Genomic DNA, 172,102 nt, shown 5'->3' with positions numbered 1-172,102 from the left:
CAGCTCGCGCAGCGCGTGGCGCAAGGGGTCGTCGGCGGTCAGGATCAGCGCTTTGACCAGGTTGACCGCGGCGGTGCGGGCGTCGCTGTGGTGGCGGCGGCAAACCAGCAGCAGGCGCAGTGCCTCGCGTGGTCCGTCGCTGCGGGGCACGGCGACGCGGTCGGTGGGCAGGGCGAGCACCGCGTGGGCGGCAGCGACCGCGTCGAGCTGGTCGGACTTGCCGCCCCGGCGGCGGACCGCGGCGGCGGGTTTGGGTGCCTCGCAGACCGGTTCACCGGCGCCGGTCAGCACTCGACACAGTCCCTGACCGTGCGCCCGGGTGCCCTCCACCGCCCACAACCGGCGCCCGTCCGGCGGGGTGTGCGCGGCGGCGAAGGCCAACAACCGGCTCAACCCGTCCGGGTCGGTGGACACGGTGACCTGCGCCAGCACCGCGCCGAGCCGGTCGAGCACCGCAGCGGTGTGCGTGTCGGTGTGGGTATCCACCCCCACCACCACGTCGTAGCAATCCGCGATCCGCTCTACGATCCTTGTCATCTCGGGTTGTTGCTCCTTTGCCAGCCACGACCGGGACAGTCGGCGTCGGCTCGGGATGCAGTCACCACGGCGGCAGATCTGTGATGGGCCACGTGTGCTCGCACGGGCAGGCTTCTGATCAGGCCAGCAGGGTGGGCCGGGCCGGCGCCGACGACCACCCGGGGACAGGTCTTGCACAAGGCACACCCGATTCCGAGCGGCCGGATCGCTAGCAGAGTCACCCAAGTGATCACCAACGCCGAACCCTAACGGCAACCAGCCGAACCGATCACCACACACATAGAAGCGTCTTGCACTTTGGGTCGCGGCATACGGGACATTCCGCCCGAACCAGCGGCACAAAGTGCAAGATCGCGGGAGAAGGCAGCGGGGCCGGGGAACAGTGGGGTCAGCGGGTGGGGGTGCGGACGCCTTCGGCCAGGTCGGCGCTCAGGGTGCGCAGGGCGGTGAGGCCGGCGGCCTGGTCCTCGGCGTCGAGCACGCAGCGGACGAGTGCGCTGCCGACGATGACGCCGTCCGCGTACCCGGCGACCGTGCCGGCCTGCGCGCCGGTGCCCACACCCAGGCCCACGCCGACCGGCAGGTCGGTGACCGCCCGGACCCGGCTGACCAGGACCGGCGCGGCGTCGGAGTTCTGTGCCCGGGCACCGGTGACACCCATGACCGCCGTCGCGTAGACGAAGCCGCGGCAGTGCGCCACGGTCATCGCCAGCCGCGCGTCCGTGGACGACGGGGAGACCAGGAACGTCCGGTCCAGCCCGTACGCGTCGGAGGCGGCCAGCCACTCGTCGGCCTCCTCCGGGATCAGGTCCGGAGTGATGAGGCCGGTGCCGCCGGCCGAGGCGAGGTCCCGGGCGAACGCGTCGACGCCGTACCGCTCCACCGGGTTCCAGTAGGTCATCGTGACCACCGGGGCACCGGTCGCGGCGACCGCCTCGACGATGCGCAGCGTGTCGGCGGTGCGGACGCCACCGGCCAGGGCGATGTCGCTCGCCTTCTGGATCACCGGGCCGTCCATCACCGGGTCCGAGTACGGGATCTCGACCTCGATGACGTCCACGCCGGCCTCGACCATGGCAGTCATCGCGGCGATGCTGCCCTCCACGGTCGGGAACCCGGCCGGCATGCAGCCGACCAGCACGGCCCGCCCGTCGGCGCGGGCCTTGTCGAACGCGACCCCGATCCGGCTCATCGTCCAGCCTCCTTGTCGAGGATGCCGAAGTAGTCACCGGCGGTGTGGACGTCCTTGTCGCCCCGCCCGGAGAGGTTGACCACGATCACCGGCTCGCGGCCCAGCTCGGCGGTGAGCTTCGGGGCGATCGCGACGGTGCCGGCGAGCGCGTGCGCGCTCTCGATGGCCGGGATGATGCCCTCGGTGCGGCAGAGCAGCTCGAAGGCGGCCATCGCCTCGTCGTCGGTGACCGGCAGGTACGTGGCGCGGCCCGTCTCGTGCAGCCAGGCGTGCTCGGGGCCCACGCCCGGGTAGTCCAGCCCGGCGGAGATCGAGTGCGACTCCACGGTCTGCCCGTCGGCGTCCTGGAGCACGAACGTCCGGGTGCCGTGCAGCACCCCGGCGGAGCCGCCGGTGATGCTCGCCGCGTGCCGGCCGGTGTCCACACCCGCGCCACCCGCCTCGAAGCCGTACAGCCGCACGTCGCGGTCGCCGACGAAGGCGTGGAAGATGCCCAGCGCGTTGGAGCCGCCGCCGACGCAGGCGGTGACCGCGTCCGGCAGCGCGCCGGTCAGGTCGAGGCACTGCTGCCGGGCCTCGTCGCCGATGCCCCGGACGAAGTCGCGGACCATGGCCGGGAACGGGTGCGGCCCGGCGGCGGTGCCGATGAGATAGTGGGTGTCGTCCACGTTGGCGACCCAGTCCCGCATCGCCTCGTTCATCGCGTCCTTCAGCGTCCGCGAGCCGGTGGTGACCGGGACCACGGTGGCGCCGAGCATCCGCATCCGGGCGACGTTGAGTGCCTGCCGCTCGGTGTCGACCTCACCCATGTAGACCACGCACTCGAGGTCGAACAGCGCCGCGGCGGTGGCGGTCGCCACGCCGTGCTGGCCGGCCCCGGTCTCGGCGATCACGCGGGACTTGCCCATCCGCTTCGTCAGCAGGGCCTGACCCAGCACGTTGCGCACCTTGTGCGCGCCGGTGTGGTTGAGGTCCTCCCGCTTGAGCAGGACCCGCGCGCCGACCCGCTCGGAGAACCGCTTCGCCGTGTAGAGCAGCGAGGGCGTGCCGGCGTAGTCGCGCAACAGAGCACCGAACTCGGCCCGGAAGGACTCGTCGGTCATCGCGGTGCGCCACGCCCCGTCCAGCTCGTCCAGCGCGGCCACCAGGGCCTCCGGGACGAACCGGCCACCGAAGCGGCCGAAGTGGCCGGCGGTGTCGGGGAACTGACCGGCCGGAGTGGCCAGTGCGTCGGCGCTCATCGCGGGTTCCTCTCAGTGCGGACGAACCCCGGCGCGGCTCAGCGCGCGGGGCGGGGCGTCGCCGGGTGGTTGCCGGCGTTGACCAGCTCGGCCACCGCCTCCCGGGGACTCTTCTGGGTGACCAGACCCTCACCCACCAGGACGGCGTCGGCGCCGGCCGAGGCGTACCGGATGAGGTCGTGCGGGCCACGCACACCGGACTCGGCGATCTTGACCACGTTGCTGGGCAGGCCGGGCGCGATGCGCTCGAAGACCGAACGGTCGACCTCCAGGGTACGCAGATTACGGGCGTTGACCCCGATCACCTGCGCCCCGGCCTCCATGGCCCGGTCGGCCTCCTCCTCGTCGTGCACCTCGACGAGCGCGGTCATGCCGAGCGACTCGATCCGCTCCAGCAGGCCGACCAGAGCGTTCTGCTCCAGGGCGGCGACGATCAGCAGCACCAGGTCGGCGCCGTGCGCCCGGGCCTCGTGCACCTGGTAGCTGGAGACCACGAAGTCCTTGCGGAGCACCGGGATGTTCACGGCGGCGCGGACGGCGGCCAGGTCGTCCAGCGAGCCGCCGAACCAGCGACCCTCGGTCAGCACGCTGATCGCCCGCGCCCCGCCGGCCGCGTAGTCGCCGGCCAGGTCGGCCGGATCGGCGATCTCGGCCAGCTTCCCCTTGGACGGGGAGGAGCGCTTCACCTCGGCGATCACCGCCACACCCGGCTTGCGCAGGGCCGCGTACGCGTCCAGCGGCGGCGGCGCGGCGGCCGCCAACTCGCGGATCCGCTCCAGCGGAACCAACTCCTGCCGCCGGGCGACGTCCTCACGTACGCCGGCCAGGATCTCGTCGAGCACGCTTACGGACGCTGCCGGACCGGCCTCGTCCCCCTCCGCGTGCGCATGCTCAGCAGTCACCAACGGACTCCCCTCTCCGGGTGTCATGGGCCGATGCTAGGGGGCGCCACCTCGGACGGGGTGCCGGGGGTATGGCGCTCCTCACGAATTGGGCTGGGGCATAATGGCCGACTTCCGGTGAGATCGGGATCACGGAGCGCCATCACGCCCACCGATCGGCGTCACCTGCGACGCCGCGGCACCGTCCGGCGCCGACGCCGGAGACCGCCGTCGATGCTGTGACGTGCCTCAAGGCCGAACGGCCCTTTCCCAGCTCAGGGGCGTGGGCGGAGAGTTGACGCGACGGTCACCACACCGAAACCTGAGCCGCCGAGCATCTTTCTCGGGCAGACTCGACGAGGCGTCTGACCCCAACCGTCCCGACGATCTCCAGCGGGGTGATCATGAGCACTGCCGGCCCGCACGACACCATCGGGCTCACCACCATCTCCCGTACCGTCGCGTCGCTCGCGGTCAACGTCGTCCACACGGTGGAACGCGCCGTCGTCGGCGAGGCGCGCATGCGGACCGCGCGGGGCAACGCCTGGGAGGCCGTGTGCGCCGACCGCGCGCGGGCCGACCAGCGAGCCGAGCTGGACCGGCTGGTGGCCGAGCTGGCCGCGGCCCGTGCCGCCGCCCGCACCCGCCAGCCCGTCGGCTGACCCGAGTCCGCCAACGGCCGCCGGTCGTCCCCGGCCGGCGGTCAGCGCACCGTCGGGTCCTCACCTCGGTCCAGCGCGTCCCACGCCTCGGTCGTCCGCCGCCCGGTCACCCGGTCCGGCGTCTGCGGGGCGCCGGTCGCGTCCGGCTCCGTGGACGTGGCGGACCCCGGGCGGCGGGCCGGCCGCTCGTACCGCGCGCCCATCGCCGGCCACCGCTGCCCGCGTCGAGCGGTGAGCAGTCCACCCGCCGCCGCGAACACCCCACCGACCAGGCACAGCGCCGGCCACTGCCGGCTCAGCTCGCCGTCGAAGGCCGCCACCAGGCCGTAGGCCCCGCCGGCCGCCACCACCACGCCGAGCAGGCCGATCAGCGCGCCGAGCGCCCGGCGCAGCCGGCCCCGGGTGGCCAGCACCGCGCCGCCGCCGGCCAGCGCCACCAGGGCCAGCGCCGGCAGCCACGGCAGCAGGTCCGCGCCGGTCGCCGGCTCGCGCACCGGCGGCAGCGGCGTCGGGCGGGACGTCAGCTCGACCGCCCAGGTGCGGGTCGCCGCCCACAGCGCCAGGCCCGCGCCGGCCACGGAGAGCAGCACCGCGTACGTCATCTCGCGCCGGACCGGCACCGGCCGCGCGCCCCCGGCGGCGCCGTCGTCCGGCGTGGCCGGGCCGGGGCCGGTGTCCGCGCTCATCGGGCCCGCCTTTCGTTCGCGACTGCGGGGCTCCGCTGCGCTGCACTCCTCGCGCTCACCGGGCCGGCCGCAGGGTCTCGGCGGCGGCGATCGCGGCGAGCACGGCGGCGGCCTTGTTGCGGGTCTCCTGGTCCTCGGCGGCCGGGTCGGAGTCGGCCACCACGCCCGCGCCGGCCTGCACGTAGGCGCGCCCATTCCGCATCAGGGCGGTCCGGATCGCGATCGCCATGTCCAGGTCGCCGCCGAAACCGAAGTAGCCGACGGTGCCGCCGTAGAGGCCGCGCCGGACCGGCTCCAGCTCCTCGATGATCTCCATGGCCCGCACCTTGGGCGCGCCGGAGAGCGTGCCCGCGGGGAACGTCGCGGCGAGCGCGTCGAAGGCGGTCCGGTCCTCCCGGAGCGTGCCGACGACCGTGGAGACGATGTGCATGACGTGGCTGTAGCGCTCGATGGTGGCGAACTCCGGCACCTCGACCGTGCCGGGCCGGCACACCCGCCCCAGGTCGTTGCGGCCCAGGTCGACCAGCATCACGTGCTCGGCCCGCTCCTTCGGGTCGGTGAGCAGCTCGGCGGCGAGCCGGGCGTCGGCCTCCGGGGTGCTCCCGCGCGGGCGGGTGCCGGCGATCGGGTGCAGCAGCGCCCGGCGCTCCCCGTCAACGGCGGTGGTCACCTTCACGTGCGCCTCCGGCGACGAACCGACGATGTCGAAGCCGTCGAAGCGCAGCAGGTACATGTACGGGCTCGGGTTGGTGGTGCGCAGGACCCGGTACACGTCCAGCGGGTCCGCGTGGGTCTCCCGCTCGAAGCGCTGGGCGAGCACGATCTGGAAGCACTCGCCGGCCCGGATCGCCTCCTTGGCCGCCTCGACGGCCTTCGGGTAGCCGCCCTCGGGCGTCCGGCAGAGCACGTCACCGGCCGGTGGCCGGTCCACCGTCGAGATCATCGGCGGGATGGGCCGGGACAGGGCCGTGGTCATCGCGTCCAGCCGGCCGACGGCGTGGTGGTACGCGGCGACGACCCGGGCGTCCCGGTCCGGTTCACCCGGCGGCGGGAGGACCGCGTTGGCGACCAGGATCGCCGAGCCGTCGTAGTGGTCCAGCACCACCAGGTCGGTGGCGAGCATCATGCCCAGCTCGGGCACGCCGAGGTCGTCCTCGGTCAGGTCGGGCAGCCGCTCGAAACGCCGGATCAGGTCGTAGCCGAGGAAGCCGACCATGCCGCCGGTCAGCGGCGGCAGGTCGGCGGCCGGGTCGGGGGGCGGCCCGGCCAGCGCCTCGACCGTCGCCCGCAGCACCTCGACCGGGTCACCGGACGTGGGCAGGCCGGCCGGCGGCTGCCCGGTCCACGTCGCCACACCCTCGGACGTGGTCAGGGTGGCGCTGCTGCGCACACCGATGAAGGAGTACCGCGACCAGGCCAGCCCGGCCGAGCCGACGCCCTGCTCGGCCGACTCCAGCAGGAACGTTCCCGGCCCGCCGGCGAGCTTGCGGTAGACGCCGACGGGGGTCTCCGCGTCGGCGAGCAGCCGCCGGGTGACCGGGACGACCCGCCAGGCTCCCGCGCGGGCGGCGAAGGTGGCCAGGTCCGGGCTGACCGTGCCGTCGGTCACGACTGCCCTCCGGCGCTGACCGGCAGCTCCGAGAAGAAGCAGGTGCGGTGCCCGGTGTGGCAGGCCGCGCCGACCTGGTCGACGCTCACCAGCAGCGCGTCGCCGTCGCAGTCCAGGGCGACCGAGCGGACGTACTGGTGGTGGCCGGAGGTGGCGCCCTTCACCCAGTACTCCTTCCGGCTGCGCGACCAGTAGGTGGCGCGGCCGGTGGTCAGGGTGCGGTGCAGCGCCTCGTCGTCCATCCAGGCGACCATCAGCACCTCCCCGGAGTCGTGCTGGCGCACCACCGCGGCGACCAGACCGTCCGGGGTGCGGCGCAGCCGGTCGGCGATGGCCGGGTCGAGCCGGGAGGGCCGGACCGGGCCGTCCGCCGGCTGCGGGCTGGGGTGGGCGCCGGTCACCGGCGCGTCAGGTACGGGCACAGTGACCCATTGTCCCGCACGCGGCGCGGGCACCGGAGCGGGCTCCCGTCTGCCGGAATGCCGGTCCGGTCGACACCCGCCCTAGTGGCCGACGAATCTCATCGCCGCCTCGGGATACCGTTCGCCGGCCGCCGCTCCGGGCGGCACCGCCGCGCTCAGCCGTGCCACCTGGTCGGGGCCGAGCCGCAGGTCGGCCGCCGCCGCGTTCTCCTCCAGGAACCGCACCCGCTTGGTGCCCGGGATCGGGAGGATGTCCCCGCCCTGCGCCAGCAGCCAGGCCAGCGCCGCCTGGGCCGGCGTGCACCCGATCTCCGCCGCCACCGCCCGGACCGCCTCGACCAGCTTCAGGTTGGCGTCCAGGCTGCCGTCGGCGAAGCGCGGCGCGTGGCGTCGCCAGTCGTCGTCGGCAAGCTGGTCGCGACCCGTGATCGCCCCGGTGAGCAGGCCCCGCCCGACCGGCGAGTACGCCACCAGCGACACGCCCAGCTCCCGGCAGGTCGCCAGCATCTCGCCCTCGACGTCCCGGCTGAACAACGAGTACTCCATCTGCACCGCCGCGACGGGGTGCACCGCGTGCGCGGCGCGCAGCGTGGCCGGGCTGACCTCGGAGAGCCCGATGAGGCGTACCTTGCCGGCGGCGACCAGCTCGGCCATGGCGCCCACGGTCTCCTCTATCGGGGTCGCGGGGTCGCGCCGGTGCAGGTAGTACAGGTCGATCGTGTCGATCCCGAGCCGGCTCAGCGACGCGTCACAGGCCTCGCGGGCCCAGGCGGCGCTGCTGTCGACGAAGAAGCCGGGGGTCCCGGTGCCGCCGGAGCCGACGCCGCTGGTCCGGTTGCCGAACTTGGTGGCCAGGAAGACCTCGTCGCGGCGGGCCCGGACGACCGGGCCGAGCAGCCGCTCGTTCGCGCCCGCGCCGTACATGTCGGCGGTGTCGAGGTGGTTCACGCCGAGGTCGAGGGCACGGTGCAGGGTCCGCGTCGACTCGGTGTCGTCGCCCGCGCCGTACGCGAAGCTCATGCCCATGCAGCCGAGGCCGACGGCCGAAACCTCCGGTCCGCCCGCGCCCACCCGTCGCCTCACCATGCGTTCCCCTCCTCCGCCCGCCGGTAGATGTCGATCTTGTAGTCGAGCACCTTCAGGTCCTCCTCCAACTCGGCCATCCGATCGAGCACCCGGGCGCGGTGCGCCTCGAAGAGCGCCCGCCGCTCCCGCAGGGTGGCGTCGCCGTGGCGGGCCAGTTCCGCGTAGCGGCGCATGTCGCGTACCGGCATCCCGGTGCGGCGCAGCCGCGTGAGCAGGAGCAGCCAGTCGACGTCGCGCCCGGTGTACCGCCGCCGTCCGGCCGAGTCGCGCCCCACCGGGGCCACCAGCCCCTCCTGCTCGTACCAGCGCAGCGTGTAGGTGGTCAGGCCGACCCGCTCGGCCGCCTCGGAGACGGTGAGGGTCGGCTCCCGCGTGCTGATGTCCACGGGCTCAAGGCTTCCAGTTCGAGTGCACGCGAAGTCAACCGTTGCGCGCAGGTCGGTTATTCATCTAGCGTTGAGTTCAACAGGTGTTGAGTTTTTGGGGAGGTGTCATGGAGGACGCGATCGTCGTCCGGGACCTGGTCGTCGACCGGGGCGGACGGCGGGTGCTGCACGGGATCGACGCGGTGGTGCCGCGCGGGGCGGTCACCGGGCTGCTCGGGCCCAGCGGCAGCGGCAAGACCACCTTGATGCGCGCGGTGGTCGGGGTGCAGGTGGTCACCGCCGGCACCGTCACCGTGCTCGGCCGGCCGGCGGGGTCGCCCGATCTGCGCCGGCGGGTCGGCTACCTGACCCAGGCGCCCAGCGTCTACGCGGACCTGACGGTCCGGGAGAACGCCCGCTACTTCGCCGCCCTGCACGGTCGGGGTCGGGCCGCCGCCGACCGTGCGGTGGCCGACGTCGGGCTCGCGCGCGCCGCCACCCAACTGGTCGGCACCCTCTCCGGCGGTCAGCGCAGTCGGGCGTCGCTCGCCTGCGCCCTGGTCGCCGAGCCGGAACTGGTCGTGCTCGACGAGCCCACCGTCGGACAGGACCCGGTGCTGCGGGCCGACCTGTGGGCGCAGTTCCACGCCATGGCCGCGACGGGCACCACCCTGCTGGTCTCCAGTCACGTGATGGACGAGGCGGCCCGCTGCGACCGGCTGCTGCTGATCCGCGAGGGGCGGCTGATCGCCGACGACAGCCCCGACGCGATCCGCGCCGCCGCCGGTTCCGACGACCTGGACGAAGCGTTCCTCCGGCTGATCCGCGCCACCGAGGCCGACGTCGAGGAGGCGTCGTGAACCCCCGGATCCTCGCCGCCACCACCGGCCGCATCCTGCGCCAGCTCCGGCACGACCGGCGCACCCTGGCGCTGCTCGCGGTGGTGCCGTCCGCGCTGCTCACCCTGGTCTACTTCATGTACGTCGACCAGCCCGCCCCGCCCGGTGCGCCCTCGACCTTCGACCGGGTCGCGCTGATCATGCTCGGCTTCTTCCCCTTCGTGATCATGTTCCTGGTGACCAGCATCGCGATGCTGCGCGAACGCACCACCGGCACGCTGGAACGCCTGCTCACCACACCGCTGGGCAAGCTCGACCTGCTCTTCGGCTACGGCCTCGCGTTCGGTCTGGCCGCCTCCGTCCAGGCGGTGATCGCCTCGGCCGTGGCGTACTGGGTCTTCGACCTCGACACCGCCGGGCACAGCGGCCTGGTGCTGCTGATCGCGGCACTGAACGCGGTGCTCGCCGTCGCGCTCGGGCTGTTCTGCAGCGCCTTCGCCCGCACCGAGTTCCAGGCCGTACAGTTCATGCCGCTCGTGGTGGTCCCCCAGCTCCTGCTGTGCGGGCTGTTCGTGCCCCGGGGTGAGATGGCCGGCTGGCTGCAGGCGGTCAGCGACGCGCTGCCCCTGTCGTACGCCGTGGAGGCGTTGCAGGAGGTCGGCGCCAACGCCGAACCCACCGGCACGATGTGGCGGGACCTGGCGGTCGTCGCCGGGTCGGCGGTGCTGGCCCTGGTGCTCGCCGCCGCGACCCTGCGCCGCCGCAGCGGCTGACGCCGGCGGGGCACGGCCCGCCGACCACGGCACGACCGGTGGCGGGCCAGGACGGGAAAGGGACGAAGGACGGCGATGGCGCGGCGAACGGGACGGCGACCGGGCAACCCGGACACCCGGGAGGCGATCCTGCGGGCGGCACGCGACGCGTTCGCGGACCGGGGCTACGACGCCGCCTCGATCCGCGCCATCGCCGCCGCCGCCGGGGTGGACCCGGCGCTGGTGCACCACTACTTCGGCAACAAGGACCAGCTCTTCCTGGCGGCGATGAACGCGCCGCTGAACCCGGGTGAGCTGCTGCCGGCGGTGCTCGCCGGGGACCGGGACGGCATCGGCGAACGACTGGCACGGACGTTCCTCGGGGTGTGGGACTCGCCCGCCGGCACCGCCGGGGTGGCCCTGCTGCGCTCGGCGCTCAGCAACGAGTGGACCGCCCGGCTGCTGCGCGAGTTCATCACCACCCAGGTGCTCCGGCGGGTCCTGGAGCACCTCGACGTCGACCCGGCGGAGCTGCCCATGCGCGGCTCGCTGGTGGCGAGCCAGCTCATGGGGCTGGCCATGGTCCGGCACGTGGTGAAACTGGAGCCGGCCGCCTCCGCCGATCCGGAGCTGCTCGTCGCCGCCGTCGCGCCGACCCTCCAGCGCTACCTCACCGCCCCCCTCACGGTGTAAGGAAGGGCCCCTTCTTAACGCCTGGCGTTGTACAAGGGCCCCCTATTAACACCTCGGCGCCGCAGCGCCGGGAGCGCGGTGCGCGGCGCGCGCGGGTCAGGCGTGCTCGGCGGGGCGCGGGGTGCCGGCGCAGGGGCGCAGCACCGGGCGCAGCAGGCGGGCCAGGTCCGCCGGTTCGGCCAGCGGACGCGGGAAGGTCAGCCGGGCGCGGCGACGGGCGGCCGGCCGGCCGTACGCGACGAGCATCCCGTACCGGTCCAGCCGGACCACCCGCGGCGCGGTCCCCGGGCCGCCGTCGGCCAGGCCGAGCTGCCGACGCAGGTACGCGGCCATCCGGTCGGCGTGCTGGTCGGCGAGGTCGGCCAGCAGGCCCCCCTCGGCGGCGTGCAGCGGATCCGGCTCGGCCTCCGCGTACGCCCCGGGGTCGATCCGGCGCACGGCGCCGGCGCGTTCCCAGCGGGCCTCGGCCACCTCGAAGCGGAAGAGGCGGAAGCGGGCGCCGACGTCGAGCAGGTCACCGGTCGGCTCCACGGCCGCGAAGTCCAGCGCGGCGGCGCGGGCCTCGGTCCCGTGCAGCGGCGTGGCCCAGCCGGAGACCCAGGCCCGGCCCAGCGACGGCGCGCCGGCCGACGGCGGCAGGTCCAGGACGTCCAGGACCGCCGGTACGTCGGTGCCACCGTCGACCGGGCGCAGCGCGGCCGCGAGGTTACTGACCACGGGCACGAGCAGGAGCACCCGCCCGTCCGGGTCGGTGACGTGCCGGGCGTGGTGCGGGCCGGGCCGGTGCGCCACGTGGACGAGACCGGGCAGCCGGCCCGCGACGAGGGTGCGGACGATCTCCGCGGGGCTGGGTCGCACGGCACGACCTCCTCAGTAGGTTAGGCTCACCTAACTTGGAGGGTAGAGCACCGCGACCGTCGCGTCTACCTGGTCTGTTCCAGCCACGAGGCGTAGAGCAGGCCATAGATCGACTCGGGGTCGCGCACCAATTCGTCGTGCGGGCCGCGCTGCACGATCCGCCCCCGGTCCACCACGATCACCTCGTCGGCGGACTGGGCGGTGGAGAGCCGGTGCGCGATGGCGAGCGTCGTCCGTCCCCGGGTCACCGCGTCCAGGGTGCGCTGCAACCGCACCTCCGTGGCCGGGTCGACCGCGCTGGTCGCCTCGTCCAGCACCAGCAGGTCCGGGTCGGCGACGTACGCCCGGGCCAGCGCCACGAGCTGCCGCTCCCCCACACTCAGCGCCTCGCCGCGCTCCCCCACCGGCGTGTGCAGCCCCGACGGCAGCCCCTCCAGCCAGTCGGCCAGCCCCAGCTCGGTGAAGGCCGTCGTGAGCTGCGCGTCGGTCAGGTCCGGACGGGCGAAGCGGACGTTGTCCGCCACCGTCGCGTCGAACAGGAAGCCGTCCTGCGGCACCATCACCACCCGGGACCGCAGCGAGGCGAACCGCACCCGGTCCAGCGGCACACCGGAGAGCAGCACCGCGCCCTCGGTGGGGTCCATCAACCGGGTGACCAGCTTCGCGAAGGTGGTCTTGCCGCTGCCGGTCTCCCCCACGATCGCCACCCGGCTCTTCGCCGGAATCTCCACCTCGATGTCGTGCAGCACCGGGGCGCCGCCCGGGTAGGCGAACCGCACCCCGGCGAACCGGATGTCCAGCGGGCCCGACGGCAGGTCGCGGCCCTGGCTCCCCGGATCGGCGACGTCCGGCTCGACGTCCAGCACGTCCAGCACCCGGCGCCAGCCGGCGATCGCGTTCTGCGCCTCGTTGAGCACCTCGGTGGCGATCTGCACCGGCTGGATGAAGAGCGTGACCAGGAACAGGAAGGCCGTCACCTCGCCGATGCTGAGACTCCGGTCGGCGCCGAGGGTCACCCCGAGCACCACCACACCGGCCAGCGCCACCCCGGCGGCCAGCTCGCCGACCGAGCTGCCCAGGATGCTGATCCGGATCGCCTTCTGCTGCGCGCGCCGCTGGCTGTCGATCGCCTCGTCGAGGCGACGGGCGGTGCGCCCGGCGATCCCGTACGCCCGGATCACCGGCGCGCCCACCACGCTCTCGGCGATCGTCCCCAGCAGGGTGCCGGTGCGCTGCCGGACCACCCCGTACGCCCCGGCGAGCCGACGTTGCAGCGCCCGGATCACGAACACCGCCGGCAGGAACGCGGCGAACACCACCAGGGTCAACTGCCAGGAGTACACGAACATGACCAGCGTCGTCACGACCAGCTGACCGAGGTTGATCAACAGGATCACGCCGCCCCACTGGAGGAACTGGGTGATCTGGTCGACGTCACTGGTGACCCGGGAGACCAGTGAGCCGCGCCGCTCGGACTGCTGGTGCAGCATCGACAGGTCGTGGACGTGCCGGAACGCCCGGACCCGCACGTTGGCCAGCGCGGTCTCGCTGACGGTGAAGAGCCGGCGCATCATCAGGTAGCCGCAGAGCGTGGTCACCACCAACACCGCGGCGGTCACGGCGACCACCGTCCAGACCACGCCCAGGTCGAGTCCGCCGAGGATGCCCCTGTCGATGCCCTGCTGGACGGCGACCGGCACCGCCGCCCGGCCGACCATGTAGACGAGCGCCAGGCCCAGCGTGCCGGCGAGGCCCACCCGCAGCTCCGGGGAGAGCGCGAGCCCTCGCCGCAGCGTCTGCCAGGTCGTCTCGGCCGGCTCGGTGCGCCCCTCCTCCGGGGTCGTCGTGGTGCTGCTGCTCACCGGACTGGCCTTTCGTTCGCGACTGCGGGGCTCGCAAGCTCACTCCTCGCGCTCACCGGTCCACCTCGATCTCCAGGCCGGACGCCAGCGGCGGCGTGACCTCGTCGGCGTACGTGCGCTGCTCGGCCTGCTCGACCTCCGCCTGCTCGTAGGCGGTGACCAGGTCGGCGTAGCCGGGAACGGTGGCGAGCAGCTCGGTGTGCGTACCCCGGGCGATCACCCGCCCCTGCTCCAGGTAGACGACCTCGTCGGCGAGGGCGATGGTCGCCCGCCGGTACGCGACCACCAGGATCGACGCCGCCGGCGCTCCCGCCGCACCCGTGGACGAGCGCAGACCGGCCAGGATGGCGGCCTCCACCCGCGGGTCCACGGCGCTGGTCGCGTCGTCGAGCACCAGCAGTCGGGGGCGGCCGGCGAGCGCGCGGGCGAGGGTGAGCCGCTGCCGCTGGCCGCCGGAGAGCGAGGTGCCCCGCTCACCGACCCGCGTGTCCAGGCCCTCGGGGAGAGCGGCGACGAAGCCGTCCGCCTCGGCCAGCCGCAGGGCCGCCCACACGTCCTCGTCGCCGATGCCCGGCCGGTCCAGGGTGATGTTGGCCCGCACGGTGTCGTCGAAGACGAACGGCACCTGGGCGACGAGCGCGGCGGTGCTGGCCAGCGAGGCGGCGGTGAGGTCGCGGACGTCGACACCGTCGACGCTGACCGAGCCGGCGTGCGGGTCGACCAGGCGGACGGCGAGCGACGCGATGGTGGACTTGCCGGAGCCGGTCGGGCCGACCAGGGCGACGGTCCGGCCGGCCGGGACGGTGAAGGTGACCTCGCCCAGCACCTCGGTGCCGGGCAGGTGCGCCTCGGCCGGCTCGTACGCGAAGTGCACGTCGGAGAAGGCCAGCGTGGCGGGTCGGGGGTCGGCGGGGTCGAGGACCCTCTCGCCGTACGGCATCTCGCCGGTCGCGTCGAGCACCCGGCGCACCCGGTCCCAGCCGGCGACGCTGCGGGGCAGCTCGGCGAGCACCCAGCCGATCGCGCGGACCGGGAAGGCCAGCACGGTGAACAGGAACGCCACGCTGACCAGTTCCGCGACGCTGATCGCGCCCTGCCGCAGCCGGATGGTGCCGACCACCAGCACCGCGAGGGTGCCGAGGCTGGGCAGGGTCTCCAGCATCGGGTCGAAGACCCCGCGGAGGCGGCCCACCGCGACCAGGGCGTCGCGTAGCTCCCGGGCGTGGCCGGCGAACCGGTCGGTCTCCTGCGCCTCCCGGCCCATCGTCTTGACCACCAGCGCGCCGTCGAAGCTCTCGTGGGCGATGCCGCTGACCTCGGCGCGCAGCAGCTGCGCCCGGGCCTGCCGGGGAGCCATCCGGCGGCTGTAGACGACGTTGAGCGCGAACAGCGCCGGGAAGACCGCGAGCCCGACCAGGGCCAGCGCCCAGTCCGTGACGAACAGCGCGCCCACCGCTCCGACCAGCATCACCAGCGTGCCGACGGCGAACGGCAGCGGGGCGATCGGGTACCACGCCGCCTCCACGTCGGAGTTGGCGTTGGACAGCAGGGTGCCGGTGGCGTTGCGGTGGTGCCAGGACAGCGGGAGGTCCAGGTAGCGGCGGGTGACCCGGCGGCGGTAGGCGGCCTGGAGGCGGTACTGCATGTAGCCGGCACCGAGGCGCCGGCCGAAGATGCCCACCACCCGGAGCACGCTGATGCCGAACAGCGTCGCCGCGGCCAGGGCGAGCGCGCCGACCTCCACCGAGCCGCGCTCGATCGCCGGCAGCACCACGTCGCCGACCACCCCGCCGACCACGTACGCGCTGCCGATCACCATCAGACCGAACAGCACGCTGCCGCTCACCGCGACCGCGAAGATCCGCGGCTGCTCCCGGATCGCCTTCCCGAGGACGACGAGCCCTCGGGCGAGCACGTCCCGACTTGTCCTGGTCGCCACACTCTCCCCCGCCGTAAGCCGCAATTATCTCTCCCATCCTTACCGCTGTGGGACCGCTCCGCTGACCCGGGAGCCCTATGTCCAGCGTCACGTCCGCGCGACGACCGGACGCCACGCCGCGCGGCCCGCGCCGACCAGCGCTCCACCGGCGGCGTGGGCCCGCCCGCCCTAGGATCGTGGCCATGCCGCGGTACGCCCGATCGGAGCGCGAGGCGCTCGCCGATCTCTTCGGAACGCTGGGACCGGACGCACCGACGCTCAACGAGGGGTGGGCCACGCGGGACCTGGCCGCCCATCTGGTGCTGCGGGAACGCCGGCCGGACGCCGCCGGCGGCATCCTGCTGCCCCCGCTGCGCGGGCACGCCGAGCGCGTCCGGCGCCGGCTCGCGGCCCAGCCGTGGTCCCGGCTGGTCGGCCAGGTGCGCCGGCCGCCGGCGTGGAGCCCGGTCAGCAACCGGTTGACCGACGAGCTGGTCAACACGATGGAGTTCTTCATCCACCACGAGGACGTGCGGCGTGCCCGCCCGGGCTGGATGCCACGGGACCTGCCCGCCGGGCTGCACCGCGCGTTGTGGAGGCGGGTCGCACCGCTGGCCCGTCTCGGGCTGCGCCGGTTCCCGGCCGACGTCTTCGTACAGGCGCCCGGCTACGGCGAGCTGTCGGTGGGTCGGGGCGGCGAGCCGGTCCGCGTGGTGGGGGCTCCCGGCGAGCTGGCCCTCTTCCTCTCCGGCCGGCAGCGCGTGGCGCGGGTGCAGGTGGCCGGGCCGGCGGCGGCGGTGGAGCGCCTCCGCAGCGCCGACCTGGGCATGTAACGGACTGTACGTAAACGGCCACACCCCCCGCGCGGGACGGCGTCGCACTGCGGCTCGATGTTCCCGGCGCGCTCCCGTACGCTGTGCCGCGCCGTCCCGCCCCGGGCGGCGCGACAGGGGGACGCCCATGCGAACCTTCGCGATCTCGGCGCTGCACGAGCCCCCCTTCCCTGCACGTCGGCACGAGGCCACGGACCGGGTGGCCGAGGAGAGCCTGGCGTGGGCGCGGCATTTCGGTTTGATCACTAACGGTCACCGGCTACAGCGGGCCGATCCCGCCGGCCTGGCCGGGCGGGCCTGCCCGGACGGCCCGGTCGGCCAGCTGCGGCTGCTGGCCGACCTGGTCTGCTGGCTGTTCGTCATGGACGACACCTGCGACGAGGACGGCCTCGGCGACGCGCCCACCCGACTGGCACCGACCGTGGCCGTCCTGCTCGACGTGCTGGACCGCCACGGTGACCCGACGGCGCCGTTGCCCACCGGGGGCGGGGCGCTCGGCGACGCGCTGGACGACCTGTGCCGCCGCGTCCGGGTGTCGGGGCACGCCGGGATGTTCCTGCGCTTCGCGAGCCAGGTCCGGCAGTACCTCATGGCGTTGCTCTGGGAGGCGGCCAACCGCGAGCACTCCCGAACCCCCGGGGTGCGGGAGTACGTGCAGATGCGCCGCCACACCGGCGGCGTGCCACCCACCCTCACCCTCACCGATTTGGCCATCGGCGCGGCGGCCGGGCCCACGCTGCGCGCCGAGCCGGCGCTGGCCGCCCTCGACCTGCTCGCCGCCGACCTGATCTGCTGGTGCAACGACGTCTTCTCCTACGGCAAGGAGAACCGTGCCGGCCCGGACGTCCACAACCTGGTCAGCGTGATCGCCGCGGAGACCGGCGGCGACGAGGCGTCGGCCCTCCGGGCGGCGGCGGACCGGTTCAACCGGGCGCTGGCGGCGTACCTCGAGGCGGAGGCGGCCCTCCTGGCGACCGGCGGTGCGGCGGTGCGGCCGGTGCTGCGGGGGCGGCGCCACTGGATCCGGGCCACCTACGACTGGTCCCGTGTCGCCGCCCGGTACGCCTGACAAACGCGTTCCACCTCGCGGGACGACACCCGCGCCGGATCACCCGGGCTAGCCGAGGCCCGGGTGCAGGCAATACTCTTCGGTAACCGATATTGACGTGACGGTGGTCACGTCACCACCCCCGAAGGCGGCTACAGCGATGGCTCTCGATGTACCGTACCGCTCCATTCCTGACATGTTCCTGAAGCGTGTCGCGGCGACTCCCGACGCCCACGCGTTCGCCCACCCGGCCCCCGACGACTCCGGACCGGTCTGGTTGACCTGGGAGCAGGTGGCCCACCGCGCCAAGGCGATCGCCGCCGGGCTGCACGGGCTCGGCGTCGGTCAGGAGGATCCGGTGGCGATCCTGGCGAACACCCGGCTCGACTGGGTGCTCGCCGACCTCGGCATCATGTGCGCCGGCGGCGCGACCACGACGGTCTACCCGACCACGGAGCCGGAGGACGCGACCTACATCATCGCGGACTCGGGCTCCCGGGTGCTGTTCGCCGAGAACCCGGCCCAGGCCAAAAAGATCGCGGGCGCGGACCTGCCGCGGCTCACCCATGTGGTGCTCCTCGACGGCGCCGCCGACCCCACCGCGGCCGTCCCCCAGCTGACCCTCGCCGAGCTGGAGGAGCAGGGCGCCCGGGCGCTCGCCGCCGAACCGGACCTGATCGAGATGCTGGTCGCCGGGATCGGTCCGGACCACCTGGCCACCCTGATCTACACCTCCGGCACCACCGGCCGCCCGAAGGGCGTCGAGCTGCTGCACGGCGGCTGGTGCTGGGAGGGCGTCGTCCAGGCCCAGACCAGCCTGCTGCGCGACGGCGACCTGCACTACCTCTGGCTGCCGCTGTCGCACTCGTTCGGCAAGACGCTGATCTGCGGCAGCATCCACGTCGGCCTGCCGACGTACGTCGACGGCCGGGTGGACCGGCTCGTCGACATGCTCGGCGTGGTCAAGCCGACGCTGATGTGCGGCGCGCCGCGGGTGTTCGAGAAGGTCTACAACAAGGCCGTCACCACCGCCCAGGGCGCCGGCGGCGCGAAGGCGAAGATCTTCGCCTGGGGCGTCGCCGTGGGCAAGGAGAAGGTCACCCTGGAGCAGGCCGGCAAGCCGGTCCCCGCCGGGTTGAAGCTGAAGTACGCGGTGGCGGAGAAGCTGGTGTTCAGCAAGCTCCAGGCCCGCCTCGGCGGCCGGATCCGGGTGCTCGTCTCCGGCGCCGCCCCGCTCAGCCCCGAGATCGCCACCTTCTTCGCCGCCGCCAACCTGCCGATCTCCGAGGGCTACGGCCTCACCGAGACCAGCGCCGGCAACTTCGTCAACCGGCCGGGCGGGCTCCGCATCGGCACCGTCGGCCAGGCCATGGGCGACCTGGAGTGCAAGATCGACACCGACGGCGAGATCCTGGTCAAGGGCCGCCCGGTGATGCGCGGGTACCACAACCTGCCCGAGGAGACCGCCGCCGCCTTCACCGAGGACGGCTTCTTCCGTACCGGTGACATCGGCAGCCTGGACGACGACGGCTACCTGCGGATCACCGACCGCAAGAAGGACCTGGTCAAGACGTCGGGCGGCAAGTACATCGCGCCGTCGCACATCGAGGGCATGTTCAAGGCGACCTGCCCGTACACCTCGCAGGCCGTGGTGATCGGCCAGGCCCGCAACTACTGCACCATGCTGGTCACCCTCGACCCGGACGCCATCAAGGGCTGGGCCGCGGGGACGCCGTTGGAGGGTCGCAGCTACGCCGAGATCGTCTCCTCGCCCGAGGCGCAGGCCATGGTCGAGGAGTACGTGGCGCAGCTCAACGCCAAGCTCAACCGGTGGGAGACGATCAAGAAGGTCACCATCCTGCCGCGCGACCTCACCATCGAGGACGGTGAGATCACCCCGTCGTTGAAGATCAAGCGGCGGGGCGTGGAGAGCAACTTCGCGGCCGAGATCGACAAGATGTACGCCGGGACGCTCGCCGAGCTGTGAGCACGCCGCCGTGGCCCCGCCCGTCGGGGCGGGGCCACGGCGTCACAGGTGCTCACCTCGCCACCGGGTCTGGTCGGCCTCGGCGGCGAGCTGCTCCTCCAGCGCCACCTGCCGGACGTGCCGCCGGCGCGGCGTGTCGACGACCGTCTGCACCACCGTCGCCGAGGCCACCACGAGCGCGAGCACCGCAAGCGCGATCAGCTCCCGGAGCCCGGCCGCGACGGGCGTCAGCAGGACCAGCACCGCCACCGCCGCGACGGACGGCCAGCGCGCGATGCCCAGCACGCGCCGGCCGAGGGCGGCCAGCGTGAGCAGGTAGACAGTGGCCCCGCCGTGGAGGACGAGGGCGTCGAAGATCCCGAGCCGCTCGCCCCACCGGGGAGTGGCCGGGTCGGCCGCCTCGGCCAGCTGGCCCTTGAGGCCGAGCGCGAACAGGATGATTCCCGCGATCAGCGGCAGGTGCAGGTACGTGTAGGCGTCGCGGGCCAGCCGGAGCCGGGCGACCCGCTCCCGGGTGCGGTGCAGCGTCTGCTCCAGGGCCAGGGCGAGGGTGTCGAAGTACGACCACCAGAACGACGCGACGACCACGATGCCGAGCGTCCCCGCGAGGACCACCGGCCAGCTGAGCGGCAGGCCCGCGGTGAACCCGGGGCCGAAGCCGAGGGCGATGATCGACTCGCCCAGCGCGACGAGGATGATCAGGGCGTGCCGCTCGGCCAGGTGGCCGGCCGAGACCACCACCCAGCCGGTGCCCCACAACACCAGGCCGACGCCGTACTCGACCGCCAGGGCCGCGATCCACAGCCCGAGCCGGACGCCGATCGCCACCCGTTCGTCGGTGAACCGCTGCGGCACGAGCGCGGCGGTGGCGATCAGCACGGTCGCCACCACGGGCGGGAGCGCGAGCAGCAGCCAGTGGCGTCGCAGCGGCGGGTCGGCGCGCACCACCCACCCGAGGACGCCCACCTGGGCGGCGCGGACGACGAAGTAGCACGCGGCGAAGACCAGCGGGCCGGGCAGCCCGCCGGGCTGGTCGACGAAGGCCTGCGGCATGCCGATCGCGAGAACGAAGAGGGCGGCCGTGGTGAGGAACCCGATCAGCGGTATGGCACCCTGGTCGGTCCGGACCACGTTGCCCAGGGCGGCGAACCCCGTCCAGCACCACCAGAGCAGAGCCAGCACCAGCAGTCCGTGCGCCAGCCCTCGGGCGGTGGCGTCGCTGGCGGTCAGGGTGGTGACGGTGAGGAAGGCGAAGACGAAGACGAGATCGTAGAAGAGTTCGAGGCGGGTGGTCCGCGAACCCGGCGCGCTCGGCCGGATCCGCCGCGACCACCGCACGTTCCCCGCGCTCTCCACCTCGGCAGTCTCCCAGGTCGGGGAACGTCCGCAGACCAGTTCACAGGTGTCGCCGACGCCACCGGTTGGCCTCGGCCTCCAACGACTCCCGCTCGACCAGCGCCGTGTCGCGTACCCGCGTGCGCATGTCGCGGGTGGTCCGCAGGCGGACCAGCACGAGCACTCCCATGAACCCGGTGAGCAGGACCAGCGCGGCCAGCACCGGCATGCGGTAGGCCAGCGGCGCGGCGGCCACCAGCAGGGCGCCGGCCGCCAGCGAGAGGCGGTCCAGCCGGCGGAAGGCCCGCCACTCGACCGCCACCAGGGCCAGCAGGAAGATCACGACCCCGCCGTGGAGCACCAGGAGGTCCAGGCCGTCGAGCGTCTCCCGCCCGGGGGTGCGCGGCGCGGCGATCAGGCCGGCGAGCAGCCGTTTCAGCCCCAGTGCGACCAGGATGATGCCGACGATGAGCGGCAGGTGCAGGTACGTGTAGACGTCGCGGGCCAGCGGGATCCGCTCCGGCCCGCGTACGCCGTGCAGCACCTGCTCGACGGCGAATGCCAACAGGTCGAAGTAGAGCCACCAGAGCGTCGCGACGACCGCGATGCCGAGGACGGCGGCCAGGATGGCGGCCACCGTGATGGGCCGACCGGCTCGGCTGGTCGAGCCGACCCCGAGAGCGATCACCGACTCGCCGAGCGCCACCAGCACGATGAGCGCATGCCGCTCCGCCCAGTGACCCACCGACCGCAGCCGCCAGCCGGTACGGGTCAGCATGAACCCCACCGTGTACTCGACCAGCAGCGCCACCGCCCAGAGCGCCAGCCGAACGTCCAGCTCGTGCTCCGGCGCCAGGCGCTGCGGCAGCATCGCCGCCGCCAGGATGACCAGGGCCCCGCCGATGGTGGGTACGGTGAGCAGCACCGACCGGCCGACCGCGCCACGGTCGGGCGGGATGGTGGTCCACAGTGCGATCACCTTCAGCACCCAGGTGACCAGGTAGGCGCTCGCGAAGACGAGCGGCCCGGACAGCCCGCCGGGCTCGTCGCGGAACGCCACCGCCGTGGTCAGGGCGAGCACGAACACCGCCGCCATGATCAGGAAGCCGACAACCGGCATGATCCCCTGGTCGGCCCGCACGACGTTGCCGAGGGCGGCGAACCCGGTCCAGCACCACCAGAGCAGGGCCAGCACGGCCAGCGACTCCAGCAGCGTACGGGGATTGAGATTGGCCGAGGTGAGCGTGGTGACGTTGAAGAACGCGAAGACGAAGACCAGGTCGTAGAAGAGTTCGAGGCGCGTGACGCGGGTCCCCGGACCACCCAGGTTGAGCAACCGCGACCTGCCGCCCCTGCTCACCCCGGCAGTCTTCCAGCCGCTACCCGGCCAGTTCGGATCTTCGGAGAATCACCGCTCTCAGGCGATGACGGCGGGTTCCCGCCACCGGGGGCGCGCGGCCCGGTCCAGGTCGTACCGGACCGCGGCGATGCGTCCCACCGCCTCGACCAGGTCGGCGGCGGGCAGGGTGAAGGGCAGACGCAGGAACCGCTCCAGGGTCCCGTCCAGGCCGAACCGGGGGCCGGGCGCCAGGCGTACGCCGACCTCCTCGGCGGCCCGGGCCAGCGCGCTGGAGATCGGGCCGTCCAGCTCGGCCCAGAGGGTCACGCCGCCGTGGGGCACCGTCACCCGCCAGTCCGGCAGGCGCTCGGCGAGCGCCGCGAGCAGCGCGTCGCGCTGCACGGTGAGTTGGGCCCGACGGGCGGCCACGATGGCCGGGGCGTCGCGGAGCAGGTGCACGGCGACCAGTTGGTCCAGCACCGGGCTGGCCATGTCGACGCCCACCCGGGCGGCGGCGAGCCGCTGCACCTGCGGGGCGGAGGCCCGGATCCAGCCGATCCGCAGGCCGCCCCAGAAGGGCTTGCTCATCCCGCCCACGGTGACCACCCGGGAGTGCCGGTCGAAGCTGGCGGTGGGTGGTGGCACCACGGTGCCGTCCAGAGGCAGGTCCACGAAGGACTCGTCGACGACCAGGTCGGTGCCGACCGCGTGGGCGGTGGCGACCACCCGTTCGCGCAGCTCCGACGGCATCAGGTGACCGGTCGGGTTCTGGAAGTCGGGGATGAGGTACGCGAGCTTGGGGCGGACCTGGCGGAGGCTGCCGAGCAGCAGGTCGGCGTCCCAGCCGGGCTCGGTGACCGCCAGGCCGTGGGTGGTGATCCGGGCCCGTCGGGCGGCGAGGGCGGCCAGCGCGTTCGGGTAGCTGGGTGCTTCCACGAGCACCGTGCCACCCGGACTGTGCGCGAGCCGGAGCACCAGGTCCAGGGCGTGCTGGGTGCCGTTGGTGACCATGATCTGCTCCGGCGAGGTGGGCAGACCCCGCTCGGCGTACGCCTGGGCCACCGCCTCCCGCAGCTCGATGATCCCGGTCGGGTGGTAGCCGGCGCCGCCCAGGTAACGCGGCAGGTCCTCGGCAGCGGCGCGCGCGGCGGGCAGCAGCTCCGGCGGGGCGGCGAGCGCGGCGACGCCCAGGTCGATCATGTCGCGGTCGTCGGAGGGGGTCCACAGGCCGGTGCTGGCCACCCGGTGGTTGCCGGGGAGCATGGTCCAGCTGCCCGCGCCCCGGCGGCTGGCCAGGTGGCCGCTCTCCCGCAGCTCCCGGTAGGCGGCGGTGACGGTGGTCCGGCTGATCCGCAGCGCCTCCGCCAGTTCCCGCTCGGCCGGCAGGCGTACGCCCAGGGGCAGGCGTCCGTCGGCCAGCAGGCCCCGGACGGCACCGGCGAGAGCGGCGTAGTCGGGACTGCGCCGCCGGCCGGGGAGTGCATGCCACTGCCCGAGCAGCCGCGCCAATTGGGCGCCACGCACCTGACTCGTCATGCCACCCCTCCGATATTGGCCTCTCCTGGGCCGCCAATTGGCCCCTAGAGTGGCATGCGTGAGACTGATTGGCAATCTCCGGCATCGGCCGGCACGGCGACTGACCCAGCTCTACGCGGGCCTGGTCCTCTACGGCCTCAGCATGGCCCTGATGATCGAGTCCGGGCTCGGCCTCAACCCCTGGGACGTCTTCCACGAGGGCGTCTCGAAGCGGACGGGTCTCACCTTCGGCACGGTGTCGATCCTCGTCGGCGCCGCGGTGCTGCTGCTCTGGATCCCGCTGCGTCAACGCCCCGGCCTCGGCACGGTCAGCAACGTCCTGGTGATCGGGCTTGCGGTGGACGCGAGCCTGGCCCTGCTGCCGCCGGACGGCCCCCTCCCGGTGCGGATCGGGCTGCTGGTCGCCGGCATCGTGGGCAACGGCGCGGCCACCGCGCTCTACCTCGGCGCGCGTTTCGGCCCCGGCCCCCGCGACGGCCTGATGACCGGCTTCGTCGCCCGCCGGCCCGGGCGGTCGGTCCGCGTGGTGCGCACCGTCATCGAGATCGCCGTGCTGGCCCTCGGCGCGCTGCTCGGCGGGACGGTGTGGATCGGCACCGTCGCGTACGCGCTCGCCATCGGGCCGCTGACCCAGTTCTTCCTGCCCCTCGTCACCGTGCCCGAGCCGGCCCCACCTCCCGCACACCCGGCCCCGGTCCCGGCCGTCTGAGCGCCCCGACCGCGGCGGCGCCGGTCGCACCAGAACGGTGGGTGTCCGGACGGTCGGCGGTGCGTCGCGGCGTCGGCCCAGGTGTTCCCTTCCACCGCGCCGCCCGGCAGAATCCCCACATGGGGGAGAACGGATGGCGGTGGAGCGACGCCTGGATCTTCGTCTCGCTGGTGATCGCGAGCGGTGCCGGACGACACCGGCGGGCCGCGTCCAGCCGCCGACCCGAGGGTGTACGCCTCGCCGACGTCCTCTCCACCGCCGACCACCTCAACCAGGCGATCCCGGAGCGTCACGAGGTGGAGCACGCGGTTCGCCGGCTCGTCGGGGCGGGGTTGGTGAGCGTCTCCGACGGATGGTTCCGCATCACACCCGACGGTGAACGGCTCTGGCGCACCCGTCCGAACGCCGGCCTGGCCACCACCGTCGACACCGTGCAGAGCGCGTTGAGCCGCGCGCACATCCCGGGCAGCGCGGAATGGCACCTCGACGAGGAAGACCACGCGGCGGCCGTGCAGGAGTACGCGGTGCGCTCGATCCCGTCCCCCCGACGCTCCCCGGAGAACGGGCCCGGAGCGGGCTGAGCGGCCCGGGAGCGCGTGCGCCCGTACCGCCGCCGGGAGGCCGCCGGGCGCGGACCGTCAGCGGACCGGGTGGCCCGCCCCGCGCAGCGCGTCCTTGACCTCCCCGACGGACAGCTCACCGAAGTGGAAGACGCTCGCCGCGAGCACCGCGTCCGCGCCGGCGGCGATCGCCGGCGGGAAGTGGGCGACCTCGCCGGCACCACCGCTGGCCACCACCGGGACGTCCACCACCCGGCGCACCGCGCCGATCAGGTCGAGGTCGAAACCGGCCTTGGTGCCGTCGGCGTCCATCGAGTTGAGCAGGATCTCCCCCGCGCCCAGCTCCGCGCCGCGCCGCGCCCACTCGACCGCGTCCAGGCCGGTGCCCCGGCGGCCACCGTGGGTGGTGACCTCGAACCCGCTGGGCGTGGTGCCGGCGGGCGCGCGACGGACGTCCAGCGAGAGCACCAGCACCTGCCGGCCGAACCGGTCGGCGATCTCGGCGATCAGCTCCGGTCGGGCGATCGCGGCCGTGTTCACGCCGACCTTGTCGGCGCCGGCGCGCAGCAGGGTGTCGACGTCGGCGACCCGCCGGACGCCACCGCCCACGGTCAGCGGGATGAAGACCGACTCCGCGGTGCGGCGGACCACGTCGAGCATCGTCCCCCGGTCACTGGAGGACGCGGTGACGTCCAGGAAGGTCAACTCGTCCGCGCCCGCGCGGTCGTACGCGGCGGCCAGCTCCACCGGGTCACCGGCGTCCCGCAGGTCGAGGAAGTTGACCCCCTTGACCACCCGCCCGGCGTCCACGTCCAGACACGGGATCACCCGTACCGCCACTGTCATGCCGTGAGCCTATCCAATCGGGAAGCGGCGGCGACCGGCCAGTGAGGCCGGCCACCGCCGCGTCGCGCCGTGTTAACGGGGGACCCTTCCTCTACCGCAGGCGTTAAGAAGGGGCCCTTCCTTTCACTACAGCCGGACGAGCATCTTGCCGAGGTTCTCGCCGCGCAGCAGGCCCAGGAACGCCTCCGGGGCGTTGGAGATGCCGTCGACGATCGTCTCGTCGTACGAGATGCTGCCGTCGCGCAGCCAGCCCGCCATGTCCTGGACGAACTGGTTCCGCAGGCCGCCGTGGTCGCCGACCAGGAAACCGCGCAGGGTCAGCCGCTTGCCGATGACCAGCGCCAGGTTGCGCGGCGCGGCCGGCGGCTCGGTGTCGTTGTACTGCGCGATCATGCCGCAGATCGCGGCCCGACCGTGCAGGCGCATCGACGAGATCGCCGCCTCCAGATGGTCGCCACCGACGTTGTCGAAGTACACGTCGATCCCGTCCGGGGCGGCGGCCTTCAGCGACTCGCGGACCGGCCGGTCGTGGTAGTCGAACGCGGCGTCGAAGCCGAGCGCCTTCAGCCGCTCGACCTTCGCCGCCGAGCCCGCGCTGCCCACGACGTGCGCGGCGCCCTTGAGCTTGGCGATCTGCCCGACGAGGCTGCCCACCGAGCCGGCGGCGGCGGAGACGAAGACGGTCTCCCCGGCCTTCATGCCGGCGACGTCCAGCAGACCGGCGTACGCGGTGAGCCCGGTCATGCCGAGCACGCCCAGGTACGCGCTGACCGGGGCCAGCGTCGGGTCGACCTTGCGGGCTGCCTTCGCGTCGAGCAGCGCGTACTCGCGCCAGCCGAGACCGTGCAGCACGGTGTCGCCGGGCTCGAACCCCTCGGCCTCGCTCGCCACCACCTCACCGACGGCGCCGCCGTCGAGCGGGCCGTCGAGCGCGAAGGGCGGCACGTACGACTTGACGTCGTTCATCCGCCCCCGCATGTACGGGTCGACCGACATGAACAGGTTGCGGACCACGACCTGGCCCGGACCCGGCGTCGGCACCTCCGTCTCGACGAGCCGGAAGGTGTCGGCGGTCGGCCAGCCCTGCGGGCGGGAGGCCAGGTGGATCTCACGGTTGGTGCGCACGGTGTCGTCCTTTCGTCGCGCGCGATCGAGGGGGACCGGGTGCGGCGCTCAGGACGCCAGGGCCGCGCGGACGGTGCGGGCGACCTCGACGTTGCCACGGGTCGCGTTCGAGTAGGGGCAGACCTGGTGGGCCTGCTCGACGATCTGCTCGGCGGCCGTACGCTCCACCGCCGGCAGGTCGACCACGAGGGCCACGGTCAGCCCGAAGCCACCGCTGCCGTTGGGGCCGATGCCGACCTCGGCCTCGACGACCGAGCCGGTCACGTCGACCTTGGCCCTGCGCGCGACGAGCCGCAGCGCCGAGTGGAAGCAGGCCGCGTAGCCGGCGGCGAAGAGCTGCTCCGGGTTGGCGGCGTTGCCGGCGCCACCCATCTCCTTCGGGACGGCCAGGTCAAGGTCGACCGTGCCGTCGGAGGTGCTGACGTGACCGTCGCGGCCGTCGCCGGTGGCCCGGGCGGAGGCGGTGTAGAGCACCTGCATGGTCGTCACTGCTCCTTCTGTCGGTGGATCGTGTCGGTGACCCGGATGAGGGTGTCGCGGAGGGCGAACAGCTCGTCGGCGGTCAACCCGGTCGCCCGGGCCACGCACGCCGGCACGTCGTCCATCCGGTCCCGCAGGGCCCGCCCCTCGGCGGTCAGCCCCACCTCCACCCGTCGCTCGTCGCGCACGGACCGCCGCCGGACCACCAGGCCCGCCGCCTCCAGCCGCTTGAGCAGCGGGGAGAGCGTGCCGGAGTCCAACCGCAGGGCCGCGCCGAGCTCGGAGACGGTGAGACCGTCGGCCTCCCGCGCCTGCGCGTCGTGCCCGGTGTCGCGTGCGTCGCGCTCCCACAGGACCAGCAGCACCAGGTACTGCGGGTAGGTGAGCCCGAACCCGTCGAGGACGGGCCGGTACACGTCGGTGAGGGCGCGCGACGCCGCGTAGAGCGCGAAGCACACCTGCCGGCGCAGCACCAGATCATCGGTCACGACGAAGAACGTAGCCCCCAATTAAATTGTGCACAACCTTTCTGTCGAGGGGCCGACCGTGACCAGCACCACGACCTGGGGCCGGGGCCGGGGGTCGTGCGAACCGCCGGCCGGCTGGTCAGCCGTCGCCGAGGTACGCCTCGAGCTCGACCTCGACCAGGTGGTCGGGGTCGAGCAGGCCGGCGACCACCACCATGGTGGCCACCGGGCGGACCGCGCCGAGGACCGCGTTGTGCGCCCGGCCGACCTCGTCGGCGTACGTGCGGTCGGTCACGTACAGGCGGGTCCGGACCACGTCGCCGGGTCCCGCGCCGACCTCCGCGAGCGCGTCCAGGGCGATCCGCAACGCCTGGGAGGTCTGCGCCGCCGCGTCCCCGACGTGGGTGACCACACCGTCGACGGTGGAGGTGCAGCCGGCCGTGACGGCGCGGTCGCCGGCCCGAACGACCCGCGCGTAGCCGTACACCGACTCCCACGGGCCGCCCGAGCCGAGGCGGGTGACGGTCACGCCGTGGCCAGGGTTTCCAGCGCCTCGGCCACGGTGAACGCGCCGGCGTAGAGCGCCTTGCCGGCGATCACACCCTCCACGCCCACCGGCTCCAGGGCCGCCAGCGCCCGCAGGTCGTCCAGGGTGGAGACACCGCCGGAGGCGATCACCGGCGCGTCGGTGCGGGCGCACACCTCGCGCAGCAGGTCCAGGTTCGGCCCGCGCATGGTGCCGTCCTTGGTGATGTCGGTGACCACGTACCGCGTGGCGCCGGCCTTGTCCAACCGCTCGAGCACCTCCCACAGGTCACCGCCGTCGCGGGTCCAGCCCCGGGCGGAGAGCGTACGACCGCGCACGTCCAGCCCGATCGCGACGCGGTCGCCGTACTCGCCGCACACCCGGTCGCACCAGACCGGGTCCTCCAGGGCGGCGGTGCCGATGTTCACCCGGGCGGCGCCGGTGCCGAGGGCCGCGTGCAGCGACTCGTCGTCCCGGATGCCGCCGGACAGCTCGACCTTGACATCGAGCTGCCGGACCACCTCGGCGAGCAGGTGGGCGTTGGATCCCCGGCCGAACGCCGCGTCCAGGTCCACCAGGTGGATCCACTCCGCGCCGTCGCGCTGCCAGGCGAGCGCCGCCTCCACCGGGTCGCCGTAGCTGGTCTCGCTGCCGGCAGCGCCCTGGACGAGGCGGACGGCCTGCCCGTCGGCGACGTCCACGGCAGGCAACAGGGTGAGGGTCACGTCTCTTCTCCTCGGTTCACGTACGACGGTCCAGTGCGATCACCACGATCGCCGGCAGTACGAGCAGCAGCAGCGCGATCAGGCCGATCCGCAGGGCCAGGTCGGGCACCAGCGACCAGATCAGGAACGCCGCGACCAGGGTCAGCAGCACGATCACGGCCCGCTCGCCGCGACTGTGCCGGTAGAGCCGGCCGGTCCGGCCGCGCCGCAGGGCGGGCGTCACCCGGCGGACCAGCGCCCGACGGCGGGCCCGCCGGGCCACCTGCCGATCCCGCACGGCCCGCTGCCGGGCCGCCTCGGCCTCCCGCACCGCCCGTCGGCGGGCCCGTTCCTTGCTCACCGCGCCACCTCCGCCGGCACGTGACCGGCCGCGGACGCCCGGGACGCGACGAGCGCGGCGGGCACACCAGCGACCGGGCTCGCCGGGCGCGGGCGCGGCGACCGGCGGCGGCGGTCAGTCACCGGTCGGGAGGGTGGCGAGCCAGTTGCGCAGGAGCGCGGCACCGGTGTCGGCGGACTTCTCCGGGTGGAACTGCGCGGCGGAGAGCGAACCCCGCTCGACGGCCGCGACGAAGTCGGACCCGTGGTGCGCGACGGTCACCCGGGCGCCGGCGGCGGCCAGCCCGGCCACGTCGTTGACCGCGTACGAGTGCACGAAGTAGAAGCGGCTGTCGGCGGGCAGGCCGCCGAAGAGCACCGAGCCCTCGGGCGCCCGCACGGTGTTCCAGCCCATGTGCGGCAACCGCTCGGCGGCGAGCTTCGTCACCCCGCCCGGCAGCAGCCCCAGGCCCTTGGTGACCACGCCGTGCTCGTCGCCGTGCTCGAAGAGCACCTGCATGCCCACGCAGATGCCGAGCACCGGACGGCCGGCGGCCACCCGCTCCGCGATGACCGGCCCGGCGCCGAGCTCCTCGATCCCGGCCATGCACGCGGCGAACGCGCCGACGCCCGGCACCACCAGGCCGTCGGAGTCCGCGGCGGCGGCCAGGTCGTCGGTGACCGTCACCTCGGCGCCGGCGGCCGCGAGAGCACGTTCCGCCGACCGCAGGTTGCCCGACCCGTAGTCGAGCACCACCACACGACTCATGACCCCTCCCCCGGGAACAACCACAGCAGGCCGCCGGCCGTGGCCAGCGCGGCGAGCAGCCCGGTCACCACCACCGCGCCCCGCGGGGCGCCCTGCCGGTGCAACGACCAGGCGCCGCCGACCAGCACCCCGGCCAGGATCAGCAGCAGTGTCGGCAGTGCGGCGCTCATCAGAGGGCACCCTTCGTGCTCGGCACCACGCCCGGGTTGCGCTCGTCGAGGGCGGTCGCCTCGCGCAGCGCCCGGGAGACCGCCTTGAACTGGGCCTCGACCACGTGGTGCGCGTCCGGGTGCCCACCGGGCCGAGCCGCCCGCAGCACGTCGACGTGCAGGGTGATCCGGGCGGACTGACCGAACGACTCCCAGATGTGCCGGGTCATGCTGGTCGGGTAGACCGGCCCGATGTACGGCGCGAGCGCCGGCTCGTCGTGCACCACGTACGGGCGGCCGGAGAGGTCGACCGCGGCCCGGACCAGCACCTCGTCCATCGGGACGGTCGCCGAGCCGTACCGGCGGATGCCGGCCTTGTCCCCCAGCGCCTGGTCGAACGCGGCGCCCAGGGCGAGCGCGGTGTCCTCCATCGTGTGGTGGGCGTCGATCTCCAGGTCGCCGACGGTGCGGACGACCAGGTCGAAGCCGCCGTGCCGGGCGATCTGGTGCAGCATGTGGTCGTAGAAGCCGACCCCGGTGCTGATCTCGGCCTTCCCGGTGCCGTCCAGGTCGATCTCGACCAGGACGTTGGTCTCCTTGGTGATCCGCTCGATCCGGGCGGTGCGACTCATGACAACTTCTCCATTGCGGCGAGGAACGCGTCGGTCTCGGCGGGGGTGCCGGCGGTCACCCGCAGCCAGCCGGGCAGCCCGACGTCGCGGACCAGCACCCCGGCCTCCAGCAGGGTGCGCCAGGCGGTGGCCTGGTCGACGGCTCCGGGTCGCAGCGCGGCGTCAGACGCGCCGAGCCGGAGTTGTCGGTCGACGGCGAAGAGGACGAAGTTCGCGTCGCTGTCGGCCACCCGGTGGCCCCGGGCCCGCAGCTCGGTGACGATCCGGTCCCGCTGCTCCATGATCGCCGTCACCGTGCCGAGCAGGGCGTCGCGGTGCGCCAGCGCCGCGCGGGCGGCGGCCTGGGTGAGGGCGGACAGGTGGTACGGCAGGCGGACGAGTTGCACCGCCGCCACCACCGCCGGATCGGCGGCGAGGTAGCCGAGCCGGCCGCCGGCGAAGCCGAACGCCTTGCTCATCGTCCGGGTGACGACCAGCCGCGGGTGGCCGGGCAGCACCGCGAGCGCGCTGACCGTGCCGGGCCGGGCGAACTCGGCGTACGCCTCGTCGACGACCACCATCCCGGGCGCGACGTCCAGCACCGCGGCGACCACGGCCGGGTCCAGCGCGGTGCCGGTCGGGTTGTTCGGCGAGCAGAGGAACACCACGTCCGGCCGGTGCTCACGGACCTGTCCCACGGCCTCGTCGGCGGTGAGGCCGAAGTCGACGCCCCGCACGGCCGGGATCCACCGGGTCCCGGTGCCGAGCGACAGCAGCGGATGCATCGAGTACGCCGGGACGAAGCCCAGCGCCGAGCGGCCCGGACCGCCGAACGCCTGGAGGAGCTGCTGCTGGATCTCGTTGGACCCGTTGGCCGCCCACACCTGGTCGACGGTGAGCCCGTGGCCCAGGTACGCGGCCAGGTCGGCGCGCAGCGCCACGGCGTCGCGGTCCGGGTAGCGGTTGAGGTCGCGCAGCTCCGCCGCGAGGGCCTTGCCGATCGCCTCGACCACCGGCTCGGGCACCGGGTACGAGTTCTCGTTGGTGTTCAGCCGCACCGGCACGTCCAGCTGCGGGGCGCCGTACGGCGACAGCCCGCGCAGGTCGTCCCGCAGCGGCAGGTCGGACAGGGAGGTCACGACACTCCCCCGGGGAAACGGACGCTGACCGCCTGGCCGTGCGCGGGCAGGTCCTCGACGCCGGCCAGGGTCACCACGTGCGGCGCGACCTCGCGCAGCGCGTCCCGCGTGTACTCCACCAGGTGGATGCCGCGCAGGAAGGACTGCACGGACAGACCCGAGGAGTGCCGGGCGCAGCCGCCGGTGGGCAGCACGTGGTTGGAGCCGGCGCAGTAGTCGCCGAGGGACACCGGCGCCCAGGCGCCCACGAAGATCGCCCCGGCGTTGCGGACCCGCAGCGCCCACTCGCGGGCGTTCTCGGTCTGGATCTCCAGGTGCTCGGCCGCGTACGCGTCGACGACACGCAGCCCGGCCTCCAGGTCGTCCACGAGTACCGCACCGCTCTGCTCACCGGTGAGCGCGGTGGTGACCCGCTCGGCGTGCTTGGTGGCCGGCACCTGCCGGGCCAACTCCCGCTCGACCGCGTCGACCAGCTCGACCGACGGGGTGACCAGCACGCTGGCCGCGAGGGGGTCGTGCTCGGCCTGGCTGATCAGGTCGGCGGCGACGTGCGCCGGGTCGGCGGTCGCGTCGGCCAGGATCGCGATCTCGGTGGGGCCGGCCTCGGCGTCGATGCCGACCACGCCGCGCAGGAGCCGCTTGGCGGCGGTGACCCAGATGTTGCCCGGGCCGGTGATCATGTCGACCGGGTCGCAGTGGGCGGTGCCCTCCGCGTCGACCGCGGAGCCGTACGCCAGCATCGCCACGGCCTGGGCGCCGCCGACGGCGTAGACCTCGTCGACGCCGAGCAGCGCGCAGGCGGCGAGGACCCGGGCGTCGGGCAGGCCGCCGTTCTCCTGCTGCGGCGGGCTCGCCACGACCAGCGACCGGACGCCGGCCGCCTGGGCGGGCACCACGTTCATCACCACGGTCGACGGGTACATCGCCAGGCCGCCGGGCACGTAGAGGCCGACCCGGTCGACCGGCACCCAGCGCTCGGTGACCGTGCCGCCGGGCACGACCTGGGTGGTGTGGTCGGTGCGGCGCTGGTCGGCGTGCACCTTCCGGGCCCGGCTGATCGACTCCAGCAGTGCGGCGCGCACCTCCGGGTCGAGGGTGCCCTCCGCCTCGGCGATCGCCTCGGCGGGCACCCGCAGCACCTCCGGGGAGATCCCGTCGAACCGAACGCTGGCCTCCCGGATCGCCGGGTAGCCATGCTCCCGTACCGCCTCGACGAGCGGGCGGATCCGCTCGACCGCCACGGAGACGTCGAGCTGGGCACGGGGCAGCAGGCGGCGCGGGTCACGGACGCCACCGCGCAGGTCGATCCGGTTCAACACCCTTGCGAGTCTAGGCGGCCGGTCGTACGGCCACCCGCGCCGCCCGGTCGACACCGACGGTGAGCCGGGACACGCCGTCCCGCGGGGATCCGGCTAGGCTCGACGCGTGACTGCGCGGCTGCCGGTGTTTCCGCTCGGAACGGTGCTCTTTCCCGGCCTGGTGCTTCCGCTGCACATATTCGAGGAGCGTTACCGCGCTCTCGTGCGGCACCTGGTGGACCTGCCCGCCGGAGCGCCCCGCGAGTTCGGCGTGGTGGCGATCCGCGCCGGCTGGGAGGTCGCCGCGACCGGCCCGAACGGGCGGCCCGCGCCCGGCGGCGGCGACGTCGCGCTGCACGAGGTGGGCTGCACCGCCGAGCTGCGGCAGGTGACCGAGCTCACCGACGGGGGCTACGACATCGTCACCGTGGGGCGACGGCGCTTCCGGATCACCGGCGTCGACACCGAGGCCGCGCCCTACCTGACCGCCGACGTCGAGTGGCTGCCGGAGCCGGGCGCGCCGGACGAGGCGGCGGACCTGCTGGCCGCCCGGGTGATCTCGGTCTTCCGGCAGTACCTGGGCCTGATCCGTTCCGACCCGGAGGAGATCTCCGAGCAGCTGCCGGAGGACCCGACGGTGCTGTCCCACCTGGTCGCCGCGACAGCGGCGCTGACCGTGGCGGACCGGCAGCGCCTGCTCGCGATCGACGACACCGCGACCCGGCTGCGCGCCGAGCTGCGCCTGCTCAACCGCGAATCGGCCCTGCTGCGCCAGGTGCGGGCGGTTCCGGTGCCGCTGGCGGAGCTGGCGTCGCCGCCGACCCCCAACTGACCGGTTCCGCCTCCGGACGCAGCGACGGCCAGCGGGACCAGCCGGCCAGCAGGGTGTACGCGACGGCCGCACCGAACGCGGGCAGCAGCAGGTTGCCGTGCGGCACCGGGATGAGGCCGAACACCAGGTCCACCCCGCCGGCCCGCAGGTCGGCGGGCTTGCCGAACGCCTGCCCGTCCGGTGCGGTCGCGAGCAGCCGCTCGTAGGTGTCCAGCCCGACGCGACGGCCGGCCTGCCACGCGACCACCGCGGCGCCGAACGACCCGACCACGGCGGCGAGCAGACCGACCGGTCCCCGTACGCGACGCAGCGCGAACCAGAGCCCGAGCGCGGCGAGCACCCCGAAGCCCAGGCCGAGGAGGCTGAACCAGCCGTCGGCGGCCATCGGCTGCTCCGGCTGCGGCTCGGCGTAGACGGCGCCCTCGGCGACCTTGCGCACCGGGGTGTCCGGTGCCAGCGCCGCCCAGAGCAGCCCGAGCGGCACGCCCAGCACGGCCAACGCCAGCGCGGCGAGCACTCCGCGCCGCACCGCCCGGCCCCGGGGCAGCCCCGGCTCCACGGGGACCGGAGGGGCGGGGTCGTACCACGCGCCCGGGTGCGGTCCGCCCACGCCCGGGTACGCGGCCACCGGCCCGTCCGGGGACACCGGTGTGGGGGCGCCCGGATCGTCGGCGGGGCGGTCGCGGTCGCGGTCGGGGGTGTCCGGGCTCACCCCGTGATCCTCTCAGGCGTGCCGGGGGCACGGGCGGCCGGTGGCGGCGGATCCGCTCACCGGGCGAACGGCTCCAGCATCACCGCTGCCGCCTTCAGCCACGCCTGCCGGGTCTCCGCCTGCAACTGCGGGTACTCGATCGACGAGCCGGTCTCCAGCGCCGGGTCGTACGGGACCACGGCGACCGCGCGGGTGCGGGTGGCGAAGTGCCGTTCCAGGTCGGTCTGGAGGGTCGAGCGGCCGGGCGTCGGGCAGGAGATCAACGTGACGGCGTTGTCGGCCAGCTCCCCCATGCCCACCTCGTGCAGCAGGTCCAGCATCCAGTCCGCGCTGAACGCCGCGTCCTCGCGGGGCACGGTGGTGACCACCAGTTGGTCGGCCGCCTGCATGACGGTGCGCCAGTTGGCGCTCTCCACGTTGTTGCCGGTGTCCACGCAGACCACGTCGTGGGTGCGCCGGAGCAGGTCCAGCACCCGCCGGACGGTGAACTGGTCGAGCCGCTGGGCGAAGCGGGGGCTCTCCTCGCCGGCCAGCACGTCGTAGGAGCCGTCGGAGGCGTGCCGGAGGTAGTCGTCGAGGTGCTCCAGCAGATCGGGGCCGTCCTTGATCTCGATGTGCGCCAGGTCGCTGATCAGGTGCCGGATGGTGCGGGCGTGCCGGGCGCTGCCGGCGCGCAGCCCCAGCGTGCCGCGCAGCTCGTTGTCGTCCCAGGCGAGCACGCCCCGCCCGCGCACGCTGCCGACGGTGGCGGCGGCCAGCACGGTGGCGGTGGTCTTGTGCACCCCGCCCTTCGGATTGGCGAAGGCGAGCACGCGCGGCGTGCCCAGGTCCCGGCGCAGCACCCCGGTCGCCCGTTCCAGCTCCGGGTCGACGCCCTGCGGGCGCCACTCGACCCGGGCCCGGTAGCTCCGCTCCGGCACCGCGGGCGGCACCGCGGGCGGCGCCGGGGCGGGCGGGGCCACCGGTGGCGGGCTGTACGCGGGCTCGGCCCGGTAGCCGTTGTCGAGGACGGAGTAGCGGGACTCGGTGGGGGCCGGTGCGGCGTGCCGGTAGCCGTTGTCGAGCAGGGCGTACCGCGACTCCGCCGCTGGCGGCGGGGGCTCCGGCTCGACGCGCGGCGGCTCCGGCCGGTAGTCCCCGGGCGTCCGGTACGACGGGTCGACCGCCGGGTCCGCCCGGTACGCCGGCTCGACCCGGTAGGTGCCCGCCGCCCCGTGGCCCGCGTCGGCCGGGCGACCGAAGTCCCCGCCGTACGACGGTGGCGACGGTTCGGGGTACGACGGAGGGGCCGGCTCGTGGCCGTACGACCGGCCGCCGCGCCCGTAGGCCGGCGGGACCGGCTCCGCGCCGTACGACAGCTCGGCGGGATGGCCGATGGCCGGGACGCGCCCGGCGTAGCCGTTGCCCGACCCCGACCGGTGCGCCGTCTCGGGTGGCTGCTGGTCGTCGCGTCGGTCGGTTTCCGCCTGCTCCCCGGAGCGGCCACCGAGCCGGGCACGGTCGAGCAGCGCCCGCCATCGCGGTGCTGGTTCGGCCGGCCGCCCCCAGCCGGTCTCGCTGCCGTCCACGGCTCGCCTCCCCAGCACCTCGCCCGTCTCCGCCTGACAGGCTACGAACGAAAACCCGTTCGGACCACACCGGCCCGCACACTTCTGTGTCGGGCCACCGTCACCCGATGGGCTCCGGTGAGCCGGTCCCGGACGTGTCTGCCGAGGTCGGCGGCGTGGTGGGCGGTGTCGGGGCCGGCGCGGAAAGAGTCGGATCCGGTGAGGAATCCGTCACTTCCGGTGCTGCCGTCGTCTCCGTGGGGCCCGGCGTGGGCGTCGGGACGTCCGGCAACTCCCGCACCCGGCCGCCCGTCGTGGGCGCCGGCTCCGGGGTCGCGGGGCCCTTGTCGGCGGGCGGGCTGGCCACCTCCCGCTGCTCGGGCAGGGGCGGGGTGAAGACCGTACGGTCGAGCCGCCGCACCTCGGGTGCCGGGTCGACGACCCGCACCTCCGCGCGGGACGCCACGCCGCGCAGCGTGCCCGCCCCGGCCCGGATCACCGCCGCGTAGACGCAGGCGCACCCGGAGCGGTAGGCGGTCGCCTCCGCCGCCGCCACCTGCGCGCCGCTGACGTACAGCTGGCGCAGCTCCCGCTCGGCGGGCCCGCCGCCGCCGAGCGCGGCCGCCCGGTCCCGGTAGTCCGCGGCCTCCCGGTCCTTGCGGACGGCGAGGTCGGCCATGCCGGCGACCACGTCGTCGGGCAGGCGCTGTGCGGAGATCCGGACGATCTCGGTCTGCCGGTCGGGCAGCGGCACCCGGCCGAAGACGGCGGCGACCGGCACGTCGTCGAAGACCGCCGCCGCCCGCTGCGGGGTCAGGTACGACGTGAAGGACACCAGGGCGTACGTCCCGTCGCCGGCCTCCGGCACGGCGGTCGGCAGGGCGGCCAGGTCGGCCGCGGCGGAGCGCACGTAGCCGGGGATCGAGTCGCCGGCCGCCACGCCGACCCGGGTGACGTCGCCGACGGTACGGTCGCCGGTCGGTGCCTCGCCGGTGGCCCACACCGCGGCGAGCAGCACGGCGAGGCAGGACAGCAGCGCGGCCGAGGGCAGCACCCGGAGTCGGGCGGGGCCCTGGCCGAGCCGCGTCACGGCCGCGGACAGGCGGGTCAGCAGCCGCTGGTCCAACTGCCGCAGCAGGTCACCGGCGCGCACGGGCGGAGGTCCCCTCGTCGATCGTCTCGAAGCCGGCCGCCGCCGTCAGTCCCTCAGCAGGTGCAGCGCGCGGTCCAGATCGTCAGGGTAGTCGCTGACGAAGCGCACCTCGTCCCCCGTTCGGGGGTGCAGGAAGCTCAACTCGCGGGCGTGCAGCCACTGTCTGGTCAGTCCGAGTCGGGCGGACAGGGTGGGGTCCGCACCGTAGGTCAGGTCGCCCACGCACGGGTGCCGCAGCGTGGAGAAGTGGACCCGGATCTGGTGCGTACGCCCGGTCTCCAGCCGCACGTCGACGAGGCTCGCCGAGGGGAACGCCTCGAGCGTGTCGTAGTGGGTGATGCTGGGCTTGCCACCGGAGACGACCGCCCAGCGGTAGTCGTGGGTGGGGTGCCGGTCGATCGGGGCGTCCACGGTGCCGCGCAGCGGGTCCAGGTGGCCCTGCACGACCGCGTGGTAGCGCTTCTCCACCTCGCGGTACTTGAAGGCCCGCTTCAACGCGGTGTACGCCTGCTCGCTCTTGGCCACCACCATGATCCCGGTGGTGCCCACGTCGAGCCGGTGCACGACACCCTGCCGCTCGGCGGCGCCACTGGTGGAGATGCGGTGGCCGATCGCGGCGAGCGCGGCGATCACGGTGGGGCCGGTCCAGCCGGGGCTGGGGTGGGCGGCGACGCCGACCGGTTTGTCCACCACCACGATGTCGTCGTCGGCGTACACGACCCGCAGGCCGGGCACCGCCTGCGGCACCACGGTGACCGGCGCGGCCGGGGCCGGCAGGGTGACCTCCAGCCAGGAGCCCGCCTTGACCTTGTGCGAGTTGGGCCGCGCCAGACCGTCGACCAGCGCGTCACCGGCGTCGACCAGGGCGGCCGCGGCCGTGCGGGACAGCCCGAACAGGCGGGCGACCGCCTGGTCCAGCCGCATGCCGTCGAGCCCGTCGGGCACGGGAAGGGATCGGTGGTCGCCGCCGGCGGCGAAGGCGGAGGTCACGCGCTCTCCCGCCGATCGGTCGTGACGGCCGGGGTGGCGTCGGCGGGTGCGGCGTCGGTGCCGGTGGCGTCCGCGCCGACCCGGCTGCCGTCGCGCTGCCGGCCGGTCAGCTCCAGCAGCACCGCGAGGATCACGCCGGAGACCAGCGCGCTGTCGGCGACGTTGAACACCGGCCAGACCCGGCCGTACGGGTCGAAGAGGCTCACCATGTCGACCACGTGGCCGACGAACCAGCCCGGGGCCCGGAAGATCCGGTCCATCAGGTTGCCCAGCGCGCCGCCCAGCACCAGGCCGAGGGAGATCGCCCAGGGCAGCGACCGCAGGCGCAGCGCCATCCACAGGATCCAGCCGACCACGCCGATGGTGATCAGCGGGAACACCCAGGTGTGGTCGGCGCCGATGCTCCAGGCCGCACCACTGTTGCGGGTCAGGTTCAGGTAGACCGCCCCGCCGAGCAGCCGTACCGGCTCCCGGTCGGACAGGTTGACCAGCGCCAGATGCTTGGTGGCCAGATCGGCCGCGAGCAGGGTCAACGCGACGACGGCCAGGACGGTGACGGCCCGGCGCGGTGGCGTACGCCCCTCCGGCGTGGCTGCCGGCGCGGTGTCACCGGCCGGCGCGGGGTCACCGGCCGGCGCGGGGTCACCGGCCGGCGCGGGGTCGCCGGCCGGCGCGGGGTCGCCGGCCGGCGCGGTGTCACGGACCGGTTCGGCGCGGCCGGAACCGGGGGTCGGTGCTGCGGTCATCTGCTCCCCATCGACGCTCGTGGCGACGCGGGCGCGCCACCTCCTCGGGCCGCCGGGGAGCGGGCGTCAGCGCCGCTCCTCCAGCTGCTTGCAGGTCACGCAGAGGGTGGCCGACGGGAACGCGGCGAGCCGCTCCACGGGGATCGGGTTGCCGCACCGCTCGCACCAGCCGTAACCACCCTCGTCGAGGCGCTCCAGGGCGCGCTCGACCTGCGTGATCCGTTCCCGGATGCTGTTGGCGAGGGAGATCTCCTGCTCCCGCTCGAACGTCTTGGTGCCCGTGTCGGCCTGGTCGTCCCCGGCCGAGTCGGTCAGCCGGTCGCGCTGCAGCTCGGTGATCTCGCTCAACGTCTGATCGTACTCGGCGCGCAACTCGTCGCGCCGTGCCGCCAGGGCCGCCCGGATCTTCTCGGTCTCCGCGACGCTGCGGGTGGCCTTGGCCACCGGCTTGCGGCCGGCGGTCCTGGTGTCGGCTGGCTTGGCCATCGTCGCTCCCTCGCGCCGCGGAACCGCGGCGGTCCGCGGCACCTGGACAGGGGCCGCCGCAATCGACGCCCCCAGGTACGAAACGGGCGCACGGCGACAGGACCGCGCACTCCGGAGGTTGGCAAGGATACGGAACGTACAGGCGTCCGACAACGTGCCGCACCGACGCCCCGGCGTTCGGCCCTGATTTATGCCGTATCAGGGCAAAGGGAACGCTAGCAGATCAAACGTCGCGATCCTCGCCGTACTCGCCAAACCAGCGGGCCAGCCGCCCCCGCCGGCTGACCGCCCGCAGGCGCCGCTCCACCTCGTCGCGCACCCCGTCGGTGGCCACGATCAACATGCTGTCGCCGGTCTTGAAACGGAAGTCCGGGCCGGGCACGACACCCACCCCGTCCCGCAGGACCAGGGTCACCGACGCCCCCAGCGGCAGCCGCAGCTCGTCGACGTGCACCCCGGCCAGCCGGGACCCGGGCGGCACTTCCAGTTGAAGCAGCCCGGCGCGCATCCGCTCCAGCGGCGCGGTCTCCACCAGGATCTCCGCCGCCTCCGCGGGCGCGGTCACACGCAGCCGGCGGGCGGCCGGGGCGAGCGTGCCGGCCTGGAGCAACGTGAAGATCACCACGAGGACGAAGACCACGTCGAAGAGCCGGTCGGCCCCCGGCACCCGCTCGGACAGCGGGATCGTGGCCAGCACGATCGGCACCGCGCCCCGCAACCCCGCCCAGGACAGGAACGCCTGCTCCCGCAGGCCGAACCGGAACGCCCACGCCGACGCGGCCACCGACAGCGGGCGGGCGACCAGCAGCAACGCCAGCCCCGTCACCACCGCCGGCAGCACCGCCGAGCCGAGCCGACCCGGCGACACCAGCAGCCCCAGCAGCACGAACAGGCCGATCTGGGCCAGCCAGGCCAGCCCGTCGGCGAAACCGAGGATCGCCTGCCGGTGCGGCAACCGGGCGTTGCCCAGCACCACCCCGGCGACGTAGACCGCGAGGAAGCCCGACGCGTGCAGCACCGACCCGGCCGCGTACGCGAGCACCGTCAGGCCGACCGCCGCGATCGGGTACAACCCCGCCGACGGCAGGGCCGCGCGGCGCAGCGCCCACCGTCCGCCCACCCCGGCCGCCAGGCCGACGAGCGCGCCCACCCCCAGCTCGTACGCGACCAGCCCCACCTCGTACCACCACGGGTGGGTCATCTCGGGTCGGGACAGCAGCACCACGAGGAGCACCGCCGGGGCGTCGTTCATCCCCGACTCCGCCTCCAGGGTGGCGACCAGCCGGGGCGGCAGGCGCAGCCGGCGCAGGGTCGCGAACACCGCCGCGGCGTCGGTGGAGGACAGCACCGCGCCGTAGAGCAGGGCCAGCCGCCAGTCCAGCCCGAGCAGCAGGTGCAGGGCGAGCCCGACGACCACGATGCTCACCAGGACGCCGACGGTGGACAGCGCGGCGGCCAGACCGAGCACCGGGCGCAGGGTGCTCCACCGGGCGGTCAGCCCGCCCTCGGCGATGATCACCACGAGCGCACAGAAGCCGAGGGTCCGGGTCAGCTCGACGTCGTCGAAGCGGATACCCAGCCCGGACTCGCCGATCGCCACCCCGAGCGCCAGGTAGACCAGGAGACTTGGCACGCCGACACGGGTGGACAGGCGCACCGCGCCGACCGCGACCAGCAGGACGGCCGAACCGAGCAGCAGCGCGATGTCCAGCCCGGGCGTCACGGTTGCCGACCCCGGGCGCGACTCACCCCGCGGGTCCGTCCCGCAGCCGGCGGACCACGGCGGCCAACTCCGCCGCGGCACCCTCCACCTGGAAGAGCTTGTCCCGGCTGGCCGCACCCGCGCGCAGCGACACCGCGGGCGGCCGGACTCCCAGCGCGTCGGCCAGCGCCCGGCGGGCCGCCTCGGTGGCCCGGCCGTCCACGGCGGGAGCGTGCACCGCGATCACCAGGGCCGGGCCGTGCGGACCGTCGAAGCACCCGCCGACCCGGGTCCGGGACGAGCTGGGCTTGACCCGGACGGCGACGGTGAGCGGGCCGGCGCCGGTCGGAACGCCCTGCCCGGTGGTCGGCGCCGGTCGGCGCTCAGGCACCGGCGCCACCGCTGGCGATCCGGCCGGCGAGCAGGGTGGTGGCCGGCGCGCAGTGGGCGCACGGCGTGAAGCCCAGGTCGACGGCCTCGGCGACGGGCAGCGCCTCGTGCTCGCGCCCGACCAGATGCGGGCAGTCCCCCAGGTGGTAGCGGGGACGGCCGTCGACGACCCGCACCTCGGCGGTGAGCCGGGCGAGCCGGGCGAGGTCGGCCGCGTCGATCTGCTGCGCGGCCGGTTCGTCGTCGTACGCCGGATCGGCGCCGGACGGGCCGGTGCCCACCGACGGCTCGGGCGGTTGCCGCCACCCGGAGCCGCCGGTGTCGACCGTCGGAGGAACGTGCTGGACCGGGATCCCCAGGTCCACCGGAGGCCCGTACGGCTCCGTCACCGGCGCGTACGCGGACGTGTCGGCGGCCGGGGAGGTGGATCCGGTGGGCCGGCTCGCGGTGGGAACCCGCCGCCCGGCGCGGCCCGCCGTCGCCCGGTCGGCGGCCGCCTGGCGGGCGCCCACGACAAGTGCGACGGCGGCCAGCAGACTGGCCGCGATGGAGACGATCAGCAGCAGGCTGGAACCACCGGCCAGGCCCACCACCAGCAGCACGACCGCGAGGAGGATGAGCAGGAGACTTGCGACTATCACGGCTCACCCCCGCCGCGTCGTACCGATGAGGCGAGGTCGGCGACCGTCACGCGAGCGCGGACGGCCGCCGACCTGTGATCAGCGACCGGCTTCGAGGGCGCTGGAGCGACCGCCGCCGTAGGAACCGGCGAGGCCCGCGGCGGCGAGACCGTTGCCGCCCGCGGCACGAGTGCCCTCGGACCGGGTCATCTCGGCCTCCAGGCCCTGACCGCGACCGTCGAGGTCGCGCAGCTGGCTCTCCAGGTAGGCCTTGAGGCGGGTCCGGTACTCGCGCTCGAACTGCTTGAGCTCCTCGATGTGCTTCTGCAGCGCGGTCCGCTTGGCGTCCAGGCCGCCCATGGCCTCCTGGTGCCGCTGGCGGGCGTCGCGCTCCAGGGCGTCGGCCTTGGCGCGCGCCTCGCGGGTGACCTCCTCGGCCTTCGAGCGGGCCTCGGAGAGCAGCTGGTCGGCCTCGCGGCGGGCGTCGGACACGTGGTCGTCGGCGGTCCGCTGGGCCATCATCAGCACCCGCAGCGCCTGCTGCTCACCGTCGCCGCCGACGGCCGGGCCACCGGTGGTGCGGACCTGCTCCAGCTCGGCCTGCATAGCGCGGGCGGCCTGCTCGGCCGCGGCCTTGTCGCGCTGCACCCGGTCGAGCTGTGCCTTGACGTCGTTGAGCTCGGCGGCGAGGCGGGCGTCGCCACCGGGGCCGGCGGGCGCCCCGCCACGGCCGCCGCGCTCCACCTGGGCGCGCAGCTCGTTGTTCTCCTCGATGAGACGGGCAAGCTCGCGCTCGACCTCGTCCAGGAAGGCGTCGACCTCCTCCTCGTCATACCCCCGCTTGCCGATCGGCGGTTTCTTGAAGGCGACGTTGTGGACGTCGGCCGGGGTCAGCGGCATCGAAACTCCTCGGGTCAGTTGCGGCCGCGAAAGCGCGTCGGTCATCAGGCGGTCCTGACGATCGACGGCCCTAACACGAACTCCATCAGCACGAACAGGATAACCAGGAGCACAAGGGAGGCCAGGTCGATGCTCACGGTACCAATTCGCAGCGGAGGGATCACACGCCTCAACGCGTGGAGAGGGGGATCAGTGACGCTCCACACGGATTCCAGTCCCGCCGATGCTCCGCGTCCCGGCTGCCACCGTCGGCCGTACTGGAGGACAGCACTCAACACGAATCGGGCCAGAAGCAGGAGAAGGAAGACAAACAGGATCAGGTAGAGAACCTGGAGCACGATCGACAACACGGCAGGTGACGTCCCTCGGATCGGGCGGGATCAACTCAAACTGAAAAAGCCGCCCTCAGCGATCTTGGCCTTGTCCTCAGCGGTGACCTGGACGTTGGCCGGTGAGAGCAGGAACACCCGATTGGTCACGCGCTCGATCGTACCGCGCAGCCCGAACGCCAGCCCGGCGGCGAAGTCGACCAGACGACGCGCGTCCGCCTCGTCCATCTCGGTGAGGTTGATGATCACGGGCACGCCGTCGCGGAAGTGCTCACCGATGGTGCGCGCCTCCCGGTAGGTGGTGGGGTGCAGGGTGGTGATCTGGTACCGCTGCTCCTCCTGCTCGACCACCACGGCCCGCTCACGCGGCGCCGTCTGCGGCGCCAGGGCGAGGTTGTCCCGGGTGTGGTAGGTCAGCGCCCCCGAGGTCTCCCCGGACCGGGTGATGGACCGGACGCTGGACCGGTCGACCCGCTCCGGCCGCTCCGAATCCGCACGGTCGCCGTCGGCCCCCCGACCCGCGGCACGCTCGGACAGCCGGCCACGGTCCCCCAACCGGGAACGCGGCGCCGGCGGCTCCTCGGAGTCGTCCTCCTCGTCGTCGGCGAACTCCTCCGAGTACCGGCTCGACCGGTACCGGGACTCGCGGTAGCCGCCCTTGTCGTAGCCACCGTCGTCGTAGCCCCGCTCGTCGTCCTCCTCGACCAGACCGAGCCAGACCCCCGCCTTGCGCAGTGCACCCATCCCGCGCCCTTCTCCTCCGCCGTACGGCACGCGCCCCCGTGCCGTCTCGCCTGTCGCGAGTGGATCATCTCTGCCCACCGGACCGGACCGGCAATCCCCTGGCACGCGATTCGCGTCGCGTGCCACGACCCCCGCCGACGGGTTGCCGTTCCCACCAAACAACACCGATGTAATTCTTTTCTCCGGCCTCAGGCTACCGCAGCGTGGGACGCATTCCGAGCAACGCGCTACCGACGCGGACATGTGTCGCGCCGTACCGGATCGCGATTTCCAGGTCGCCACTCATTCCGGCGGAGAGCGCGGTCGCGTGCGGATGGGCGGCACGAAACGCCTCCGCCACCTCCGCCAGCCGGGCGAAGGCCCGCTCGGCCTCCCAGCCCAGCGGGGCCACCGCCATCAGGCCGGCGAGGCGCAACCCGTCCGCACCCGCCACCGACTCGGCCACCGCGGGCAGGCCCGTGTCCGGGTCGGCCGCGTCCGGCACCGCCCCGCCCCGGGCCGCGTCGCCGTCGATGCTCACCTGGACCAGCACGTCCAGCGGCCGGTCCCGGACGGAGCCCGAGGCGGCGTCCAACGCCCGGGCCAGCCGTACGCTGTCGACGGAGTGGACCACGTCGGCGTAGCGGACCACCGACTTCGCCTTGTTGCGCTGGAGCTGGCCGATGAAGTGCCAGCGCGCCTCGACCCCCGCCGCCGCCACCTCGGCCGCCTTCGGCGCCGCCTCCTGGTCGCGGTTCTCGCCCACGTCGGTGACCCCGAGACCGGTCAACGCGACCACGTCGCCGGCCGGGTACGTCTTCGTCACCGCGATCAGGGTGACCCCGGTGCGGTCCCGGCCGGCCGCCGCGCAGGCGTCGGCGATCCGGGACCGTACGCGGGCGAGACCGGCCGCGATCTCGGCGCGCCGGTCGGGACGCACCGATGCTGGACTGTCGGTCATCGCCGCCGCTCAGGAACCGTTCTTGAGAAAGTCGGGCACGTCCACGTCGTCGAACAGCACCCGACGCGGCGACTGCTGCGGCGCCGGGACGGTCGCCGCCGGCGTGACCGGCGTGCTCGGCTGCGTGGGCTGGTTCTGGTTGGTCTTGCGCGGCGCCTCGGCCGCCTTGTACGACGGCGTGCCCCCGTCGAAGCCGGCCGCGATCACGGTGACCCGCACCTCGTCACCGAGCGCGTCGTCGATGACCGCGCCGAAGATGATGTTGGCCTCCGGGTGCGCCGCGTCGGTCACCAGCTGGGCCGCGTCGTTGATCTCGAACAGGCCGAGGTCGGAGCCGCCGGCGATGGAGAGCAGCACGCCCCGCGCGCCGTCCATGCTCTGCTCCAGCAGCGGGCTGGAGATGGCCGCCTCCGCCGCCTCGACGGCCCGGTTCTCGCCCCGGGCGCTGCCGATGCCCATCAGCGCGCTGCCGGCGCCGCTCATGACGCTCTTGACGTCGGCGAAGTCCAGGTTGATCAGACCCGGCGTGGTGATCAGGTCGGTGATGCCCTGGACACCGGAGAGGAGGACCTGGTCGGCGGTGCGGAACGCGTCCATCATGGAGATGTTGCGGTCGCCCAGCGCGAGCAGCCGGTCGTTGGGGATGACGATGAGCGTGTCGCACTGGTTGCGCAGCTCGTCTATCCCGGACTCGGCCTGGACCTGCCGCCGCTTGCCCTCGAAGGAGAACGGGCGGGTCACCACGCCGATGGTGAGCGCGCCCAGCTTCCGGGCGATGTTGGCCACCACGGGCGCACCGCCGGTGCCGGTGCCGCCGCCCTCACCACAGGTCACGAAGACCATGTCGGCGCCCTTGAGCACCTCCTCGATCTCGTCGCGGTGGTCCTCGGCGGCGTTCTTGCCGACGTCCGGGTTGGCACCCGCGCCCAGGCCCCGGGTCAGCTCACGGCCGACGTCGAGCTTGACGTCGGCGTCGCTCATCAGCAGCGCCTGCGCGTCGGTGTTGATCGCGATGAACTCGACGCCCTTGAGCCCAACCTCGATCATCCGGTTGACGGCGTTGACCCCGCCGCCCCCGATGCCGACGACCTTGATGACCGCCAGGTAGTTGTGCGGAGGTGTCATCTCCGGTCCTTTCCCTTCGAGATTGGCATGGGCCGACCCCACACGGCTTGGCCAGGACAGTGGTCGACGTCGATGGCCACCAGCGAGGCCGGGGGACGAACCCTCACCCTCTACTAGAGGCTTACAGTTATGTCAACCACTGATCCTCTTCGGGGCAACGTAAGCGCCGCCGCCCGATGAGCCAAGGATCGCCCCCGGCGTGTCGCCGCCGGAGCGGGACGGCTCACGTCACACCGCGCGAATCGCGGCGGCCGACGCGGGATCCGCACGGCGTGGACACGTCACCGGAAGGTCACCACGTCCGGCACGCTGACGTCGATCCGGTCGGCGTCGCGGTCCAGCAGCGCCGTCGCCACCCGCGCCTTGTCCTCGCCCCGGGTGGCGTCGCCCCACACGACCTCACGGCCGCCGCGCAACCGCAGGGTGATCCGGGCCAGACCCTCCACGGTCACGTCCGCCAACTCGGTCCGCAGCCGCGGCGTGAGCGCCGCGAGCACCTCCAGCGCGGCCCGGGTGCCCGGGTCGGCCGGCCCCGGCTCGGCGACGCGGACCAGCGGCAGGCCGGCCGGCTGCTCCGGCAGGCTCCGGAAGACCACCCCCGTGACGTCGATCACCTCGAACTGGCCGTCGTGCGGGACGGCCGCCACCGCCGTCCGCTCGGTCACGGTCACGACCAGCGCGTCCGGCCAGTCCCGGGTGACGGTGGCCCGCTCCACCGCGGGCAACCGTCCGATCCGCCGGGCCGTGGCCTCCAGGTCGACCCGGGCCAGCGGCGCGCCGTCGGGGACCGCCGCCGCGTTGCGTACCTGCACCGGTGTGACGAGCTCGCCGCCGCTGACCCGGACCTCCCGCACCCCGAACAGCCCGGTGCCGAACAGCGTCCAGGCCACCAGCCCCACCAGCGCCACGACGCCGGCGGCGACCGCCCAGGGCAGCGCCGCCCGCACCCGCCGCTGCCGGGCGCGGGCCATGAACCGGCGGGTCGAGGCGGGGACCGCGTCACTACCGGCGCGGACCAGCTGCCACCGGCGGACCGGGCCGCGCCGGCCGGAGCCGCCGTCGCCGCCGCTGGTACGCCCCCGCGCGGGCCCCGGGCTCATCCGACGGCGGGCGCCGCGCCGTTCCCGACGCCGCCACCGACACCGGGCACGGTCCCACCGATCGTGGTCGCCCCGCCGGCATCGCTGCCGGGCAGTGTGCCGGCCGGCGCCGACGGCTCGGCGGTCCGCGCCGAGAGGACGTCGAGCAGCTGGTCGCCCATCAGCGACGAGGGGGGCGCGCCCATGGTGACCACGACGTCGCCCGGCCGGGCGCGGCGGGTCACCTCCACCGGCGCCGCCTCCCACGAGTCGACGAAGACCTTGCGCTCGGCGGGCAGCGGGATCGCCTCGATCAGCGCCGCCGAGCCCTCCCCCGGCGCGCGCAACTCACCCGGGCCGAAGACCTCCAGCAGCACCACCTCGTCGGCGATGGCCAGCGCCTCGGCGATCTCGGTCTGGTTGTCCCGCGTCCGGTAGAGCCGGTAGGGCTGGAACACCACGATCAGCCGACCGTCGCCGGCCACCTCGCGCAGCGTCTGCAGGGCCAGCCTGATCGAGGTCGGGTGGTAGGCGTACTCGTCGTAGACCAGCACGTCGTCCGCGACGCCCTTGCGCTCGAAGCGCCGCCGCACGCCGGGGAACGCCGCGAGAGCCGCCTCCGCCGCCTCCAGCGGCAGATCCAGCAGGTACGTGGCCAGCACCGCCGAGGCGCTGTTGAGCCCCATGTGCCGGCCCGGCACCGGCAGCCGGAACTCGCCCAGCGACCGCCCGTCGATCTGCGCCAGGTACCGCACGCCCCGCGCGGAGGAGGAGACCTCGGTCAGCCGGAGGTCGGCGTCGGCCGCCTCGCCGTACGTGTGCACCCGGCGCCCCTCGGCGCGCAGCGTCTCGGCCAACCGACGGCCGCCCGCGTCGTCGGCGCAGGTGATGATGAAGCCGTCGGGGTCGGTCAGCCGGGCGAACTCGGCGAACGTCGCCTCCAGGTTGGCCAGGTCGCCGTACGTGTTGAGGTGGTCGGCCTCGACGTTGGTGATGATCGAGACGTACGGACGGTAGATGAGGAACGAGCGGTCGCTCTCGTCCGCCTCGACCACGAAGTACTCGCCGGTGCCGTGGTGGGCGCCCGAGCCGACCTCGGAGATCTCCCCGCCGATGACGAAGGACGGGTCCGCTCCGGCCCGCTGGAGCACCATGGTGACCATCGAGGTGGTGGTGGTCTTGCCGTGGGTCCCGGCGACCGCGACCGTACGCCGGCCGGTCATCGCCGCGGCGAGCGCCTCCGAGCGGTGCAGCACCCGCAGGCCCCGCCGGCGCGCCTCGGCCATCTCCAGGTGGTCCTGGGGGATCGCCGAGGAGTAGACCACCGTGTCCACCCCGTCGAGGTTGGACGCCTCGTGGCTCATGTGGATCGTGCCGCCGAGCGCCCGCAGGCCGGCCAGCGACGGCCACTCCCGCAGCTCGCTGCCGGAGACCGCGATGCCCCTGGTGAGGAAGAGCCGGGCCAGGCCGCTCATGCCGACCCCACCGACCCCGATGAGGTGGATGGTGCCCAGGTCCTCGGCGGTCAGCGTGCCGGCCGGGGTGAACTGCGCGGTGTTCATGGGTCAGGACCTTCCAGTCACGGCGGGCCGGGCCGCCCGGCGGGTGGGCGACACGGTCATCGGGCCACCGCCTCGTAGACGTAGTTGAGCAGTGCCTCGTCGCCGTCACGGCGACCGTACGCGGCAGCGGCGGTGCTCATGGCGTGCAGCCGGTGCGCGTCCCGGATCAGCGGGACGATCGTCCGCTCCACCCAGTCCGGGGTCAGCTCGGCGTCGTCGACGAGCAGGCCGCCGCCGGCCTCCACCACGGGCAGCGCGTTGCGCTTCTGCTCCTGGTTGCTGTGCGGGTACGGCACGTAGACCGTGGGCAGGCCGATCGCGGCCACCTCGGCGCAGGTCATCGCGCCGCCCCGGCCGAGCATCAGGTCCGCCGCGGCGTAGCCCAGCTCCATCTGGGACAGGTACGGCAGCGTCACGTACGGCACCGGCAGGTCGGTGGGGACCGGCACCGGCTCGTTGCGGGCACCGATCACGTGCAGCACCTGCACACCGTTGCGGGCCAGTTCCTTGGCCGCGCCGGCGACCGCCAGGTTGATCGACCGGGCGCCCTGCGAGCCGCCGGCCACGAAGAGCACCGGCAGGTCGGGACGGAGTCCGAAGTGGGCGCGGGCGGCGTTGCGCATCGCGTACCGGTCCAGCCCGGCGATCCCGCGCCGCAGCGGCACGCCGACCACCCGGGCCTCGCGCAGTGCCTCGGACTGCACCGGCTGGTGCGGGAAGCCGACCGCGACGTGCTGGGTGAACCGCATCCCGAGCCGGTTGGCGACCCCCGGGGGAACGTTCACCTCGTGGATGACGATCGGCAGCTCACGCCGCCACGCGGCCAGGTACGCGGGCACCGAGACGTACCCGCCGAAGCCGACGACCACGTCGGCGCGCACCTCGTCGATGACCTTGCCCGCCGCGCGCGCCGCGGTCCACATCCGGCCCGGGGTCTTCACGAGGTTCATGTTGACCGACCGGGGGAGCTGGTAGGCCGGGATCTGCCGCAGGTCGTAACCCTGCGGGGGGATCAGCTCGTTCTCCAGGCCCCGAGGGGTGCCCAGGCAGGTGATCCGGACGCCGGGGTCGTGCCGGCGCAGGCAGTCGGCGAAGGCGAGCAGCGGGTAGATGTGCCCTCCCGTGCCACCTCCCGCGAGCACCACCGAACGCAGCGGACCCATCAACGTCTCCTCTCGTCCGCCGCCCCGCGTCGGGTCCGGTCTGCCCGGACGCCGCGTGGCACGGCCTGGTCGTCTCCGCGCCGCTCCCGTGCCCGGGGCACCGGAGGCCGGGCCGCGGGCGGCGACGCCACACGGCGACGCCGGCCGGGAAGCGGCGGCAACGGGGCCCACACTAGTCGGACCCACCGGGCCGGCGGACGGGCATGCAGTGCTCTGGCCGCATCGGGTTCGGCGCGGGCGAAGGAGGCGAGCATCCCGACCGCCGCGAGCGTGACGACCAGGGCGCTGCCGCCGTCGGAGATGAACGGCAACGGCACGCCGGTCAGCGGCAGCAGGCCGATCACCCCACCGATGTTGATCACCGCCTGGCCCACCAGCCAGGCGGTCACCGCGGCGGCGGCGAGCCGACGGAACGGGTCGGCGACCCGGCCGGCGATGCGCAGCCCGGTGTACGCGAGCACGGCGAACAGCGCGACCACCACGACACAGCCGACGACGCCCAACTCCTCGGCGATGACCGCGAAGATGAAGTCGTTCTCCGCGGCCGGCAGCCACTCCCACTTGAGGGTGCTCTTGCCCAGGCCGGTGCCGAACCAGCCGCCGTTCTCGATGGCGTACCGGGCCTGCGCGATCTGGTAGCACTCCTCGAGCTTGCACTGCTCGGGCGGCGGCGGGGCGAAGAAGGTGGTCAGGCGGGCCAGCCGGTAGTTCTCGGCGCCCTTCTCACCGGACCCGGCACCGAGGGAGGCGACCGCCACCAGCAGGCCGATGCCGACCAGGCCGACCGCGGTGAGGGTGGCGAACACCCGCATCCGTACGCCGGCCGCCCAGAGCAGGCCGACGACCAACGCGAGCAGGCAGAGCATGGTGCCGAGGTCGTTGTAGCCGACCAGGACGAACAGCAGCCCGACCACCGGGAACAGCGGTGTGGCCAGTTCCCGCCACCAGCCGAGCTTGGCGCCCTTCCGGGCGACCACGTCGGCGCCCCAGAGCACCAGGGCGAACTTCGCCAGCTCCGAGGGTTGCAGCTGGATCGGGCCGAGGTGCAGCCACAGCAGCTCGGCGTAGATCGGCCCGACCCGCTCGACCCCGGCGATCGATTCGAGGGCGACGAGGGCGTTGAGCAGGAGCAGCAGCACCACCGACACGCCGAGCGCGGGCCAGCCGACGGCCCGGAACGTGCGGGCGGGCAGTCGCTGGCAGGCCCAGAAGGCCACGATGCCGATCACCGCGAAGATCGCCTGCTTGGTCAGCGACGCGGTGGCATTGCCGCCCTGGGCGTAGTCCCGCACGCTGGTCGCCGAGAAGACCATCGTCAGGCCGATGAGCAGCAGCAGGCCGGCGCTGGAGAGCAGCAGGTAGTAGGAGGCGAGAGGACGGTCCAGCAGCCCGCGCAGGGCCGCCAGGCCGCCGGCGGTGTCCAGGCCGCGCAGCGCCGCCGACCCGCCCGGCTCGTCCGGTGGCCGCCGGGGTGTCGTGTCCGTCGTGACCTGGGTACCGCTGTCCTCCCCCACCCCGACATCATGGCCGCTGGCCGGCCCGCCCACCTCCGCAACGCCGTCCTCGGCGTGTCGCGGGTGAAAGGAAGGGCCCCCGCTTAACGCCTGCGGTAGAGGAAGGGCCCCCGCTTAACGCCCCGGCGCGACGCCGCCCGCAGAGCGCTACGGCGCCGGACAGCGCGACGGCGCCGCCGCGAGGTCGCGACGGCGCCGTTGCAGGCAGCATGGATCAGCCGACGTTGGCGAGGAACTCGCTGTAGAAGAGGCCCAGCGCGATGGCGACACCGATGCCCGCGATGATCCAGAAGCGCACCACGATGTTGACCTCGCTCCAGCCGGCGAGCTCGAAGTGGTGCTGCAGGGGGGACATCCGGAACACCCGCTTGCCGGTGGTGCGGAACGAGATGATCTGGATGACCACCGACATGGTGATGATCACGAACAGGCCGCCGATGATCGGCAGCAGCATGATCGTCCGGGTGGACATCGCCATGCCGGCGATGAGACCGCCCAGGCCCAGCGCGCCGGTGTCGCCCATGAAGATCCGCGCCGGTGACGTGTTCCACCAGAGGAACCCGACGCAGGCCCCGGCCGCGGCCCCGGCGATCAACGCGATCTCCAGCGGATCCCGGACGGTGTAGCAGTACGCCTCGGTGTAGTTCGGGTCGGCGCACCAGTGCCGGTACTGCCAGAACGCGATCAGCGCGTACGCGGCCAGCACCATCACGGAGGCGCCCGTGGCGAGGCCGTCGAGGCCGTCGGTGAGGTTGACGCCGTTGGTCGCCGCCATCACCACGAAGATGAAGACGATGACCGCGCCGACCTTGGTCAGCTCCAGCGCCGGGATGTCCCGGATGAAGCTCAGCGTGGTGCTGCCGACGGTCTCGGTGTTGGTCGCCCGCCCGTCGGCGTCGGTCATGCTGCTCGGGAAGTAGAGCGCGACCACGCCGAAGACCGCACCGACCAGGATCTGGCCGAGCAGCTTGCCCCGCTTGTTCAGACCGCCGCTGTGCCGCTTGCGGACCTTCAGGAAGTCGTCGATGAAGCCGACCGCTCCGGAGAAGACCATCAGGCCGAGCAGCACCAGCGCCGTGATGGTCGGCTCGACCTGGGCGATCTGCGCGTCCGGCAGGCTGGTCAGGGCCAGGTGGCCCGCGACGTACGCGATGACGGTCGCCAGGATGAAGACCACGCCGCCCATCGTCGGCGTGCCCTTCTTGCTCTGGTGCATCTGCGGGCCCTCGGCCCGGATCGGCTGGCCGGCCTTGAGCCGGGTGAAGACCTTGATCGCGATCGGGGTGCAGAGCAGCGAGACCAGGAAGGCCACCCCGACGGCGACGATGACCGCCCTCACGCGACGTTCCCTCCGGCCGCCACGTCGGTGTCTCCCGTGGTCGCGCTCCCGGCGGCGGCGTCGGCGCGCAACGCGTCGGCCACCTCCCAGGTGCGGTACCGGGAGCCCTTCACCAGGACGACGTCGCCCGGCCGTAGTTCGTCCCGCAGCACCTCGACGGCCGCCGCCTGATCGGTGAGCAGCACCGACCCTCCTCCCCAGTCACCTACCGATGTCGCGCCCTCGTGGATCGGCGCCGCCGGCTCGCCCACCACGAGCAGCCGGTCGACACCCAACTCGGCCGCGAGCCGGCCGACCTCCACGTGTCCCTCGTGCTCGTACGGGCCCAGCTCGGCCATGTAGCCGAGCACCGCGACGGTACGCCGGTCCTGCCCGATGCCGGCCAGCGCCCGGAGCGCGACCGCCATCGAGGCGGGGTTGGCGTTGTACGAGTCGTCGATCACCGTCACGCCGTCGGCGCGCTCGAACACGTCCATCCGGCGGGTGGAGACCAGCCCCATCTCGCCCAGCGCGACGGCCAGCTCGGTCAGCGGCATGCCCAGTTCCCGGGCCACCGCGGCGGCGGCGAGGGAGTTGGAGACCTGGTGCCGACCGGTCAGCCCGAGCCGCACCGGCGCCGTCCCCTCCGGGGTCACCAGCGTGTACGACGGCCGGCCGCGCTCGTCGGAGGTGACGTCCTCGGCGCGGATGTCGGCGTCGGCCGCCTCGCCGTACCGGACGACGCGGGCCCGGGTCCGGCCGGCCATCGCGGCGACCAGCGGGTCGTCGGCGTTGAGGACGGCCAGGCCGTCGGCCGGCAGGGCCTCGACCAGCTCACCCTTGGCCAGCGCGATGATCTCCCGCGAACCGAATTCGCCGATGTGCGCCACCCCGACGTTGAGCACCACGGAGATCCGGGGTGGCACCACGTCGCAGAGGTACCGCACGTGGCCGACGCCGCGCGCGCCCTTCTCCATGACCAGGTAGCAGGTCTCCGGTCCGGCCTGCAACGCCGTCCACGGGTGCCCCAGCTCGTTGTTGAACGATCCGGGCGGCGCGACGGTCGGGCCGAGCCGGGCGGCGAGCTGGGCGATGAGGTCCTTGGTGGTGGTCTTGCCGGACGAGCCGGTCAGGCCGATCACGGTCAGGCCGGGCAACCGGTCCACCACCGCCCGGGCCAGCCGGCCCATCGCGGCGAGCGCGTCGTCGACCAGCACCATCGGCACGCCGGGCACCTCCCGGGTGCCGAGCACGGCCACCGCGCCGGAGGCGACCGCCGCGGCGGCGAAGTCGTGCCCGTCGGCCTTCTCGCCGGGAAATGCGACGAACAGCGCGCCCGGGCCGACCCGGCGCGAGTCGAACTCGACCGACCCGGTGACCCGCGCGTCGGGGTCGGCGGCGACCAGCCGCCCGTCCACCGCCGCGGCCACCTCGGCCAGGCTCAGCGCGATCACCGGGCACCCTCCGGGTCGCCGAAGCGAGCCCGCAGCGCGGCGGCCAGCTCGGTGCGGTCGTCGAACGGGTGCACCTCCCCGGCGACCTCCTGACCCTGCTCGTGCCCCTTGCCGAGCACCGCGACCACGTCACCCGGGGCGGCCAGCCGGACCGCCTCGGCGATCGCCGCCCGCCGGCCGTCCACCTCGACGATCCGGGCGTCGGCGCCGGCGCCGTACGCACCGGCGAGCACCTCGGCGCGGATCGCCGCCGGGTCCTCCGTACGCGGGTTGTCGTCGGTCACCAGCACCACGTCCGCCCCCTCCGCCGCTGCCGCGCCCATCAGCGGGCGCTTGCCCCGGTCCCGGTCCCCGCCGGCCCCGATCACGCAGATCAGCCGGCCCTTGCTGAACTCGCGCAGCGCGGCCAGCACCGCCACCACGGCGTCGGTCTTGTGCGCGTAGTCCACGACGCCGCGCACCGGGCCGGGGGCGTCGACGAGTTCCAGCCGGCCCGGCACCCCGCCGCAGGCCGTCACCCCGGCCACGGCGGTCTTCGGGTCCACCCCGGCGGCCACCAGGACGGCGACGGCGAGCAGGGCGTTGGCCACGTTGTGCCGGCCGGGCAGCGCGACGCCGGCCGGCAGGGTCAGTCCGTCCGGGCCGTGCAGGGTGAAGCGCTGGGCGTACCCCTCGCCGCCGGCCTCGTCGGCCCACCACGTGGCGGCGGGATCGCCGGCCGCCGAGTAGGTCACGGTCGCCGGCTTGCGCAGCGGCCCGAGCGCCGGGTCGTCGTGGTTGAGCACCTCCACCGCGCAGCGCCCGTCGAAGAGCTTCGCCTTCGCGGCGAAGTAGTCGGCGGAGTCCGCGTGGAAGTCGAGGTGGTCGGAGCCGAAGTTGGTGTAGCCGCCGACGGTGAAGCGGACGCCGCCGACCCGCCCCATCGCGAGGGCGTGGCTGGAGACCTCCATGACCACCGCGGTCACCCCGCGCTCGCGCGCGGCGGCGAGCATCGCGTGCAGGTCCGTCGCCTCGGGCGTGGTACGCACGCTGTCGATCACCAGGTCGCCGAGGCGGGTCTCCACGGTGCCGATCAGCCCGGTGGTGTGGCCGGCGGCGCGCAGGCCGGACTCGACGAGGTAGGCGGTGGAGGTCTTGCCGGCGGTGCCGGTCACCCCGATCACCGTGAGGTCCGCGGTGGGGTCGCCGTAGACGGCGGAGGCGAGGGTGCCGAGGACCGCGCGCGGGTCGTCGACCACCAGGACGGGCAGGCCGGCCGCCGCCACCGTCGGGGCGCCCGCCAGGTCGGTCAGGGCGGCCACCGCGCCGGCCGCGGCCGCGCCGGCCGCGAACTCCGCGCCGTGCCGGTTGGCGCCCGGCAGGGCCGCGTACAGGTCGCCGGGGCGAACCTCCTGGCTGGCGTGGGTCACCCCGGTCACCACCAGCTCGGCGGCGCCCTTCGGGGGCTCGGTGGCGAGCCGGGCGGCGAGGTCGCCCAGGCGGACACCGCTCACGGTGCGGGGACGAGGATTGCCGGACACGGCGTCAGACCCTACCCGGTCGTCCGGTTCGCGCCGAACAGCCGCCCCGGTGGTTCGTCCGCACCCACCGATCATGTCGCGCCGGTCCCGGTCAGCGCGGAAAGACCTCGAACTTCGGCGCGGCAGCGCTCGACGGCGGCACCCGGTAGTGACGCAGGGTGAACTGCATCATCTCCCGGAACGCGGGCGCGGCGATGTCGCCGCCCCCACCCGCGGGGGTGTGCGCGAAGACCGCGATCACGTACCGGGGCTTCTCCGCCGGGGCCATGCCGATGAACGACGCCACCTCGCCCGGCTGCTTCTGCCCGTCGACCAGCCGCCAGCCGGTGCCGGTCTTGCCGGCGATCCGGTAGCCGGGGACCGCGGCGGCGAGCCCGGTCGCGTCGTCGACGGTGGTGACCGCCTCCAGGATCGTCCGCAGCTCGGCGGCGGTGTCCGGGCTGAGCACGGACCGGGTCTTCGGGGGCTCCGGCTTCGTCCGCTTCCCGTCCGGCCCGATCACCTCCTGGACGAGGTGCGGCTGGACGTACGTGCCGTCGTTGGCGATGGTGGCGTACGCGGCGGCCATCTGCAGCGGGGTGGCGTCGACGCTGTGCCCGATCGGCACCGACCCGTACGCCGACTCGCTCCACTCCTCGGCGGGCAGCAGCCGCCCGGTGGCCTCGCCGGGCATGCCGACCCCGGTCGGCTCGCCCAGCCCGAACCGCTTCTGGTAGTCGATGAGCCGGTCGCGGCCGAGCTGCTCGGCGATGGCGATGGTGCCGACGTTGGAGGAGTAGGCCATCATCCCGGGCAGGCTCATCCGCCGGCCGTCGGCCGGGTGGCTGTCGGAGAACTCGTAGCCGCCCCTGACGACGGAGTTCGGCACCGGGAACGTGGTGTCCTTCGTGATCACGCCCTCCTGGAGGGCGGCGCCGAAGGTGATCGCCTTGTGCACCGAGCCGGGGTCGACCACGAAGCTGGTGGCCGCGTCCACCCGGTCGGTCGGCTCGCTCGGGATGGGTTTGGCGGCGTTGTAGGTCGGGTGGCTGGCCTGGGCCAGCACCTCGCCGGTGGCGACCTCGATGACCACGGCCGCCCCGGTGCTGCCCTGGACCTGCGCCATCTGCCGACCCAGGATCACCTGCACCATGAACTGCAGGTCCCGGTCGACGGTCAGCTGCAGGGAACTTCCCGGCTTGGCCTTCGTCGTCTCGCTGTAGCCGCCGGGGATCGGCGCGGCCAGGTCACCGAGGCCGACCTCGTACGTCCGCTCGCCGTCCACGCCGGCAAGCAGGTCGTCGTAGCGGGCCTCCAGCCCCTCCAGCCCGACCATGTCCTGGCTGGTGAAGCCGATGAGGTTCGCGGCGAGGTCACCGCCGGGCACCTCCCGCCGCTCGTCGCGGTGGGTGTTGATGCCGGGCAACTCCAGCGCCATGACCTTCCGGGCCTGCGCGATGTCGACACCCCGGGCGAGGTACTCGAACTGCGAGTCGGCGCCGCCGGGCCGCTTGCGCGGTGCCATCCGCTCGGCCAGCTTCGAGGCGGGGATGCCGAGCAACGGCGAGAGCGCCCGCGCGGTGGCCGCGACGTCCTTGATCTGGGTCGGGTCGGCGTAGACGTACCGCGCCTCGACGCTGTGCGCGAGGGCCGCGCCGGACCGGTCGTAGATGGCGCCGCGCGGCGCCGGCAGGGTCACCGTGCGCAGGCGGTCCTGGATGCCCGCGTCCGCGTACGCCGGAGCCTCCACGGCCTGGAGCGCGACGAGCCGGATGCCGATGACGGCGAACAGCGCCAGCGTCAGCACGGTCCCGAGCCGCATCCGGCGGCGTGGGTCGGCCAGCCGCGGCGGCTTCGGCGGCTTGCGCGAACCACGCCGCCCGGCCGGCCGGTCGGGCCGGCGCGAGGTCCGCGTCGCCGGGCGGCGGCGCGGCGGTGGCAGCTCGTCGGTGCCCGGGGTGCGGGCCTGGACGGTACGGACCACGCCGCCGCGGGCCGGCGCCCCGTCCCGCCGTCCGGTCCGGGCACCGGGCGCGGCCCGGCCGCCGTCGAGCACCTGGAGCGCGGGCCGGAACGGGTCGCCGGAGCGGGTGCTGCGGGGCGTACGCCGCTGCTCGGTGCGGGCCGGCGGCTCGTCCCGGCCGCCACCCTCGCGGATGGTCCGCCCGCGCGGCGTGTACGCCCGGGCGTCGGAGATGCCGCCGACCCCCGGCTCACCGGAGCGCGGCTCCCGGCCCCGGCCGCCCCCGGCACGGGACGAGCCGCGCCGGGAGCCCGTAGGGTCCCGGCGCGGCTCTTCCGATCTCGGCGGCACCGCTCAGCCTCCCGCGCCCTGCTGGCTGGTGACCGACGGCTGCCCGGTGGCGGGCTGCGGCACACCGATCGTCCTGCCGTCCGGCAGGCGGATGTACGCCGGGTCGCCCGACTCGACCAGACCCAGCTTGCGCGCCTCCGCGGCCAGGTTGCCCGGCGCCTCGGCATCCGCGATCTGCTTGTTCAGCTGCTGCTGCTCCAGGTCGAGCTTGGCCTGCTGCTGCTGGAGCTTCTCCAGCCGGAAGGCGTTCTCGTTGATCTTGGTGTTGACGAGCAGGATGCCGAGCACCCCACCCACCACCAGCGTCACGATCAGCGCCGCGAACGGCGCGCGCGGCACCGACACCGGTGCCGGCGGTGCGACCCGCAGCCGCGGCTGCCGCGCCGGGGCGGCGACCCGCTCGGCCGGCCGCAGCGCGGCACTGCCCTGGGTCGGAAACTCGCGCGCCCCCCGGGCGCGAGTCTCCCCCTGCCGGCCCGACCGGTCCGCCGGCGTACCCGTGCCGACGCGCGTGGCCCGCTCCGCCGCGATCCGGCCCCCCGACCGCGGTGTGCGCTGCCCGCCGCCGGTCACGTCCCGGCGGTCGCGCTTGTCAATAGTCATGTCCCTCCCCCTCTTCGTCCGTCCCTGTCCCGTCCCCGGGTGTCGGGTGTGGATCTTTACCAGTCCCCCCCGACACCGTCCCCGGTTGGTGCATCGCCTTGACCCGTCGGCGGTACCGTTCGCGGTCGGTCCGCCCCTGCTCCCGTGCGTCCGGGTCAAGCCGTTCCGCTGCCCGCAGCCGCACCGACGCGGCACGCGGGTTCGCGGCGACCTCCGCCTCCCCGGGCAGCTCGGCGCCCCGGCTGAGCAGCCGGAACGTCGGGCCGGACCCGGGCAGCTCGACCGGGAGGTCGACCGGGCCCTTACTGCGGACCCGGTCGGCCAGCGCCGCCTTGGTGAGCCGGTCCTCCAGCGAGTGGTAGGACAGGACCACCATGCGGCCCCCCACGGTGAGCTTGTCCAGCGCGGCCGGCAGCGCCGTCTCCAGCGCTGCCAGCTCCTTGTTTACCTCGATCCGTAAAGCCTGAAACGTTCTCTTTGCCGGGTGTCCCCCGGTTCGTCTGGCTGGTGCCGGAATCGACTCGCGGACCAGCTCCGCGAGCCGCGCCGACGAGGTGATCCGGCCCCGCTCGCGCTCCCGGATGATCGCCGAGGCGATCTTCCCGGCGAACTTCTCCTCGCCGTAGACCCGCAGCACCCGCGCCAGGTCCGGGTGCGCGTAGGTGTTGACCACCTCTTCGGCGGTCACCCCCCGGGTCTGGTCCATCCGCATGTCCAGCGGGGCGTCCTGCGCGTACGCGAACCCCCGGTCGGGCGCGTCGAGCTGGAGCGAGGAGACGCCCAGGTCGAAGAGGATCGCGTCGATGCCCGGGTAGCCGAGCCGGTCGAGCACCTCCGGGAGCTCGTCGTAGACGGCGTGCTCCAGGTGGATCCGATCGGCGAACGGGGCGAGCCGGGCCCGCGCGTGCGCCAGGGCCTCGGTGTCCCGGTCGAGCCCGATGAGTACCGTGTCCGGGTGCGCGCGCAGCACCGCCTCGGCGTGCCCGCCCAGGCCCAGCGTCGCGTCGACGTGGACCGTGCGTCCGCCCCGGTCCAGCGCGGGAGCCAGCAACTCGAGACACCGCTCGAGCAACACCGGCACGTGCGTGCCGCGCAGCTCCCCCATGTCGACCCCCACTGGTTGAAACCCTGTTTCCTTGTCGCGCCTGTCGTCGGACGACGCCGTACCGTCGTACCGCCAGATCCCCATCCGCTCCCCGCCCGAACGTCCCGGCCACGGCCGAAGAAGGTCGGATCGTGCGCCTGGCACCGGGGAAGGGGTGCCAGGAACTCGAAAGCGGCTGGAGATCTCGCAGTACGTCGGGCGCCGTCACGCCCTACAGACCGCCGGGCAGCACCCCCTCCTCGATGTCGGCGAAGTCGTCTTCGCTCTCGGCGAGGTAGGTCTCCCAGGCGACCCTGTCCCAGATCTCGACCCGGGTGCTCGCGCCGATGACCACCAGCTCACGGTCGAGGGCCGCGTACGTCCGCAGGTGGGCCGGGATGGTCACCCGTCCCTGCTTGTCCGGGACCTCGTCGTGCGCGCTGGCGAAGAAGACCCGGCTGTAGGCCCGGGCCGCCTTGTGTGTCATCGGCTGCGCGCGTAGCTGCTCCGCGATCCGCTGGAACTCCGGCGTCGGGAAGACGTAGAGGCAGCGGTCCTGCCCTTTGGTGATCACGACACCCCCCGCCAGCTCGTCCCGGAACTTCGCCGGAAGGATCAACCGGCCCTTGTCGTCGAGACGCGGAGTGTGGGTGCCGAGGAACATCGGCCCAACCCCCTCGCCCCTGAACGGCGTTCGCGGCGCCGCTGACCCCCCGGGCCGGTGGGCCCTCCCGGCCTCACCATTGGGCCCCACTCTACTCCACTTCCCTCCACCTGCAACCGGAATCGCCCGCGTGGCGCGCCCGATGCGCGCCCAAAACAGCACGTCAGACGGGGTGGAGCGGAGTGGAGGGGCGCGGCGGCGCAGCGCGCGTCCGCTTTCCGACATAGATCAACTCTGTCCGGCCGATGCGGGGCCGACCGCACGGCGTGGAGCATCCGGCCGAACGGATCGCCGTCGGCGGCGATCTGGGGGGCACGCTGGTCCGGTAACCTCGCTCGGGTGACGGACGCGAAGATGCCCCTGCGGGCGAAGGTGGCCAGCTCGGTGTCGCGGACCGCCGCGGCGCTGTCCCGAGCCGCCGGCCGGGGCGACGGCTCGGTGATCGGCGGCTGGATCGGCCTGAAGATCGACCCGGACCTGCTCGCCCACCTGTCGGCCGGGCGCGCCATCGCCCTGGTCTCGGGCACCAACGGCAAGACCACGACCACGCGGCTGACCGCCGCCGCCGTCGGCGTCCTCGGCAGGGTCGCCACCAACTCCTTCGGCGCCAACATGCCCACCGGCCACACCTCCGCGCTGGCCAAGGCCGGCAGCACCCCGTACGCCGTGCTGGAGGTCGACGAGCACTACCTCGCCCAGGTGCTGGAGGCCACCGAGCCGCACGTGGTGGCGCTGCTCAACCTCTCCCGCGACCAGCTCGACCGGGCCAAGGAGGTCGCCATGATGGCGCAGCTCTGGCGCGCCGCGCTGGTCCGGCACACCGACGTCCGCGTCGTCGCCAACGCCGACGACCCGATGGTCGTGTGGGCGGCCACCCCGCCGCCCAACCACGACCACCGCATCGCCCCGCCGCACGTCACCTGGTTCAGCGCCGGGCAGCGCTGGCACGACGACTCGTGGGTCTGCCCCGAGTGCGGCTCGACCATCGCGCGCGAGGGCGAGCAGTGGTGGTGCACCGGCTGCCCGCTGCGCCGGCCGGAGCCGAACTGGACGGTGGAGGACGACGGCGTGGTCGATCCGACCGGCGCCTGGCACAAGGTCAAGCTCCAGCTCCCCGGCAAGGTCAACCTCGGCAACGCCGCGACCGCGCTCGCCGTCGCCGCCGAGTTCGGCGTACGCCCGGTCGACGCGGTCCTCCATCTCGGCAGCGTCACCTCCGTCGCCGGCCGGTACGCGCAGGTCGAGCGGGACGGGCGCAACATCCGGCTGCTGCTGGCGAAGAACCCGGCCAGCTGGCTGGAGGCGTTCGACATGGCCGACGAGGCGCCCACGCTGCTCTCCATCAACGCGCGGGACCCCGACGGCCTGGACACCTCCTGGCTCTTCGACGTCGACTTCGCCCCGCTACGCGGCCGGCAGGTGCTGATCACCGGAGACCGGGCGTACGACCTCGCGGTGCGCCTCGACGTCAACGGCGTGCCGTTCCAGCACGTGCGGACGTTCGACGAGGCCGTCCGGACCGCGCCGCCGGGCCGGCTGGAGGTCATCGCGAACTACACCGCGTTCCAGGACATCCGAGCGGAGTTGGATCGTGTCAACTGAGAGCCTGCGCATCGTCTGGATCTACCCCGACCTGCTGTCCACCTACGGCGACCGGGGCAACGTGCTGATCCTCGCCCGTCGGGCGCAGCAGCGCGGGATGCCGGTCGAGGTGCTGGAGGTCCGCTCCGACCAGCGGCTCCCGGCCACCGCCGACATCTACCTGATCGGCGGCGGCGAGGACGGCCCGCAGGCGCTCGGCGCGCAGCGGCTGCTCGCCGACGGCGGCCTGCACCGCGCGGTCGCGCAGGGGTCGGTGGTGTTCGGCGTGTGCGCCGGCTACCAGTTGCTCGGCACCTCCTTCTTCGCCAAGGGGACCCGGTGCGCGGGTCTCGAGCTGCTCGACCTCTCCTCCGACCGGGGCCCCACCCGGGCGGTCGGCGAGCTGGCCGGCGACGTGGACCCGCGCCTGGGCATCCCGGCGCTGTCCGGCTTCGAGAACCACGGCGGTCGCACCCACCTCGGCCCGGGCGTCGCCCCGCTGGCCCGGGTCACCGCCGGGGTCGGCAACGACGGCGCCACCGAGGGGGCGTGGCGGGGCAAGATGCTCGGCACGTACTCCCACGGGCCGGCACTGGCCCGCAACCCGGACCTGGCCGACCTGCTGCTGCGCTGGGCCACCGGCGTGCACCAGCTGCCGCCGCTCGACGACACCTGGGCCGACCGGCTCCGTGCCGAGCGCCGCGCCGCGGTGGCCTCCGCCGCCAGGCCGTGATCCCCGCCGTCCGGCGGTTCCTGCGGGAGCCGTCGGCCGTCCGGCGGCTGCTGCGGGAGCCGTCCGCGCTCCGGTTCGCCCTGCTGCTGCTCCTGCTCGCGGTCCTCACGCCGGTCGCGCTGCTCGCGCCGCGACCGGACCTGGAGGACCTGCCGGGGCACGCCGACCGGCTCGGCGCGTACGCCCCGGCGACGGCGGTCGTCGGCGGGGCGGTGCTGCTGGTCGCACTCGTGCCCCGGACCTTCGTCACCCTCGCCTCCGGTGCGTTGTTCGGCGCGCTGGAGGGCGCCGCGTACGCCCTCGGGGCCGCGTCGCTGGCGGCGGCGATCGGCTTCGCGGTCGGCCGGCTGCTCGGCCGGGAGTTCGTGGCCGACCGCGTGCGCGGCCGGCTCGCCCGGCTGGACGGCTGGTTCGCCCGGCAGAGCGTCCTCGGGGTGATCACCGTGCGGCTGCTGCCGATCGCCGGCTTCGGTCTGGTCAGCTACGGCTACGGCACCACCGGGGCCCGGGTGCTGCCGTTCCTCGCCGGCAGCGTGATCGCCTCCGCCCCCACCGCGTTCGGCTACGCCGCCGTCGGTGCCGCGGTCACCTCGCCGGACGACGTGAACTGGTACGCGGCGGCGCCCGCCGGGCTCGGGCTGATCGCCAGCGCGGTGCTGGTCCGTCGCTGGTGGCTCGCGGAACGCCGGGGCCGGACCGGCCCGACGTGACGCGGGTGCGCCGGTCCACCAAGATCCGCACAGTTTCGGGGAAAGTGTCGCCTCAGCCCGCGCCGAGGGGACACCTTCCCCGAAACTGTCGCCTCGATCCGCCGGCACCGCCTCAGCGGGGCGGGGTTACCAGGCCGGACTCGTAGGCCGCGATGACGAGGTGCACCCGGTCGCGCGCGTGCAGCTTGCTGAACAGGCGTGCCACGTGCGCCTTGGCGGTCGCCGCGCTGATGTGCAGCTCCTCGGCGATCTCGGCGTTGGACAACCCGCGGCCGACGAGGGTGAGCACCTCGCGTTCCCGGTCGGTCACGCCGGTCAGGGCGCGGACGGCCGGCGCGACGGCCGGGCGGTGGGCGAACTCGGCGATCAACCGTCGGGTGACCGACGGCGCGATCAGGGCGTCCCCCGCGGCCACGACCCGGATAGCGCCGAGAATGTCGTCCACCGCCATGTCCTTCACCAGGAAACCGCTGGCGCCGGCCCGCAGCGCGGCGTGCACGTGCTCGTCGTCGTCGAAGGTGGTGAGGACAAGCACCCGGGCCGGTCCCCCGGCCGCGGTGATCGCCCCGGTCGCCGCGATGCCGTCCGTACCCGGCATGCGCAGGTCCATCAACACCACGTCCGGCGCGACGTCCCGGGTCAGCCGGACCGCCTCCGCCCCGGTGCCGGCCTCGCCGACCACCTCGAGATCCGGCGCGTCCGCGATGAGCACCCGCAGGCCGGCGCGGACCAGGGGCTGGTCGTCGACGAGGAGGACCCGGATCATCACGCTGGACCCACCGGCAGCTCGGCGGCCACCCGGAAGCCGCCCTCCGGTCGCGGCCCGGCGGTGAACCGGCCGCCGAGCAACGTGGCTCGCTCCCGCATGCCGACGATCCCGTGCCCGTCGCCGCCGAGCGGACCACCTCGACCGTCGTCGACCACCTCGACGCGGACCCCGTCCGGCGCCTGCCGCACGATCACCCGGCACTGAAGGACCTGCGCGTGCCGGACCACGTTGGTCAGTGCCTCCTGCACGATCCGGTACGCGGCCAGCCCCACCTCCGCGGGCACCGGCGCCGGCCCGCCGTCGACGGCGAGCGTCACCCGCACCCCGGCGTCGGCCGCGGCCTCGACCAGCCGGTCGAGGTCGGCCAGCCCCGGCGTCGGGTCCAGCGGCGCGGCCTCGTGGTCCGGGCGGCGCAGAGCGCCGAGCGTACGGCGGAGCCCGGCGAGCGTCTCCCGGCTGGTGGCCTCGATGGTGGCGAGCGCTGCGCGGGCCTCCCCGGGTTGGGTCTCGATGACCCGCGCCCCCACGCCGGCCTGGATGGCGATCACGCCGATGCTGTGCGCGACCTGGTCGTGCAGTTCGCGGGCGATGCGCAGCCGTTCGGCGGTGACTGCCTCGGCCGCGGCGTGCGACCGCAGGGACGCCGCGTAGCGACGCCGCGCCCGGACCGAGTTGCCGACGGTCCAGGCGGTGGCGACGGCCAGCACGGAGAACGTGGCCCGGTTCAGCGGGTCGAAGCCGGTGTTGAGGAAGCTGGCGGCGACCTGGACGGTGAGCACGATCCCGGCGGCGGCCACCGAGACCCGACGGGAGCGGGTGGCGGCGACCACGCCGACGGCGAGGTCCACGGCCGCGAACTGGAGGTGGAAGACGTCGTCGTCGTAGCCGACGTCGCCGCCGTGGACCGTCCCGGCGGCCAGCGTCGCACCGGCCAGCATCAGGCCGAGCGCGGTCAGCGGGTAGCGCCGCAGCAGCAGCGCGGGCAGCGCCACGACCAGCACCGGCACCAGGTACCGCTCGGGCACCCACCAGCCGATGACGCCGAGGCCGTCGCCGCTGTCGGCGGCCACGCTCGCGTACACCCACAGCGGGGGCAGGACGAGGACGACGGCACCGGCCAGCGCCACGCGGAGCGCCGCCGGTCCACCGGCGGTGCGCGGCGGCGGGGCGACGTCCATGGGGACACCGTAGCCAGCCGGGCCGTGGACGGGCATCGGCCCGGAGGCGTACGCCCCGGGGCTGATCGCCGCCGCCGGATGTGGCCGCCGGGGCGACGATCCGGCGGCGGCCGGCCGGCAGCGTGGTCGGCATGATCGCACTGAACGCCCTGACGAAACGGTACGGCCGCACGACGGCGGTCGACGACCTCACCCTGACCGTGCGGCCCGGACACGTCACCGGATTCCTCGGTCCGAACGGTGCCGGCAAGTCCACGACACTGCGGATCATCCTCGGTCTCACCGCACCGACCAGCGGCAGCGCCACCGTCGGCGGGGTGCGATTCCGCGACCACCCGCGCGGACTGCACCACGCCGGGGCCCTGCTCGACGCCGGGGACGTGCACGGCGGCCGCAGCGCCCGGGCCCACCTGACCGCCCTCGCCCGCAGCAACGGCATCGGACGCGGCCGGGTCGAGGAGGTGCTGCGGGAGGTCGGTCTGGCAGCCGTCGCGCGACGGCGGATCGGCGGGTTCTCCCTCGGCATGCGGCAGCGGCTCGGCATCGCCGCCGCGCTGCTGGGCGACCCGCCGGTGCTGCTGTTCGACGAGCCCTTCAACGGCCTGGACCCGGAGGGTGTGCGCTGGGCACGGAACCTGTTGCGGCGACTGGCCGCGCAGGGCCGGACGGTCTTCGTCTCCAGTCACCTGATGAGCGAGATGGAGCACTGCGCCGACCACCTGGTGGTCCTCGGCCGGGGCCGGCTCATCGCCGAGGAGAGCCTGGCCGCGTTCGCCGCCCGCGGCGGCCGCACCGATGTCGTCGTCCGGACGCCGGACCCCGCCGCGCTGGCCGCCGTCCTTACTGCCGAGGGCGTGAGCGTACGCCGGGAGGACGGCGGACTGCTCGCGGTCACCGGGTTGGCCGCCGACCGGATCGGCGACCTCGCCCTGGCCCACGGGTTCCCGCTGCACGAGTTGACCACCCGTACCGCCTCGCTGGAGGAGGCCTTCATGGACCTGACCGCCGACACCGTCGAGTACGGCAGCCGGCCGTCCGCCCCCACCGTCACCGCCGGGGAACCACGGTGACCGCCGTGACCGACCGGACCAGCGGGGTCGACGCCGCCCGAAATGTGGTCCGCTTCCGCGACCTCGTCGCCGCCGAGTGGATCAAGATGTGGTCGCTGCGGTCCACCTGGTGGGCACTCGGCTTGATCCTGGTCTCGATGGTCGGTCTGGCCGCGTACGCGGCGCTGGCCACCACCGGCGGTTGGTCCGGGTGGTCGCCGGAGCAGCGGTCCCTGCACTCGCCGCTGGGCGACGCCTACCCGGACGAGGCGCAGCTGTTCGTCATCCTGGCGGCGAGCGCCGTCGGAGCGGTCGCGGTCGGCGGCGAGTACGCCAGTGGGCTGTTCCGCACGACCTTCGCCGCGGTACCCCGCCGGGGTGCGGTGGCCGCCGCCAAGCTCCTCGTGCTGGCCGCCGTGACCACCGCGGTCGGGGTGACCGGTGCGGCCGGCGCGTTCGCCGTCTCGCAGGCGATCCTCACCGACGTGGGCGCGCAGATGTCCGTCACCGACCCGGGCGCACTGCGCGGGATCACCGCGTCGGCCCTGCTGGTACCCGTGTCCGCGCTGGTCGGCACGGCGGTGGCCGCGCTGGTCCGGCACTCCGCGCCGGCGATCGTCGCCGCGACCGCCCTGCTGCTCCTGCTGCCGACCGCCCTGGACGAGGACGAACGGTGGACGGCGTTGCTCCGGCACGCGATGCCGGTGGCCGCCTGGCAGCGCCTGATGGAGACCGGAGAGCCGCCACCCTGGATCAGCTTGCCCTACCGCGCCACGGTCGGGGGCGCCTGGAGCACCTACGCGGTGTGGACGCTGGTGGCCGCCCTGCTCACGGTGGCGGCGATCCACCGCCGCGACCCCTGACCACTCCCCACCGACCCCGCCGGATGCGCGCGGCGGATGCGCGCTGCGGATGCGCGCTGCGGATGCGCGCGGCGGATGCGCGCTGCGGATGCGCGCTGCGGATGCGCGCTGCGGATGCGCGCTGCGGATGCGCGCTGCGGGTGTTAAGAAGGGGCCCCTGCTCTACCGGAGGCGTTAAGCGGGGGCCCCTCCTTACACCTCACGCGACGACGGACACCATCCGGCCGGCGACCACGATGACCTTGCGCGGCTCCTTGCCGGCCAGCGAAGTCGCCACCGCCTCCAGGGCCGCCGCGCGGACGGTCTCCTCGGACGCGTCGGCGGGGACCTCGATCCGGCCCCGGACCTTGCCGTTGACCTGCACCGGGTAGGTGACCGTCTCGGCGACCAGCAGGGCCGGGTCGGCGACCGGGAAGTCCGCGTACGTCAGCGACGTCTCGTGGCCCAGCCGGCGCCACAGCTCCTCGGCCACGTGCGGGGCGAACGGCGCCACCATCAGCACCAGCGGCTCGGCCACCTCGCGCGGGGTCTCCGACAGCCGGGTCAGCCCGTTGGTCAGCTCGATCAGCTTGGCGATCGCGGTGTTGAACCGGATCCCCTCCATGTCGCCGCGGACGCCGTCGATCACCTTGTGCAGCAGCCGCCGGGTCGCCTCGTCGGCGGGCGCGTCGGTGACCCGCAGGCCATCGGTCTGCTCGTCGACGACCGCCCGCCACACCCGCTGCAGGAACCGGTACGCCCCGACCACGGCCCGGGTCTCCCAGGGGCGGGACACCTCCAGGGGGCCCATCGACATCTCATACACCCGGAAGGTGTCCGCGCCGTACGCCGCGCACATCTCGTCGGGGGTGACGACGTTCTTCAGCGACTTGCCCATCTTGCCGTACTCGCGCTTGACCTGGGTGTCTCCCAGGTAGAAGCCGCCGTCGCGCTCGGTCACGTCCTCGGCCGGCACGTAGGCGCCCCGGGCGTCGGTGTACGCGTACGCCTGGATGTAGCCCTGGTTGAACAGCTTGCGGAACGGCTCGAACGACGAGACGTGGCCCAGGTCGTACAGCACCTTGTGCCAGAAGCGGGCGTACAGCAGGTGCAGCACGGCGTGCTCGGCGCCGCCGACGTACAGGTCGGTGCCACCGCAGTCGCCCTCGCCGCGCGGAGCCATCCAGTACCGCTCGTTCTCCGCGTCGACGAACCGGTCCGGGTTCGTCGGGTCCAGGTAGCGCAGCTCGTACCAGCAGGAGCCGGCCCACTGCGGCATCACGTTGGTCTCGCGGGTGTACCGCTTCGGCCCGTCACCCAGGTCCAGCTCCACCTCGACCCAGTCCCGGCGGCGCGACAGCGGCGTCTCCGGGTTGCTGTCGGCGTCGTCCGGGTCGAACGTCTTCGGGGAGAAGTCGTCCACCTCGGGCAGCTCGACCGGCAGCATCTCCTCCGGCAGCGCGATGGCGGCCCCGGTCTCGTCGTACACGATCGGGAACGGTTCGCCCCAGTACCGCTGCCGGGAGAACAGCCAGTCGCGCAGCCGCCAGGTGACCGCGCCCGCGCCGTGCCCGTTCGCCTCCAGCCAGGAGATCGCCGCCGCCTTCGCGTCGGCCACCCCCAGCCCGTCCAGGTCCAGGCCGCGGTCGGGCGCGGCGCTGTTGATCGCCGGCCCGTCCCCGGTGTACGCCTTGCCGGCGAAGCCCTCCGCCGGCTGCACGGTCCGGACGATCGGCAGCTCGAACACCTCGGCGAACGCCCAGTCCCGCTCGTCCTGCGCGGGCACCGCCATGATCGCGCCGGTGCCGTAGCCGGCCAGCACGTAGTCCGCCACGAACACCGGGATCCGCGCGCCGGTGGCCGGGTTGACGGCGTACGCGCCGACGAAGACGCCGGTCTTCTCCTTCGTCTCCGACTGCCGCTCGACGTCGGTCTTGGCCGCCGCCGCCTTCCGGTACGCCTCGACGGCCGCCCGCGGGCTGGCGTGCCCGCCGGTCCAGGCGTCCCGCGTCCCCTCCGGCCAGGTCGCCGGCACCAGCGCGTCGACCAGCCCGTGCTCGGGTGCCAGCACCATGTAGGTGGCGCCGAAGATGGTGTCCGGCCGGGTCGTGAACACCCGGATCGGCCCCTGGTCGGTGGCGAAGTCGATGTGCGCGCCGGTGGACCGCCCGATCCAGTTGCGCTGCATCAGCTTGATCGGCTCGGGCCAGTCCAGGGTGTCCAGGTCGTCCAGCAGCCGGTCGCCGTACGCGGTGATCCGCATCATCCACTGCTTCAGGTTCCGCTTGAAGACCGGGAAGTTGCCCCGCTCGGAGCGGCCGTCGGCGGTGACCTCCTCGTTGGCCAGCACGGTGCCCAGGCCCGGGCACCAGTTCACCGGGGCCTGCGACACGTACGCCAGCCGGTGGTCGTCGACGACCGCGCGTCGCTCGGCGACGGTCAGCTCGGCCCACGCGCGACCGTCCGGGGTGGGCCGGTTCCCGCCCTCGAACTCGGCGATCAGCTCGGCGATGGGGCGGGCCCGCTTCGCCTCGGTGTCGTACCAGGAGTTGAAGATCTGCAGGAAGATCCACTGGGTCCAGCGGTAGAAGTCGGTGTCGATGGTCGCCACCGAGCGGCGCTCGTCGTGGGCCAGGCCCAGTCGGCGCAGCTGCTCCTTGTACCGCTCGATGTTGGCCTCGGTGGTGGTACGCGGGTGGGTGCCGGTCTGCACCGCGTACTGCTCGGCGGGCAGGCCGAAGGCGTCGAAGCCCATGGCGTGCAGCACGTTGCGCCCGGCCATCCGCTGGTAGCGGGCGAAGCAGTCGGTGCCGATGTAGCCCAGCGGGTGACCGACGTGCAGGCCGGCACCCGACGGGTACGGGAACATGTCCAGCACGTACAGCTTCTCCGCGCCCGCGCGGGGGTGGTCCGGGTCGGCCAGCGGACCGGTCGGGTTCGGGGCGTGGAAGGTGCCCTCCCGCTGCCAGGTGTCCTGCCAACGCCGCTCGATCTCGCTGGCCAGGGTCGCGGTGTACCGGAACGGCGGAATGTCGCCCGCCGGTGCGGCTGCCTCACTCATGGCGTCTCCTCGCTTCACTGTGGCGGAGTGGCGTCCGTGCTGTCGTGCTCTGGTGGCTCGCCGGCCGCCGGTCCGACCGGCGGCGGGCACAAAAAAGCCCCTCGCGCAGGAGGGGCCGCCGTGCTGTCGCGCTCAGCGCATCAGCACGGCCCGGTAAGAAGCAGGAAGACTCCGGCCATGTCGGGAGTGTACCGCGCCGCGCCGGCCGCCACGTCGCGCGCCACCAGCGGCCGGGATGCGATCCCGCTTCGTGATAGTTCCGGGCACCCACAGCGACCGTCGAATTCCCCCGTCGGAACGAATATTCCGGGCGTAACCGGCCGACTACCTGCGGGGGTCGGCGGTAGCGAGAAACATGGTTAGCCTGAGAGGCCAGTGAGATTTCTGCGGCAGAAGAGGCTCGGCGTCGCGAACCCAACGACGGGTCCAGGTGCTCTTTACAGAGCTGCCGTGACGGCGACGAGGAGGAGGCCCGTGACACAACAGACCTGGGACGAGGTTGGCGGTGTGCTGCCGCACGACGAGTTCCGCGCCGCCAGTGAAGCCATCGTCTCGAACATCGAGCACGTCATCGAGGGTAAGACCGCCACCGTGCGGCTCGCCCTCGCCGTCCTGCTCGCCGAGGGCCACCTGCTCATCGAGGACGTCCCGGGCGTCGGCAAGACCAAGCTGGCCAAGGCCATGGCACGGTCGATCGACTGCTCCGTGCGGCGCATCCAGTTCACCCCCGACCTGCTGCCCAGCGACGTCACCGGCGTCAGCGTCTACAACCAGGAGACGCACGACTTCGAGTTCCGGCCCGGCGCCGTCTTCGCCAACCTGGTGGTCGGCGACGAGATCAACCGCGCCTCGCCGAAGACCCAGTCCGCGCTGCTGGAGTGCATGGAGGAGCGGCAGGTCACCGTCGACGGCGTGACGTACCAGCTCCAGACGCCGTTCATGGTCATCGCCACCCAGAACCCCATCGAGATGGAGGGGACCTACCCGCTGCCGGAGGCGCAGCGCGACCGGTTCACCGCCCGGATCGCCATGGGCTACCCGGACCCGAGCGCCGAGCTGGCCATGCTCGACGGCCACGGCGCCGTCGACCCGCTGAACGACCTGCGCCCGGTCTCCGACGCCAACACCGTGCGCCGGCTGATCGCGCACGTCCGGCAGGTGCACGTCGCCGACGTCGTGAAGCAGTACGCGATCGACCTGGTCACCGCCACCCGCGAGTCCCCCGACCTGCGCCTCGGCGCCTCCCCCCGGGCCACGCTCCAGCTGCTGCGCACCGCCCGCGCGGTCGCCGCCCTCGAGGGCCGTGACTACGTCCTCCCCGACGACCTCCAGGTGCTGGCCGTGCCCGTGATGGCGCACCGGATCATCCCGACCGCCGACGCCCAGCTGGCCCGGCGCACCACCGACGCGATCGTCTCCGACCTGGTGCACCGGCTTCCGCTGCCGCACGACCGCCAGCGCTCCCCGTACGACACGCGGCCCGCCACCGGCAACGGCCGCGGTCCGTACGAGCCGCGGAGGCCGTGACGTGCGCGACGGGCTGCGAGGGCTGACCACCCGCGGCCGATCGTTCCTGGCCGCCGGGGTGGCCGCGGCCGTCTCGGCCGGCATCCTCGGCGAGAAGGACCTGCTGCGGGTGGCGGTGCTGCTCGCGATCCTGCCGCTGCTCGCCGCCCTCTACGTCGGTCGCAGCCGCTACAAGCTGGCCTGCAACCGGTCGCTGGACCCGCACCGGGCGCCGGTCGGGGCGAACTCGCGGGTGGTGCTGCGCCTGCAGAACCTCTCCCGGCTGCCCACCGGCACCCTGCTCCTGGAGGACCGCCTGCCCTACGCGCTGGGCAGCCGGCCCCGGGTCGTGCTGGACCGGCTCGGCGCGCACCAGGCAAGTTCGGTGGCGTACACCGTGCGGGCCGACGTGCGCGGTCGCTACGAGGTCGGCCCGCTGGTGGTGCGGATGACCGACCCGTTCGGGCTGTGCGAGCTGACCCGCTCCTTCCCGAGCACCGACCGGCTGACGGTGATCCCGCAGGTCACCCCGCTGCCCTCGGTCCGGCTCGCCGGTGAGTACGCCGGCAGCGGCGACAGCCGGGCCCGCTCGGTGGCGGTGCACGGCGAGGACGACGCGGCCACCCGGGAGTACCGGGTGGGCGACGACCTGCGCCGGGTGCACTGGAAGTCGACGGCGCGCACCGGGGAGCTGATGGTGCGGCGCGAGGAGCAGCCCTGGGAGAGCCGGGCGACGGTCCTGCTGGACACCCGCGCGTACGGCCACCGGGGCGACGGCCCGACGGCCAGCTTCGAGTGGGCCGTCTCGGCCGCCGCGAGCGTCGCCGTGCACCTGCGGCAGGCCGGCTACAAGCTGCGCCTGGTGACCGGGTCCGGGGCCGACGTCGACGCCACCGAGGTGGCCGGCGACGGTCTGCTCCTCGACCACCTCGCCGAGGTCCGCCTCGACCAACGGGTCGAGATCACCACACTGGTGCAGCAGGTGCGGAAGCGGGCCGACGGTGGCCTGATCATCGGCCTGTTCGGGTCGTTGAGCACCGCCGAGGCCGAGTTGCTGGCCGGGCTGCGGGGCAACGGCGCCACCTGCGTGGCCTTCCTGATGGACAGCTCCACCTGGCTCAACCTGCCGACCAAGGCACGCGCCGAGGCCGACCAGGCGCACGGCGCCGCCGCGCTGGCCCTGCTGCAGAGCGGCTGGCGGGTGATCGGCGTCGACCACGGCGCTCGCCTGCCCGCGCTGTGGCCGCAGGCGGCCCGCGGTTCCCAGGGCTTCGCGCTGCGCGCGGCGCTGGCCGAGACGGTGGCCGGCGGCATGCGATGAACGGAAGGGTCCCCTCATGATCGCCCACCGGAACCTGGGCCTGGTGGCCGCCGCCGCGACGCTGCTCGCCGCGGCGCCGCTGTCGGCCATCTTCGAGCGCTGGACCTGGCTGATCCAGTCGACCATCGCGGTCGCCGTGGTCGCCGCCGTGGCGGCCCTCACCCGACTCGGCCGGATCCCGACGTGGGGTCAGGTGCTCGGCATGCTGGCCGGCCTCACCATCGCGCTGACCTGGCTGTTCCCCAGCGGCAACGAACTGCTCGCCGTCGTGCCCACGCCGGGCACCTTCGGGCACTTCGCGGACCTGCTGAGCGCCTCGCTGGAGGACATGCGCTCGTACGGCGTGAAGGTCCCCGACACCGACCCGCTGCTGTTCGTCACCGTGCTCGGCATCGGCGGCGTGGCCGTGCTGGTCGACCTGCTGGCCGTCGGCCTGCGCCGACCCGCTCTGGCCGGCCTGCCGATGCTGGCCGTCTACTCGGTTCCGGTGGCCGTCTACGTGGACAGCGTCCCGCCGGTGCCGTTCGTCATCGGCGCCGCCGGCTACCTGTGGCTGCTGGTCACCGACAACGTCGACCGGGTCCGTCGCTTCGGCCGCCGGTTCACCGGGGACGGCCGGGGCGTGGACGTGTGGGAGGCCTCGCCGCTCGCCTCGGCCGGGCGGCGACTGGCCGCCGTCGGGGTGGCGCTCGCCGTGGCCGTGCCCCTGGCCGTGCCGGGCATGACCGGTGGTCTGCTGGACACGATGGGCTCGGGCACCGGCGACGGCACCGGCCGCCCCGGTCAGGGTGGCGCCCCGGGGCGGGTCGACCTGTTCGCCGCTCTCAGCGGGCAGTTGAACCAGCGCGACGTCGTCGACTACCTCAAGGTCACGACCAACGAGTCGCAGCCGTTCTACCTGCGGTTCGGCGCCGCCGACCGGCTCGGGGCGGACGGCTTCCGGGTGCGCAATCCCAGCGGCAGCCCGGCCAACCGGGACCTGCCGGGTCCAGACGAGCCTGACCGGGCCGGGGTGGAGCGCACCCGCTACCGGGCCACGGTCGAGGCGACGAAGAACCTCAACATGCCGTTCCTGCCGGTCTACACCGAGGCGGTGCGGATCGAGGACCTCAACGGCAACTGGTACTACGACGACAACCTCCAGGTCGTCTTCTCCAACCGGGAGAACGCCCGCGGCAAGCGCTACGAGTTCGAGTACGTGCGCACCACGTACACCCCGTCGGCGCTCCGACAGGCGACGCCGCTGCCGGCCGACCACCCCCTCCGGACGGAGCAACAGACCCGGACGCCGCCGGTGCCGGAGGTCGAGGCGCTGGTCCGGGGACTGGTGGAGGGCAAGGGCACCGAGTACGACAAGGTGCGGGCGATCTACGACTACTTCTCCTCGGAGAACGGCTTCAGCTACAAGCTGAGCACCGAGGGCGGCACCAGCGACCAGGACATCGTCAACTTCCTCACCAACAAGGTGGGCTTCTGCCAGCAGTACTCGGCAGCGATGGCGTGGCTGGTCCGGGCGGCCGGCATCCCGGCCCGCGTGGCGTTCGGCTTCGCCAACGGCGCGAACTCCGGCGACGGCACCTACACGCTGACCAACCGGAACCTGCACGCGTGGACCGAGGTCTACTTCGACGGGTTCGGCTGGGTGCCGTTCGACGCCACCCCGGCGTACGGCGTCAGCGGCTCGACCCGGTCGGCCTGGGCGCCCGACACCGACGCCCCGGAGGAGACCACGCCGGACGCCGGCGCGACGGCGGCCCCGACCGGGCCGGAGGCCACGGCGAGCGCCGACCGCCGCCAACCAGGGCAGGAGGACCCGGCCTCCGGGCTTCCGCTGGACTCGGCGACGCCGTCCGGCGAGGCGCCGGTGTGGCCGTGGTGGGTGGCCGGCGCGCTGGCCCTGCTCGCCCTGCTCGCCCTCCCGGCACTGCGCCGGCTCGCCCTGCGTCGACGACGCAGCGGTCGGGTGGCGCCGGCCGCCACCGCGGCGGCGGCGACCACGCCCGCCGTGGACGGGGCCACCGACGGGCGGCGGATGGTGGTCCTGGCCGACGCCGACCGGGCGCGGGCCGACGCGCACGCGGCCTGGGACGAGTTGCTGGACACCCTGGTGGACTTCCGGGTCCGGATCGACCGGACGGAGACGCCGCGGGCCACCGCCGACCGGCTCGCCCGGGAGGGGTTGCGGGAGCACTCCGACGCCGCCACCGCGGCGCGGCTGCTCGGTCGGGCCGAGGAGCGGGCGAGCTACGCCCGGGACCCGCTCAGCGGTGAGGACCTGCGCCCGGCCCTGCGCCAGGTACGCGGTGCGCTCGCGGCCACCGCCGACCGCCGCACCCGGATCCTGGCCACTGTGCTGCCTCCGTCGGTGCTGCTGCGCTGGCGGACCGCCACGGCCGACACGTCCTCCCGTCTCGTGACCGGGTACGGCCGGGCCCGCTACCGCATGGTCCGGTGGAGCCCGCGCCGCCTGCTCGCCGGCCGCCTGGCCCGCTGACGACCAACCCACCCACCCACCAGGGCGCTCACTGACCGCGGCGCTCATCCGCTGCCGGGCCGGGATGTCTTCCGACCCGGCAGCTCTGTCTTCCGGCCGGGCCGGGCGCCGGACAGCTCGATGCCGTTCGGCTGATGTCACTCAGACATATTCATGTCACGCAGACATCACGCCGCCGCGGCCTGCACCTCGCCAGGCCCACCGCACCGGGTCATCCCTCGATGTCCAGACGCGCGGGGTAGCCACGACGGGATCATCCGGCCTCCGAGCATCAGCAAGATCTTGGAAGAAAGTGGCCCCCCGAGGGGCCCGGATCTTCCAAGATCTCTCGAGAACGAGGCGGCCCCAGGCCGCAGGCGGGGCCCAAGGGCCGGCCGGCGGGGGCCCAAGGGGCCAGCGGGCGGGCCGGCGGGGCCAGCGGGCGGGGCCGGCGGGGCCGGCGGGCGGGGCCGGCGGGGCCGGCGGGCGGGGCCGGCGGGGCCGGCGGGCGGGGCCGGCGGGCGGGGCCGGCGGGGCCGGCGGGCGGGGCCGGCGGGATCAGCAGGACGCGAATCGGGCGCCGGGGCGCACGGGAACGCCGAACGTCGCCGGTCAGCCCGGCGACCGGACAGGCGCCGGGCCGGGTCGGGTTACCGCCTCAGCGGCGGACCGTGGTCAGCGGTGCCCCTCCGGGCGCTGCCGCCACCGGTCCTCCATGCGATCCAGGATCGAAGGGCGGCGACCGGTTCGACCGCGGGGACGGCGACGACTCGTCGTGCCACCCACCACGTGCAGGTCGGGCGACTGCGCCCGACGGTGCGACTGCACCCCGTAGCCCAGCGCGCCCAGCATGACGACGAACCCCGCCACTGCCAGCGGCGGAGTGGCGATCACCGCGCCGTACACCAACAGGGCGAGGCCAACGACGACCACGACGGCGGCCACGAGCAGGCGACGCCGCGTCAGAAAACGCGGGTCACTGGCGCGCACGGCCGAGGCGAATTTGGGGTCCTCGGCAAGCGACCGCTCGATCTGCTCGAACAGCCGCTGCTCGTGCTCCGAGAGCGGCACGGCACTCCTCCCCGGTCATGTTGGTCGGGCCCGGGCGGGCCGACAGACCGTGGCAGCCATCCGGCTGCTTACCCGCAAGTCTACGAGGGCCCTCGCGCGTCGGAAAGCGGGACGACCTATGGCCGGGGTGGATTTTCCTTTTGTTGGCGGTCGCGGGCAGCGAGCAGACTGGCCGGACCTATGACGGACCGCCCGAAACGGGCAGCAGCGGCGTCCGCGGCAGCTTCCGCTTCGCGCCATCCGCGCTCGGGCGCGCCGAGGGTGAGCTGTCGAGGGGTGTCCTGGACCGGCGCGAGCCCCTCGGCGCGTACGCCGACCAGCCGGATCCGCTCACCGGGGTCGAGTGCGGTGTAGAGGGCCCAGGTCGTGTCGAACAGCTCCCGTGCCACATCCGTCGGCACGCCGAGGGTGCGGGACCGGTTGACGGTGCGGAAGTCGGCCATCCGGACCTTCAACGACACCGTACGCCCCACCTGGCCCGCCCGGCGCAGCCGGACCCCGACCTTCTCGGAGAGGGCGAGCAGAGCGCGGCGGATCTCGACCGGGTCGGCGACGTCGTTGTCGAAGGTCACCTCGGCGCCGATCGACTTCTCCACGTGCTCGGGGCTCACCCGGCGCGGGTCACGGCCCCAGGCCAGCTCGTGCAGGTGCCGGGCGGACGCCTCGCCGAGGGCCTTGCGCAGCATGCCGTAGGGCGCCTCGGCCAGGTCAACGATGGTGGTCAGGCCGAGGCGGCGCAGCGTCTCGGCGGACCGCTCCCCCACCCCCCACAGCGCCGACACCGGTAGCGGGTGCAGGAAGTCGAGCACCTGATCTGCCGGGATCACCAGCAGGCCGTCGGGCTTGGCCCGGGTGGAGCCGAGCTTGGCGACGAACTTGCTCGGTGCCACACCGACCGAGCAGGTCAGCCCCTCCTCCCCCGCGACCCGTTCCCGGATCCGCCGGGCGATGGTGGCCGGTGGCCCGAACAGCCGTCGCGCACCGGCCACGTCGAGGAACGCCTCGTCCAGGGAGAGCGGCTCGACCAGCGGGGTGACGTCGCGGAAGATCTGCATGACCGCCCGGGACGCGGCCGAGTAGGCCGGAAAGTCCGGCGGCAGGAAGACCGCGTGCGGGCAGAGCGCCCGGGCGCGCATGGTCGGCATGGCGCTGCGGACGCCGTACCGTCGGGCCTCGTAGCTGGCGGAGCTGACCACGCCGCGCGGCCCGATGCCGCCGACCACGACGGCCCGGCCGCGCAGCTCCGGCCGGGCACGCACCTCGACGGAGGCGAAGAAGGCGTCCATGTCGACGTGCAGCACGGTGCAGTCGGTGTCGTCGGCGTCCGGCCCGAAACGCGGATCGCCGCCCCTCGGCAACGACTGACTGCGACCCATGACCGCAGGCTAGCCCCCGGGTCCGACGACACCGCGGGCGGAGCGCGGCGGGCGCCGGCCGGTCAGCCCCGGACGACCAGCAGGGGGATGGTCATCTCCGCCGCGGTGTCGGCACCGTGGTACGCCACCAGACGCGACGCCATCGGCGGTTCGGACCGGCTGGCGAGGACGGCGTGGGTGCCGTTGCTGACCACGACCACGTCGCCGATGCGGGCTAGGTGCTCCTCGGGCACCGGGCCGAACCATCCGTCGGCGACCATCTCCTCCCGGGTCCGCACCCGGGCCGTGTCACCGAGCACCGTCGACCAGTTGGCGACGACGTCGTCGCGGGCGCCCGGCTGGACGTGCAGGTAGCGGACCCGGGGCTCGCCGGCGACCACCGCCACCCCGGCGCGCAGCCGGGGATCGGTGTCCAGGTCGACGCGGTGTCCGGCCGGGATGTCGAGCTGGCCGTGGTCGGCGGTGACGAGCAACGCCGCGTCCGGCGGCAGCCCGTCGACCAGTCGGGCGAGCAGCCGGTCCACGTCCGCGGCGGCGGTCCGCCAGGGCACCGAGTCGACTCCGGTGAGGTGGCCGTGCCGGTCCAGGTCGGGGTGGTAGCCGGAGACCAGGGTGGGTCCGGAGCCGGCGGCGAGCGCCGTGAGCATCTGCCCGGCCAGCGCGTCGACGCCGGTCGCGCCCCGGTAGTCGCCGCCCCGGTTGGCGGCCACGGTCAGCCCGCTGCCGCCGAACTCGGGCCGGCTCACCACGGTCACCGCGACTCCCGCCGCCTGCGCCCGCTGCAACTGGGTGGGGACCGGCTGCCAGCGCGTCGGCTCGGGGTCGGCCGCCCACTCCACGTGATTGAGGACCCGGTCGGTCCCGGGGATCCGCAGGGTGAACCCGAGCACCCCGTGCGCGCCGGGCGCGGTGCCCGTGCCGAGCGTCACCAGGCTCGTCGGCGTGGTGGAGGGGAAGGGGGAGGTGAGCGGGCGGCCGGCGGTCGCGGCCAACGCGGCCAGGGTCGGGGCGTACGGGGCGGCGGTCGGGATCTGGTGCCAGCCGAGGCCGTCGACCAGCAGGACCGCGACGCGGCGTACCCCGTCGAGGGTGGTGCGCAGGCCGAGCGTGTCGGCGGCTCCGGGCACCCCGAGCACCGCGAGCGCGGCCGGCAGGACGTCGGCGAGACTCGCCTCGCCGTAGCGGGGCGCGACGATCTCCAGCGACCCGGGGGGACCGCTCATGCCGGCCGGCGGGCGAACAGGTGCAGCTGGGCGGCGAGGTCCCGCCAGGGGGCCCGCGCGGCGAGTGCCCGCTCCAACTCGATCAGCGCGGTCGGCTGGCCGTCGGCGACGGCGGCGGGCAGCAGGTCGGCGAGGACACGTACGCCGTGGATCTCCTCGACCGCGAGCCCACCGGAGGTCAGCAGCGCGGCGGCGCTCTCGGCGTCGTACCGCCGACGCGCGGTGTCCCGCGGTCCGGCGGTGCCGGCGGGGTCGTCGGCCAGCGCCGCGGCGACGTCCAGGTGACCGTTCATCGCCCTGCCGAGCACGGCGGCGGCCCGACCGGCGACGAGCACGCTGGCGGCCCCACCCGGGCGCAGCGCGGCGGCGAGGGCGGCCACCACCGGCGCCGGGTCGTCGACGACCTCCAGGACGGAGTGGCAGAGGACCAGGTCGGCGCTGGCCGGCTCAACCAGCCCGGCGAGCGCGTCGCCGTCGCCCTGCACGGCGCGTACGCGGTCCGCGACCCCGGCCTCGGCGGCCCGTCGGGTCAGTGCGGCGAGCGCGTCGGGACTGGCGTCGACCACGGTGACGCGGTGCCCGGCGTGGGCCAGCGGTACGGCGAAGCCGCCGGTGCCGCCACCCACGTCGAGCACGGTCAACGGGGTGTCCCCACGGCGGTCCAGTTCGGCGCGCAGCACCGACCAGATCACGGCGGTACGGGGGGTCAGCGGCGGCCCGGCGAGGCGGCCTCGGGTCTGCTCCACCCCGACGAGCCTAGTCACCTGGTCCAGACCCGCCGGTGCCCCGCCCGCCGGGCGGTCAGGCCTCGCCCTCGGCGCCGTTCTCCTCGGCGCGGGAGCGCAGGGCGTTGGCGACCGGGCCCTCGGTGACCTCGTACTCCCGAGGCTCGGTGTGGTGGCCCGGCACCCAGCCGGCGCCGAGTCGGGTCCGGCGGGAGTTGGCCACCCCGCCGCGGTACGCGTGATTACCGGTCATCGGTTCGTTCCCCCTCGTGCGCGCGGGCGACTCTGCCCGTGCGGGCTGCAAGTCTCCCGCTGGGCGGGACGGAAAACCGTAATGTGGATCACTCCGGCTCTCACCGGAAGTCGCGCGAGGCGGGGCTGACCGGCGGCTCGATCGCCTCCAGCCGGTCGGCGGTGAGATTGATCACTCCCTCGTGGCGCTGCAACAGGCCCCTCACCACCAGCGCGGCGCTGGTGCGGGCCACCCGCCGGTACCGCTGCCACAGGCCCGGTGAGCAGGTGACGTTGAGCATCCCGGTCTCGTCCTCCAGGTTCAGGAAGGTGACGCCGCCGGCGGTCGCCGGGCGCTGCCGGTGCGTGACGATCCCGCCGACCTGGATCCGCCGGCCCGGCTCCACCCGGCCGAGCCGGGCGATCGGGACCGCGCCCAGGGCGTCCAGCTGCGGCCGGATGAACCGGGCCGGGTGGCTCTCCGGCGACAACCCGGTCGCCCACACGTCGGCGACCAGCCGGTCCACCGCCTCCAGGCCGGGCAGCACCGGCGCGGTCGCGCCGGTCACCGTCCCGGGGAGCCGACCCGGCCGGTCCTGGGCCGCCGCGCCGGCGGCCCACAGCGCCTGCCGCCGGGACAGTCCGAAGCAGGCGAAGGCGTCCGCGGTGGCCAGCGCCTCCAGCTGGGCGGCCGTCAGACCCACCCGCCGGGCCAGGTCCGGCATGTCCCGGTACGCCCCGTGCGCCGTCCGTTCGGCCTCGATCCGCTCGGCCACCTCGTCGCCGAGGGTCCGCACGCCGGACAACCCCAGGCGTACGGCCGGACCACCCAGCCCCCAGGCGTGCGGCGGCTCCCCCGGCACGCTCCCCCACCGGGTCCGCGGGGTCGACTCCAGGACGGCCTTCGCGCCACTGGCGTTGATGTCCGGCCGGCGGACCTCCACCCCGTGCCGGCGGGCGTCGTCGACCAGGGTCTGCGGCGCGTAGAAGCCCATCGGCTGGGCGTTGAGCAGGGCGGCCAGGAACGGCGCCGGGTGGTAACGCTTGAGCCAGGAGCTGGCGTAGACCAGGTACGCGAAGCTCATCGCGTGGCTCTCCGGAAAGCCGTAACTGGCGAACGCCGACAGCTTCCGGTAGACGTCGTCGGCCAGCTCACCGGTGATGCCCCGCTCGGCCATCCCGGCGTAGAGCCGCTCGGCGATCCGGGCCATCCGCTCGGCGGACCGCTTGGCGCCCATCGCCCGGCGCAGCTGGTCCGCCTCGGCCGCGTCGAACCCGGCCAGGTCGATCGCCAGCTGCATCAGCTGCTCCTGGAACAGCGGCACCCCGAGCGTCTTCTCCAGCGCGTTGCGCATCAGCGGGTGCGCGTACTCCACCGGCTCCTGGCCGTTCTTGCGCCGGATGAACGGGTGCACCGAGCCGCCCTGGATCGGGCCGGGCCGGATCAGCGCCACCTCGACCACCAGGTCGTAGAACTCGCGCGGCTTCAGCCGGGGCAGGGTGGCCATCTGGGCGCGGCTCTCCACCTGGAACACCCCCACCGAGTCGGCCCGGCAGAGCATGTCGTAGACCTCGGGATCGTCCAGGGTCATGTCACCCAGGTCCAGGCTCATCCCGATCATGTCGTAGCCGTAGTGCAGCGCCGAGAGCATGCCGAGGCCGAGCAGGTCGAACTTGACCAGCCCGACGGCGGCGCAGTCGTCCTTGTCCCACTGGAGCACGCTGCGGCCGGGCATCCGCCCCCACTCCACCGGGCAGACCTCGATCACCGGCCGGTCGCAGATCACCATGCCGCCGGAGTGGATGCCCAGGTGCCGGGGGAACGTCTGCAGCTCGTTGGCGTACGCGACGACCTGCTCGGGGATGTCCTCCACGTCCACCGACGCCACCGAACCCCACCGGTCGATCTGCTTGCTCCACGCGTCCTGCTGGCCCGGCGAGAAACCGAACGCCTTCGCCACGTCCCGCACCGCCGACCGGGGCCGGTACGAGATGACGTTGGCGACCTGGGCGGTGTGCTCCCGGCCGTACCGGGCGTACACGTGCTGGATCACCTCCTCCCGCCGGTCGGACTCGATGTCCACGTCGATGTCCGGCGGGCCGTCCCGTTCCGGGGCGAGGAACCGCTCGAAGAGCAGCCGGTGCCGGACCGCGTCCACGTTGGTGATCCGCAGCGCGTAGCAGACCGCCGAGTTCGCCGCCGAGCCCCGCCCCTGGCAGTAGATGTCCTGCGCGCGGCAGAACGCGACGATGTCGTAGACCACCAGGAAGTAGCCGGGAAAGCCGAGATCGGAGATCATCCGCAGCTCGTGGTCCAGCTGCGCGTACGCCCGCGGGTGCGCCTCGCGCGGGCCGTACCGCTCCCGCGCCCCCTGCTCCGTCAGGTGCCGCAGCCAGCTCATCTCGGTGTGCCCCGGCGGCACCGGGTACGCCGGCAGCGTCGGCGCGACCAGTTGGAGGTCGAAGGCCAGTTCCGCGCCGAACTCGGCGGCCCGGGCCACCGCACCCGGGTACGCGGCGAACCGGGCCGCCATCTCGGCGCCGCTGCGCAGGTGGGCGGTGGCGGCGGCGGGCAGCCACCCGTCGATCTCGTCCAGGCTGCGCCGGGCCCGTACGGCGGCGACCGTGGTGGCCAGCCGCCGCCGGCCCGGGGTCGCGTAGTGCACGTTGTTCGTGGCCACCGTGGGCAGCCCGGCGGTGGCGGCCAGCTCGGCCAGGGCGTCGTTGCGGTCCGCGTCGACCGGGTGTCCGTGGTCGGTCAGCTCCACCGCCACCGTCTCCGCGCCGAACAGCGCGGTCAGCCGGTCCAGCTCCCGGGCCGCGGCGTCGACCCCCTCGGTGAGCAGCGCCCCCGGCACGTGCCCCTTGCGGCAGCCGGTCAGCACCAGGACGTGGTCGCGCAGCTCGGCGGCCACCTCCTCCAGCTCCCCGTAGACCGGGCGGCCCTTCTCCCCGCCGCGCAACTGGGCCCGGGAGATGACGGACGCGAGCCGGGCGTACCCCTCGTGGCCGTGGGCGAGCACCAGCAGGTGCGCGCCGAGCGGGTCGGGCTCGCCGTTCTGCGGGCCGGGCAGCCCGAGGGACAACTCGGCGCCGAAGATCGTCGGCAGGTGCAGCTCACGGGCCGCCTCGGCGAAGCGCACCACCCCGTAGAAGCCGTCGTGGTCGGTGACGGCGAGCGCGGTGAGGCCCAGCCGGGCGGCCTCCTCGGCCAGCTCCTCGGGGTGGCTGGCCCCGTCGAGGAAGCTGAAGTTGGTGTGGGCGTGCAGTTCCGCGTACGGCACCGCGCCGTCCGGGCGGGGAAGATCCGGCGCCTCGTACTGCTGGCGCCTGCGGGTCCAGGCCGGTGAGTCACCCCCGTCGGCGTCCACGGCGAGGGGGTCCACCACGTGCAGGTGCCGCTCGTGGTGGGGCGTGCCCCGGCCCCGGCCGGACAGCACCCGCTCCAGCTCCGACCAGGGCTGCTTCGGGTTGTGGAAGCTCATCGGGCCGCCCCGGGCGGACGCTCAGTCATAGACCGCCTCCACCAGCCAGTGGCCGGCCTCGACCGCGAGCAGCAGGGCGGAGCCGTCGGCGAGACACACCTGGAACCGGGCCCGGCGCCGCGCCTCGGCCGGCGCCCACCAGCGCTCGTCGACCGGCCAGGGGCCGGCCCACCCGACGATCTCGACCGGGCGGGCCGTCCCGACGGTGAGCCGGGCCGGTGCGGCACTGGTCAGTAGACGCGCGCTGACCACGACCGGCTCGCCGGCGGCGTCGTGCACGGCGGCGGGGAGCGGGTCGGGCAGCACCACGGCCGGCGACGGTGGCGGGAGACGCCCCGGCCAGGGTGGCTCGGCCGACCGCACCGTACGCCGCGCCGCCGTCCTCCCCGGCCGTGCCGGAGGCGGGGACGACGGGGCCGGGACCGCCGGAGACGGCGGGTCCGGGGATTCCGGGTCCGTGGAGCGCGGGAGGGCCGGCGGGCCGGGGCGGGCCGGGAGCCGCTCGTCCCCCCAGGGGACCAGGCGCACCTGGTCGGCCGGAGACCGCCCGCCGCCGAGGACCGCGGTCAGCACCGCCTCGGGGCCCAGGATGCCCTGCACCCGGCTCAACGCCCGGTGCGCCCGCTCCCGCTCCTCGCCGGTCTCGCCCCACAGCCCGGACTGGAGGCCGGCCTGGGCGATCACGCCGTCGGGGACCAGCCGGAGCCGGATGATCCCCGAGGTGGGGCGGCTCGGGCGGGCCCCGGACCGGGCGTTGCCGCCGGAGAGCCAGCCGTCGAGCTGCCAGCGCACCCGGTCCGCGATGGCCGCGGCGGTGAGCAGACCGTCGTGCCGCCAGACCCGGTGCAGTTCCTGGCCGTGCGCGGTGACGGCCTCGATGCCCAGCCGGGTGCAGGCCAACCCGTGCCCGGCGAGCCGGTCGTGCAGCTGCTCGGCCAGTGCGCGGGCGGCGAACGCCGCCGCGTCGACCCGGTCGAGCGGTTCGTCGTGCTCCGCGGTGACGGTCAGGTCGACCGGCGGGCGCCGGACGGCGAGCGGGCGGTGGTCCCGCCCCGCCGCCAGCCGGTGGGCCAGCGCGCCGTCGAAGCCGAACCGGGCCAGCACGTCCCCGGCGGGCAGCGCCGCGAAGTCGCCGAGGGTACGCACACCGAGCCGGCGCAGCAGGTCGGCCAGGTCCGGCCGGCCGAGCGCCTCGACCGGCAGCTCGGTGAGGAACTCCGGTGTCGTCCCCGGTGGGACGATCCGCCCGCCGCGGGCGGCCAGCCCGGCGGCGAAGACCCCGTCGGCGATGCCGATCTGGCTCTCCACCGCGCAGGTCTGGGCGACGTGCTCCACGATCCGCTCGGCGGCCGCCTCCTCGCCCCCGAGGTAGCGGCTCGGCCCTCGGGCGGGCACCGCGCAGGCGCCGGGGCGTACCACCTCGACGCCCGCGACCAGCTCCTCCACGGCGGCGACCACGGGCTCGAACGCCCGGGCGTCCCGCCCCGGATCGTGGTCGACGACGGTGAGCTGCGGGCAGCGGCCCTGCGCCTCCCGTCGGCGCAGGCCACGACGCACCCCCTCGGCGCGGGCCCGCTCGGAGCAGGCGACCACCCGGTTGGCGTGCAGCACCGCGACCGGGCCGGTGGCGGGCACCCCGTCGACGATCTCGGCGGCGATCACCGGCCAGTCCGGGCACCAGAGCAGCACCGTCCGGACCGGACCGTCCGGCCGGCCGGTCACGCCGGACCCACCAGGGTGAGGGTGTCCCCCCGCCGGGACGGGCCGGTGACGGCGGCCGGCGGCACGGCGCGGAGCCGGCCGGCGGCCGACCGACCGGTGACCGAGGTGACCGGGGTGGCGGGGGCGGACCGGGGGATGACCCGGGTGAGCCCGTCGCCGGGCAGCCAGAACGTGATCTCCCGGGGTCGGGCGGCCGCCCCGCGTCCGCGCGCCGAGACGGTCACCTCGCGGCGCCGCAGCCGGCCCCGGCCCGGACCCAGTCCCTCCCACGCCCCCCGGACCACCTGGAGGGTCACGTCGGCGCCGTCCCAGCGCCCGTACGGGACGAGCACGCTGCCCCGCTGCCGGGCCCGGGCGGCGAGCCGGTTGGCCACCGGGGCGGAGACCGCCGCCGGCACGGCGGTGACCACCACGTCCACCCCGTCGATCAGCGCGGCGACCACGGTGGCCCACTCCGGGCCCGGGTGGGGTACGAGGGCGAGCCGGTCCAGGGCGATGCCGAGCTCGGCCGCGGCACCCGCCCCGAAGGTCGGCACCCCCACCACGGCGCACCACGAGCCGGCGCGGGACGCCTCGGCGAGCAGGGCCAGCATCAGCGAGGTGCCGCCGCTGCGCCGGGGCTGCTCGGCGGCGACCGCGACCGTGCTGCCACGACGCAACCCTCGGTTGGGAAGCAGCCCGGTCAGCTCGGGGGCCACCGGCAGCACACGGTGGCCGCCCGCCGGATCCGGTGCGCTCGCCGGGCGCACCAGACCGGCCAGTGCGGCGGAACCGACCACCATGCGGCCCGCCATCGGACCTACCCCCCGTCGTGCTGGTACGTGCTGGGTGACAACTCAAAACCACGCCGGCACCGTCTCCCGGGGTCGGGCCCGGGGAGACGGTGCCGCAGAGGTCAGGCGGCGAGACCGTCGAGCGCCGGTTGGTGGACCACGCCGAGCGCGGTCTCCACCACCGTGACGAACTCCTCGGCGGCCCGCAGCAGGTCGTCGGCCTCCCGGGCGGTCACCACACGCGGGATGCCGGCCTCGGCGGCGGCCCGCTTGCCGGCCCCGAGGGCGAAGAACCGGGCCCACTCGTCGAGCTCGGGAGCGACACCGGAGAGCAGGACCCAGACGCTGGTGACCCGGTTGCGCCGGGTGGGTGCGGGACGGGCGCGGGCGGCGAGCAGGGCCGCGGCGGCGCGGAGCGCGGCCAGGTGCGCGGCGGCGTACCGCAGGCCGTCGGGACGGGTCTGGGCGGCCTCGGCCAACCCGTGCCGGGCGACCGCGAGAAGCTGCGCCGGAGTGCGGTGCGGCAGCACGTGCGCGGGCACCGTCGGTGCCTGAGCGGGGTTCGTCGGCATGGACTGTCTCCTCCACGTGGCCGGGTCGCTGCCCCGCGACGGAACTGCCCGTCGGCGGGACGCCGGGTCGAGTGGTGCGGAGGAAGACGCACCGGGGGGGCCGGCCGGGTGTGGATGCTTCCCCACACCACACCCGGACGGCGTACCGGCGGGTTCGTCGCCCGCCGCCCGGGGGTCGTGGGCGGCGGGCGACGCTCCTGCCTGACGGGTGCCGGACTCGCGACTGTCCGGAACCCTGGGTGCGGCCCGCGGAGCCGCACCGCCCGGGCCGGCGCCGCGAAACACCATCCCGGGCTGGTTGGAACGGGCGTACGAGGCAATCGAACACTCGTTCTAACTGCTGCTGACAGTACACCCTCCCTCCGACAAAAAAGCAACGCACGACGCGCCCGGTCCGGCCGGCGTACGGCACACCGCGCCGGGGGTAACGAGTGCCCGGCGCGTCGGCCCTCACCGTCCGGTGGGTAGCCTCCGCTGGTGACCACCCCGCGCCCCGTCCTCGGCGTGGCCATGGTGCTCGGTTCGGGTGCGCTGTTCGCCGTCAACGGCACGGTCTCCAAGCTGGTGCTCCGGGCCGGCCTGGACCCTCAGCAGCTCACCCTGCTGCGGGCGGTCGGGGCCCTCGTCGGACTGCTGGCGCTGTGCCTGCTGGTGCCGCCCGGGGCCCGGCGGCTCCGGGTCACCCGCCGTGAACTGCCGCTGCTGGCCGGGTACGGCCTGACCGGCTTCTTCGGCGTACCGATGCTCTACTTCGTGGCCATCTCCCGCCTGCCGGTCGGGATCGGGCTGCTGTTCGAGTACACCGCGCCGCTGATGGTGGCCCTCTGGGCCCGGTTCGGCCAGCGCCACCGGGTCCGCCCGCGCCTCTGGGCCGGCCTGGCGCTGAGCCTGGTCGGCCTCGGCTGCGTGGCCGAGGTCTGGGGCGAGCTGAAGCTGGACGGCATCGGTGTGCTGGCCGGTCTCGGCGCCGCGGCCCTCCTGGCCGTCTACTACGTGCTCGGCGCGCGCGGGGTCGCCCGGCGGGACACGCTCTCCCTGTGCGCCTGGGCGTTCGGCGCCTCGGCCGTTGCCGGCCTGCTCACCCGCGCGGTCGTCGCGGGCAGCGGCGGCTGGGAGCCGCTGGCCGCCGACACCGACCGCGGGGCCCCGGTGGCGCTGCTCTGCGCGTACGTGGTGGTGCTCGGCTCGATCGTGCCGTACCTGCTGGTGGCCGGGGCGATGCGGCACCTCCCGGCGACCAGCGTGGGGATCGTCGGCATGGTGGAGCCGGTCCTCGCCGCGGCGGTGGCGTGGACGGTCATCGGTGCCGGCGAGGCGCTCAACACCGCCCAGCTCAGCGGCGGCCTGCTGGTGCTGGTCGGCGTCGCCCTGGCCGAAACCGCCCGCGTAGCCCCCTCCCCGACGCCCACCGCCGCGCCCGCCCCGGACACCCTCACCGTCCCCCGCTAGCACGGTGGACGGTGTGGGGGCGGCCGGCTGAACGTCGCCGGGGCGTACCGGGAAGAATGGCGGTATGCAGCCACACCCGAACGTGCGGGCGGTGCAGGAGGCGCTCGACGGCGCCGGCGCCCGCGACGGCGCCGGCGCGCCCACCGAGGTCCGCCTGCTGCCCGAGGCGGTCCACACCGCCGCGGCCGCCGCCGAGGCACTCGGCGTCGAGGTCGGACAGATCGCCAACTCGCTGATCTTCGAGGCCGACGGTGCGCCGCTGCTGGTGCTCACCTCCGGGGCACACCGGGTGGACACCCCCGAGCTGGCCGCGTCCCTCGGGGTCACCCGGCTGCGCCGGGCCAGCCCGTCCTTCGTCAAGGAGCACACCGGGCAGGTGATCGGCGGGGTCGCGCCGGTCGGCCACCCCGCGCCGTTGCGCACGCTGGTGGACACGGCCCTGGAGGCGTACGACGAGATCTGGGCGGCCGGGGGCGTACCGCGGGCGGTCTTCCCCACCACGTACTCCGAGCTGCTGCGGGTCACCGCCGGCACCCCCACCGAGGTGGCGTGAACACCGTTCCCGAGCTGGTCACACTGCACGTCTGGCGTACGTCACGGGCCGCGCTGCCCCGCGCGCTGACCCGGATGGCGCTCGACCCGCGCCGGCTGCGCGCCTCCGACGGCGTCCGGTTCGGCAAGCTGCTCGGCACCGGGACCGGCACCGGCTTCGGGCCGAACGACGCCGACCTGACCCGCTGGGCGGCGCTGACCGTGTGGGACTCCCCCGCCGCGGCGGCCGGCTTCGACGACTCCCCGGTCGGGCGGGCCTGGGCCCGGATCGCCCGCGCCTCCGTCCGGGTCGACCTGCGCCCGCTGAGCAGCCGGGGCGAGTGGTCCGGCCGGCGGCCGTTCGGTGACCCGCCCGGCGGCCGGCCCAGCGGGCCGGTGCTGGCGCTGACCCGCGCCCGGCTGCGACCCGCCCGCGCGGCCACCTTCTGGCGGGCGATCCCGCCGGTGGCCGCCGCGCTGCACGCCGCGCCCGGCCTGCTGGCCCGCTTCGGCGTCGGCGAGGCGCCGCTGGGCTGGCAGGGCACGGTGAGCGTGTGGCGCGACCAGACGGACCTGGTGGCGTTCGCGTACCGTCACCCGGAGCACCGCGCCGCGATCACGCGGACCCCCACGGAAGGGTGGTACGCGGAGGAACTCTTCGCGCGGTTCGAGGTGCGCGACGTGGTCGGTGACCGGGCGGTGCTGGGGTGGGTCACGGACGAGAGAGGCACAGCATGAGGCTGGTGCGGTGGACGCCGGACGACCTCGTCCGGCGGCTGGACGACGTGGTGGCCGTCTACGGCGAGGCGATGGGATACCGCACCGACCTGCTGGACGCCCGGCGCGGCTACATCGCCACCCACGTCCGCCGCCCCGGTTTCCGCGCAGTGGCCAGCCTGACCAGCGAGGGGCACCTGGCCGGCTTCGGCTACGGCTACCTCGGCGCACCCGGCCAGTGGTGGCACGACCAGGTGTGGCGGGCCCTGGACCCGACGGCCCGCCAGCGCTGGCTGACGTACTGCTTCGAGGTGGTGGAGCTGCACGTCCGGCCACCGGCGCAGGGGCACGGCCTGGGCGCGGGGCAGCTGCGGGCCCTGCTGACCATGGCCGAGGGCGCCACCACGCTGCTGTCCACGCCGGAAGCCGACGAGCAGCGCTCCCGGGCCTGGCGGCTGTACCGGCGGTTCGGCTTCGTCGACATCCTGCGCGACTTCCACTTCCCCGGGGACGAGCGCCCGTTCGGCGTGCTCGGCCGGAACCTTCCGCTGCCCGCGCCCGCCGCACCCGGACCGGGACCGGGACCGGGCGCACCGTGACCGCACGGCGGTTCTCCTGGGCGCTGCTGGCCGTGCTGGTGCTGGTGCAGATCTGCTACCCGCTGACCACCGGCACCACCCGGGCCCGGCTCACCGTGGCCACGGTCGCGCTGGGCTACCTGCTGTCGGTGGGCCACGCGCTGCTCACCCGCGGCCCGCGTACGGCGGCGGCGCTGGTCGCGGTGGCCACCGGTGGCGGGTTCGCCATCGAGGCGCTGGGCGTGGCCACCGGTTTCCCGTTCGGCAGCTACGACTACTCCGGCCAGCTCGGGCCGAAGCTCGCCGGAGTACCGCTGATCATCCCGCTCGCGTGGACCTGGATGGCCTGGCCGGCCTGGCTGGCGGCCGTCCGCCTGACCGGAGGCGTCGACCGGGCCACCGGCGCGGACGGGATCGGCGCCGGCCGTACGCTGCGGCGGATCGCGCTGGCCACCCTCGGACTGGCCACCTGGGACCTCTTCCTCGACCCGCAGATGGTCGCCGAGGGCTACTGGGTCTGGCGGGACGCCACCCCGGCGCTGCCCGGCCTGCCCGGCATCCCGGTCAGCAACTACCTCGGGTGGCTCCTGTTCGCGGTGCTGATGATGAGCGCGCTGCGTCCCCTCGCCGGGGCGGCCGTGGCGGTCACCGACTCCCGGGACGACCCGATGGCCGCGCTCTACCTGTGGACCTACTTCTCCAGCGTGCTCGCCCACGCGGTCTTCCTCGCCCTGCCCGCCTCGGCGCTGTGGGGCGCGGTGGGCATGTCGGTGACCGCCGTGCCGCTCGCGGTGAGCCTGTACCGGGCCCGGCGCGGTGACCGGGACAGCCGGCCCCGGCCCACCCGGGTCGACGTCCCGGCATGACCGTCGTACTCACGTTGTTGTTCGGCGTCGCCGTGCTGACCGGGCACACCCTGGTCAACGCCGGTCGCTGGCTGCGCCGCCTCACCGACCGGCCGGCCGAGGTGACCGAACCGGTGGCGGTGCTGCTGCCGCTGCGCGACGAGGCCGCGCGGGTCACCCCGTGCCTGGAGGCGCTGCTGGCCCAGCGGGGCGTGCCGGCCCTGCGGATCGTGGTGCTCGACGACGGGTCCACCGACGGCACCGCCGACGTGGTCCGCGCGGTCGTCGGCGACGACCCCCGGGTCACCCTGCTGACCGGGGTCGCCCCGCCGCCGGGCTGGCTGGGCAAGCCGCACGCCTGCTGGCAGCTCGCCACCCGAACCGACCCGGCGGCCACCGCGCTGGTCTTCGTCGACGCCGACGTGGTCCTGCACCCGTACGCGGTGGCGGCGGCCGTCACCGAGCTGCGCGCCGCACGGGTGACGCTGCTGTCGCCGTACCCCCGGATCGTGGTGGCGACGGCGGCCGACCGGCTCGTGCAGCCGTTGCTGCAGTGGTTGTGGCTGACCTTCCTGCCGCTGCGGGCGATGGAGCGCTCGCCGCGGCCGTCCCTGGCGGCCGCCGGCGGGCAGTTCCTCGTCCTCGACCGGGCCGGGTACGCCGCCGCCGGCGGGCACGCCGTGGTGGCCGCCAGCGTGCTGGAGGACGTCGAGCTGGCCCGGGCGGTCAAGCGGGCCGGCGGCTGGATCGCCCTCGCCGACGGCTCCCGGCTGGCGTCCTGCCGGATGTACGCCGACTGGCCGCAACTACGCGACGGCTACTCGAAGTCGCTGTGGGCCTCGTTCGGGCACCCGGGCGCGGCGGCGGCCGTGGTGGCGCTGCTGCTTCTGCTCTACACCGCTCCCCCGCTGGTCGCGCTGGTGGCACTGCTGGCCGGCGCGCCCGCGGTGGCCGCGGCGGGGCTGGCCGCGTACCTGGTCGGGGTGGCCGGTCGGGTCGTCAGCGCGCGGGCGACCGGCGGGCGGTGGTGGCCCGACGCGCTGGCACACCCCGTGTCGGTCGTGGTCCTCGGTTGGTTGACCCTGCGGTCGTACCATCTGCGGAAGCGGCGCCGCCTGTCCTGGCGTGGCCGCCCGGTCACCTAGGAGGGCGACATGGCGCGGATCGTGGTCGTCGGCGCCGGGGTGGGTGGGCTGGCCACCGCCGCCCGGCTGGCCGCCACCGGACACGAGGTCACCGTCTTCGAGCGGGCCGACACGGTCGGTGGCAAGCTCGGGCGGTACTCACACGAAACCCCGGCCGGGATGTTCCACTTCGACACCGGGCCGAGCCTGCTCACCCTTCCCGACGTCTTCCACGACCTGTTCGAGGCGACCGGCGCGAAGCTCGACGAGTACCTCGACCTGGTCCCGCTGGACACGATCGTGCGGCACGTGTTCCCCGACGGCGGGCCCACGCTCGACTCGTGCGCCGATCCGGCGGAGTTCACCGCCCGGATCGGCGCGGCGTTCGGCGACCGGTCCGCGGCCGACTGGCGACGGCTGTGGCGCCGCGCCGAGCGGGTCTGGGCCGCGTCGCACCGCGACATCCTGCGCCGCGCCATCGACTCGCCCCGGGACCTGGCCGCGCTGGCCTGGCGGCTGGGCGACCTCGCGGCCATCGGGCCCGGCCGCACCCTGCGCGGTCTGGGCCGCAGCCACCTGTCCGACCCGCGGCTGCGGATGCTGCTGGACCGGTACGCCACGTACACCGGCGCCGACCCGCGCCGCGCCCCGGCCGCCCTGGTCGCCGTCCCCTACGCCGAGTTGGCGTTCGGCGGCTGGTACCTGCGCGGCGGGCTGGGCACCCTCGCCGACGCGCTGCTGACCCGCTGCCTGGACCTCGGCGTCGTCGTGCAGACCGGTGCCACGGTCACCCGGATCGACGCCGCCGGCGGGCGGGTGCACGGCGTACGCCTGGCGGGGGTCGCCGCGCCGGTCCCCGCCGACGTGGTGGTGGCCAACGTGGACGCGCTGACGGTCTACCGGGACCTGCTGCCCTCCCCGCGCCGCCTGACCGGGCTGACCGACCGCAGCCTCGCAGGCTTCGTGCTGCTGCTCGGCGTGTCCGGCGAGTCGGGCCTGGCCCACCACAACGTCTTCTTCCCCCGCGACTACGACGCCGAGTTCGACGCGGTCTTCGGCCGGCCGGGGCACGGTGTCCGGGCCCGCCCGGCGGCGGACCCGACGGTCTTCGTCACCGTCGCCGACGACCCGATGGTCCGGCCGGCCGGACACGAGGCGTGGTTCGTGCTGGTCAACGCCGCCCGCCACGGCACCGCCACCGGGGCCGTCGACTGGCGACGTCCGGGGCTCGCCGAGGCGTACGCGGACCGGATCCTGGACGTGCTGGCCGAGCGCGGCACGGACGTCCGCGACCGGCTGGTGTTCCGGGAGATCCGCACCCCGGCGGACCTGGACGCGGCGACCGGCGCGCCCGGCGGGTCGATCTACGGCACCGCCGGGGGGCTGCTGCGCCCCGCCAACCGGGGGCCGGCGCACGGGCTCTGGCTCGTCGGCGGCTCCAGCCACCCGGGCGGCGGCCTGCCGATGGTCACCCTGTCCGCCCAGATCGTCGCCGACGAGATCGGCCCCGCCTGGTAGGCGTTCGGGTGTAAGGAAGGGCCCCCGCTTAACGCCTGCGGTAGAGGAAGGGCCCCCGGTTAACACCGTGGGCAGCCGCCGGCGGCTGGGGCGGACGGCGGCTCAGCGGTTGGGGCGACGGCGGTTTCAGCCGGCGTCGACGAGGGCGCGCCGGACGGTGGAGAGCAGTTGCCCGAGGCCGAAGCCGGCCAGGAGCACCCAGACGGCCGTCGCCATGGTGATGGTGCCGGCGGCCAGGTCCGGCTCGATCAGCCCGGTCAGGCCGGCGAGCAGCAGCCCGACCAGGGCCACCGAGACCCGGGTGGGACGCTCCCCCACGGTCACCGCGCCGATCTCCCGCATCCCGGCGGAGATCGCCCGGGCCCGCACGTACTCGTGCAGCCAGGACAGCGCGCCGGCGGTGACGACCAGCGCGCCGGGCGCCCCGATCAGCCAGAACGCGACCAGCCAGGCGATCTCGCCCAACCGGTCGGCCAGCGAGTCGTAGACGTAGCCGAGCCGGGTGGTACGCCCGGTGGCCACCGCCACCGCCCCGTCGACGCTGTCCGCCACCGAGGCGAGCAGCACGAACAGCGCACCCAGGAACGGCCCGTCCTGCGGGCGTACGGCGAACAGCGGCACGCAGGCGCAGAGCAGCACGCCGACCACGGTGACCGGGGTCGGCCCGACCTTCAGGCGGCCGAGCACGAAACCGATGTGGTAGGCGAGGCGCAGCCAGGCACGGACGACCGGGGCCGCCGCCCGCGGGTCGAAGCCTCCGTGCAGCCGCGCCCAGGCCGTGGCGTACTGGTCCCAGTTCAGCTGTGTGCCCACCACGGATCAACCGTCGCAGCGGGCATCAGGTGTCGCGGCATCCCGGTTCACACCCGCGCGCCGGCCTGGAGGTTCTGCCAGACCTCCCGGGTGGCGGTGGACCGGTTGAGGGTGATGAAGTGGATCCCGGGCACGCCTTCGTCGAGCAGCCGCGCGCACATCTCGCTGGCCTGCTCAATGCCGAGCCGGCGCACGGCTTCCGGGTCGTCGGCGACCCGCTCGAACCGCTCGGCGAGCGGGCGCGGGAAGGGCGCCCCGGAGAGCTGCTCCGAGCGGGCGATCGTGCCGATCTGGGTCACCGGCATCACGCCGGGCAGGATCGGCTTGTCGCAGCCGGCGGCGGCGACCCGGTCCCGCAGCCGCAGGTAGTCGTCCGCGTCGAAGAACATCTGCGTGATCGCGAACTCCGCGCCCGCCCGGCACTTGCGCACGAAGTAGGCGGTGTCGGCGGCGATGTCGGGCGAGCGCGGGTGCTTGTAGGGGAAGGCGGCGACGCCGACGCTGAAGTCGCCGGAGTCGCGCACCAGCCGGACCAGGTCCTCGGCGTAGAGCACGCCGTCGGGGTGCGGCACCCACTCGCCGGTCGGGTCGCCCGGCGGGTCGCCCCGCACGGCCAGCACGTTCCGCACGCCGGCCCCGGCGAGCCGGCCGACGACGTGGCGCAGCTCGGCGACCGAATGGTTGACCGCGGTCAGGTGCGCCATCGGCAGCAGGGTGGTCTCGGTGGCGATCCGCTCGGTGAGCGCGACCGTGGTGTCCCGGGTCGACCCGCCGGCACCGTAGGTGATCGACACGAACGACGGGCGCAGCGACTCCAGCTCGCGGATCGCCTGCCAGAGCAGGCGCTCACCCTCCGCCGTCTTCGGCGGGAAGAACTCGAAGGAGAAGGTCGGCTGGTGGTCACGGATCAGCTCCCCGATCGCCGGCTGCGGATTGGGGAGGACCGAGGGAAGACCGAGCGCCACGTCACGACTCTAGCGGGCGGTGCCCTGCGCACCCACCGCCTTGCCCGCCGGTGCGCACGGTGTGGGACGCCGGCACGGCGTCCCCCACCGGACCCGGTCACCGGTGGGGGCGTACGCGCAGGTGGGGCGCTCGGAGGGCGGAAAGCGTCGTACCGCCGCGATAGTCATGGTGGCAGCGCGGGGCGGCCGGCCGGAGGGCCGGGTCGGCCGGGGGCACGCGCGGGGGTCAGCCATCCGACCGGTGGCGTGCCGACCCGCTCGGGGTGACGCGCCACCATCCGCCGACGCCCGCACCGGAGACCCGATGACGCCACCGCCGCCGCCCGACCCGCCGCTGCTCGGACCACTGCTGGCCCACCTCCGGCTGGCCCGGGGGTGGAGCCAGAGCAGAACCGCCGCCGAGCTCTGCGCCGTCTCCGGCGTGCCGACGCTCAGCCGGCACGAGGTCTCCCGCTGGGAGCGGCACCTGCGCGTCCCCGGCGGTTTCTGGCTGGGCTGGCTCGCCGTCGTGCTGGCCGTCCCGCTCGACGTGCTGGTGGAGGCGGCGGTCCGCACCCGCCGGATGGGCGGGTACGCCGACGAGCGGTCCGCCCGGCGCTTCCGGGCGGCCGTGGCGACGGCCGGTCCGTACCTGCCCCGGACGCCGTCGGGGCCGGGCCGTCCGGGCGGTCGCCGGGGCCCCACCGACCGGGCGGCGCGTCGCGCCCCCGGCGATACGCCGGGGACCGTCACGACCGGCTAGCGTCGTGGGGTGACCCACGCTGCTCCTGTCTCCCCCGTCGACCGCGCCGGGCTGCGTCAACGGATCGACAAGTCCCTGTCCGAGTTCCTGGCGACCCAGCGCACCTGGATGGCCGGGGTCGACGACGCCCTGGCGCCGGTGGCCGAGGCGATCGAGGCGTTCGTCCTCGGCGGTGGCAAGCGACTCCGGCCGGCCTTCGCCTACTGGGGGTTCCGGGGAGCCGGCGGGGTCGACACCGACCAGGTGGTCGCCGCCCTGGCGGCGCTGGAGTTCGTGCAGGCCAGCGCCCTGATCCACGACGACCTCATGGACCGCTCGGACACCCGTCGGGGCGAGCCGGCGGTGCACCGGCGGTTCGCCGCCCGGCACCGCGCGGCCGGCTGGGGCGGTGACGCGAACGGCTTCGGCGACGCCGCCGCGATCCTGCTGGGCGACCTCTGCCTGGTCTGGTCCGACGAGCTGCTGCACTCCGCCGGGCTGGAGCCCGCGACGGTGGCCCGCGCGCGGCCGGTCTTCGACGAGATGCGCACCGAGGTGACCGTCGGGCAGTACCTCGACGTGCTGACCCAGGCCACCGGCGACACCTCGCTGGAGCGGGCCGGGAAGGTGGCCCGGTACAAGTCGGCGAAGTACACGGTCGAGCGGCCGCTGCTGCTCGGCGCCGCGCTGGCCGACGCTCCCGCGGAGGTGCGGTCCGCTTACTCGTCGTACGGGTTGCCGCTGGGTGAGGCGTTCCAGCTCCGCGACGACGTGCTGGGCGTGTTCGGCGACCCGGCGCAGACCGGCAAGCCGGCCGGTGACGACCTGCGGGAGGGCAAGCGCACCTACCTCGTGGCGGCGGCGCTGGAGGCCACCGACCAGTCGGGCCGGGAGCTGCTGCTCGGCGGCCTCGGTGACCCCGCGCTCGACGAGGCGGGCGTCGCCCGGCTCCGCGAGCTGATCACCGACACCGGCGCGCTGGCCCGCGCCGAACACCGTATCGCCACGCTGACGGAGGGCGCGCTGGCCGCGCTGACCACCGTCGACCTGGACACCGAGGCCCGTCAGGCCCTGGTCGACCTGGCCATCGCCGCCACCCACCGCCCCGCCTGACCGCCCCGCCGCCGCGCGCAGGGCCCGGCACACAGGGCCGGGGTCGGAGGTCAGAAGCCGAGGGCCTGGGCGCGGCGCTTGACCTCGCGGGCCTGGTCGCCTCCGAGCGCGGTGGCCGGGGTACCGCCGGGCAGGGTGTCGTCCTGCTCGTACAGCCAGCGCAACGCGGCCTCGTCGTCGTAGCCGGCGTCGGCCAGCAGGTTGAGCACGCCGGGCAGGTGCTTGAGCACGGTCTGGTTCGCCACCAGGTCCGCCGGAATCCGCCGCACGTTGGCGCGGCGGACGGCCAGCAGCTCGCGGTCCCGGATCATCTGGTGGACCTTGCTGATCGACACGTCGAGGCGCTCGGCGACGTCCGGCAGGCTCAGCCAGGCCGCCGGGTCGGCGGGTCCGGCGAGGTCGGGGTCGGGTGCGCCCTGGTCGGCGGGTACGGAGTCGGTCACCCGATCACCCTGCCACGTCCCGCCCGGCCCGGGCCACCGGCACCCCGCCGCTCGCCCGGCGGGTCGGGCCCGACCGTCGTCCCCCCGGCACCCGCCCGAGCAGGTACGCAGCGGTACGAGCGCGCCGGGACCGCCGCTGTCGGGGGCTGGCTGTAGCATCCTGTTCTCCCTTCACCCCCTGGACACATAGACTGCCTGCCGATGGACACACAGGTCGCCGACACGTTGCTGGGCTCACTGATCGACGGGCGCTACCGCATCCGCGGTCGCGTGGCTCGTGGTGGCATGGCGACCGTGTACACCGCCACCGACGAGCGCCTCGAGCGCACCGTGGCGGTCAAGATCATTCACCCGACCCAGGCGCCGGACACGCGCGCCGGGATGGCCGGCTTCGTGACGCGGTTCACCGACGAGGCGAAGACCATCGCCCGGCTGACCCACCCCAACGTGGTCGCCGTCTACGACCAGGGCACCCACGGCGGCATGCCGTACCTGGTCATGGAGTACGTCCGGGGTCGCACCCTGCGCGACGTGCTGGCCGAGCGACGCCGGCTCAACCCGGACGAGGCCCTGGCGATCGCCGAGCAGATGCTCGCCGCGATCGCCGCCGCGCACCGGGCCGGGCTGGTCCACCGTGACGTCAAGCCGGAGAACGTGCTGGTCGCCGAGGCGCCGACCGGGGGCGTGTCCAACCTGATCGACAGCGTGGTCAAGGTCGCCGACTTCGGCCTGGCCCGGGCGGTCGAGGCGAGCGCCGAGGACGACAACAACCAGTTGATGGCCACCGTGGCGTACGTCGCTCCCGAGCTGGTCACCGACGGCCACGCCGACCCGCGGACGGACGTCTACTCGGCGGGCATCGTGCTGTTCGAGATGCTCACCGGCCGCGTGCCCTACGACGGGGACCGGCCGGTCGACGTCGCCTGGCAGCACGTCGACCGGGACGTGCCGGCACCCTCGATGCTGGTGCCGGGGCTGCCCAGGGCGCTCGACGACCTGGTCGGCCGGGCCACCCGCCGGGACCCGGGCGCCCGCCCGACCGACGCCGGCGCGATGCTGGCCGAGGTGCAGGTCGCCAAGGACGACCTGGGCAACCCGAACACGCATACCGCGGTGCTGCGCCGGGTGACCGACGAGCCGGCGGTGGCCCAGCCGACGATGATGGTGGCGGCGGTCCAGCCGGCGCAGCGGCCGACGTGGGCCCGGCTCCCCGAGGCCGGCGGCCAGCGGGTCGGCCGTCGACGGGCGTCGCCCGAGGAGGGCGTCGACCTGTGGTCGCGGCTCGTCGCGCTGCGCGCTCAGGTGCTGGGCGACCGGCGGGGTCGTCTCGCGCTGGCCGCCGCCGTGGTGGTGCTCGGCCTGCTCGCGGCCGGCGGCGGCTGGTGGGTCGGTGTCGGTCGCTACACGGTGGCTCCGCAACTGGTGAGCCTGAGCAAGGCCGACGCGGAGGCACAGGCGACCCGTGGCGGCTTCACCCTCGACTACGCCGAGCCGCGCTACCACGAGAAGATCCCGAAGGACGGTGTCGTCGCCCAGGACCCGGGTTCCGCCAGCCGGATCGTCAAGGGCGGCACCATCACGCTGACCCTCTCCCTCGGCCCGCAGCGATTCCCGGTGCCGGACGTGGTCGGCAAGGAGTTCGAGCTGGCCGAGGCGGACCTGGCCGCGGCGGAGCTGGTGGTGGCCAAGGGCGCCGCCCGCTACAACGACAACCTGCCGGCGGGCGTCGTGGTGGACACCAACCCGAAGGCGGGCACCGAGGTCAAACCCGGCGACAAGGTCACCGTCTTCCTCAGCAAGGGCCGGGCGCCGATCTCGGTACCCAACCTGGTCGGCAAGAACCTCAACGAGGCGCGGACGATCCTCGCGCAGCTGGGTCTGGTGCTGGTGGAGCCGCCGACCGGCAAGGACTCGGACAAGCCCAAGGACGAGGTCCTCGGGCAGAGCCCGGCCGACGGCGCCGGCGTGGAGAAGGGCGCCCAGATTCGGCTGGAGGTCAGCAACGGCCCGCCGCTGGTCGTGGTGCCGCGGGTCATCGACCTGCCCTGTCCGCAGGCCAAGCAGACGCTGGAGGCCCTGGGCCTCCCGGTGGTCGTGCAGTTCAACCCGAACGGTGTGACGCGGTTCCAGAGCAACGAGAACGCGCAGGTGCCCCCGGGCACCCCGGTCACCATCGGGTGCCTGTGACGGCGGCGGCCGCACACCGCCCGGTCGGCACGCACACGCCGACCTCCGGCGGCCTGGCGAAGGCGGCCCTGCCGTACGTCGACGCGGTCGGGTCCGAGGTCGTGCAGGTGTACGTCTCCAACTCCCGGGGCTGGGCGTTGCCGGCGGGCGACCCGGTGCAGGACGTGCTGTTCCGCGACGGCTGCGCCGAACGGGACGTGCCGGTCTTCATCCACGCCTCGCTGCTGGTCAACATCGGTTCCCCGACGGCCGCGACGGTCGAACGGTCGGCGCAGACCCTGGCGCACGCCCTGCGGCGGGGCACCGCGATCGGCGCCCGGGGCGTGGTGTTCCACGCCGGCAGCGCGGTCGACGCCGGGCACGCGGAGGCGGCGATGCGGCAGGTCCGCGAGACCCTGCTGCCCCTGCTGGACTCGGCCGCCGCCGCGGACGGGCCGATGCTGCTGGTCGAGCCGAGCGCCGGCGGCGGGCGGTCGCTCGCCTCGCGGGTGGAGCAGCTCGAGCCGTACCTGGACGCGGTCGACGGGCACCCCTGGCTCGGGGTGTGCTTCGACACCTGCCACGCCTGGGCGGCGGGGCACGACCTGGCCGCCGAGGGCGGCATGACCGCGACCCTGGACACGCTGGTGGCGACGGTCGGCGCGGACCGGCTGCGGCTGGTGCACGCGAACGACTCGAAGGACCTGTGCGGTTCGACCCGGGACCGGCACGAGAACGTCGGCAAGGGCACGATCGGCGAGCCCGCGTTCGCGGAGCTGATGACGCACCCGGCGACGGCCGGCGTCCCCGTCGTGGTGGAGACCCCGACCGAGAAGCACGAGGGTCACGCCGCCGACGTGGCGATCCTCAAACGCCTCCGCCCCTGACCCGCGCACTGCCGGGCGGACCCCCCGTCCGCCCGCCGCCGGTCGCCCGCCGCCCGCCGCCCGCCGCCGGTCGCCCGCTGCCCGCCGCCCGCCGCCCGCCGCCGATCAAGAGGTTTGCGTCAGAATCGGCGCCGAACGTGACGCAAACTCCTTGATCAACGCGGACCGGCCGGGCCCGGCCCGGCCTGGGCGGGGGTGGGTCAGGCGCGCAGGATGCTGGTCAGCACGTCGGTGGCGCGGTCGATCGCGGTGTCATCGACGTCCATGTGGGTGACCAGTCGGGCGGTACGCGGGCCGAGCACCGAGATCAGCACACCCCGGGCGCGGGCGGCGGCGGCCAGGGCGTGCGCGTCGAGCGGCGCCTTCGTCAGGTCCAACGGCACCAGGTTGGTGCGCACGGTGGTGGCGAGCACCCCGAACGGGGCGATCGCCTCGGCGAGCCGCGCCGCCTTCGCGTGGTCCTCGGCGAGCCGGTCGACGTGGTGCGCGAGGGCGTACCGGCCGGCGGCGGCGAGCACACCGGCCTGCCGCATCCCGCCGCCCATCCGCTTGCGGATGAAGCGGGCCCGCTCGATCTTCTCCGCGCTGCCCACGACGAGCGAGCCGACCGGCGCGCCGAGGCCCTTGGACAGGCAGACCGACAGGGTGTCGAAGAGCCCGCCGTACTCCGCCAGCGGCACCCCGTCGGCGACGTGCGCGTGCCAGATGCGCGCGCCGTCGCAGTGCAGCAAGACCTGCGCGGCGTCGGCGACCCGGCGCAGCTCGCGGAGGGTGGCGAGGGGGATCACCCCGCCGCCGCTCCGGTTGTGGGTCTGTTCGACGGCGATGGCCCGGGTGGGCACCGCCCAGTAGCCGTCGGGCCGGATCATGGCGGCGACCACGTCCGGGTCGAGGTCCGCGCCGACCGCCGGCCAGGTCCGCGAGGAGATCCCGCCGTACGCGGCCGCAGCGCCGATCTCGTACGTCACCACGTGCGCGTCGGCGTCGCAGAGCAGTTCGTGCGCCGGGGGCACCGCGAGTTGCAGGGCGATCTGGTTGGCCATTGACCCGGTCGGGGCGAACAGCGCCGCCTCGTGCCCGAAGAGCGCGGCGACCTCGGCCTCCAGCGCGTTGACGGTGGGGTCCTCGCCGTAGACGTCGTCGCCCACCTCGGCGGTGGCCATCGCCTCCCGCATGCCGGCCGTGGGCCGGGTGACGGTGTCCGAACGAAGGTCGATCAGGTCAGCGTCAGCCACGGTCGTCCTTTCGGCTGCCGACTGCGGGGCTCCCAAGCTCACTCCTCGCGTCAGCCACGGAGCATCTCCGCCACCAGGAAGGCCAGCTCCAGCGACTGCTGGGTGTTCAGTCGCGGGTCGCAGGCGGTCTCGTACCGGCCGGGCAGGTCGAGGTCCTCGATGCCCTGGGCACCGCCGAGGCACTCGGTGACGTCCTCGCCGGTCAACTCGACGTGCAGGCCACCGGGGTGGGTGTCCAGGCCACGGTGCACCTCGAAGTAGCCCAGCACCTCGTCGACGATGCGGTCGAAGTGCCGGGTCTTGTAGCCGTTGGACGACTCGTGCGTGTTGCCGTGCATCGGGTCGCACTGCCAGACCACCTTGGCGCCGGAGGCGGCGACCTTGGCCACGATCGGCGGCAGGGCGTCCCGGACGCGGTGGTTGCCCATCCGGCTGATCAGGGTGAGCCGGCCCGGGATGTTCTCCGGGTTGAGCTTCTCGCACAGCTCGAGCGCCTCGTCCGGGGTGGTGGTCGGGCCGAGCTTGACGCCGATCGGGTTGGCGATGCGGGAGATGAAGTCGATGTGCGCGCCGTCGATCTGCCGGGTGCGCTCACCGATCCAGAGGAAGTGCCCGGACAGCCCGTACGCCCGGTTGCCGGAGACCCGGGTCAGTGCCCGGTCGTACTCCAGGGCGAGCGCCTCGTGGGAGCAGTAGAGGGTGACCGTGCGGAGCGCCTCCTCCTCGGTCATCCCGCAGGCCCGGATGAACGCCAGCGCCCGGTCGATCTCCCGCGCGATCGCCTCGTAGCGCTCGCCGGCCGGGGAGTTCCGGACGAAACCCTTGTTCCAGTCGTGCACGGCGTGCAGGTCGGCCAGGCCACCGCCGAGGTAGGCGCGGAGCATGTTCATGGCGGCGGCCGAGTTCGCGTACGCCCGGATCATCCGCTGCGGGTCGGCGACCCGCGCCTCCGGCGTGGCCTCGAGGCCGTTGATCATGTCGCCGCGGTACGCGGGCAGGCCGCGGGCGTCGGTCGGCAGCGACCGCGGCTTGGTGTACTGCCCGGCGACCCGGGCGACCTTCACCACCGGCAGCGACGCACCGTAGGTGAGCACGATCGCCATCTGGAGCAGGGTGCGGGCGTTGGCGAGCAGGTGGCTCTCGGTGTTGTCGGCGAAGGTCTCCGCGCAGTCACCGCCCTGGAGCAGGAACGCCTTGCCCTCGCAGACGAGCGCGAGACGCTGCCGGAGCTGGTCGACCTCGTAGGGCGCGACCACCGACGGCACCGTGTCGAGGATCTTGCAGACCTCGGCGACCTGCGCCGGGTCCTCCCACGGCGGGATCTGCTGGCGCGGAAGCTCACGCCACCGGTCCAGACCCAGGGCCGCGTCCTCGGCGGAGTCGACGGTCGGACGGCTGGTCTGCAGGCCGGGGCTGCCCACGGCGGGATGGCTCAGCTGATGCCACTCATGGCGCATGACAGAAAGCGTACGGCGACCGGGGGGACGTCCGGCCGGCGAGGGGGATGGTTCCGGTTGGTGAGAGGTGGCTCACCGAGGCGCAGGTCAGGGCGTGACGGCGGGTTCGGGGGTGTTCCCGCCCGGCGTCTCGCCGGCGATGCACCAGTCGGCGCCGTCCCGGGTGACCGTGAACAGCAGCGGCCGGGTGACCGTACGGGAACCGACGGCCACCGACACGGAGGTGCTGACCTCCTGCCCCCGGGGACCGGGGCGGACGTCGGTGATCTCGGCCTGGGGCACCTCGAAGTGGTCGGCGAAGTCGCCGTTGGGACCGGTCGCGGCCGCATCGAAGCTCTGGTGCATCGTCGCGCAGAGCTGGCTGCGGCCGGCGGCCACGTCCTTGGCGGTCATCGCGTCGAGGTACGCCTGCACCCGCTCGCGGGACTTCGCGGCCGCCTCCTCGGCGGGGGCCCGTCCGGGCTTCTCGGCCGGTTCCGCGTCGTCGTCCCCGACGATCCCGCAGCCGAGCAGAGCCGACGGCAGCACGGCCAGGAACAGGGCCCCGGCGGCCACCCTCCGGTGCGTCGCGCGCATTCCCACCTCCGTCGCCGTGGACATCGAACCCGTTGACGGGCGAGTCTGTCACATCGACCTGGCGGGGCGCCCGCAAGGACGTGCCGCAGCGGCGTCGACCGTTAACAAGGGGCCCTTCCTCTACCGCAGGCGTTAACGGGGGGCCCTTCCTTGCACGCGGGCGGGGAGGGACCGGTGCGTGGTCCCTCCCCGCCGTGTGGGTGGTGCGTCGGCGCTCGGCGTCAGCCGAGACCGCCCTTGATGGCGCCGATCAGCTCGCCGTTGGTGGTGTCACCGGAGAGCTCCCAGAAGAAGGCGCCACCGAGGCCCTGGTTCTTCGCGTACGTCATCTTGCCGTTGATCGTGGAGGGGGTGTCGTAGCTCCACCAGTTGCTGCCGCACTTGGCGTACGCCGTGCCGGCGATGGTGGCGGTGGCCGGGCAGGTGTTCTTGAGGACCTTGTAGTCCTCGATGCCCGCCTCGTAGGTGCCGGGTGCGGCTCCGGTGGCGGTCCCGCCCGGCGCGGTCTGGGTGACCCCGGTCCAGCCGCGGCCGTAGAAGCCGATGCCGAGCAGGAGCTTGTTCGCCGGGATGCCCTTGCTCTTGAGCTTCTGGATCGCCGCGTCGGAGTTGAAGCCCGCCTGCGGGATGCCGGAGTACGAGTAGAGCGGGGAGTGCGGGGCGGTCGGGCCCTGCGCGTTGAAGGCGCCGAAGTAGTCGTAGGTCATCGGCATGATCCAGTTCAGGTACGGCGAGGCACCCGCGTAGTCGGTGGCGTCGATCTTGCCGCCGTTGCTGCCGTCGGCGGTGATCGCGGCGGTGACCAGCGCGGACGAGCCGAACCGGGTGCGCAGCGCGCTCACCACGTTCTTGAACGCGTTGGGGCCGCTGGCGTCGCAGCTGAGGCCACAGGCGTTCGGGTACTCCCAGTCGACGTCGATGCCGTCGAACACGTCCGCCCAGCGCGGGTCCTCGACCAGGTTGTGGCAGCTCTCGGCGAAGGCGGCCGGGTTCTGCGCGGCCTGAGTGAAGCCGCCGGACCAGGTCCAGCCGCCGAAGGACCAGATCACCTTCAGGTGCGGGTACATCTTCTTGAGCTTCCGGAGCTGGTTGAAGCTGCCGCGCAGCGGCTGGTCCCACGTGTCGGCGACGCCGTCCACGCTGTCCGCCGCCGTGTACGCCTTGTCGTAGTCGGCGTAGCTGTCGCCGATGGTGCAGCGACCGCCGGTGGTGTTGCCGAAGGCGTACAGGATGTGGGTCAGCTTCGACGCCGAGCCGCTCGTGTGGATGTTCTTGACGTGGTAGTTGCGCCCGTAGACGCCCCACTCGGCGAAGTAGCCGACGACCTTCTTGCCACCGCTGGGCGGTGGCGTGGTCGGTGGCGGCGTGGTGGGGGGCGGGGTGGTCGGCGGCGCCGTCGTGGGCGGGGCGGTGGTGGGCGGGGCGGTGGTGGGCGGGGCGGTGGTGGGCGGCGGCGTGCCGCCCCCGGTGCACGACGCGCCGTTGATGGTGCAGTTCAGCGGCGCCTTGAACGGGCCCGTGCCGTTGTAGCCCCAGCTGAACGTGGCGCCCGGCGAGAGGGGGCCGGCCCAGCTCTTCTTCACCGCGACGTAGTGGTCGCCGGTGCGGGTGACGTCGGCGTCCCAGGAGCTGCCGATGCTGGTACCGGCGGGCAGGTCGAACTCGATGCGCCAGGTGCTGACGGAGGCGTCCGAGCCGTTGGTGATGGTCACCCGCGTCTCGTGGCCGGTCCCCCAGTCCTGTGCCTTGACGAAGGCCGCGGTCACGCTGCCGGCGCCGAACGCCGAGGCCATCGGCACCGTGGCGGCGGTCACCGCCATCACGGCGCCGACCCAGAGGGCCCGGCGGAGGGATCTCTTCATGTGGCGTCACCCCAAACAGTTAGGAAACTTTCCAGAAGATGGTGAGACGCTACTCACGGCGTCATCACTTCGTCAAGATGTGCATGTTTCGATTTCCCGTGGGAGCGTGACCGACCTGCGGGCCACGCCGGTGACCGACCAGGTCGCCCGCGTAGCCTCGGCACATGACCGTCTTCGACACCCAGATCGACGCCCTCAACGGCGGCCCGGCCGACCTCGCGCGCCACCGGGGACGCGCGCTGCTGGTCGTGAACGTCGCCAGCCGCTGCGGCCTGACCCCGCAGTACGCCGGCCTCCAGGCCCTGCACGACGAGTACGCCGACCGCGGCCTGGTGGTGCTCGGCGTGCCGTCCAACCAGTTCGCCGGCCAGGAGCCGGGCACCGCGGCGGAGATCAGCGACTTCTGCCAGGCCAACTACGGGGTGACCTTTCCGCTGACCGAGAAGGTGGACGTCAACGGCCCGGCACGGCACCCGCTCTACGCCGCGCTGGTGGACACCGCCGACGCCGAGGGCCACACCGGTGACGTGCGGTGGAACTTCGAGAAGTTCCTGGTGGCCCCGGACGGGACCGTGGCCGCCCGGTTCGCCCCGACGGTGACGCCGGACTCCCCCGAGCTGCGCGCCGCGGTCGAGAAGGTCCTGCCCGCCTGAGACGCGACGAGGCCCCGGGGCACACCCCGGGGCCCAGGTCGGCGGGGCCTGAAGAGGGCGAAGCGGCTTCCGAGCGGTCCGGTCCACAGTAGGTTGGACGGGCGGCCAGCCCATTGTCGACCACGCCGGTGGGGAATGCCGACACGGCGGACGGGGTTGGGGACTGGCATGACGACTGTGGGACTGATCGGCAGTGGACACATCGGCAGCACGGTGGCCCGGCTGGCGGTGGCCGCCGGCTACGACGTGGTGCTGAGCAACTCGCGTGGACCGGAGACCCTCAAGGATCTGGTGGACGAACTGGGCCCCCGGGCCCGCGCCGCGACGCCCGCCGAGGCGGCGCAGGCCGGCGACCTGGTGGTGGTGACCATCCCGCTGAAGGCGTACCGGGACGTGCCGGTGGAGCCGCTGGCCGGCAAGGTCGTGATCGACACCAACAACTACTACCCCGAGCGGGACGGGCAGTTCCCGGAGCTGGACTCCGGCGAGAACACCAGCAGTGAGCTGCTTCAGCGGCACCTGCCGCGGTCCAGGGTGGTGAAGGTCTTCAACAACATCTTCTTCAAGCACCTGCAGGCGCTGGCCCGGCCCGCCGGCAGCGCCGACCGCAGCGCGCTGCCGATCGCCGGTGACGACGCCGGCGCCAAGGCCGAGGTGACCGCCTTCCTCGACCAGGTCGGCTACGACGCGGTCGACGCCGGCTCGCTCGGCGACACCTGGCGGTACCAGCCGGACACCCCGGCCTACGGAACGATCTACTCGGCCGACCCGCAGGACTGGGAACGCGAGGCGCCGGGGGGCGCCGACAAGGTCCGCGAGGCCCTGGCCGCCGCGACCCGCTGAGCCACCCCGTCGGCGACGCGCCAACGCTCGACACGCCGTGCCCCGCCCACCAACGGGCGGGGCACGGCGTGTCAGGGGTTGCGCCCAAGTCCCACTGACGGGACTCTGTACGCGGACCCCGCACACACGCCACCCGGAGGCGACATGCGCCTGCTCCCCGCCGCATCGCGCCGCCTGCTCGCGGGCACCGGCGCGCTCCTGCTCGGCACCGCGACGCTGACCGTGGCCGGTGCGCCGGCCGGGGCCGGGGCAGCCACGGTCGGCTACGTCCGGCTCGCGCACCTCTCCCCCGACACCCCCGCCGTCGACGTCTACCTCGCCGCACCCGGCCGGCCGGACCCGCAGGTGTTCCCGGCCGTCGGCTACGGGGTCGTGTCGACGTACCTCCCGCTGCCGGTGGGCCGCTACGCGGTCGCCATGCGCCAGGCCGGCGCGCCGGCCGACGAGCCTCCGGTGCTGACCACCGAGGTGGCGGTGACCAGCGGTTCGGCGCACACGGTCGCCGGGGTGGGCCGGTACGCGGACCTGGGACTGCGGGTGCTGCGCGACGACCTCAGCACGCCGGCGGCGGGACGGGCCAGGGTTCGCGTCGTCCAGGCGTCGGTGCGCGCGCCGATCGTCGACGTGGCCGCCGCCGACGGGCCCCGGATCGCCGAGGGCGTCCGCTTCGCCACCACCTCGGACTACCGGGAGGTCGAGGCGGGCCGCTGGCGGCTGCGCCTGGGCGGCTCGGGCGGGCCGACCACCGACACCGAGGTCACCCTGGACGGCGGCGCGGTCTACTCGCTGCTGGTGCTGGACGGCAAGCAGGGCGGGCTCACCACCGAGTTGCGGCAGGACGCCGCCGGCGGCGCGGCCGTCGTACCGGCGGGTGGTATCGACACCGGCGCCGGTGGCACGGCCGGACGGTCCGCGTACCCCCTGGTGGTCGGCGGGGTCGCGGTGGCCGCGCTCGCCGCGGGCCTGGTGCTGCTGCGGCGCCGGGGGCGTGGCACCTGGTGACCGGCCGGTCCGGCCCCGCGATCCGGCGGCACCGCGCCCGCCGGGCACCGACCACCGCGCTGGTCGCGGTGGGTGCGGCGCTCTGCCTGGCGGCCGGGACCGGGGTCGGGCTGGCGACCACCACCGACGCGGCACCACCCGTGGCGGGATGGCGGCCGGGCTGCGCCGAGGACTGCCCGTCGGCCGGCGCGAGCACCACGCCGCGACCGGTTCCCACCCGGGTACGCGTCCCGCGCATCGGCGTCGACTCGCCGCTGACCGTGCTCGGGCTGGACGCCGCCGGGGCGCTGGCACCACCGACCGACTTCGCGACCGCCGGGTGGTACGGCGGTGGCCCGGTCCCCGGTGACCCGGGCCCGGCGGTGATCGCCGGACACCTGGACTCCCGGACCGGGCCGGCCGTGTTCGCCCGGCTGGGCGAGCTGCGGCCCGGTGACCGGGTGCAGGTGTGGCGCGGCGACCATACGGTGTCGTTCCGGGTGACCGGTGCGGTACGCGTGGCGAAGGACCGCTTCCCCACCGAGGCCGTGTACGGCCCGACGCCCGCGGCGGAGCTGCGCCTGGTCACCTGCGGCGGGGACTTCGACCGGCGCACCGGCCACTACCGGGACAACGTGGTGGTGTTCGCGATCGCCGAGTGAGCGGCTCAGACGGGGCGGCGGCCGGCGAAGCCGCACTCGACACGGTGGTACCACCGCACGTCGGTGTCCCCCTCCAGCCAGCACCACAGCACCGGCCGGCCGTCCCGCTCGCCGGGGAAGTCGAGCAGCACCGGAGCGATGCCCTTGACCTGGATGTCGTGGGCGTGCAGCTCGTCCACCACCCCGTGCATCCGCGCCTCCAGACCCTTGACCTCGGCGCGGCCGCCGAGCGCGCTCACGCCGTGGTCGGCGAGGTCCGCCCGCAGCTCGGCGAGGTCGGCGCGCAGCCGGATCAGCTCGTCGACACGCGGGCGCAGGGTGGCCACCAGGTGCCGGGCCTGGGCGAGAGTGAACACGCGGCACAGTATGCGGTACGTGTCCTGTTCCCCGCCCCGGTGGCAACTGGGGAACTGGCACGAACTGTCGATTGTCCGGACCGCGATTCGCGCCCGAGCAGGACATCCGGCACCGGAGGACGACGCTTCATTTCCGGTCAACGGCCGTCAGCCAGGTTGAGGGAGGCCCGGTGGGCGAACCGGATCACCCCACATCCGGCCAGGCCACTCAAGACGTCGTCCACGCTGAGCTTCGGCCTCCCGCCCCTCCCAGTGGCCTCTGCCTGCTGCACGACGATGTCTGCGATCCGTTCCGGGTCATCCTCCAAGAGCATGCAGAGAAAATCATCCGGATGCAGCACCTCGATGGCGTACGGCGCGAGTGCGTGGTCGGGGAAATCGCGGAGGTTGGCGGTGACGATCACCTCCGCATCGGCGGCGACGGCAGCAGCGAGCACGTGGCGATCCTTGGGATCGTTGGTCATCTCGGCAATGAGGTGCTCGTACCCTGAGACCATTGCTTCCGGGAAGTAATCTCGCATGACCTCGACCCTGCGTTCGGCCTTGGCACCGAGTGCCGACGGCGGAAGGTTCCGGCGGACCTCATCGAGGATCGCCCGGGTCCAGAGCGGGCGATACAGGTCCTGCTCGGCGCAGCGCAGCAGGGTGTCGGCGAGCACACTGGGCACGAGGACGCAGGCGTCCAGCACGGCTACGATCATCAGCGGACGATCACTCGTTCGACTGGTCGCTTGACGGCTGGCGACCGCGCCGAATCGCTTCGTCGTAGACGCCCATGTCGACCGCGTCCGCCGTCAACTCGTCCAGTGCCTCACGGCGCGCCCTCGATCGGCGCTCCTTGTAGGCCAGCACGTCGTGCAACGCGACCCGGCGGCTGGAGTTGGGGCGGGTGTAGGGCAAAACGCCGTCGTTCATCAGCTTGACCACGGTCGGGCGGGTCACGCCCAGGATCGCGGCGGCCTCCCCGGTCGACAGTTCAACGTTCTCCGCCATGACCCGCACCGGCCGTCCTCGGCCCAGGATCGACACGACTTCGGCGAGGGCTTCACCCACCATGGGCGGCACATCGACCGGCTCTCCCCCATCGACGATCAACTGAAGGCTCCGCCCTCGGAGCGACCGCTGAGCAAAACGCCGCAGCTCATCCCCGTTGGGCGCCGATCCCCCTGCGGGCACCACCGTCACAAGATCCTCCGATGCCATTGATCCCGTCACCACGATACCCACCGAAACGAAAAAAACGATAGTGACGACGCAGGAACGGGACGGCGGGTCCCGTGGAGAGCGGGTAGCTTCACGCTGGCCGTGTGAACGGTCGCCTCGGCGGTCGCGGCGCACTCCGCCTGCTGGACGTGCCGGGCCTGCGGTGCAGACCGGACCGCATGGTCGGGCCGCCACGGCAGGCGCCGTGACCGGCGTACGGTCAGGAGAGGGATCCCGTCAGCGGCCCGGCAAACTCGTTTCAGCCGGCCTTGGCAGCCAGCTCCCGGGCGCGGTCCCGGGCCGCCTCGAGGGCGGCGAGCAGCGCCGCGCGGACGCCGTGCTTCTCCAGCTCACGGATGGCGGAGATGGTGGTGCCGGCCGGCGAGGTGACCGCCTCACGCAGCTTCACCGGGTGCTCACCGGAGTCGCGCAGCATCACCGCCGAGCCGATCGCGGTCTGCACGATCAGGTCGTGCGCCACCTGCCGGGGCAGGCCGAGCAGGATCCCGGCGTCGATCATCGCCTCGACGAGCAGGTAGAAGTACGCCGGGCCGGAGCCGGACAGGGCCGTGACCGCGTCCTGCTGGGACTCGGGCACCCGGATGGTGGCGCCCAGCGGCTTGAACATCTCCTCGGCCAGCTCCAGGTGCGCCCCGGTCGCGTGCGCGCCCGCCGAGATGGCCGTCATCGCCTCGTCGACCAGCGCCGGGGTGTTGGTCATCACCCGGACCACCGGGGTGCCCTCGGGCAGCCGGCGGCTGAAGAAGGTCGTCGGCAGGCCGGCGCAGAGGGAGATCACCAGCTTGTCCGCCGGCACCTTCGGGCCGATCTCGGCCAGCAGCGTCGCCGCGTCCTGCGGCTTGACCGAGACCGCGAGCACCGCCGCCTCGTCCACCGCGGTCAGGTTGTCCACCACCCGTACGCCGTAGCGGGCGGTCAGTTCCTCCGCGCGCGCCGGCCGACGGGCCGTGGCCAGCAGCCGGTCCACCGGCCAGCCGGAGCGCAGCAGCCCCGAGAGCATCAGCTCGCCGATCTTGCCGGCGCCGATCACCGCGACCGTGTGCACCGCACCCACCATGTCGCCGTACCCCTTCCTCACGGTGCGGCGTCGCGGCGGACCGGGCGGCCCGCCGCGACGCCGATCGCCACCGGTCGTCAGCTGCCGAAGAAGACCTCGGCCTCGGCGTACCGCTCCAGCGGCACGGTCTTCAGCTCGCGGGTGGCCTCGGCCAGCGGGACGCGGACGATGTCCGTGCTCTGCATGGCGACCATCTTGCCCCAGTCGCCCTCGTGCACCGCGTCGATGGCCTGCAGGCCCAGCCGGGTGGCGAGCACCCGGTCGAACGCGGTCGGGGTGCCGCCGCGCTGGATGTGCCCGAGCACGACCGTGCGGGCCTCCTTGCCGGTCTTGGCCTCCAGCTGCTCGGCGAGCCACTGGCCGATGCCACCGAGCCGGACGTGGCCGAACGCGTCCAGCTCCTGGTTGTGCAGGACCATCTGGCCGTCGAGCGGCTGCGCGCCCTCGGCGACCACGACGATCGGGGCGTACTGGTGCTGGAAGCGCTTCTCCACGTAACCGGCGACCTGCTCGACGTCGAACTGCCGCTCGGGCAGCAGGATGACGTTGGCGCCACCGGCCAGGCCGGCGTGCAGGGCGATCCAGCCGGCGTGCCGGCCCATCACCTCGACCACCAGGGTGCGGTGGTGGCTCTCGGCGGTGGTGTGCAGCCGGTCGATCGCCTCCATGGCGATGTTGACGGCGGTGTCGAAGCCGAAGGTGTAGTCGGTGGCACCGAGGTCGTTGTCGATGGTCTTCGGGACGCCGACCACGTTGACGCCGAGCTCGTGCAGCTTGGTGGCCACGCCGAGGGTGTCCTCGCCGCCGATCGCGATCAGGGCGTCGACGCCCTGCGCGGCGAGGTTGTCCTTGATCCGCTCGACCCCGCCCTCGATCTTGAAGGGGTTGGTGCGGGACGAGCCGAGGATGGTGCCGCCGCGGGGCAGGATGCCGCGGACCTCCGCGATACCCAGGGGGCGGGACAGGCCCTCGAGGGGACCCTTCCAGCCGTCCCGGAAACCCACGAACTCGTGACCGTAGTTGGTGACGCCCTTGCGGACCACCGCCCGGATCACCGCGTTGAGACCTGGGCAGTCGCCGCCGCCGGTGAGCACGCCGATACGCATGATCTGCTCATCCTCCTGGGAGCATCAATGAAGCCCGGATTGCCCCAGGATATGCGTCACATCAGACCATCGGCGCCGTTGCCGGCCCGGGGCGGGCCGTCAGTGCGCACTGTAGTCGCCGACGGTGCACGACGACCGGCCGCCCCGGGCGCGTACCGGCTACCGGTCAGTAGCTGACCTCGTGGTTCTCCCCGCCCTCCGGCGGCCGGCCGGTCACCGCCGCCTTGGCGAAACCGAGCAGGTTGACCACGGCGCTGTTCGGCGAGTCCCAGTACTCGGCGGAGCCGGCGCGCACGGTCAGCAGGGTCAGGCCGGGGGTGTCCAGACCGTCCGGGAACCAGGTCTTCAGCAGGGGGTTCCACAGCTGCTCGGCCTTCGCCCGGTCGAAGCTCTCCCGGGCGGTGCCGGACACCGACACCCAGGCGTTGTGCCTCTGGTCCGAGAAGGACACGTTGACCTCGGGATTCACCCGGATCTGCCGCACCTTGGCCGAGTCGGCGTACGCGAAGAACCACAGGTCCCCGTCGAACTCGGCCTCCTGCAGAGCCATCGGCCGGCTGACCATCCGGCCGTCCACCGCCGTGGTGGTCAGCATGCAGATCCGCGCCTCCCGGACCAGTTCCGTGACCCGCCGCCGTGCGTCGGCGGCGTCACTGGGTGCGTTGCTGCTCATGGGCCTCTCCCTCGCCTCGGCTCACGAGACCGTGCCCGGGACGGAACGGACCAAACCTACGAACCGGTCATCGCCCGCCACCGGGCGAGGTTGTGCCGGGCATCCACCAGCGCGTCGTGCCGGGCCGCGTCGGCATCCGGCAGCGTCGGCCGGCCCCGATCGTCCCAGAGCTGGCGCAGCTCCTTGGTGAACCGGGGGATCTCCCGGGGCAGCGCCGGCATCGCACCCCACAGCTGGGCGAGCACCACATGGTCGTACGACGCGTACCAGGCCCACAGCTCCAACTGCTCACCCGGCCGGTCGCGGACCGGCTCCAGCAGGAAGTCGAGCAACTCGTCGCGGATCCGCTCGCGGGAGCGCCAGGCGCGGTCGGCCGGGGAGGGCAGCTTGTCGAGCACGTTGCGGCGCACCCAGGGCACGGCACGGGAGTCGTCGAACTCGGTGGAGACGGCGTAGAACTCACGGCCGTACTCGTCGACGACGCCGATCGACACCAGGTCGACGATCCGGCCGTCCTCGATGAACTCGCAGTCGTAGAAGTAGCGGTAGACCATTCCCGCCATCCTCGCCGACGCCCCCTCGGCACCGCCCACCGGGGCGGCCGGCCGCCCCCGCCGCAGGTTGCGGACTGTCACGGAAGTGACGTGAGGGCTGTACAGCACGCGACCGGACCGTCATGATCTGATGTGTACCGCTACCGGACGCCGAACCGGTGTCAGTTCACCTTGCGCAGGGCCTTGAGGGTTCACCCGGTGAGCGAGTTGTGGTCCTTGACCGGGGAGGGGTTGGGCCGTGGAGATGCGCCTGCCGGAGCCGGGTGACGCCCTCACGGGCGTCGAGATGTTCGCCGGGCTGGAGCCCGAGGTCCGGCAACGGGTCATCGCGGCGGCCGTGCCCCGGACGTACCGCAAGGGCCAGCTGCTCTTCGTGGAGAACGATCCCGGCGAGTCGCTCATCGTGCTGCGGCGCGGCGCGGTCGCGGTCTTCCGCACCGCCCCGACCGGGGAACGCGCGGTGCTGTCGGTGATAAGGCCCCCGGACGTGCTGGGCGAGGTCTCGCTGCTGGACGCCTCCACCCGCTCGGCCTCCGCCGAGGCCATCGAGGACTGCGCGGCGCTGGCGCTGTCCCGGCCGGCCTTCATGGAGCTGGTGCACTCCAACCCGCGCATCCTCGACGCCGTGATGCGCTCGCTCGGCGGCCTGATCCGCCGGCTCACCGAGCAGAACGCCGACCACGTCTTCCTCGACCTGCCGGGTCGGGTGGCCAAGACGCTGGTGCGGCTGGCCGGTGAGAGCCAGGCTCCGATGATCACGATCGAGCTCAACCAGAGCCAGCTCGCGGAGATGGCCGGCGGGTCGCGGCAGAGCGTCAACCAGGCGATCGGGTCGTTCGCCAGTCGGGGCTGGCTGCGTACCGAGGGTCGCCGGATCGTCGTCACCGACGTCGCCTCGCTGCGCCGGCGCGCCGGCATGAGCGAGCGCTGACCGCTCAGGCGGCCACGGGCTCCCGAGGCGCGGGGGCGGCCGGCGGAGGGCTTCCCTTGGCCTTCTGGGCGTACATGTCGACGTACTCCCGGCCAGACAGCTCCATCAGCTCGTACATGATCTCGTCGGTGACCGCGCGCTCGACGAACCGGTCACCGGACATCCCCGCGTAGCGGGAGAAGTCGAGCGGCGGGCCGAAGCGGATCCGCACCCGCTGCACCTTCGGGATGAGCTTGCCCGGCGGCTGGATCTCGTCGAGGTTGAGCATCACCACCGGCACCACCGGGGCGCCGCTGTCCAGGGTGAGCCGGGCGACCCCGGTCTTGCCCCGGTAGAGCCGCCCGTCCGGGGAGCGGGTGCCCTCCGGGTAGATGCCGGCGATGCCGCCGGCCCGCAGGATGGTGAGCTGGGTGTCGAGTGCCGCGCGCGCGGCCCGACCGCCGGAGCGGTCCACCGGAATGGTGCCGGTGCCGACGAAGAACATCTTCGTCAGCCAGCCCTTGATCCCCTTGCCGCTGAAGTACTCCGCCTTGGCGACGAACGTGACCTTCCGCGGCACGATCAGCGGCGTGAAGATCGAGTCGGAGAAGGACAGGTGGTTGCTGGCCAGGATCACCGGGCCGGTGGCGGGTACGTGGTGCAGGCCCTCGACCTGCGGGCGGAAGATCAGCCTGAGCAGCGGCCCGAGGATGACGTACTTCAGCAGCCAGTACAGCACCGGCGTCCTTTCGGTGGGTGACCCGCGACGGCCCGCGATGCCGGGCACCTCGTCGTCGACGAGCCTACGGAGCGGACGCGGGCCACCACAACGGACAGCCGGCCAGCTTCACGTCACACGTGAGCTGCTTCCCCGGGCCGGCGAAGGACGGCGCCGGGTGCACAAACGGACATACGGCCTCGCCTGCGACCAGCGGACGGTCGCTGACTTTGGAAGACGCGACAGAACGCACTCCCGGAACCGGGTGCCGACGTGTCACGATTCGTAGACACGGCGAGCGGGTCGACGCCGAGGGGGCTCGAACGGGCGTGCCACAGGCGCGCGACGAGGAGGATGTCCGGTGTCAGCGGGTGGGGCTCGCCGGGGACGGCGGGACAACGGGCTGGACGCGAGCGAGTACGCCGTCGCGGGCGACGTCGATCCGCGTGTCGGCGAACACCTGCTCGACGTGCTGGCCGCCGGCGGGATCGCCGCCTACCTGCAGCCCTCCGCCGACCTGAACCCGGTCACCCGCACCACCACCGTCCCGTCCCGTCCGGTCGACCGGCTCTACGTCGACCGTTCACACCTGACCACCGCCCGTGACTACCTGACGCAGCTCGCCGACGAGGGCGGCGCGGAGCGGTCCCGGGACGACGAGCCGGACATCGACGCCGAGTGGGCGCGGATCGTCGCCGGTTTCCACGCCACCCCCAGCACCGCCGGCGCCAACCCGTGGCCGGCCGCCGAGGACGTGGACGACCCCGGGCCGACCGGTGGGGTCGGCCGTACCGGCGGCGAGGACCCGACCGGGCCCACCGCCACGGACGTACGCCGTCTGCCGTGGGCCGCCGACGTCTCCGGCATCACCGTCGGGCGCGGCCGACAGGACGAGCCGTCGCTGCTGGACGGGCTGGACACCTTCGGCGCCGACCTGCCGGACGACGACGAGGAGGAGGGCTACACCCCCCCACCGCCTCCGCCGCTGCCCCGGTTCTCCAAGTACGCGGTGCTCGGCGTCCTGGGCATCGTGGTCGGCTTCGTCCTCTTCCTCTTTCCCGACGTGCTCCCGGCGGACCGCGCGGTGGTGACCCTGCTCGGCTTCACCGGCATCCTCGCCGGCTTCGTCACCCTGATCTGGCGGCTGCGCCCGGGTGACGAGGACGACCGCGACCCGCACGACGGCGCCGTCGTCTGACCAGCCCGCGGGGCGGGGTCGTGCCCGTATGGCGGGACCTCGCGTGCCCGGCCAGTGGCGTAACAATGGTGTAACTTACTGTCAGTAGGAATACCGCTGCCCGTCACTTCCCCCGCTGACTGCCCGGTTGTTCCTCGTCTGGGGCGGTCACTCCTCAGCTGATCGGAATGCCCGAGATGCGACAGAGTTCCCTCGTAGTGGTCGCCAACCGCCTCCCCATCGACGACAGTGTGGCGCCCGACGGCGCCTGCGAGTGGCGCCGCAGCCCCGGCGGCCTGGTCACCGCGCTGCACACGCTGCTGTCACACACCTCGACCACCTGGGTCGGCTGGGCCGGCGGCAGCGGCCCGGCGCCCGCCCTGCCCGACGTCGACGGTGTCCGCATGCGGAGCGTGGCGCTGAGCACGGAGGACCTCCGCGACCACTATGAGGGCTTCGCCAACGCGACCCTCTGGCCGCTCTACCACGACTCCGTGGAGCAACCGGAGTACCACCGGCGCTGGTGGGAGGCGTACCAACGGGTCAACCAGCGGTTCGCCGAGGCGATTGCCGAGGTCGCCGGACACGGCGCGGTGGTCTGGGTGCAGGACTACCACCTGCAACTGGTGCCGGGCCTGCTCCGCGACCTGCGACCGGACCTGCGCATCGGCTTCTTCCTGCACGCGCCGTTCCCGCCCCCGGAGCTGTTCATGCAGCTCCCCCGCCGCGCCGAGCTGCTGCGGGGCATGCTCGGCGCCGACCTGGTCGGCTTCCAGCGGGCCCAGGCCGCGCACAACTTCGCCCAGCTCGTGGCCCGGGTGCTGGAGCTGCCGGCCACCGACCGGCGGATCGCCGTCGACGACCGGGTGGTGCGCATCGGCGCCTTCCCGGTCTCCATCGACACCGCCGAGATGGCCGCGCTGGCCGCCCGCCCCGACGTGGCCGACCGGGCCCGCCGGCTGCGCCACGACCTCGGCGGCCCCGACCACGTCGTCCTCAGCGTCGACCGGATGGACTACACCAAGGGCATCGAGCAGCGGCTCAAGGCGTACAGCGAGCTGCTCGCCGGCGGACACGTCAAGGTCCGGGACACGGTGCTGGTGCAGGTGGCGGTGCCCAGCCGGGAGCGGGTCGGGCAGTACCAGATCCTCCGGGAGCGGGTGGAGCGCGAGGTGGGCCGGATCAACGGCGAGTTCGGTCGGGTCGGCGAGCCGGCCATCCACTACCTGACCCAGCCCTTCGACCGCGCCGAGCTGGCCGCGCTCTACCGGGTGGCGGACGTGATGGCGGTGACCCCGCTGCGGGACGGGATGAACCTGGTGGCCAAGGAGTACGTGGCGGCGCGGGTGGACGACACCGGCGCCCTGCTGCTCAGCGAGTTCGCCGGCGCCGCCGCCGAGCTGTCGCAGGCGTACCTGGTCAATCCGCACGACCTGGAGGGCCTCAAGCAGGGGCTGCTGACGGCGCTGCGGGCCGGCCCGGACGACGTCGGTGCGCGGATGCGGGCCATGCGGGCCCACCTCCACGAACACGACATCCGGGCCTGGGCCCGCTCCTACCTGTCCGCCCTGGACGAGAGCGGTTCCCTGCTCCGCCGCCTCGGCGCGACCGGCTGACCCGCCGGGCGGGAGGTCAGGCCGTCGGCGCCGGGCGGCAGGTCAGGCCGTCGGCGTCGGGTCCTTCTCCAGCCAGTCGAGGATCGCGTCGACCGGCTCCCGCCAGCGCGCGTCGAGCATCAGGTCGTGCCCCATCCCGGGGAACAGCAGCGGGGCGGAGCCGAAGCGCCGGGCGGCCCGAGTCAGGGCAGCCGCCGGGACCACCCGGTCGTCCGGGCTGCCCACCACCAGCACCGGCGGGTCGCCCACCGGCGGCTCCGGGTCCCGGCCGGTGAGCAGTTGCCACTGGGCCCGCCGGCCGGCGCGGCCCAGCCGGGAGACGTAGCCCCGGGCCTGCTCCTCGGGCAGCTCGCGGCTGAACAGCTGACGGCGGTTGAGCCGCAGGGGCCCACCGACCAGCGCCGGCAGCGTACCGAGCGGGTTGCCGCGCAGCGCCGCGCCGAGCGTCGCCCACCCGCCGAGCACCGGCGCGACCAGCACCGCCGCGCGGGCCGGGTAACGCGCCAGGGCGTGCGCGACCACCAGGGCCCCGGCGCCGTGCCCGACCAGCACCGCCTGACGCGGCAGGCCCGCCGCCACCTGGACCACGTCGTGGGCGTACGCCCGCAGCGTCGCGTCCGGCGCGGGGCCGCTGCCGCCGTGCCCGCGCAGGCTCACCGCGTGCGCGCCGAAGCCCCGCGACGCGGCGTGACCCAACCAGTGCTCGGCGAACGCCCACGCCCCGTGCCCGAAACCCGGTACGAAGAGCAGCGGCGGACGCCCCTCCTCCAGCTCCGGCACCGCGCTGAGCACCTCGCGCCGGACCGGACGGACCGGGCGGGCCCACTCCCGGCCGCGCATGATCCGCACCTGAGGAGAAACGGTGGTCACTTACCCTCCAGGTCGTGCAGGGCGCGCTGGACGGCGCGCAGGTAGTCGGCGTGGCCGACCTCGAACCAGTGCCGGCTGCTGTCCTTGACCTGACCGGAGTAACGCTCGCCGGCGTGCCCCTCGACCTTCGCGGCGAAGGCCGCGGCCCGGTCCGGGCGGGTACGCCGCAGCCGCAGCAGCCGGGCGAAGAGCACCGTCTGCCAGTGCGAGAGCGTGAAGATGCCGGAGTCCGGCTGCACCAGGCCGGCCACCGCGAGGGTGGGATGGCCGGGCGCGAACGCGTTGAGCCACAGCGTCGGGCGGCCGGCGCCGCCGTCGTCACCGATGATCTTCGGGTCGAGGAACTCGAAGCGGGGCAGGTAGCCGGTGGCGAAGACGACCAGCTCCGGGTCGACCTCGCGGCCGTCGGAGAGTTCGACCGCGTACGGGTGGAAGCGGGCCACGTCCGGCACCGGGGTGATCTCGCCGTGGCCGACGTAGTAGACGAGCTGGCTGTTGGCGATCGGGTGGGTCTCGTACACCCGGTGGTCCGGCTTGGGCAGACCGAAACGGGTCAGGTCGCCGACGGTCAGCCGCAGCGTCCAGTGGTAGAGCCACTGCCGCACCCGCAGCGGCACCCGCAGCGCGAGCAGCGCGTCGTTGACCTGGTCGGCGGGGCGGCCGAGGACGTACTTCGGCGCGTACCAGTAGCCCCGTCGGGTCGAGTGCCAGCAGTGCGACGCCTGCTGGGCGGCCTCGACGGCGATGTCGCAGCCGGTGTTGCCGGCACCCACGACCAGCACCCGCTTGCCGCGCAGCTGCGCCGGGTCCTTGTAGGAGGAGGCGTGCATGACCTCGCCCCGGAACTCCTCCAGCCCCTCGTACCGGGGCAGCTTCGGCGACCAGTTGTGGCCGTTGGCGATCACCACCGCCGCGTACCGGGAGGTGCGTTCCGGGCCGTACCCACCGGTGCTGCGGGTGGTGACGTCCCACCGGTCGCCGGCCACCGGCTCCACCCGGACCACCTCGGTGCCGAACCAGATGTGCGAGCGCAGGTCGAAGTGGTCGGCGTACCGCTCGAAGTACGCCAGCAACTGGCTGTGGTGCGGGTAGTCCGGCCAGTCGTCCGGCATCGGGAAGTCCGGGAACTGGGTGAAGGGCCGGGATGAGATCAGGTGGGTGCTCCCGTACACGGGGCTCCGGTCGTGTCGCCAGTTCCACGCGCCGCCGACGCCGGTCTCCCGCTCGTAGCAGTCGACGCCGAAGCCGTGCTCCTTGAGGTTCTTCACCGCGGTGAGCCCGCTGGCCCCGGCGCCGATGACGCAGACCGTGTCGCCCCGGTCCGCGATCGGGCGTCCGTCGGGGGTCAGTGCGAGCGTGCTGGTCTCCGGGTCGGGCCGGCCGTGGTCGGGGGAGGTGGACACCGGTGAGTCTCCTTTTGTGCGGCACGAGTGCCGGTCGCGCAGCATCTTCTCCACATCGGAGCGGGATGTCCAGCCCGGGCGGGGGCGGCGCGGTCAGTCGTCGGCGGGCAGCAGCAGGTCCACCAGGACCGGGAAGTGGTCGCTGGCCCGGCGGGTCTGCGGCGTGTCCACCACGTCGTAGTCGACGACCCGGATCCGCGGGTCGACGAAGAGCGCGTCGATGCGCCGGCTGGGGTTGGCGCAGGAGAAGGTGAGCCGGTCGGCCCGGTCCATCGCCTCGGCCGCGTCGGTCAACCCGGCCGCCACCGTCGCCCACGCCGGGGAGTCCGGGCCCTCGTTGAGGTCGGCCCCCGCGATCACCGGCAGCGTCGCCGCGTCCAGGTCCCGCTTGAACAGCGCGGCCTGACCGGGGCGTTCGGACGGGTCGGTGGACAGGTGCGACCCGGCCAGGGTGAACCGGGCGCCCCGGCCGACCACGCAGTCCGCGTACGCCGCGCCGCGCAGGTGCCGGCCCGGGGTCAGCGGGAAGCGCCGGCACCGGGTGGCCGTGACGCGGACCCGCAGGCTGGTCAGCAGGACGTTGCCCAGCGACGGCAGGCCCCCCGCGGCGACCACCAGGCCGAAGGACTCGGCGAGCGCCGCGGCCTTCTGCCGCCACAGGAACCGGCGGGGCCCCTCCTGCACGATGACGACGTCGGGCGACGCCGCGCGGACCACCGCCGCCAGTGCGGCGGTGTCGTCCCGCTGGCTGTGGATGTTGTACGAGACGACGCGCAGCGGCACGCCGTCGGTGTGCTCCGCCATGCTCTACAGCCGGCGGGCCAGATCGGCGGCGCCGATGACGCCGGCGGTGTTGCCCAGCTCGGCGGGGCGGATCTCGGCCACCGGCAGCCGGCTGCGCTGGGCCAGCGCGTCGGTGAAGGAGCGGCGGGTCGGGCCCATGAGCAGGTCCCCGGCGTCGATCACGCCACCGCCGACCACGAGCACCTGCGGGTCGAGGATCTGCGCCATGTCCGCGAGGCTGGTGCCCAGCCAGCGGCCGACCTGCGCGAACGCCTCGGCGGAGACCGGGTCGCCGCCCTGCGCGGCGGCGGTCACCATGGGGCCGGTGATCGCCTCGGCCTCGCCGCCGGCCAGCTCCAGCAGGGCGGTGGCGCGGTGCGGCTCCTGCCGGGCGGCGGCCCGCGCGAAGCGGACCAGGGCGCTGCCGCTGGCGTACTGCTCGATGCAGCCGAGCCGCCCGCAGCCGCACTGGTGCCCGTCCGGCACGGTGAGCATGTGACCCAGCTCGGCGGCGATGCCGTTGGCACCGCGTACCAGCTCGCCGCCGAGGACGATGCCGCCGCCCACACCGGTGCCGATGGTGAACATGATCATCGAGTCGTCGGCGTCGCGCGCCGCGCCGTGGCGGAACTCGGCCCACGCGGCGACGTTCCCGTCGTTCTCCACGATCACCGGCAGGCCGACGGCGGCGCTGACGTACTCCCGCAGGGGTTCGTCCCGCCACGCGAGGTTCGGGGCGAAGAGCACGGTGGACCGACTCGCGTCGATCCAGCCGGCCGCGCCGATACCGACGGCGTTGACCGTACGGCCGGCGGACAGCTCGCTGACCAGCTCGATGATGACGTCGCGGGTCTTGGCCACGTCGTCGGCGGGAGTGTCCCGTCGGGCCTGCACGAGGACCGTGCCGGTCTCGTCCACGACACCGCCGGCGACCTTCGTGCCACCGACGTCGACTCCGATGGTCAGCGTCACCGCTGCCACTCCCCTCTGCTGTGCTGTCCGACGTCCGGCCGAGACCGGCCCTGGATGACGTCGGATTGTCCGGTGGTCAGGCTCCGTCGCCCGATGCGTCCCCGTCCGCGCCGCCCGGCGCTCGTGAGGCGGGCACCACGGGACGGTCGGCCGCCGGCCGGACCTGGGCCGGGGCGACCGGCCCGGCGTCGTCGACGGGCGGGGCGGCGGCGGTCGGTTCGACCCGGTCCTCCGCGCGTGTGGCGGCGGACCAGACATCCCGCTCCGGCGCCGACGGAGAATCATGCCCGCTCCGGGTGGCCTCGCGCCACACGTGATCGTCGGCGCCACCCCCACCGCCGGCCGGGGCGGGGCTCACCGGCCCGTCCGCCGGGTGGTGAGGTTGCTCCGTCGGGGCGAACGCGCGCAGCAGACTGGCCACTCCGGCGGCCAGATCGCCCGCTCCGGTGGCCAGCCGCTCGGCGAATTCCGGACTCGGGTCGCGCAATGCCGCCATTGCCCGGCACAGCGGACAGACACTGCATTCGGCCGCGCCGGTGGCGAAACCACCCGCGGAACCGGTCGCCGACCCACCCGGGGCGGCACTGTGACCGAGGACACTCGCCACGATCCCACCGAGCGGACCCCACGGGCCGGCGCCCGGACCGGCCGAGGCCAGTCGGGCGGTTGCCAGCAGGGTGGCGACGAGCCGCTCCGCTTCTTCCCGGGCCGAACCCGGATCCGTTGCCCCCATGGTCGGCTCCTCTACCGTGGCGTCCGCGCCGCCGGCCGCGTCACTACGCCGCACCGGGTGCTTCTACCCGGCGCTTGAGCTGCTTCAACGCGGTATCCATGATCATTTTCTCGGCCTTTCGGCGAAACATGCCCAGCATCCCCACCGACAGCTCGACCTCCAGCGTGTACGTCACCGTCGTGGTGCCGTCCGGGTTCGCCTCCAGGTCGTACGAACCCTGCTGGGAGCGCTGCATCTTCGAGGGCGCGACCAGGTGCCACTCGATCCGGGAGAGATCCTCGGCGTACGCGTAGGCCAGCACGTACTCGTCGGCCATCACGCCGGCGTCGATGGCGAACCGGACCTGGCTGGCGTAGCCGTCCTCGTACTCCTCGACCACCTCCACCCGTTGCACCGCGTCGGTCCACTCGGGGTAGCTCGGGAAGTCGCAGATGACCGCCGCCACCCGTTCCGGTGGCGCGCCGATGATGATCGACTGGGTGGAGGTGTCCGCCATGGGGGGAGGCTACCCGGCGGGCGGCACGCCCGCGCCGCGCCGCCCCCGGCACGCCGGTTTCCACCCCCGCCGGCACCGTCCGGCGAGTCCGCCCGGGCGCCCTCGGGCAACCTGCCTCTTCGCCCCGCCGGGGCGGGCGGGTAGGTTTCGACAGAGCCGACCCCTGCCAGGTGGCGGCCGGCCCGGTCAGTCGTGAGCACGAGGAGTGCAGGTGCGCGAGTTCTCCGTCCCGCCGATCGTCACCGTCGGCGACGCGGCAAACCTCACCGACCCGGTCTGGGACAACGCCGAGGTCGCCCCGGACGCGGTGCAGTTCGTCCGCCCGGACGCCGACGGCCGCCCCACGGTCGAGGTCACCTGCCGGCAGTTCCGCGACGAGGTGGTCGCGGTGGCCCGCGGGCTGGTCGCCGCCGGTGTGCAGCCCGGCGCGCGGGTGGCGTTGATGAGCCGCACCCGCTACGAGTGGACCCTGCTCGACTACGCGATCTGGGCGGCCGGCGCCGTGACCGTGCCGATCTACGAGACGTCCAGCGCCGAGCAGGCCGCCTGGATCCTCGCCGACTCCGGCGCGGTGGCCTGCGTCGTCGAGTCCACCGCCCATGCCACCCTGGTCGCCGGCGTCCGGGACCGGCTTCCCGACCTGGAGCACGTCTGGCAGATCGAGCTCGGTGGCGTGGACGAGCTGGTCGCGGCCGGCGCGGCCGTCGAGCCGGCGGAGATCGAGCGGCGGCGCAAGGACGTCCACGCGGGCGACGTCGCCACCATCATCTACACCAGCGGCACCACCGGCCGCCCCAAGGGCTGCGTGCTGACCCACCGCAACATGTACGCCGACATCGCCAACGCGGTGCCCGTCCTGCCGAACCTCTTCGGCGAGGGCGCCTCGACCCTGCTGTTCCTGCCGCTGGCGCACGCCTTCGCCCGGCTCATCCAGATCGGCGTCGTGCAGGCCCGGGCCACCATGGCGCACTGCTCGGACACCAAGAACCTGGTCGCCGAGCTGCAGGAGTTCCGGCCGACCTTCGTGCTGTCGGTGCCCCGGGTCTTCGAGAAGGTCTACAACGGCGCGAAGCAGAAGGCCGAGGCCGCGGGCAAGGGGAAGATCTTCGCCCGGGCCGAGGCGGTCGCCATCGCGTACAGCGAGGCCCTGGAGACCTCGGCCGGTCCCGGCCTGGCGCTGCGCGCGCAGCACGCGCTCTTCGACAGGCTGGTCTACCGCAAGCTGCGCGCGGCGCTCGGCGGCCGGTGCCGCGACGCCATCTCCGGCGGCGCGCCGCTCGGCGCCCGCCTGGGGCACTTCTTCCGGGGCATCGGGGTGACGATCTGCGAGGGCTACGGGCTCACCGAGACCTCCCCCGCCGCCGCGGCGAACCTGCCCACCGGCACCCGCATCGGGACCGTCGGCCGGCCGCTGCCCGGCGTGACCATCCGGATCGACGACGACGGCGAGATCCTCATCGCCGGTGACCTGATCTTCCAGGGCTACTGGCGCAACGAGGCGGCCACCGCCGAGGCGATCAGCAGCGACGGCTGGTTCCGCACCGGCGACCTGGGGCACCTCGACGACGACGGCTTCCTCAGCATCACCGGCCGCAAGAAGGAGATCATCGTGACCGCCGGGGGCAAGAACGTCGCCCCGGCCGTGCTGGAGGACCAGGTCCGGGTCCACCCGCTGGTCAGCCAGTGCGTGGTCGTCGGTGACCGGCAGCCGTTCATCGCCGCGCTGGTCACCGTCGACGAGGAGGCGCTGCCGGCGTGGCTGGAGTCCGCCGGCCTGCCGGCGGACACGGTGATCGAGAAGTTGCGCGAGCACGAGGGGCTGCGCGCCGAGATCCAGGTCGCGGTCGACACCGCCAACCAGGCGGTCTCCAAGGCCGAGGCGATCAAGGTGTTCCGGATCCTGCCGCAGGACTTCACCGAGGCGACCGGCGAGCTGACCCCGTCGCTGAAGGTCAAGCGGCAGGTCGTGCACAAGACGTACGCGGCGGAAATCGCCGACATCTACCGAGGCTGACTACGATCCGTCACGTGCCCGCCTCGACGCCCACCCGGCCACATCCGCATCCCCTCGCCACCGCCGCGCGCGTGGTCATGCTGGCGCTGGTCGCCGTCCTGACCCTGTTCGCCACCCACGACGTCACCCAGCTGTGGTGGATCGCGCTGCTGGGGGTGGCGGGCCTGCCCGCCCTCCTGGCACCCGAGCACCCGCTGTTCGGCCCGCTCAGCCGGGTCGCCGAGGTGGTCGTGCTCGGGCTGGCCGCCAGCCAGGTGGCGGCCGTGGCCACCATCGGCGGTGAGATCGGCGGGCTGGGAGCCTCGGCGGTGCTGCCCTACCTGGCGGTGCCGGTGACGGTCACCGCGCTGCGCCGCCGGTTCCGGGAGGGCACCGCGCTGCTCGCGGTCACCGCGGCCACCCTGCTGGTGGCGGGAGCCCTCACCGAGGTGGGCGGCGAACGGCAGCTCACCGAGATCGGCTACCTGGCCGTGTGCGCCCAGTGGTTGATCCTCGCCGGCCTCGGCCTGTACGCCGCCGGCACCCTGCACCGGGTGATGCAGGCGCGCGGCGACGGCAAGCCCCAGCCGTACGCCGAGGCGACCCGGCTGCTCACCCAGCTGCGCACGGTCGCCCGCCAGCTGCCCGGCGCCACCCTCGACCCGGGCGGCATCTCCGAGCACCTCCTGGAGGAGCTGCGCACCGTCGCCCCGACCGACCGCGGTGCCGTGCTGTCGGCCAGTGGCGGCGGCCGGCTGGTCGTGCTCGCCCAGATCGGCGCGGACCGGGTGGACTGGGAGACCACGCTCGACGCGGACTCGGCGATCGCCGACGCCTGGGCCAGCCAGCAGCCGCAGACCGCCGCCCGGTCACAGTCCCGCACGCACCGCGGCAGCGACGTCTCCGCGCTGATCGTGCCGCTGGTCGCCGGCGTCCGCACGGTGGGTCTGGTGGTGCTGGAGGCGGACGCCGCACAGGCGTACCCGCCGCCGGTGGTGTCCCGGGTGACCGGCCTGACCAGCCCGGCGGCGCTGCGGCTGGAGGCGGCGCTGCTCTTCGACGAGGTACGGTCGCTGGCCACCAACGAGGAGCGGCAGCGACTGGCCCGGGAGATCCACGACGGGGTCGCCCAGGAGCTGGTGATGGTCGGCTACGGCATCGACAACGCGCTGGCCACCGTGCACTCCGACGCCGCCGAGACCGAGGAGTCGCTGCGCCTGCTGCGCCAGGAGGTGACGCGGGTGATCCAGGAACTGCGGTTGAGCCTCTTCGAGCTGCGCAGCGAGGTGGACCGGCACGGCGGCCTGGCCGCCGCGATCGCCGAGTACGCGCGCACCGTCGGCGCCTCCGGCGGCCTGCGCGTACACCTGTCCCTGGACGAGTCCACCGCCCGGCTGCCCGCCGCCACCGAGGCCGAACTCCTGCGCATCGCGCAGGAGGCGGTGACCAACGCACGCAAGCACGCGGGGGCGTCGAACCTCTGGGTCACCTGTGAGGTGGACCCCCCGTACGCCCAGATCGAAGTGTCGGATGACGGTCACGGGATGGGTGACCAGCGCCCGGACGGGCACTACGGTCTTGCGATCATGGCCGAGAGGGCGGAACGTATCCGGGGCCGGTTGGAGATCAGGCCGCGGCGCCCGAGCGGCACGACCGTGGCGGTGGTGGTCGGTTCCTCACCCCGGCGCGATAACCTGCGCGGTAGCGCAGACGCAGCAGAAGGGGAGTAACCCGAGGATGACCACAAGTCCGACACCGGCCACCCGCACCAAGGTCCTCCTTGTCGACGATCACGACCTGATCCGCAAGGGGCTGCGGCACGCGTTCGAGCGCGACCGGCAGTTCGAGGTCGTCGGCGAGGCGGCAACCGCGGCGGAGGGCGTACGCCAGGCCGGTGCGCTCCAGCCGGATGTGGTGATCATGGACCTGCGGCTGCCCGACGGCAGCGGCCTGGAGGCCACCCGGGCGCTGCGCAAGTCCAGCGCCTCGATGGGCATCGTCGTGCTCACCATGTACGCCGGCGACGACCAGCTCTTCGGCGCGTTGGAGGCCGGGGCGAGCGCCTTCGTGCCGAAGACCGCGCCGGCCGACGAGGTGGTGGCCGCCGCCCGGCACGCCGCCTCCTCCCCCAGCGCCTTCACGGCGGCGGACCTCGCCGAGGCGATGAAGCGCCGGCTCGCGCCGTCCGGCCCGCAGCTGTCCCCACGCGAGGGGCAGGTCCTGCGGCTGCTCGCCGACGGCATGAGCGTGGCCGGCATCGCCAAGCAGCTCTTCGTCAGCGAGTCCACCGCCAAGACGCACATCTCGAAGCTCTACGAGAAGCTCGGCGCGGCCAACCGGGCGCAGGCGCTGATGACGGCGCTGCGGCTGGGTCTCCTCGAGGCGCCGGACGCCCCGAAGTTCTGACCCTCGACACCGTTCTCCCCGACCGCGCCCGCCCTTTCGGCGGGCGCGGTCGCGTTTCATCGACCGGCGTACGCGACGGGCGCGGAGGCACGCTATGGTCTCCCGGGCGACGCGGCTTCCGCGTTGGGCGAAGGGGTGAGGACATGAAGCGTCCGGAGTGGGCACCCGACGGAATCGACATCGAGCGCCCCAGCGTCGCCCGGATGTACGACTACTACCTCGGCGGCTCGCACAACTTCGCCGCCGACCGGGCGGCGGCGCAGGCCATGGTCGCCGCGGTGCCGGAGGCGCCCCTGATGGCCCAGGCCAACCGGGCCTTCCTGCGCCGGGCGGTGCAGTTCCTCGCCGGCCAGGGGGTGCGCCAGTTCCTGGACATCGGATCGGGCATCCCCACGGTCGGGAACGTGCATGAGATCGCCCAGCGCGCCACGCCGGACGCCCGCGTGGTCTACGTCGACGTCGACCCGGTCGCGGTGGCGCACAGCCGGGAACTCCTCGACGGCGACGACCGGACCACCGTCGTCCAGGAGGACCTGCGCCACGCCGACCGCATCCTGGCCCACCCGGAGGTACGCCGGCTGATCGACTTCGACCAGCCGGTGGCGGTGCTGGTCGTGGCGGTGCTGCACTTCGTCTCCGACGACGACCGGCCGGCGGAGCTGCTGCGTACGCTCCGGTCCGCTCTGGCGCCGGGGAGCTGGCTGGTGCTCTCCCAGGCCAGCGCCGACGGACGCCCCGGCGCGGAACGGGCCGAGGCCGAGGCCGTCTACCGGCGGACCGACAATCCGCTGTGGATCCGCAGCCGCCGTGAGCTGACCGCCCTGTTCGACGGCTTCGAGCTGGTCGAGCCCGGCGTGGTGTGGGTGCCGCAGTGGCGCCCGGAGTCCACGGACGCGGCCGAGGACGCCGAGCGGTCCGCCTTCATCGGCGGCGTCGGGCGGCTCGATGGGTGACCGGCCCGGAGCGACGGTGGCCACGCCACCGGCCACCCCGGCACGACAGCCGTCCGGCGCGTGGACGTTCGCCCACGCCTGGGCCAAGGCGGTCGCCGGCACCAGCTACCTGCCCCAGACGCAGGAGCAGTTGGAGGCCCTGCTGCACGGCCTCACCGAACGGTTGGCGGCGGCGCTGCTGGCCGAGCCGTTCGACCTGCGGGCCGGCCAACGGGTCGGCGCCGAACTGGTGGCCGCGCACGTCGCGTCCGCCGAGGGGCTGGGCCGTACCGTCGAGGTGTTGCAACTGCGCCTGGTCCGCGACCTCGGGCTGGTCGCCGACGACGTCGAGGACCGGATGGCCCGGCTGCTGGCGGCGGTCGCCACCGGGTACGCCCGCGCGTTGCGCGACCGGACGCTGGACGAGCAGGAGTCGATCCGGCGGGCGGCGATGACCGCGCGGTCCCAGGCGGAACGGGCGCTGCGCGACAGCGAGGCCCGCTTCCGCCACCAGGCCACCCACGACCCGCTGACCGACCTGCCCAACCGGGCGCTGTTCACCGAGCGGCTCGCGGCGGCGGTCAACGCGCCGGGGCGGGGCGCCGACCGCGTCGGCCTGTGCTTCCTGGACCTGGACCGGTTCAAGGTGATCAACGATTCGCACGGGCACCAGGTCGGCGACGCCCTGCTCCGCGCGGTCGGCGACCGGCTCCACCGCGCCCTCGACGGGCACCTGGTCGCCCGGCTCGGCGGGGACGAGTTCGTGGTGCTGGTGGAGCACAGTGCGGGCACCCGCGACATGATCGAGGTGGCCGAGGCGGCCCTGGCCGCCGTGCGGGAGCCGACCGTGATCGACGCGCACGAGCTGACCGTCACGGCGAGCCTCGGCATCGTCGAGCGGCAGGTCGCCGGCACGTCGCCGGGCGGCCTGATGCGGGCCGCCGACAGCACGCTGCACTGGGCGAAGGCCGCCGGCGGAGGGCGTTGGGAGCTGTACGACGCCGACCGGGACCGCCGCGACCTGGCCCGGTACGCGCTCTCCGCCGCGATCCCCACGGCCCTCGACCGGGGTGAGTTCTACCTGGACTACCAGCCGCTGACGTCGCTGCGCGACGGTCGGGTGCTCGGCGTGGAGGCGCTGGTCCGGTGGCGGCATCCCGAGCGGGGCGTGCTGCGGCCGGACAGCTTCATCGCGCTGGCCGAGGAGACCGGCCTGATCGTGCCGCTCGGCGGCTGGGTGCTCGCCGAGGCGTGCCGGGCGGCGGGCAGTTGGTCGACGGCGGGTGTCCCCGCGCCGTTCGTCAGCGTCAACCTGGCCGTCCGGCAGGTGCACGGCCCCGGTCTCGTGCAGGAGGTCCGGACCCTGCTGGCGCGCACCGGCCTGCCGCCGGAACGGCTCCAGCTGGAGATCACCGAGAGCACCATGATGAGCACCGCAGCGGAGCCGGTCCGTGCCCTGCGCATGCTGGCCGACCTCGGCGTACGGATCGCCATCGACGACTTCGGCACCGGTTACTGCAACCTCGCCTACCTGCGGGACCTGCCGGTGACCGAGTTGAAGGTGGCCGGGGAGTTCGTGGCCGGCCTGCGGTCGCCGGAGACCCGTGCCGACGAGCGCATCCTGGCCTCCCTGGTGTCGCTGGCGCACGCGCTCGACCTCACCGTCACGGCCGAGGGCGTGGAGACCGCCGGCCAGGCCGAGCGACTGCGCGCGATCGGCTGCGACGCCGGCCAGGGCTGGCACTTCGGCCGCCCCGAACCCGCCGACCAGATCCTCGCCCGCCTGACCTGACCGCACCCCGCACCCCGCTGGGATGAGCCGGGCGGGGGTGCGGAGGTCAGGCCTGGAGGAGGATGGTCATGCGGTTGGCCTGGGTTTCCCAGCGCCACTCGCGCTCGACCCACGCCCGCCCGGCCGCGCCGAGCTGACGGGCGAGGTCGCGGTCGGCGAGAAGCGTCGCGACCCGTCCGGCGAGTGCCGCCACGTCCCGGCCCGGCACCACGTAGCCGGTCTCCCCCTCACGGACCGCGTCCGGGGCGCCGCCGGAGTCGCCGGCCACCACCGGCAGGCCGGTCGCCGACGCCTCCAGGTAGACGATGCCCAGCCCCTCCACGTCCAGACCGCCGTTGCGGGTGCGGCACGGCATGGCGTACACGTCGCCCGCCGCGTAGTGGGCGGGCAGCTCGGCGGTGGGCACCGAGCCGGTGAAGACCACGTCCCGCTCCACGCCGGCCTGGCGGGCCAGCTTCCCCAGCGCGGCCCGGTAGGGGCCACCGCCGACGACCAGCAGCGCCGCGTCGGGCACCCGGCGACGGATCTCCGGCATCGCGCGGATCAGCATGTCCTGCCCCTTGCGCGGCACCAGCCGGGACACGCAGACCACCACCGGCCGGTCGGCCAGACCGAGCCGTACCCGGACCGGCTCGCCGTCCACCGACGGGTGGTAGGTCTCGGTGTCGACGCCGGGCGCGAGCCGGTGCAGCTCGGTCACCCCGTGCAGCGCCCGCTCCAGCCGGACCCGGGTGTACTCGCCGAGGTAGGTGGTCACGTCCACGCCCTGGCCGATGCGGCGCAGCGCGTTCCGGGCACCGGGCAGCGCGGCCCAGCCGACCTCGTGCCCGTGGGTCTGTGCGACGACCCGGCGGATGCCGGCCCGCCGGCGCAGGCCCGCCGCGAGCAGCCCGAGCGGAGCCGCCGCGCCGAACCACACCGTGTCGCAGTCGTACGCGCGGGCCAGTCGCGCCGCCCGCCGCGCCACCAACGGGGTCGGCAGGAGCACCTTCGTCCGCTCGCGGATCACCTCGAAGGGCTGGTCCGCGTCGAACTTCTCCGCGCCCCGCCAGGACGAGGCGTAGACGACCACGGAGCCGGCGGGCTGGCGGACGGCCAGGTTGTGCACGAAGGACTGGATCCCGCCGGGTCGCGGCGGGAAGTCGTTCGTCACGAGCAGTGTCCGGCTCACCGGCCGACCCCTCTGGCGTAGGCGCGGGCGGCGGCGATCCGCTCGACGGTGGACGGATGGCTGGCGGAGTAGAGGTACTCCCAGCGGGGCGGGTCGGGATCGGCGAGGTTGATCCCGGCGAGCCGGCGCTGCATCGCCTCGAAGGCGGCGGGGTCGCCGGTGAGCGCGAGGGCGTGCGCGTCGGCGCGCGCCTCCACCCGGCGGGACATCAGCGCCTGCACCGGCGCGGAGACCAGCCCGGCGACCACGACCAGGGCGAGCAGGAGCGGGAACGCGCGGGGCTCGGCGACGGAGTCGACGCCGGCCAGCCGCAACAACGGGCCGGACGAGCCGAGCAGGTAGAGCGCGACGACGGCCGCGGCGGCGCCGAGCGCCCCGGTCAGGGTGCCGACGGCGACGTCCCGGTCCTTCGCGTGCCCCAGCTCGTGCGCCACCACGGCGGTCACCTCGGCGGGAGTGGCCTCGCGCAGCAGTGTGTCGTAGACGACCACCCGCCGGGTCGGCCCGAGGCCCGAGACGTACGCGTTGACCGCCCGCGTGCGGCGGGACGCGTCGGCCACCAGCACGTCCCGCACCGGTACGCCGTCCCGGGCGGCCATCGCCGTCAGCTCGCTGCGCAGCGGCCCCGGCTCCATCGGGGTGAACCGGTTGAAGACCGGCTCCACGAGCACCGGCAGCACGAAGGAGAGCACGACGACCAGGCCGGCCGCTCCGGCGGCTCCGAACGCCCACCACCAGCGCGGGGCGAGCCGGATGACAGCGTAGAAACCCAGCAGCGCGACCGCGCCGATGACGGCGCTGACGGCGTACGACTTGAGCAGGTCGACGGCCCACCCGCCCCAACCGTTGGTGCTCAGCCCGTAGCGGGTGAGCACGGACTGCCGCCAGGCGGCGAACGGGAGGGTCACCAGGTCGGCGACGAGCACCACGGCGAGGCCGCCGAGCACCGCCTGGGCCGCCCAGTGCCCGCCCAGGGGACGCCCGGCCAGCTCGACGAGGCGGCTGCCCAGCGGGGTCAGGCCGAGCGCGAGCGCCACCAGCAGGCCGACCGCGAGGGCCGCCCAGCCGCCGGGGCGCAGCGCGGCGCGGAACTCCCGTCCCCGGTCGACCTGGTCGGCGGGGAGGTCACGCAACGCGGCGAGCTGGTCGGCGCGGGGGGCCGGTGGCCGGCTCCACGGGATCAGCAGCGCGGCCGCGACGACCAGGGCGACGACCAGCCCGGCCAGGGTCAGCACCGCCCAGCCGCGCGGGCTCACCGGGGCGTCCCGCACGTGCCGGCGACCGGCGCGGGCCCTCCGGCCATCCGTCGTACCCCGGTCATCCCCGCTCCTCCCGCCTGGCCGGCCCATCGTAGTGCGACCGCCGATCCCGCCGGCGACGAGCCGGTCCGCCCGGTCACGCCGCCCGGTGACGGCGGCCGACGCGCCGGGCCGGCGGGCGTGGTGCGGGAAGCACCTCCACGTCGAAGCCGGCCCGGGCGAGCACCTCGATCGCACGCGCCTCGGCGTCACCGAGACCCGCGGTCGGGGAGGCCGTGTCGAGCAGGGCGGTCACCAGACAGCCGGAACAGCCGTCGCCCCGGATACCGCACCGGTCGCAGTCGATGAGCATCTCGCCCCCTCGGAAGCGCTGGCGGCGACCGGGAGGCGAGCACCGTCGCCACCCGACCACCGTCGGTCACATCGCACGCTAACGGCGAGGTACGACAGAACCGGACAGGAAGCACCGGACCGCCGATCAGGGGTTCAGGGGCTCAATCCAGATCTTGGTGAGAAGTGGCCCCTCCGGGGACTATTTCCTACCAGGACCTCCCGGAACGGCGCACGCGGACCGGATCAGGAGCGCGAGAGGCGGCGCAGGAGGGAGTCGGCGCCGAGCGGGTAGGCGCCGTGCCGGCGTACGCCGTCGGCCACCTCCCGGTCGGAGGAGACGACCACCACCGGGCGCCCGGACGGCTCCGCGCGGACCAGGCGGCGGATCAGCTCGTCGGCGGTCTCGCCCTTCCGGGAGAAGAGCACCCGGACGCCGCGCGGGGCGGGCGGCAGACCGTGCATCCGCTCGGCGCCGTCGAACACCACCGTGACCTCGTCGCCGGTCTGCGCGGCGATCCCGCCCAGGCCCGTGATGAGCCGCTTGCGCTGCTGTTCGAGGGACATCTCGCCGAAGCCACGCTTGGTGACGTTGTAGCCGTCGACCACCAGGTGCGCCCTCGGCAGGGCGAGCAGCTGGTCCAGCCGGGCCGGGTCGTCGGTGTCCCGGGCCCGCGCGGCCGTGCCGGCCGCCGTGGCCGTGGACTGGTCGGCGAAGGCGTCAGCGACGAAGTCGGCCGGCATCCTCTCCACCGGTTCGAGCGCGAGCTCCCGGCGTAGGCCGACGGCGGCCTGCCCGATGGTCTCCAACAGCAGCCAGAGCCGCGCGTCGTCGACGGAGCGGGCCTCCTTGGCGCTGGCCCGCGCCACACCCGCCGCCGCCTCCGCCTCGGCGAGCCGGGCCCGCGCGCGGCGCAGCTCGGCGTCGGCGTCGGCCGCCGCCCGGGTGGCCCGGCCCCGCTCGGTGGCGAGCAGCTCGGTGGCCTTGCGCTCCCGGGCCTGGATCTCGCGCAGCGTACGGCCGAGCTGACGGTTCTCCTCGCGCAGCTGCCCCAGCTCCTCACGGACCCGGGCCACCTCGTCGCGGAGCTTCTCCGCCTCGACGCGGGCCACCGCCCGGTCGTGCTCGGCGCGGGTGGCACGCTGCTCGGCCTCCCGGACCAGCTCGGCCACCACCGCGCTGTCCGCCTCGGCGCGGACCGCCGCACCGCTGGCCTCGATCAGCTCGCGCCAGCCGCGGGGGCGGGCCAGGTAGGCCAGGGCGGCCACCTCGACGGGGTCGGCCGCGGCCGGGGCGGTGCCGTCCATCACCGCCGCGCCGAGGTCACCGGCGTCGGCCAGCACCCGGGCGGTGATCCGCTGCCGGAACAGCGGGTCGCCGGTGAGCTGGGCGGCGATGGCCGGTGCGCCGAGGCGGGCCCGCCGGTTGGGGGCGAACTTCGCCACCCGGCGCAGCGGCACGGGCACCTCGTCGGCGGGCAGACCGGGCAGCACGGCGGCGGTGAGCGCCACGATCCGCTGGCGGACCGGCTCCGGCAGGACGGGCTCCGGCTCGGGAGCGACCTCGACCGGCTCATCCGATGCGTCCGTCGGGTCGCCGTCGACGCCGACCCCCGGGTGGTCCGCCGGGTCGAGCCCCTCGGCGGCGTCCCCACCGGTCCCGGGCGTGGCGGCGACCAGGTCCTCCTGCGGGAGGTGGTCGTCGTACGGCTCGGGGAGGGGCATGTGGCAAGTCTCCCACCGCGACCGGGCCCACCGCCTGGTGAGTGAGCCGATCTCTCATCCTAGACCGGTGGTGACATCCGGGGCCCATGGGACGGGAGTGTCGGACCGGACCGCTAGCGTGCCGCCGATGGCACCACAGGAGTACGTCCAGGAGTCGCTGGCCGGTCTCGACCCGGCCGGGAGCGGGGTCGATCCGGCACTGCCGCTCTACGCGACGACGTTCGTGGTGGTCGACCTGGAGACCACCGGCGGCGCCCCGGACGGCGGCGGCATCACCGAGATCGGCGCGGTGAAGGTGCGCGGCGGCGAGGAGCTGGGCGTGCTCGCCACCCTGGTCAACCCGGGCGTGCCCATCCCGCCCTTCATCACCGTGCTCACCGGCATCACCCAGGCCATGCTGCTGCCCGCCCCGCCGATCGAGCAGGTGCTGCCGAGCTTCCTGGAGTTCGTCTCCGACGCGGTCCTGGTGGCCCACAACGCCCCCTACGACGTCGGCTTCCTCAAGGCGGCCTGCGCGAAGCACGGCTACCGCTGGCCGAACCCCCGGGTGCTGGACACCGCCGCGCTGGCCCGCCGGGTGCTGACCCGCGACGAGGTGCCCAACCGCAAGCTGGGCACCCTCGCGGCCTACTTCCGCACCGCCACCCAGCCGACCCACCGGGCCCTGGACGACGCCAAGGCGACCGTCGACGTGCTGCACGGGCTGATCGCCCGGCTCGGCGGCCACCGGGTGGACACCGTCGGCGAGGCCATCGAGTTCGCGAAGGCGGTCACACCGACCCAGCGGCGCAAGCGACACCTCGCCGAGGGGCTGCCGAAGGTGCCCGGGGTCTACATCTTCCGGGCCGCCGACGACCGCCCGCTCTACGTCGGCACGTCGGTCGACATCGCCGCCCGGGTGCGCAGCTACTTCACCGCGGCCGAGAAGCGGGCCCGCATCTCGGAGATGCTGGCCGCCGCCGAGCGGGTGGAGGCGGTGGAGTGCGCCCACTCGCTGGAGGCGGAGGTCCGGGAGCTGCGGCTGATCGGCGCGCACGCCCCGCCGTACAACCGCCGGTCGAAGTTCCCGGAGCGGGTGGTCTGGCTGAAGCTGACCGACGGGCCGTACCCACGGCTGTCGGTGGTCCGCAACCTCTCCCCCGGCGACGACGCCTACCTGGGGCCGTTCACCTCCCGTCGGGGGGCGGAGCTGGCCGCGGCCGGCTTCCACGACGCTCTGGCGCTGCGGCAGTGCACCCACCGGCTGTCGCTGCGGGCGAAGACGCCGGCCTGCGCGCTGGCCGAGCTGGGTCGTTGCCCGGCGCCCTGCGAGCACCGGATCACCCCGGAGGAGTACGACGCCCGCGCCGTCGCGCCGTTCCGCACGGCGACCGCCAACGATCCACAGGTGGTGGTCGACGCCCTGCTGGCCCGCATCGAGGTGCTCTCCCGGGGCCAGCGCTACGAGGAGGCCGCCGTGGTGCGGTCCCGGCTCGCGGCGGTGCTGCGCGCGGCGGTACGCATGCAGCGGCTCGCCGCGCTGACCGGGATCGCCGAGCTGGCCGCCGCCCGGCCGGCCACCCGGGGCGGCTGGGAGCTGGCGCTGGTCCGGCACGGTCGGCTGGCCGGGGCGGGCGTGTCCCCGCCGGGTGTCCACCCGCGACCGACGATCGCCGCGATCCGGGCCACCGCGGAGACGGTCCGCCCGGGCCACGGCCCGGTGCCCAGCGCCTCGGCCGAGGAGACCGAACGCATTCTGTCCTGGTTGGAGAGACCGGAGACCCGCCTGGTGGAGATCTCGTCCGGCTGGGCGTCCCCGGTGGCCGGTGCGGGCCGCTTCCGTGCCCTGCTGAGCAAGGCGGAGGGAGCGGCGAGCCACCAACTCTCGACCGAAAGCTCATGACCAAGTGACCGATCGGACTACGTCGACTCGCTTAGGCTGTTAGAGAAGTGCAGTCCTGCCCGTTTCGTGGGCCTGCTTCCGGTTGCCGGGGTCCGGCGGCCGTGGAGCCGGGGTGAGGAGGTGTCCCACGTGGACGTCGACGCCGGACACGGCGCCGCCCTGGGGGGCGCCCTTCCGACCCGGCCGGGCGAGCTGCCCCTGACACGTCGACTGCGGTCGCTGCTCACCTGGCCGACCACCGAGAACGAGCCGGTCGCCCACCTCGTCCGCGCCCACCGGGCCATCCACTCCGGCACCGATCCGGCGGTGCTGCGCCGGGCGTACACGATCGCGGAGAACATGCACCGGGGGCAGTTCCGCAAGAGCGGCGAGCCCTACATCACGCACCCGCTGGCGGTCGCGCAGATCTGCGCCGAGCTCGGCATGGACACCACGACCCTGGTCGCCGCGCTGCTGCACGACACCGTGGAGGACACCCGCTACACGCTCCAGGCCCTCGCGGAGGACTTCGGCCCGGAGGTGGCCCACCTCGTCGACGGGGTGACCAAGTTCGACAAGGCGTTCTACGGCACGGCCGCCGAGGCCGAGACGATCCGGAAGATGATCATCGCCGCCGGCAAGGACGTCCGGGTGCTGATCATCAAGCTGGCCGACCGCCTCCACAACATGCGCACGCTCGGCGTCCGGTCCGCCGCGTCCCGGGAACGCATCGCCCGCAAGACGCAGGAGGTGCTGGTCCCGCTCTGCGACCGGCTCGGCATCCAGACCCTGAAACGCGAACTGGACGACGTGGTGCTGCTGCACCTGGAGCCGGACGAGCACGCGCGGATCGCCCGGCACGTGCACGACCGGCCGGGCTGGGACGCGTACCTCGACGCGGTGGTCGGCCGGGCGAAGACCGCGCTGCGGCACAGCCGGGTCGACGCGCAGGTCACGCCCCGGCCCCGGCACCTGTACTCGATCTGGAAGGACACCGTGGCCGGCGGGCACGCCAGCCCGTTCGACCTGCCCCGCATCGCGGTGGTGGTGGACGGCCCGCCCACCGACTGCTACGCCGCCCTGGGCGCCATCCACGGGACCTGGCGACCGGTCCCCGGCCGTTTCAAGGACTTCATCGCCTCCCCGAAGAACAACCTTTACCGGTCCCTGCACACCAGCGTGCTCGGCCCCGACGACCGCACGGTGGAGGTGCTGATCCGCACCGAGGAGATGCACCGCTGGGCCGAGTACGGCATCGCCGCCGACTTCCGCTTCCCCCGCGCCGGCGGCAGTGCCAGCGCCCGCGCCGAGCAGCTCGACTGGCTGCGCCGGGTGCTCGACTGGGAGCAGGACGCCGCCGACCCGGCCCAGTTCCTCGAATCGCTGCGCTGCGACCTGGCCGAGGCGCAGATCCAGGTCTTCGCCGACGGGCGCCAGGTGGTGCTGCCGGCCGGCGCGACCCCGGTCGACCTCGCGTACGAGTTGGGCGCCGAGCGCGGCGACCACTGCCTGGCTGCCCGGATCAACGGCCGGCTCGCCCCGCTCTCCTCGGAGCTGGACGAGGGTGACGTGGTGGAGATCTTCACCGAGACCGACGCCGCCAACGGGTTCGAGGCCGACGCCGCCCCGCGCGGGCCCCGCCGGGAGTGGCTGGGCTTCGTGAAGTCACCGCAGGCGCAGATGCAGATCAACCGCTGGTTCTCCGACCACACCGAGCCGGGCATCTCGATCACCGACAAGGTGCGCCTCGGGCGGGCCACCATCGGGCTGGCCCTGCGCACGTACAACCGGGGGCTCGCCAGCGACCTGCCCCTGCTGCGGCTCTCCGAGGAGTTGGGCTACCCCGACCTGGAGACGATGCTGGTGGCGGTCTTCGACCGCGTGCTCGAGCCGGACGCGGTGGTCCGGCAGCTCATCGACCTGGTCGACCACCGGCAGTGACTCCTGCGGGTGGAGAGTTCCTCGCGGCCACTAGCCTGGACCCATGATCCCCCGCTCCCGCCTCACCGGCCGCGCCGTCGCGTACCAGGTCTTCTACCGACTGCCGCTGCCGGTGCGGCGCCGGCTGGTCCGGCTCGCCGTGCCCAAGTACATCGTCGGCGCGGTCACCCTGGTCCGGGACGCCGAGGCCGAGGGGGCGGGTCGTCTGCTGCTGCTGCGCCAGCCGCCCGGCAGGGGCTGGTCGCTGCCCGCCGGTCTGTTGCAGCAGCGGGAGGCTCCGATCGTGGGGGCGGCCCGTGAGCTGTACGAGGAGTCCGGCATCCGGCTCTCGCCGCGCGAGCTGCGCCCGGCGGTGCCCAACGCGATCGTGCACGACAAGGGCTGGGTGGACGTGGTGTTCACGGCCGAGGTGCCGGCGTCAACCACCACCCTGACGGTGGACGGCGCCGAGGTGTTCGAGGCCGCCTGGCACCCGCTGGACGACCTGCCGAAGCTGACCTGGCCGACGGCGCGCCTGCTGGCGTACTACGACATCGGGCCGCTGGCCGGGCAGTTCCCGCCGCCGGTCGCCGACGACCGGCCGTGACCGCCGACGGGGCCCGGCGACCGGCCGTGCGGTCCGGCGGCGTCGAGGTCTGTGCGGTGGTGCTCGCCGCGGGTGAGGGCACCCGGCTGCGACCGCTGACCGAGCGGGTCCCCAAGGCGCTCTGTCCGGTGGGGAACGTGGCGCTGCTCGACCGGGCGCTCGCCCGGCTCGCCGGGCTGGGACTGGCCGGCCCGGACCGGGTCGCGGTGAACGCCAGCTACCTCGCCGACCAGGTGGTCCGCCACGTCGGCGAGCGGGCGCACCGCTCGGTGGAGCCGGACGGCCCGCTGGGGACCGCCGGCGGTGTGGCGAAGCTGCGGGACTGGATCGGCGGGCGGGGCGTGCTCGTCGGCAACGCCGACGCGTACCTGGCCGATGAGACGGCGCCGCCGGGCCCGGACATCGCCGCGCTGCTGCGGGACTGGGACGGCGAGACCGTACGCCTGCTCGGCCAGCCCGCCGCGGACCCCACGGCTCCGGGCACCTTCGACGGGCACGTGTTCACCGGCTTCTCCCTGCTGCCCTGGCGGCTGGTACGGGACCTGCCGGTGGAGTTCGGTGACCTGGTCCGGGCCGTCTGGCGGCCGGCCGAGGCGGCCGGGGCGCTGACCGTGGTGCCGTACCCGGGGACCTTCCTGGACACCGGCACGCCCGGCGACTACCTGGCGGCCAACCGGCACGCCGCCGGAGGCGGGAACCTGGTCGACCCGACCGCCACGGTGACCGGCCGGTGCCGGGAATCGGTTGTCGGGGCCGGGGCGGTCGTGCACGGCGACCTCACCCGCGCGGTGGTCTGGCGGGGAGCCGCCGTGCACTCCGGCGAGCACCTGTGCGACGCGGTCCGCGCGGGCGGGGACCTGACGGTGGCGGCCACTCCCCCGCTCACCGGGCCGGGGAGCCTCTAGCATGGGCGACGACGCCGACGAACGGAGAACTGTCCCGTGATCACCGCGATCGTCCTGATCGACTGCGCCACCGACTCGATCCCCGAGGTGGCCGAGAACCTGGCCAACCTGCCCGGCGTCAGCGAGGTCTACTCGGTGGCCGGACACGTCGACCTGATCGCCATGGTGCGGGTGCGGGAGTTCGAGCAGATCGCCCAGGTGATCGCCGGCAGCATCTCCAAGGTCCCCGGCGTGCTCAACACCGAGTCGCACATCGCCTTCCGCGCGTACTCCCAGCACGACCTGGAGGAGGCCTTCGCGATCGGTCTCGCGAACGCCGACTGACCACCGACGCCCGGATCCGCCCCCGGACACGCGGCGGCCGGCCCACCCGAGGGTGGACCGGCCGTCGGTGACGGACGTCAGCTTCCGGTCGGAGCCGGCGTCGCGGTGCCCGGAGCGGGCGTCTCGGTGCCGCCCGGAGCCGGCGTCCCGGTGGTACCGCCCGGGGCCGGAGCCGGTGCGGTCCCGCCCGGGCTCGGGGTGCCGGTGGTCTGCGGAACCGGGATGCCCAGCTGCTGAGCCAGTTCCACAAGCGCGTCGTAGTGCGCCTGCAGGGTCGGCAGCGCGGTCTGCGCCAACTGGACCACCGACTGCTCGGAGCCCTGCGAGATCTCCGTCTGGGTAGCCTGGATGGACTGGACGTGACCGGCCAGCTCCTTGGTCACCCACAGCCGGTCGAACTCCTGGCCGCTGACGTTGTTCAGCTGGTCGAGCACGCCCTGCTGCTCCTGGTTGGGTTCATCCGGCAGCTCGACGTCGAGATTGTCGGCGACCTCCTGGACCGACTGGTCCAGCTGCGTGTGGTCGGTCTTGAAGCGCTCACCCAGGTCCTTCACCCCCTGGCTCTCGCCCTTCTGCTGGGCCAGGTCGCCGGCGGTGATCTCGAACAGGTTCACCTGGTGGACTGCCTGCAGATACTGGGTGTCCTGCTCTGACGGCTGCGCCACGGCCTGTGCGGCCGCGGCGGGTGCGATACCAACCAGCACCAGTGCGGCCAGCAGGCCCAGACGTTTGATTCCCAACATGCTTCCCCCCCTTGAGACGTTGGACCGCACGGATACCCGGCTGACCGGCGTTATTCCTGGATCCACCCGTCCCTGGCCGCCCTCCCGCGACCCATCGCATGCGCGATCTTGCCCTTTCGGACCCCTTTCGGCACGCTACACCCGTTTTGCACCGACCTGACCTGCGTGATGGCGGGCGTGGGTGAGGGCCGGAAACGACGTGGCGCCCGCCGGATCGTTCCGGCGGGCGCCACGTGTGTCGCGAGGGTCAGCGGCGGGGTTCGCCGCTGGTGATCTCCTCCCGCTCCGGTCGGGCTTCGACCGGCGGGTGGCCCGGCGAGACCGGCGCCTCGGCCGGCTTCTCGATCGGGTAGAAGAAGCCCCGGATGGCCGGGCCGAGGGCACCGAGCCGGTTCATCTTCTTCGGCACGACCCAGCCGGCGTACTCCAGCGCACCGTGACCGTCGGCGTGCCCGTTGGACGCGCTGAGCGGCTGGTGCACCTCGACGAACCGACCGTCCGGCAGCCGCCGGATGATGCCGGTCTCGACGCCGTGGGCGAGCACCTCCCGGTCGTGCTGCTGGAGACCCAGGCAGACCCGGTAGGTGAGGTAGTAGGCAAGCGGCGGGACCACCAGCAGGCCGACCCGGCCGGCCCAGGTCATCGCGTTCAGGCTGATCTGGAACTTGTCCGCGATCACGTCGTTCGCGCCGGAGAGCGTCAGCACCACGTAGAAGGAGACCGCCATGGCGCCGACCGCCGTGCGGGCCGGGACGTCGCGCGGCCGCTGGAGCAGGTTGTGGCTCTTGCGGTCCTTCAGGTGCCGCGCCTCCATGAACGGGTACAGCGTCGACAGGCCCACCAGGATGCCCGGCAGGACGACCGTCGGCCAGAACAGCGGCGGGATCACGTACCCGTCACCGATCGGGATGTTGATCTCCCACGCCGGCATCAGACGGGTCGAGCCGTCGAGGAACATGACGTACCAGTCGGGCTGGCTGGCGGCCGAGACCACCCACGCCTCGTACGGACCGAACAGCCAGATCGGGTTGATCTGGAACAGACCGCCCATCAGCGCGACGACGCCGAAGACGACCATGAAGAAGCCGCCCTGCTTGAGCGCGTACCGCGGGAACATGCGCTCGCCGACCACGTTGCCGTTGGTCCGGCCGGGGCCGGGCCACTGGGTGTGCTTCTGCTTGAAGACCAGGCCCAGGTGGACGCTGATCAGCGCGACCAGCAGACCCGGGATGAGCAGCACGTGGGCGATGAAGAACCGGCTGATGATGATCGTGCCGGGGAACTCGCCACCGAAGATCGACGAGGTGAGCCAGGAGCCGATCACCGGGATGGAGAGCATGATCGCCGAGGCGATCCGGAGGCCGGTGCCGGACAGGCCGTCGTCCGGCAGCGAGTAGCCGGTGAAGCCGGCGAGGAAGCCGACCCAGAACAGCAGCGAACCGATGATCCAGTTCGTCTCACGCGGCTTGCGGAACGCGCCGGTGAAGAAGACCCGCATCATGTGCACGACGATCGAGGCCATGAACAGCAGCGCCGACCAGTGGTGCATCTGCCGCATGATCAGACCACCCCGGACGTCGAACGACAGGTCCAGGCTGGAGGCGTACGCGGCGGACATCGGCGTGCCCCGCAGCGGGGCGTAGCTGCCATTGTAGACGACCTCGGTCATCGCCGGCTCGTAGAAGAAGGTCAGGAAGACACCGGTCAGCAGCAGGATCACGAACGAGAAGAGCGCGATCTCGCCGAGCAGGAACGACCAGTGGTCCGGGAACACCTTGTTCAGCAGCCGCCGCAGCGGGGTCGCCACCTGGAAGCGGTCGTCCACTCCCCGCGCGGCGTTGCCCGGCACGGCCGCCATGTCAATCTTTCGCCGCTTCACGGCCGCTCCCAGAAGTCGGGCCCGACGGTCTCGGTGTAGTCGGACTTCGCCACGAAGAAGCCCTCGGCGTCGACCTCGATCGGCAGCTGGGGCAGCCGCCGGCTGGCCGGGCCGAAGATCGGCTTCGCGTTGTCGGTGATGAGGAACTGCGACTGGTGGCACGGGCAGAGCAGACGGTTGGTCTGCTGCTCGTACAGGCTCGCCGGGCAGCCGGCGTGCGTGCAGATCTTCGAGTAGGCGGCGTAGTTGCCCCACATGTAGTCGCCGTGGCCGATCCGCTCGTTGGCCTGGCGCGCCTCCTGGGCGTCCGAGTCACGAAGGTGGATCAGCAGGGTCGGCGAGTCCGCGTGCTGGTTGCTCACGCCGTGCTCGATGCCGGGGAACACGGTGATCTGACCGCCGGTGCTCACGTCGGCCGGGCGGACCGGACGGCCGTCCTCGCGGACCAGCCGGACCTTCCCGCCGCCCTCCGCCGGGGCGAACCCGGTGGTGAACATCTGGTTGTTCTTGTGCGGCTGCGAGATCAGGCCACCCACCAGCGGGGCCGCGGCCACCGCGCCGACCGGCACCAGACCGGCCAGCAGCGAGATGCCGAGCAGCGGACGGCGCTTCACACCCAGCTCGTCGGCCATGTAGAGCATGGTCTGACCGGTGATGACGCGGTCGTCCTCGTTCACCGCGCCCTCGTGCCGGTCCTGGATCGACACCTCCTTGGGCAGCAGCTTCTTGCCCCAGGTCAGGATGCCGAAGCCGACCGCCAGCAGGGAGATGCCCATGGTCACACCGAGCAGTGGGGTGTACCACTTGTCGCCGCCGCGGCCCGGAGCGTACTCCCACGGCCACCAGATGAAGATCGCCAGGAAGGCGGTCGCCGCCAGGCCGGTGAGGAGGAAGAACAGCGCGACCGTACGGGTCAGCCGGCGCTCGGCCTTGCTGCCCGGGACGACCTGCGGCTCGTAGTGGACGATCTCGATGTCGTCCCGGCGCGCGCCCTCCAGGACGATGTCGAACCGGCTCAGCCGGGGGTCCTGCACGTCGAGCGGTTCCCGGGCCTGCTGGGCCTGGTGCTCGGTGTGGGTGGTCATGCCGTCACCTCGCTACGGACGGTGCCGACGTGCGACACCAGCGCAATCGTACTCACGTTCCGGCCGGTCACGACTTGCCCGCGATCCACAGGCTGGCGAAGACCAGCGCGACGATGCCGACCAGGAAGATCGCCAGGCCCTCGGTGGAGGGGCCGTAGCGGCCGAGGTTGAAGCCGCCCGGGTCCTGGTCGTGCTTCAGGGTCTCCTGGATGTAGGCGATCAGGTCCGCCTTCTGCTCCGGCGTGATCTGGTTGTCGCCGAAGACCGGCATGTTCTGCGGACCGCTCAGCATGGCCGCGTAGATCTGCCGGTCGGTGGCCGGCCGTAGGCTCGGCGCGTACTTGCCCGAGGAGAGGGCCCCGCCGCCGCCGCCGAACGCGTGGCACGACGAGCAGTTGATCCGGAACAGTTCGCCACCGGCGGCGATGTTCCCGTCGTCGTGCAGGTTGTCACCCTCGGGGACGATCGGCCCGCCGCCCAGCTCCTGGATGTACTGCCCGAGCTGGCGGACCTCCTCGTCGGTGAAGAGCTCCGGCTTGCGCATGGCCTGGGCCTCCTGACGGGCCATCGGCATGCGGCCCGTCCCGACCTGGAACTCCACCGAGGCCGCGCCGACGCCGATCAGGCTCGGCCCGCGGCCCTCGACACCCTGCGCGTTGCGACCGTGACAGGTCACACAGCTCACGTCGAACAGCGCCTTGCCCTCGGCGGCGGCGCCGGTCAGCGGCGGATTGTCCTGCGCCTGCACGCCCGGGGCGAAGACGGTGTAGGCGCCGCCGGCCAGCATCAGCGCGGCGAACAGGCGGACCGCGGCGCCCAGCCGGCGGCGGCCCCTGCTGCGCGCCGCGGGCCGCTCGCGCAGCCGCGCGAGCAGACCGCGTCGGCGGTCGTTGTCAGAAGTCATGACCTGTGTCCTTAACCGGTTGGACCTTGTCTCAGGGGACGGAGCAGCGGCGCGGTTCGTGACGCGCCAAGATCACTGAAGCCAGTAGATCATGGCGTAGAGCCCGATCCACACGACGTCGACGAAGTGCCAGTAGTACGACACGACGATCGCGGAGGTGGCCTGCGCCGGCGTGAACCGGCCCATGGTGGTGCGGATCATGAAGATGATGAAGGCGATCAGACCGCCGGTCACGTGCAGACCGTGGAAGCCGGTGGTCAGGTAGAACATCGACCCGTAGCCGTCTTCGTTGATCTTGATGCCCGCGTGCACCAGCTCGCGGTACTCGTTGACCTGACCGAGCACGAAGATCAGGCCCATCACGAAGGTGATCGTGAACCAGCGCCGCAGCGCGTGCACGTCACCCTTCTCGGCGGCGAACACGCCGAGCTGGCACGTCACCGAGGAGAGCACCAGGATCACCGTGAACGTCGTCGCGTACGGGATGTTCAGGTGCACGGTGTGTTCCGCCCACTGCTCCGGTGCCGCCGCGCGGATGGAGAAGTACATGGCGAACAGCGCCGCGAAGAACATGAGTTCACTGGAGAGCCACACGATCGTCCCGACGCTGACCATGTTGGGTCGGGTCAGGGAGTGGATCCGGCTCTTGTCAATGGCTGGGGCCGCAGTCACGCGGTCATTATTGCCCCTGACCGGGGCCGCCGATCAGCGGGGGGCCAAACCCGTGGCATCCGCGGCCCGACCGGTCAGGTCCGGTTCGCCTGGCCTAGTCTGAAAAGCGTGCTGCACGTCGATCCGATCTCCGTCGCCACCTCGGCCGCCGCGCCGGCGGTGACCGCGGCGACCCCGCCGCCGTTCACCGTCACCTCGGTGTTCACCGAGACCCGGCTGGACAGCTGGCTCGCCGTCGGGCTGGTGCTCGCCGCCGGAATCTACCTCTACGGGGTGCACCGGCTTCGGATGCGCGGCGACCGCTGGCCGGTCGCCCGTACCGTCTTCTTCATCGGCCCCGGCCTGGGCGGCATCGCGGCGGTCACGGTGAGCGGCCTGCACGCGTACGACACGGCGCTGCTGTCGGTGCACATGGTGCAGCACATGGCGCTGTCGATGATCTCGCCGATCTTCCTGGCGCTGGGCGCGCCGATGACGCTGGCGCTGCGCACCCTGCCGCCCCGGCCCCGCAAGCGGCTGCTGGCGATCGTGCACAGCCGGATCGCCCGGGTCTACACCTTCCCGCTGGTCGCCTTCACGATCTTCGTGGTCAACCCGTTCGCGCTCTACTTCACCGACCTCTACCGCTACACCCTCGAACACGCCTGGGCCCACGAGATGGTGCACGCGCACTTCATCCTGACCGGCTGCGTGTTCTTCTGGCCACTGCTCGGCCTCGACCCGCTGCCCGGCCGCTGGCCGTACCCGGGCCGCGCCCTGCTGATGCTCCTGTCGGTGCCGTTCCACACCGTGCTCGGACTCACGATCATGCAGAGCAGCACCCTCTTCGGCGGCGACTGGTACCCGTCGCTCGGCCTGACCTGGGCCGACCCCTGGGAGGACCAGGTCGTCGCGGGCGGCATCCTGTGGGCCGGCGGCGAGGTGGTGAGCGTCACCATGCTGGCCGTCCTGGTCGTACAGTGGATGCGCCAGGCCGAGCGCGAGGCCCGCCGGATCGACCGCGACCTCGACCGCCAGGAGGCCCGCCAGCGGGCCGCGGAGAGCCCCGCCTGAGCTGCGCGGACGGTACGCCCCGAGCACCGGGCCGGGCGGGACGTCGGCAAGGTCACACCGACCGGTACGATCAGCGGGCAGCTACGAGGTGGGAGCCAGTTCAGTCATGAGCGATCGTCTGTGCACCGTCCTGCTCTACAGCGACGACCCGCAGGTCCGCGACCGGATGCGGCTCGCCGTCGGCACCCGGCCCGCGCCCGGGCTGCTGATCGAGTTCGTCGAGGCGTCCACCTACGCCGAGTGCGTCCGCCTGGTCGACGACTACGAGATCCACCTGATGCTGCTCGACGGTGAGGCCAGCCCGGGCGGCGGCATCGGCATCGCCCGCCAGATCAAGGACGACCGGGACGACGCTCCCCCGACCTGCGTGGTGATCGCCCGCGCCGCCGACCGATGGCTCGCCGCGTACGCCGAGGTCGACGCCACCCTGGTGCACCCGCTCGACCCGGTGACCACCGGCACGACGGTGGCCGAGCTGCTGCGGACGCACGCCCCCGCCTGACGTCCCGCACTCCGGCCCACACCTCGGTGCCGGAGAAGACCGGCGCCGGCTCCATCCCACCCGCACCTCGTACGCTCGGGAGGCCCGCCATGGGCGATCGGACCTGGCCGCACCTCCTCGCCGCGCTGCTGCGCGGGGAGGAACTCTCCACCGCCGACACCGCCTGGGCCATGGGCGAGGTCATGTCCGGCTCGGCGGCCCCGGCGCAGATCGCCGGCTTCGCCGTGGCGCTGCGGGCCAAGGGCGAGACCTCCGCCGAGCTGGCCGGTCTGGTGGAGGCGATGCTCGGCAAGGCCGTCCTGGTGGAGCTGCCCGAGGAGCTGCGCGCCAGCGCGCTGGACGTCGTCGGCACCGGCGGTGACCTCGCCCACACCGTCAACATCTCCACCATGGCCTCGCTGGTGGTGGCCGGCGCCGGAGTCCGCGTGGTGAAGCACGGCAACCGGGCCGCGTCCTCCTCCTGCGGCACCGCCGACGTGCTGGAGTTCCTCGGCGTACCGCTCGACCTCGGCCCCGAGGGCGTCGCCCGGTGCGTCGCCGAGGCCGGCATCGGCTTCTGCTTCGCCGCCCGGTTCCACCCCGGCATGCGGCACGCCGGCTCCACCCGTCGCGAGCTGGGCGTGCCGACCGCCTTCAACTTCCTCGGCCCGCTGACCAACCCGGCCCGACCCCGGGCGGCCGCGGTGGGCTGCTTCGACGCCCGGATGGCCCCGGTGATGGCGGGCGTGTTCGCCGCCCGCGGCGACTCGGTGCTGGTGATGCGCGGCGAGGACGGGCTGGACGAGTTCACCACCGCCGCGCCGACCCGCGTCTGGGCCGCCCAGAACGGCGCCGTGCGGGAGGCGGTGCTGGACGCCGTCGACCTCGGGGTGCCCCGGGCCACCCTCGCCGACCTGCGGGGCGGGGACGCCGCGCACAACGCCGGCGTGGTGCGTCGCCTGCTGGACGGCGAGACAGGCCCGGTCCGCGACGCGGTCCTCGTCAACGCGGCGGCGGCGCTGGCCACCCAGGGTCCACTCGACGGTGACCTCACCGGGGCGCTGCGCGCCGGGCTGGACCGCGCCGCCGAGTCCATCGACTCCGGGTCCGCCGCCCGCACTCTCGACCGCTGGATCGAGGTCGCCCGCGGCGCCTGACCAGCCGCCGTGGACCGCCGCTCCACCGCTCCACCGCTCCACCGCTCCACCGCTCCACCGCGTCAGCGCTCCGTCGGTCGGTCGCTGGTCGGCCGTCGGTCGGCCGTCGGGCCAAGATCGTCCGCCGCCGCCGCCGTCCGCCCGGATCCGCCGCCCGCAGCCACTCCGGCGATGCCCACCCTTCCGTAGCGCGGGATTCCGCTCCCGCATCCCAGGACCGAAAGAGATCTTGGTAGGAAACGGCCCCTGGAGGGGCCGTTTCCTACCAAGATCTCGTGATGCCCGAGCCGGCGCACAGCGGGGATGCCGGGGTGGCGGGAGGTTGTCGGACCCGCGTGGAAAACTACAGCTGAGTAGTTCTCCGCTTCCGTCCCTTCCGACGGGAGCCCCCGGAGCGAGAGGAGACGCCCGTGTCGAGCCGCGAGTTGCACTGCGAGGTCTGCGAGGGCGTTCAGCTGTTCGAGGCTCCTCCCTGTGTCGACGACCACGGTGCCGACTGCCCCGAGCTGATCTGCACCGGCTGCGGAGCGGCCGTGCTCATCGCCACGTTCACGTTCCAGGCGCCACGCCTGTCCGACCGGCGGCGGCGTCCGACGGAGCCCCACCGCCGCGCCGCCTGACGAATCACCGCCCAGCCGCCGCACCGCCGCAGTCGCCCAGCCGCCGCACCACCGCAGTCGCCCAGCCGCCGCGCCGCCGCACCGCCCAGCCGCCGCGCCGCCCAGCCGCCCAGCCGCCGTGCCGCCCAGCCGCCGCGCCGCCGTGCGCCCAGCCGCCGCACCGCCGCACCGCCGCACCGCCGCGCCGCTCAGCCGCCCGGGCGGCGCGCCAAGATCGCGCTCGAACGTAGAAGTAGTGGTCTCGCCGCCGCCGGGAGGGCACTACTCCCGGGATCGAGCACGATCTTGGAAGGCGTACCCGGCAGCCCGCCAGCCGCACGACGAGGCCCGCCTCCCCGGACGGGAAGACGGGCCTCGGTGCTGTCGGGCGACCGGCCGGTCAGTGCTCGGCGGTGCGCCGGGTGCCGGAGTAGTACTCGAAGAGCAGGCCGCAGACGGCGAAGGTGACCGCGACCAGGCCGACGCCCAGCAGCCACATCTGCCAGAACACCAGGCCGAGGCCGGCGATCGAGGCGGCCAGCGCCAGGCCGAACGGCCAGTAGCTGCCCGGGCTGAAGAAGCCGATCTCGCCCGCGCCGTCGGCGATCTCACCGTCCGGACGGTCCTCCGGGCGCAGGTCGATACGGCGGGAGACGAACCAGAAGAAGCCACCGCACATGGTGCACAGCAGGAAGCTCAGCAGCAGGGCGACGGTGCCGACCCACTCGACCTGACCGTTCGCGTCCGCGGCGGTCCAGCCCCCGTAGAGGAAGGTCGCGAAGAGCAGGAACCCGGCGATGATCAGGAAGATACGCCACTCGGTCTTCATGCCCGCTCCCTCAGTTTCCCGCGCCGGAAGCGCTGTCCGGGTTGAAGTTGGCGGTGTTGCGCCGGGTCTCGAACGGCCGGGTGGTCTGCGCGTACGGCTCCTCGCCGATGGCGGTCAGCGCGTCCTGCGTGGACTTGCCCTCCCGCTTGGCGGCGAGGAACTGGTCGTACTTCTCCGGCGAGACGACCCGCAGCTCGAAGTTCATGAAGGCGTGGTAGCTGCCGCACAGCTCGGCGCAGCGGCCGACGAACGCGCCCTCCTCCTCGAACTCCGAGATCTCGAACACGTTGCGGATCTTGCCCGGGAAGACGTCCCGCTTGAACAGCATCTCCGGCACCCAGAACGAGTGGATGACGTCGCGGCTGGTCTCCTCGAACCGGATCGACCGGTCGGTGGGGAGGACCAGGATCGGGATGACCTCACTGGTGCCGAGCACGGAGGCGACCGTCTGGGCCTCGGGTCCCTGCCCGTCGCGGTAGTTGAACTGCCAGTTCCACTTGAAGGCGACCACCTCGACCGTCACGTCGGGGTTCTTGGTGGTGCGCACCACGTCGGTCTGCACGATCGCCGTGTAGTAGAAGAGCACGGAGACGATCAGGATCGGCGCGATGGTGTAGAGGAACTCCATCGGCATGTTGTAGCGGGTCTGCACGGGAAGCTCGTTGCCCCGCTTGCGGTACCGCACCACGCACCAGAAGATCAGGCCCCACACGAAGACGCCGACCGCGAGCGCGGCGATGCACGACGCGATCCACAGGTCGTACATGCGGTGGGCCTCGGGCGTGATGCCGCCCTGCGGCCAGCCGAAGCCGGCGAACGTCCCGCCGACGTCACAGCCCGTGAGCAGGACCAGCAGCGCCGCCCCGCCGAGACCGAGCCCGGCGAGCCGACCGGCACTCCGCCCCCGTCGCCGACCGGCGCCTGGGGAAGCGCTGTGCCGTACGACCGACGGCCGTACCTCCGAACTCCTTGCGACCACCTGGTCCTGCCTCCCTAGCGCGCCGCGGTGTCTGTCCTCGTCCTGCCGGTCCCCGCTGTGCGGAGCGGCAGCACCGCGGCAAAGGCGTCACCGACGGTCGCAGATTACTCGACCATGACGGGCCTGACCGTGTTGGGGTCACTGTCCGCCCCCATCGGGGGGATCTTGGGCATACCGGCGCGATACGTTGGCTTCCGTGAGCGCATCCCCGGTCTACCTGGACGCGGCCACCGCCGTGCCCCTGCATCCGGTCGCCCGTCAGGCGCTGCTGGCCGCGCTCGACGACGGCTGGGCCGACCCCGCCCGGCTGTACGGCCAGGCCCGCCGCGCCCGCCAACTCCTCGACGCCGCCCGCGAGGCCACCGCGGTCACGCTCGGCGTCCGCGCCGACGAGCTGTCCTTCACCCCCAGCGGTACGGCGGCGGCGCACTCCGCGGTGCTCGGCGGCCTCGCCGGACACCGCCGGGTCGGCCGCACCCTGGTGCACTCGGCGATCGAGCACTCCGCGGTGCTGCACGCCGGGGAGAAGCACGTCGCCGAGGGCGGTACGGCGACGTCGGTGCCGGTGGACCGGCTGGGGCGGCTCGACCTGACGGCCTGGTCGGAGGCGGTACGCGCCCCGGGGGTGGCCCTCGCGGCGCTGATCGCCGCCAGTCACGAGGTGGGCACCGTCCAGCCGGTCGCCGAGGCGGCCGCGGCCTGCGCCGACGCCGGGGTGCCGCTGTCGGTGGACGCGGCGCAGATGGTGGGGCGGGCGCCGGTGCCGGCGGGCTGGTCGGTGCTCACCGCCAGCGCGCACAAGTGGGGCGGCCCGCCCGGCGTGGGGCTGCTGGTGGTGCGCAAGGGCACCCGCTGGGAGTCGCCGTGGCCGGCCGACGAGCGGGAGTCGGGGCGTACGCCCGGGGTGGTGAACCTGCCGGCGGTGGTCGCGGCGGCGGCGAGCCTGCGCGCGGCGGCGGCCGACGCGGCGGCGGAGGCGGCCCGGCTGGCGCCGCTGGTGGACCGGATCCGGGCGCGGGTCGCCGCGGAGGTGCCGGACGTCGAGGTGGTGGGTGATCCTTACCACCGGCTCCCCCACCTGGTGACCTTCTCCTGCCTGTACGTGGACGGCGAGGCGCTGCTGCACGCGCTGGACCGGCGCGGGTTCGCGGTGTCCTCCGGCTCGTCGTGCACGTCGTCGACGCTGCGGCCGTCGCACGTGCTGGAGGCGATGGGGGTGCTCTCGCACGGCAACGTGCGGGTGTCGCTGCACCGGGAGACGACGGCGGCCGAGGTGGAGCGGTTCCTCGCCGAGCTGCCGGGCGTCGTGGCGGAACTCCGCGCCGAGGCGGGGGTGGTGGGGCTGTGACGTTCCCCGACGACGTGCTCGACTGCCGCGGGCAGCGCTGTCCGCTGCCGGTCATCGCGGTCGCCCGCCGGCTGCCGGAGCTGCCCGTCGGGTCGGTGGTCCGGGTGCTGGCCGACGATCCGGCGGCGGCGGTGGACATCCCCGCCTGGTGCCGGATGCGGGGCCAGGAGTTCCTCGGCGCCGTGCCCGGCCCGGACGGCCCCGGCTACGACGTCCGCCGCCAGCACTGACGGGGCGGCGGTAAGGAAGGGCCCCTCTTAACGGCCGAACCCGCCCGGTGCGGTAGGCACGAGGGCGGGCGCGGCGGACCCCGTCGGGATCAGGGGAGCAGGTGCGGCCGTACGTCCTCGGCCGCCCCGTCGCCGTACGACTCGGCGAGCCGCTTGACGAACAGGTCGCGGCGGACGTCGTACTCCTGGGTGCCCACGGTCTCCAGCACCAGCGTGGCGAGCAGCGAGCCCACCTGAGCGGCCCGCTCCAGCCCGAGGCCCCACGACAGCGCCGTGAAGAAGCCGGCCCGGAAGCCGTCGCCGACACCGGTCGGGTCGACCGCCCGGATCTCCCGCGCGATCGGCACGTGGATCGGGTCGACGTCGCGCCCCGCGATCTCCACGCCGTCCTTGCCGAGCGTGGTGACCCGCACCTTGACCAGGTCGAGGAGCTGGGCGTCGCTCAGGCCCGCCTTGCTCTGCAGCAGGGACTTCTCGTAGTCGTTGGTCATCAGGTAGTCGGCGCCCTCGATCAGCCCGACCACGTCCGTGCCCTCCATCCGGGCCAGCTGCTGGGACGGGTCGGCCGCGAACGCGTACCCCCGCTCCCGGCACTCGGCGGAGTGGCGCAGCATCGCCTGCGGGTCGTTCGCGCCGACGAGGACCAGGTCGAGGCCGTCCAGGCGGCGGGCGACCGGCTCCAGCTCGATGTTGCGCGCCTCGCTCATCGCCCCGGCGTAGAAGGAGGCGATCTGGCACATGTCCGTGTCGGTGGTGCAGACGAAGCGGGCGGTGTGCGCGATCTCGCTGACGTGCACGGAGTCGCAGTCCACGCCGTGGCGCTCGAGCCAGGAGCGGTAGTCGGCGAAGTCCGCGCCGACCGCGCCGACCAGGACCGGCCGCAGGCCGAGCTGGCCCATGCCGAAGGCGATGTTGGCGGCGACACCACCGCGGCGCAGCACCAGGTCGTCGACCAGGAAGGAGAGCGAGACCTTGTGCAGCTGGTCGGCGATCAGCTGCTCTGCGAAGCGGCCGGGGAAGCTCATCAGGTGGTCGGTGGCGATCGAGCCGGTCACGGCGATCTTCATGTCAGCCCTCGGGGTCGGGAGCACGGCGCCGGTCAGCCTACCGTTCCGGTCCGGCCGCCGGCCGCCGGTCAGCCGACCGGCGGACATCCGGGCGCCACCTCCGGGAAAGCCCCTGGACACAGCGGCGGGGCCGCCCCCTTTCCAGGGGCGGCCCCGCCGTTTCTGGTCAACTCGTCCGGTGCGGGCCGGCGAGCGGTCGACTCAGCTGAACGAGTCGCCGCAGGCGCAGGAGCTGCCCGCGTTGGGGTTGTCGATGGTGAAGCCCTGGGCGTCGATCCGGTCGGCGAAGTCGATGGTGGCGCCGGCCAGGTAGGGGGCGCTCATCCGGTCGACGACGACCTCGACACCGCCGAAGTCGGTGACGACGTCACCGTCGAGCGACCGCTCGTCGAAGAACAGCTGGTACCGCAGGCCGGAGCAGCCACCGGGCTGCACGGCGACCCGGAGCCGCAGGTCGTCGCGGCCTTCCTGCTCGATCAGGGCCTTGACCTTCTGCGCCGCGACGTCGGTGAGGACGACGGACGTGGGGGCCTTGGCCTCGGTCGACTCGGTCTGCGCTGGCGTGGTCACGTGGAAATCTCCCTGCGCGGTATGGGTCCGGACGCACTGGCCAACGTTGCGCGTCGCCCAGTATTCCCGGAGTGGTCCGTCCTCGATCGTACGCCGCCTGCGGCGGAACGGCCCGGGTGGCGTGACCCGGGCCGCAGGTTCCGGCGTTTTCCCGCCGCGCCGACCGTCAGCGGCTCCACTGCCGCGCCAGGCGGGTGCCGAGCGCCCGGAGGCCCTCGGCGGGCCGGCCCATCGCCGCTTCCATGCCGCCGTGCTCCGCACCGCCGAAGTGCTCCACCAAGCTGTACGCCTCGGTCACCCCGGCCGCGGCGGCCTCCCGCCGCCCGGTGCTGACCCGGCCGGCCACCACCACGCAGGGCACCCCCCGGTCCCGGGCGGCCCCGGCCACCCCGGCGACGACCTTGCCGCGCAGCGACTGGTGGTCGAAGGACCCCTCGCCGGTGATCACCAGGTCCACCTCGTCCAGCGCGGCGTCCAGCCCGATCGCCCGGTTGACCAGGCCGATGCCCGACTCGCACCGGCCGCCCAGGGCGAGGATCGCCGCGCCGAGCCCACCGGCCGCGCCGCCGCCGGGCAGCGCGCCGAGGCCCGGCGGGCAGCCCGGCAGGTCGCGCTCCAGCACGCCGGCGAACCGCTCCAGCGCGGCGTCGAGCAGCAGCACGTCGGCCCGGTCGGCGCCCTTCTGCGGGCCGAAGACGTTGCTCGCCCCGTGCAGGCCGAGGAGCGGGTTGTCCACGTCCGTGGCGGCCACCAGCCGGGCTCCGCGCAGCCGGGGCACGCCGTCGAGCGCGGCGACCGCGGCCAGCGCGGCGCCCCCGTACGGCAGGGCCGCGCCCGTGGAGTCCAGCGGGGTGACGCCGAGCGCGGTGAGCATCCCGGCCCCGGCGTCGTTGGTGGCCGAGCCACCCAGCCCGACCACGATCTGGCGCGCGCCGTGCTCCACGGCCGCCGCGACGAGCACCCCCAGCCCGTACGAGGTGGTGGTCTTCGGGTCGCGTTCCTCTCCGGTGAGCAGGTGCAGGCCGCACGCCTGGGCACATTCCAGGTAGGCGGTCGCGCCGTCGGCGGTGACCAGGATCTCACCGGCCGCCGGCCGGCCCAGCGGGTCGACCGTCGGCACCGGCACCCGGCGGGTGTCGAGGGCCTCGGCGAGGACGTCGAGGAAGCCGGGGCCACCGTCGGCGAGCGGCCGGATGAGCAGGTCGTCGGCGGTGGCGACCGTACGCCAGCCGTCGGCGACCGCTTCGGCCACGTCGGGGGCGGACAGCGTGCCCGCGAACTTGTCCGGACAGAGCAGCACGCGCATGCCCAGCAGTGTGGCAGCACACACCGGTGGAAGCTGCGTCGCGCCCGCGCTGTGGGACCATGGGGTACGTGACGTCGACCTGGGTAGAACCCTCCAACACCGCCACGGCACTGCTGCTCCTCGGCCGTGGCAGCGACCCCGCCACCGAGCGTGGCGTCGAGTGTCCGGGTGACCTGCCGGCCCCGAGCGACCCTGATCTGGTCGCCCGCGCGGCGGCGGCCAAGGCGAAGCTCGGCACCCGGGTGTTCGTGCTGGGGCACCACTACCAGCGCGACGAGGTGATCCAGTTCGCCGACGTGACCGGTGACTCGTTCAAGCTGGCCCGGGAGGCGGCGGCCCGCCCCGACGCGGAGTACATCGTCTTCTGCGGTGTGCACTTCATGGCCGAGAGCGCCGACATCCTCACCTCGGACGCCCAGAAGGTGATCCTGCCGGACCTGGCCGCGGGCTGCTCGATGGCCGACATGGCCGTGCTGTCGCAGGTCGAGAAGGCCTGGGACGTGCTCAGCGACCTGGGCATCGCCGACCAGACCGTCCCGGTCACGTACATGAACTCCTCGGCGGACATCAAGGGCTTCGTCGGGCGCAACGGGGGCGTCGTCTGCACCTCGTCCAACGCGAAGCGCGCGCTGGACTGGGCGTACGAGCAGGGGTCGAAGGTGCTCTTCCTGCCCGACCAGCACCTGGGCCGCAACACGGCGGTGCTCGAGATGGGCCTCTCCCTCGACGACTGCGTGCTCTACGACCCGCACAAGCCGAACGGCGGGCTGACCCCGGAGCAGCTGCGCGACGCGAAGATGATCCTGTGGCGCGGGCACTGCTCGGTGCACGGCCGGTTCACCCTGGACAGCGTCAACGACGTGCGCGAGCGGGTGCCGGGCGTCAACGTGCTGGTGCACCCCGAGTGCCGGCACGAGGTGGTCAACGCCGCCGACTTCGTCGGCTCGACGGAGTACATCATCAAGGCGATCGAGGCGGCCCCGGCCGGCTCGTCGTGGGCGGTGGGCACCGAGCTGAACCTGGTCCGCCGGCTGGCGCTGGCCCACCCGGACAAGCAGATCATGTTCCTCGACAAGGCGGTCTGCTACTGCTCGACGATGAACCGGATCGACCTGCCGCATCTGGTGTGGGCGCTGGAGGAACTGGTCGCCGGCCGGGTGGTCAACCAGATCACGGTCGACGAGGACACCGCCCACCACGCCCGCGTGGCGCTGGACCAGATGCTCGCCCTCCCCGGCGCGGACACCCCGCCGCCGACCGCGGCCTGACCACTCTCCGTAACGCCCTTGGCACGATAAAGTGCCGGATCACCGATAAATGCCGTCCAGGGCGATGTGACCTGGGTCATTCTCGTCACCGAGGGCTATGCTGCCGGGGCGACGCGGGCCGGCGTTTTACGGCCGCCCCGTTCCGGGTAGCAGGAGACCTTGCCCCACGATCGACACGGCACCACCCGACGCGCTGCTGGAGGTTGCATTGACCGACGACGTCCTGGTCGTACACGGAGGCACTCCGCTGGAAGGGCGGATCCGCGTGCGCGGCGCGAAGAACCTGGTCTCGAAGGCGATGGTCGCCGCTCTGCTGGGCGACACCCCGAGCCGGCTCTACGACGTGCCGAAGATCCGTGACGTCGAGGTCGTCCGTGGGCTGCTCGGCCTGCACGGGGTGAAGGTCACCGACGGCGACGAGGACGGCGAGCTGGTCTTCGACCCCGCCAACGTGGAGAGCGCCAGCACCGACCAGATCAACGTGCACGCGGGCTCCAGCCGGATTCCGATCCTGTTCTGCGGCCCGCTGCTGCACCGCCTCGGCCACGCCTTCATCCCGGATCTCGGCGGCTGCCACATCGGCCCGCGGCCGATCGACTTCCACCTTCAGGCGCTGCGCGAGTTCGGTGCGACGGTGGAGAAGCGCCCCGAGGGTCTGCACCTGTCGGCGCCGAACGGGCTGCACGGCACCAAGTTCGCCCTGCCGTACCCGAGTGTGGGCGCGACGGAGCAGGTGCTGCTGACCGCGGTGATGGCCGACGGCGTCACCGAGCTGCGCAACGCGGCGGTCGAGCCGGAGATCATCGACCTCATCTGCATCCTGCAGAAGATGGGCGCGATCATCAAGGTGCACACCGACCGGGTCATCGAGATCCAGGGCGTGCCGCGGCTGCACGGCTACAACCACCGGCCGATCCCGGACCGGATCGAGGCGGCGAGCTGGGCCGCCGCCGCGCTGGCCACCCGCGGTCACGTCGAGGTGCTCGGCGCGCAGCAGGCCGACATGATGACCTTCCTGAACGTCTTCCGCTCCGTCGGCGGCGAGTACGAGGTCACCGACGCCCGCCCGCCGAAGCTGGGCGACCCCGGCCAGGAGGGCGGCATCCGCTTCTGGCACCCCGGCGGGGAGCTGAAGTCGGTGGCGCTGGAGACCGACGTGCACCCCGGCTTCATGACCGACTGGCAGCAGCCGCTGGTCGTGGCGCTCACCCAGGCGCGCGGCCTGTCGATCGTCCACGAGACGGTGTACGAGCAGCGGCTCGGCTACACCGAGGCGCTGAACACGATGGGCGCCAACATCCAGGTCTACCGGGACTGCCTCGGCGGCACCCCCTGCCGCTTCGGCCGGCGGAACTTCAAGCACTCGGCGGTCATCGCCGGGCCGAGCAAGCTGCACGCCGCCGACCTGGTGATCCCCGACCTGCGGGCCGGCTTCAGCCACCTGATCGCGGCGCTCGCCGCCGAGGGCACCTCCCGGGTGTACGGCGTCGACCTGATCAACCGCGGCTACGAGGACTTCGAGGCGAAGCTCGCCGATCTCGGCGCGCACGTCGAGCGTCCCTGACCTCGTACGACCCGGCACCGGCGGGCCCTGATCGGGCAGCACGGGTGTCTCCGGTCACGTCCCGCTCCCGCCCGGTGCACCGCGATGTGCACCGGGCGGGAACGTTTGGCTACCCTTTCCGCGTGCCGTCGCTGTTTCGCCGCAAGTCCGCCGACCTCGTCGACGAGGCCGTCACCCCGGTGACGCCCGACGAGGAGTCCTCCTCCGCCCGCACCCGGGGCTACACCCCGGCCAAGGGCCGCGAGACGCCGAAGCGTCCCGCGGCCGGGCGCCGCCCCGTCGGCACCGGCAAGCCGCTGACCAAGGAGGAGCAGCGGGCGGTCCGACGCCAGCTTCGCGCCGAGTCGGCGGCGGAGTTCCGGCGGGAGGGCGGGCCGCGCGACCGTGGCCCCGAGCGGCTGCTGGCCCGCAACGTGGTCGACTCCCGGCGTACGGTCGGCACCTGGTTCTTCGGTGGGGCCCTGGTGGTGCTGATCGGGTCCAACCCGGCAATGCCCCCGGCGATCCAGCTCGCCTCCAACCTGGTCTGGGGCGCCCTGGCGCTCGGCGTGATCGTGGACTCGGTCCTGATCTGCCGGAAGATCAGGAAGCTGGTCCGGGAGCGCTTCCCGAACACCGGCCAGCGGATGGGCTCCCTCTACCTGTACGCGATCATGCGCTCGATCACCTTCCGCAAGATGCGGACTCCCCAACCGCGGGTCAGCATCGGCGACCCGGTCTGACCTCGACGGTCCGGCCCTTCGCGCCGAGGCCGGCCAGCCCCGCCATCACCTCGGCCACTCCCGCCGACTCCAGGGCGTACACCAGCCGGTGCCCGTCCGCCTCCACGCGGTGCAGGGCCGCGCCGGGCAGCACCGGCGCCCGCCAGCGAGGCGCTGGCGGTAGGTGGCGTGCCGACGGAAGCCCGAGCCCGCTATAGCCCGAAATGTCCGGAACCATAGGATAACGTTTGGGACGGTGGGCCGAGCCACAGTGGCGGTGAGCGAGCCGACGCCGCTACCCTCCTTCCGCAGCCACGCCATGCCGGAACGGGTGACCCTGCCGGGGGTGCGCGGCGCCCAGCGCGACAATTTGCAACGAGGTGACATCGCCGTGAGCGAGCGGACGCGAGCCGACCACCGGGGCGCGGCCGTGAGCGAGCGGACGCCCGCCGGCACCGCCGGCGTTCCCGCTCGCGTCCGCCGCCTTGAGTCCGCGCCGGTCACCGCCCACGGCGACGGGCCGCCCGGATGAGTCGCGGATACGCCGACCGGTGGCACGATCCGGCCGAGCCGTCCTGGATGGCCGAGCCCACCAACGAGTGGCACCCCCAGTTCCCGGGTCAGCGCTACGCGGGTGACATCGGCGTCCACCACGTACCACCGCCGGCTCCGCGTGGCCGGGCGGCCGTCGTCGGCCGGGCCGAGGTGCCGCCGCTGGCGCCCACCCGCCCGGACGGGACGTACGTCGGCCGGTCCTGGGACGACGATCCCGAGGGTCGGGCCGCGCGCCACGACGGCACCGCCGCCCGGCACGACGGGCAGCCGAACCGGCACGACAGCCGCAGCGGGCGGTCCGACGACAACGGCGGCCGGCGGTACCCCGACGAGCCGTACCGTCGGACGCACGCGGAGCCCACCTGGTCGGACGACCGTCACCGCCAGCCCGAAGCCGAACCGCGCAACGGTCGGAGTGGTCCGGACCGGTCCGCGCCGGCTCGGCCGGTCGACGAGCACCGCCCGCGCGAGCACGGCCGCGAACGCCACGCGGCCCGACACGAGCCGGTGGGGCGGGACCGTCCCGTCTCCCCCGCCGGCCGCACCGAGGCCGGCTGGGTCCCCGAGCCGGACGAGGACCGACCGCGCCGCCACGAGGGGTACGAGCGGCCGGAGAACGGCCACGGCCGGCGGCCGGGCGAGGAGCCCCAGCGGACGCGCTACCCGTGGGGACGCGCCGACGCCGAACGCCGGGACCGTTCACCGGACGCCCGGTGGGACCGTGCACCCGACGCCCGGCGGGAGCGCGGACCCGAGAGCCACGCCGACCGGACACCGGACGGGCAGTGGGACCGTGGAGCCGACGGTTCCCGGGACCGGTCCGCGCCCGCACCGGACCGCGCGGCCCGAGGGCAGTGGGCAGCGCCGGCCGACCGGCAGTGGGAGCGTCCCGTCGGCGGGCAGCGCGACCGGGCCGGCGAGGCCGGCGTACCCGTCGACCACCGGTCGCGCCCCGACCGGGACCGCCCCGGTCGGCCGCACCACGACGGCGAGCAGCGGCGGCCCGACCCGGAGGAGCGCCGGCGGCGGCAGGAGGCGGCGGGCCGCGCCGAGACGTACCCGGACCGTCGCCCGCCCGACACGGTCCGGCCGGAGCCGTACCGCGAGCCGGAGCCCCACCGCGACCCGCGCGGATACGCGGACAGCCCCGCGCACGACGGCGGGCTGCCCTGGCCCCCGCCGGGCCCGGTCCGCCCCGCGTACGACGGGAACACCCCACGCCGCGGCGAACCGCGTCCCGAGCACCGTCGACCGGCCGAGCCCGTCGACCGGTCCCGCCACGGGAGCCGTCACGACGCCCCACCACACCGCTACGACGAGCGCCCCCACGGCCCGGGAACCCGCACCCCGGGGACACCCGTCTCCCCCGCTCCCGTCTCCGGGGCGCCGGTGTCGCCCGCCCCGGCACGCGGCGGTTCCACCGTGCCACCCGCCGCACCGCACCGGCCGGTGTCGCCCGCACCCGTCTCCGGACCGCCCGCCGCACCGCACCGGCCGGTGTCGCCCGCACCCGTGTCCGGACCGCCCGCCGTGCCCGACCGGCCGGTGTCGCCGGCCGCGCGCACGCCCGTCTCCGGACCGCCGGTCGACGCCGGTCGGCGGCCCCCGCCCGGCGCGGACGACCGGTTCCCGCACCAACGCCACGGCGCGGAGGCGGCCGAGCCGGTGGACGAGCCGTCCCCGGTGTCCGGCCCACCCGCCGCCCGGCTGCGCGTGGAGTTCCGTCCCGCACCCGTCGTCGCGTCTCCGGCCGACGACATGCCCGCCCCGGTGGAACTGCCGCGTGCCGGCGCGACCGGCACATCCGCCGCTCCGACCGCCGAACGCCCGGCCCCGATCGGCCCCGGCATGCCACGGCCGTACGTCCCGCCGCCGCCGTCCACGCCGCTCCCGCCACCACCGACGACCACGCCGCCGGGCACGGGCGTCGACGCCTGGTTCCGGCCCGCCCGTCCCACCACCGAGGAGCCGGAGGAGTCGGTACGCCCCGACGAGCCGACGGCGGAGCCCTCGACGCGCGCGCCGGTCGAGGACGCCTCGGCCACTCCCGCGCCGTCCTCTGCCGCCGTCGAGCCGGTCTCCGCGCCGCCGCTGTCCGCCACCGTCGAACCGGCGGCGGACACCCTCGGCGTACCCGTCTCGGCGCCCCCGGACGACGCCACCCCGGACCGGTCCCCGCACCGGGACGACCACGGCGGACGTCCGGTGTCGGGCCCGCCGGCCACTCCCCCGCCGGCTCCGGTGTCGGCACCGCCCGCCCGTCCGACGTCCGGCCCGCCCTGGACCGTGGACCCCGTCTCCGGACCACCGGACGGCTCCGCCTACCCGGTATCCGGTGCGCCGTGGGTGACGGACACCGACGACCTGGCCGGTCTGGTGCCTCCACCGCCCGCCGGCCCGTTCACCTCGGCGTACCCGGTCTCCGGCGCGCCCTGGGCGGCCACGACGGGCGAGCCGGCTCCGGCACGGCCCGACTCCGCTCCGCCGGTCGCGCCCGTCTCCGCACCGCCGGCATGGCCGGAGCCGGGCCGGCCGGCCCTGTCGTTCTCCGGCTCGCCGGAGGACACGGCCACCGACGACGCGGTGGGCGCGCCACCTCCCCGCCCGGTGTCGGCGCCGCCGAGCCCTCCGGTTCCGTCCAATACTCCGGTCTCCGGACCGCCGCACGCGCCGGTGTCGGCGCCGCCACACGTTCCCGCGCCGGCCGCGCCCTGGAGCGCCGACCACGCCGCCCACGCCGCCCACGTCTCCGCGCCGGCCGTGCCGGTGTCGGCGGCACCCGCGACGGAACCGGCCGCCCCGCCGGAGGAGACGACCACGCCGGTCCGCCCGGTCTCCGCACCGCCCGGTGCGCCCGTCCCGGCGCCGCCGGCCGCACCGCCCGCGCCGGTCGAGAACGCCTGGCCCGTACCGGAGGCGCCGGCCGAGCACGCCCTGGCCGTACCGGCAACACCGGCCGAGAACGTCCCGGCGGACCCGACGCCGCCCCGGTCGGCCGCGCCGGAGGTATCGCCGGTCGAATCGGTGACCGGACGGCCGGACCTCTCCCAGGGCGACCCCGAGCAGGTGCTGGCGAGCTACCGGTGGCGGCTCGACCCGGCGACGTTGCGCGAGGTGGTCGAGGAGCCGGACCAGTTCCGGGTCGTCCGGCGCCGGCTGACCGAGAAGCTGGGCACGGCCGTCGACAACCGGTCCCGGGCGCGGCTGCTGAGCCTGCGGGCGGTGGTGTCCCGGATCGTCGGCGACCTGGACGACGCGCTGGCCGACGGGCGCCTGGCGTTGACGTACGCGGAGGCGACCGGCGAGCTGCGCCGGACCTCGCTGGCCCAGGCGCGGCTGGCCCACGTGCTGCGCTGGCGCGGCGACTTCGCCGAGGCCGACCGCCTCTTCGCGCAGGCCAACTCGGACGAGCTGCCGGACCGGCTGCGGGCGGCGCTGCACGAGCACGCCGGCCGGTGCTGCTACGAGCAGGGCCGGCTGATGGAGGCGTGCCACCACTTCGAGCGGGCGCTGGACCTGCGGGGCGCCGGGGACCCGGAGCTGCTCGCCCGGATCCGGTTCAGCCTCGACGCGGTCGCGGAGCGGGCCACGGAGATCGGCTTCGGGCCGTACCCCCGGGGTCGTGACGAGGTGCTGGAGCGGGTGCGGCCCCCGGTCCCGGCGCTCGACGGCGACCGCTGGGGTTACGCCGACTCCGACGGCGAGATGGTGGTCCCCGGCCGGTACGCGGAGGCGCAGCCGTTCCGCGACGGGGTCGCCTGGGCGCGTCCGGTCGACAACGAGCGGTGGGCGCTGATCGACCTCACCGGTGAGACGGTGCTCCCGCCGACGTACCTGGTCGTCCGGCCGTTCTCCGACGGCCTGGCCTGGGTGTCGCAGGGCGAGCCCGGCGGGTGGGGTGCGGTCGACACCACCGGAGAGGTGGCGGTGCCGCCGGGCTTCGCGGAGGTACGCCCGTTCCGGCGCGGCCTGGCCGCGGTACGACGGGAGGGCTGGGGTGCCGTCGACCGCACCGGCCGTGTCGTGGTGCCCACCCGCTACCACGGGTTCGCCACCACCCTGGCCGACGGCCGGTACGTCGACGGCTTCACCGACGAGGGACTGGCCGTGGTGGACGTGGCCGGCCGGCGGGGCGTGGTGGACCGCACCGGCAAGCTGCTCGTCCCGCCGGTGCACCCGGTGCTGGTCGTCCACCCGGTGGCGTTCCTCGCCGGCGACGGCACCGGGCGCTGGGGCGCGCTGGACCGGCAGGGCGGGCCACTGATCGACCCGGTGCACCGCAACCCCGACGATGTCGTCGTGGAGATCGAGCGGCTGCTCACCGACACCAACCCCGTGCTCTGAGCCGCCGTACCCGGTGACCGTGATCGGGGCGGGCTAGGGTCGGGGAATGGAATTCCGACACCTGGGCCGTTCCGGCCTGATGGTCAGCGAGATCTCGTACGGAAACTGGATCACCCACGGGTCACAGGTCGAGGAGGACGCGGCGTTCGCCTGCGTCCGGGCCGCCCTGGACGCCGGCATCACCACCTTCGACACCGCCGACGTGTACGCCGGCACGCGCGCCGAGGACGTGCTGGGTCGCGCGCTGCAGGGCGAGCGGCGCGAGGGGCTGGAAATCTTCACCAAGGTGTACTGGCCCACCGGCCCCGGCCGCAACGACCGTGGCCTGTCCCGCAAGCACATCATGGAGTCGATCAACGGCTCGCTGCGCCGGCTGCGCACCGACCACGTCGACCTCTACCAGGCCCACCGGTACGACTACAGCACCCCGCTGGAGGAGACGATGGAGGCGTTCGCCGACGTCGTCCACTCCGGCAAGGCGCACTACATCGGCGTCTCCGAGTGGAAGGCGTCGCAGATCCGCGAGGCGCACGGGCTCGCCCGGGAGCTGCGGATCCCGCTGGTGTCCAACCAGCCGCAGTACTCGATGCTCTGGCGGGTCATCGAGACCGAGGTCGTACCGACCAGCGAGGAGCTGGGCCTCGGCCAGATCGTGTGGTCGCCGATGGCACAGGGCGTGCTCTCCGGCAAGTACCTGCCGGGTCAGCCGCCACCGGCCGGGTCCCGCGCCACCGACGAGAAGTCGGGCGCCGGCTTCATCGCGCAGTGGCTGACCGACGACGTGCTCACCCGGGTGCAGCGGCTCAAGCCGCTGGCCGAGCAGGCCGGGCTCAGCATGGCGCAGCTCGCGATCGCCTGGGTCCTGCAGAACCCGAACGTGTCGTCGGCGATCGTCGGCGCGTCCCGCCCCGAGCAGGTGCACGACAACGTCAAGGCCGCCGGCGTGAAGCTGGACGCCGACCTGTTGAAGGCGATCGACGAGATCGTCGAGCCGATCACCGAGCGCGACCCGTCGCGCACCGAGTCGCCGGCCCAGCGTCCGTGACCGGTCCCGGTCCGGCCGGACCTGTGCGCCGGCCGGACCGGGGTCACGACCGCCAGAAGCGGATGAGGTCCAGGCCCAGGGCGTAGAGGCCCTGGGGCAGGCCGAGCAGGTCGCCGACGGCGAAGACCGCGCCGAAGAACGCGCCGCCGATCTGCGGGTTCCACAGCAGCGCGAAGAGCAGGATGAAGCCGTACGGGGCGAACAGGTCGTACATCCGGCGGTACGGCGGGCTCAGCCAGGGCTGGATCATGTTGCCACCGTCCAGGCCGGGCACCGGCAGCAGGTTGAGCGCGCTGGCGGTCAACTGGAGGAACGCCAGCAGGGCCAACGCGGCCCAGAACTCCACCGGGCCGCTCCCGCCCGCGCCCAGCCCCACCACCGCGACCAGCACCAGCGTGAACACCACGTTGGTGGCCGGGCCGGCGAGGCTGACCAGGGTGTGCCGCAGCCGCCCGGGAATCGCGTGCCGGTCCACCCAGACCGCGCCGCCGGGCAGGCCGATGCCGCCGAGCAGCACCACCGCCACCGGCAGCACGATGGACAGCAGCGGGTGGCTGTACTTCAGCGGGTTGAGGGTCAGGTAGCCCCGGTGGGCCACGCTCCGGTCGCCGGCCCGGAACGCCACGATCGCGTGTGCGTACTCGTGCAGGCAGAGCGAGACGAGCCACCCGGAGACGACGAACAGGAACACGTCGAGCCGGACGTTGCCGTACCGGTTCCAGGTGAGCACCCCGCTGGTGACGAAGAGGGCCACCAGGGCGAGGAAGACCGGGCTGGGCCGGAACGCCGCCCGGGGCACACCGAGCAGCAGCGGCTCGCTCCCCGGGCGGTCGTCGGCCATCACTCCGCCGGGGGCAGCAGGCTCATCCGGTAGTCCACCCGGTCGTCCTCGACGAGCGCGACCGAGGTGACGCCGGACGCCGCGAGCTCGCGCCAGGTTTGGCCGATCCAGGACTCGGCGTCCGCCTGGCTGCCGAACGACTCCGCCGGTCCCTCCACCGCCTCACCGTTCGTGCCCTCGTACCGCCAGCTCCACGCCATGTGCGCGTCTCCCCTCGCCGCCGTCCCGTCCGGGACGCCCCTGCCAGCGTAGTCCGTGATCCACCGTGACGGCCGGGGCCGGCCTGGCACCTCGCAGGCGGGACACCGCCCGCTGGCTCTAAGGTACGGGGCATGTCCGTTGACGGGTGGAACACGGTCCTGGTGCTGGGCGGCATCCGGTCCGGCAAGTCCGAGTTCGCCGAGTCCCTGGTCGCCGAGGCTCCCACCGTCCGCTACGTGGCCACGGCCGCCGACGCGGACGCCGACGACGCGGAGTGGTCCGCCCGGCTGGCGGCGCACCGTGACCGCCGCCCGGAGACCTGGACCACCGAGGAGACGGCCGGCGACCCGCGCCGTCTGGCGGACGTAATCGCCTCCGCCGAGCCGAACGAGACGCTGCTCGTCGACGACCTGGGCGGGTGGGTGACCGTCCTGCTCGACCCAGCCCACCAGCCGGCCGACGACACCGCCACCATCGCCGAGCTGGCCACCGCGATCCGCGACTGCGCGGCGAAGCTGGTGCTGGTCAGCCCCGAGGTGGGGCTCTCGCTGGTGCCCACGACGCCGCTCGGCCGGGCGTTCACCGACGCCCTCGGTGCGGCCAACCGGGCGGTCGCGGACGCCTGCGACGCGGTCGTGCTGGTGGTGGCCGGCCAGCCGGCGTGGCTCAAGCCCACCGCGCCCCGCCCGGTCACCGTGCCGGCCCAGGGCGGCCCGGCCGCCACCACGGGAAACGGCGCCACGTCCACGCCCGCGCACGCCGCGCCGGAGCACCCCGCGCTGCCGGACGTGCTCACCCCGACCATCCCGCCGGCGCCGTCCACGCCGGCCGACGCCGGTACGCCCTGGTCGGCCCCGACCATGGCGCTGCCGATGGTCGCCACCGGCCTGGTGATCCAGCCGGGCATGGAACTGCCGATGCCCGACGAGTACGCGGGTCCGCAGGCCGTGGACCGCCTCGCCACCCTGGACGTCCCCGGCGCCGGTCTGGGCGTGCTCGACCGGGTGGTCGGCTTCGCCGCCGCCACCCAGGGCACCCCGACCCCGGTCCCGTGGGACTCGGTACGGGTCCTGCTGGTGCACGGCGACCACGCCGGGGGCGCCGCCGCCGGCACGGTCTCCGGAGAGTCGGCCCGGCGGGCCCGGCAGGCCCGCGCCGGACAGGGTGCGCTCGCCCGGCTCGCCGCCGAGTCCGGCGCCAGCCTCCAGGTGGTGGACGCACCCACGGCACGTCCCATCGAGAGCGAGCCGGCGCTGACCCCGGAGCAGGTCGAGTCGGCGCTGCGGCACGGCTGGCGGCTCGCCGAGCAGGCCGCCGACGCGGGCGTACGCCTGCTGGTGCTGGGGGCGTGCGGCGCCGGGACCGAGGCCGCGGCGGCGGCGGTGCTGGCCGCGACGGCCGGCGCGGAACCGCCGACGGTGCTCGGTCGGGTGGTCACCGACGCCGGCGAGTACGACGACGCGGCGTGGATGGTCCGCTGCGCCGCCGTCCGCGACGCGCTGCACCGCACCCGGCGCTCCCCGCGCGACGCCAAGGACGTGCTGGCCGAGCTGGGTGGCGGCGACATCGCCGTGGCGACCGGCGTGCTGCTCGGCGCGACCGCCCGCCGGGTGCCGGTCATGCTGGACGGCCCGGTCGGCGTGGCCGCCGGCATGGTCAGCCGCGACCTGGCCGGACAGGCCCGGCACTGGTGCCTGCTCGCCGACCACGGCGGGCACCCCGCCGTCCGGCTGGCCGCGGACGTGCTGGGCCTGACCCCACTGCTGGACCTGCGCCTCGACCTGGGCGAGGGCGCCAACGCGCTGGCCGCGCTGCCGCTGCTGCGGTCGGTCCTCTCGCTGACCGCCGCGCTCCCGGTGCACCCGTCGCTGGGCGGCGGAACCGAATCCGGCGAGGAACCGGAGGAGACCGACGAGCCGGACTTCCGCGAGCCGGAGCCGGCCGGGCCGGGCCCGACCAGCACCGAGCCGGAACCCGAGCCGGCGGACCCGACCGGCTGGCGTGCCGGCTGAGTCGCGGCTCGGCGACGGGGCGCGGCTGGCACTGACCACGTTCAGCACCCTGCCGGTACGCGCCGGCCGGGTCGACCGGGCGGCGGCGGGTACGGCGATGGCGCTCGCCCCGGCGGTCGGCGCGCTCCTCGGGGCGGCGCTCGCCGGGGTGCTGCTGCTCCTCGGTGCGCTGGCGCCGCCGCTGGTCGCCGCCGGCGTGACGGTCGGCGCGGGTGCGCTGCTCACCCGAGGGCTGCACCTGGACGGGCTGGCCGACACCGTCGACGCGCTCGGGTCGTACCGGCGGGGGGCGGCCGCGCTGGAGATCATGAAGAAGCCGGACGTCGGCCCGTTCGGCGTGGTCGCGCTGGTGGTCGTACTCCTGGTGCAGACCGCGACCCTCGCGGACCTGGCGGGTCGGTCCGGGCCGGCGACGCTCGCGGCGGTGGTGACCGCCGCGGCGGCCGGTCGGCTCGGCGTGGCGGTGGCCTGCCGGCGCGGGGTGCCGGCGGCCCGGCCGGAGGGACTCGGTGCGCTGGTCGCCGGCACCGTCGGGCCGGTCGCGCTGACCGCCGGGACGGCCGGCGTCGCGCTGGTGGCGCTCGCGGCCGTGCCGGGCCGCCCGTGGCAGGGGCCGCTCGCCGTCGCCGCCGCGCTCGCCGTCGCGGTGGGGCTGCTGCGACACGTGGTACGCCGGCTCGGCGGGATCACGGGTGACGTGCTCGGCGCGACCGTCGAGGTGGTCACCACGCTGGTCTACCTGGGACTGGTGCTGTCCGGCTGAGGGGCGCCCGGAGCGCCGGGTAGCGTCTGGATCGACAGCACCGCGGCCACCCCGGGGGACGACATGCTCATCACGGACGACTTCCTGCCCGTACCGGTCCCGGAGTCGCTGAGTGCGACCTACCTCGTCCCGATGACCGGCCTGCCGACGGTGGGCACGAAGACGGCGGTGGAGCGGCTCACCGGGCGGCTGGCCGAGCCGGTGTTCGGGCTGGCGAAGCAGATGCTCGACAGTCCCCTGATGTCCGTGGACACCCGGCCCGTCAGCGAGTTCCCCGAGCTGCCGCCGGACCTGCTCACCGCGTTCGGGGCGACCGAGGCGCAGCTGGCCCGCCTGGCCGCGGCGACGCACCTGGTGGTGGTGCAGGCCGAGTACCGGCCGGGCTGGCCGCCGGCGCACGAGTGGGCGGCGCGGGCGGTGGCCGCCGCCGTCGCCGACACCGTCGGCGGTGACGTCGTGGACGTGTTCGGCCTGCAGTTCCTCGACCCGGCGACGGCGCTGAGCTCCCTGCCGGACGCCGACGGGCGGATCCGGCTGGTCGACTGGGTGCTGGTGCCGTACTCGTCGGACGCCGAGGGCCTCTGGTTCACCACCAAGGGCCTGCGCCGCTTCGGGTTGCTGGAGTTGCAGACCCAGGGCGTGCCGGACCACCTGACCCGGGCCTGGGGCGCGGTCATGACCGGCGCGGCGCGCCGGCTGCTGCGGGACTGGACCGACGGCCTGTCCGGCGAGGAGGTGCCGGCATTCGTGCAGCTGCCGGTGCTGGCGACGGTGACCGGGCACGACATCGCGGTCGCGTACGGCAACCCGGAGCAGCACGGCGCGACCGCCCCGGTGCTGCTGCGCCTGGAGCTGGACCCGGCCACCGATCCGGAGGCCGACTCCTTCCTCAGCCTGCGCCCACCGGCCGGGCATCCGGGGCCGGACGGGCGCTACTACGCCACCGCCTGCGCCACGCTCTTCTCCGGCATCCAGCCCGACGTGCGGTACGCGCGCTCCGGCGACGCGATGAGCAGGGCGGTGGCGACGGCCCGCGAAGGGCTGGGTGACATCCGGGCGCGTTTCCTCGCCGGCGCGCTCCCGCCGGAGACGCAGCTGGTGGTCAAGTACGGCCTGCCCGGCGACGAGGGCCCCGAGTTCGTGTGGGCGGGGGTGACCTCGTGGGAGGTCCCGGAGCGGATCGAGTGCGCCAGCTCCAGCGACGCCAACACCGACCCCACCGTCCGGATCGGCTCGCCGGTCGTCGTGGAGGCGAGCGACGTGGTCGACTGGGCCGTCCTCGACGGCACCGGCGTCATCGAAGGCGGCTGGACCCAAGCGGTCCTCGACGCCGGCGAACGCCCCCCACCCCCCGTCTAACCCCCACCCCCACCCCCCTCCCTTCCACCCACACCCACTCCACCCTGTTGATCAAGGGGTTTGCGCCAGATCTCCGCCGGATCCTGACGCAAACCCCTTGATCACCGGGCGGGGCGGGGCGGGGGCGGGGGCGGGAGGGGGTTACTTTACGGAGGGGTTTACGAAGGGGGGGCGGGTTAGGCGCATGGGGGCGCGGCGGCCGCGGATGTCGACCTGGAGCTCGGTGCCGTCGGGGAGGTCCGGGGCGGTGTCGACCAGGGCGAGGGCGATGCCCTGCTTTTTCGTCGGGCTGAAGGTGCCGCTGGTGACCGTGCCGACCCGGGTGTCCCCGTCGAAGACGGCCATGCCGGGGCGCGGGATGGCCCGATCGACCGCCTCCAGGCCGCGGAGCGTACGCCGGGGGCCGGCGGCCTTCTCGGCGAGCAGCGCGTCGCGGCCCCAGAAGGCCGGCTTGTCCCAGCCGACGGCCCAGCCCGAGCGGGCCTGCACCGGGGTGATGTCCAGCGACAGGTCCTGCCCGTGCAGCGGGTATCCCATCTCGGTGCGCAGCGTGTCCCGGGCGGCCAGACCGCAGGCGCGCAGGTCGGAGCCGGCGGCGAACAGCGCGTCCCACACACCGACGGCGTGCTCGGCCGCCACCACCAGCTCGTACCCCAGCTCGCCCGTGTAGCCGGTGCGGCAGACGGTCAGCTCCGCGCCGGCCACCGTCCCGGTGGAGAAGCTCATGTACCCGTGCTCGGTCGGCAGGCCCAGGGCGCCGAGCAGGTCCGCCGAGCGGGGTCCCTGCACGGCGAGGACGGCGTACGCCTCGTGCTCGTCGGTGACGGTGACCGACGGCGGCGCGGCGGCGCGCAGCCGACGCACGACCTCGGCGGTGTTCGCGGCGTTCGGGATGAGGAAGACGTGGTCCTCGGCGTGCAGGTAGGCGATGATGTCGTCCACCACGCCGCCGGTGGCGTCGTCGCAGCAGAGGGTGTACTGCGCCCGGCCCGGCCCGATCCGGCGCAGGTCGTTGCTGAGGCAGGCGTTGACGAACTCCGCCGCGCCCGGCCCGGACACCCGTGCCTTGCCGAGGTGGGAGACGTCGAAGACACCCACGCCGGTCCGTACCGCGGTGTGCTCCTTGAGCACTCCGCCGCCGGCGTACTCCAGGGGCATCTCCCAGCCACCGAACGGGGCGAACTTGGCGCCGGCGGCGGTGTGCCGCTCGTGCAGCGGGGATCGGCGCAGCCGGGTCGCGGCGGCGTCGGTGGTCACGTCG

General features: G+C 74.0%; 164 protein-coding genes (1 of these 164 running past the window's edge). 61 read left to right on the top strand and 103 right to left on the bottom strand.

The annotated features are described in order from the left end of the window. The 4 genes from ACIBR0_RS05510 to trpC form a co-directional block, all read right to left on the bottom strand. Positions 1-537, bottom strand: a 537-nt coding sequence (locus ACIBR0_RS05510; protein WP_396712821.1) for a transposase, incomplete at its 3' end; no start/stop codon positions are given. A gap of 388 nt (positions 538-925) precedes the next feature. Continuing rightward, positions 926-1,729, bottom strand: coding sequence for a tryptophan synthase subunit alpha (trpA, locus tag ACIBR0_RS05505; RefSeq protein WP_396712820.1), 804 nt, complete (start codon positions 1,727-1,729; stop codon positions 926-928). Further along, on the bottom strand, positions 1,726-2,970 hold the full coding sequence (gene trpB / locus ACIBR0_RS05500; RefSeq protein WP_396712819.1) for a tryptophan synthase subunit beta: 1,245 nt from the start codon (positions 2,968-2,970) through the stop codon (positions 1,726-1,728). Before trpB ends, trpA begins: the two co-directional genes overlap by 4 nt. A 38-nt stretch (positions 2,971-3,008) precedes the next feature. Then, positions 3,009-3,812 (bottom strand): indole-3-glycerol phosphate synthase TrpC, encoded by an 804-nt coding sequence (gene trpC, locus ACIBR0_RS05495; protein WP_396712840.1) that lies wholly within the window; start codon positions 3,810-3,812, stop codon positions 3,009-3,011. A gap of 443 nt (positions 3,813-4,255) precedes the next feature. On the opposite strand from trpC, the gene ACIBR0_RS05490 reads away from it, so the two are divergent. After that, complete coding sequence (locus ACIBR0_RS05490) at positions 4,256-4,513, top strand: hypothetical protein (protein WP_396712818.1); 258 nt, start codon at positions 4,256-4,258, stop codon at positions 4,511-4,513. A 41-nt stretch (positions 4,514-4,554) separates the two neighbouring features. Here ACIBR0_RS05490 and ACIBR0_RS05485 read toward each other — a convergent pair whose 3' ends face one another. The 5 genes from ACIBR0_RS05485 to ACIBR0_RS05465 form a co-directional block, all read right to left on the bottom strand. Then, on the bottom strand, positions 4,555-5,199 hold the full coding sequence (locus tag ACIBR0_RS05485; RefSeq protein ID WP_396712817.1) for a Trp biosynthesis-associated membrane protein: 645 nt from the start codon (positions 5,197-5,199) through the stop codon (positions 4,555-4,557). A 55-nt stretch (positions 5,200-5,254) separates the two neighbouring features. Further along, the gene (locus tag ACIBR0_RS05480; RefSeq protein WP_396712816.1) at positions 5,255-6,808 is read right to left on the bottom strand and encodes an anthranilate synthase component I; all 1,554 of its coding nucleotides are present in this window, start codon (positions 6,806-6,808) and stop codon (positions 5,255-5,257) included. After that, a complete protein-coding gene (hisI, locus tag ACIBR0_RS05475; RefSeq protein WP_396712815.1) occupies positions 6,805-7,230 on the bottom strand; it encodes a phosphoribosyl-AMP cyclohydrolase in 426 nt (141 codons plus the stop codon). Before hisI ends, ACIBR0_RS05480 begins: the two co-directional genes overlap by 4 nt. Before the next feature lie 81 nt (positions 7,231-7,311). Continuing rightward, positions 7,312-8,316 (bottom strand): aldo/keto reductase, encoded by a 1,005-nt coding sequence (locus tag ACIBR0_RS05470; RefSeq protein WP_396712814.1) that lies wholly within the window; start codon positions 8,314-8,316, stop codon positions 7,312-7,314. Continuing rightward, positions 8,310-8,702, bottom strand: coding sequence for a MerR family transcriptional regulator (locus ACIBR0_RS05465; protein ID WP_357034450.1), 393 nt, complete (start codon positions 8,700-8,702; stop codon positions 8,310-8,312). Before ACIBR0_RS05465 ends, ACIBR0_RS05470 begins: the two co-directional genes overlap by 7 nt. A gap of 107 nt (positions 8,703-8,809) precedes the next feature. Between ACIBR0_RS05465 and ACIBR0_RS05460 the strand changes: the two genes are divergently transcribed. The 3 genes from ACIBR0_RS05460 to ACIBR0_RS05450 all read left to right on the top strand — a co-directional run bounded on the left by ACIBR0_RS05460 (position 8,810) and on the right by ACIBR0_RS05450 (position 10,965). Further along, on the top strand, positions 8,810-9,541 hold the full coding sequence (locus tag ACIBR0_RS05460) for an ABC transporter ATP-binding protein (protein ID WP_396712813.1): 732 nt from the start codon (positions 8,810-8,812) through the stop codon (positions 9,539-9,541). Beyond that, positions 9,538-10,293 (top strand): ABC transporter permease, encoded by a 756-nt coding sequence (locus tag ACIBR0_RS05455; RefSeq protein ID WP_357034446.1) that lies wholly within the window; start codon positions 9,538-9,540, stop codon positions 10,291-10,293. Before ACIBR0_RS05460 ends, ACIBR0_RS05455 begins: the two co-directional genes overlap by 4 nt. Positions 10,294-10,368: 75 nt before the next feature. Further along, positions 10,369-10,965 carry a TetR family transcriptional regulator gene (locus tag ACIBR0_RS05450; protein ID WP_396712812.1) on the top strand — a complete coding sequence of 199 codons (597 nt, stop codon included), beginning with the start codon at positions 10,369-10,371 and terminating at the stop codon, positions 10,963-10,965. Between the two features lie 96 nt (positions 10,966-11,061). Here the strand turns inward: ACIBR0_RS05450 and ACIBR0_RS05445 are convergent, their stop codons facing one another. The 3 genes from ACIBR0_RS05445 to ACIBR0_RS05435 form a co-directional block, all read right to left on the bottom strand. Continuing rightward, positions 11,062-11,823, bottom strand: a complete 762-nt coding sequence (locus ACIBR0_RS05445) for a DUF2470 domain-containing protein (protein ID WP_396712811.1) — start codon at positions 11,821-11,823, stop codon at positions 11,062-11,064. 65 nt (positions 11,824-11,888) lie between these two features. Beyond that, entirely contained in the window at positions 11,889-13,685 is a 1,797-nt protein-coding gene (locus tag ACIBR0_RS05440) for an ABC transporter ATP-binding protein (protein WP_396712810.1), read from the bottom strand. 52 nt (positions 13,686-13,737) lie between these two features. Beyond that, the gene (locus tag ACIBR0_RS05435) at positions 13,738-15,624 is read right to left on the bottom strand and encodes an ABC transporter ATP-binding protein (protein ID WP_396712809.1); all 1,887 of its coding nucleotides are present in this window, start codon (positions 15,622-15,624) and stop codon (positions 13,738-13,740) included. 182 nt (positions 15,625-15,806) lie between these two features. Between ACIBR0_RS05435 and ACIBR0_RS05430 the strand changes: the two genes are divergently transcribed. From ACIBR0_RS05430 to ACIBR0_RS05420, 3 genes are all read left to right on the top strand, one after another. Continuing rightward, entirely contained in the window at positions 15,807-16,436 is a 630-nt protein-coding gene (locus ACIBR0_RS05430) for a TIGR03085 family metal-binding protein (protein ID WP_396712808.1), read from the top strand. Between the two features lie 127 nt (positions 16,437-16,563). Beyond that, positions 16,564-17,505 (top strand): terpene synthase, encoded by a 942-nt coding sequence (locus tag ACIBR0_RS05425; protein ID WP_396712807.1) that lies wholly within the window; start codon positions 16,564-16,566, stop codon positions 17,503-17,505. 139 nt (positions 17,506-17,644) lie between these two features. After that, entirely contained in the window at positions 17,645-19,471 is a 1,827-nt protein-coding gene (locus ACIBR0_RS05420) for a long-chain fatty acid--CoA ligase (protein ID WP_357040186.1), read from the top strand. Positions 19,472-19,513: 42 nt separating this feature from the next. Here ACIBR0_RS05420 and ACIBR0_RS05415 read toward each other — a convergent pair whose 3' ends face one another. Genes ACIBR0_RS05415 through ACIBR0_RS05405 form a run of 3 tightly spaced genes read right to left on the bottom strand, consistent with a single transcriptional unit; the run spans position 19,514 to position 23,681 of the window. Next, positions 19,514-20,827, bottom strand: coding sequence for a low temperature requirement protein A (locus ACIBR0_RS05415; RefSeq protein WP_396712806.1), 1,314 nt, complete (start codon positions 20,825-20,827; stop codon positions 19,514-19,516). Positions 20,828-20,867: 40 nt separating this feature from the next. Then, complete coding sequence (locus ACIBR0_RS05410; RefSeq protein WP_396712805.1) at positions 20,868-22,166, bottom strand: low temperature requirement protein A; 1,299 nt, start codon at positions 22,164-22,166, stop codon at positions 20,868-20,870. 57 nt (positions 22,167-22,223) lie between these two features. After that, positions 22,224-23,681 (bottom strand): PLP-dependent aminotransferase family protein, encoded by a 1,458-nt coding sequence (locus ACIBR0_RS05405; protein ID WP_396712804.1) that lies wholly within the window; start codon positions 23,679-23,681, stop codon positions 22,224-22,226. Positions 23,682-23,739: 58 nt separating this feature from the next. Between ACIBR0_RS05405 and ACIBR0_RS05400 the strand changes: the two genes are divergently transcribed. Both ACIBR0_RS05400 and ACIBR0_RS05395 read left to right on the top strand, forming a co-directional pair. Beyond that, on the top strand, positions 23,740-24,390 hold the full coding sequence (locus ACIBR0_RS05400; RefSeq protein WP_396712803.1) for a YitT family protein: 651 nt from the start codon (positions 23,740-23,742) through the stop codon (positions 24,388-24,390). Between the two features lie 119 nt (positions 24,391-24,509). Then, entirely contained in the window at positions 24,510-24,971 is a 462-nt protein-coding gene (locus tag ACIBR0_RS05395; protein WP_396712802.1) for a hypothetical protein, read from the top strand. A 57-nt stretch (positions 24,972-25,028) separates the two neighbouring features. Here the strand turns inward: ACIBR0_RS05395 and hisF are convergent, their stop codons facing one another. The 12 genes from hisF to hisD form a co-directional block, all read right to left on the bottom strand. Then, positions 25,029-25,796 (bottom strand): imidazole glycerol phosphate synthase subunit HisF, encoded by a 768-nt coding sequence (hisF, locus tag ACIBR0_RS05390; protein ID WP_396712801.1) that lies wholly within the window; start codon positions 25,794-25,796, stop codon positions 25,029-25,031. A 126-nt stretch (positions 25,797-25,922) separates the two neighbouring features. After that, positions 25,923-26,921 (bottom strand): NADP-dependent oxidoreductase, encoded by a 999-nt coding sequence (locus ACIBR0_RS05385; RefSeq protein ID WP_396712800.1) that lies wholly within the window; start codon positions 26,919-26,921, stop codon positions 25,923-25,925. 48 nt (positions 26,922-26,969) lie between these two features. Further along, a complete protein-coding gene (locus tag ACIBR0_RS05380) occupies positions 26,970-27,401 on the bottom strand; it encodes an organic hydroperoxide resistance protein (RefSeq protein ID WP_396712839.1) in 432 nt (143 codons plus the stop codon). A gap of 5 nt (positions 27,402-27,406) precedes the next feature. Beyond that, positions 27,407-27,889, bottom strand: a complete 483-nt coding sequence (locus ACIBR0_RS05375; RefSeq protein ID WP_396712799.1) for a MarR family winged helix-turn-helix transcriptional regulator — start codon at positions 27,887-27,889, stop codon at positions 27,407-27,409. A 118-nt stretch (positions 27,890-28,007) separates the two neighbouring features. Beyond that, complete coding sequence (locus tag ACIBR0_RS05370) at positions 28,008-28,397, bottom strand: Rid family hydrolase (RefSeq protein ID WP_396712798.1); 390 nt, start codon at positions 28,395-28,397, stop codon at positions 28,008-28,010. Beyond that, positions 28,394-29,119: a bifunctional 1-(5-phosphoribosyl)-5-((5-phosphoribosylamino)methylideneamino)imidazole-4-carboxamide isomerase/phosphoribosylanthranilate isomerase PriA gene (priA, locus tag ACIBR0_RS05365; RefSeq protein WP_357034755.1), complete on the bottom strand. Its 726-nt coding sequence runs from the start codon at positions 29,117-29,119 to the stop codon at positions 28,394-28,396. Before priA ends, ACIBR0_RS05370 begins: the two co-directional genes overlap by 4 nt. A 16-nt stretch (positions 29,120-29,135) precedes the next feature. Then, positions 29,136-29,459 (bottom strand): hypothetical protein, encoded by a 324-nt coding sequence (locus ACIBR0_RS05360; protein WP_396712797.1) that lies wholly within the window; start codon positions 29,457-29,459, stop codon positions 29,136-29,138. Positions 29,460-29,573: 114 nt separating this feature from the next. After that, positions 29,574-30,206: an imidazole glycerol phosphate synthase subunit HisH gene (gene hisH, locus ACIBR0_RS05355; protein ID WP_396712796.1), complete on the bottom strand. Its 633-nt coding sequence runs from the start codon at positions 30,204-30,206 to the stop codon at positions 29,574-29,576. Then, the gene (locus tag ACIBR0_RS05350) at positions 30,203-30,376 is read right to left on the bottom strand and encodes a hypothetical protein (RefSeq protein ID WP_396712795.1); all 174 of its coding nucleotides are present in this window, start codon (positions 30,374-30,376) and stop codon (positions 30,203-30,205) included. Before ACIBR0_RS05350 ends, hisH begins: the two co-directional genes overlap by 4 nt. Further along, positions 30,376-30,987: an imidazoleglycerol-phosphate dehydratase HisB gene (gene hisB, locus ACIBR0_RS05345; protein WP_396712794.1), complete on the bottom strand. Its 612-nt coding sequence runs from the start codon at positions 30,985-30,987 to the stop codon at positions 30,376-30,378. The genes ACIBR0_RS05350 and hisB overlap by 1 nt, the downstream gene beginning before the upstream one ends. Next, a complete protein-coding gene (locus tag ACIBR0_RS05340) occupies positions 30,984-32,105 on the bottom strand; it encodes a histidinol-phosphate transaminase (RefSeq protein ID WP_396712793.1) in 1,122 nt (373 codons plus the stop codon). The genes hisB and ACIBR0_RS05340 overlap by 4 nt, the downstream gene beginning before the upstream one ends. Beyond that, the gene (hisD, locus tag ACIBR0_RS05335; protein ID WP_357039384.1) at positions 32,102-33,424 is read right to left on the bottom strand and encodes a histidinol dehydrogenase; all 1,323 of its coding nucleotides are present in this window, start codon (positions 33,422-33,424) and stop codon (positions 32,102-32,104) included. The genes ACIBR0_RS05340 and hisD overlap by 4 nt, the downstream gene beginning before the upstream one ends. A gap of 106 nt (positions 33,425-33,530) precedes the next feature. On the opposite strand from hisD, the gene ACIBR0_RS05330 reads away from it, so the two are divergent. Further along, positions 33,531-34,235, top strand: a complete 705-nt coding sequence (locus ACIBR0_RS05330) for an LON peptidase substrate-binding domain-containing protein (RefSeq protein WP_396712792.1) — start codon at positions 33,531-33,533, stop codon at positions 34,233-34,235. Here ACIBR0_RS05330 and ACIBR0_RS05325 read toward each other — a convergent pair. The 25 genes from ACIBR0_RS05325 to mraZ all read right to left on the bottom strand — a co-directional run bounded on the left by ACIBR0_RS05325 (position 34,150) and on the right by mraZ (position 60,873). Further along, positions 34,150-34,947, bottom strand: a complete 798-nt coding sequence (locus tag ACIBR0_RS05325; RefSeq protein WP_396712791.1) for a DUF2567 domain-containing protein — start codon at positions 34,945-34,947, stop codon at positions 34,150-34,152. The two genes, ACIBR0_RS05330 and ACIBR0_RS05325, sit on opposite strands and share 86 nt — an antisense overlap. Before the next feature lie 56 nt (positions 34,948-35,003). Further along, entirely contained in the window at positions 35,004-36,515 is a 1,512-nt protein-coding gene (locus tag ACIBR0_RS05320) for a MinD/ParA family protein (RefSeq protein ID WP_396712790.1), read from the bottom strand. 100 nt (positions 36,516-36,615) lie between these two features. Continuing rightward, complete coding sequence (locus tag ACIBR0_RS05315; RefSeq protein WP_396712789.1) at positions 36,616-37,647, bottom strand: hypothetical protein; 1,032 nt, start codon at positions 37,645-37,647, stop codon at positions 36,616-36,618. 45 nt (positions 37,648-37,692) lie between these two features. After that, entirely contained in the window at positions 37,693-38,637 is a 945-nt protein-coding gene (locus ACIBR0_RS05310; RefSeq protein WP_396712788.1) for an RluA family pseudouridine synthase, read from the bottom strand. Continuing rightward, positions 38,634-39,383: a signal peptidase II gene (gene lspA / locus ACIBR0_RS05305; RefSeq protein WP_396712787.1), complete on the bottom strand. Its 750-nt coding sequence runs from the start codon at positions 39,381-39,383 to the stop codon at positions 38,634-38,636. The genes ACIBR0_RS05310 and lspA overlap by 4 nt, the downstream gene beginning before the upstream one ends. Positions 39,384-39,449: 66 nt before the next feature. After that, complete coding sequence (locus ACIBR0_RS05300) at positions 39,450-39,869, bottom strand: TraR/DksA family transcriptional regulator (protein ID WP_396712786.1); 420 nt, start codon at positions 39,867-39,869, stop codon at positions 39,450-39,452. 223 nt (positions 39,870-40,092) lie between these two features. Continuing rightward, positions 40,093-41,592, bottom strand: coding sequence for a potassium/proton antiporter (locus ACIBR0_RS05295; protein WP_396712785.1), 1,500 nt, complete (start codon positions 41,590-41,592; stop codon positions 40,093-40,095). Between the two features lie 22 nt (positions 41,593-41,614). Then, complete coding sequence (locus tag ACIBR0_RS05290; protein ID WP_396712784.1) at positions 41,615-41,962, bottom strand: DUF167 domain-containing protein; 348 nt, start codon at positions 41,960-41,962, stop codon at positions 41,615-41,617. Continuing rightward, entirely contained in the window at positions 41,955-42,602 is a 648-nt protein-coding gene (locus tag ACIBR0_RS05285; protein ID WP_396712783.1) for a hypothetical protein, read from the bottom strand. The genes ACIBR0_RS05290 and ACIBR0_RS05285 overlap by 8 nt, the downstream gene beginning before the upstream one ends. 78 nt (positions 42,603-42,680) lie before the next feature. Further along, positions 42,681-43,481 (bottom strand): DivIVA domain-containing protein, encoded by an 801-nt coding sequence (locus ACIBR0_RS05280; protein ID WP_396712782.1) that lies wholly within the window; start codon positions 43,479-43,481, stop codon positions 42,681-42,683. Positions 43,482-43,525: 44 nt separating this feature from the next. Further along, positions 43,526-43,831: a YggT family protein gene (locus tag ACIBR0_RS05275; protein ID WP_357034551.1), complete on the bottom strand. Its 306-nt coding sequence runs from the start codon at positions 43,829-43,831 to the stop codon at positions 43,526-43,528. A 30-nt stretch (positions 43,832-43,861) separates the two neighbouring features. Next, positions 43,862-44,554, bottom strand: a complete 693-nt coding sequence (locus tag ACIBR0_RS05270) for a cell division protein SepF (RefSeq protein WP_357034549.1) — start codon at positions 44,552-44,554, stop codon at positions 43,862-43,864. A 193-nt stretch (positions 44,555-44,747) separates the two neighbouring features. Beyond that, entirely contained in the window at positions 44,748-45,494 is a 747-nt protein-coding gene (locus tag ACIBR0_RS05265) for a YggS family pyridoxal phosphate-dependent enzyme (protein ID WP_396712781.1), read from the bottom strand. Positions 45,495-45,503: 9 nt separating this feature from the next. Continuing rightward, positions 45,504-46,619, bottom strand: coding sequence for a cell division protein FtsZ (gene ftsZ / locus ACIBR0_RS05260; protein ID WP_357034545.1), 1,116 nt, complete (start codon positions 46,617-46,619; stop codon positions 45,504-45,506). A 281-nt stretch (positions 46,620-46,900) separates the two neighbouring features. Then, on the bottom strand, positions 46,901-47,719 hold the full coding sequence (locus ACIBR0_RS05255; protein WP_396712780.1) for a cell division protein FtsQ/DivIB: 819 nt from the start codon (positions 47,717-47,719) through the stop codon (positions 46,901-46,903). Then, on the bottom strand, positions 47,716-49,260 hold the full coding sequence (gene murC, locus ACIBR0_RS05250; RefSeq protein ID WP_396712779.1) for a UDP-N-acetylmuramate--L-alanine ligase: 1,545 nt from the start codon (positions 49,258-49,260) through the stop codon (positions 47,716-47,718). Before murC ends, ACIBR0_RS05255 begins: the two co-directional genes overlap by 4 nt. 56 nt (positions 49,261-49,316) lie before the next feature. Continuing rightward, positions 49,317-50,423 carry an undecaprenyldiphospho-muramoylpentapeptide beta-N-acetylglucosaminyltransferase gene (gene murG / locus ACIBR0_RS05245; RefSeq protein WP_396712778.1) on the bottom strand — a complete coding sequence of 369 codons (1,107 nt, stop codon included), beginning with the start codon at positions 50,421-50,423 and terminating at the stop codon, positions 49,317-49,319. Beyond that, complete coding sequence (locus tag ACIBR0_RS05240; protein WP_396712838.1) at positions 50,423-51,829, bottom strand: FtsW/RodA/SpoVE family cell cycle protein; 1,407 nt, start codon at positions 51,827-51,829, stop codon at positions 50,423-50,425. Before ACIBR0_RS05240 ends, murG begins: the two co-directional genes overlap by 1 nt. Before the next feature lie 322 nt (positions 51,830-52,151). Then, positions 52,152-53,276 carry a phospho-N-acetylmuramoyl-pentapeptide-transferase gene (gene mraY / locus ACIBR0_RS05235; RefSeq protein ID WP_396712777.1) on the bottom strand — a complete coding sequence of 375 codons (1,125 nt, stop codon included), beginning with the start codon at positions 53,274-53,276 and terminating at the stop codon, positions 52,152-52,154. Next, a complete protein-coding gene (gene murF, locus ACIBR0_RS05230; protein ID WP_396712776.1) occupies positions 53,273-54,709 on the bottom strand; it encodes a UDP-N-acetylmuramoyl-tripeptide--D-alanyl-D-alanine ligase in 1,437 nt (478 codons plus the stop codon). The genes mraY and murF overlap by 4 nt, the downstream gene beginning before the upstream one ends. After that, positions 54,706-56,202: a UDP-N-acetylmuramoyl-L-alanyl-D-glutamate--2,6-diaminopimelate ligase gene (locus ACIBR0_RS05225; protein WP_396712837.1), complete on the bottom strand. Its 1,497-nt coding sequence runs from the start codon at positions 56,200-56,202 to the stop codon at positions 54,706-54,708. Before ACIBR0_RS05225 ends, murF begins: the two co-directional genes overlap by 4 nt. A gap of 118 nt (positions 56,203-56,320) precedes the next feature. Beyond that, a complete protein-coding gene (locus ACIBR0_RS05220; protein ID WP_396712775.1) occupies positions 56,321-58,522 on the bottom strand; it encodes a peptidoglycan D,D-transpeptidase FtsI family protein in 2,202 nt (733 codons plus the stop codon). A 3-nt stretch (positions 58,523-58,525) separates the two neighbouring features. Beyond that, positions 58,526-59,125, bottom strand: coding sequence for a hypothetical protein (locus ACIBR0_RS05215; RefSeq protein ID WP_396712774.1), 600 nt, complete (start codon positions 59,123-59,125; stop codon positions 58,526-58,528). Beyond that, the gene (rsmH, locus tag ACIBR0_RS05210) at positions 59,115-60,230 is read right to left on the bottom strand and encodes a 16S rRNA (cytosine(1402)-N(4))-methyltransferase RsmH (RefSeq protein ID WP_357039421.1); all 1,116 of its coding nucleotides are present in this window, start codon (positions 60,228-60,230) and stop codon (positions 59,115-59,117) included. Before rsmH ends, ACIBR0_RS05215 begins: the two co-directional genes overlap by 11 nt. A gap of 211 nt (positions 60,231-60,441) precedes the next feature. Beyond that, positions 60,442-60,873 carry a division/cell wall cluster transcriptional repressor MraZ gene (mraZ, locus tag ACIBR0_RS05205; protein WP_357039418.1) on the bottom strand — a complete coding sequence of 144 codons (432 nt, stop codon included), beginning with the start codon at positions 60,871-60,873 and terminating at the stop codon, positions 60,442-60,444. A 354-nt stretch (positions 60,874-61,227) separates the two neighbouring features. Here mraZ and ACIBR0_RS05200 point away from each other — a divergent pair, with 354 nt between their 5' ends. Genes ACIBR0_RS05200 through ACIBR0_RS05190 form a run of 3 tightly spaced genes read left to right on the top strand, consistent with a single transcriptional unit; the run spans position 61,228 to position 63,897 of the window. Next, positions 61,228-62,475 carry a MurT ligase domain-containing protein gene (locus ACIBR0_RS05200; RefSeq protein ID WP_396712836.1) on the top strand — a complete coding sequence of 416 codons (1,248 nt, stop codon included), beginning with the start codon at positions 61,228-61,230 and terminating at the stop codon, positions 62,473-62,475. Continuing rightward, positions 62,465-63,187: a type 1 glutamine amidotransferase gene (locus ACIBR0_RS05195; RefSeq protein ID WP_396712773.1), complete on the top strand. Its 723-nt coding sequence runs from the start codon at positions 62,465-62,467 to the stop codon at positions 63,185-63,187. The genes ACIBR0_RS05200 and ACIBR0_RS05195 overlap by 11 nt, the downstream gene beginning before the upstream one ends. Continuing rightward, positions 63,184-63,897, top strand: a complete 714-nt coding sequence (locus ACIBR0_RS05190; RefSeq protein ID WP_396712772.1) for a TVP38/TMEM64 family protein — start codon at positions 63,184-63,186, stop codon at positions 63,895-63,897. The genes ACIBR0_RS05195 and ACIBR0_RS05190 overlap by 4 nt, the downstream gene beginning before the upstream one ends. Positions 63,898-64,009: 112 nt before the next feature. Here the strand turns inward: ACIBR0_RS05190 and ACIBR0_RS05185 are convergent, their stop codons facing one another. Continuing rightward, positions 64,010-64,666, bottom strand: coding sequence for a response regulator (locus ACIBR0_RS05185; RefSeq protein ID WP_396712771.1), 657 nt, complete (start codon positions 64,664-64,666; stop codon positions 64,010-64,012). Further along, on the bottom strand, positions 64,663-65,844 hold the full coding sequence (locus tag ACIBR0_RS05180) for a sensor histidine kinase (RefSeq protein ID WP_396712770.1): 1,182 nt from the start codon (positions 65,842-65,844) through the stop codon (positions 64,663-64,665). Before ACIBR0_RS05180 ends, ACIBR0_RS05185 begins: the two co-directional genes overlap by 4 nt. Before the next feature lie 131 nt (positions 65,845-65,975). Between ACIBR0_RS05180 and ACIBR0_RS05175 the strand changes: the two genes are divergently transcribed. Both ACIBR0_RS05175 and ACIBR0_RS05170 read left to right on the top strand, forming a co-directional pair. Then, on the top strand, positions 65,976-66,914 hold the full coding sequence (locus ACIBR0_RS05175; protein WP_396712769.1) for an ABC transporter ATP-binding protein: 939 nt from the start codon (positions 65,976-65,978) through the stop codon (positions 66,912-66,914). 5 nt (positions 66,915-66,919) lie between these two features. Continuing rightward, positions 66,920-67,756 carry a hypothetical protein gene (locus tag ACIBR0_RS05170; RefSeq protein ID WP_396712768.1) on the top strand — a complete coding sequence of 279 codons (837 nt, stop codon included), beginning with the start codon at positions 66,920-66,922 and terminating at the stop codon, positions 67,754-67,756. 199 nt (positions 67,757-67,955) lie between these two features. Here ACIBR0_RS05170 and leuS read toward each other — a convergent pair whose 3' ends face one another. Next, on the bottom strand, positions 67,956-70,796 hold the full coding sequence (gene leuS, locus ACIBR0_RS05165) for a leucine--tRNA ligase (RefSeq protein ID WP_396712767.1): 2,841 nt from the start codon (positions 70,794-70,796) through the stop codon (positions 67,956-67,958). Between the two features lie 474 nt (positions 70,797-71,270). On the opposite strand from leuS, the gene ACIBR0_RS05160 reads away from it, so the two are divergent. The 3 genes from ACIBR0_RS05160 to ACIBR0_RS05150 are packed head-to-tail and all read left to right on the top strand — an operon-like array spanning position 71,271 to position 76,117. Further along, complete coding sequence (locus ACIBR0_RS05160) at positions 71,271-72,323, top strand: MoxR family ATPase (protein WP_357034957.1); 1,053 nt, start codon at positions 71,271-71,273, stop codon at positions 72,321-72,323. A gap of 1 nt (position 72,324) precedes the next feature. Beyond that, positions 72,325-73,623 carry a DUF58 domain-containing protein gene (locus ACIBR0_RS05155; RefSeq protein ID WP_396712766.1) on the top strand — a complete coding sequence of 433 codons (1,299 nt, stop codon included), beginning with the start codon at positions 72,325-72,327 and terminating at the stop codon, positions 73,621-73,623. Between the two features lie 16 nt (positions 73,624-73,639). Further along, positions 73,640-76,117 (top strand): DUF3488 and DUF4129 domain-containing transglutaminase family protein, encoded by a 2,478-nt coding sequence (locus tag ACIBR0_RS05150; RefSeq protein WP_396712765.1) that lies wholly within the window; start codon positions 73,640-73,642, stop codon positions 76,115-76,117. Between the two features lie 654 nt (positions 76,118-76,771). On the opposite strand, the gene ACIBR0_RS05145 is transcribed toward ACIBR0_RS05150, so the two are convergent. The 9 genes from ACIBR0_RS05145 to ACIBR0_RS05105 all read right to left on the bottom strand — a co-directional run bounded on the left by ACIBR0_RS05145 (position 76,772) and on the right by ACIBR0_RS05105 (position 87,274). Next, on the bottom strand, positions 76,772-77,167 hold the full coding sequence (locus ACIBR0_RS05145) for a DUF3040 domain-containing protein (RefSeq protein ID WP_396712764.1): 396 nt from the start codon (positions 77,165-77,167) through the stop codon (positions 76,772-76,774). 116 nt (positions 77,168-77,283) lie between these two features. Then, positions 77,284-78,543, bottom strand: coding sequence for a DNA polymerase IV (locus ACIBR0_RS05140; RefSeq protein WP_396712763.1), 1,260 nt, complete (start codon positions 78,541-78,543; stop codon positions 77,284-77,286). Positions 78,544-78,605: 62 nt separating this feature from the next. After that, positions 78,606-79,766 carry an alkaline phosphatase family protein gene (locus tag ACIBR0_RS05135; RefSeq protein ID WP_396712762.1) on the bottom strand — a complete coding sequence of 387 codons (1,161 nt, stop codon included), beginning with the start codon at positions 79,764-79,766 and terminating at the stop codon, positions 78,606-78,608. Further along, a complete protein-coding gene (locus tag ACIBR0_RS05130) occupies positions 79,763-80,530 on the bottom strand; it encodes a methyltransferase domain-containing protein (RefSeq protein ID WP_396712761.1) in 768 nt (255 codons plus the stop codon). Before ACIBR0_RS05130 ends, ACIBR0_RS05135 begins: the two co-directional genes overlap by 4 nt. A gap of 37 nt (positions 80,531-80,567) precedes the next feature. After that, positions 80,568-80,744: a hypothetical protein gene (locus ACIBR0_RS05125; protein ID WP_357042787.1), complete on the bottom strand. Its 177-nt coding sequence runs from the start codon at positions 80,742-80,744 to the stop codon at positions 80,568-80,570. A gap of 100 nt (positions 80,745-80,844) precedes the next feature. Further along, positions 80,845-84,207 carry an error-prone DNA polymerase gene (locus ACIBR0_RS05120; protein WP_396712760.1) on the bottom strand — a complete coding sequence of 1,121 codons (3,363 nt, stop codon included), beginning with the start codon at positions 84,205-84,207 and terminating at the stop codon, positions 80,845-80,847. A gap of 21 nt (positions 84,208-84,228) precedes the next feature. After that, the gene (locus ACIBR0_RS05115) at positions 84,229-85,929 is read right to left on the bottom strand and encodes a DNA polymerase Y family protein (RefSeq protein ID WP_396712759.1); all 1,701 of its coding nucleotides are present in this window, start codon (positions 85,927-85,929) and stop codon (positions 84,229-84,231) included. Next, positions 85,926-86,723 carry a hypothetical protein gene (locus tag ACIBR0_RS05110; protein WP_396712758.1) on the bottom strand — a complete coding sequence of 266 codons (798 nt, stop codon included), beginning with the start codon at positions 86,721-86,723 and terminating at the stop codon, positions 85,926-85,928. Before ACIBR0_RS05110 ends, ACIBR0_RS05115 begins: the two co-directional genes overlap by 4 nt. A 101-nt stretch (positions 86,724-86,824) precedes the next feature. Then, positions 86,825-87,274 carry an SAV_6107 family HEPN domain-containing protein gene (locus ACIBR0_RS05105; RefSeq protein WP_357040493.1) on the bottom strand — a complete coding sequence of 150 codons (450 nt, stop codon included), beginning with the start codon at positions 87,272-87,274 and terminating at the stop codon, positions 86,825-86,827. 477 nt (positions 87,275-87,751) lie between these two features. Here ACIBR0_RS05105 and ACIBR0_RS05100 point away from each other — a divergent pair, with 477 nt between their 5' ends. From ACIBR0_RS05100 to ACIBR0_RS05070, 7 genes are all read left to right on the top strand, one after another. After that, entirely contained in the window at positions 87,752-88,723 is a 972-nt protein-coding gene (locus tag ACIBR0_RS05100) for an EamA family transporter (protein WP_396712757.1), read from the top strand. A gap of 64 nt (positions 88,724-88,787) precedes the next feature. Then, a complete protein-coding gene (locus tag ACIBR0_RS05095; protein WP_396712756.1) occupies positions 88,788-89,276 on the top strand; it encodes a YbaK/EbsC family protein in 489 nt (162 codons plus the stop codon). Then, entirely contained in the window at positions 89,273-89,992 is a 720-nt protein-coding gene (locus ACIBR0_RS05090) for a monooxygenase (protein ID WP_396712755.1), read from the top strand. The genes ACIBR0_RS05095 and ACIBR0_RS05090 overlap by 4 nt, the downstream gene beginning before the upstream one ends. Beyond that, positions 89,989-90,570, top strand: a complete 582-nt coding sequence (locus ACIBR0_RS05085; RefSeq protein ID WP_396712754.1) for a GNAT family N-acetyltransferase — start codon at positions 89,989-89,991, stop codon at positions 90,568-90,570. Before ACIBR0_RS05090 ends, ACIBR0_RS05085 begins: the two co-directional genes overlap by 4 nt. Then, positions 90,567-91,415: a carotenoid biosynthesis protein gene (locus ACIBR0_RS05080; protein WP_396712753.1), complete on the top strand. Its 849-nt coding sequence runs from the start codon at positions 90,567-90,569 to the stop codon at positions 91,413-91,415. The genes ACIBR0_RS05085 and ACIBR0_RS05080 overlap by 4 nt, the downstream gene beginning before the upstream one ends. After that, a complete protein-coding gene (locus ACIBR0_RS05075; RefSeq protein ID WP_396712752.1) occupies positions 91,412-92,539 on the top strand; it encodes a glycosyltransferase in 1,128 nt (375 codons plus the stop codon). The genes ACIBR0_RS05080 and ACIBR0_RS05075 overlap by 4 nt, the downstream gene beginning before the upstream one ends. 9 nt (positions 92,540-92,548) lie before the next feature. Next, entirely contained in the window at positions 92,549-94,036 is a 1,488-nt protein-coding gene (locus ACIBR0_RS05070; protein ID WP_396712751.1) for a phytoene desaturase family protein, read from the top strand. 126 nt (positions 94,037-94,162) lie between these two features. On the opposite strand, the gene ACIBR0_RS05065 is transcribed toward ACIBR0_RS05070, so the two are convergent. After that, on the bottom strand, positions 94,163-94,852 hold the full coding sequence (locus tag ACIBR0_RS05065) for a CDP-alcohol phosphatidyltransferase family protein (protein WP_396712750.1): 690 nt from the start codon (positions 94,850-94,852) through the stop codon (positions 94,163-94,165). 44 nt (positions 94,853-94,896) lie between these two features. Further along, positions 94,897-95,814 (bottom strand): methylenetetrahydrofolate reductase [NAD(P)H], encoded by a 918-nt coding sequence (gene metF, locus ACIBR0_RS05060; RefSeq protein ID WP_396712749.1) that lies wholly within the window; start codon positions 95,812-95,814, stop codon positions 94,897-94,899. Between the two features lie 304 nt (positions 95,815-96,118). Between metF and ACIBR0_RS05055 the strand changes: the two genes are divergently transcribed. Both ACIBR0_RS05055 and ACIBR0_RS05050 read left to right on the top strand, forming a co-directional pair. Next, positions 96,119-96,556, top strand: a complete 438-nt coding sequence (locus ACIBR0_RS05055; protein WP_396712748.1) for a helix-turn-helix domain-containing protein — start codon at positions 96,119-96,121, stop codon at positions 96,554-96,556. A 9-nt stretch (positions 96,557-96,565) separates the two neighbouring features. Continuing rightward, the gene (locus ACIBR0_RS05050) at positions 96,566-97,648 is read left to right on the top strand and encodes a polyprenyl synthetase family protein (protein WP_396712747.1); all 1,083 of its coding nucleotides are present in this window, start codon (positions 96,566-96,568) and stop codon (positions 97,646-97,648) included. Positions 97,649-97,698: 50 nt separating this feature from the next. On the opposite strand, the gene ACIBR0_RS05045 is transcribed toward ACIBR0_RS05050, so the two are convergent. Then, positions 97,699-98,091 (bottom strand): Rv2175c family DNA-binding protein, encoded by a 393-nt coding sequence (locus ACIBR0_RS05045; protein ID WP_396712746.1) that lies wholly within the window; start codon positions 98,089-98,091, stop codon positions 97,699-97,701. A 201-nt stretch (positions 98,092-98,292) separates the two neighbouring features. Between ACIBR0_RS05045 and pknB the strand changes: the two genes are divergently transcribed. Further along, positions 98,293-100,278, top strand: a complete 1,986-nt coding sequence (gene pknB / locus ACIBR0_RS05040) for a Stk1 family PASTA domain-containing Ser/Thr kinase (protein WP_396712745.1) — start codon at positions 98,293-98,295, stop codon at positions 100,276-100,278. Further along, positions 100,275-101,144 carry a deoxyribonuclease IV gene (locus tag ACIBR0_RS05035; RefSeq protein WP_396712744.1) on the top strand — a complete coding sequence of 290 codons (870 nt, stop codon included), beginning with the start codon at positions 100,275-100,277 and terminating at the stop codon, positions 101,142-101,144. Before pknB ends, ACIBR0_RS05035 begins: the two co-directional genes overlap by 4 nt. 200 nt (positions 101,145-101,344) lie before the next feature. On the opposite strand, the gene ACIBR0_RS05030 is transcribed toward ACIBR0_RS05035, so the two are convergent. The 4 genes from ACIBR0_RS05030 to ACIBR0_RS05015 all read right to left on the bottom strand — a co-directional run bounded on the left by ACIBR0_RS05030 (position 101,345) and on the right by ACIBR0_RS05015 (position 106,274). Continuing rightward, positions 101,345-102,364, bottom strand: coding sequence for a threonine aldolase family protein (locus tag ACIBR0_RS05030; protein WP_396712835.1), 1,020 nt, complete (start codon positions 102,362-102,364; stop codon positions 101,345-101,347). Between the two features lie 65 nt (positions 102,365-102,429). Then, a complete protein-coding gene (locus ACIBR0_RS05025; protein WP_396712743.1) occupies positions 102,430-103,836 on the bottom strand; it encodes a class II 3-deoxy-7-phosphoheptulonate synthase in 1,407 nt (468 codons plus the stop codon). 87 nt (positions 103,837-103,923) lie between these two features. Beyond that, on the bottom strand, positions 103,924-104,412 hold the full coding sequence (locus ACIBR0_RS05020) for a hypothetical protein (RefSeq protein WP_357034221.1): 489 nt from the start codon (positions 104,410-104,412) through the stop codon (positions 103,924-103,926). Between the two features lie 221 nt (positions 104,413-104,633). Continuing rightward, positions 104,634-106,274, bottom strand: coding sequence for a glycosyl hydrolase family 18 protein (locus tag ACIBR0_RS05015; protein ID WP_396712742.1), 1,641 nt, complete (start codon positions 106,272-106,274; stop codon positions 104,634-104,636). Between the two features lie 164 nt (positions 106,275-106,438). Between ACIBR0_RS05015 and ACIBR0_RS05010 the strand changes: the two genes are divergently transcribed. The 4 genes from ACIBR0_RS05010 (at position 106,439) to ACIBR0_RS04995 (ending at position 109,413) form a co-directional block, all read left to right on the top strand. Next, complete coding sequence (locus tag ACIBR0_RS05010) at positions 106,439-106,927, top strand: glutathione peroxidase (protein WP_396712741.1); 489 nt, start codon at positions 106,439-106,441, stop codon at positions 106,925-106,927. Positions 106,928-107,020: 93 nt separating this feature from the next. Beyond that, positions 107,021-107,770 carry an NADPH-dependent F420 reductase gene (locus ACIBR0_RS05005; RefSeq protein ID WP_396712740.1) on the top strand — a complete coding sequence of 250 codons (750 nt, stop codon included), beginning with the start codon at positions 107,021-107,023 and terminating at the stop codon, positions 107,768-107,770. A gap of 144 nt (positions 107,771-107,914) precedes the next feature. Then, positions 107,915-108,772 (top strand): DUF4397 domain-containing protein, encoded by an 858-nt coding sequence (locus tag ACIBR0_RS05000; RefSeq protein WP_396712739.1) that lies wholly within the window; start codon positions 107,915-107,917, stop codon positions 108,770-108,772. After that, positions 108,769-109,413 (top strand): class F sortase, encoded by a 645-nt coding sequence (locus ACIBR0_RS04995; RefSeq protein ID WP_396712738.1) that lies wholly within the window; start codon positions 108,769-108,771, stop codon positions 109,411-109,413. The genes ACIBR0_RS05000 and ACIBR0_RS04995 overlap by 4 nt, the downstream gene beginning before the upstream one ends. 5 nt (positions 109,414-109,418) lie before the next feature. Here ACIBR0_RS04995 and ACIBR0_RS04990 read toward each other — a convergent pair whose 3' ends face one another. The 7 genes from ACIBR0_RS04990 to ACIBR0_RS04960 form a co-directional block, all read right to left on the bottom strand. Continuing rightward, a complete protein-coding gene (locus tag ACIBR0_RS04990; RefSeq protein ID WP_357037312.1) occupies positions 109,419-109,769 on the bottom strand; it encodes a DUF2203 domain-containing protein in 351 nt (116 codons plus the stop codon). 137 nt (positions 109,770-109,906) lie between these two features. Then, entirely contained in the window at positions 109,907-110,470 is a 564-nt protein-coding gene (locus ACIBR0_RS04985) for a PIN domain-containing protein (protein WP_396712737.1), read from the bottom strand. A gap of 10 nt (positions 110,471-110,480) precedes the next feature. Next, complete coding sequence (locus ACIBR0_RS04980) at positions 110,481-110,996, bottom strand: helix-turn-helix domain-containing protein (protein WP_396712736.1); 516 nt, start codon at positions 110,994-110,996, stop codon at positions 110,481-110,483. A 235-nt stretch (positions 110,997-111,231) separates the two neighbouring features. Further along, complete coding sequence (proC, locus tag ACIBR0_RS04975) at positions 111,232-112,050, bottom strand: pyrroline-5-carboxylate reductase (RefSeq protein ID WP_396712834.1); 819 nt, start codon at positions 112,048-112,050, stop codon at positions 111,232-111,234. A 77-nt stretch (positions 112,051-112,127) separates the two neighbouring features. Further along, a complete protein-coding gene (locus tag ACIBR0_RS04970) occupies positions 112,128-113,156 on the bottom strand; it encodes a 6-phosphofructokinase (RefSeq protein ID WP_357037315.1) in 1,029 nt (342 codons plus the stop codon). Positions 113,157-113,322: 166 nt separating this feature from the next. Continuing rightward, positions 113,323-113,829, bottom strand: coding sequence for a pyridoxamine 5'-phosphate oxidase family protein (locus ACIBR0_RS04965; protein WP_396712735.1), 507 nt, complete (start codon positions 113,827-113,829; stop codon positions 113,323-113,325). Positions 113,830-113,885: 56 nt separating this feature from the next. Continuing rightward, a complete protein-coding gene (locus tag ACIBR0_RS04960; RefSeq protein ID WP_396712833.1) occupies positions 113,886-114,383 on the bottom strand; it encodes a polyadenylate-specific 3'-exoribonuclease AS in 498 nt (165 codons plus the stop codon). 238 nt (positions 114,384-114,621) lie between these two features. On the opposite strand from ACIBR0_RS04960, the gene ACIBR0_RS04955 reads away from it, so the two are divergent. Further along, positions 114,622-115,314: a Crp/Fnr family transcriptional regulator gene (locus tag ACIBR0_RS04955; RefSeq protein WP_357037321.1), complete on the top strand. Its 693-nt coding sequence runs from the start codon at positions 114,622-114,624 to the stop codon at positions 115,312-115,314. 4 nt (positions 115,315-115,318) lie between these two features. Here ACIBR0_RS04955 and ACIBR0_RS04950 read toward each other — a convergent pair whose 3' ends face one another. Further along, entirely contained in the window at positions 115,319-116,032 is a 714-nt protein-coding gene (locus ACIBR0_RS04950; protein ID WP_396712734.1) for a lysophospholipid acyltransferase family protein, read from the bottom strand. Between the two features lie 340 nt (positions 116,033-116,372). Here ACIBR0_RS04950 and ACIBR0_RS04945 point away from each other — a divergent pair, with 340 nt between their 5' ends. Together ACIBR0_RS04945 and ACIBR0_RS04940 are read left to right on the top strand one after the other, a co-directional pair. Continuing rightward, a complete protein-coding gene (locus ACIBR0_RS04945) occupies positions 116,373-117,209 on the top strand; it encodes a DUF308 domain-containing protein (protein ID WP_396712733.1) in 837 nt (278 codons plus the stop codon). Positions 117,210-117,385: 176 nt separating this feature from the next. Next, positions 117,386-118,804, top strand: coding sequence for a trehalose-6-phosphate synthase (locus ACIBR0_RS04940; protein ID WP_396712832.1), 1,419 nt, complete (start codon positions 117,386-117,388; stop codon positions 118,802-118,804). A gap of 42 nt (positions 118,805-118,846) precedes the next feature. Here ACIBR0_RS04940 and ACIBR0_RS04935 read toward each other — a convergent pair whose 3' ends face one another. From ACIBR0_RS04935 to ACIBR0_RS04910, 6 genes are all read right to left on the bottom strand, one after another. Next, entirely contained in the window at positions 118,847-119,644 is a 798-nt protein-coding gene (locus ACIBR0_RS04935) for an alpha/beta hydrolase (RefSeq protein WP_396712831.1), read from the bottom strand. A gap of 26 nt (positions 119,645-119,670) precedes the next feature. Beyond that, entirely contained in the window at positions 119,671-121,077 is a 1,407-nt protein-coding gene (locus ACIBR0_RS04930) for a flavin-containing monooxygenase (protein ID WP_396712732.1), read from the bottom strand. 93 nt (positions 121,078-121,170) lie between these two features. Further along, positions 121,171-121,881 carry an endonuclease/exonuclease/phosphatase family protein gene (locus ACIBR0_RS04925; RefSeq protein ID WP_396712731.1) on the bottom strand — a complete coding sequence of 237 codons (711 nt, stop codon included), beginning with the start codon at positions 121,879-121,881 and terminating at the stop codon, positions 121,171-121,173. A 3-nt stretch (positions 121,882-121,884) separates the two neighbouring features. Beyond that, entirely contained in the window at positions 121,885-122,832 is a 948-nt protein-coding gene (locus tag ACIBR0_RS04920; protein ID WP_357033601.1) for an ROK family glucokinase, read from the bottom strand. Positions 122,833-122,908: 76 nt separating this feature from the next. Continuing rightward, positions 122,909-123,565: a hypothetical protein gene (locus tag ACIBR0_RS04915; protein ID WP_396712730.1), complete on the bottom strand. Its 657-nt coding sequence runs from the start codon at positions 123,563-123,565 to the stop codon at positions 122,909-122,911. Between the two features lie 43 nt (positions 123,566-123,608). Then, the gene (locus ACIBR0_RS04910) at positions 123,609-124,061 is read right to left on the bottom strand and encodes an SRPBCC family protein (protein ID WP_396712729.1); all 453 of its coding nucleotides are present in this window, start codon (positions 124,059-124,061) and stop codon (positions 123,609-123,611) included. 211 nt (positions 124,062-124,272) lie between these two features. On the opposite strand from ACIBR0_RS04910, the gene ACIBR0_RS04905 reads away from it, so the two are divergent. The 5 genes from ACIBR0_RS04905 (at position 124,273) to ACIBR0_RS04885 (ending at position 131,184) form a co-directional block, all read left to right on the top strand. Then, a complete protein-coding gene (locus ACIBR0_RS04905) occupies positions 124,273-126,075 on the top strand; it encodes an AMP-dependent synthetase/ligase (protein ID WP_396712728.1) in 1,803 nt (600 codons plus the stop codon). A gap of 14 nt (positions 126,076-126,089) precedes the next feature. Then, complete coding sequence (locus ACIBR0_RS04900; protein ID WP_357033593.1) at positions 126,090-127,784, top strand: GAF domain-containing sensor histidine kinase; 1,695 nt, start codon at positions 126,090-126,092, stop codon at positions 127,782-127,784. Positions 127,785-127,791: 7 nt separating this feature from the next. Then, complete coding sequence (locus tag ACIBR0_RS04895) at positions 127,792-128,460, top strand: response regulator transcription factor (RefSeq protein ID WP_007072219.1); 669 nt, start codon at positions 127,792-127,794, stop codon at positions 128,458-128,460. Between the two features lie 143 nt (positions 128,461-128,603). Then, on the top strand, positions 128,604-129,413 hold the full coding sequence (locus ACIBR0_RS04890) for an SAM-dependent methyltransferase (protein ID WP_396712727.1): 810 nt from the start codon (positions 128,604-128,606) through the stop codon (positions 129,411-129,413). Next, a complete protein-coding gene (locus ACIBR0_RS04885) occupies positions 129,406-131,184 on the top strand; it encodes a putative bifunctional diguanylate cyclase/phosphodiesterase (protein ID WP_396712726.1) in 1,779 nt (592 codons plus the stop codon). The genes ACIBR0_RS04890 and ACIBR0_RS04885 overlap by 8 nt, the downstream gene beginning before the upstream one ends. A 46-nt stretch (positions 131,185-131,230) precedes the next feature. Here ACIBR0_RS04885 and ACIBR0_RS04880 read toward each other — a convergent pair whose 3' ends face one another. The 4 genes from ACIBR0_RS04880 to ACIBR0_RS04865 all read right to left on the bottom strand — a co-directional run bounded on the left by ACIBR0_RS04880 (position 131,231) and on the right by ACIBR0_RS04865 (position 135,669). After that, positions 131,231-132,355 carry a glycosyltransferase family 4 protein gene (locus ACIBR0_RS04880; RefSeq protein WP_396712725.1) on the bottom strand — a complete coding sequence of 375 codons (1,125 nt, stop codon included), beginning with the start codon at positions 132,353-132,355 and terminating at the stop codon, positions 131,231-131,233. Next, a complete protein-coding gene (locus ACIBR0_RS04875; protein ID WP_396712724.1) occupies positions 132,352-133,611 on the bottom strand; it encodes a M48 family metallopeptidase in 1,260 nt (419 codons plus the stop codon). Before ACIBR0_RS04875 ends, ACIBR0_RS04880 begins: the two co-directional genes overlap by 4 nt. A gap of 139 nt (positions 133,612-133,750) precedes the next feature. After that, positions 133,751-133,966, bottom strand: coding sequence for a hypothetical protein (locus tag ACIBR0_RS04870; RefSeq protein WP_396712723.1), 216 nt, complete (start codon positions 133,964-133,966; stop codon positions 133,751-133,753). 224 nt (positions 133,967-134,190) lie between these two features. Continuing rightward, positions 134,191-135,669: an NYN domain-containing protein gene (locus tag ACIBR0_RS04865; RefSeq protein WP_396712722.1), complete on the bottom strand. Its 1,479-nt coding sequence runs from the start codon at positions 135,667-135,669 to the stop codon at positions 134,191-134,193. A gap of 127 nt (positions 135,670-135,796) precedes the next feature. Here ACIBR0_RS04865 and ACIBR0_RS04860 point away from each other — a divergent pair, with 127 nt between their 5' ends. The 5 genes from ACIBR0_RS04860 to ACIBR0_RS04840 all read left to right on the top strand — a co-directional run bounded on the left by ACIBR0_RS04860 (position 135,797) and on the right by ACIBR0_RS04840 (position 141,286). Beyond that, positions 135,797-137,551, top strand: coding sequence for a DEDD exonuclease domain-containing protein (locus tag ACIBR0_RS04860; protein WP_396712721.1), 1,755 nt, complete (start codon positions 135,797-135,799; stop codon positions 137,549-137,551). A 129-nt stretch (positions 137,552-137,680) separates the two neighbouring features. Next, positions 137,681-139,471: a RelA/SpoT family protein gene (locus ACIBR0_RS04855; RefSeq protein ID WP_396712720.1), complete on the top strand. Its 1,791-nt coding sequence runs from the start codon at positions 137,681-137,683 to the stop codon at positions 139,469-139,471. Between the two features lie 43 nt (positions 139,472-139,514). Further along, a complete protein-coding gene (locus tag ACIBR0_RS04850) occupies positions 139,515-140,057 on the top strand; it encodes an NUDIX hydrolase (protein WP_396712719.1) in 543 nt (180 codons plus the stop codon). Next, positions 140,054-140,962 (top strand): NDP-sugar synthase, encoded by a 909-nt coding sequence (locus ACIBR0_RS04845; RefSeq protein WP_396712718.1) that lies wholly within the window; start codon positions 140,054-140,056, stop codon positions 140,960-140,962. Before ACIBR0_RS04850 ends, ACIBR0_RS04845 begins: the two co-directional genes overlap by 4 nt. Positions 140,963-140,998: 36 nt before the next feature. Beyond that, positions 140,999-141,286 (top strand): Lrp/AsnC family transcriptional regulator, encoded by a 288-nt coding sequence (locus ACIBR0_RS04840; RefSeq protein WP_088999172.1) that lies wholly within the window; start codon positions 140,999-141,001, stop codon positions 141,284-141,286. Positions 141,287-141,363: 77 nt separating this feature from the next. Here ACIBR0_RS04840 and ACIBR0_RS04835 read toward each other — a convergent pair whose 3' ends face one another. From ACIBR0_RS04835 to ACIBR0_RS04815, 5 genes are all read right to left on the bottom strand, one after another. Beyond that, positions 141,364-142,029, bottom strand: a complete 666-nt coding sequence (locus tag ACIBR0_RS04835; RefSeq protein WP_396712717.1) for a DUF4142 domain-containing protein — start codon at positions 142,027-142,029, stop codon at positions 141,364-141,366. A gap of 247 nt (positions 142,030-142,276) precedes the next feature. Then, a complete protein-coding gene (locus tag ACIBR0_RS04830) occupies positions 142,277-143,908 on the bottom strand; it encodes a cytochrome b N-terminal domain-containing protein (protein ID WP_357033823.1) in 1,632 nt (543 codons plus the stop codon). Further along, positions 143,905-144,993: a ubiquinol-cytochrome c reductase iron-sulfur subunit gene (locus tag ACIBR0_RS04825; RefSeq protein WP_396712716.1), complete on the bottom strand. Its 1,089-nt coding sequence runs from the start codon at positions 144,991-144,993 to the stop codon at positions 143,905-143,907. Before ACIBR0_RS04825 ends, ACIBR0_RS04830 begins: the two co-directional genes overlap by 4 nt. 67 nt (positions 144,994-145,060) lie before the next feature. Then, positions 145,061-145,897 carry a c-type cytochrome gene (locus tag ACIBR0_RS04820; RefSeq protein ID WP_357033827.1) on the bottom strand — a complete coding sequence of 279 codons (837 nt, stop codon included), beginning with the start codon at positions 145,895-145,897 and terminating at the stop codon, positions 145,061-145,063. Between the two features lie 72 nt (positions 145,898-145,969). Further along, entirely contained in the window at positions 145,970-146,569 is a 600-nt protein-coding gene (locus ACIBR0_RS04815; RefSeq protein WP_357033829.1) for a heme-copper oxidase subunit III, read from the bottom strand. 108 nt (positions 146,570-146,677) lie between these two features. Between ACIBR0_RS04815 and ACIBR0_RS04810 the strand changes: the two genes are divergently transcribed. From ACIBR0_RS04810 to ACIBR0_RS04795, 4 genes are all read left to right on the top strand, one after another. After that, positions 146,678-147,622, top strand: coding sequence for a cytochrome c oxidase assembly protein (locus ACIBR0_RS04810; protein ID WP_396712715.1), 945 nt, complete (start codon positions 146,678-146,680; stop codon positions 147,620-147,622). 106 nt (positions 147,623-147,728) lie between these two features. Further along, positions 147,729-148,124 carry a hypothetical protein gene (locus ACIBR0_RS04805; RefSeq protein WP_357033833.1) on the top strand — a complete coding sequence of 132 codons (396 nt, stop codon included), beginning with the start codon at positions 147,729-147,731 and terminating at the stop codon, positions 148,122-148,124. 89 nt (positions 148,125-148,213) lie between these two features. Then, complete coding sequence (gene trpD / locus ACIBR0_RS04800; protein WP_396712714.1) at positions 148,214-149,260, top strand: anthranilate phosphoribosyltransferase; 1,047 nt, start codon at positions 148,214-148,216, stop codon at positions 149,258-149,260. A gap of 410 nt (positions 149,261-149,670) precedes the next feature. Further along, a complete protein-coding gene (locus ACIBR0_RS04795) occupies positions 149,671-149,880 on the top strand; it encodes a hypothetical protein (protein WP_396712713.1) in 210 nt (69 codons plus the stop codon). A 379-nt stretch (positions 149,881-150,259) separates the two neighbouring features. Here ACIBR0_RS04795 and ACIBR0_RS04790 read toward each other — a convergent pair whose 3' ends face one another. Together ACIBR0_RS04790 and coxB are read right to left on the bottom strand one after the other, a co-directional pair. Beyond that, a complete protein-coding gene (locus ACIBR0_RS04790) occupies positions 150,260-150,688 on the bottom strand; it encodes a cytochrome c oxidase subunit 4 (protein WP_396712712.1) in 429 nt (142 codons plus the stop codon). 10 nt (positions 150,689-150,698) lie between these two features. Next, positions 150,699-151,667 (bottom strand): cytochrome c oxidase subunit II, encoded by a 969-nt coding sequence (gene coxB / locus ACIBR0_RS04785; RefSeq protein ID WP_357041586.1) that lies wholly within the window; start codon positions 151,665-151,667, stop codon positions 150,699-150,701. A 196-nt stretch (positions 151,668-151,863) separates the two neighbouring features. On the opposite strand from coxB, the gene ACIBR0_RS04780 reads away from it, so the two are divergent. Together ACIBR0_RS04780 and ACIBR0_RS04775 are read left to right on the top strand one after the other, a co-directional pair. After that, entirely contained in the window at positions 151,864-153,015 is a 1,152-nt protein-coding gene (locus ACIBR0_RS04780; RefSeq protein WP_396712711.1) for a cysteine desulfurase family protein, read from the top strand. Further along, positions 153,012-153,245, top strand: coding sequence for a sulfurtransferase TusA family protein (locus ACIBR0_RS04775; RefSeq protein ID WP_357040854.1), 234 nt, complete (start codon positions 153,012-153,014; stop codon positions 153,243-153,245). The genes ACIBR0_RS04780 and ACIBR0_RS04775 overlap by 4 nt, the downstream gene beginning before the upstream one ends. An 89-nt stretch (positions 153,246-153,334) precedes the next feature. On the opposite strand, the gene ACIBR0_RS04770 is transcribed toward ACIBR0_RS04775, so the two are convergent. From ACIBR0_RS04770 to ACIBR0_RS04760, 3 genes are all read right to left on the bottom strand, one after another. Further along, complete coding sequence (locus tag ACIBR0_RS04770) at positions 153,335-154,312, bottom strand: carbohydrate kinase family protein (protein WP_357040860.1); 978 nt, start codon at positions 154,310-154,312, stop codon at positions 153,335-153,337. A gap of 201 nt (positions 154,313-154,513) precedes the next feature. Next, positions 154,514-154,882 (bottom strand): iron-sulfur cluster insertion protein ErpA, encoded by a 369-nt coding sequence (erpA, locus tag ACIBR0_RS04765; protein ID WP_130338589.1) that lies wholly within the window; start codon positions 154,880-154,882, stop codon positions 154,514-154,516. A gap of 166 nt (positions 154,883-155,048) precedes the next feature. Beyond that, positions 155,049-156,188 carry a glycerate kinase gene (locus ACIBR0_RS04760; protein WP_396712710.1) on the bottom strand — a complete coding sequence of 380 codons (1,140 nt, stop codon included), beginning with the start codon at positions 156,186-156,188 and terminating at the stop codon, positions 155,049-155,051. Positions 156,189-156,256: 68 nt separating this feature from the next. Between ACIBR0_RS04760 and nadA the strand changes: the two genes are divergently transcribed. The 3 genes from nadA (at position 156,257) to ACIBR0_RS04745 (ending at position 159,742) form a co-directional block, all read left to right on the top strand. Next, positions 156,257-157,456 carry a quinolinate synthase NadA gene (nadA, locus tag ACIBR0_RS04755; RefSeq protein ID WP_357038788.1) on the top strand — a complete coding sequence of 400 codons (1,200 nt, stop codon included), beginning with the start codon at positions 156,257-156,259 and terminating at the stop codon, positions 157,454-157,456. A 208-nt stretch (positions 157,457-157,664) separates the two neighbouring features. Then, a complete protein-coding gene (murA, locus tag ACIBR0_RS04750) occupies positions 157,665-159,020 on the top strand; it encodes a UDP-N-acetylglucosamine 1-carboxyvinyltransferase (RefSeq protein WP_357038785.1) in 1,356 nt (451 codons plus the stop codon). 122 nt (positions 159,021-159,142) lie between these two features. Next, positions 159,143-159,742 carry a DUF3043 domain-containing protein gene (locus ACIBR0_RS04745; protein WP_396712709.1) on the top strand — a complete coding sequence of 200 codons (600 nt, stop codon included), beginning with the start codon at positions 159,143-159,145 and terminating at the stop codon, positions 159,740-159,742. Here the strand turns inward: ACIBR0_RS04745 and ACIBR0_RS04740 are convergent. Beyond that, positions 159,720-159,875: a hypothetical protein gene (locus ACIBR0_RS04740; protein ID WP_396712708.1), complete on the bottom strand. Its 156-nt coding sequence runs from the start codon at positions 159,873-159,875 to the stop codon at positions 159,720-159,722. The genes ACIBR0_RS04745 and ACIBR0_RS04740 overlap by 23 nt on opposite strands. Before the next feature lie 102 nt (positions 159,876-159,977). Between ACIBR0_RS04740 and ACIBR0_RS04735 the strand changes: the two genes are divergently transcribed. From ACIBR0_RS04735 to ACIBR0_RS04725, 3 genes are read left to right on the top strand one after another with little or no spacing between them, the layout of a single operon-like run. Next, on the top strand, positions 159,978-160,253 hold the full coding sequence (locus tag ACIBR0_RS04735; RefSeq protein ID WP_396712707.1) for a hypothetical protein: 276 nt from the start codon (positions 159,978-159,980) through the stop codon (positions 160,251-160,253). After that, complete coding sequence (locus tag ACIBR0_RS04730) at positions 160,250-164,620, top strand: WG repeat-containing protein (protein WP_396712706.1); 4,371 nt, start codon at positions 160,250-160,252, stop codon at positions 164,618-164,620. Before ACIBR0_RS04735 ends, ACIBR0_RS04730 begins: the two co-directional genes overlap by 4 nt. A 46-nt stretch (positions 164,621-164,666) precedes the next feature. Beyond that, the gene (locus tag ACIBR0_RS04725) at positions 164,667-165,665 is read left to right on the top strand and encodes an aldo/keto reductase family protein (protein ID WP_396712705.1); all 999 of its coding nucleotides are present in this window, start codon (positions 164,667-164,669) and stop codon (positions 165,663-165,665) included. A 43-nt stretch (positions 165,666-165,708) separates the two neighbouring features. Here the strand turns inward: ACIBR0_RS04725 and ACIBR0_RS04720 are convergent, their stop codons facing one another. Further along, positions 165,709-166,506, bottom strand: a complete 798-nt coding sequence (locus tag ACIBR0_RS04720; RefSeq protein WP_396712704.1) for a site-2 protease family protein — start codon at positions 166,504-166,506, stop codon at positions 165,709-165,711. Continuing rightward, positions 166,506-166,706: a hypothetical protein gene (locus ACIBR0_RS04715; protein ID WP_396712703.1), complete on the bottom strand. Its 201-nt coding sequence runs from the start codon at positions 166,704-166,706 to the stop codon at positions 166,506-166,508. Before ACIBR0_RS04715 ends, ACIBR0_RS04720 begins: the two co-directional genes overlap by 1 nt. A gap of 132 nt (positions 166,707-166,838) precedes the next feature. Here ACIBR0_RS04715 and ACIBR0_RS04710 point away from each other — a divergent pair, with 132 nt between their 5' ends. The 3 genes from ACIBR0_RS04710 to ACIBR0_RS04700 all read left to right on the top strand — a co-directional run bounded on the left by ACIBR0_RS04710 (position 166,839) and on the right by ACIBR0_RS04700 (position 170,841). Then, positions 166,839-168,719, top strand: a complete 1,881-nt coding sequence (locus ACIBR0_RS04710) for a bifunctional adenosylcobinamide kinase/adenosylcobinamide-phosphate guanylyltransferase (RefSeq protein WP_396712702.1) — start codon at positions 166,839-166,841, stop codon at positions 168,717-168,719. After that, on the top strand, positions 168,709-169,482 hold the full coding sequence (locus ACIBR0_RS04705; protein WP_396712701.1) for an adenosylcobinamide-GDP ribazoletransferase: 774 nt from the start codon (positions 168,709-168,711) through the stop codon (positions 169,480-169,482). Before ACIBR0_RS04710 ends, ACIBR0_RS04705 begins: the two co-directional genes overlap by 11 nt. 63 nt (positions 169,483-169,545) lie before the next feature. Further along, complete coding sequence (locus tag ACIBR0_RS04700; protein ID WP_396712700.1) at positions 169,546-170,841, top strand: DUF2314 domain-containing protein; 1,296 nt, start codon at positions 169,546-169,548, stop codon at positions 170,839-170,841. Positions 170,842-170,982: 141 nt separating this feature from the next. Here the strand turns inward: ACIBR0_RS04700 and gcvT are convergent, their stop codons facing one another. Further along, on the bottom strand, positions 170,983-172,102 hold the 3' portion of the coding sequence (gene gcvT / locus ACIBR0_RS04695) for a glycine cleavage system aminomethyltransferase GcvT (protein ID WP_396712699.1). 5 nt of this gene lie beyond the right edge of the window; 1,120 of the gene's 1,125 nt are visible here — the last part of the coding sequence; its start codon lies off the right edge, out of view; its stop codon occupies positions 170,983-170,985.

The sequence above is a fragment of the Micromonospora sp. NPDC049497 genome, from assembly GCF_044465805.1.
Classification (GTDB): domain Bacteria; phylum Actinomycetota; class Actinomycetes; order Mycobacteriales; family Micromonosporaceae; genus Micromonospora.
Note: the sequence above shows the minus strand (reverse complement) of the source record. Positions and strands in the feature narration are given on the sequence as shown.

What these genes read in the sequence shown, in the direction of transcription:
- ACIBR0_RS04935 (WP_396712831.1), bottom strand. Translation starts at nt 119,644, where the DNA reads ATGCGCGGCCGGGAGTGGGCCCGCCCGGTCCGTCCGGTCCGGCGCGAG.
- ACIBR0_RS05350 (WP_396712795.1), bottom strand. Translation starts at nt 30,376, where the DNA reads ATGAGCGCCGCACTGCCGACACTGCTGCTGATCCTGGCCGGGGTGCTG.
- trpB (WP_396712819.1), bottom strand. Translation starts at nt 2,970, where the DNA reads ATGAGCGCCGACGCACTGGCCACTCCGGCCGGTCAGTTCCCCGACACC.
- ACIBR0_RS05395 (WP_396712802.1), top strand. Translation starts at nt 24,510, where the DNA reads ATGGGGGAGAACGGATGGCGGTGGAGCGACGCCTGGATCTTCGTCTCG.
- ACIBR0_RS05020 (WP_357034221.1), bottom strand. Translation starts at nt 104,412, where the DNA reads ATGCGCGCGACGCACCGGAGGGTGGCCGCCGGGGCCCTGTTCCTGGCC.
- ACIBR0_RS05085 (WP_396712754.1), top strand. Translation starts at nt 89,989, where the DNA reads ATGAGGCTGGTGCGGTGGACGCCGGACGACCTCGTCCGGCGGCTGGAC.
- rsmH (WP_357039421.1), bottom strand. Translation starts at nt 60,230, where the DNA reads ATGGGGGAGCTGCGCGGCACGCACGTGCCGGTGTTGCTCGAGCGGTGT.
- ACIBR0_RS04910 (WP_396712729.1), bottom strand. Translation starts at nt 124,061, where the DNA reads ATGGCGGACACCTCCACCCAGTCGATCATCATCGGCGCGCCACCGGAA.
- ACIBR0_RS05105 (WP_357040493.1), bottom strand. Translation starts at nt 87,274, where the DNA reads ATGCCGACGAACCCCGCTCAGGCACCGACGGTGCCCGCGCACGTGCTG.
- ACIBR0_RS04865 (WP_396712722.1), bottom strand. Translation starts at nt 135,669, where the DNA reads ATGCCCCTCCCCGAGCCGTACGACGACCACCTCCCGCAGGAGGACCTG.
- ACIBR0_RS04925 (WP_396712731.1), bottom strand. Translation starts at nt 121,881, where the DNA reads ATGGCGGAGCACACCGACGGCGTGCCGCTGCGCGTCGTCTCGTACAAC.
- ACIBR0_RS05380 (WP_396712839.1), bottom strand. Translation starts at nt 27,401, where the DNA reads ATGCAGGTGCTCTACACCGCCTCCGCCCGGGCCACCGGCGACGGCCGC.
- ACIBR0_RS04860 (WP_396712721.1), top strand. Translation starts at nt 135,797, where the DNA reads ATGGCACCACAGGAGTACGTCCAGGAGTCGCTGGCCGGTCTCGACCCG.
- ACIBR0_RS04700 (WP_396712700.1), top strand. Translation starts at nt 169,546, where the DNA reads ATGCTCATCACGGACGACTTCCTGCCCGTACCGGTCCCGGAGTCGCTG.
- proC (WP_396712834.1), bottom strand. Translation starts at nt 112,050, where the DNA reads ATGGTGGGTGCGGTGCACACGGTCGCGGTGATCGGCGCCGGCAAGATC.
- ACIBR0_RS05025 (WP_396712743.1), bottom strand. Translation starts at nt 103,836, where the DNA reads ATGCGCCATGAGTGGCATCAGCTGAGCCATCCCGCCGTGGGCAGCCCC.
- ACIBR0_RS04710 (WP_396712702.1), top strand. Translation starts at nt 166,839, where the DNA reads ATGTCCGTTGACGGGTGGAACACGGTCCTGGTGCTGGGCGGCATCCGG.
- leuS (WP_396712767.1), bottom strand. Translation starts at nt 70,796, where the DNA reads ATGAGTGAGGCAGCCGCACCGGCGGGCGACATTCCGCCGTTCCGGTAC.
- hisB (WP_396712794.1), bottom strand. Translation starts at nt 30,987, where the DNA reads ATGAGTCGCACCGCCCGGATCGAGCGGATCACCAAGGAGACCAACGTC.
- mraZ (WP_357039418.1), bottom strand. Translation starts at nt 60,873, where the DNA reads ATGTTCCTCGGCACCCACACTCCGCGTCTCGACGACAAGGGCCGGTTG.
- ACIBR0_RS05010 (WP_396712741.1), top strand. Translation starts at nt 106,439, where the DNA reads ATGACCGTCTTCGACACCCAGATCGACGCCCTCAACGGCGGCCCGGCC.
- ACIBR0_RS04965 (WP_396712735.1), bottom strand. Translation starts at nt 113,829, where the DNA reads ATGAGCAGCAACGCACCCAGTGACGCCGCCGACGCACGGCGGCGGGTC.
- ACIBR0_RS05180 (WP_396712770.1), bottom strand. Translation starts at nt 65,844, where the DNA reads ATGGACGTCGCCCCGCCGCCGCGCACCGCCGGTGGACCGGCGGCGCTC.
- ACIBR0_RS04850 (WP_396712719.1), top strand. Translation starts at nt 139,515, where the DNA reads ATGATCCCCCGCTCCCGCCTCACCGGCCGCGCCGTCGCGTACCAGGTC.
- ACIBR0_RS04895 (WP_007072219.1), top strand. Translation starts at nt 127,792, where the DNA reads ATGACCACAAGTCCGACACCGGCCACCCGCACCAAGGTCCTCCTTGTC.
- ACIBR0_RS05420 (WP_357040186.1), top strand. Translation starts at nt 17,645, where the DNA reads ATGGCTCTCGATGTACCGTACCGCTCCATTCCTGACATGTTCCTGAAG.
- ACIBR0_RS05000 (WP_396712739.1), top strand. Translation starts at nt 107,915, where the DNA reads ATGCGCCTGCTCCCCGCCGCATCGCGCCGCCTGCTCGCGGGCACCGGC.
- ACIBR0_RS04970 (WP_357037315.1), bottom strand. Translation starts at nt 113,156, where the DNA reads ATGCGTATCGGCGTGCTCACCGGCGGCGGCGACTGCCCAGGTCTCAAC.
- ACIBR0_RS05430 (WP_396712808.1), top strand. Translation starts at nt 15,807, where the DNA reads ATGCCGCGGTACGCCCGATCGGAGCGCGAGGCGCTCGCCGATCTCTTC.
- ACIBR0_RS05055 (WP_396712748.1), top strand. Translation starts at nt 96,119, where the DNA reads ATGACGCCACCGCCGCCGCCCGACCCGCCGCTGCTCGGACCACTGCTG.
- trpD (WP_396712714.1), top strand. Translation starts at nt 148,214, where the DNA reads ATGGGCGATCGGACCTGGCCGCACCTCCTCGCCGCGCTGCTGCGCGGG.
- hisF (WP_396712801.1), bottom strand. Translation starts at nt 25,796, where the DNA reads ATGACAGTGGCGGTACGGGTGATCCCGTGTCTGGACGTGGACGCCGGG.
- ACIBR0_RS04720 (WP_396712704.1), bottom strand. Translation starts at nt 166,506, where the DNA reads ATGGCCGACGACCGCCCGGGGAGCGAGCCGCTGCTGCTCGGTGTGCCC.
- ACIBR0_RS05110 (WP_396712758.1), bottom strand. Translation starts at nt 86,723, where the DNA reads ATGGCGGGCCGCATGGTGGTCGGTTCCGCCGCACTGGCCGGTCTGGTG.
- ACIBR0_RS05300 (WP_396712786.1), bottom strand. Translation starts at nt 39,869, where the DNA reads ATGGCCAAGCCAGCCGACACCAGGACCGCCGGCCGCAAGCCGGTGGCC.
- ACIBR0_RS05255 (WP_396712780.1), bottom strand. Translation starts at nt 47,719, where the DNA reads ATGAGCCCGGGGCCCGCGCGGGGGCGTACCAGCGGCGGCGACGGCGGC.
- ACIBR0_RS04725 (WP_396712705.1), top strand. Translation starts at nt 164,667, where the DNA reads ATGGAATTCCGACACCTGGGCCGTTCCGGCCTGATGGTCAGCGAGATC.
- ACIBR0_RS04730 (WP_396712706.1), top strand. Translation starts at nt 160,250, where the DNA reads ATGAGTCGCGGATACGCCGACCGGTGGCACGATCCGGCCGAGCCGTCC.
- murC (WP_396712779.1), bottom strand. Translation starts at nt 49,260, where the DNA reads ATGAACACCGCGCAGTTCACCCCGGCCGGCACGCTGACCGCCGAGGAC.
- ACIBR0_RS05150 (WP_396712765.1), top strand. Translation starts at nt 73,640, where the DNA reads ATGATCGCCCACCGGAACCTGGGCCTGGTGGCCGCCGCCGCGACGCTG.
- ACIBR0_RS05135 (WP_396712762.1), bottom strand. Translation starts at nt 79,766, where the DNA reads ATGAGCGGTCCCCCCGGGTCGCTGGAGATCGTCGCGCCCCGCTACGGC.
- ACIBR0_RS05215 (WP_396712774.1), bottom strand. Translation starts at nt 59,125, where the DNA reads ATGACTATTGACAAGCGCGACCGCCGGGACGTGACCGGCGGCGGGCAG.
- hisH (WP_396712796.1), bottom strand. Translation starts at nt 30,206, where the DNA reads ATGAGTCGTGTGGTGGTGCTCGACTACGGGTCGGGCAACCTGCGGTCG.
- ACIBR0_RS04940 (WP_396712832.1), top strand. Translation starts at nt 117,386, where the DNA reads ATGCGACAGAGTTCCCTCGTAGTGGTCGCCAACCGCCTCCCCATCGAC.
- ACIBR0_RS05270 (WP_357034549.1), bottom strand. Translation starts at nt 44,554, where the DNA reads ATGGGTGCACTGCGCAAGGCGGGGGTCTGGCTCGGTCTGGTCGAGGAG.
- ACIBR0_RS05490 (WP_396712818.1), top strand. Translation starts at nt 4,256, where the DNA reads ATGAGCACTGCCGGCCCGCACGACACCATCGGGCTCACCACCATCTCC.
- ACIBR0_RS04985 (WP_396712737.1), bottom strand. Translation starts at nt 110,470, where the DNA reads ATGATCGTAGCCGTGCTGGACGCCTGCGTCCTCGTGCCCAGTGTGCTC.
- ACIBR0_RS05265 (WP_396712781.1), bottom strand. Translation starts at nt 45,494, where the DNA reads ATGACCGACAGTCCAGCATCGGTGCGTCCCGACCGGCGCGCCGAGATC.
- ACIBR0_RS05125 (WP_357042787.1), bottom strand. Translation starts at nt 80,744, where the DNA reads ATGACCGGTAATCACGCGTACCGCGGCGGGGTGGCCAACTCCCGCCGG.
- ACIBR0_RS04915 (WP_396712730.1), bottom strand. Translation starts at nt 123,565, where the DNA reads ATGGGGGCAACGGATCCGGGTTCGGCCCGGGAAGAAGCGGAGCGGCTC.
- ftsZ (WP_357034545.1), bottom strand. Translation starts at nt 46,619, where the DNA reads ATGACACCTCCGCACAACTACCTGGCGGTCATCAAGGTCGTCGGCATC.
- ACIBR0_RS04825 (WP_396712716.1), bottom strand. Translation starts at nt 144,993, where the DNA reads ATGACCACCCACACCGAGCACCAGGCCCAGCAGGCCCGGGAACCGCTC.
- ACIBR0_RS05120 (WP_396712760.1), bottom strand. Translation starts at nt 84,207, where the DNA reads ATGAGCTTCCACAACCCGAAGCAGCCCTGGTCGGAGCTGGAGCGGGTG.
- ACIBR0_RS05485 (WP_396712817.1), bottom strand. Translation starts at nt 5,199, where the DNA reads ATGAGCGCGGACACCGGCCCCGGCCCGGCCACGCCGGACGACGGCGCC.
- ACIBR0_RS05095 (WP_396712756.1), top strand. Translation starts at nt 88,788, where the DNA reads ATGCAGCCACACCCGAACGTGCGGGCGGTGCAGGAGGCGCTCGACGGC.
- ACIBR0_RS05075 (WP_396712752.1), top strand. Translation starts at nt 91,412, where the DNA reads ATGACCGTCGTACTCACGTTGTTGTTCGGCGTCGCCGTGCTGACCGGG.
- ACIBR0_RS05280 (WP_396712782.1), bottom strand. Translation starts at nt 43,481, where the DNA reads ATGCCGCTGACCCCGGCCGACGTCCACAACGTCGCCTTCAAGAAACCG.
- ACIBR0_RS05200 (WP_396712836.1), top strand. Translation starts at nt 61,228, where the DNA reads ATGCCCCTGCGGGCGAAGGTGGCCAGCTCGGTGTCGCGGACCGCCGCG.
- ACIBR0_RS05450 (WP_396712812.1), top strand. Translation starts at nt 10,369, where the DNA reads ATGGCGCGGCGAACGGGACGGCGACCGGGCAACCCGGACACCCGGGAG.
- ACIBR0_RS04790 (WP_396712712.1), bottom strand. Translation starts at nt 150,688, where the DNA reads ATGAAGACCGAGTGGCGTATCTTCCTGATCATCGCCGGGTTCCTGCTC.
- pknB (WP_396712745.1), top strand. Translation starts at nt 98,293, where the DNA reads ATGGACACACAGGTCGCCGACACGTTGCTGGGCTCACTGATCGACGGG.
- trpA (WP_396712820.1), bottom strand. Translation starts at nt 1,729, where the DNA reads ATGAGCCGGATCGGGGTCGCGTTCGACAAGGCCCGCGCCGACGGGCGG.
- ACIBR0_RS04890 (WP_396712727.1), top strand. Translation starts at nt 128,604, where the DNA reads ATGAAGCGTCCGGAGTGGGCACCCGACGGAATCGACATCGAGCGCCCC.
- ACIBR0_RS04960 (WP_396712833.1), bottom strand. Translation starts at nt 114,383, where the DNA reads ATGGTCTACCGCTACTTCTACGACTGCGAGTTCATCGAGGACGGCCGG.
- ACIBR0_RS05140 (WP_396712763.1), bottom strand. Translation starts at nt 78,543, where the DNA reads ATGGGTCGCAGTCAGTCGTTGCCGAGGGGCGGCGATCCGCGTTTCGGG.
- murG (WP_396712778.1), bottom strand. Translation starts at nt 50,423, where the DNA reads ATGGGTCCGCTGCGTTCGGTGGTGCTCGCGGGAGGTGGCACGGGAGGG.
- ACIBR0_RS04760 (WP_396712710.1), bottom strand. Translation starts at nt 156,188, where the DNA reads ATGCGCGTGCTGCTCTGTCCGGACAAGTTCGCGGGCACGCTGTCCGCC.
- ACIBR0_RS05425 (WP_396712807.1), top strand. Translation starts at nt 16,564, where the DNA reads ATGCGAACCTTCGCGATCTCGGCGCTGCACGAGCCCCCCTTCCCTGCA.
- ACIBR0_RS04885 (WP_396712726.1), top strand. Translation starts at nt 129,406, where the DNA reads ATGGGTGACCGGCCCGGAGCGACGGTGGCCACGCCACCGGCCACCCCG.
- ACIBR0_RS04770 (WP_357040860.1), bottom strand. Translation starts at nt 154,312, where the DNA reads ATGAAGATCGCCGTGACCGGCTCGATCGCCACCGACCACCTGATGAGC.
- lspA (WP_396712787.1), bottom strand. Translation starts at nt 39,383, where the DNA reads ATGACCGCAGCACCGACCCCCGGTTCCGGCCGCGCCGAACCGGTCCGT.
- ACIBR0_RS04805 (WP_357033833.1), top strand. Translation starts at nt 147,729, where the DNA reads ATGAGCGATCGTCTGTGCACCGTCCTGCTCTACAGCGACGACCCGCAG.
- ACIBR0_RS05070 (WP_396712751.1), top strand. Translation starts at nt 92,549, where the DNA reads ATGGCGCGGATCGTGGTCGTCGGCGCCGGGGTGGGTGGGCTGGCCACC.
- ACIBR0_RS04870 (WP_396712723.1), bottom strand. Translation starts at nt 133,966, where the DNA reads ATGCTCATCGACTGCGACCGGTGCGGTATCCGGGGCGACGGCTGTTCC.
- ACIBR0_RS05405 (WP_396712804.1), bottom strand. Translation starts at nt 23,681, where the DNA reads ATGACGAGTCAGGTGCGTGGCGCCCAATTGGCGCGGCTGCTCGGGCAG.
- ACIBR0_RS05470 (WP_396712814.1), bottom strand. Translation starts at nt 8,316, where the DNA reads ATGGTGAGGCGACGGGTGGGCGCGGGCGGACCGGAGGTTTCGGCCGTC.
- ACIBR0_RS05175 (WP_396712769.1), top strand. Translation starts at nt 65,976, where the DNA reads ATGATCGCACTGAACGCCCTGACGAAACGGTACGGCCGCACGACGGCG.
- ACIBR0_RS04820 (WP_357033827.1), bottom strand. Translation starts at nt 145,897, where the DNA reads ATGACTTCTGACAACGACCGCCGACGCGGTCTGCTCGCGCGGCTGCGC.
- ACIBR0_RS05015 (WP_396712742.1), bottom strand. Translation starts at nt 106,274, where the DNA reads ATGAAGAGATCCCTCCGCCGGGCCCTCTGGGTCGGCGCCGTGATGGCG.
- ACIBR0_RS05460 (WP_396712813.1), top strand. Translation starts at nt 8,810, where the DNA reads ATGGAGGACGCGATCGTCGTCCGGGACCTGGTCGTCGACCGGGGCGGA.
- ACIBR0_RS04715 (WP_396712703.1), bottom strand. Translation starts at nt 166,706, where the DNA reads ATGGCGTGGAGCTGGCGGTACGAGGGCACGAACGGTGAGGCGGTGGAG.
- ACIBR0_RS04835 (WP_396712717.1), bottom strand. Translation starts at nt 142,029, where the DNA reads ATGTTGGGAATCAAACGTCTGGGCCTGCTGGCCGCACTGGTGCTGGTT.